General features: G+C 65.2%; 222 protein-coding genes and 2 tRNA genes (1 of these 224 running past the window's edge). 113 read left to right on the forward strand and 111 right to left on the reverse strand.

Features of this window, described 5'->3' with window-relative positions:
* Positions 1–258 precede the first annotated feature (258 nt).
* Positions 259–855 (forward strand): SOS response-associated peptidase, encoded by a 597-nt coding sequence (locus ASD76_RS14075; RefSeq protein WP_055925857.1) that lies wholly within the window; start codon positions 259–261, stop codon positions 853–855.
* Between the two features lie 17 nt (positions 856–872).
* On the opposite strand, the gene ASD76_RS14080 is transcribed toward ASD76_RS14075, so the two are convergent.
* On the reverse strand, positions 873–1601 hold the full coding sequence (locus ASD76_RS14080; protein ID WP_055924365.1) for a hypothetical protein: 729 nt from the start codon (positions 1599–1601) through the stop codon (positions 873–875).
* 83 nt (positions 1602–1684) lie between these two features.
* Here ASD76_RS14080 and ASD76_RS14085 point away from each other — a divergent pair, with 83 nt between their 5' ends.
* Entirely contained in the window at positions 1685–1957 is a 273-nt protein-coding gene (locus tag ASD76_RS14085) for a hypothetical protein (RefSeq protein ID WP_055924368.1), read from the forward strand.
* A gap of 255 nt (positions 1958–2212) precedes the next feature.
* Here ASD76_RS14085 and ASD76_RS14090 read toward each other — a convergent pair whose 3' ends face one another.
* Entirely contained in the window at positions 2213–2410 is a 198-nt protein-coding gene (locus ASD76_RS14090) for a helix-turn-helix domain-containing protein (RefSeq protein ID WP_055924371.1), read from the reverse strand.
* A gap of 172 nt (positions 2411–2582) precedes the next feature.
* Here ASD76_RS14090 and ASD76_RS14095 point away from each other — a divergent pair, with 172 nt between their 5' ends.
* The 4 genes from ASD76_RS14095 to ASD76_RS14110 all read left to right on the forward strand — a co-directional run bounded on the left by ASD76_RS14095 (position 2583) and on the right by ASD76_RS14110 (position 5478).
* Positions 2583–3065, forward strand: a complete 483-nt coding sequence (locus tag ASD76_RS14095; RefSeq protein ID WP_055924374.1) for a hypothetical protein — start codon at positions 2583–2585, stop codon at positions 3063–3065.
* A 1-nt stretch (position 3066) separates the two neighbouring features.
* On the forward strand, positions 3067–3468 hold the full coding sequence (locus tag ASD76_RS14100) for a hypothetical protein (protein ID WP_055924377.1): 402 nt from the start codon (positions 3067–3069) through the stop codon (positions 3466–3468).
* A 165-nt stretch (positions 3469–3633) separates the two neighbouring features.
* Positions 3634–4098, forward strand: coding sequence for a hypothetical protein (locus ASD76_RS14105; protein ID WP_156457744.1), 465 nt, complete (start codon positions 3634–3636; stop codon positions 4096–4098).
* Positions 4099–4182: 84 nt separating this feature from the next.
* The gene (locus ASD76_RS14110) at positions 4183–5478 is read left to right on the forward strand and encodes a hypothetical protein (RefSeq protein WP_156457745.1); all 1296 of its coding nucleotides are present in this window, start codon (positions 4183–4185) and stop codon (positions 5476–5478) included.
* Between the two features lie 90 nt (positions 5479–5568).
* Here the strand turns inward: ASD76_RS14110 and ASD76_RS14115 are convergent.
* Positions 5569–5645: transfer RNA gene (locus tag ASD76_RS14115), tRNA-Arg, on the reverse strand.
* A gap of 82 nt (positions 5646–5727) precedes the next feature.
* On the reverse strand, positions 5728–6933 hold the full coding sequence (locus ASD76_RS14120) for a M20 metallopeptidase family protein (RefSeq protein WP_055924386.1): 1206 nt from the start codon (positions 6931–6933) through the stop codon (positions 5728–5730).
* A 340-nt stretch (positions 6934–7273) separates the two neighbouring features.
* Between ASD76_RS14120 and ASD76_RS14125 the strand changes: the two genes are divergently transcribed.
* Together ASD76_RS14125 and ASD76_RS14130 are read left to right on the forward strand one after the other, a co-directional pair.
* Positions 7274–8164 carry a diacylglycerol/lipid kinase family protein gene (locus ASD76_RS14125; protein ID WP_055924389.1) on the forward strand — a complete coding sequence of 297 codons (891 nt, stop codon included), beginning with the start codon at positions 7274–7276 and terminating at the stop codon, positions 8162–8164.
* Positions 8161–9069 (forward strand): hypothetical protein, encoded by a 909-nt coding sequence (locus ASD76_RS14130; RefSeq protein WP_055924392.1) that lies wholly within the window; start codon positions 8161–8163, stop codon positions 9067–9069. The genes ASD76_RS14125 and ASD76_RS14130 overlap by 4 nt, the downstream gene beginning before the upstream one ends.
* 9 nt (positions 9070–9078) lie before the next feature.
* On the opposite strand, the gene ASD76_RS14135 is transcribed toward ASD76_RS14130, so the two are convergent.
* The gene (locus ASD76_RS14135; RefSeq protein ID WP_055924395.1) at positions 9079–9591 is read right to left on the reverse strand and encodes a DUF2141 domain-containing protein; all 513 of its coding nucleotides are present in this window, start codon (positions 9589–9591) and stop codon (positions 9079–9081) included.
* Positions 9592–9940: 349 nt separating this feature from the next.
* Between ASD76_RS14135 and rpe the strand changes: the two genes are divergently transcribed.
* The 6 genes from rpe to dxs all read left to right on the forward strand — a co-directional run bounded on the left by rpe (position 9941) and on the right by dxs (position 17606).
* Positions 9941–10603, forward strand: coding sequence for a ribulose-phosphate 3-epimerase (rpe, locus tag ASD76_RS14140; protein WP_055924398.1), 663 nt, complete (start codon positions 9941–9943; stop codon positions 10601–10603).
* On the forward strand, positions 10600–12513 hold the full coding sequence (locus tag ASD76_RS14145) for a heparinase II/III domain-containing protein (protein ID WP_055924401.1): 1914 nt from the start codon (positions 10600–10602) through the stop codon (positions 12511–12513). The genes rpe and ASD76_RS14145 overlap by 4 nt, the downstream gene beginning before the upstream one ends.
* Before the next feature lie 60 nt (positions 12514–12573).
* Complete coding sequence (gene purH, locus ASD76_RS14150; protein WP_055924405.1) at positions 12574–14163, forward strand: bifunctional phosphoribosylaminoimidazolecarboxamide formyltransferase/IMP cyclohydrolase; 1590 nt, start codon at positions 12574–12576, stop codon at positions 14161–14163.
* 237 nt (positions 14164–14400) lie between these two features.
* A complete protein-coding gene (msrA, locus tag ASD76_RS14155) occupies positions 14401–15063 on the forward strand; it encodes a peptide-methionine (S)-S-oxide reductase MsrA (protein ID WP_055924407.1) in 663 nt (220 codons plus the stop codon).
* A gap of 35 nt (positions 15064–15098) precedes the next feature.
* Positions 15099–15560, forward strand: coding sequence for a Fur family transcriptional regulator (locus tag ASD76_RS14160; protein ID WP_055924410.1), 462 nt, complete (start codon positions 15099–15101; stop codon positions 15558–15560).
* 123 nt (positions 15561–15683) lie between these two features.
* The gene (gene dxs, locus ASD76_RS14165) at positions 15684–17606 is read left to right on the forward strand and encodes a 1-deoxy-D-xylulose-5-phosphate synthase (RefSeq protein WP_055924413.1); all 1923 of its coding nucleotides are present in this window, start codon (positions 15684–15686) and stop codon (positions 17604–17606) included.
* A gap of 49 nt (positions 17607–17655) precedes the next feature.
* Here the strand turns inward: dxs and ASD76_RS14170 are convergent, their stop codons facing one another.
* Positions 17656–19434 carry a peptide MFS transporter gene (locus ASD76_RS14170; RefSeq protein ID WP_055924416.1) on the reverse strand — a complete coding sequence of 593 codons (1779 nt, stop codon included), beginning with the start codon at positions 19432–19434 and terminating at the stop codon, positions 17656–17658.
* 137 nt (positions 19435–19571) lie between these two features.
* Between ASD76_RS14170 and ASD76_RS14175 the strand changes: the two genes are divergently transcribed.
* Both ASD76_RS14175 and ASD76_RS14180 read left to right on the forward strand, forming a co-directional pair.
* Complete coding sequence (locus ASD76_RS14175; protein ID WP_055924418.1) at positions 19572–19910, forward strand: GntR family transcriptional regulator; 339 nt, start codon at positions 19572–19574, stop codon at positions 19908–19910.
* 177 nt (positions 19911–20087) lie between these two features.
* Positions 20088–20369, forward strand: coding sequence for an integration host factor subunit beta (locus ASD76_RS14180; protein WP_055924420.1), 282 nt, complete (start codon positions 20088–20090; stop codon positions 20367–20369).
* A gap of 136 nt (positions 20370–20505) precedes the next feature.
* On the opposite strand, the gene ASD76_RS14185 is transcribed toward ASD76_RS14180, so the two are convergent.
* Positions 20506–23100 carry a TonB-dependent receptor gene (locus ASD76_RS14185; RefSeq protein ID WP_055924423.1) on the reverse strand — a complete coding sequence of 865 codons (2595 nt, stop codon included), beginning with the start codon at positions 23098–23100 and terminating at the stop codon, positions 20506–20508.
* Positions 23101–23479: 379 nt separating this feature from the next.
* Here ASD76_RS14185 and ASD76_RS14190 point away from each other — a divergent pair, with 379 nt between their 5' ends.
* From ASD76_RS14190 to ASD76_RS14205, 4 genes are all read left to right on the forward strand, one after another.
* Positions 23480–24730 (forward strand): MFS transporter, encoded by a 1251-nt coding sequence (locus ASD76_RS14190; protein ID WP_055924426.1) that lies wholly within the window; start codon positions 23480–23482, stop codon positions 24728–24730.
* Entirely contained in the window at positions 24727–25935 is a 1209-nt protein-coding gene (locus tag ASD76_RS14195) for an FAD-dependent oxidoreductase (protein ID WP_055924429.1), read from the forward strand. Before ASD76_RS14190 ends, ASD76_RS14195 begins: the two co-directional genes overlap by 4 nt.
* A gap of 64 nt (positions 25936–25999) precedes the next feature.
* Entirely contained in the window at positions 26000–26788 is a 789-nt protein-coding gene (locus ASD76_RS14200) for an alpha/beta fold hydrolase (RefSeq protein WP_055924432.1), read from the forward strand.
* A 60-nt stretch (positions 26789–26848) separates the two neighbouring features.
* Positions 26849–27286: a DUF6636 domain-containing protein gene (locus ASD76_RS14205; RefSeq protein ID WP_200943117.1), complete on the forward strand. Its 438-nt coding sequence runs from the start codon at positions 26849–26851 to the stop codon at positions 27284–27286.
* On the opposite strand, the gene ASD76_RS14210 is transcribed toward ASD76_RS14205, so the two are convergent.
* On the reverse strand, positions 27252–28562 hold the full coding sequence (locus ASD76_RS14210; RefSeq protein ID WP_055924437.1) for an MFS transporter: 1311 nt from the start codon (positions 28560–28562) through the stop codon (positions 27252–27254). The genes ASD76_RS14205 and ASD76_RS14210 overlap by 35 nt on opposite strands.
* A gap of 93 nt (positions 28563–28655) precedes the next feature.
* Here ASD76_RS14210 and ASD76_RS14215 point away from each other — a divergent pair, with 93 nt between their 5' ends.
* Positions 28656–29465 (forward strand): CmcJ/NvfI family oxidoreductase, encoded by an 810-nt coding sequence (locus ASD76_RS14215; RefSeq protein WP_055924441.1) that lies wholly within the window; start codon positions 28656–28658, stop codon positions 29463–29465.
* 14 nt (positions 29466–29479) lie between these two features.
* Here ASD76_RS14215 and ASD76_RS14220 read toward each other — a convergent pair whose 3' ends face one another.
* A complete protein-coding gene (locus tag ASD76_RS14220; RefSeq protein WP_055924444.1) occupies positions 29480–30664 on the reverse strand; it encodes an FAD-dependent oxidoreductase in 1185 nt (394 codons plus the stop codon).
* Positions 30665–30775: 111 nt separating this feature from the next.
* Between ASD76_RS14220 and ASD76_RS14225 the strand changes: the two genes are divergently transcribed.
* The 10 genes from ASD76_RS14225 to ASD76_RS14270 all read left to right on the forward strand — a co-directional run bounded on the left by ASD76_RS14225 (position 30776) and on the right by ASD76_RS14270 (position 39752).
* Entirely contained in the window at positions 30776–32008 is a 1233-nt protein-coding gene (locus ASD76_RS14225) for a serine hydrolase domain-containing protein (protein WP_055924445.1), read from the forward strand.
* 170 nt (positions 32009–32178) lie between these two features.
* Entirely contained in the window at positions 32179–32577 is a 399-nt protein-coding gene (locus ASD76_RS14230) for a carboxymuconolactone decarboxylase family protein (protein ID WP_055924448.1), read from the forward strand.
* Complete coding sequence (locus ASD76_RS14235) at positions 32577–33053, forward strand: nuclear transport factor 2 family protein (protein ID WP_055924451.1); 477 nt, start codon at positions 32577–32579, stop codon at positions 33051–33053. Before ASD76_RS14230 ends, ASD76_RS14235 begins: the two co-directional genes overlap by 1 nt.
* Positions 33050–33463, forward strand: a complete 414-nt coding sequence (locus tag ASD76_RS14240; protein ID WP_055924454.1) for a nuclear transport factor 2 family protein — start codon at positions 33050–33052, stop codon at positions 33461–33463. Before ASD76_RS14235 ends, ASD76_RS14240 begins: the two co-directional genes overlap by 4 nt.
* 3 nt (positions 33464–33466) lie before the next feature.
* Positions 33467–34222 (forward strand): SDR family NAD(P)-dependent oxidoreductase, encoded by a 756-nt coding sequence (locus ASD76_RS14245; RefSeq protein WP_055924456.1) that lies wholly within the window; start codon positions 33467–33469, stop codon positions 34220–34222.
* 4 nt (positions 34223–34226) lie between these two features.
* Positions 34227–35372 (forward strand): serine hydrolase domain-containing protein, encoded by a 1146-nt coding sequence (locus tag ASD76_RS14250; protein ID WP_055924459.1) that lies wholly within the window; start codon positions 34227–34229, stop codon positions 35370–35372.
* A 125-nt stretch (positions 35373–35497) separates the two neighbouring features.
* Entirely contained in the window at positions 35498–37060 is a 1563-nt protein-coding gene (locus ASD76_RS14255; RefSeq protein WP_055924462.1) for a phytoene desaturase family protein, read from the forward strand.
* Positions 37057–37272, forward strand: a complete 216-nt coding sequence (locus ASD76_RS14260) for a hypothetical protein (protein WP_055924465.1) — start codon at positions 37057–37059, stop codon at positions 37270–37272. Before ASD76_RS14255 ends, ASD76_RS14260 begins: the two co-directional genes overlap by 4 nt.
* Positions 37269–38057, forward strand: coding sequence for an SDR family NAD(P)-dependent oxidoreductase (locus tag ASD76_RS14265; RefSeq protein WP_055924468.1), 789 nt, complete (start codon positions 37269–37271; stop codon positions 38055–38057). Before ASD76_RS14260 ends, ASD76_RS14265 begins: the two co-directional genes overlap by 4 nt.
* A 141-nt stretch (positions 38058–38198) precedes the next feature.
* A complete protein-coding gene (locus ASD76_RS14270; protein ID WP_055924471.1) occupies positions 38199–39752 on the forward strand; it encodes a PAS domain-containing protein in 1554 nt (517 codons plus the stop codon).
* Positions 39753–39761: 9 nt separating this feature from the next.
* On the opposite strand, the gene ASD76_RS14275 is transcribed toward ASD76_RS14270, so the two are convergent.
* The 9 genes from ASD76_RS14275 to ASD76_RS14315 form a co-directional block, all read right to left on the reverse strand.
* Positions 39762–39995 carry a hypothetical protein gene (locus ASD76_RS14275; RefSeq protein ID WP_055924474.1) on the reverse strand — a complete coding sequence of 78 codons (234 nt, stop codon included), beginning with the start codon at positions 39993–39995 and terminating at the stop codon, positions 39762–39764.
* 76 nt (positions 39996–40071) lie between these two features.
* A complete protein-coding gene (locus tag ASD76_RS14280; RefSeq protein WP_055924477.1) occupies positions 40072–40437 on the reverse strand; it encodes a VOC family protein in 366 nt (121 codons plus the stop codon).
* The gene (locus ASD76_RS14285; protein WP_055924480.1) at positions 40437–41321 is read right to left on the reverse strand and encodes an NAD(P)-dependent oxidoreductase; all 885 of its coding nucleotides are present in this window, start codon (positions 41319–41321) and stop codon (positions 40437–40439) included. The genes ASD76_RS14280 and ASD76_RS14285 overlap by 1 nt, the downstream gene beginning before the upstream one ends.
* Complete coding sequence (locus ASD76_RS14290; RefSeq protein WP_055924483.1) at positions 41318–42127, reverse strand: N-acyl homoserine lactonase family protein; 810 nt, start codon at positions 42125–42127, stop codon at positions 41318–41320. The genes ASD76_RS14285 and ASD76_RS14290 overlap by 4 nt, the downstream gene beginning before the upstream one ends.
* Positions 42128–42134: 7 nt before the next feature.
* Complete coding sequence (locus ASD76_RS14295; protein ID WP_055924486.1) at positions 42135–43316, reverse strand: cytochrome P450; 1182 nt, start codon at positions 43314–43316, stop codon at positions 42135–42137.
* Positions 43313–44206: an MBL fold metallo-hydrolase gene (locus ASD76_RS14300; protein ID WP_082553869.1), complete on the reverse strand. Its 894-nt coding sequence runs from the start codon at positions 44204–44206 to the stop codon at positions 43313–43315. Before ASD76_RS14300 ends, ASD76_RS14295 begins: the two co-directional genes overlap by 4 nt.
* A 9-nt stretch (positions 44207–44215) precedes the next feature.
* Entirely contained in the window at positions 44216–45889 is a 1674-nt protein-coding gene (locus ASD76_RS14305) for a GMC family oxidoreductase (RefSeq protein WP_055924492.1), read from the reverse strand.
* A gap of 809 nt (positions 45890–46698) precedes the next feature.
* A complete protein-coding gene (locus ASD76_RS14310; protein WP_082553916.1) occupies positions 46699–46866 on the reverse strand; it encodes a TraY domain-containing protein in 168 nt (55 codons plus the stop codon).
* Positions 46867–46916: 50 nt separating this feature from the next.
* A complete protein-coding gene (locus ASD76_RS14315) occupies positions 46917–47699 on the reverse strand; it encodes a citryl-CoA lyase (protein WP_055924495.1) in 783 nt (260 codons plus the stop codon).
* 67 nt (positions 47700–47766) lie between these two features.
* Between ASD76_RS14315 and ASD76_RS14320 the strand changes: the two genes are divergently transcribed.
* The 9 genes from ASD76_RS14320 (at position 47767) to ASD76_RS14360 (ending at position 56598) form a co-directional block, all read left to right on the forward strand.
* On the forward strand, positions 47767–48891 hold the full coding sequence (locus ASD76_RS14320; RefSeq protein WP_055924498.1) for a CaiB/BaiF CoA transferase family protein: 1125 nt from the start codon (positions 47767–47769) through the stop codon (positions 48889–48891).
* 74 nt (positions 48892–48965) lie between these two features.
* Positions 48966–49508: a VOC family protein gene (locus ASD76_RS14325; protein WP_055924501.1), complete on the forward strand. Its 543-nt coding sequence runs from the start codon at positions 48966–48968 to the stop codon at positions 49506–49508.
* A 134-nt stretch (positions 49509–49642) separates the two neighbouring features.
* The gene (locus ASD76_RS14330) at positions 49643–50680 is read left to right on the forward strand and encodes a 5-methyltetrahydropteroyltriglutamate--homocysteine methyltransferase (protein ID WP_055924504.1); all 1038 of its coding nucleotides are present in this window, start codon (positions 49643–49645) and stop codon (positions 50678–50680) included.
* On the forward strand, positions 50677–51798 hold the full coding sequence (locus ASD76_RS14335) for a cobalamin-independent methionine synthase II family protein (protein ID WP_055924507.1): 1122 nt from the start codon (positions 50677–50679) through the stop codon (positions 51796–51798). Before ASD76_RS14330 ends, ASD76_RS14335 begins: the two co-directional genes overlap by 4 nt.
* 34 nt (positions 51799–51832) lie before the next feature.
* A tRNA-Leu gene (locus ASD76_RS14340) sits at positions 51833–51917 on the forward strand.
* 194 nt (positions 51918–52111) lie between these two features.
* Positions 52112–52744 (forward strand): PilZ domain-containing protein, encoded by a 633-nt coding sequence (locus tag ASD76_RS14345; RefSeq protein WP_055924511.1) that lies wholly within the window; start codon positions 52112–52114, stop codon positions 52742–52744.
* An 81-nt stretch (positions 52745–52825) separates the two neighbouring features.
* Positions 52826–54418 (forward strand): NAD(P)/FAD-dependent oxidoreductase, encoded by a 1593-nt coding sequence (locus ASD76_RS14350; RefSeq protein ID WP_055925860.1) that lies wholly within the window; start codon positions 52826–52828, stop codon positions 54416–54418.
* Positions 54419–54426: 8 nt separating this feature from the next.
* Positions 54427–54843, forward strand: a complete 417-nt coding sequence (locus tag ASD76_RS14355) for a GtrA family protein (RefSeq protein WP_055924513.1) — start codon at positions 54427–54429, stop codon at positions 54841–54843.
* Between the two features lie 24 nt (positions 54844–54867).
* On the forward strand, positions 54868–56598 hold the full coding sequence (locus ASD76_RS14360) for a hypothetical protein (RefSeq protein ID WP_055924516.1): 1731 nt from the start codon (positions 54868–54870) through the stop codon (positions 56596–56598).
* A gap of 30 nt (positions 56599–56628) precedes the next feature.
* Here ASD76_RS14360 and msrB read toward each other — a convergent pair whose 3' ends face one another.
* The 3 genes from msrB to ASD76_RS14375 are packed head-to-tail and all read right to left on the reverse strand — an operon-like array spanning position 56629 to position 59393.
* A complete protein-coding gene (gene msrB, locus ASD76_RS14365; RefSeq protein ID WP_055924518.1) occupies positions 56629–57117 on the reverse strand; it encodes a peptide-methionine (R)-S-oxide reductase MsrB in 489 nt (162 codons plus the stop codon).
* A gap of 24 nt (positions 57118–57141) precedes the next feature.
* Entirely contained in the window at positions 57142–58434 is a 1293-nt protein-coding gene (locus ASD76_RS14370) for an ABC transporter permease (RefSeq protein WP_055924521.1), read from the reverse strand.
* The gene (locus tag ASD76_RS14375; protein WP_055924524.1) at positions 58431–59393 is read right to left on the reverse strand and encodes an ABC transporter ATP-binding protein; all 963 of its coding nucleotides are present in this window, start codon (positions 59391–59393) and stop codon (positions 58431–58433) included. Before ASD76_RS14375 ends, ASD76_RS14370 begins: the two co-directional genes overlap by 4 nt.
* Positions 59394–59446: 53 nt before the next feature.
* Between ASD76_RS14375 and queG the strand changes: the two genes are divergently transcribed.
* Positions 59447–60520 carry a tRNA epoxyqueuosine(34) reductase QueG gene (gene queG / locus ASD76_RS14380; RefSeq protein ID WP_055924527.1) on the forward strand — a complete coding sequence of 358 codons (1074 nt, stop codon included), beginning with the start codon at positions 59447–59449 and terminating at the stop codon, positions 60518–60520.
* Here the strand turns inward: queG and ASD76_RS14385 are convergent.
* The 9 genes from ASD76_RS14385 to ASD76_RS14425 all read right to left on the reverse strand — a co-directional run bounded on the left by ASD76_RS14385 (position 60504) and on the right by ASD76_RS14425 (position 73738).
* Positions 60504–61727 carry an NAD(P)/FAD-dependent oxidoreductase gene (locus ASD76_RS14385; protein ID WP_055924530.1) on the reverse strand — a complete coding sequence of 408 codons (1224 nt, stop codon included), beginning with the start codon at positions 61725–61727 and terminating at the stop codon, positions 60504–60506. The genes queG and ASD76_RS14385 overlap by 17 nt on opposite strands.
* Positions 61728–61730: 3 nt before the next feature.
* Positions 61731–66443, reverse strand: a complete 4713-nt coding sequence (locus ASD76_RS14390; RefSeq protein ID WP_055924532.1) for an NAD-glutamate dehydrogenase — start codon at positions 66441–66443, stop codon at positions 61731–61733.
* A 90-nt stretch (positions 66444–66533) separates the two neighbouring features.
* Entirely contained in the window at positions 66534–67517 is a 984-nt protein-coding gene (locus ASD76_RS14395; RefSeq protein ID WP_055924536.1) for an LLM class flavin-dependent oxidoreductase, read from the reverse strand.
* Positions 67514–68347 (reverse strand): tetratricopeptide repeat protein, encoded by an 834-nt coding sequence (locus ASD76_RS14400; RefSeq protein ID WP_055924539.1) that lies wholly within the window; start codon positions 68345–68347, stop codon positions 67514–67516. The genes ASD76_RS14395 and ASD76_RS14400 overlap by 4 nt, the downstream gene beginning before the upstream one ends.
* Positions 68348–68357: 10 nt before the next feature.
* On the reverse strand, positions 68358–69101 hold the full coding sequence (locus ASD76_RS14405; RefSeq protein ID WP_055924542.1) for an alpha/beta fold hydrolase: 744 nt from the start codon (positions 69099–69101) through the stop codon (positions 68358–68360).
* A gap of 53 nt (positions 69102–69154) precedes the next feature.
* A complete protein-coding gene (holA, locus tag ASD76_RS14410) occupies positions 69155–70201 on the reverse strand; it encodes a DNA polymerase III subunit delta (protein WP_055924545.1) in 1047 nt (348 codons plus the stop codon).
* Complete coding sequence (gene lptE, locus ASD76_RS14415) at positions 70198–70701, reverse strand: LPS assembly lipoprotein LptE (RefSeq protein ID WP_055924548.1); 504 nt, start codon at positions 70699–70701, stop codon at positions 70198–70200. The genes holA and lptE overlap by 4 nt, the downstream gene beginning before the upstream one ends.
* Positions 70698–73223 (reverse strand): leucine--tRNA ligase, encoded by a 2526-nt coding sequence (leuS, locus tag ASD76_RS14420; protein ID WP_055924551.1) that lies wholly within the window; start codon positions 73221–73223, stop codon positions 70698–70700. Before leuS ends, lptE begins: the two co-directional genes overlap by 4 nt.
* 35 nt (positions 73224–73258) lie before the next feature.
* Positions 73259–73738, reverse strand: coding sequence for a DUF3576 domain-containing protein (locus ASD76_RS14425; RefSeq protein ID WP_055924554.1), 480 nt, complete (start codon positions 73736–73738; stop codon positions 73259–73261).
* 346 nt (positions 73739–74084) lie between these two features.
* Here ASD76_RS14425 and ASD76_RS14430 point away from each other — a divergent pair, with 346 nt between their 5' ends.
* The 3 genes from ASD76_RS14430 to ASD76_RS14440 all read left to right on the forward strand — a co-directional run bounded on the left by ASD76_RS14430 (position 74085) and on the right by ASD76_RS14440 (position 75924).
* Positions 74085–74852 (forward strand): hypothetical protein, encoded by a 768-nt coding sequence (locus tag ASD76_RS14430; RefSeq protein WP_162249676.1) that lies wholly within the window; start codon positions 74085–74087, stop codon positions 74850–74852.
* A 108-nt stretch (positions 74853–74960) separates the two neighbouring features.
* Positions 74961–75683, forward strand: coding sequence for an acetoacetyl-CoA reductase (gene phbB, locus ASD76_RS14435; protein WP_055924560.1), 723 nt, complete (start codon positions 74961–74963; stop codon positions 75681–75683).
* A gap of 4 nt (positions 75684–75687) precedes the next feature.
* Positions 75688–75924: a ribbon-helix-helix domain-containing protein gene (locus ASD76_RS14440; RefSeq protein ID WP_055924563.1), complete on the forward strand. Its 237-nt coding sequence runs from the start codon at positions 75688–75690 to the stop codon at positions 75922–75924.
* On the opposite strand, the gene ASD76_RS14445 is transcribed toward ASD76_RS14440, so the two are convergent.
* Positions 75918–76160 (reverse strand): hypothetical protein, encoded by a 243-nt coding sequence (locus tag ASD76_RS14445; RefSeq protein ID WP_055924566.1) that lies wholly within the window; start codon positions 76158–76160, stop codon positions 75918–75920. The genes ASD76_RS14440 and ASD76_RS14445 overlap by 7 nt on opposite strands.
* A 139-nt stretch (positions 76161–76299) precedes the next feature.
* Between ASD76_RS14445 and galU the strand changes: the two genes are divergently transcribed.
* Positions 76300–77175 carry a UTP--glucose-1-phosphate uridylyltransferase GalU gene (gene galU / locus ASD76_RS14450; RefSeq protein ID WP_156457747.1) on the forward strand — a complete coding sequence of 292 codons (876 nt, stop codon included), beginning with the start codon at positions 76300–76302 and terminating at the stop codon, positions 77173–77175.
* Positions 77176–77234: 59 nt separating this feature from the next.
* Here the strand turns inward: galU and ASD76_RS14455 are convergent, their stop codons facing one another.
* The 4 genes from ASD76_RS14455 to glnE form a co-directional block, all read right to left on the reverse strand.
* Complete coding sequence (locus tag ASD76_RS14455; RefSeq protein ID WP_235506771.1) at positions 77235–77879, reverse strand: M23 family metallopeptidase; 645 nt, start codon at positions 77877–77879, stop codon at positions 77235–77237.
* Between the two features lie 181 nt (positions 77880–78060).
* Positions 78061–78849, reverse strand: a complete 789-nt coding sequence (locus ASD76_RS14460; RefSeq protein ID WP_055924576.1) for a ferritin-like domain-containing protein — start codon at positions 78847–78849, stop codon at positions 78061–78063.
* Positions 78846–79319 carry a peroxiredoxin gene (locus ASD76_RS14465; protein WP_055924579.1) on the reverse strand — a complete coding sequence of 158 codons (474 nt, stop codon included), beginning with the start codon at positions 79317–79319 and terminating at the stop codon, positions 78846–78848. Before ASD76_RS14465 ends, ASD76_RS14460 begins: the two co-directional genes overlap by 4 nt.
* On the reverse strand, positions 79316–81985 hold the full coding sequence (glnE, locus tag ASD76_RS14470) for a bifunctional [glutamate--ammonia ligase]-adenylyl-L-tyrosine phosphorylase/[glutamate--ammonia-ligase] adenylyltransferase (protein WP_055924581.1): 2670 nt from the start codon (positions 81983–81985) through the stop codon (positions 79316–79318). The genes ASD76_RS14465 and glnE overlap by 4 nt, the downstream gene beginning before the upstream one ends.
* Before the next feature lie 113 nt (positions 81986–82098).
* Between glnE and ASD76_RS14475 the strand changes: the two genes are divergently transcribed.
* Genes ASD76_RS14475 through ASD76_RS18770 form a run of 3 tightly spaced genes read left to right on the forward strand, consistent with a single transcriptional unit; the run spans position 82099 to position 84912 of the window.
* Positions 82099–83766 carry a M28 family peptidase gene (locus ASD76_RS14475; protein ID WP_055925863.1) on the forward strand — a complete coding sequence of 556 codons (1668 nt, stop codon included), beginning with the start codon at positions 82099–82101 and terminating at the stop codon, positions 83764–83766.
* A 4-nt stretch (positions 83767–83770) separates the two neighbouring features.
* Positions 83771–84754 carry an agmatine deiminase family protein gene (locus ASD76_RS14480; RefSeq protein ID WP_055925866.1) on the forward strand — a complete coding sequence of 328 codons (984 nt, stop codon included), beginning with the start codon at positions 83771–83773 and terminating at the stop codon, positions 84752–84754.
* Between the two features lie 35 nt (positions 84755–84789).
* Positions 84790–84912 (forward strand): hypothetical protein, encoded by a 123-nt coding sequence (locus tag ASD76_RS18770; RefSeq protein ID WP_268760339.1) that lies wholly within the window; start codon positions 84790–84792, stop codon positions 84910–84912.
* 13 nt (positions 84913–84925) lie between these two features.
* On the opposite strand, the gene ASD76_RS14485 is transcribed toward ASD76_RS18770, so the two are convergent.
* Both ASD76_RS14485 and thrS read right to left on the reverse strand, forming a co-directional pair.
* Positions 84926–85366 (reverse strand): acetyltransferase, encoded by a 441-nt coding sequence (locus ASD76_RS14485; protein ID WP_055924584.1) that lies wholly within the window; start codon positions 85364–85366, stop codon positions 84926–84928.
* Entirely contained in the window at positions 85363–87348 is a 1986-nt protein-coding gene (gene thrS, locus ASD76_RS14490) for a threonine--tRNA ligase (protein WP_414826694.1), read from the reverse strand. Before thrS ends, ASD76_RS14485 begins: the two co-directional genes overlap by 4 nt.
* A 220-nt stretch (positions 87349–87568) precedes the next feature.
* Between thrS and ASD76_RS14495 the strand changes: the two genes are divergently transcribed.
* Positions 87569–87799 (forward strand): hypothetical protein, encoded by a 231-nt coding sequence (locus ASD76_RS14495; RefSeq protein ID WP_055924589.1) that lies wholly within the window; start codon positions 87569–87571, stop codon positions 87797–87799.
* Positions 87800–88558: 759 nt separating this feature from the next.
* Here ASD76_RS14495 and ASD76_RS14500 read toward each other — a convergent pair.
* The 3 genes from ASD76_RS14500 to ASD76_RS14510 are packed head-to-tail and all read right to left on the reverse strand — an operon-like array spanning position 88559 to position 90455.
* Entirely contained in the window at positions 88559–89107 is a 549-nt protein-coding gene (locus tag ASD76_RS14500; protein ID WP_082553871.1) for an LptA/OstA family protein, read from the reverse strand.
* Between the two features lie 43 nt (positions 89108–89150).
* Positions 89151–89795, reverse strand: a complete 645-nt coding sequence (locus ASD76_RS14505; protein ID WP_055924593.1) for a hypothetical protein — start codon at positions 89793–89795, stop codon at positions 89151–89153.
* Between the two features lie 42 nt (positions 89796–89837).
* A complete protein-coding gene (locus ASD76_RS14510; RefSeq protein WP_055924596.1) occupies positions 89838–90455 on the reverse strand; it encodes a ribonuclease D in 618 nt (205 codons plus the stop codon).
* Between the two features lie 80 nt (positions 90456–90535).
* Between ASD76_RS14510 and ung the strand changes: the two genes are divergently transcribed.
* Positions 90536–91213, forward strand: coding sequence for a uracil-DNA glycosylase (gene ung, locus ASD76_RS14515; RefSeq protein ID WP_055924599.1), 678 nt, complete (start codon positions 90536–90538; stop codon positions 91211–91213).
* A 134-nt stretch (positions 91214–91347) separates the two neighbouring features.
* Here ung and ASD76_RS14520 read toward each other — a convergent pair whose 3' ends face one another.
* Positions 91348–92265, reverse strand: a complete 918-nt coding sequence (locus ASD76_RS14520; protein ID WP_055924602.1) for a TauD/TfdA dioxygenase family protein — start codon at positions 92263–92265, stop codon at positions 91348–91350.
* Between the two features lie 65 nt (positions 92266–92330).
* On the opposite strand from ASD76_RS14520, the gene ASD76_RS14525 reads away from it, so the two are divergent.
* Positions 92331–92774: a MarR family winged helix-turn-helix transcriptional regulator gene (locus tag ASD76_RS14525; RefSeq protein ID WP_055924605.1), complete on the forward strand. Its 444-nt coding sequence runs from the start codon at positions 92331–92333 to the stop codon at positions 92772–92774.
* Between the two features lie 10 nt (positions 92775–92784).
* On the opposite strand, the gene ASD76_RS14530 is transcribed toward ASD76_RS14525, so the two are convergent.
* From ASD76_RS14530 to ASD76_RS14550, 5 genes are all read right to left on the reverse strand, one after another.
* Positions 92785–93096, reverse strand: a complete 312-nt coding sequence (locus tag ASD76_RS14530) for a GFA family protein (protein WP_235506774.1) — start codon at positions 93094–93096, stop codon at positions 92785–92787.
* Positions 93097–93169: 73 nt separating this feature from the next.
* Complete coding sequence (locus ASD76_RS14535) at positions 93170–94606, reverse strand: glutamate synthase subunit beta (RefSeq protein WP_055924613.1); 1437 nt, start codon at positions 94604–94606, stop codon at positions 93170–93172.
* Positions 94607–94618: 12 nt separating this feature from the next.
* A complete protein-coding gene (gene gltB, locus ASD76_RS14540) occupies positions 94619–99262 on the reverse strand; it encodes a glutamate synthase large subunit (RefSeq protein WP_082553873.1) in 4644 nt (1547 codons plus the stop codon).
* Between the two features lie 200 nt (positions 99263–99462).
* Positions 99463–100845 (reverse strand): hypothetical protein, encoded by a 1383-nt coding sequence (locus tag ASD76_RS14545; protein WP_055924619.1) that lies wholly within the window; start codon positions 100843–100845, stop codon positions 99463–99465.
* A 35-nt stretch (positions 100846–100880) separates the two neighbouring features.
* Entirely contained in the window at positions 100881–102110 is a 1230-nt protein-coding gene (locus ASD76_RS14550) for a TIGR04063 family PEP-CTERM/XrtA system glycosyltransferase (protein ID WP_055924622.1), read from the reverse strand.
* Positions 102111–102205: 95 nt separating this feature from the next.
* Here ASD76_RS14550 and ASD76_RS18550 point away from each other — a divergent pair, with 95 nt between their 5' ends.
* From ASD76_RS18550 to ASD76_RS14560, 3 genes are all read left to right on the forward strand, one after another.
* The gene (locus ASD76_RS18550; RefSeq protein ID WP_200943119.1) at positions 102206–102373 is read left to right on the forward strand and encodes a hypothetical protein; all 168 of its coding nucleotides are present in this window, start codon (positions 102206–102208) and stop codon (positions 102371–102373) included.
* On the forward strand, positions 102366–103745 hold the full coding sequence (locus tag ASD76_RS14555; RefSeq protein WP_055924625.1) for a putative O-glycosylation ligase, exosortase A system-associated: 1380 nt from the start codon (positions 102366–102368) through the stop codon (positions 103743–103745). Before ASD76_RS18550 ends, ASD76_RS14555 begins: the two co-directional genes overlap by 8 nt.
* Positions 103746–103903: 158 nt before the next feature.
* Positions 103904–104509, forward strand: a complete 606-nt coding sequence (locus ASD76_RS14560) for a DUF4126 domain-containing protein (RefSeq protein ID WP_055925873.1) — start codon at positions 103904–103906, stop codon at positions 104507–104509.
* Here ASD76_RS14560 and ASD76_RS14565 read toward each other — a convergent pair whose 3' ends face one another.
* A complete protein-coding gene (locus ASD76_RS14565) occupies positions 104510–105736 on the reverse strand; it encodes a polyhydroxyalkanoate depolymerase (RefSeq protein WP_055924627.1) in 1227 nt (408 codons plus the stop codon).
* Positions 105737–105898: 162 nt separating this feature from the next.
* On the opposite strand from ASD76_RS14565, the gene ASD76_RS14570 reads away from it, so the two are divergent.
* The 5 genes from ASD76_RS14570 (at position 105899) to ASD76_RS14590 (ending at position 111507) form a co-directional block, all read left to right on the forward strand.
* The gene (locus ASD76_RS14570; RefSeq protein ID WP_055924630.1) at positions 105899–107689 is read left to right on the forward strand and encodes an ABC transporter transmembrane domain-containing protein; all 1791 of its coding nucleotides are present in this window, start codon (positions 105899–105901) and stop codon (positions 107687–107689) included.
* 131 nt (positions 107690–107820) lie between these two features.
* Positions 107821–109935 carry a M13 family metallopeptidase gene (locus ASD76_RS14575; RefSeq protein ID WP_055924633.1) on the forward strand — a complete coding sequence of 705 codons (2115 nt, stop codon included), beginning with the start codon at positions 107821–107823 and terminating at the stop codon, positions 109933–109935.
* 65 nt (positions 109936–110000) lie between these two features.
* Positions 110001–110804, forward strand: a complete 804-nt coding sequence (locus tag ASD76_RS14580) for an undecaprenyl-diphosphate phosphatase (protein ID WP_055924635.1) — start codon at positions 110001–110003, stop codon at positions 110802–110804.
* An 80-nt stretch (positions 110805–110884) separates the two neighbouring features.
* Positions 110885–111154 carry a GlsB/YeaQ/YmgE family stress response membrane protein gene (locus tag ASD76_RS14585; RefSeq protein WP_055924638.1) on the forward strand — a complete coding sequence of 90 codons (270 nt, stop codon included), beginning with the start codon at positions 110885–110887 and terminating at the stop codon, positions 111152–111154.
* Positions 111155–111237: 83 nt separating this feature from the next.
* Positions 111238–111507 carry a hypothetical protein gene (locus tag ASD76_RS14590; protein ID WP_082553874.1) on the forward strand — a complete coding sequence of 90 codons (270 nt, stop codon included), beginning with the start codon at positions 111238–111240 and terminating at the stop codon, positions 111505–111507.
* Between the two features lie 62 nt (positions 111508–111569).
* Here ASD76_RS14590 and phhA read toward each other — a convergent pair whose 3' ends face one another.
* The 3 genes from phhA to ASD76_RS14600 form a co-directional block, all read right to left on the reverse strand.
* Positions 111570–112508: a phenylalanine 4-monooxygenase gene (gene phhA / locus ASD76_RS14595; RefSeq protein WP_055924644.1), complete on the reverse strand. Its 939-nt coding sequence runs from the start codon at positions 112506–112508 to the stop codon at positions 111570–111572.
* A gap of 75 nt (positions 112509–112583) precedes the next feature.
* Entirely contained in the window at positions 112584–112715 is a 132-nt protein-coding gene (locus tag ASD76_RS18775; RefSeq protein WP_268760340.1) for a hypothetical protein, read from the reverse strand.
* A gap of 127 nt (positions 112716–112842) precedes the next feature.
* Positions 112843–113151 carry a hypothetical protein gene (locus ASD76_RS14600; protein WP_055924646.1) on the reverse strand — a complete coding sequence of 103 codons (309 nt, stop codon included), beginning with the start codon at positions 113149–113151 and terminating at the stop codon, positions 112843–112845.
* Between the two features lie 149 nt (positions 113152–113300).
* On the opposite strand from ASD76_RS14600, the gene recQ reads away from it, so the two are divergent.
* From recQ to ASD76_RS14630, 6 genes are all read left to right on the forward strand, one after another.
* Positions 113301–115085: a DNA helicase RecQ gene (gene recQ, locus ASD76_RS14605; protein WP_055924649.1), complete on the forward strand. Its 1785-nt coding sequence runs from the start codon at positions 113301–113303 to the stop codon at positions 115083–115085.
* A gap of 214 nt (positions 115086–115299) precedes the next feature.
* On the forward strand, positions 115300–116199 hold the full coding sequence (locus tag ASD76_RS14610; RefSeq protein ID WP_055924652.1) for an SPFH domain-containing protein: 900 nt from the start codon (positions 115300–115302) through the stop codon (positions 116197–116199).
* Positions 116200–116209: 10 nt separating this feature from the next.
* Complete coding sequence (locus ASD76_RS14615; protein ID WP_055924655.1) at positions 116210–116413, forward strand: hypothetical protein; 204 nt, start codon at positions 116210–116212, stop codon at positions 116411–116413.
* 2 nt (positions 116414–116415) lie between these two features.
* Positions 116416–116676, forward strand: a complete 261-nt coding sequence (locus tag ASD76_RS14620; protein ID WP_055924658.1) for a hypothetical protein — start codon at positions 116416–116418, stop codon at positions 116674–116676.
* A 79-nt stretch (positions 116677–116755) separates the two neighbouring features.
* Positions 116756–117766 (forward strand): LLM class flavin-dependent oxidoreductase, encoded by a 1011-nt coding sequence (locus ASD76_RS14625; protein WP_055924665.1) that lies wholly within the window; start codon positions 116756–116758, stop codon positions 117764–117766.
* 36 nt (positions 117767–117802) lie between these two features.
* A complete protein-coding gene (locus ASD76_RS14630; RefSeq protein ID WP_055924667.1) occupies positions 117803–118786 on the forward strand; it encodes a hypothetical protein in 984 nt (327 codons plus the stop codon).
* Here the strand turns inward: ASD76_RS14630 and ASD76_RS14635 are convergent.
* The 9 genes from ASD76_RS14635 to pabB all read right to left on the reverse strand — a co-directional run bounded on the left by ASD76_RS14635 (position 118783) and on the right by pabB (position 126490).
* Positions 118783–119304, reverse strand: coding sequence for a GNAT family N-acetyltransferase (locus tag ASD76_RS14635; RefSeq protein WP_055924669.1), 522 nt, complete (start codon positions 119302–119304; stop codon positions 118783–118785). The two genes, ASD76_RS14630 and ASD76_RS14635, sit on opposite strands and share 4 nt — an antisense overlap.
* Positions 119301–120362, reverse strand: coding sequence for a GTP cyclohydrolase II (gene ribA, locus ASD76_RS14640; protein WP_055925876.1), 1062 nt, complete (start codon positions 120360–120362; stop codon positions 119301–119303). Before ribA ends, ASD76_RS14635 begins: the two co-directional genes overlap by 4 nt.
* Positions 120359–121150: an exodeoxyribonuclease III gene (gene xth, locus ASD76_RS14645; RefSeq protein WP_055925879.1), complete on the reverse strand. Its 792-nt coding sequence runs from the start codon at positions 121148–121150 to the stop codon at positions 120359–120361. Before xth ends, ribA begins: the two co-directional genes overlap by 4 nt.
* Positions 121151–121424: 274 nt before the next feature.
* On the reverse strand, positions 121425–122087 hold the full coding sequence (locus ASD76_RS14650) for a LolA family protein (RefSeq protein ID WP_055924671.1): 663 nt from the start codon (positions 122085–122087) through the stop codon (positions 121425–121427).
* A 75-nt stretch (positions 122088–122162) separates the two neighbouring features.
* Positions 122163–122330 carry a 50S ribosomal protein L33 gene (gene rpmG, locus ASD76_RS14655; RefSeq protein WP_055924674.1) on the reverse strand — a complete coding sequence of 56 codons (168 nt, stop codon included), beginning with the start codon at positions 122328–122330 and terminating at the stop codon, positions 122163–122165.
* A 126-nt stretch (positions 122331–122456) separates the two neighbouring features.
* Positions 122457–122873 (reverse strand): alternative ribosome rescue aminoacyl-tRNA hydrolase ArfB, encoded by a 417-nt coding sequence (arfB, locus tag ASD76_RS14660; RefSeq protein ID WP_055924677.1) that lies wholly within the window; start codon positions 122871–122873, stop codon positions 122457–122459.
* Positions 122863–123522, reverse strand: coding sequence for an RluA family pseudouridine synthase (locus tag ASD76_RS14665; protein ID WP_055924680.1), 660 nt, complete (start codon positions 123520–123522; stop codon positions 122863–122865). Before ASD76_RS14665 ends, arfB begins: the two co-directional genes overlap by 11 nt.
* Positions 123519–124697, reverse strand: a complete 1179-nt coding sequence (locus ASD76_RS14670) for a pyridoxal phosphate-dependent aminotransferase (protein WP_055924683.1) — start codon at positions 124695–124697, stop codon at positions 123519–123521. The genes ASD76_RS14665 and ASD76_RS14670 overlap by 4 nt, the downstream gene beginning before the upstream one ends.
* On the reverse strand, positions 124694–126490 hold the full coding sequence (gene pabB, locus ASD76_RS14675) for an aminodeoxychorismate synthase component I (RefSeq protein WP_055924686.1): 1797 nt from the start codon (positions 126488–126490) through the stop codon (positions 124694–124696). Before pabB ends, ASD76_RS14670 begins: the two co-directional genes overlap by 4 nt.
* 93 nt (positions 126491–126583) lie before the next feature.
* Between pabB and ASD76_RS14680 the strand changes: the two genes are divergently transcribed.
* On the forward strand, positions 126584–128158 hold the full coding sequence (locus ASD76_RS14680; RefSeq protein ID WP_055924689.1) for a helicase HerA-like domain-containing protein: 1575 nt from the start codon (positions 126584–126586) through the stop codon (positions 128156–128158).
* A 134-nt stretch (positions 128159–128292) separates the two neighbouring features.
* Here ASD76_RS14680 and ASD76_RS14685 read toward each other — a convergent pair whose 3' ends face one another.
* From ASD76_RS14685 to ASD76_RS14725, 9 genes are all read right to left on the reverse strand, one after another.
* Entirely contained in the window at positions 128293–130974 is a 2682-nt protein-coding gene (locus tag ASD76_RS14685) for a M1 family metallopeptidase (RefSeq protein WP_235506776.1), read from the reverse strand.
* A gap of 66 nt (positions 130975–131040) precedes the next feature.
* The gene (locus ASD76_RS14690) at positions 131041–132408 is read right to left on the reverse strand and encodes an ATP-binding protein (protein ID WP_055924692.1); all 1368 of its coding nucleotides are present in this window, start codon (positions 132406–132408) and stop codon (positions 131041–131043) included.
* Positions 132409–132455: 47 nt separating this feature from the next.
* Positions 132456–133220: a response regulator gene (locus tag ASD76_RS14695; RefSeq protein ID WP_055924695.1), complete on the reverse strand. Its 765-nt coding sequence runs from the start codon at positions 133218–133220 to the stop codon at positions 132456–132458.
* Positions 133217–133798 carry an EF-hand domain-containing protein gene (locus tag ASD76_RS14700; RefSeq protein WP_055924698.1) on the reverse strand — a complete coding sequence of 194 codons (582 nt, stop codon included), beginning with the start codon at positions 133796–133798 and terminating at the stop codon, positions 133217–133219. The genes ASD76_RS14695 and ASD76_RS14700 overlap by 4 nt, the downstream gene beginning before the upstream one ends.
* A gap of 199 nt (positions 133799–133997) precedes the next feature.
* Positions 133998–134402: a cupin domain-containing protein gene (locus ASD76_RS14705; protein WP_055924701.1), complete on the reverse strand. Its 405-nt coding sequence runs from the start codon at positions 134400–134402 to the stop codon at positions 133998–134000.
* Positions 134403–134415: 13 nt separating this feature from the next.
* On the reverse strand, positions 134416–134787 hold the full coding sequence (locus ASD76_RS14710) for a VOC family protein (RefSeq protein ID WP_055924704.1): 372 nt from the start codon (positions 134785–134787) through the stop codon (positions 134416–134418).
* A gap of 88 nt (positions 134788–134875) precedes the next feature.
* Positions 134876–135160 carry a type II toxin-antitoxin system RelE family toxin gene (locus ASD76_RS14715; protein WP_055924707.1) on the reverse strand — a complete coding sequence of 95 codons (285 nt, stop codon included), beginning with the start codon at positions 135158–135160 and terminating at the stop codon, positions 134876–134878.
* On the reverse strand, positions 135150–135398 hold the full coding sequence (locus tag ASD76_RS14720; RefSeq protein WP_055924709.1) for a type II toxin-antitoxin system Phd/YefM family antitoxin: 249 nt from the start codon (positions 135396–135398) through the stop codon (positions 135150–135152). The genes ASD76_RS14715 and ASD76_RS14720 overlap by 11 nt, the downstream gene beginning before the upstream one ends.
* Positions 135399–135472: 74 nt before the next feature.
* Positions 135473–137278, reverse strand: coding sequence for an aminopeptidase P family protein (locus ASD76_RS14725; protein WP_055924712.1), 1806 nt, complete (start codon positions 137276–137278; stop codon positions 135473–135475).
* 28 nt (positions 137279–137306) lie between these two features.
* On the opposite strand from ASD76_RS14725, the gene ASD76_RS14730 reads away from it, so the two are divergent.
* Both ASD76_RS14730 and ASD76_RS14735 read left to right on the forward strand, forming a co-directional pair.
* Positions 137307–139391: a S9 family peptidase gene (locus ASD76_RS14730; RefSeq protein ID WP_055924715.1), complete on the forward strand. Its 2085-nt coding sequence runs from the start codon at positions 137307–137309 to the stop codon at positions 139389–139391.
* Positions 139388–139792 (forward strand): acyl-CoA thioesterase, encoded by a 405-nt coding sequence (locus ASD76_RS14735; protein WP_055924718.1) that lies wholly within the window; start codon positions 139388–139390, stop codon positions 139790–139792. The genes ASD76_RS14730 and ASD76_RS14735 overlap by 4 nt, the downstream gene beginning before the upstream one ends.
* A gap of 538 nt (positions 139793–140330) precedes the next feature.
* Here ASD76_RS14735 and ASD76_RS14740 read toward each other — a convergent pair.
* Together ASD76_RS14740 and ald are read right to left on the reverse strand one after the other, a co-directional pair.
* Complete coding sequence (locus ASD76_RS14740) at positions 140331–141275, reverse strand: hypothetical protein (protein WP_055924721.1); 945 nt, start codon at positions 141273–141275, stop codon at positions 140331–140333.
* Between the two features lie 73 nt (positions 141276–141348).
* On the reverse strand, positions 141349–142464 hold the full coding sequence (gene ald, locus ASD76_RS14745) for an alanine dehydrogenase (protein WP_055924724.1): 1116 nt from the start codon (positions 142462–142464) through the stop codon (positions 141349–141351).
* Between the two features lie 119 nt (positions 142465–142583).
* On the opposite strand from ald, the gene ASD76_RS18370 reads away from it, so the two are divergent.
* The 3 genes from ASD76_RS18370 (at position 142584) to ASD76_RS14755 (ending at position 145283) form a co-directional block, all read left to right on the forward strand.
* A complete protein-coding gene (locus tag ASD76_RS18370) occupies positions 142584–142838 on the forward strand; it encodes a hypothetical protein (RefSeq protein ID WP_156457750.1) in 255 nt (84 codons plus the stop codon).
* 78 nt (positions 142839–142916) lie between these two features.
* Complete coding sequence (locus ASD76_RS14750; RefSeq protein ID WP_055924727.1) at positions 142917–144263, forward strand: L,D-transpeptidase family protein; 1347 nt, start codon at positions 142917–142919, stop codon at positions 144261–144263.
* Positions 144264–144434: 171 nt separating this feature from the next.
* The gene (locus tag ASD76_RS14755) at positions 144435–145283 is read left to right on the forward strand and encodes an outer membrane protein (protein ID WP_055924730.1); all 849 of its coding nucleotides are present in this window, start codon (positions 144435–144437) and stop codon (positions 145281–145283) included.
* A 256-nt stretch (positions 145284–145539) separates the two neighbouring features.
* On the opposite strand, the gene ASD76_RS14760 is transcribed toward ASD76_RS14755, so the two are convergent.
* The 6 genes from ASD76_RS14760 to ASD76_RS14785 form a co-directional block, all read right to left on the reverse strand.
* A complete protein-coding gene (locus tag ASD76_RS14760; RefSeq protein WP_055924732.1) occupies positions 145540–146766 on the reverse strand; it encodes an SGNH/GDSL hydrolase family protein in 1227 nt (408 codons plus the stop codon).
* Between the two features lie 37 nt (positions 146767–146803).
* Positions 146804–147418, reverse strand: coding sequence for a hypothetical protein (locus ASD76_RS14765; protein WP_055924735.1), 615 nt, complete (start codon positions 147416–147418; stop codon positions 146804–146806).
* A 62-nt stretch (positions 147419–147480) separates the two neighbouring features.
* Complete coding sequence (locus ASD76_RS14770; protein WP_055924738.1) at positions 147481–147660, reverse strand: hypothetical protein; 180 nt, start codon at positions 147658–147660, stop codon at positions 147481–147483.
* A 60-nt stretch (positions 147661–147720) separates the two neighbouring features.
* On the reverse strand, positions 147721–148161 hold the full coding sequence (locus ASD76_RS14775; protein WP_055924741.1) for a hypothetical protein: 441 nt from the start codon (positions 148159–148161) through the stop codon (positions 147721–147723).
* 85 nt (positions 148162–148246) lie between these two features.
* A complete protein-coding gene (locus ASD76_RS14780; protein WP_055924744.1) occupies positions 148247–150592 on the reverse strand; it encodes a DNA translocase FtsK in 2346 nt (781 codons plus the stop codon).
* Positions 150593–150655: 63 nt separating this feature from the next.
* A complete protein-coding gene (locus ASD76_RS14785; RefSeq protein ID WP_055924747.1) occupies positions 150656–151195 on the reverse strand; it encodes a thiamine phosphate synthase in 540 nt (179 codons plus the stop codon).
* Between the two features lie 21 nt (positions 151196–151216).
* Between ASD76_RS14785 and ASD76_RS14790 the strand changes: the two genes are divergently transcribed.
* Complete coding sequence (locus ASD76_RS14790) at positions 151217–151879, forward strand: YggS family pyridoxal phosphate-dependent enzyme (RefSeq protein ID WP_055924750.1); 663 nt, start codon at positions 151217–151219, stop codon at positions 151877–151879.
* 153 nt (positions 151880–152032) lie between these two features.
* Here ASD76_RS14790 and ASD76_RS14795 read toward each other — a convergent pair whose 3' ends face one another.
* Positions 152033–154789, reverse strand: a complete 2757-nt coding sequence (locus tag ASD76_RS14795; protein WP_055924753.1) for a [protein-PII] uridylyltransferase — start codon at positions 154787–154789, stop codon at positions 152033–152035.
* A gap of 110 nt (positions 154790–154899) precedes the next feature.
* Here ASD76_RS14795 and lgt point away from each other — a divergent pair, with 110 nt between their 5' ends.
* From lgt to ASD76_RS14810, 3 genes are read left to right on the forward strand one after another with little or no spacing between them, the layout of a single operon-like run.
* The gene (gene lgt / locus ASD76_RS14800; RefSeq protein ID WP_055924756.1) at positions 154900–155781 is read left to right on the forward strand and encodes a prolipoprotein diacylglyceryl transferase; all 882 of its coding nucleotides are present in this window, start codon (positions 154900–154902) and stop codon (positions 155779–155781) included.
* Entirely contained in the window at positions 155778–156830 is a 1053-nt protein-coding gene (locus ASD76_RS14805) for a class I SAM-dependent methyltransferase (protein ID WP_055925885.1), read from the forward strand. The genes lgt and ASD76_RS14805 overlap by 4 nt, the downstream gene beginning before the upstream one ends.
* A gap of 4 nt (positions 156831–156834) precedes the next feature.
* Complete coding sequence (locus ASD76_RS14810) at positions 156835–158103, forward strand: MFS transporter (RefSeq protein ID WP_055924759.1); 1269 nt, start codon at positions 156835–156837, stop codon at positions 158101–158103.
* On the opposite strand, the gene ASD76_RS14815 is transcribed toward ASD76_RS14810, so the two are convergent.
* Positions 158100–159602 carry a sensor histidine kinase gene (locus tag ASD76_RS14815; RefSeq protein ID WP_235506777.1) on the reverse strand — a complete coding sequence of 501 codons (1503 nt, stop codon included), beginning with the start codon at positions 159600–159602 and terminating at the stop codon, positions 158100–158102. The genes ASD76_RS14810 and ASD76_RS14815 overlap by 4 nt on opposite strands.
* A gap of 144 nt (positions 159603–159746) precedes the next feature.
* On the opposite strand from ASD76_RS14815, the gene ASD76_RS14820 reads away from it, so the two are divergent.
* From ASD76_RS14820 to ASD76_RS14840, 5 genes are all read left to right on the forward strand, one after another.
* On the forward strand, positions 159747–160907 hold the full coding sequence (locus ASD76_RS14820) for an isovaleryl-CoA dehydrogenase (protein ID WP_055924762.1): 1161 nt from the start codon (positions 159747–159749) through the stop codon (positions 160905–160907).
* A gap of 219 nt (positions 160908–161126) precedes the next feature.
* Positions 161127–162119, forward strand: a complete 993-nt coding sequence (locus ASD76_RS14825; RefSeq protein ID WP_055924765.1) for an alpha/beta hydrolase — start codon at positions 161127–161129, stop codon at positions 162117–162119.
* Between the two features lie 15 nt (positions 162120–162134).
* A complete protein-coding gene (locus ASD76_RS14830; protein WP_055925891.1) occupies positions 162135–163172 on the forward strand; it encodes an alpha/beta hydrolase in 1038 nt (345 codons plus the stop codon).
* Positions 163172–164773 (forward strand): carboxyl transferase domain-containing protein, encoded by a 1602-nt coding sequence (locus tag ASD76_RS14835; RefSeq protein WP_055924768.1) that lies wholly within the window; start codon positions 163172–163174, stop codon positions 164771–164773. Before ASD76_RS14830 ends, ASD76_RS14835 begins: the two co-directional genes overlap by 1 nt.
* Before the next feature lie 14 nt (positions 164774–164787).
* Positions 164788–165087, forward strand: a complete 300-nt coding sequence (locus ASD76_RS14840; protein WP_055924771.1) for a hypothetical protein — start codon at positions 164788–164790, stop codon at positions 165085–165087.
* A gap of 31 nt (positions 165088–165118) precedes the next feature.
* Here ASD76_RS14840 and gyrB read toward each other — a convergent pair whose 3' ends face one another.
* The gene (gene gyrB / locus ASD76_RS14845; RefSeq protein WP_055925893.1) at positions 165119–167620 is read right to left on the reverse strand and encodes a DNA topoisomerase (ATP-hydrolyzing) subunit B; all 2502 of its coding nucleotides are present in this window, start codon (positions 167618–167620) and stop codon (positions 165119–165121) included.
* A 105-nt stretch (positions 167621–167725) separates the two neighbouring features.
* Between gyrB and ASD76_RS14850 the strand changes: the two genes are divergently transcribed.
* Entirely contained in the window at positions 167726–169147 is a 1422-nt protein-coding gene (locus ASD76_RS14850; protein ID WP_055924774.1) for a M20/M25/M40 family metallo-hydrolase, read from the forward strand.
* Positions 169148–169349: 202 nt separating this feature from the next.
* On the opposite strand, the gene ASD76_RS18485 is transcribed toward ASD76_RS14850, so the two are convergent.
* Positions 169350–169661 (reverse strand): UrcA family protein, encoded by a 312-nt coding sequence (locus ASD76_RS18485; RefSeq protein ID WP_055924777.1) that lies wholly within the window; start codon positions 169659–169661, stop codon positions 169350–169352.
* 229 nt (positions 169662–169890) lie between these two features.
* On the opposite strand from ASD76_RS18485, the gene guaA reads away from it, so the two are divergent.
* From guaA to ASD76_RS14870, 3 genes are all read left to right on the forward strand, one after another.
* Entirely contained in the window at positions 169891–171465 is a 1575-nt protein-coding gene (gene guaA, locus ASD76_RS14860; protein WP_055924780.1) for a glutamine-hydrolyzing GMP synthase, read from the forward strand.
* 54 nt (positions 171466–171519) lie between these two features.
* Complete coding sequence (locus ASD76_RS14865; RefSeq protein WP_055924783.1) at positions 171520–173049, forward strand: thioredoxin family protein; 1530 nt, start codon at positions 171520–171522, stop codon at positions 173047–173049.
* Between the two features lie 109 nt (positions 173050–173158).
* Entirely contained in the window at positions 173159–173470 is a 312-nt protein-coding gene (locus tag ASD76_RS14870; RefSeq protein ID WP_055924785.1) for a GNAT family N-acetyltransferase, read from the forward strand.
* 7 nt (positions 173471–173477) lie between these two features.
* Here the strand turns inward: ASD76_RS14870 and ASD76_RS14875 are convergent, their stop codons facing one another.
* From ASD76_RS14875 to ASD76_RS14895, 5 genes are read right to left on the reverse strand one after another with little or no spacing between them, the layout of a single operon-like run.
* Positions 173478–174032, reverse strand: coding sequence for a DUF924 family protein (locus tag ASD76_RS14875; RefSeq protein ID WP_055924788.1), 555 nt, complete (start codon positions 174030–174032; stop codon positions 173478–173480).
* 4 nt (positions 174033–174036) lie between these two features.
* A complete protein-coding gene (locus ASD76_RS14880) occupies positions 174037–174459 on the reverse strand; it encodes a hypothetical protein (RefSeq protein WP_235506778.1) in 423 nt (140 codons plus the stop codon).
* Between the two features lie 47 nt (positions 174460–174506).
* The gene (locus tag ASD76_RS14885) at positions 174507–174779 is read right to left on the reverse strand and encodes a zinc-finger domain-containing protein (RefSeq protein ID WP_055924795.1); all 273 of its coding nucleotides are present in this window, start codon (positions 174777–174779) and stop codon (positions 174507–174509) included.
* A 58-nt stretch (positions 174780–174837) separates the two neighbouring features.
* Positions 174838–175368 carry a DUF4402 domain-containing protein gene (locus tag ASD76_RS14890; RefSeq protein ID WP_162249678.1) on the reverse strand — a complete coding sequence of 177 codons (531 nt, stop codon included), beginning with the start codon at positions 175366–175368 and terminating at the stop codon, positions 174838–174840.
* A gap of 55 nt (positions 175369–175423) precedes the next feature.
* On the reverse strand, positions 175424–175981 hold the full coding sequence (locus tag ASD76_RS14895) for a DUF4402 domain-containing protein (protein WP_055924802.1): 558 nt from the start codon (positions 175979–175981) through the stop codon (positions 175424–175426).
* Positions 175982–176168: 187 nt separating this feature from the next.
* Between ASD76_RS14895 and ASD76_RS14900 the strand changes: the two genes are divergently transcribed.
* The 3 genes from ASD76_RS14900 (at position 176169) to nadB (ending at position 179870) form a co-directional block, all read left to right on the forward strand.
* Positions 176169–177110 (forward strand): ABC transporter ATP-binding protein, encoded by a 942-nt coding sequence (locus ASD76_RS14900; protein WP_055924805.1) that lies wholly within the window; start codon positions 176169–176171, stop codon positions 177108–177110.
* A 63-nt stretch (positions 177111–177173) separates the two neighbouring features.
* On the forward strand, positions 177174–178199 hold the full coding sequence (locus ASD76_RS14905; protein ID WP_055924807.1) for a methyltransferase: 1026 nt from the start codon (positions 177174–177176) through the stop codon (positions 178197–178199).
* Positions 178200–178295: 96 nt separating this feature from the next.
* Positions 178296–179870, forward strand: coding sequence for an L-aspartate oxidase (gene nadB / locus ASD76_RS14910; protein ID WP_055924810.1), 1575 nt, complete (start codon positions 178296–178298; stop codon positions 179868–179870).
* Between the two features lie 17 nt (positions 179871–179887).
* Here the strand turns inward: nadB and ASD76_RS14915 are convergent, their stop codons facing one another.
* The 3 genes from ASD76_RS14915 to ASD76_RS14925 all read right to left on the reverse strand — a co-directional run bounded on the left by ASD76_RS14915 (position 179888) and on the right by ASD76_RS14925 (position 182210).
* Positions 179888–181063, reverse strand: a complete 1176-nt coding sequence (locus ASD76_RS14915; RefSeq protein ID WP_156457751.1) for a peptidase S41 — start codon at positions 181061–181063, stop codon at positions 179888–179890.
* A 90-nt stretch (positions 181064–181153) separates the two neighbouring features.
* Positions 181154–181846, reverse strand: coding sequence for a protein-L-isoaspartate(D-aspartate) O-methyltransferase (locus ASD76_RS14920; protein ID WP_235506780.1), 693 nt, complete (start codon positions 181844–181846; stop codon positions 181154–181156).
* 19 nt (positions 181847–181865) lie between these two features.
* Positions 181866–182210 carry an iron chaperone gene (locus ASD76_RS14925; protein WP_055924819.1) on the reverse strand — a complete coding sequence of 115 codons (345 nt, stop codon included), beginning with the start codon at positions 182208–182210 and terminating at the stop codon, positions 181866–181868.
* 630 nt (positions 182211–182840) lie between these two features.
* Here ASD76_RS14925 and ASD76_RS14930 point away from each other — a divergent pair.
* On the forward strand, positions 182841–184769 hold the full coding sequence (locus tag ASD76_RS14930; RefSeq protein ID WP_414826696.1) for a ribonucleoside-diphosphate reductase subunit alpha: 1929 nt from the start codon (positions 182841–182843) through the stop codon (positions 184767–184769).
* Complete coding sequence (locus tag ASD76_RS14935; protein ID WP_055924824.1) at positions 184766–185065, forward strand: hypothetical protein; 300 nt, start codon at positions 184766–184768, stop codon at positions 185063–185065. Before ASD76_RS14930 ends, ASD76_RS14935 begins: the two co-directional genes overlap by 4 nt.
* A 19-nt stretch (positions 185066–185084) precedes the next feature.
* Here ASD76_RS14935 and ASD76_RS14940 read toward each other — a convergent pair whose 3' ends face one another.
* Entirely contained in the window at positions 185085–185342 is a 258-nt protein-coding gene (locus ASD76_RS14940) for a DUF2171 domain-containing protein (RefSeq protein ID WP_055924829.1), read from the reverse strand.
* Positions 185343–185434: 92 nt separating this feature from the next.
* On the opposite strand from ASD76_RS14940, the gene ASD76_RS14945 reads away from it, so the two are divergent.
* Complete coding sequence (locus tag ASD76_RS14945) at positions 185435–185731, forward strand: hypothetical protein (RefSeq protein WP_055924831.1); 297 nt, start codon at positions 185435–185437, stop codon at positions 185729–185731.
* Between the two features lie 51 nt (positions 185732–185782).
* The gene (locus ASD76_RS14950; protein ID WP_055924834.1) at positions 185783–186085 is read left to right on the forward strand and encodes a hypothetical protein; all 303 of its coding nucleotides are present in this window, start codon (positions 185783–185785) and stop codon (positions 186083–186085) included.
* Here the strand turns inward: ASD76_RS14950 and ASD76_RS14955 are convergent, their stop codons facing one another.
* Both ASD76_RS14955 and ASD76_RS14960 read right to left on the reverse strand, forming a co-directional pair.
* Positions 186086–186352, reverse strand: coding sequence for a hypothetical protein (locus ASD76_RS14955; protein ID WP_055924836.1), 267 nt, complete (start codon positions 186350–186352; stop codon positions 186086–186088). It lies immediately after the preceding gene.
* 3 nt (positions 186353–186355) lie between these two features.
* Positions 186356–186643, reverse strand: a complete 288-nt coding sequence (locus tag ASD76_RS14960) for a hypothetical protein (protein WP_055924839.1) — start codon at positions 186641–186643, stop codon at positions 186356–186358.
* A gap of 256 nt (positions 186644–186899) precedes the next feature.
* Here ASD76_RS14960 and ASD76_RS14965 point away from each other — a divergent pair, with 256 nt between their 5' ends.
* The 3 genes from ASD76_RS14965 (at position 186900) to ASD76_RS14975 (ending at position 189382) form a co-directional block, all read left to right on the forward strand.
* The gene (locus ASD76_RS14965) at positions 186900–187961 is read left to right on the forward strand and encodes a ribonucleotide-diphosphate reductase subunit beta (RefSeq protein WP_055924841.1); all 1062 of its coding nucleotides are present in this window, start codon (positions 186900–186902) and stop codon (positions 187959–187961) included.
* A gap of 411 nt (positions 187962–188372) precedes the next feature.
* On the forward strand, positions 188373–188870 hold the full coding sequence (locus ASD76_RS14970) for a helix-turn-helix domain-containing protein (protein WP_156457752.1): 498 nt from the start codon (positions 188373–188375) through the stop codon (positions 188868–188870).
* Positions 188867–189382 (forward strand): hypothetical protein, encoded by a 516-nt coding sequence (locus ASD76_RS14975; RefSeq protein WP_055924847.1) that lies wholly within the window; start codon positions 188867–188869, stop codon positions 189380–189382. Before ASD76_RS14970 ends, ASD76_RS14975 begins: the two co-directional genes overlap by 4 nt.
* 679 nt (positions 189383–190061) lie before the next feature.
* Here ASD76_RS14975 and ASD76_RS18870 read toward each other — a convergent pair.
* A complete protein-coding gene (locus tag ASD76_RS18870; RefSeq protein WP_082553878.1) occupies positions 190062–190391 on the reverse strand; it encodes an SEC-C metal-binding domain-containing protein in 330 nt (109 codons plus the stop codon).
* Positions 190392–190524: 133 nt separating this feature from the next.
* Positions 190525–190914 (reverse strand): hypothetical protein, encoded by a 390-nt coding sequence (locus ASD76_RS14980; RefSeq protein WP_055924850.1) that lies wholly within the window; start codon positions 190912–190914, stop codon positions 190525–190527.
* 434 nt (positions 190915–191348) lie between these two features.
* Here ASD76_RS14980 and ASD76_RS14985 point away from each other — a divergent pair, with 434 nt between their 5' ends.
* The 3 genes from ASD76_RS14985 to ASD76_RS14990 all read left to right on the forward strand — a co-directional run bounded on the left by ASD76_RS14985 (position 191349) and on the right by ASD76_RS14990 (position 192955).
* The gene (locus tag ASD76_RS14985) at positions 191349–191846 is read left to right on the forward strand and encodes a DUF1097 domain-containing protein (protein ID WP_162249679.1); all 498 of its coding nucleotides are present in this window, start codon (positions 191349–191351) and stop codon (positions 191844–191846) included.
* A gap of 258 nt (positions 191847–192104) precedes the next feature.
* Positions 192105–192257, forward strand: coding sequence for a hypothetical protein (locus tag ASD76_RS18375; protein WP_156457753.1), 153 nt, complete (start codon positions 192105–192107; stop codon positions 192255–192257).
* Between the two features lie 32 nt (positions 192258–192289).
* On the forward strand, positions 192290–192955 hold the full coding sequence (locus ASD76_RS14990) for an RBBP9/YdeN family alpha/beta hydrolase (protein ID WP_055924857.1): 666 nt from the start codon (positions 192290–192292) through the stop codon (positions 192953–192955).
* A 24-nt stretch (positions 192956–192979) separates the two neighbouring features.
* Here the strand turns inward: ASD76_RS14990 and ASD76_RS14995 are convergent, their stop codons facing one another.
* From ASD76_RS14995 to ASD76_RS15005, 3 genes are all read right to left on the reverse strand, one after another.
* A complete protein-coding gene (locus tag ASD76_RS14995; RefSeq protein ID WP_200943121.1) occupies positions 192980–193429 on the reverse strand; it encodes a hypothetical protein in 450 nt (149 codons plus the stop codon).
* Positions 193430–193445: 16 nt separating this feature from the next.
* Positions 193446–194489, reverse strand: a complete 1044-nt coding sequence (locus ASD76_RS15000) for a hypothetical protein (protein WP_156457754.1) — start codon at positions 194487–194489, stop codon at positions 193446–193448.
* A 301-nt stretch (positions 194490–194790) separates the two neighbouring features.
* Positions 194791–196278, reverse strand: coding sequence for a carotenoid oxygenase family protein (locus ASD76_RS15005; protein WP_055924863.1), 1488 nt, complete (start codon positions 196276–196278; stop codon positions 194791–194793).
* Between the two features lie 115 nt (positions 196279–196393).
* On the opposite strand from ASD76_RS15005, the gene ASD76_RS15010 reads away from it, so the two are divergent.
* Genes ASD76_RS15010 through ASD76_RS15030 form a run of 5 tightly spaced genes read left to right on the forward strand, consistent with a single transcriptional unit; the run spans position 196394 to position 198567 of the window.
* Positions 196394–196906 carry a MarR family winged helix-turn-helix transcriptional regulator gene (locus ASD76_RS15010; protein WP_235506781.1) on the forward strand — a complete coding sequence of 171 codons (513 nt, stop codon included), beginning with the start codon at positions 196394–196396 and terminating at the stop codon, positions 196904–196906.
* Positions 196903–197334, forward strand: coding sequence for a nuclear transport factor 2 family protein (locus ASD76_RS15015; RefSeq protein WP_055924866.1), 432 nt, complete (start codon positions 196903–196905; stop codon positions 197332–197334). The genes ASD76_RS15010 and ASD76_RS15015 overlap by 4 nt, the downstream gene beginning before the upstream one ends.
* Positions 197331–197738, forward strand: a complete 408-nt coding sequence (locus tag ASD76_RS15020) for a DUF1801 domain-containing protein (protein WP_235506783.1) — start codon at positions 197331–197333, stop codon at positions 197736–197738. The genes ASD76_RS15015 and ASD76_RS15020 overlap by 4 nt, the downstream gene beginning before the upstream one ends.
* Positions 197739–197752: 14 nt before the next feature.
* On the forward strand, positions 197753–198145 hold the full coding sequence (locus ASD76_RS15025) for a VOC family protein (protein ID WP_055924870.1): 393 nt from the start codon (positions 197753–197755) through the stop codon (positions 198143–198145).
* Positions 198142–198567 (forward strand): DUF1801 domain-containing protein, encoded by a 426-nt coding sequence (locus ASD76_RS15030; RefSeq protein ID WP_055924873.1) that lies wholly within the window; start codon positions 198142–198144, stop codon positions 198565–198567. Before ASD76_RS15025 ends, ASD76_RS15030 begins: the two co-directional genes overlap by 4 nt.
* Here ASD76_RS15030 and ASD76_RS15035 read toward each other — a convergent pair.
* Together ASD76_RS15035 and ASD76_RS15040 are read right to left on the reverse strand one after the other, a co-directional pair.
* Complete coding sequence (locus tag ASD76_RS15035) at positions 198564–199784, reverse strand: MFS transporter (protein WP_055924876.1); 1221 nt, start codon at positions 199782–199784, stop codon at positions 198564–198566. The two genes, ASD76_RS15030 and ASD76_RS15035, sit on opposite strands and share 4 nt — an antisense overlap.
* A 60-nt stretch (positions 199785–199844) precedes the next feature.
* On the reverse strand, positions 199845–200705 hold the full coding sequence (locus ASD76_RS15040) for a hypothetical protein (protein WP_055924879.1): 861 nt from the start codon (positions 200703–200705) through the stop codon (positions 199845–199847).
* Positions 200706–200789: 84 nt separating this feature from the next.
* Here ASD76_RS15040 and ASD76_RS15045 point away from each other — a divergent pair, with 84 nt between their 5' ends.
* The 5 genes from ASD76_RS15045 to ASD76_RS15065 are packed head-to-tail and all read left to right on the forward strand — an operon-like array spanning position 200790 to position 204314.
* Positions 200790–201554, forward strand: coding sequence for an SDR family NAD(P)-dependent oxidoreductase (locus ASD76_RS15045; RefSeq protein ID WP_055924882.1), 765 nt, complete (start codon positions 200790–200792; stop codon positions 201552–201554).
* A gap of 11 nt (positions 201555–201565) precedes the next feature.
* The gene (locus tag ASD76_RS15050) at positions 201566–203116 is read left to right on the forward strand and encodes an FAD-binding oxidoreductase (protein ID WP_055924885.1); all 1551 of its coding nucleotides are present in this window, start codon (positions 201566–201568) and stop codon (positions 203114–203116) included.
* Positions 203113–203484 carry a c-type cytochrome gene (locus tag ASD76_RS15055; protein ID WP_055924888.1) on the forward strand — a complete coding sequence of 124 codons (372 nt, stop codon included), beginning with the start codon at positions 203113–203115 and terminating at the stop codon, positions 203482–203484. Before ASD76_RS15050 ends, ASD76_RS15055 begins: the two co-directional genes overlap by 4 nt.
* Positions 203481–204014 (forward strand): hypothetical protein, encoded by a 534-nt coding sequence (locus ASD76_RS15060; protein WP_055924891.1) that lies wholly within the window; start codon positions 203481–203483, stop codon positions 204012–204014. Before ASD76_RS15055 ends, ASD76_RS15060 begins: the two co-directional genes overlap by 4 nt.
* 51 nt (positions 204015–204065) lie before the next feature.
* Entirely contained in the window at positions 204066–204314 is a 249-nt protein-coding gene (locus ASD76_RS15065; RefSeq protein ID WP_055924897.1) for a hypothetical protein, read from the forward strand.
* Between the two features lie 126 nt (positions 204315–204440).
* On the opposite strand, the gene ASD76_RS15070 is transcribed toward ASD76_RS15065, so the two are convergent.
* The 3 genes from ASD76_RS15070 to ASD76_RS15080 all read right to left on the reverse strand — a co-directional run bounded on the left by ASD76_RS15070 (position 204441) and on the right by ASD76_RS15080 (position 206075).
* Complete coding sequence (locus ASD76_RS15070) at positions 204441–204938, reverse strand: hypothetical protein (protein ID WP_055924900.1); 498 nt, start codon at positions 204936–204938, stop codon at positions 204441–204443.
* A 181-nt stretch (positions 204939–205119) separates the two neighbouring features.
* Positions 205120–205581 carry a YdeI/OmpD-associated family protein gene (locus ASD76_RS15075; protein ID WP_055924903.1) on the reverse strand — a complete coding sequence of 154 codons (462 nt, stop codon included), beginning with the start codon at positions 205579–205581 and terminating at the stop codon, positions 205120–205122.
* A complete protein-coding gene (locus tag ASD76_RS15080; protein ID WP_055924905.1) occupies positions 205578–206075 on the reverse strand; it encodes a nuclear transport factor 2 family protein in 498 nt (165 codons plus the stop codon). Before ASD76_RS15080 ends, ASD76_RS15075 begins: the two co-directional genes overlap by 4 nt.
* 68 nt (positions 206076–206143) lie before the next feature.
* Between ASD76_RS15080 and ASD76_RS15085 the strand changes: the two genes are divergently transcribed.
* The 4 genes from ASD76_RS15085 to ASD76_RS15100 all read left to right on the forward strand — a co-directional run bounded on the left by ASD76_RS15085 (position 206144) and on the right by ASD76_RS15100 (position 211276).
* Positions 206144–207058, forward strand: coding sequence for an SDR family oxidoreductase (locus ASD76_RS15085; RefSeq protein WP_055925903.1), 915 nt, complete (start codon positions 206144–206146; stop codon positions 207056–207058).
* 11 nt (positions 207059–207069) lie between these two features.
* Positions 207070–209268 (forward strand): PQQ-dependent dehydrogenase, methanol/ethanol family, encoded by a 2199-nt coding sequence (locus ASD76_RS15090; protein WP_055924909.1) that lies wholly within the window; start codon positions 207070–207072, stop codon positions 209266–209268.
* Between the two features lie 35 nt (positions 209269–209303).
* Positions 209304–210776 (forward strand): aldehyde dehydrogenase, encoded by a 1473-nt coding sequence (locus tag ASD76_RS15095; protein ID WP_055924912.1) that lies wholly within the window; start codon positions 209304–209306, stop codon positions 210774–210776.
* Between the two features lie 116 nt (positions 210777–210892).
* Positions 210893–211276 (forward strand): hypothetical protein, encoded by a 384-nt coding sequence (locus tag ASD76_RS15100; protein WP_162249680.1) that lies wholly within the window; start codon positions 210893–210895, stop codon positions 211274–211276.
* 21 nt (positions 211277–211297) lie between these two features.
* Here the strand turns inward: ASD76_RS15100 and mutS are convergent, their stop codons facing one another.
* The 5 genes from mutS to dksA form a co-directional block, all read right to left on the reverse strand.
* Entirely contained in the window at positions 211298–213904 is a 2607-nt protein-coding gene (mutS, locus tag ASD76_RS15105; RefSeq protein ID WP_055924923.1) for a DNA mismatch repair protein MutS, read from the reverse strand.
* Positions 213905–213999: 95 nt separating this feature from the next.
* The gene (locus tag ASD76_RS15110; protein ID WP_321164433.1) at positions 214000–214401 is read right to left on the reverse strand and encodes a DUF4112 domain-containing protein; all 402 of its coding nucleotides are present in this window, start codon (positions 214399–214401) and stop codon (positions 214000–214002) included.
* Between the two features lie 20 nt (positions 214402–214421).
* Positions 214422–215855 carry an ABC transporter substrate-binding protein gene (locus ASD76_RS15115; protein WP_235506786.1) on the reverse strand — a complete coding sequence of 478 codons (1434 nt, stop codon included), beginning with the start codon at positions 215853–215855 and terminating at the stop codon, positions 214422–214424.
* Between the two features lie 84 nt (positions 215856–215939).
* Positions 215940–216323: a PilZ domain-containing protein gene (locus tag ASD76_RS15120; RefSeq protein WP_055924931.1), complete on the reverse strand. Its 384-nt coding sequence runs from the start codon at positions 216321–216323 to the stop codon at positions 215940–215942.
* Between the two features lie 162 nt (positions 216324–216485).
* Entirely contained in the window at positions 216486–216944 is a 459-nt protein-coding gene (gene dksA / locus ASD76_RS15125) for an RNA polymerase-binding protein DksA (protein ID WP_055924934.1), read from the reverse strand.
* A 297-nt stretch (positions 216945–217241) separates the two neighbouring features.
* Between dksA and ASD76_RS15130 the strand changes: the two genes are divergently transcribed.
* Complete coding sequence (locus ASD76_RS15130; protein ID WP_055924937.1) at positions 217242–217574, forward strand: sel1 repeat family protein; 333 nt, start codon at positions 217242–217244, stop codon at positions 217572–217574.
* 50 nt (positions 217575–217624) lie between these two features.
* On the opposite strand, the gene ASD76_RS15135 is transcribed toward ASD76_RS15130, so the two are convergent.
* Positions 217625–218179 (reverse strand): nuclear transport factor 2 family protein, encoded by a 555-nt coding sequence (locus ASD76_RS15135; RefSeq protein ID WP_156457756.1) that lies wholly within the window; start codon positions 218177–218179, stop codon positions 217625–217627.
* 77 nt (positions 218180–218256) lie between these two features.
* On the opposite strand from ASD76_RS15135, the gene ASD76_RS15140 reads away from it, so the two are divergent.
* Positions 218257–219660: a carotenoid oxygenase family protein gene (locus tag ASD76_RS15140; RefSeq protein WP_055924943.1), complete on the forward strand. Its 1404-nt coding sequence runs from the start codon at positions 218257–218259 to the stop codon at positions 219658–219660.
* A gap of 158 nt (positions 219661–219818) precedes the next feature.
* Here ASD76_RS15140 and ASD76_RS15145 read toward each other — a convergent pair whose 3' ends face one another.
* The 4 genes from ASD76_RS15145 to ASD76_RS15160 all read right to left on the reverse strand — a co-directional run.
* Positions 219819–220691: an alpha/beta hydrolase gene (locus ASD76_RS15145; RefSeq protein WP_055924946.1), complete on the reverse strand. Its 873-nt coding sequence runs from the start codon at positions 220689–220691 to the stop codon at positions 219819–219821.
* Positions 220688–221791, reverse strand: a complete 1104-nt coding sequence (locus ASD76_RS15150; protein WP_055924949.1) for an NAD(P)-dependent alcohol dehydrogenase — start codon at positions 221789–221791, stop codon at positions 220688–220690. The genes ASD76_RS15145 and ASD76_RS15150 overlap by 4 nt, the downstream gene beginning before the upstream one ends.
* Positions 221788–223254, reverse strand: coding sequence for an aldehyde dehydrogenase family protein (locus tag ASD76_RS15155; RefSeq protein ID WP_055924952.1), 1467 nt, complete (start codon positions 223252–223254; stop codon positions 221788–221790). The genes ASD76_RS15150 and ASD76_RS15155 overlap by 4 nt, the downstream gene beginning before the upstream one ends.
* A 90-nt stretch (positions 223255–223344) precedes the next feature.
* Positions 223345–223361 carry the 3' end of a TonB-dependent receptor plug domain-containing protein gene (locus ASD76_RS15160; protein WP_055924955.1) on the reverse strand. It continues 2020 nt past the right edge of the window, so the window shows 17 of its 2037 coding nt (coding positions 2021–2037); its start codon lies beyond the right edge, outside the window; the stop codon is at positions 223345–223347.

The raw sequence follows: 223361 nt of genomic DNA on the forward strand, positions 1-223361 counted from the left end.
GAATTGAAAAGGCCAATCGACGCAGCATCCCGTCAACTTACCTGCCGTCCGCTTCTCGGCAAGCCTGAGACAGCCGTAAACGTCCGTAATGGGTCGCTAGCGGACCGTCCGCATTCGGGTCGGTTGACACAACGGCTCGCAACTACGAGCCTCGCAGTCATGTGCAACCTCTACCGCATGACCAAGACGACGGCCGAGGTGGCGAACCTCTTCAACGCCGTCGAGTTGGGCGCGAGCAATGCGCCAGCCGAGATNGTCATGTGCAACCTCTACCGCATGACCAAGACGACGGCCGAGGTGGCGAACCTCTTCAACGCCGTCGAGTTGGGCGCGAGCAATGCGCCAGCCGAGATTTACCCGGGCTATCCTGGCCTGGTCGTCGCGAACGGCGAACTACGATCGATGGTCTGGGGCTTTCCGCTCAGGCTAAAGGGAATGAAACCCGACGCCAAGCCGAAGCCAGTCAACAATGCCCGCGCCGATAAGCTCGACAGCTTCAAGTGGCGGTTCAGCTTTGCCGAGCGCCGCTGCCTGATCCCGGTGACAGAGTTTGCCGAGGCCGAAGGCGAGAAGGGAAGCAAAACACGTACCTGGTTCTCCCTGCCCGGTCAGGACATGTTCGCGGTCGCCGGCATCTGGCGGGATACGGACGAATGGGGACCGGCTTACAGCATGGTCATGACAGAAGCCTGCATCCACGTCGCTGACGTGCATGACCGAATGCCTGTCATCCTGCGGCGGGAGGACTGGACAGACTGGTTGGACGGACCGCCGGATGCGGCTGAGCTTCTGTGTCGGCCCTACCCTGCGATGATGACAGTCAATCGAACTGCCGACCCCTGGGTTCGTAGGTAGACGCTTGCCAGACCGAGTCAGACCAAGAGAACGTCGATAGCTTCGAGGATCTTTGGCGCAATTTCGGATAGCACTGAAACTCGAAAAGTGCCGTGCTGGCCCTCGATCGCAAAGCAAAGCATGAACCCGAAATTCGGCGTGAACCGCTCGTCGTGGCCCAACGCTAGAATGTCGCCATCGTCCAACGGCTTATAAAGCTTCCAAGAGTCTAGGGCCGGCCCGGTAATGGTCCCGGTGGCCCCGGCCAGGTCGACCGTGAACCCTGCCTGGTCTGTCTGAAAGAAATGAGCCACCAGCAGTCGGTGCTTGTCTTGATTGTTGATGTCGCGGAGCAAATCTAGGGCAGCACCCCCGGCGGTGCGAGCCGCCTCTATGCGCTCAATGGATGCGCTCGATAAGCCACGTACATGCTTTCGATCGTGCGAGGTTAACGGATGCCCCGCCTTTCCGAACGGAAATTGCAATCGAGTGAGGTCTGCCTCCGCGCCCCCTCTTCGCGCCAGTCGGCACACTGCGTAGTCGAGTGCGCATCGAAGACTGTGGGCAACGTCACCGACGATAACGCCCAGCTGAATTTCTGGGACCCTCTCAGCTCTGAAGGCATAACACGGACCATCGGTGGTGACTTGTAACTCGACGCGGGGATTTGCCCGCAGAAGCAAGTCTTGCTCGGCGTCGAACAGTGACTTCAGATGGAAGGAGGCACGATCAAGTTTCGCTTGGATATCCTGGGGGCGTGAAGTCATCGCCCTCCTCGTACGACAGCTCTCGCCCGCTTTACAGCGCTTCGAAGCACTTGCTCATTGTTCACCATTCGTTCCAACGGCGAATGGTCCGGCACCGCCTCGATTCGCTAAGCGCCTTCGCCCGCAAAGGCTATCACCTGAGGGTCGAGTGCCAAGCGTGCAAGCACGTGGTCATTGCCGATCCTGCAGTGCTCTCGACCGTGATCCGGGGGAAGAAGGACATCAATGCGATCGAGCGTCGCATGCGCTGCGGGGAGTGCGGAGAGCGGAGGGCGCACATCACTGCCGAGCCACTGGAGAAGCCTCAGAAGCCAAAGTGGATTGTGGCCTGGGGGAAGCCCGAACAAAGTGGTTAGGCCGCCGCGTTCCGGCCCCAACAGACGCGACGCGCCCGCCCCACCCTAAGCGCGTCGCGAGCCGAAAGCCTTAACCTGCATCGGAAAAGAGCTGATTGGGTGGACGCGCCGAACTTTGGGGGCCACGACGCGTCCAGACGAGCAATCCCCTGGTCGCGCGGCCGTTCCGCGTTTCACCTGTGATAGCCCGCCGTCTATTTGCCTCTACTTTAGAACGGCTGCCTTACCCGCGCGCGCGTACTGCTCCGCAAACTGTCACTTGGGCACTGACACCGCGACACGGTTCGCGCGGTGGGTGAACTGGGCGCCCGCGTGGGTAAGCGCGTTGGCAAGCTTCTCGCGCGTTTCTTCCGCGATATTCGCGCCGGACTCGAAGCGTGCGAGGGTCGCGTAACCGACGCCCGCGAGCTTAGCGAGGTCACGTCCCGAAATATTGAGGCCACTACGGGCCATCCGGCATTGTGTCGCATCCATGTGATAGCAAATACCTCACAAGCCGGGTTGACGCAACAACACAAGCAATGATAGCAATGCTATCACCTCGGGAGCATCCTGAGGCGACCGGGCGGGAGGATTAGGCCTCTCCCGCCCAGCCTGATCGAAACCCTCTACGGAAGGGACGACTATGGAAAACAATACCACCCGCCGCGCGCTACTCAAAGCCGCGCCTATTGCTGCAGCAGCCGTTGCCATTCCCGGCGCCGCATTTGCGGCGTCAACGCCCGCCATCGAAGAGGATCGCTATTCCCTCGAAGAATATGCAGCGGGTCGCCAGAGCGCTGAGGAAATCGCTTACCTCCACATGGCACGAGCTTGGATGGATCGATGGAAGGCGCTTGGGGGAGATGTAAGTCTGACCTTCGGTTCGGACACCCACGCGCCAAGGGTTGGGCGTTCGATGCTTGTGGCCCTCGACTATTGGCAACCCACCGACACCGGCCGGGAAGACATTCCCCCTCACACATGGCTGACCGAGGAGCGGCAGCACGAAGGCGCGGTGAAGGCTTTGGAAGGTCTTCTGGAACTCGTACCGGGACTACGTGAGGCCGTGCGCGATCTCGCGCGCCAGGAAGCCTACGGTCGCTGGTTGAGCGAGCGGGAGGCCTGACATGGGAGCCGCTACCAACGTCGTTCGCCTGCCCACGGCAGCCCGTCGCAAAGTCCAGCAGCGCTACAACAAGCATTTCCGGGCAATCGTGCCCGAGATGCGCGCACAATGGCCGGGCGAGTACATTGACCCCGGTGTGCGGGCGAAGATGCCCGACGCCGCCGCACTGCTCCTAGTGGAGCGCAGCCCGGAGCTGCTGTTAGCGATTGCCATGTTCGAGACGCTTACAGAGGAGCAACGAACCAGCGTCCGCAACAGGTGCGAGATGCTGAAATATACCGGCGCTTCCGCACGCGGCGCCGCAGCACTCATCCAGATCCGCACAATCGGGGACTCCGTGAATCTGGACGCCGCAATGAAGCTGCTAAAGGAGAATGTGGTCGCGCCCTATGATTTTGATTGATTGAGTTTCAAAGACAAGCGCACCTTATCTCGGCAGCGCAAAGCACGGGGCTCCGTTTCGGCGGGGCCCTTTTTTGTCGGCGGGCGCGCCCACATGCACCGTTGACCGCTGGCAGAACGTGAGCCCATGTTGCCCCTGGTTGCGACGGCTTGGAGGGGCGGTGTTATGCGGCTGGTTTCGGATAATCCCAATCTCGAACGGGACAAGGAAGTCGAGTGGGTGAAAGACGGATTGCGCTGGCATCTGCGCGAGTTGGCGGCAAATTTGATGCGGATCACACGCGGGGCGGGAAAACCTCATGAGGTGGGCAGCCAGGTAGTCGAAGTCCTGCAAGTCCTTAATGACTATCGAGAGGTGGTCGGCGCGTACCCAACCGCTTGGGAAATTCAGAACGCCTTGGCCCTTGATGACTCGACCTTGCGTTGGGGGAGATGGGATTACGCCATGCACGGCATGGTGAAAGGCGGCCTCCAAATGGCTGCTTCTGAACTGCTCGGACAACGGACGCAGATTTCCCGAGGGGAGCGTGAGCTGTTGGATGGGCTGGACGTCATCGAGCGGATACGAGACGAAAACCGCAGGGGGATCCGCCGGCCGCCAAAGTTCACCGAACGCAACCAGGACGACTAGACGCTTACGTCTCTATTGTCCCTTTTGTCCTCTTCGCTGCGTTAAGATAGGAAGGTGCCGATTAGTACGGGGGCGGGCGGCGCGATGCAAAGGACACCGAAGGCCGAAGAGGCTATTCTCTTGGCTAGATCGGCCGAAGAGGTTCGGGACTATCTGAGGCAGCGCGCGGCAGGCGCCAGCCTCTTTGACCCAATCGGCCAAGACGCAGAGGCCGCTCTGCTGGCGCGGAGGGAACGGCTTATAGATCTCTCGCTCGCCGAATACTGCCTACATCGCGAGACCGCACGGGAACTCTTCGAGCGTGGTTCCGACGATTGGCCACTACGCGCGCTCGTCCTCTCCAACCAGGCGCTCGCCAAGTCCCAGATCCTCGGTCGTTTTCCTCTGTGCCTGTTCGAGGATGAGGACGCCCTACTTTCCTACTTGGAAACGATATCCCCAGACGACCAGTGGGTATTGTTCAGCAACCCTGCGCTCGACGAGAGCTTCCTTGAAGGGTTCCTATCGATGGACCAAACTTGGGAGGCAATAGACTCGGAGCAGCGCCTCTGGGTGCTCGACGCCCTTGCTGGGAATGCGAAGCTCCAGAAAATAAGATCGACGCAGGACCATGAAGACGGATGGGGCTGGTACATGGCCGGGAAGCCGTTTGAGGCTGCCTGGTTGCTCATAGAGAAGCTCGAACCGGGGACTGAGACAGCCAGGCATCTGGCGAAGCTCCTCAGAGATCTTCCTGCAGACAGCTACAAGACCGACGGAATCGCGGAGGCACTCGTTCGCTGGCGAGCCATCGGGGAGGACGCCCTTGCCGATGAAACCAACAGGAATGCGGAGGGCCGACTTTCCGACTTCCAAGAAGTGCGCCAGGCTGCGGCACGGCTTCTCGCGGGCAGGCACGACGCGAAGCCGCGCCTCTTCATCGACAGTGACGATGTGGCACTTCGCTGTGGCGCATACGAAGCAGCGAGCAAACTGGATGAGGAGACACTTGAGGCCGCAGTGAAGCTCGATGGAGACCTGGCCCGATTGCACCTCATCCGTAACGAAGGGCTCTGGCGATCAGAAAAGTCCCGCGACTTGCTCCTGGATGTGGTGCTGCGCGGGTCCGAGGGAGACGAGCCCAGGTGGGAGTACAGGCGGCGGGAGAGGCACTATCGCAAGGAGTATCCCACTTGGTTCGAGGGGGAAGAGTACTTGGAGCCAGACGAGCGTCCAATCAGCGAGAGCTCAATTGCGGACGTTGTCGCGAGTGTCACCGGCGACCCAGCTATCAAGGGCATCCAGCGAAGACTGGATGCGGTCGAGGACCGTCAGCGGTCAGTAGTGTGGTTGGCTGCGCTCTGCTTGATCATGCTCGCAGTGCTCGTCTGGCGGACCTAAGCGAACTCGTTTTGTGGGAACGTGTGTGGGAACGATCAGCTGACCGCAACAACAAAATCACGTTAAAACAATGCAATAGCGAAAGATGAGTGGTGCACCCGACAGGATTCGAACCTGTGACCTCTGCCTTCGGAGGGCAGCGCTCTATCCAGCTGAGCTACGGGTGCGTGGGGGTGCGGTTAGCAACGGGTTTGGGTTGCGCCAAGCGATATTCGGTCGCCGGCTTGCCCTAGCCGCGCTTTCCGTCGCTTATTCCCACCCGCGTTCGAGGAAGCGCAGCGCGCAGCCGGCCAGAATCGCCGAGCCGCGCGGGAGGACGGCTTCGTCCACCACCATGCGCGTCGAATGGATGCCGCAGCAGCCCGCCCAGTCGGAGCTTTCGGCGGCCACGCCCAGGAAGGCCATGGCGCCGGGGACCTTCTCGAGGACGTACGAGAAGTCTTCGGCGCCCATGATCGGATTGGCGAGCCGCTCGAAGGCTCCGCCGGGCAGGTCGCTGGCGACTGCATCGAACAGCGTCACGGCACGCGCGTCGTTGATCGTCGGCGGGAAGCCTTCGGTCACCGTGACCTCTGCAGTGCACTCGTGCGCCAGGGCGATATGCTCAGCGAGGTGGCTAAGAGCTTCGCGCACTTCCTGTCGTCGCTCTGGAGAAAGCGTGCGGATCGTGCCCTTGAGCAAGGCCTGGTCCGGAATGACGTTGTGCGCGCTGCCTGCGCTTAGTTGTGAGACGGTAACGACTACCGCTTCGGTCGCATTGAAGCGCCGGGTCACGAGCGCCTGGATCGCGGTGACGATCTCACACGCGACCGGCACCGGGTCGCGAGTCTGATGCGGCATCGAAGCATGGCCGCCTCGGCCGGTGACGGTAATCTCAAGCATGTCGGCGGCAGCGAGCAGGGCGCCGGAGCGGCTCGCGAGGACACCGTGGCGGTAGTTCGGCATGATGTGGAGCGCGAAGGCTGCGTCGGGCAGCGGCGTATCTCCGCCGCCGAGGAGTCCGTCGGCGAGCATGAAGCGGGCGCCGTGGTAGCCCTCCTCTCCCGGCTGGAACATGAAACGCACTTCGCCCGCGAACTCCCCGCGCCGCTCGGCGAGCATGCGGGCGGCGCCGGCGAGCATCGCGGTATGCGTGTCGTGTCCGCAGGCGTGCATCCGTCCGGGTATAGTCGAGGCGAACTCGAGCCCGGTCTCCTCCGGCATGGGCAAGGCATCCATGTCGCCGCGCAGGAGCACAGCGGGCCCAGGCCCCGTGCCCTGGAGGACGGCGACAGCGCCGGTGCAGGACGGGCCTTCGCGCCAGGTCAGCGGCAGATCAGACAACTCGGCCTTGACCTTGGCCAGTGTCAGCGGCGTTTCCAGGCCCAGTTCGGGTTCGGCATGGATGGCGCGGCGGAGGGCGACGATGCGCGGTGCAAGCGACTGCGCCTGTTCGAGGAGGTGTTCGGCGAGCATGGCCTTGTCTAACCCGCCCTTCGCAACGGGGCCAGCATTGGTTACATGAATTACCGGTTCACCCCTCGTCCACGCGCATAACAATAGAGGGTGCGCATTGCGGACTGCCCGGAAGTACCCATCTTGTGTGGGGTCCGGGCCGAGTCAGATTGGATTTGACGAAAAACCGTAGTATTTTAACGGAGCAAAGGTTTAAGGCGGCACCATGCACGGGTCAGTCCATCTTTTCGACAGACTGCCGGAAGTCGTGAAGCCCACGGCTCCGGTCGTGCACGTCGCTGCCCCAGTCCGGCAGGTCCCCCTCGTGGGTGTGATCCGCAATGCGCGGAGTCATCGCGAGATGGCTCCTGTCGAAAACAGCGCAAGAGCGACTCTGCTGATGGAGTCGCCGGGCGACCGGGCGGATCTGCCGGCCATCCTCAGCAAGTTTGCCGAACGCCGGGTCGACTACATCGTGCTGGCCGGTGGCGACGGCACGGTGCGCGACGTGCTCACATGTGGCGCAGGGATTTTCGGAGAGAGCTGGCCTCCGCTGATCGTACTCCCCAATGGCAAGACCAACGCGCTGGCGGTCGATCTCGGCCTGCCGCTCAACTGGTCGCTGACCGAAGCGCTGGACGCGATCCATTCGGGCCAGATCGAGCAGCGCCGCCCGTTGGCCGTTTCCCTGAGGGATAACGCAAACGCCCGGGTGCAGGGCTTCGTGCTTGGCGCAGGCGCCTACACTGCGGCGATCCAGCTCGGCCAGAAGGCGCACAAGAAGGGCGCGTTCAACAGCCTCGGCGTCGGCATCACCGTGGCCGGGAGCTTGCTGCAGGCCCTGTTTGGTAGCGGCGGCAATGTCTGGCGTCGCGGCACGCCCATGCGTTTGTTCGATGGCGATGGCCGTGAGGTCGAGCACAGCGGAATCGGCCGTCTGGACGAGCGATTCTTGCTGTTCACCTCCACTCTCCGTCGATTCCCCGCCGGCTTGAGGCCGTTTCTGAACGGCAACGCGTCGACCATGCGTACCGCGATGCTCGATAGTTCGAGCCGCAGCCTGCTTCTTCGCCTGCCAATGATGATCCGCGGCAAGATCTCCGAAGGGATGCGTCGGGCGGGATATCAGGTGGTCGAATCGGATTCGATCCAACTGGATATCTCGGACCGCTTCATCCTCGACGGGGAAGCCTTCCCAGGAGGCCGGTACCAGCTTTCGCTTGGGCCCAAGCTGCGCTTCGTCGTCCCGTGAGCGGGGCTCTTGCCGCGCGTCTCAGCGCGGCGCTGGAACGGCCTCTCGCCCCTGCAGTCGCTGAGTTTGCGCGCCAGATTGGCGAAGAGGCCGGCTCGCGCGCGGTGCTGTTCTACGGCTCCAACTTGCGGACCGGCTCGCTCGAAGGCGTGCTCGACTTCTACGTCCTGCTCCCCGGCGAGGTCGAAGGCGGCATCTGGCCGCGGGTCTCCTACCGCGAAAAGCTCCACGAAGGCATCACCCTCCGCGCCAAGATCGCGACCATGAACTTGGCTACCTTCGCCGCGGCTGCGGGCGGAGAGAAGCTCGACACCACGATCTGGGCGCGCTTCGTGCAGCCGGCCGGGCTGGCGTGGTCGAGCGGTCCCGAGGTGGCGAGCGAAGTGACTGTCGCCCTCGCCGCTGCCGCGCAAACCGCCGCACGTCTCGCCGTAGTCCTTGGGCCGGCCAAGGGCGTGGAGGAGGATTACTGGCGAGCCCTGTTCCGGGCGACCTACCGCGCGGAATTGCGGGTGGAAGCGGCGGGGCGCGAAGAATCGATCATCGCCGCCAACCGTTCACACTTCGAGGGGCTGTTGCCGTTGGCACTGGCTGCCCAAGGCGTTCCCTTAATTCAGGTGGGACAGGCCATTGAGCCCAAGCTCGACGCGGAGTGGCGTCGGGAGGTCCAGCAATGGTGGGTGAAGCGGCGTCGGTTCGGCAAACTGCTCAACCTCGCCCGCCTGGCAAAGGCCTCGACCACGTTCGAAGGCGGCATGCGCTATATTGCGTGGAAAGTGGAACGGCACACCGGCGAGAAGGTCGAGGTGACGCCGCTGCGCGAGAAGTACCCGGTCCTCGCCGGTCCAGCGATCCTGCGGCGATTGCTTAGATTTCGGCGCCGCGAGAAGAACTCCGAGCTCTAAAGCCAGCCCTTACATGTAGTGCAGGTTGATGGTGATCGACTTGACCTCTTTGCCGACCGGAAAGCTGGTCTTGGTGTAGCTCGGCTTGCCGAGATTGAAGAGGGTGTAGGCCGGATTGTTCGAAGCGCCGCCGCCGTCCTGAGTCAGATCTGTCTTGTCGTTGCCGTTGACGTCGTGGCGTATGGCGACCGCATAATTGCCCGGCCCCGGAACAGGGAGACAGAAGGTCATGGTGCCGGCTTTCGCCGGTTGCTCAATGCGGTACAGCCAACGGCCGGATTCCAGCCAATCCTGCTTGGTCGCGCGGTAGATCTGCGCCCGGACTATCCCCGTGCCTGACTTGATGCCAGTGACGCGGACGCTAACCGCTGGGCCATCACCGCGGCAGCGGGACATGTCGTTGGTGATCTTCTGTTTATATTGCGCCTGCAGCGGCGCCGCCATGAGCAGCCCCGCCAGCGCCAGGCCGTTGAGAGCCCAGCCTATCGCTTTCGCGCAATTAGTATTGCCTGGTTTCACCATGCCCAGTCCGTCGGCTCCATCCGTTTCGTGCTAATAATGGCGGCCGACATCGCGGCGTGCCCATAGTGATGCGTGCATGTCCGTCGAGTAGGCCCCTATAGATTTGCGGTGAATTTGCGCTGAATTTCCAGTTTCACATTCCGTCAGGCGGCGCAGGACGCAGGAGTTAGAACAAGGAGTGGCGTGGAATGCCGCCATTTCAAGAGTTGTCAACTCGCGCACGTCGCTGGAACCCTAAGCTTCACGGGGTCGAAACGTCCCATTTCCTGCCAGGGGTGATCTACCGTGTGGAAATCCCCTTTGCGCGGGTTGTTGGCCCCAGCCCCGCTGTTAAGGCGTTAAGGGCGTCATGGTTCAACCGCTTATCTCGCCTTCGATCCTTTCCGCCGACTTCGCCCGGCTTGGCGAAGAGGTGCGCGCGATCGACGAAGCGGGGGCCGACTGGATCCATGTCGACGTCATGGACGGCCACTTCGTTCCCAATCTGACGATCGGCCCGGGCGTGGTGAAGGCCCTGCGTCCGCACAGCGCCAAGACTTTCGACGTCCACCTGATGGTCTCGCCAGTGGACCTGTGGATCGAGCCGTTCGCGGCGGCGGGCGCCGATATTATCACCATCCACCCGGAAGCCGGACCGCACGTCCATCGCTCGGTCCAGGCGATCAAGGCGCTCGGCAAGAAGGCGGGCATCTCGCTCAATCCGGGCACGCCGGCCAAGATGCTCGATTACCTGATCGACGAGATCGACCTGGTGTTGATCATGAGCGTCAATCCCGGCTTCGGCGGGCAGAGCTTCATCTCGAGCCAGCTGCGCAAGATCGAAGCGGTGCGCAAGATGATCGACAAGTCCGGCCGCGACATCCGGTTGGAGGTCGACGGCGGGGTCACCCGCGAAACCGCGCCGTTGTGCGTGGCGGCGGGGGCCGATGTGCTGGTGGCGGGTTCGGCCACCTTTACCGGCGGGCCTGATCGATACGCCGCCAATATCGCCGCTTTGAGGGGGCAGGCATGACGGAAATCGCGTCCCGCAATCGTTTTGTGACCGGGGCGCGCGCGGCGGATGACGAAACTCCGCCCGCCATGGCGATCCCGCTCAAGCGGCGCGAGGAAGCGACGGCTGTGACTGCGCCGGCTCCGATTCCGGCCCCTGCTCCGGTTGCTCTGCAGCCGGTTGAGACGCCGCCCGCCGATGCCGAGGTGCTGGAGACGGGCCGGGCCCTTGCGCTGACCGATTTCACGCCACCGGATACCACGATCGGCGAGCGGCTCGTGCGGTTCGCCTATCGCCTGGGCATCTCTGGCCCGACCCTGGCCGCCCCGTTCCGCAAGCCGGCCAAACCCCGCCTGCTGGCGACGGTCCAGAGCCCGCTCAAGGGCAACGCCGTGGCCGGCACGGCGCTGCGTGCGGGCCATTTCCTCGTTTACGGGGTAAAGTCGCCGATCACGCAGGTCGATTTCTCCCCGGCCGCCCCGCATGTGCCGCCGCTCGAGCGCACGATCCACGCCTTCACCTGGCTGCGCGACCTCGAGGCTTGCGCCCCGCGTCAGCAATGCACTGCGACTGCGGAGCGCGTGCTCGGCGCCTGGCTCGACGCCAACGGCAAGCCGGGCAAGGGCGCTGCGTGGCGCGTCGGCCATGCCGGATCGCGCCTGCTCGCCTGGTTCGCCCACGCACCGCTGATCCTGGGCGGTAACGACAAGACCCTGCGTTCGCGGGTGCTCGCCTCGATGGAGGAGACCGCCCGCTGGCTCGACCGCAATGCGTCCAAGGCTGACGACAAGGCAGACGAACTGGCGGCCTGGTGCGCCATCGTCGCGGCGGGCCTGCTGCTGCCCGACGGCAAACCGCGCCGCCTGTTCGGCGAAGCCGGCCTCGCCCGCGCCATGGGGGAGATGGTGGGGGCCGATGGCGGTGTCCTGTCGCGTAGCCCACTGGCGCAGATGGAGGCTATCGCCCGTTTGACCGAGCTCGCCGCCTGCTATCGTGCGACGCGCTGCGACCCCCCGCAGGCAGTCGAAACGATGCTGCAGATGCTGGTCCCGCCGCTGCTGTCGCTGACGCATGGCGACGGCAGCCTCGGCTGCTGGCAGGGTTCCGGAGCGGTGAGCGCCGAAACAGTCGCCGCGTTGGTTGCTGCCAGCGGGGTTCGCACCCGTCCGCTGCGCGATTCACGCCAGTGGGGCTATCAGCGCGTGGTGGCGGGCAAGTCGGTCCTGCAGTTCGACGCCGCCCCGCCGCCACTGCCGCGCCATGCCCAGCACGGCTGCGCCTCGACGCTGGCATTCGAGCTTTCGCACGGCGCGCACCGGCTGGTCGTCAACTGCGGCGGATCGGCCTTTGCCGGTGGCCAGGTACCGGTGCGGATCGAGCAGGGCCTGCGCGGCACCGCGGCGCATTCGACGCTCGTGCTGAACGACACCAACTCCACGGCCGTGGTCGTGGCCGGGAAGCTCGGTTCCGGGGTGGCGGAAGTCGAGGTCGACCGCCGCACGATGACGGCCGAGAAGGGCGCTTCGGCAACACGGATCGAGGCTAGCCATGACGGCTATGTCGCGCGCGTGGGCCTGGTGCACCGGCGTATCCTGATCCTGCGCGACGACGGTACCGAGCTGCGCGGTGAGGACTTGCTCGTTCCCGCCGGGCGCAAGGGCAAGCGGGGCAAGGTTCCCTATGCCCTCCGCTTCCACCTTGGCCCGATGGTCGAAGTGACCGCTGGCGAGAACGGACGCGGCGCCACGCTGGCCCTGCCCGACGGCAGCTATTGGCAGTTCGTGACCAGCGAAGGATCGCTGGAAGTCGACGAAAGCCTGTGGGTTGACGGTGACGGCCGGCCGCATCCGGTGCAGCAGCTGGTGATGCAAGGCATGGTCTCGCGCGGGGGCGGCAACTTCTCCTGGCTTCTCAAGAAGATCAGGGCCTAGCTGCCGCCGGGGTCATCACGACCCTTCCAAGCCGGCGACCTAAGCCCTAGGTAGCCCTCCATGACTCAGGTAGCGATCAAGCGGGCCCTCCTTTCGGTGTCCGACAAGAGCGGTGTGGTCGAGCTTGCCTCGCGCCTCGCCAAGGGCGGTGTCGAGCTGGTCTCGACCGGGGGTACGGCGCGGGCTCTGCGCGACGCGGGGCTGCAGGTGCGCGACGTGTCCGACGTGACCGGCTTTCCCGAGATGATGGATGGTCGCGTGAAGACGCTGCATCCGCTGATCCACGGCGGGTTGCTCGCCGTCCGCGACGATCCGGAACATGCCGCGGCGATGGACGCGCACGAGATCGGAGCGATCGACCTGCTCGTGTCCAATCTCTACCCCTTCGAAGAGACCGTGATGCGCGGCGCTGGGCGGGACGAGATCATCGAGAACATCGACATCGGCGGCCCGGCGATGATCCGCTCGGCTTCGAAGAACCATGCCTTCGTGACCATCGTCACCGATCCGGAAGACTATTCGGTCCTGCTCGAAGAACTGGCCGAGAATGATGGCGCGACCACGCTCGCATTCCGCAAGCGCATGGCCGCCAAGGCCTTTTCCGCCACGGCGGCTTACGATTCGATGATCAGCCAGTGGTTCGCCTTTGCCGACCAGCAGCGGCTGTTCCCGGAAATGCTGGCGGTAAACGGCCGCTTGGTGGGCGAGCTGCGCTATGGCGAGAACCCGCACCAGAAGGCCGCGCTCTACACCCCGCTCGGGCCGCACATTAAGGGCCTCGCCCAGGCGGAACAGGTCCAGGGCAAGGAGCTCAGCTACAACAACTACAACGACGCTGATGCGGCGCTCGAGCTGGTGGCCGAGTTCAAGGACCAGGGTCCAGCCGTGGTCATCGTCAAGCACGCCAACCCTTGCGGCGTGGCGCAGGCGGAGACCTTGGTAGAGGCCTACCGCACGGCGCTGGCTTGCGATGCCGTTTCGGCTTTCGGTGGAATTGTCGCGGTCAACCGCCCGCTCGACGGCCCGACGGCTGAGGCGATCACCGAAATCTTCACCGAGGTCGTCGTAGCACCCGGCGCGGATGACGCGGCGCGGGCAGCCTTCGCAGCAAAGCCGAACTTGCGCCTGCTGCTGCTCGAAGATCTGCCGAACGCCCGCCGTGGTGGCCTGCAGGTCAAGCCGATCGCCGGAGCGTTGCTCGTGCAATCGCGCGATAACGGGGCGGTTGACCTGCCTGACCTCAAGGTCGTGACCAAGCGTGCCCCGACCGAGCAGGAGCTGGCCGACTGCCTGTTCGCCTGGACCATCGCCCGCCACGTGAAGTCGAACGCGATCGTCTTTGCCAAGGACAACGCCACTGTTGGCATCGGCGCCGGACAGATGAACCGCCGCGATTCTGCCCGTATCGCCGCGATCCGCGCACGCGAGGCGGCCGAGGCGGCCGGATGGCCCGCGCCGCGGACGGTCGGCAGCGCGATGGCGTCAGAGGCATTCCTACCGTTCGCCGACGGGCTCGAAGCCGCGATCGAGGCGGGCGCCACCGCGGTTATCCAACCTGGTGGCGCGATGCGCGACGATGAAGTCATCGCCGCAGCCGACGCGGCCGGTCTCGCGATGGTCTTCACGGGAATGCGCCACTTTCGACACTGAGGCCCAAGCGAGCCGATTGCGAGTGCCGCAACCGTTCCTATATGAACGGCCGACAACAACCATGTTCAGAGTCTCTCAAGCACTTGCGAGGTAGAGCCGATGAAATCCTTCGAAAGCAATTCGAGTAACGACAATGGGTCTCTTCACCCCGGACGTGTTCCGCTCTTTCTTCGCCGGCTTCGGCATCGCCGCGATCGCGCTGGCGGTGTACATGCTGCCGCAACTGGTTTGACCGGCATGCGCGCCTTGCTCGCAGCAGGCGCGCTCGCCTTGGCAGGTTGCGGTTCAGCCGTGGCCGCCGAAAGCACATTTAACGCTCCCTCAGCCAAGCGCGAGGCGAACGAGACCGGTCTCAAGACCGCGATCTTCGCTGGCGGTTGCTTCTGGGGTGTCGAAGCGGTCTTCAGCCATACCAAGGGCGTGACCAGCGCGGTTTCGGGCTATCACGGCGGTAGTGCGGCCACCGCGCATTACGAAATGGTTTCCGCCGGCGGCACCGGACACGCGGAATCGGTCAAGGTGACGTACGACCCCAAGGTCATACGTTACGACCAGCTTCTCCAGATCCTGTTCTCGGTAGTGGCCGATCCCACGCTCAAGAATCGCCAGGGCCCCGACAGCGGTACGCAATATCGCGCCGCGATCGTTCCGCTTTCGGCAGAGCAACGCCAAGTCGCCACCGCCTATCTCGCACAGATGCGTTCGAGCGGGGTGTGGGACAAGCCGATCGTGGTCCAGGTCGAGAGCGCAAAGACGTTCTACCCGGCTGAGGACTATCATCAGGACTTCGCCAAGCGGAACCCGAACCAGGGCTACATCCTGCGCTATGACGCGCCCAAGGTGGCGGCGTTCAAGGCGATGTATCCGTCGCTCTATCGCGCGGTGTATCAGACAGGCTGATTGCCGCCCGGCAACACCAGCCCTATATTCCAGTCATGGGCCTACATAAGCACCACGAACATTCGGGCGAGCGCCTGGTCGTAGAGGCCGAGAGCGTGCTCACGAACGCCGGCGAACAATGGACCGCGATGCGCTCCGACGTCTTCGAAGCGCTGGCGGCGCAGGACCGCCCTGCTTCGGCCTACGACATCGCCGAAGCAGTCGGAAAGATTCGCGGCAAGCGCGTCGCCGCCAACAGCGTCTATCGCATCCTCGACCTGTTCGTGCGCACCAACCTCGCCAACCGCGTCGAAAGCGCCAACGCCTATCTCGCCAACAGCCACCCCGGTTGCCGGCACGACTGCATCTTCCTCATTTGCGACGATTGCGGACAGGCGACCCATCTCGACGACGACCGCCTGACGGGCGCGTTGCGCGAAGCTGGGCGTGAGGCGGGCTTCGCCGACGTACGCCCCGTGGTCGAGTTGCGCGGGATCTGCGAAGAATGCGCGGGATAGCCGTGAGCTACTGAATCTGGCGCGATTTGCGGGGAACCGAGCGATTTTCACGAAATCCTCATAACAACCTCACCCGCCTTTCATCGACACGCGAAGGTCACAGGTGTAAGTGCCCCCCGAACGATGACTTCATTACTTCAAACCCCCCTGCTCGACAGCGTCGCTACGCCCGAAGACCTGCGTCAGCTGGATCGCAAGAACTTGCGCCAGTTGGCCGACGAATTGCGCTCGGAAATGATCGACGCCGTGGGCAGCACCGGCGGCCACCTGGGCTCGGGCTTGGGCGTGGTCGAGCTGACGGTTGCCGTCCATTACGTCTTCAACACGCCGACCGACCGGCTGATCTGGGACGTTGGCCACCAGGCCTATCCGCACAAGATCCTGACCGGCCGGCGCGATCGCATTCGCACCTTGCGCCAGGCTGGCGGTCTCAGCGGCTTCACCAGGCGTAGCGAGAGCGAATACGATCCGTTCGGCGCGGCGCACTCTTCGACTTCGATATCCGCGGGCCTCGGCTTTGCCATTGCGAACAAGCTGGCCGGCGAACCGGGCAAGGCGATCGCCGTGATCGGCGACGGCGCGATGAGCGCCGGCATGGCCTACGAGGCGATGAACAACGCCGAAGCGGCGGGCAATCGCCTGGTCGTCATCCTCAACGACAACGACATGTCGATCGCCCCACCGGTGGGCGGCCTGTCGGGCTACCTCGCGCGGCTGGTGTCCTCGGCCGAGTTCCTCGGCCTGCGCGAACTGGCGCGGCGTTTCGCCCGCAAGCTGCCCGAACCGTTGCACCGCGCGGCCAAGAAAACCGACGAATATGCCCGCGGCATGGCCATGGGCGGCACTTTGTTTGAAGAGCTGGGCTTCTACTACGTCGGCCCAATCGACGGGCATGACCTCGACCAGCTCGTCCCAGTGCTCGAAAACGTGCGCGATGCGGCCGAAGGGCCGTGCCTGATCCACGTCGTGACCCAGAAGGGCAAGGGCTATGCCCCGGCGGAAAACAGCGCCGACAAGTACCACGGTGTGCAGAAGTTCGACGTCGTCACCGGCGAACAGACCAAGAGTGCGGGCGGCCCGCCCAGCTACACTTCGGTTTTCGCCAAGGCCCTGATCGAAGAAGCGGCGCGCGACAGTCGCGTCTGCGCAATCACCGCGGCGATGCCGAGCGGTACCGGGCTCGACAAGTTCGAGAGCCTCTATCCCGAACGCAGCTTCGATGTGGGCATCGCCGAACAGCACGCGGTCACTTTCGCGGCCGGATTGGCGGCGCAAGGCATGCGCCCGTTCTGCGCGATCTATTCGACATTCCTGCAGCGCGCTTACGATCAGGTCGTACACGACGTGGCGATTCAGAATCTGCCGGTCCGTTTTGCCATCGACCGCGCCGGCCTCGTCGGCGCCGATGGCGCTACGCACGCTGGCAGCTTCGATGTGACTTACCTCGCGACCCTGCCCAACTTCGTGGTCATGGCCGCGGCGGACGAGGCTGAACTGGTCCACATGGTCCATACCGCCGCGCTCTACGACAAGGGGCCGATCGCCTTCCGTTATCCGCGCGGAAACGGCGTCGGCGTGCCGCTGCCCGAAATTCCAGAGGCGCTGCCGATCGGCAAGGGCCGTGTGGTCCGTCACGGCAGCAAGGTTGCGCTGCTATCGCTCGGTACACGCCTGGCAGAGGCCTTGAAGGCTGCGGATCAGCTCGACGCCAAGGGGCTTTCGACGACCGTGGCCGACTTGCGCTTCGCCAAGCCGCTCGACAGCGAGCTGATCCGCAAGTTGATGGCAACTCACGAAGTGGTCGTGACGATCGAGGAAGGCGCCATTGGCGGGCTCGGGGCGCACGTGCTGACGCTGGCCAGCGACGAAGGGCTGACCGATGCAGGCCTCAAGATCCGCACCATGCGTCTGCCTGACGTGTTCCAAGAGCACGAGGCGCCCGACAAGCAGTACGACGAGGCGCGGCTCAACGCCCCGCATATCGTCGAGACGGTGCTTTCGGCCCTGCGCCACAACAGCAGCGGCGTCGAAGAAGCCCGGGCCTAGAGGGCCTGCCCGCCGGGCAGCCCCTCCAAGGCCTTTTCAATCCGTCAGGTTATTGGCCGGTGGCCGGGTGCACGCCGGCCTCTTGCGCCTCGATCCCCGCCTGCTGCTCGCCGGACAGGGCGCCATCGTCGCTCAGGGTGCCAAGGTGCATCAGCTTGCGGATAAACGGCGCGATAACGAGGATCGCCACACCGACGCCGACCGCGATCCAGCCGATCGTGCTGTAGACGTCGAGCACGGTCTGCTTGCCAGCAGCTTCGCCGCTCGCGCTTTCCGATCCGGTGGCAGCGGCAATCAGGCCGGCGGTGAAGTTGCCCGTCGCCGAGGCGAAGAACCAGGTGCCCATGATCAGCGAGGCCATGTGCGCCGGGGCGAGTCTGTTCATGGCGCTGAGTCCGACCGGGCTCAGGCACAGCTCACCCGTCGTGTGAAGGAAGTAGATCAGGAAGATGAAGATCAGCGGGATCAGCGCTTCGTTGCCACTGGCGGCTCCGGCGACGAGCACCAGGAAACCGGCGCCGAGCTGGATCACCGCGAGACCGAACTTCGCCGGTGTCGACGGTTCGAGGCCGCGCCGGCCAAGTGCGACCCACAGCCACGCGAACAGCGGCGCCAGCAGCACGATGTAGATGGCGTTGAGCGACTGGAACATCGAGGCCGGGATGTTCCATCCCAGCACCTCGCGATTGACGTGGCGGTCGGTCAGCAGGTTCAACGATGAGCCGGCCTGTTCGAACAGCGCCCAGAACAGGATCGACCCGACGATAAGGAACATCGCAGCGAAGATCCGATCGCGGTCATGGTTGGTTCGGCCGATCGACTGCCACACGACAACGACCAGCGCCAAAGCGAAGCCGGCGAGCGCCAGGTTCTGTGCGGCCGATGCGCTTATGACTTCGAGGAACATCGCGATGAACGCGACCACCGAAAGCGCTCCACCCAACGTGAAGAGCGACACGGGTACGCGCGGAGCCGCAGCGTAGGAGCCGTAGACGAAGCCGAACGTGGCTACGCCCAGCACGTAGAGGATGAGGATAGTGCCGCCGATGCCAAGCAGGGTGCCGACCACCGCCTGGTTCTGCACCAGCCACCAGCACACGACCACGGCGATCAGCCCAGTCAGATAGAGCAGCCATTCGAGCTTGATGCCGCCTACGGTGCTGGCGAGTCGCGCCGGATCGGGCGCCTCGCCGCGGCCCAGCAGCAGCGGCTTGCCCCAGACGAACACGACCAGGCCCAGCAGCATGCCCACGCCCGCAGCCCCGAAGCCGTAGCTCCAGCCGAAAGTCTCGCCGAGATAGCCGCACATGAGCGAACCGAGCGCGGCACCCAGATTGATGCCCATGTAGAAGATCGTATAGGCGCCATCGCGCCGCACGTCGGTTCGCGGATAGAGCTGCCCCACGATCACCGAGATATTGGCTTTCAGGAAGCCCGAGCCGACGATGATGAAGGCCAAGGCCAACCAGAAGATATTAAGCGAGGCGGCATCCTGCCCGCCAGTGCCTTCGAAGCCCATCATGAAGTGCCCGAAAGTCAGCAGGACGGCGCCGTAAAGCACGGCTTTTCGCTGCCCGAGGTAGCGATCGGCCAGGTAGCCGCCGATGACCGGCGTAATATAGACCAGCGCGGTGTAGGCGCCGTAGACGACGCTCGATCTCTCGTCGGAAAACAGCCAGTGCTTCGTCAGGTAGAACACCAGCAAGGCACGCATGCCGTAGTAGGAGAAGCGTTCCCACATTTCGGCGAAGAACAGGACAAAGAGACCCTTGGGGTGTCCAAGGAAGGTGCCACGCGCGTCGCCGCTTTCGGCATATTGGCTGGCCATGTGTTACTGCGTCCCCTCGCCCATCAAAAAAGAGCCGGCAACCTAGCGCATGTTTCAGGCATGTGAAGGCGTTTTTGTTACAGTCGAAACCGGGGCCGCCCTTGCGCGACCCGCTGTATTATGGCACTGCATCACTGATGGCTGACAGTCGACCCGTTTATCTCCGCCTCCGCGACCAGATCGCCGCGGCGATCATCGACGGGCGCTACGCCGAAGGGGACATGCTGCCGTCGGTCCGCGCACTTGCTGCAGAGCAGGGCGCCAATCCGCTGACCGTGGCCAAGGCCTACCAACAATTCCAGACCGACGGCCTCGTCCGCGTCCAACGCGGCGTCGGCATGTTCGTGCGCGAGGGGGCGGCAGAACACCTTCGCGCGGCGGAACGCGCCCTGTTCCTCGACGAGGAGTGGCCGCAGATTCGCGAACGCATGGCGCGGCTGGGTATCGAGCCGGCAGACGTGCTGGACGAAGCCTGAAAAATCGGCTTTCGGCGACAAATCGTTGATGTCGTGATTTTTTGATGCCCCCGGATTGCTTCCGGGCGGGCGTTCTGTCAAATTATTGGCACGGGTCGCATAGGCCGTACACCATGATCAAGGGTACGGACGTGGAACCGGTACGCCGTAAAGGCGGCCGGGTGAAAGGGGTAGTCCATGATTAGATCGGAGCTTTTGGAAGCGCTGACGGCCGATAACCCCGACTTGCGACCCGACGAGGTCGAGCAAGTGGCGGACATTTTCTTCGAAGAGATCGGTGCCCGATTGGCCGAAGGAGGCCGTGTCGAGCTGCGTGGATTCGGAACTTTCTCCACCAGGCTGCGCAACGCCCGCACCGGGCGTAACCCGCGCACCGGGGATCCGGTCGACGTACCTTCGAAGCGCGTGCCCTACTTCAAGCCTGGCAAGGAGATGCGCGAGCGGCTCAATACCGATTGAGCCTATTCGCTGATCGACCAACAGAACGGCCCGCATTTGCGGGCCGTTTTTGTTTGTGCGTCATCGTGGGCCAAAGAGAAAGGGCGCGGATCCGAAGATCCGCGCCCCTCTCCCCTTCCCGCCGAAGCGGATCCGGTCAGAAGTTGCGTTTTACCGACACAGCCCAAGTGCGCGGCAGTCCGGGGACGCCGGTCACCGAACCAAGTGACTTGGTGATGTCGCTTACGCTGAGGAAGTAGTACTTGTTGAACAGGTTCTGCACTTCGAGGCCGACTTCCCAGTCATCATCCTCGGTCGTGTACCAGATTCGCGCATTGCCCAGGAACCGGCCCGGCATGCGGCTCCACGAAGTGTTCGTGGTCTCGGTGAATACCTCCGAGCGATACGCTCCATCGAACCGGAAGTGAGTCGTGCCCGGCCCTACGTCCGCGTCGTATTGGATGCCGAAGCTATAAGTCCAGTCGGGCGTGTACGGGAACGTCTCGTCGCCGGTCAGGCCTGCTGCAGCAACGGAAGCTTCGTCATAATTGACGTTGATATAGCTCACCGATCCATCGATCGAGAGGTTGTCGATCGGATAGATCGTCGTCTCCAGTTCGAACCCCTTCACAGTGGCCTCGCCGACGTTGGTCGGGCGAAGGCACGGCGACGACGGACAGGCCGAGAGGATGAGAATGATGTCCTGGTAGTCGTTGTAGAACACCGCACCATTCAGCCGAACGCGCCGGTCGAAGAAGTCGCTCTTGAAGCCCAACTCGTAAGTGATGAGGGTTTCCGGGTTGAACGGCTTGATCTGGTTGCATGGATTCGGAGCTACGTAGCCCGGGGCGTCGCATTCGCCCGAGGACGGGCCGAAGAACGGACGCGGGTTTACGCCGCCGCCCTTGTAGCCGGTGGCGATGGAGGCATAGGCCAGGAACTCATCCGAGAAGCGGTAGTCGGTGGCAATGCGCCAGTCCCACCGCGAGCCCTTAAATTCTCCCGCCAGGTCGAAAATGCCGGTGAGCAGGCAGTTCGGGCTATTGCCAATCCCAGTCGGACCGGCGGTGCCGGGAGGCGCGGCGCCGGTGAAGAACTCGCACGGCCCCGGAACGGTGCCGTCCGGATTGCGCCGGAAGTAGGTGTAGGTCTTCTCGTCCCACGAACGGCGCACGCCGCCTGTGATCGACCAGTTCTCGAGCGGATGCACGATGGCGTTGGCAAACAGCGCCTTCGAGGTCGAAGGCGTGGTGTCGGGGCCATGCAGGAAGTCGATGCCGGCATAGTTCAGATCGACGCGGGCGGTATAGCTGCCTTCCTGATCCATGTAGAACCCGCCGACGGTGTATTCGACCAGCCCGTCGCCGAATTCGCCGTTGAGACGAAGCTCCTGGCTCCACGCGCGGTGGTCCAGGCGGTTGTCGAGCTGCGCAATCGGCACCGGCGACGCGTCCTGGTCCTGGCCGAACTTGGTGGTGTATTCGCGCCACGAGCCGACCCAGTAGAGCTCGAGTTCGTCGGTGATATCCCACGAAAGGTTGCCCATGAGGCCCCAGCCGTTGAAGTCCTGGTTCTGGAGGGCGGCGTAGGGTTTGAAGGGCGCCTGCGAGGTAGGCGCCGTTCCATCGAGGAAGTTGGCGTACGAAATGTAACGCCGGTTACCGCTGTAAACGCTCGAGCTGAGGTTATCGCAGCTGTACTGTCCTGCTGGCACGAAGCGGCAATCATATGGGATCGCAGTCCCATCCTTGCCGGGCAACCAGGCTGGCTGGCCCGGGCCGACACCTTGCGCGAGACCGGCGTTGGCATCGCCGGGTGCAAGTGACGGGTGGAACACCGGATTGCTCGCGTTCTGCGGTTTGCCAGCCGCTATCAGTACGGTTGGCTGCGGTTCCGACCGCTCACGGGTATAATCGGCCGACAGGTTGACTTCGACGGTGCTGCTGGGCTCCCAACGAAGCATGATGCGTCCGGCGCCAATTGCCTGGCCACCTTGCGTGCCGACCACGGGGTAGGCACCGCGGGCGTTGTTTGCCGGCACGTTCTCGTTGGGATGAGCCACGCCATAGTCGAGCAGGTCGACATACCCGTCACGGCCCTTGAAGATGCCCGAAGCGCGAACGGCGACCTGATCGTTGACCTTGAAATCCGCCATGCCGCGAACGTCGATACGGTTGAACGAGCCGTAGGTGACCTGAAGTGAACCGGAGCCATCACCGCTCGGCTTTTCGCTGAACAGCTTGATCGCGCCGCCGATGGAGTTCTTGCCGGCCAGCGTGCCCTGCGGACCGCGCAAGATTTCGATACGCTCGACGTCCATGAGTTCGAGCAGCGAGCTCGACAGGGTCGGGATGTAGACGTCATCGACATAGAGGCCGACGCCCGGATCGAGTGCGTAGTTGAAGTCGGTCTGGCCGACGCCACGGATAAACGCGATCAGACCGGTGCCGCCGTTTTGGGGCTGCGGTGTGAGGGAGACGTTCGGGGCCTGCGCCGCAACTTGGGCGATGTTCGTCTGCCCACGCGCGTCTAGCATCTCGGAGTTGACCGCGGTGATCGCGATCGGCGTGTCCTGCAGGTTCTGCTCACGGAACTGCGCAGTCACGGTGATGACGTTGGTGCGCCCGTCTTCGCTCTCTGGAGCAGCAGGTTGAGCAGCAGGCTGAGCCGCATTGTCTTGGGCGAAAACGGGCGTGGCCAAGCCGGCAACAATTGCCAGCGACGACACGACGCCAAGCGTTTTGAATCTCATCAGGCATCCTCCCTTAGCGGGAACGTTCGTGCGTTCCTCGCTTTATCCCGAATCCCGCAATCGCCCCTTTGGGGAGCGCCGCGAAAACGAAGTGGTCAGGAAGTGACCGCGTGCCTTTTTTTGAAGGACCGGTGCGACCCACTCCCTCTCCCGCGTCGAGTAATAGCTGAACTGATTCCCGCAAAATAGTGCGCTATGCACAATGGTTGTTCCGAATGCTGGCCGGTGTCGCAATCAAGCAACACAGTTCGACTGCTAAGTAGTCTGAATCTTGCTCAATCGCGGCGAGCAAAGCTTCTTGCACGGGACAGGCTCTAGACGGGCCTCGATCCCCAACTTACGCTGCCAGCAATAAAGAAAACCGGTTTGGGGGAATGAGATGGCAACGGTCGCGGCGCCGCAATCAGGGCTTCGAGGATACGAGCTGCGCGTGCTGCTGCTGCTCGGGCTGGCCTACGGGTTTGCCTATTTCGATAGAATGGCGCTGACTTTCCTCGGGCCGGAAGTGAAGGCGGAACTCGGGCTCAGCAACGAACAAGTGGGCTGGCTAGGCTCGGGATTATCGGCGACCTGGGCACTTGGGGCCTATTTCGTCGGCCGCTGGTCGGACTCGATCGGGCGCCGCAAGCCGTTCCTCATTGGCGCGCTGGTGCTGTTCTCCTTCTGCTCGGTTCTCTCGGGCCTGGCGTGGAGCTTCGGAACTTTGCTCGCGACGCGGATCGTCATGGGATTGGCCGAAGGACCGTTCCTGCCGATCTGCCTGGCGATCATGGTCGCCGCTTCGGCCGAGAGCCGGCGCGGGCTCAATGCGGGTATCGTGCAGAACGTCTTCGGCTCGATCATCGGCACGGCGCTCGCGCCCTTCATACTCATCCGCATCGCCGAGGCGAGCGACTGGCGCATGGCCTTCTTCATCTCCGGAATTCCGGGCCTGATCCTCGCGCTGTTGATCTGGCGCTTCATCCAGGAGCCAGAACAACCGCCGGCCGATGCTTCCGCGCCCAAACTCTCACTCGCACCCTGGGCGATGCTGGCGGAGCGGAACATGTGGCTGTGCGGGCTGATCAGCTGCTTTGCGGTGGGTTCGGTGGTGATCGGTTCGATCTTCATGCCGCTCTATCTCGATGGCCCGCGCGGCTACGATCCGCTCACCCGCGCGAATATCATGACCATGGTCGGCTTCTGCCCGGCCATCGGCGGGGTGCTGGTGACCGCGCTGTCCGACCGCATCGGGCGCAAGCTGCCGCTCATCGTGTTTGCCTTCCTGATGGCCCTCGCGCCAGCGGCACTCCTGTGGTTCCAGGGGCCGGTGCCGGCTCTCACGGCGTTGATCTTCGTCAGCTGGATGGGCCTCGGCACCTTCCCGCTGTTCATGGGCGTGATCCCGGCCGAAACACTCGGGCGCGCGCGAGCGGCCACGGCCATGGGCCTGGTGGTGATGATCGGAGAGCTGACGGGCGGCGTCTTCGGTCCGCCGATCGCCGGGCGTCTGGCCGACAGCTTCGGGCTCGACGTGGCGCTATACATTCAGGGCGGGCTCGCCCTGGCCGCGGGCGTGGCTGCGCTCTTTGTGGTGGAGACCAATCCCCGCGTCCTTGCCCGGCGCGCGCAGGCAGGAGCCCCCGCATGAGTGTCGTGAGCCGTCAGGTTGTCATCGTCGGCGCAGGGCCAGTCGGATTGCTGACCGCGCTCGGCCTGGCCCGGCAGGGCGTCGAAGTCACGGTGCTCGACAGCGAGCCCGAGGTGGTTCGCTCCCCGCGTGCGGCCGTCTACTTTCACACGACGATTTCGATCCTCAAGAAGCTCGGCCTGTCGGAGGAGGCCCACCAGATCGGGCTCTCTTCGACCGAGTTCAAAATGCACTGGCTGGAGACCGGCGAAGTCATGTCCTCCGACATGCGCGACGCGCTCGAGCCGGGGCAGGAGTTCGACCATAACCTGCACTTCGGCCAGCACATCCTGGCTGAGCTAGTCATGCAACACCTCGCCCGCCTGCCGAATACCGAGGTGCTGTGGAACCACACGGTCAAGGCGCTTGGCCAAGATGGCCGCAAGGCTCGCGTCCTCGTAGATACAGAGGAGGGCGAGGTTACCTTCGAGGCCGATTGGATCATCGGCACCGACGGCGCGCGATCGACTTTGCGAAAGCTGGCTGGCCTGCCGTTCGAAGGCTTCACCTGGCCCGACCGGTTCGTGGCGACCAACATCGAATACCCGTTCCTCGACTTCGGATTCTGCAACGCCAACATGGTGGTCGATCCGGTCAACTGGGCGGTGATCGGCCGGCTCGGACGCGAGAACCTGTGGCGGCTGACTTATGGCGAGGATGCGGAGCTGAGCGAGGCTTCGATCCTAGAGCGGTTGCCCGAACGGTTCGCGGCGATCTTGCCCGACCCTTCGGTGCCCTATCGGATCGACAACTTCTCGCCTTACCGCGTGCACCAGCGCTGTGCCCCGAGTTTCCGGGTCGACCGGGTCCTGCTGGCGGGGGACGCTGCGCATGCGTGCAATCCCTGCGGTGGGCTTGGCCTGACTGGCGGCGTGATCGACGCAGACGCTTTGTCGGACACGCTCGGCGCGGTGATCGCCGGGCGGGCGAGTGAGAGCGTGCTCGATTTCTACTCGCAGGAACGGCGGCGGGTGTTCATCGAGGTGACTTCGCCGATGTCGACCAACTTCAAGCGGCTGTTGTCGGAGGGTGATCCGGCGCGACGGGCGCAGGATAAGGCGGACATGTTTGCCCAGGCCGACAAGGGCGGGGCAGAAGTGCGCGCCTCTTCGCTGGCTGAACTGATCAAGGGCGCGGCGATGCCGATCGGGCCGCTATTGGCTTGAGCGGGCCCTTGCGCATTGTCTCGCGCATGGTAGCGCCGCGGCACAATCGAGTACCGGAGATCGCATGAGCAAGTGGGCCTACAGCACCGAAGGGTTCGACCGCATCGTCCACCGCATCGACGGGGTCGAGACGGTCACTTACGCAATCGGTGAGGGCGAACCGCTGGTCTACTTCCACGGCGGCGGCACCTTCCACGGCTTCGAATGGGTCCGCCCGCTGGCGAGCGAGTTCCGCGTGTTCTGCCCCTATCACCCCAACTTCGGTGAGAGCGGCGATGCCGAACTCAGCGGGATGGGCGACTATGTCTCGCACTACGAGATGCTGTTTGCCGCGCTCGGGCTCGAGACCTTCCACCTGTGCGGCGCGTCGATGGGCGGGCATATGGCGGCGCGTTACGCTGCGGCCAATCCGCTCGATGTCGACAAGCTGGCATTGGTCTCGCCGGCCGGGCTCAAGTCCGACCGCGCCTCGATCCCCGATTTCTCCAAAGTCGCGCCGCAGGATATCTCGGCGATGTTCGTGGCCGATCCGGCGTGGGTTGCGCCATTCTGGCCGGCTGACCCTTCGCCGGAATGGGCTGTACTACGCGCCCGTGAGTCCGCCGCCGCTTTCGCTTCGCGCGAGGATCTTTCGGTGACCGACCGGGCCTTGCGCGACGGTCTCAAGAGCTTCGATCGTCCGAGCCTGCTGCTGTGGGGCGAGAACGACCAGATCGTCCCGCTCGGCTACGTGCCGGAATGGCAGGCTGTCCTGCCGCATGCCGAGCTGGAGATCATCCCCGGCGGCTCGCACTTGCTGCTCGACGAGTTCCCCGCGGCGGTCGAGGCGCTGCGCAGCTTTCTGAAGGGTTAGGCAACGGCTCGTTCCCCAGAGCTGGGGCCGGGACGGCGCAAGGCTGGCGTTGCCCTGGCCGTGCTGCTGATCGCGCCGGCTGCCCCCGCCCAGGCTCAGGCGATCGAGGAAAGCTTCGGCACGCCTTCGGGGAATATCCAGTGCCTCTACTACCAGGCCGAAGGCGAGAGTCCGTCGCTTCGCTGCGAGATCGGGGAAGTGAGCAACGCGCTCCCGCCACGACCGGACGATTGCGAACTCGATTGGGGCAATGCGTTTGAGATCTCGGTGCAGTCCAGCCGGGGCGAGCGGATTTGCCACGGCGATACTATCGCCACGCCAACCCCGCGCGTGATCGCCTATGGCGAGACATGGGCGCGAGGCGGCTTCACCTGCCGCTCCACCCGTCAGGGCCTGCGGTGCCAGAACGCACGGGGTGCCGGCTTCGCCTTGTCACGCGCGCGGCAGGAGCTGTTCTTGGGCGTCAGCGCCCCGGCTCTATCCGCCGCGCCTGGCTGAAGGTGATCGCCGAGAGGATCGCCGGTACCGCCATCACCGCGCAGACCGCCGCCACTGCCATTCCGTTGTTGAGCAGCGCCCCGCCAACGATCGGGCCGAAGACCGAGCCAATCCGGCCCGCTGTCGTGCCGAGGCCGAGCCCGGTCGCCCTAAGCTGGGGCGGGAAGGCATAGGCGATGGTCAGCCAGTTTGCGGTGGCCGAACCGAACAGCGCCGCGCCCATCAGCGGGGCCAGGATCATCAGCGCGGTCGGATTGCCGACGAACTGTCCGAATAGCGCGATCAACACGGCGAGGCTCACCATGGTGAACCACATCATCCGCTTCACCCCGATCGTGCCGCACAGGTAACCGGCGGTCAGCCCGCCGACGATCCCGCCGTAGCTGACCCACGAGGAATAGAATGCCCCGAGCTGGTCCGACGCGCCCGCATCCGCCACTAGCGGCGGCCCCCAGTTGATGATGAAGTACCAGGAGAACATGTTGAGCGCGTGGGCGAGGAATAGCTTGAGCAGCTCGCGCACATGGAATGGCTGGCGGATCTCGCTCACCACCGAGGGCCCGGTACCCTCGGGCTTGGGCGGCAGTTCGGAAATCTCGGGCACCGAGACGCGCCGCAGGATGCGGTTGGTGATTTCGAGCGCGCGCTTGGGCTGGCGGATCAGCAGGAAGTCGAGCGATTCCGGCAACCACAGGAAGGCGATCGGCAGCAATGTCGCTGACAAGCCCGCGCCGACCCAAAAGATCCCGCGCCAGCCATAGGAATCGAGCACCGCGACCGCGACATAGGCGCCGATGATCGTCCCGACCGGATAGGCCGCGGCGACGGCGCTGGCGGCGAACTCGCGCCGCTTCTGGCTAGCGTATTCGAGGGCGAGCATGCCGGCCGTGGCGGTCATGCCGCCGATGCCGATCCCGGTGACGATCCGCGCCGCCACCATGCCGTAAAAGTCGTTCGATACCGCGGCGAGCGCCATGCCGACGCTCATGAATACCAGGCAGGTGAGGATCGCCGGCCGCCGCCCGAACTGGTCCGCCACCGGCGACACGCCGAGTGCGCCGATGGCCATGCCGACGAGGTTCATCGACAGCAGCGTGCCCAGCTGCGCGTCGTTGAGGCCCCATTCGCGCTTCAATGCCGAGCCGGCCTGCGCCAGGGCCAGGATGTCGTAGCCGTCGATCATGTTGATCAGGACGCACAGCCCGATGACGCCGTACTGCTGCAGGTTCATCGCACGCTCGCGCATAACCGTGCGCGGATCGGTCGCTGCGACCATTCGATAATCCTCCCATGCCGCTCGACGGCGGCTTGGGAGGCAGGCTATGTCGGCCAGCAAGCCCCGTCAAAGGGTAAGCGAGGAGAGCACCGCGTGAACGAGGCAGAAGAGATCGTCTGCGACGTCCGCACGTCCATGAAATACGTCGTGCGCGGCGAGAAGGCGACGTTCCACGCCGGCGACCGCTCGAAGAGCTACTGGCCGGTGGACGAGCACGATGTGACAATTCACGACGTCCGCCCGATCCGCGACCGGCTCTCGTTCGACCGCAACGGCTTCGTGCTGGCGGATGAGCCGACCGACGTGACCGACTTCACCGACCAGGACGAACTCGCGCGCTACTGCCGCCAGACCGAGGCGCTGGTCCAGCGGCTGACCGGCGCGGACAAGGTCGTCAGCTTCGGCCCGATGATCCGTACCAATGCCGGCGGCGCGCATGGCCATAACCAGCCTGCACATGGCGCTCATGTGGACTACGGCGCGCGCACCGTTGCCGACTTCACACGTGACCTGCTTCCGGCCGACGAAGCCGATCTGCGGCTCGAACGACGCCACATGTTGATCAACATCTGGCGTCCGATCGTGATGGTCGAAAGCGCCCCGCTGGCGGTGTGCGACGCGAGCACGGTCAGCCGCGAGGACTTGTTCGATAGCGAGGTCGTCGGCGGCCTAGGCGACTTCGGGCGGCGTTCGCTGTGGGGCTTCAACCTCGCGTTCAATCCCGCGCACCGCTGGTACTGGGTGCCGCACATGCAGCCGTGGGAAGCGCTGGTGTTCAAGCTGTTCGACAGCGATCCGGACGCGACCCAGTTCACCGCCCACAGCGCTTTCGAGGACCCTAACACCCCGCCCGACGCCGCGCCGAGGCAAAGCGTCGAGCTGCGGACGATTGCCTACCTTTAGGCCAACCTGCTGAGTTAGCTCGTTTCCAACTCCACCGGGCTCGCCGTCTCCAGCCCCTTGGTGAACATCAGCCGCTGCAGCCGCACATCGGGATCGCGCGCCATCGCCCGCATCCCCTCGAGCGCCGCCTCCAGTTCGGCCCCGCCACCGTTCGCATGGAACACGAAGCGCTTGTAGGCCGTCGCCTGGGGCGAGGTGCGTTCGAGATAGATCCGCCGCCGGTCCTCCGCCCAGCGGTCGAGCAGCGCCGGATCCGCGGCCTCCAGCACCACAGCCGCCAGCGTCGGCCACAGCGAGAAGGCATCGAACAGCCCGGTCGTGAGCCCGAACCCGCCGGTCGGATTGGTCACATGCGCGGCATCGCCCGCCAGCACCACGCGGCCCCTACGGAAGGTCTCCGCGCAGCGCTGGTGCATCTTGTACGGCGCGGCGCGGTCAAGCCGGTAGCCCCCTTTGCCGACCAGCAAGTGCTCGTAGGCGGCGGGTACGCGGTCGAGGAAGCTGTCCTCGGGCAGCGACGCGTCTTCCATGTAAGTGCAGCGCCACAGGCCGTCCCTGGCGATCTTGACGATAACCGCGCCCCATTTGTCGTCGATCACCATAGTCGAGAGGCCGTAATCGGCGCTCTCGAAGTCGTGATAGACGTTGGTGGCCACGAAGCGTTCGGGCCAGGTGAAGCCTTCGAAGGCGAGTCCGAGTTCGTGCCTCACCGTGCTGCCCGCGCCGTCTGCGCCGACGATCCAGCGGGCGCGCAGCTCCTCGCCCGCGTCGGTCGTGAGGGTCACCCCGTCAGCGTCCTGCACCAGCCGCTCAAGCCGCGTGCCGAAGCGCACTTCGGCGTTGGGCAGCGTCTCCAGTCTGTCGCGCGCGATCTTGGCCAACCGGTCCTGGCCGAGGTGAATGTTGTAAGGAAACCGCGTCGTGCCCTGGAGCACCGAAAGATCGTAGCCGATCCGCTCGCCGGTCTTCCTGACCAGCCACAAGTAGTCCTGCTTGGGAAAGCCGATCCGTTCGGCTTCCTCGCGGATGCCGAGCCGTTCCAGCCCGTCGAGCGTCGACCAGTGATAGACTGCTGCGCGCGGGCTATCGATCACCGCGTCGCCGGCCTCGATCAGCAGCACGTCCGCCCCGGCCTGCGCCAGGCCGAGCGCGGTGATGAAGCCGGTCGGTCCACCGCCGACGACGATCACGTCCTTCATCGGTTTCTCTCCACTTCCGGCACGATGCGCGTTGCAATCGGTGCTGCCAAGCCCCTTCCGCAACCGCGCAAGCTGGCTTAGGACTAAGTCAATAAGAACGCCGGAGAGGACATGGCGCTGTCAGACCTGAACGAAGTTGTCGAAGCGCGCGGCGCGGAATTCCGGCTGCGTGGCCGCTATGACGAACGCTTTCGCCCGGTGGTCGATGCCTTCATCGAGAACTTCGAGGTCGAGGAAGAACTCGGCGCCGGCACCTCGGTGGTGCTCGATGGCGAGACGGTGGTCGACCTGTGGGGCGGCTGGGCCCGCGCCGACCAGTCGGAGGAATGGGACGAGCATTCCACCGTCTGCATGATGAGCGTCGCCAAGGGCGTGACCGGCGTATGCTTCAACATGTTGATCGACCGCGGGTTGGTCGATCCGGATCAGCCGATCGCGCATTACTGGCCGGAGTTCGGCCAGGCCGGGAAAGAGCACATCACCGTGCGCATGGTGCTCGATCACACCGCGGCGATCCCGGTGCTGACCAACGACACGATGTATCCGGGCGGGTTCTTCGACTACCCGGCCTACATCCGCGCGCTCGAGGTGCAGGAGCCGCTGTGGCAGCCGGGCACTCGCGCAGCATACCACGTGCACAACCAGGGCTTCCTGCTGGGCGAGATCATGCGCCGGGTTACGGGCACGACGGTCGGGCCGTTCCTGCGGGAGAATGTCACCCGGCCGCTCCATGCCGAATACTACATCGGCGGGATGGATGAGCAGCAGCAGGCGCACGTTGCTGAAGTGCTGCCCAACACCGGCGCTCGGCTATTCGCGGCCAAGGACCAGAGCGTTCCGGCCAAGCCCTCTACGCCGGAAGGCTGGCAGGATGGCGTCGTGCTGCGCAGCTTCGCCTTCCTGCAGAACCCGCATGAGCCGTGGCACACGACGATGAACTCGCCGATCTGGCGCACCTGCGAGATCGCCAGCGGATCGGGCCACGGCAACGCCCGCGGTGTGGCGCGCATCTACGGCGCGGTCGTGGGCGAAGTGAACGGCGTCTCGCTGCTCTCCAGGGAGCAGCTCGAACGCATGATCACCGAGCAGCACAACCAGATCGAACTGCTGCAGGAACGGCCCTACCACCAGGCGATGGGCGTTCTGCTGAACACCCCGGAAGCGGTCTACATGGGCCCGAACCCGCGCAACTTCGGCCACCACGGCCTCGGCGGTTCAATCGGGTTCGGTGATCCGGATGCGAAGCTCGGCTTCTCCTACTGCTGCAACCAGATGCATGCAGTCGGCACCAACGGCCCGCGCGCGCGTCGACTGATCGATGCTGTTTACGGGGTGGTGGGGTGACCATCCGCTACGCCCCCTTATTCGTCATCCCGGACTTGATCCGGGACCCATTTCTCGTCCCGGCGATGTCCGTGCGATCCGAGGGATGGGCCCTGAAACAAGTTCAGGGTGACGGTTGAGGTTAAGCGCGGCGATAAGATCGGCCCCGACCCTTTTGGAGAAGATGTGAAATGGACAAGGAACTCTACGACAAGGGCATGAAGATCCGCCGCGAGGTGCTCGGCGATGCCTATGTCGATCGCGCGCTGGCGAAGTCGGGGCCGTTCAACGATCCGCTGCAGGAACTGGTCACGACTTACTGCTGGGGCTGGTGCTGGGGCCGCGAGGGGCTGGAGAAGCGCGACCGCAGCCTGATCAATCTCGCCATGATCGCGGTGCTCAACCGGCATAACGAATTGAAGGCGCATATCCGCGGGGCGCTCAACAATGGGCTCAGTCGCGAGGAGATCCGCGAAGTGCTGCTGCAAGTCGGCATCTACGGCGGCATCCCGGCGACGGTCGACAGCTTCCGCCTCGCCAACGAGGCCTTCGCCGAGATCGACAACGAAGCCCAAGAAAAGCTCGACTGATGGACGAGATCGCCCAGCTCCTGATCGAGCGCGAATGCGGTCGCTTGCCGCTGCTGTTCGCCAAGTATGCCGATAACGGCGACCATGCGGCGCTGGCGGCGCTGTTCACGCAGGACTGCGAGTTCGCCCGGCCGTTTCAGCCCGACCATCCGTTCTTCGGCCGTGACCGCGTCCAGGCGATCTTCCGCGACCGGCCGCCGATCCTGGTGCGGCATATCGTCACCAACGTGCTGGTCGAAGTGGTGAGCGAGACCGAAGCGCGCGGGACCAACTACCTCGCGATGCTCTCGAGCCACGCCTCGACCGTGCCGCCGCAGCCCTCTGGCGCGCTCTATGTCGGCGGGTTCGAGGATCATTACGTCAAGACCAGCGATGGCTGGCAGTTCAAGAGCCGGTACGGGCGGGTGGTGCTGCACCAGGGCGGTCCCATGCCCAACATCCCGGCCCCGACCGACGAAGCGAGAGGAGTGATATGAGCGTCCAAGCCAGCAACGCCAACGAGCAGCTCGTGCTCGATTTCTTCGAGGTGCTGTCCTCGGGCGATCTCGAGGAACTGCGCAAGTTCTATCACGAGCACTCGGTGTGGGAGCCCAAGGTCAAGGACATCGCCGGGGCCGGCAAGCACATCGGCATGGACATCATCGACAAGTTCCTCGCCCCGGTGCGCGGGATGTTCGAGCCGGGCGATCCCAAGGTCCACGTGCAGAACATGTTCTCGGCCGGGCCGTGGGTCTGCGTGGAGAGCTTTTCGACCGGCAAGACGCTCGACGGGCTGATCTACGAGAACGACTATTGCTGGGTGTTCGAGGTCTCGAACGGCAAGATCGACGCCATGCGCGAGTACATGGATAGCCACTACACGGCCAAACTGTTCGGAATGAGCTGAGCCGTGGCGCGGTTCGATGGCCAACCCATCCTGATCTCCGGCGCCGGGCGCGGGCTGGGTGAGGGGATTGCGAGGCATCTCGCGGCCGAAGGGGCGATCGTCGGCGTGGCCGACATCAACCAGGACAGCGCGCATCAGGTGGTCGAGGCCATTCGCGCGGCGGGCGGCAAGGCGCATGCCTATGGCGGGGACCTTGGCGATCGGAGCCAGTTCTTCAGTGTCGCCGAGGCCTTCCGGTACGATGCGGCTGCGCCACTGAGGGCAGTGGTGAACAATGCCAGCGTGCTGGTCTACGAACCGATCGAGCAAGTGACCGAGGAAACGCTCGACCGGATGCTTGCTGCGGGGCTCAAGAGCGTGTTCTGGGGGGTGCAGGCATTCCTTGCCTATCGGGACGAGGACCAGCCGGGGAACATCCTCAACTACTCCTCCCCGGTCGCCTATCGCGGACGGCCGAATACTGGGGCCTATACCACGATCAAGGCGGGCATCGCCGGGCTGACCAAGGTGCTGGCTGGGGAGCTTGGCCCGCGCGGTATTCGCGTGAACGCCATCGCGCCGGGCAGCGTGCCGACGCCGGCGACCGAGGGCTTCGTGACGGCCGAGCAATACGAACAGCGGGCCAAGAACATTCCACTGCGTCGCAACGGCACGCCTGAAGACGTGGCCAAGGCCGCGGCGTTCCTGCTCAGTGACGAGGCGGCGTTCATCAATGGGGCCATGCTCGCCATCGACGGCGGCATCATCGCGGCGGGATAGGGCAATGGCGGAGATCTGGAAGAACCGGCTCGACAAGCTGCGCGAGGTCGTTCTCGCCGACATCGCGCGCGGAGATTACTTTGGTGCGGTGCTCACCGTCGGGCGCGGGGGTGAGGTGGTGTTTGCCGAGGCGATCGGCGCGGAGGATGGCGCGGGCGAAAAACCGCTGCACTACGACAACGTGTTCTCGATCTTCTCGGTCACCAAGGCCTTCACCAATGTCCTGATCCTCAAGGCGATCGAGGAAGGTCGATTTGCCCTCACCACCAAGGTGAAGGACGTGCTGCCCGAGTTTACCGGCGCCCCGCGCGAGGATGCGACGTTCTACCACCTGCTGACCCACACTGCCGGCATGCCCGGCGTATGGTCGCCCAAGCCGGGCATGTACCTCGACCGGCTGCAGGAGCTGTTCGAGGCCTCGATCGCGCACGTCGCGGGAGAAGTCCCGCCGGGCTCGCGCTGCGATTACTCGCCGCTGGTGAACCACGTGCTGATGGGCACCGCCTTGGTCCGCACCGATCCCAAGGGGCGGAACTACCAGACCCTGCTGCATGAGGATCTGTTCGCCCCGATGCGGATGGACAGCACCTCGATGGGTCTGCGTCCCGACCTCAAGGACCGCCACGTCCGCCCGGATATGCGCGGGACGGTGCCGATCCAGCACCTCAGCCGCAACCTGCCCGGCGATCACGCGCTGTTCGAGGATCCCGAAGTCGAGGCCCCGCACGTCGGCTGCGCCTCGACCTCATACGATCTCTACCGCTTCGCCGAGATGCTCCGCCGCAAGGGTGAGCTCGATGGAGTGCGCCTCCTCTCGCCCGCCACGCTCCAACTGGCGCGGCAGGTCCACACCGGCACCATGCCCAATGAGCTTTACAAGCGGGTGGCCGAAAACGCCGGATGGGAGGTCCCTCCTGCCAACCAGGGCATCGGCTTCCAGGTGCGCGGTACCGGCGTGTTCCACCACCTGTTCGGCACGCTCGCGAGCCCGGAGACCCACGGCAACTATGGCGCCGGCAGCACCATGTTCTGGGTCGACCCGGCGCGCGATGTCTCCTTCGCGCTATGCAGTGCCGGGGTGATGACCCAGGCCGCCAATATCGAACGCTGCCAGAAACTGTCCGACCTGGCCTTGAGCGCGATGATCTAATGACCAATCCAACCCCTTTCCCGTTCGTCCTGAGCCTGTCGAAGGACGCTAGCGCGGCGCTGGCATGGTTCGACAAGCTCACCACCAACGGGGTTGGGTTTAGTAGATAAGAACTGGGAGTTTGAATGGCTGACGCGGACATCATTGCCATCGGTTCGGGCCACAACGGCCTAGTCGCCGCGGCCTATCTCGCGGTGGCGGGCAAGAAAGTGCTCGTGCTCGAACGCAATGAATGGTTCGGCGGCGGGGTCGTCACCCGCGAGCTGACCCAGCCGGGCTTCCGGCATGACCAGCATTCGATGAGCCACATCTTCATCCAGGGCAATCCGCTGCTGCTGAACGACGAGCTCGGCCTCAAGCGCAAGTACGGGCTCCAGTACGTGTTCCCCGAAGTGCCGATGATGAGCGTATGGGAAGACGGCTCGACCCTGCCGCTCTACCGCGACCCGGCCAAGTCAGCCGAGGCGATCCGCAAGTTCAGCGCCAAGGACGCCGAGACATTCCTCGCCATGAGCCGCCAGGCGGCCGAGTGGCTGCCGATGATCCAGGCCGGGCTCTATTCCCCGCCGATGCCGGTCGGCGCCCAGACCGCGATGATGGACCAGAGCGCCGAAGGGCGTGAGATCATGCGCACCATGGGCATGAGCACGTTCGACCTCATGGGTGAACTGTTCGAACACGACAAGGTTAAGGCCCACTTCGGCCGCGTTGCGGGTGAGAACCTGGTCAGCCCGGACGAGAAGGCCACCGGGATCGGCGCTTACGTGTTCCTCGGTTTCCTCGAGAAGTTCGGTTTCGGCGTGCCGGTCGGCGGCTCGGGCAGCCTGACCAATGCGCTGATCCGCTGCATCGAGGACCACGGCGGCGCGGTGCGCAATAACGCCCAGGTGCGCGAAGTCGTGACCGACGGTACCCGCGCCACCGGCGTGGTGCTCGACAACGGGGAACGGCTCGCGGCGAGCGAGGGCATCATCGGCGCGATCCACCCACATCACTTGCCGGACATGGTCCCGGCGCTGCCCACAACGGTCGCCAAGAACGCCCTGCGCACGCACATTACCGAGGCCGCCTGCTTCACCGTCCACGCCGCGCTCGATGGGCCGCTCAAGTTCAAGGCCGGCGATCTCTCGGCGGTCATGTACGAACTGATGCCGGCCAATTACGAGGACATGCGCCGCGCTTTCGACGAGCTGCGCTACGGCAACTTCTCGCCCACCCCGTTGGTCGGCGTCGGGCAGCTGACCCAGCACGACCCGAGCCGCGCGCCCGAGGGCAAGGCGATCTTCCACGCCTGGGACTACGTGCCCTACCACCGCAAGGACGGCCGCAGCTGGGACGAGTCCAAGCGCGAGTTCGCCGACAAGGTCATCGCGCGCATGGGCGACTTTATCGAGAACGTGCCCGATGTCGTGCTCGACTATCACTGCGACAGCCCGGTCGACATGGAGCGCACCAGCCCAAGCTTCTTCCGCGGCGACCTCCACGGCATCGCCACCACCACTTACCAGTCTGGGAGCCACCGCCCAACGCCCGAACTCGGTCAGTACCGCGTGCCGGGGGTTGAGCGGCTCTACCTCGTCGGCCCGTTCCAGCATCCCGGCGGCGGCGTGTTCGGTGCCGGGCGCGCCACGGCGATGGTCATGGCCGAGGATATCGGCGTCGAGTTCGACAGGATCGCCGTCGCATGAAGATCTACTCCGCCGATAAGAGCGAGCTAATGCAGGTCTCCGTGATCGAGCGGAAGGGCGATGACCTGGTGCTAAAGGGCAAGGTCTTCGGCACGATGCCGATGAGCGCGACGCTCACGCCAGAACAAGCGCGCGCAGCGCTTAAGCTGCTTACGCCCAAGCTGATGCTGTTCATCCTCACGCTACCGTTTCGCAAGGGAGCCGACAAATGAAGCGCCACGAAGGTAAGACCATGGTCGTGACCGGCGCCGCCGGGTCGATCGGCTTCGCCACCAGCGAGATCCTAGCCCGCGAAGGCGCGCGGGTCATGCTAGTCGACATTGCCGCCGACCGGCTCGAGCTGTGCACCGACAAGCTCCGCACCGCGGGCTACGATGCCATCGGCTACGTTGCCGACTGCGCCGATGAGAAAGCGGTCGAAGGCTATGCCAAGGCCGCCATGGAGGCGTTCGGCCGGATCGATGGCTTCTTCAACAACGCTGGCATCGAAGGCGATCTCGCCCCGACGCACGAATACGACATCGCGATGTTCGACAAGATCATCCGGGTGAACTTGCGCTCGATGTTCCTGGGCCTGCGGTTCGTGATCCCGCACATGGTTGCCGCTGGGAAGGGCGCAGTGGTCAACACGGCCTCGATAGGCTCAGAACGTGGCCTGGCGGGGGCCTGCGCCTACAACGCCGCCAAGCACGGGGCGGTCGGTCTGACACGCACGGCGGCGAGCGAAGTCGCGCAAAAGGGCGTGCGGGTGAACTGCGTCATGCCCGGCGTGATCGAAACTCCGCTGCTCGTCGGCATGCTCGAACAGATGTTCGACGGCGACGTCCAGGCGGGGATGGACAAGCTTGGCCAGGTGGCCACGCTCAACCGTGTCGGCCAGCCGCGCGAAGTGGGCGATGTGGTGAGTTTCCTGCTCTCGGACGAGGCCAGTTACGTCAACGGAGCCAAGTGGGAAATCGATGGCGGAGCGCTGGCGACAATCCGTAATGACATCTGAGTCAATGGCGCCTGAGAAATGAGTCGAACCATCGCGCGTGACTCTCGCTCCTCGTAATAATACATAGTCGGTATGCCCGTTGGCGCAGATTGTGCTAAGTCTGCTCTTGCTGGCCAGTCCAAATGGGGATCGAAAACGCACATGTCGGGTAAGGCAGTCGCGACTGAAGAGGCGCCGCTCACGTTCGGCGAGTTCTACGAGGTCGTCACCGGCAGCCCCGACATGGCAGCTTACGTCATCCGCGTTGGAGAGGACGGCACCTTCCGGTTCGAGGATGCCAACGACTTTCTGGAGAAGATCGCGGGCAAGCCACTGTCGGAGATTCGAGGGGCGGAGGTGCAGGATTGCCTGCCTCCGGATATTGCCGAATGCCTGGCCAACAACCTGCGCCGCTGCGTAGAGACGGGTCTGCCGGTCAACTATCACCGTACGGTCGACGCGCCCGACGGAAGTCGGCTGTCGTTCAAGACCAGCCTTTCACCTGTGGTCCGCCATTCCGGGCCGGCGAAATTCGTCATCGGTTTCACGCGCGACGTAACGCACGAAACGCTCCTGATCGAGAACGCGCAGCACAATGCGGCGATGTTGCGTACGCTCGGCATGGCGCTCCCCTCGTCGATCTACCTGCTCGACCTCGAAACCAATTCGATCAGCTTCATTGGCGGCAGCGTCGATGAGCTGCGGCATAATTGGCGCAAGAAGGCCGAAGAGGCCGGCGGCGATGCGGTGGAACGCTACTTCCATCCCGACGATCAAATGCGCGCGAAGAAGCATTGGTCCGAGCTTGCCCAGCTCGATGACGGTGAAGTGTCGATGATTAGCTACCGCATCTTGGCCTCGGAAGGGGAATATCGGCGGTTTGAAAATCGAGAGACCGTGTTCAGCCGCAACCTGGATGGCAAAGTGAAACTCGTGCTCGGCATTTCCGAGGACGTGACCGAGCATGACCGGATCGAACAGGAAGTCCGCGACCTCTCTACGCGGATGCTGACGCTGCAGATCGAAGAGCGGCGGCGCATTGCCGAAGAACTGCACGATTCGACGGGGCAGCACCTGACTGCCGCGGTGCTGGCGCTACACAACGCCAAGTGCTTGCCCGCCACGGCGATCCAATGCTCGAAGACTTATACGGGCCTGATGGCGATCATCGAGGACGCCTCGCACTCGCTGGGCGAGGCGCAGCGCGAGATCCGCGTGCTGTCATACCTGCTCCACCCGCCGTTGCTGCGTAGCCATGGTCTGGCCGAGGCGCTGGAGAACTTCGCCAACGGCTTCGGCAAACGCGCCGGCCTCAAGGTCGACGTATCGATCTCGCCCGACGCCAGCATGATCGATGACGATACCGCGGTGCACTTGTTCCGCGTGTGCCAGGAAGCGCTGACCAACGTCTATCGCCACGCCCAGGCGCGCAAGGTCCGCGTGGCGCTGGAAGTGCGCGATGGGACGATCCTTTTGACGGTGAAGGACGACGGGATCGGCTTTGACGATTCCGCTTCCGACCGAATCCTCGGCGTGGGACTGCCGGGCATGCGCGAGCGAATGGCCAGGCTCGGGGGCAGCGTGGTGATCAATGGCGACCCGGGCGGCACGACGCTGGTGGCACGCATTCCTACGGGCCGGCCGGAGGTGCATATCCACGAGACGCTGCCTGTAGGGCGCACTTCCGCAATGTTGCGGGCAACGTCCACGCACTAGGTTTGCGGGCTAGGCCAGAGGCACTCCTCCGGCCGCATCCTCTTCAACATCGCCAATCTCGCGGCGCGTCTGGATCACCTCGAGGGCTTCGGCCATCTTCGGGTCATAGACGGTCATGAAAGCCATCCCGACCATCAGGCTCACGCCGGCCGCGTTGCCCTTGCGCACCGACTGGCGCGAGAAAGCGATCGAGAGCGGGAAGCTGGCCAACACCAGAACCACGCACAACGGTATCCCCACCACTTCATGTCCGCTCTCCCCCGAGCCTGTTGAGGGCAATTGGGTGTCGAAGATCAGGATAACAGGAGGATCCAGCAAATCAGGCGCCGGGGTGTGTTTTCCCGGTTACGCCGACGACATTGCCCTCCGGGTCGGCGAAGTCCCACCCGCCCCACGGCCGGTCGAGGATCGTTGCACCCGCCGAGGACAGTCGTTCGCGAGCGGCGGCGAGATCGTCGACGGCGAGGATAAGCTTGCAGCCGCCTGTCTCGCGCGGTGTGGGAGAGGGCTTCACGCCGACCTCCCTGGGGATCGCGTGCAGCGCGAAATGGGTCTCGCCGGTGTCGAACTCGACCCAGTTATCAAGACGGGTCTCCTCGATCGGCGCGAAGCCTACCACGTCGCGGTAAAAGGCCGTCATCGCCGGCAGGTCCACCACGAACAGCATGGCACCGGCGAGTTGCATCAGGCGGGCCGTTCCGGATCGAGGCCGGCGTCGGCCTCGACCACTTTCGCCATGGCGGTGAAGTCGGCATCGTCGCCATAAGTGGCGAGCACCCGGTCTAGCAGGGTAGCAAGCCGCTCGCCCGTCGGCAGCGGCACGCCCATGGCCTCGGCTTCCTCAAGCGCCAGACGGGTATCCTTGAGGCTGAGTTGGGCTGAGAATCCGAAATCGAAGGTCCGCGGCAGTACGGCGCGCGGCCACTTGTCGCGGGTCGCCGAATTGGCGCCGGTGCCGGCGTTGAGAACCTCGATCATCCGCGACGGATCAAGTCCCGCCTTGATCGCCAGCGTCATCGCCTCGGCCGTGGTGGCGATAGCGGCGAGGCTGAGCAGGTTGTTGGCGAGCTTGGCCACCTGCCCTGCGCCGGGAGTCTCGCCCATGAAGAACGGACGCCCGATGCGCTGGAGCAGCGGCTCGACCTGTGGCCACAGCGCCTCGGGGCCGCCGACCATGATCGCCAGCGTGGCTTGCTCAGCGCCCCGGATGCCGCCGGATACGGGCGCATCGAAACTGGCGATGCCGCGCGCGGCCAGGGTGTCGTGCAGGTCCTGAGCCAGCATGGGGCCGGAGGTCGAAAGGTCGCAGACGATGCGCGGCGATCCGCCGGAGATCACCTGCGCCACCGCCTCGCGCACGATGCTGGGCGTGGGCAAGCTGGTGAACACGATCTCGCAACGCTCCCCCAGCGCTGCAGCTGAACCCGCCGCTTCGGCGCCTTTGGCCACTAGCGCCTCGACAGCAGTGGGCGAGAGGTCGTGCACCAGCACGGTCTCGCCCTGCCCGAGAAGGTTTGCCGCCATCGGCGCACCCATGCGCCCAAGCCCGAGGAATCCGATCGTCGTCATAGCACCTCCGCTATCGGCACGATCGGGGCGAGGTCAACGCGGGCGATGTCGTTTTCGGTCGGGAAGCACTTGAGCACCAGCGGATCGTGGCCAGGGATCAAGTGGTCGAGCGACCCGCCCGCCAGCTCCAACACCCGGTGCTGCGATTGCAGGTAGGCGGCCTCGTCGACGAAGATCGGGAAGGGATTGTGGCGAGTGATGTTGGAATAGAGATGGGCGGCATCGCTGGCCAGAATGACCGTGCCGCGTTCAGTCTCGCACCCGACCAATTGCAGCCCGGCCGTATGCCCGCTGCAGAGGTGGAGCGTGATGCCCGGCGCGAACACTTCATCGCCATCATGAAACACCACGTGGTCGTTGTAGAGCTTGCGGACCAACTGAGCGACCGGCTCGCCATCGAACGGTGCTCGCACCTCGCGGTCGCAGACGTGGCGGCTGGTGGCAAAGGCCAGCTCCGCATCCTGCACATGGAACCGGGCATTGGGAAAGGTGCCGAGCGAGCCGGCGTGGTCGTAGTGCAAGTGGGTCAGGATCACGTCCTCGACCGAGAGGTGGTCGATCCCCGCGTCGCGCAGGCCCTCGATCACGGGCCGGGTGATGATACGCCCCCGCGCGACGGCCGCGGACTCGCCGAAGCCGGTATCGACGATCACTGGTGGATGCCCGTCACGGTGGATCGCCCACACGAAATAGTCGAGCGGCATCGGTACGTCGTGATCGTCCACGGGCCGAACAAAATTGTTAACGGCCGTCCGCTCGTGCCTGGCGTAGCGGATCGCATCGATACGGATGACGGGGGCTACCATAGTTAACTCAAGTGAACTTGAGTTTCACCAGTTGGCGGATCGGTCCGTGGCCGACGGTGGTCATCCATGGTTCGTAGTCCCCGGCGATCTCGATGCTCTCCACTTGCGCGACGATTTCGCCGAGCAGCGCGGTAGCCTCCATCTGCGCCAACGTCCGCCCGACGCAGCCATGGACGCCATAGCCCCAGCCGAGCGAGTGCTTGTTGTCGCGATCGAAGCGATAAGCGTGCGGATTGTCCCAGAAGCGCGGGTCGCGATTGGCCGCGGCGAACATCAGGCCGCAGCGGGTGCCGGCGGGGATGACGTAGTCGTCGATCTCGACATCGCGCATGGTGATGCGCCCGGCCATGCGGCTCGGGCTGTCCCAGCGGAGGGACTCATCGAAGGCGGAGCGGACCTTCTTGGGGTCACTACGTAGTTTTACGTATTCTTCCGGGAAAAGCGCCCAAGCGCGGAGGGCGTTGGCCATGGTGATAAAGGTCGTGTCGGCCCCGGCGCTTAGCACGGTCTGGAGTAGCAGTTTGGCTTCGGTCTGCGTGACCTGTCCAGAATCGGCGGCAGCGTAGATCGTCTCGCCAATGCCCTCAGGATCGAGCGCCGAGCGTTCGCATTGCGTCTCGAGCCATTGGATCACGGCCGAATAGTCGTGCTGCATCGCCTGATCGAACAGCGCGCCGGGCGGGCCCATCGTCGCCCAGACCATTTCGGAGAAACCGTGCATGTGCTCGCGGCCTTCCTCGGGCAGGCCGAGGATATCGGGCAGGACTTGGAACACGTAGGCCTGGGTCACTTCGCCCACCGCATCGACCGGCTCGCCTTCGCGGTCGCGCAGGCGGCTGAGCAGTTCCTTGGCGCGGGCTTCGAAGATGCCCTTCACGCGCTCCAGAGCTCGTGGGCTCAGGGCGTCGGCGATGACCTTGCGCACTTGCGTATGACGCGGCGGATCGTCGGTCAGGAGGATTTCAGGGCGCGGACTCGTCGGGTCATGCCACGGGCGACTGGCGCTGGAGAACGCCTTCCAGTCGAGCAGCCCGGCGGCGACATGTTCGTGCCGGCCGAGCATATGCGTGCCGTCGGCCAACCGCACGACAGGCGCGAACTCGCGCAGCGCATCGTCCACCGTGCGCGCATCGATCACCGCCTCGGGGGTGAAGATGTCGAGCTCGTATTCGGGGATTGGCTTGCTCACAGGCCAAGCCCGTCGAAGCGCACGTCACCTTCGCCGTGCGTGTTGATGTGCCCAGCAGTCGGTCCGGCGAAGTGGGCGCCGATCACCAACACGCCGCTGTCGGCGTACTTCTGGACGAAGCCGGTCCGCGTTGCGCGGCCTGCATCCTTGTCCATGTCGAAGGTCGCCGTCCGGTGCGGCATCGCGCATTGCATCGGATGGTGCATCAAGTCGCCGGTAATTACCGCGTCCTCTCCGTTGGAGCTGATGCGCACGTGGACGTGGCCGGGCGTGTGGCCGTGGCTCGGTTCGCAGCGAATACCCGGAGCAATCTCGTGGTCGGCCTCGATGAAGTCCGCCAGGCCCAGCTCCACGATCGGGTCGACGCATTCGACGAGGTGGGTGTCGGTGTGGTGGCCGTCGTTGCGGATGGTGGTCTGCCACGCCTCGTACTCGGTCTTGCCGAACAGGTAGCGAGCGTTGGGGAAGGTCGGCTTGAACTCGCCGGTCTCAGGATCCTTGTAGGTGTTCCAGCCGACGTGATCGAAGTGCAGGTGGGTACACATAACGGTATCGACATCGTGGCGGCTCAGCCCCAGGCTCTCGATGTCCTCCAGGAAACCCTCGGGCAGATCGCAAAACACGTCGAAGTCGCGTTGCCGCCCAGCGCCGATGCAGGAATCGACCACGATCACCCGCCCCGGTGCCTGAACCACGAACCCCTGGAAGTTCATCCGCTGGCGTCCGTCCGGCGTCGCGTAATGCGGGTGCAGCCATTCCATCGCGATGACTTCCTCTGCCGTGGCGTCCGGCATCGTCATGTTGATGTTGTCCTGGAAGTCCCACAGCTCGACGATGCGCGTCACGGTGACGTCGCCGACGCGCCAGGACTTCATGTGCTCCTTGGCCATTCTCTCTCCTCAGGCCGCCTTCTGGCGGCTCTTCCTTGCAGGCTTATAGCGCGCCACGCTCTCGGGTGGCAGTTCGGCGGCGGGCAGCGGCTTTTTGCCGAGCACGAAGTCCGCCGCGCGTTCGCCGATCATCACGCAGGGCGCGTTCGTATTGCCACCGATCACGCTCGGCATGACCGAGGCGTCGGCTACGCGCAGGCCCTTGATGCCGTTGAGCCGAAGCTGCGGGTCGACCACCGCGCCGGCGTCGCTGCCCATGCGGCAAGTGCCGACCGGGTGGTGGACGGTGTAGCCGGTTTCGCGGATGTACTTGTCGAATTGCTCGTCGGTCGTGACTCCGGGACCGGGTGCGAACTCGGTGCCTTCGTATTCGGCGAAGGGCTCGCTGGCGAAGGCGGCGCGGGCGATCTTGAGCGCGCGGATCAGCGGCTTGATGTCATCCGGGTGCTCGAGCAAGTGCGGGTCGATCACCGGCGCGGCGCCCGGATCGGCGCTGGCGAGGCGCACCGTGCCGCGGCTCTTGGGGTAGAGCGCCACCGGGCTGATCGCGTAGCCGTGGCCGAGCGGGAACGGGATCTTCGGATTGGTCAGCCGTTTGGCCGGCTGGAACACGAACTGTACGTCGGGCCTGTCGAGGGTCGGGTCGGTACGCAGGAAGGCAACGCTCTCGAACACATTGCCCGCGAGCGGCCCGGTGCGGGTCAGCAGGTACTGGGCCAGGTGCCAGGCGTCCCGCGGCAGGACCCGCCATGACAGGCCGTAGCTGGTGGTGTCGGCGGTCTCCATGTGCATCGGACTCGCCGGATGGTCATGGTAGTTTTCGCCCACGCCCGGCAGGTCGAGCACCACCTCGATGCCCATGTCCTTGAGATGCGCCGCCGGACCGATGCCGCTGAGCATCAGGATCTGCGGCGTCTGCACCGTGCCGGCGGAGAGGATCACCTCATGCCGCGCTTTGATCACCCGCCCGTCGGTCAGCTCGACGCCGACAGCGCGCTTGTTCTCGACCAACACCCGCCTGACCTGCGCATCGGTCTGCACGTGGATATTGCCGCGAGCCAGCGCCGGGCGGAGCATGTTCTTGGCGGTGCTCTCCCGCTGCCCGTTGCGCAGTAGGCCCTGGCGGCGGCCGTAGCCTTCGGGGTTCGGCCCGTTGAAGTCCGGGCAGGCCGGGAATTGCAGCGAGGCGAGCGCGTCCATGAACGCGAAGTTGAGCGCGTTGGGCCCATCGACATGCTTGACGTTGATCGGCCCGCCATGGCCGTGGAACACGCTCTCGGGGTAGTTCTCGTTGTTCTCGGTGCGGGTGAAGTAGGGCAGCACTTCGGCGTAGGACCAGCCGGTCGCCCCGGCATCGGACCAGTCGTCGTAGTCGGTCGGATGGCCGCGGAAATAGACCATTCCGTTGATCGAGCCCGACCCGCCCAGAACCTTGCCCCGAGGCACCGGAATCTCACGCCCGGCCATGCCCGGCTGCGGTACGGTCTTGAACCGCCAGTTGGTCGCCTCGCGACCGATCGCGGCGGCGACGAAGCTCGGGATGTGGATGAAGGGGTGCGTGTCCTGCCCACCGGCCTCGATCACGCAAGTGGTGCGGTCAGCGGCTTCGCCCAGCCGTGCCGCCAACGCCGCGCCGGACGACCCCGCGCCGACGACGATGTAATCGAATTCCGCTGCAGCCATTCGTCTCTCCCTTCGGCAGTGTGCGAGGGGAGGAAGTGATTGGCAAGCTATGGGTTGCCGAGTTTAGCCCCCGAATGGTTTTCTGCGGGGACGATAGCCCCCTCTCGTTCGCGCCGCAGGCCCTAGGTTTCTACTAAAGCCAGACCGCTTGCCAATGACCAAACCTTGAGGAACTGCATTCACCGCGAGATGCGCGGCCCAGACGGGATCGATACCCTTGAGTACATACCTCTTTGCACCGACTAAGTTGTCGACGTTCTGGATGTGTAGGACGGACGCATCGAGATGAACTTTTCCGAGTAGCCCCGAGAGCCATTCGAGGAGATGCTTCCGAAACTCCTGCATCATCGGCGTTGGCATGTGGAGCAGCACGTGAGCTGCGATTTGTCCGCCAGCTGCCTCCATGCACCAGACATATGTTGGTGGGATGTCGATCTTGGCGCGTGCGGTTCGTCGCAACCATGGTGCGAATCGTTGGGCGATTAATTTCTGCAACAGTTTGGTGGCTTGCTCTGGCGCACACCCTGCGAGGGTAAAGTTGATTGTAATGAGGCGGTTTAGAGGAAGCCCGATTTTCTCAGAGTAACGTGCAGCGTGATGAAGGTTGACCGCCGGCCTGCGATTGATGAAGTGGCTCTTCCGCCGCTCCCCCGTGTTTTGTAGATTTGCCCGCTGCATGCGGACTGTTCTTATCTCGGCCATATATACTTAAGTAGTACCCCGTATGGGTTATGCCCGGGTACGCGATAGTCGCCAAGCGTCGGCGCCAGTCGAAGTTGCGGAGTTGTTTGCGAGTTACCGGCTCGTACTTAGAGGTCCGGATAGCGCAACGCTTCCTCTAGCAATGCGATTTCTTCGAACTCCTCGATTTTTTCGCGCAGCGCTTCGCGCGCGTAGAAGCTCTTCGAACGACCGGTGCGGCGCACTACGGCATCGAGGCGGGCCTTGAGATCAGGATCGAGACGGAAGACAAGCACTGGATAGCTCCATTTTGCCATATATAACAAATGGAAACGGCGATCGCTATCTATTCGCCATCATACTGGATCGCCGCTGCCGCTGCCCCCGACATGATGAACCCAATCGACCGCTCGGCCTCCTCGGTCAGGTGCCCGATCAAGCTCGCCGTGCGGCACAGCAAGCCAATCCCCTTGAGGGCCGTCACCGGCCAGCCGAGGTCGAGCAGGATCGCCGGAATCGGTCCATTGACGTTGATCGGCAGGCTCCGCCCAATCGCGCCCGGCAGCGCGTCGCGGATGGCGTAGAGCATTGCCACGTGCGGCCCGCCGATGCCGCGCTCGCGGGCGAGCTTGAGTAGCAGGTTGGCGCGCGGGTCGCCGTTGGCGTGCTGGGGGTGGCCGAAGCCGGGGATCGGCTTCTTGTCGGCGCGCAGGCGGGCGATGCCGCGCTTGGCGGCGTCCTCGGCGGTGCCGCCGTTCTCGCGCATGTCAGCGACGCATTCGTCGTAGAATTGGCCGGCGACTTCAGCGCTGCCCAGGACCACGCTCCCGCAGCCCAGCAGCCCGGCGGCGACCGCGCCTTGCAGCGCCTCGGGAGCGGCGGCGTAAGTCATGCGGGCGGCAACCACACTCGGCACCAGGCCGTGTTCTGCCAGCGCGCAGAGGATGGCGTTGGCGAAGAACACCTGGTCCTCGTTCGGCTCCTGCCCGGTGACCAGCAGCCAGAAGTAGCTGGTGAAATCCATCTTGCCGATGATCTGCGTCGTAAGATCGCGGCCACGCACGGTGATGCTGTCCTCGTCAGAGGTGCAGATGGCGGTGTAGGGCGCGTCCTGCTTGCCGATGCGCATGGCTCTCTCCTTGCCGATAGCGTTCGCGCCGACCTATAGCCTTGGCGCGGCTTAAAGGGAGAGAGGAATGGCGAGACCGCTCGCAGGCGTCAGGGTGCTCGATATGGGCACGTTCATCACCGGCCCCGCGGCAGGCATGCTGCTGGCGGACCTTGGCGCGGAGGTGATCAAGGTCGAGATGCCGGGCACCGGCGATCCGTTTCGCGCCTTCAAGGGCGATCTGTATTCGCCGCACTACCAGACCTACAATCGCAACAAGAAGTCGATCGAGCTCAACACCAAGGACGCGGCCGACCTCGCCGCGCTCGACGAGCTGGTGAAGACGGCAGACGTGTTCATCCAGAACTTTCGCCCCGGCGTGGCCGAGCGGCTGGGCGTCGGGCCTGAGCGGCTGCAGGGCATCAACCCGCGGCTGATCTACTGCGGCATCTCCGGCTTCGGCAACGACGGCCCGTGGAAGGACCGTCCGGCGTTCGACACGGTATCCCAAGCCAGCACCGGCTTTCTGCGGCTGCTGGTCAATCCGGCCAATCCGCGCGTGGTAGGGCCGGCGATCGGCGATGCGGTGACGGGGTTCTACGCAGCCTACGGCGTTCTGGCGGCGCTTTACGAGCGGGAGAAGACGGGCAAAGGACGGCTGGTCGAAACCTCGATGTTCGAGGCGATGAGCCACTTCAACCTCGACGACTTCACGCATTACCTCTCGGTCGACGAGGTCATGGGCCCGTGGTCGCGCCCGCACGTTTCGCAAAGCTACGTGTTCCAGTGCGCGGATGGCGGCTGGATCGCGCTGCACATGTCGAGCCCTCCCAAGTTCTGGGAGAACCTCGCCGAAGCAGTCGGCCAGCCCGACATGCTCCAGCGGCCCGAGTTCGAGAGCCGCCCGGCACGGATCGCCAACTACGAGAACGTCGTCGCCTTCCTTGCCCCGATTTTCGCGCAGCAGCCGCGGGCTTGGTGGGAGGAGCGGCTGGTGGCGCTCGAGGTGCCGCATTCGGCGGTCTATTCCTCGAAGGAAGTGGTCGAAGGCGAGCTGGCGCAGCACCACAAGCTGGTGGTCGAAGGCGAAGGCGCGCGCGGCAAGTTTCGCACCATCCGCTTCCCGATCCGTTTCGACGGCGAGATCGAGGACAGCGTCACGGCCCCGCCAGAGCTCGGCGCGGACAATGATGACATCCTCAAACGCAAATAATTGCGCCAGCGCGCGGGTTTGTTAGATTGCGAACAAAGCAGGCGGGAAAAGACTCGCCGCAGGGGAGAACAGCGATGACCAAGTTGCCGAGCCGGCTGCATCACACGGCCTATGTGACCAAGGACCTCGAAGCGACGCGCGCCTTTTATGAGGACGTGATCGGCCTGCCGCTCACCGCGACCTGGTGCGAGAAGGACTTCCTGTTCGGCAAGGACCGCACCTATTGCCACTGCTTCTTCGGCATCGGCGATGGCGGGGCGCTGGCATTCTTCCAGTTCGCCGACCCCGAAGACCAGGCGCTGTTCGGGCCGGACATTCCCGAGACGCCGTTCATCCACCTCGCGCTCAACGTCGACAAGGAAACCCAGCAAGAGCTTGAGGCGCGGATCGTGAAGGCCGGAATCCAGCCGCCAAACACCTATATCCTCGAACATGGCTATTGCCGCTCGGTCTATGTGGTCGATCCCAACGGCATGACGGTGGAGTTCACTTGCGATGATGCCCGAGCCGAGGGTGGCGACGAATACCGCCGCTCAATCGCACACGCGGAATTGAAGCGCTGGCTGGCGGGCGACCACACCACCAACAACGATTTCCGCCACGAAGAAGCGGCCTGATCGCCGACGCCGCCGCATAACAATTAACTTCGTCATTCCCGCGAACGCGGGAACCCAGGGCGACACACGCCAAGAGCTGACTGGGTCCCCGCTTTCGCGGGGATGACGAAGGTAGGTTCGACAACGGAGCCCGCATGACTCTTCCCCTGTTCCCGACCTCGCTGGTTGGTTCCTACGCCCAACCCGAGTGGCTGATCGACCGTGAAAAGCTGGCGGGCCGATTCCCGCCGCGTACCCGCCAGAAGGAGCTGTGGCGGATACCCGAGCAATGGCTCGACCAGGCGTGGGACGACGCCACGATCATGGCCATTGCCGAGCAGGAGCGCGCCGGGCTCGATATCATCACCGATGGTGAGATGCGGCGCGAGAGTTACTCAAACCGCTTCGCCACGGCGCTCGACGGGGTCGACATGGACAATCACGGCACCGCGCTCGACCGCAGTGGTGAGCCCGTGCCCGTGCCGCGCGTAATCGGCGACATCAAGCGCCGCCACGCGGTGCAGGTGCGCGACGTGCAGTTCCTGCGCGAGCACGCCAGCCCGGACAAGAAAATCAAGATCACCGTGCCCGGCCCCTTCACGATGAGCCAGCAGGCGCAGGACGATTACTACGGCGATCCCGAAGCTCTGGCTGTGGCCTATGCCGGCGCGGTCAACGAAGAGATCAAGGACCTGTTCGCCGCCGGCGCCGACGTGGTCCAGCTCGACGAACCATACATGCAGGCTCGGCCGGAGAAGGCTCGCCAATTCGGCCTCAAGGCCTTGGCGCGAGCGCTTGAGGGTGTCGAAGGCACCACGGCGCTGCATATCTGCTTTGGCTATGCGCACCTGATCCACGAACGTCCGGAAGGGTACAGCTTCCTGCCCGAGCTCGGCGCGAGCGGGGTGAAGCAGATCTCGATCGAGACCGCGCAGTCGAACCTCGACACCGCCGTGCTCGAGACCCTGCCCGGCAAGACGATCATCCTTGGCGTGCTCGACCTCTCGTCGCACGAAGTCGAAACGCCGGAAACGGTCGCTGCGCGTATCCGCCGGGCTCTGCCGCATGTGCCGACGGAGAAGATCATCATCGCCCCCGACTGCGGGCTCAAGTACCTCCCGCGCGAAGTTGCGTTCGGCAAGATGAAGGCCATGGCTGACGGCGCTCGCATCGTGAGCGCAGAGCTGGCGTGAGCGGTTTCAAGACCACTCACACCGGCAGCCTGCCGCGGCCGGAGTACCTGCTCGACCTGATGTTCGCCCGCGAAGGCGGCGAGGCGGTGGACCACGCCACGCTCGACGAAGCGGTCGATCGGGCGACGGCCTATGTCCTCGACCGGCAGAGGCAGGCCGGCATTAGCGTGATCGGCGACGGCGAGATGTCGAAGCCGAGCTACGCTACTTACATCAAGCACCGCCTGTCGGGCTTCGGCGGCGAGGCGGGCAGTTACGAGTTCGAAGACCTGGAGCAATTTCCTGGGGCCAAGGCCAAGGTGTTCGGCGACACCGGCCGCGCCCGCCGGAGTGCCCCGGCCTGTACCTCTGCCATCGAAGTCATCGATATGGACGCCCCTCGAGAGGATGCCGAGCGACTCACTCGGCTAGCCGGCGGGCACGAGACCTTCATGTCGGCCGCGTCCCCGGGCGTGACGGCATTGTTCTTTCCGAATCAGTACTATGCCAGCGACGAGGAGTACGTCTTCGCCCTCGCCGAGGGGTTGCGTCACGAATACGAAACGATCGCCGCGGCGGGAATCACGCTGCAGGTCGATTGCCCCGACCTTGCCATGGGCCGCCACGTGCAGTTCACCCACCTCTCGACCGAGGATTTCCGCAAACGCATCGGCATGAACGTCGCCGCGCTCAACCATGCGCTGCGCAATATCCCTGCCGAGCAGCTTCGCATGCATTTGTGCTGGGGCAACTATCCCGGCCCGCATACTTGCGACGTCGACCTCGCCGATATCGCTGACATCGTGTGGAGCGCGAAGCCGCAGGCGGTGCTGCTCGAAGGCGCCAACCCGCGCCACGCGCATGAGTTCGCCTATTTCGAGGCGCACAAGTTGCCCGAAGGCAAAGTGCTGTGCCCAGGCATGATCGAGCCGCAGTCTCCCTATGTCGAACACCCCGAACTGATCGCCCAGCGCATCGGCCGTTACGCCGACGTCCTTGGCCGCGAGCGGGTCATGGCCGGGGTCGATTGCGGCTTTTCGGTCCATGCCGGCAGCGGCAATCTCGACCCCGAAGTCGTGTGGGCCAAGCTGGCAGCGCTGGCAGAAGGCGCGGCGATAGCGAGCAAGCGCTACTGGTAAGAACCGCCCGCGCCCGCTAGTCGGGCAATTGGTTGCGGGTGTGGCGGAATGGTAGACGCCGGGGACTTAAAATCCCCTGAGCTTTGCTCGTGCCGGTTCGAGTCCGGCCACCCGCACCACCGTCTTCGTTTCCAGCCCCCTCCGCACTTGTCCGTAGTGGCGGCCCAACAAAGGCTTTGCTTCCAGTAGGGTATGGTCAAACCAGACCCCAGAACGCGTTAGCCATTCGGAAACATCCATGCCGTTAAAGTCCGCCAAATCAGAGTCATGGATCGAGGCAGAGGCGTCTGATCCAGGTGTCGTGGGGGCGCACATGCACGAGGCCGTTCGAAAGGAAGCGATCGCTTCCGTTACCGAAGATGGGGATGCCGAATATTCCGAGCAACGCGGCGCTCCTCGCTTGCGGCTGCTCATTCGCGCAGCGAAGCTCGTCAGCTCCCAAGGCGAATATCTGTGCGTCGTGCGCGACGCGTCCGAGGGCGGCGTCAGCGTCCGCCTGTTCCATCCGCTCCCGGCTGACGACGCACTGACACTCGAGCTGCAGAACGGAGATCGCTATCCGCTCGTGCGAGTGTGGGAGGAGGACGGCAAGGCCGGCTTCCAGTTCGAAAACCCAGCCGATCTCGAACGGATCGTCGAATCGCCAAGCCGCTTCGCCAAGCGGGCGGTGCGCGTGAATGTCAGCCTGCCCTGCGTGGTCAGGTTCGGCGATCGGGAAGTATACGCGATGTTGTGCAACCTGTCCCAGCAAGGCGGCCGGATCACCACTTCGGAGCGACTCTCGCTCGTCCAACGTATCCGCATCGAGGCGGACGGCTTTCCGGAAGTGGCCGCCAAGGTCCGTTGGCGCCGCGGCGAGACTTACGGTCTCAGCTTTGAGAACAACCTGCAGTTCGAGGAACTGGCGCGCATCGCGTTCGATTTGCAGCAGAACCAGAAGTCCTGACTCAACGCTGCCGGGGCATCCGTTAACCGTCTCATAACCAATTTCCTTCACTCCCGGTGAGACGAAAGACCGGGGGAATTGATGAGCGATTCAGGCGTACCCGCGGGTAGTGAAATTGGGGTCGATGTGGTTATCGTGGGGGCCGGTCCAGCTGGCCTCACCGCGGGCTATCTGCTGTCGAAAGCGGGCAAGTCGGTCGCGATCATCGAAAAGGATGCGACTTACGTCGGCGGCATCAGCCGCACCGTCGAGCACGAAGGATACCGCTTCGATATCGGCGGCCACCGCTTCTTCTCGAAGAGCCAGGCCGTAGTCGACCTGTGGAACGAGATCCTGCCGGACGATTTCATCCAGCGCCCGCGGATGAGCCGCATCTACTACGAGGGTAAATTCTACTCCTACCCGCTGCGCGCGTTCGAAGCGTTGCGCAACCTCGGCATCCTGCGCTCTACCGCGTGCATGCTCAGCTATGGCTGGGCCAAGCTGTTTCCGATCAAGGACGTCAGGAGCTTCGAGGACTGGACCAGCAACCAGTTCGGCAAGAAGCTCTATTCGATCTTCTTCAAGACCTACACCGAGAAGGTGTGGGGCATGCCGTGCGACCAGATGAGCGCCGACTGGGCCGCCCAGCGCATCAAGGGCCTGAGCTTGTGGGGCGCCGTGATCGACGGGCTCAAGCGCTCGCTCGGCCTCAACAAGCGCCCGAACGACGGCCAGTCGGTCAAGACCCTGCTGGAGACCTTCCGCTATCCCCGCCTTGGCCCGGGCATGATGTGGGACGCCGCCCGCGATCGTATCGTCGAGCGCGGCGGACGCGTCTTCATGGCCCATTCGCTCAAGCAGCTTCACAGCGATGGCCAGGGCGGCTGGCGCCTGACCGCAAGCGGGCCTGACGGTGAACTCGTGATCCGTGCCGCGCATGCCATCAGCTCCGCGCCGATGCGCGAACTGGCCGCGCGCCTCCATCCGCTTCCGGAAAGCACGATCAAGGCGAGCAATCTCAAGTACCGCGATTTCCTCACCGTGGCCCTGATGATCCGCTCGGACGACTTGTTCCCCGACAACTGGATCTACATCCACGACAGCAAAGTGCAGGTCGGGCGGGTACAGAATTTCCGCTCCTGGTCGCCCGAAATGGTGCCCGATGAGAGCGTGGCTTGCGTGGGGCTCGAATACTTCTGTTTCGAAGGCGACGGCCTGTGGTCGATGAGCGATGCCAAGCTGATCGAGCTGGCCAAGCGCGAGATGGCGATACTTGGCCTGGTCGCGCCTGAAAAGGTGATTGGCGGAGCGGTCGTGCGCCAGGAAAAGGCTTATCCAGTCTACGACGAGACTTACGCCGCAAATGTCGAGGCGATGCGGACGGAGCTTGAGGAAAAGCACCCGACCCTGCACCTGGTCGGTCGCAACGGCATGCATCGGTACAACAACCAGGACCACGCGATGATGACCGCCATGCTCACGGTCGAGAACATTCTCGCCGGGCAGCGGATCTACGATACCTGGTGCGTCAACGAAGACGCCGAGTACCACGAGGCCGGAGACGAAGGCGCGGAAAAGGTTCTGCCGGAAACCGCCTCGCGCAGGCCCGCCAGTGAAGACCAGGCTGCTGCCCTCGGATCCGTCCGTGACGTGCCGCAGCGTCTGGCCGACAAGAGCCGCAGGGCGGCTTGAGCCGAAGCATGGCCGCAATCCTCTCCCGCGTCGCCGATGTCAGGCTGATCCGCTACCTGCTCGCCAGTGTCGGCGCGCTGGCTGTCGACATGGGCGCGTTCCTGGCGTTGCTGGCGCTGGGCACGTGGCCGGCCGCCGCTTCGGCCGCAAGCTATTGCGCCGGCATCGCCGCGCACTGGCTGATGTCGAGCCGGGCGGTCTTTGCCGATAGCGTAGCCGAATCCGGTGGCGCGCGGACTCGGCAAAAGGTCCTGTTCGTCGGTTCGGCGCTACTCGGGCTGGGTATCACGACGGGGATCGTCTTCGCCGGGCACAACGCGGGCATGGATCCGCGCCTGGCCAAAGTTGGAGCGATCGTCATCAGCTTCGTGGCAACCTGGCTGTTGCGCAGCAAAGTGGTCTTCCGCAGCGAGCTGACGGAGTAGCCGATGCCATGGTTGCGTGCTCCGATGACCCGGGTCTTCCTGGTCTGGCTAGCCGTAGCCGCGATCCTGGTCGCGCGGAGATGGAGCGGCATTGCCGAACGGCATTTCCCCGACCCTGACGACGTTTTGCGACTGGTCCAGGTCCGCGACTTGTTGGCAGGGCAGGGCTGGTTCGACCTTCACCAGTATCGGATCAATCCCCCAGCCGGCACGCTGATGCACTGGTCGCGGCTCGTCGACTTGCCGCTGGTGCTGATCATCGGCGGCCTCACCCCCGTGATCGGAAGCGCTCTTGCCGAACAGGTCGCGTTGGTCGCCGTGCCCTTGTTCACGCTGGGCGCGATATTGCTCGCCATAGCCAAGACCGCCTCGCGCTTCCTCGATACGCGGGACGTCACTCTCGCTTGCCTTTGCGCCGGGACCTCGATGTTCCTGCTGACGCAGATTCAACCGATGCGGATCGACCACCACGGGTGGCAGATCTTCACCGTCATGCTCGCGCTTACCGGGCTTGTGCCCGGTCGAAGCTTGCGCGGCCCGGCGCTTGCGGGCGTCGCTCTTGCCGCTGGGCTGTCGATCTCGCTGGAGGTCTTGCCGGTCACTGTCGCCTTCGGTGCGGTGTTCGGGCTGCGCTGGCTGAGCGACCCGCGTGAGCGCGGGGCGCTGACCGTTTTCCTCGGCGTCCTCGCCAGCGCGAATGCGATCCTGTTCGTGGCCACTCGCGGGCTTGGCGACCTTGCTCTGCATTGCGACGCCGTCACGCCGCCGCTTCTCGGTTTGTTTGCGCTCGCGGCAGTGGGCGCGGGCTTCGCGGTCCGGCTCAATCCGCAGTCGCGGCCGTTGCTGGTCGTCATGCTTGGGATACCGGTGCTGGCAGGCGCGGGCCTTTATCTCGGGACCGCGCCCCAATGCCTCGCGGGCCCGTTCGCCAATCTCGATCCGTTGGTGCGCGAATACTGGTACGTCTACGTTCGCGAAGGCCAGCCCGCTTGGCAGACCGAGGCGATCGTCTGGATTCCGCCCGTGGCCCAAGGCCTGATCGCGCTCGCGACACTCGCCTGGCTCGGCCTCAATCGCCGAGGAATGGAGCGGCGGTGGTGCTTCGAATATCTGCTTATCGCCAGCGTCGGCCTCCTCTCCGGGTTGCTGGTACTGCGTTCGCTGGCCTTCGTCGGCGCCTTGTCGGCAGTACCGCTCGGCTGGCTGACCGGGCGCCTGCTCGACACGTTGGGCAAGATCGAAGGTCCGCTGCGTAAGGGCGGCGTGGCTGTGGCGATCACCTGCCTGCTGGTTCCGGTCGTGCCCTTCGCGGCGGCGCAGACATGGATGCCAAAGGCAGCCGGGACACCGGGTGACGAGCCGGAAAATGGCGTGTGCGACCTGAACGAGCCGCTTCCGTCGCTGGGCAACCTGCCTCCGGCCACCGTGCTCGCACCGTTAGACCTCGGTCCGGCCTTGCTCGAACAGACTCACCACAGCGTCGTCGCCACCTCGCATCACCGGGCGGCCGAGGCGATGCACGATGTGATCGCGGCCTTCATGGCCGAGCCGGCGGAAGCGCGCGAAATCGTTCGGGCGCATGACGTGAAGTACGTGCTCTTGTGCACCGACATGAAGGAGATTGATCTCCGCGTCAGGACCGCGCCTAACGGCCTGGCGGCCAGGCTCGTCAAGGGACAGGCGCCCGACTGGCTCGAGCGTGTACCGCTAGAGAAATCGCCTGAATGGCAACTCTGGAAAGTCAGGGGGCGCTAAGCCCCCTAAACGTCACGCTTCCGGCAGGTCTCAGGCCGGGCGGAACTTCATCGCCAGCCCGTTCATGCAATAGCGCAGGCCGGTCGGCGGCGGGCCGTCCTTGAACACGTGGCCCAGATGGCCGCCGCAATCGGCGCAATGCACCTCGGTGCGCGGATAACCGAGCTTGTAGTCGGTCGAGGTGCCGACGGCACCGGCGAGTGGCTGGTAGAAGCTCGGCCAGCCGGTGCCGCTGTTGAACTTGGTGCTGCTCGAATAGAGCTCGTTGGCGCAACCCGCGCAGAGGAAGGTGCCCTTGCGCTTTTCGTGGTCTAGCGGAGAGCTGCCCGCGCGTTCGGTGTCCTCGTGCCGCAGCACTTGGTAGCTGGCCGGGCTGAGACGGCGTTTCCATTCGGCGTCGGTCAGGTTGACCTTGAAGGTCTTGGCCTCGGCGGCGCTGCCGCAGGACGCCAGGACCGGCAGGGCAATACCGGCAGCCAGCCAGGCAATGGCGCTGCGGCGGCTGGTCGGATGTGTCATGCGTCGCTCCTGTGCGGTCTTGGTCTACTGGGCATTCTTCGAACCCTTGCTGAACGCCGAAGCAACGAGCGCGCGAAGGTTGCGGTTCCGTTTAGTCGCCTGGCCGCCCGATTTCATCACGCGTTTGCGGAACAGGGTCGCGCCGAGCCGGATGGTGATCGCCACCCAGGCCATCTGCCAGCCCAGGGCCAGGATATGCGGCCACAGCGCTTCGTACTGGGCTGCGCGGGCGAACATCGCGAAGGGTGAACTGAACGGGAAGGCAATGGCGGCCCATTCGATCGGCTCTCCGGAAGACCCCACCGACAGGCTGGCAAACAGGAACAGCAGGACCTGCAGCATGGTGACCGGCATCGATAGGGTCTGCACCTCGCGCACGGTGTTCGCGAGCGAACCGATGGCGAGGAACACCGAGCCGAGCAGCAGGTAACCCATGGCGAAGTAAGCGATGCCGAGCACGAAGAACAACGGCCAGCCGACTCCCGGTTCAGGCAGGCTGCTAAGGTCGATCGCGTTGCCCATCAGGCCCTCGAAGCCTGATAGTCCCACTACAGCGCCAATGACCGTCGCCCACACGGCAATGCCGACCAGCGAGACGGCCAGCATCGCGAACAGCTTGCCCAGGAACACGGCATCCATCGGGATCGCGGCGGCAAGGATTTCGATCACCTTGTTCGCCTTCTCCTCGACCAGGTTGGAGAGGACCATGCCGGCCAGCAGGATGATCAGCAGGAACAGCACCAGCTGCCCTGCCTGGGCGGTTCGCAGGCGGCCGCGTTGTTCGCTGGCTCCGGTGACCGCGACAATCTGGGTGCGGACTTCGGGAAAGACGGTGGGCGTGTCCTGCACCGCGGCCGCGGCGATCAGCGCCACCGGGCCAGTCCACCATTGCAGGCGTTCGGGCGTGGCGGTGAGCTGCGGATCGGCCGGAGTGCCGGACAAGACGGCGGCGAGATTGCCCTCGCGCCGGGCGAGCAGGGCCTGGGCGTCGAAAGTCTCGCCTTGTTGCAGCTGCTTGGAGACCACGATGTCGGGCAGCGTTGGGCCCAGTTCCTCGGCCAGCGACTGGCGCGCGGCGAGGATGGCCTCGGTGTCGCCCGCGGTCATGGCCAGGCCGATGACCGGGCGCTGGGCCTCGCTCTCGACTCTTTGGCCGATACCGCCCGCCAGGCTGCCGACGACCAGCGGGAACAGCGGGCCGAGCAGGAAGAAAATGAAGCTCCGGCTGAACAGGATGGTCATGAAGTCCCGCCGCGCCACGACCCACGCCGCTTGAAGGCGCGAAAGCCGGCCAGCCGTGTTCGAATCCGCGATCATTGGACGGCCTCCGGTTCGGCATCGAGGGCCCTGGCGGCGGCCTCGCCCGCGATGGCGACGAAAGCGTCGTGCAAGCCGGCCCGCTCGATCGACAGCGAGAGGATCCCCGCGTCGCCCTCGATCAGCGCGCGAAGCAGCGGTTCCACGCCGCTATCGGGGAGCGGGAAGTACCAGAAGGTGCCCTCGCGCCGCGCTTCCGCTGGGAGCGCCGAACGCCATGGGCCGTCGGAATTGCGAGTTTCCAGCCGCACTTGCGCGCGGATGCGGTCGCGCGCGTGGTCGACCGAGCCAGCGTAAGGCACTTTGCCGCCGGCGATGATGGCGACCCCTTCGCACAGGCGCTCGGCATGGGCGATGACATGGGTCGAGAAGATCACGGTGGCGCCGTTGGCGGCGAGGTCACGGATCAGCAGTTCAAGCTTGCCCTGGTTGATCGCGTCGAGGCCGGAGAACGGTTCGTCGAGCACCACCAGCCGCGGCGAGTGGACCAGGGTGCCGAGTAGCTGGACCTGCTGGGCCATGCCCTTCGAAAGCTGGCGGATCTGCCGTTCGACCGCGTGGCCGAGACCGTTCTGCTCCATCAGCTCACGCCCGCGTCTGCGTCCTTCGGCCAGGGGCAGCCCGCGCAGCGCGCCCATGAAGGCGATCGCTTCGTAGGCCTTCATCGTCGGGTAGAGGCCGCGTTCTTCGGGCAGGTAACCAATCTGGCGGGCGACGTCTTGCGGGTTGGCGTGGCCGAGGACACGCCGCTCTCCCGCGTCGGGGTCGATGATCCCTAGCAGCATGCGCAAGGTCGTGGTCTTGCCCGCGCCGTTAGGGCCCAGGATGCCGTAGATCGCGCCTTCGGGCACGGCGAGGTCGACACCGTCGACCGCCAGCGTCCCGTCGAACCGCTTCACCAAGCCGCGCGCCTCGATGGCTAGTCCGCGCCCGGGTCCGGTACCAGTGTTCACTTGCATCCCCCTCCTGCGCTGGAGATAGGCGGGTCAGGTTAACAGGAGCAACCGGAATCGTGGTTGAGACGAGTGCCCTCGACGATCTGAAAACGCGGCTGGTCGAACAGGCGCGATCGCTCGGCTTTGCGAGCGTCGGCTTCGCGCCGGCTGCCGACGATCCGGTGCGCAGCGATCGGCTGCGCGAATGGCTCGACGCGGGCATGCATGGCGAGATGGAGTGGATGGAAGCGCGGGCCGACGTGCGCCGTGGCCCTCAGGCGATGTGGCCCGAGGCGCGTAGCGTGATCGCGCTCGGCATGAGCTATGCCCCGGCGCACGATCCCCTGGCGCTGGAGGGCGATCCGGAGCGGGCGCGGATCTCGGTCTATGCTCAGGGGCGTGACTACCATGACGTCATGAAGAGCGCGCTTAAGGCGCTCGCACGGTGGATGTCGGCGGAGACCGAGAAGCTCGGGATCGAGGCTGCGCTCAAGGTGTTCGTCGATACGGCGCCGGTGATGGAGAAGCCGCTGGGCGAGGCGGCGGGGATCGGCTGGCAGGGCAAACACACCAATCTCGTCAGCCGCGAGCATGGCAGCTGGCTGTTCCTCGGCGCGATCTACTCGACCCTGCCGTTTGCGCCCGACACCCCGCATGACGGGAACTGCGGCTCGTGCCGCGCCTGCCTCGACACTTGCCCGACTGACGCTTTCCCTGCGCCCCATCGCCTCGATGCGCGGCGGTGCATTTCGTACCTGACGATCGAACACCGCGGGCCGATCCCGGAGGAATTCCGGGCCGCGATGGGCAACCGCATCTACGGCTGCGACGATTGCCTGGCGGTGTGCCCGTGGAACAAGTTTGCCGCCACCGCGGCCCGGCACCAGGCTTTCCTGCCGCGCGCCGAACTGGTGGCGCCGCGCCTCGACGAGTTGCTGACGCTCGACGATGCGGGGTTCCGCAAGTTGTTCTCAGGCTCCCCGATCAAGCGCATCGGGCGCGACCGGTTCGTGCGCAATTGCCTGATCGCAGCGGGCAACAGCGGCAATCGCGAGTTGCTGGATCCGATCTATCCGCTGCTGGGCGACCCGGACCCGGTGGTCGCCGAAGCAGCGGCCTGGGCCCTGGAGCAGCTTACAGAAGCTCCTTGAGCTGGACCTCCGTATTGAGGAGCACCTCAGGCGCGATCACTGCGCGCGCTTCCACCAGCTTGCGGCCCTGGGCGTAGTCCTTGGTACGGTTGATGCAGTCGAGCGCGACCACTCGCCCGCCCTTGAGATAGACCACCGAGAAGCTGCGTTCAGCCGGATCGCCGCGCAGCACGGTGGCGTCATGGCCGATGTTGACGCCAATCGTCTGCAGTCTGAGATCGTACTGGTTCGACCAGAACCAAGGCACCGCCTCGTAAGGCTGTTTGTCGCCGCAGATCGCGCGGGCTGCGGTGTTGGCCATGTCGTTGGCGTTCTGCACGCTTTCGAGCCGGATGATCGCGCCGTCGGCATAGCCGTTCACATGCGCGGCGCAGTCGCCGATGGCGTAGATGTCCGGCAGGCTCGTGCGGCAATAGGGATCGACGTCGACCCCGTTGGCGCCCGCGGCCCCGGCGGCAATCAGCGGCCCGACCGAGGGGACGATGCCGATGCCGACGATGACCAAATCGCACGGCAGGGTCTCTCCATCGGCCAGGCGGACGCCGGTGACTTTCTCCTCACCCTCGATCGCCTCCACATCGGCGCCGATGCGGAAGTCGACGCCCTGCGCCCGGTGCTCGGCTTCGTAGAAACGCGAGAGATCTTCCCCCGCGACGCGCGCGAGCAGGCGGTTTTCCTTCTCGACCACGGTGACCGAGCAGCCGAGCTTGGTCAGCGCCGCTGCAGCCTCGAGCCCGATGTACCCGCCGCCGATTACCACCGCGCGCTTGGCCCCGGCCGAAAGTTCGGCGCGGATGCGGTCGGTGTCGAGCTTGTCGCGGATCACGTGCACGCCGGGAAGCTGCGCGCCGGGGCACGACAGCCGCCGCGGATCGCCGCCGCCGGCCCAGATCAGCGTGCCATACCTGATCGTCCCGCCGCCCGTGATCGTGAGCGTCTTTGCCACTGGATCGATCCGCGACACGCTGGTCTCCATCAGCAGGCCGACCTGCCGTTCATCCCAGAATTGCGGAGGACGGATCATGATCCGCTCGAACGGTTTCTCTCCGTAGAGATAGTCCTTCGACAGCGGCGGGCGCTCATAAGGCGGTTCGCTGTCGCGCCCGACCATCAGGATGGAGCCGGCAAAGCCATGCTGGCGCAAGGCAAGGGCCACCTGGGCGCCGCCGTGGCCGGTGCCGACGATTACAATGTCTGATTCGCTCATAGACTAGCGGTTCAACAGGTTTCTCGCCTGGCTGGCAATCTGCGCCAGCATCGCCGGCGCTAAAGGGGTCGCACTGCGGGCCCGCGCGATCATCGAGCGGAACTGCTTGATCGCCGGCTCGCGTTCGGCGGCCCACGCGGCAATCTGCCCCTTGGGATCGGTTTTACCGCGCTTGGTCGTGGCTAGCTGCCGGAGGAACTCGAAGCGCATCTGCTGGAAGTCGCGCGCTAGGCCCGCGACCAGCAGCCGCTCCCACGGATCGGAGGGATTCATCACCGAGGCTTTCGACTGCGCCCAGTCGAGACCGAGCGTTTCGCCCAGCGCAATGAAGGCCTGGGTCAGTGGGACCGGCGGAATGCGCGTGTCGCGCGAGAGTTGCGCGAGGCCGATCGTGCCGTCGACCGCGAACAAGTTGGCGACCTTGAGCGCGAGTGCAGGGGGCGCCCCTGCATCCTCCAGCTCGGTCGCGATGGCTTCGGCATGCTCGCGCGCTTCGCGGGCGAGGAGATCGTCCACGTGATCGACCAGCACTCCCACTTCGCCGGAGACCGCGTCGATCAAGTCCGACGGCGCGCGCATGGCTCCGCCAGCGCGCAGCAAGTCTGCCATATGTCCGCGCAAGGCCGAAGCGGCCCGTTCGAACAGCAGCAGCCGGGCGCCTTCGGGCATCTTGCCCTCGTCGGTCGCCGCCCAGATCGCGTCCATGCCCAGCAGCTCGCAAGCCGAAACGAACGCAGCGGCAATCTGGTCGAGCCCGGCGCCTTCTTCCTCGGCCAGCTCGAACGGATGGATCAAGCCCATGCGGTTGACGACGGCGTTGGCGATGACCGTAGCCACGATCTCGTTCCGCAGCCGGTGAGCCAGGATGAACTTGCGGAACGGCGCGCGCATCGTTTCCGGGAAATCGTCGAACAGCAGCGGCTCGGCGGCCCTGTCGGCGGCGATGTCGCTCGCTTCGATGGCGGACTGCAGCAGCAGCTTGGCGTTGGACAGCAGAATCGCCAGTTCGGGCCGGGTCAGGCCCTGACCGTCCACCGCCCGCCGGACCAGCGCCTGGCTGTCGGCCAGGCCTTCGGTTTTGCGGTCGAGTTCGCCCGCGTCTTCCAGGAACTCGACCAGCCGGGTCTGCGAAGCGACGGCCTTGGCGCCGCCGGCCTGGGCAATCGACAGGGCGAGCGCCTGCATCCGGTTGTCTTCGAGCACCAGCGCGGCGACTTCGTCGGTCATGGCTTCGAGCACTTCGACGCGTCGCGTCTCCGACAGTTTCCCGCCGCGCTTGGCCGCTTCGAGGGCGATCTTGATGTTGACCTCATTGTCCGAGCAATCGACCCCGGCGGAGTTATCGATGAAGTCGGTGTTGATGCGGCCGCCGTGAAGCGCGAACTCGATCCGCCCGGCTTGCGTGACGCCGAGGTTGGCGCCTTCGCCGACGACTTTGGCGCGCACCTCGTCGCCATTCACCCGCAGGCCGTCGTTGGCCGGATCGCCGACTTGCGCGTGGCTCTCCTGACTGGCCTTGAGATAAGTCCCGATTCCGCCGAACCACAGTAGGTCGACCGGAGCCTTGAGGATCGCGCTGATCAGGCTTTCGGGGTCGAGCTCTTCCGCCTCTACCCCGAGCACCGCGCGTGCCTCTGGAGAAAGCGGAATGCGTTTGAGCGTGCGCGGGAACACCCCGCCGCCCTTGCTGATGAGCTTTTCGGAATAATCCGCCCAGCTTGAGCGCGGCAGTTCGAACATCCGTTTGCGCTCGGCCCAGCTGGCTGCCGGATCGGGGTTGGGGTCGATTAACACGTGGCGGTGGTCGAACGCGGCGACGAGCTTGATCGCCTTGGACAGCAGCATGCCGTTGCCGAACACGTCGCCCGACATGTCGCCGCAACCGACCACGCGGACCGGCTCGCTCTGCACGTCGACGCCCATTTCGAGGAAGTGCCGCTGGACCGAGATCCACGCGCCGCGGGCGGTGATGCCCATGGCTTTGTGATCGTAGCCCTTCGATCCGCCGCTAGCGAAAGCGTCGCCGAGCCAGAAGTCGAACTCGGCGGCGATAGCGTTGGCGGTGTCGGAGAAAGTCGCGGTGCCCTTGTCGGCGGCGACCACGAAATAGGGGTCCTCGCCGTCGTGGATCACCACGTGCGGCGGGTGCACGACCTTGGTGCCGGCGATGTTGTCGGTGATCGACAACAGCGTGCGGATGAACAGCTTGTAGCTTTCGCGCCCTTCAGTGGCCCAGGCGTCGCGGTCGACCGCGGGATCGGGCAAGCGCTTGGGATAGAAGCCGCCCTTGGCTCCGGTCGGGACGATCACCGCGTTCTTGACCCGCTGGGCCTTCATCAGCCCAAGCACTTCGGTGCGGAAGTCGTCGCGCCGGTCGGACCAGCGCAGGCCTCCGCGCGCGACAGGGCCGGCGCGCAAGTGAATGCCTTCGACGCGGCGCGAATAGACGAAGATCTCGCGCCACGGCACCGGCTTGGGCAGGTTGGGCACGAGCGAGGAATCGAGCTTGAACGCCAACGCGTCGGTGCCGGCTGGGGCAAAGGCATTGGTCCGCAGGATCGCCCCGACCAGGGCCCAGTAGAGCCTCAACAAGCGGTCGTCGTTGATCGCGGCGACGCTGGCGAGGCCGGTGCGGATTTGCTCTTCGGCGTGGTGTGAAGCGGCTTCGCGGTCTGCCTTGAAACCCGGATCGTGGCGGACCCGGAACAGTTCCACCAGCGCGCGAGTGACGGTAGGCGCGCGGCGCAGCGCGTCGACCACGGTGTAGATGGTGAAGGCGACGTTGACCTGCCGCAGATAGCGATAGAAGGCGCGCAGCCAGTCGGCCTCCTGCGCCTCCAGACCGGGGCTCACGACCAGGCGGTTGAACACGTCGTCTTCCGCCCGTGCGTTGAGCACGGCGCAGATCGCGGCCTCGATCTGCGGTGCGCGATCGAGCAGCGGCGCGGCCTCGTCTCCGTGTGACAGGCCGAGCAGGAAGTCGTGGATCGAGCCGGGTTCGGCGCCGGCAATCATGGTCGGGCGTTCGGCGAGCACCCGGAAGCCGAAGTTCTCGAGCGCCGGAACAGCGTCCGACAGCGCGACCGAACCGCCGAGCTGATAGAGCTTCATCCGTAATTGATCGGCGGGGTCGTTTTCCAGCCGGTAGAGCCGGGCATCGCGGTGGAGTGGGCGCTCCGCCTCCGCGCCCGCGAGCGCCCGCATCCGCGTGATATCCCGCGCGGCTTCGGCCGGTCCGTAATCGGTGCGGTAGGCGAGCGGGAAGGCTTCGGCATAGCGCGAGGCGAGCGCCGCGGCGCGGGATGGCTCTTCGTCGACGGCAAGCGCAGCTTCGACCGCTTCGCCCCAGCCGCGCAGCAGTTCCTGCAGCCGGCGGTCGACCAGGTCCATGTCGGGCTCGCGCCCGCGTCCGCGGAAGTCGAGGACATAGCGCAACATGGCTAGGTTGCCGCCTTCGACCAGCAAGCTCCAGTCGAGCGTATCGGCGCCGGTCGAGTCCTCGATCATGGTCTGAATCTTGAGGCGCGTCGAAGTCGACAGCAGGTCGCGCGGGAGCCAGACGAAGCCGAACAAGTGCCGGTGAAGCGGGGCCATGACCATCGCCGCGCGGGCCCGTGGCCGGTCGGCGAGCGCCATCATCGTGGTCGCCACACGCGCGAGATCTTCGTCTTCGAAACCGATCGCGAGATCGTGCGGCAGCACGGTCAGCGCATGGACGAGCGCCTTGGCATCGTGGCTTCCTTCCTGGAAACCGAACTTGTCCATCAGGTTGGCCAGCTGGCGGCGCAGTTCGGGCACTTGGGCCGGAGGTGTTCCGAGCGCGGCGCTGGTCCAGATGCCGGCGTAGACCGAAAGCGAGGTGGCCTTGCCGCCCTCGATCACCGGCACGATGAACACATCGAGCGGCACCCGGCGATGGACGTGCGAGTAAGTGTTCGCCTTGATGATCAGTGGCGCATGTTCGCGGTTGGCGGGCTTTTCGAACCAGGCGAAGGCGAGCTTGTAAGCGTCCTCGCTGAGCAGGTCCTTTGCGCTCTTCCGGCAGATCCCGAGCGCCTGCGATTTGGAGCCGTCGGGCTTGATCGTCATGTGGCCGAGCAGGGTCAGCATGCCGTCGCAGAACCAGCGTAGCAGGTCCTGCCGTTCGGGATCGGGCACCTTGCCGGCGTCCTGGCCCAGCCGCTCGCGCATCTCGGGCCAGTCGGACACCGCCACGCGGACATCGGCCAGCGTTGCGGAGAGTTCCTGCTCGAGTGTGCGGCGCTGGATGGCGTCGATCCGCTCGGTCTCGAGATAGATCATCGATTCCAGTTTCTCGCCGCTCGCTTCTCCTTCGGGCAGGGCCACGAGCTTGCCTGCTTCATCGCGGCGGGCGGGCAGAACGGGGTGAGCAAGGACGTCGATCGGCAATCCGAGCGCGGCGATGGTCGCGGCGATCGAATCGACCAGGAACGGCATGTCCTTGTTGACGATGGCGATGCGGGTGGCTCTCCGGTCACCGACGCCCGAGCGGACCGCGATGGCGGCCTCTCCGCGCTTACGCTGGTGGGCGGTTTCGAGCAGGAAAGCGGCCGCTTCGTCGAGATGGGCGGCGCCGAGTTCGGTTTCTCCAGGGAGTCGGGACACCGCTATGCGTTCGCGCAGGACCTTTGCCAGCTTTGCGTCTTCGGCCGACAATTTCTTGAACCCTTCGGCATCGCGCCGCGCGGTGGCCATATTCACTCTCTCCCGCCTCCACAAACAAGACAAACGAGGCGGCCGTGCGGTCGTTCCGACTTCTTGCGCCGATTGGCGCCACGGCCATCCCTACGAAGTAACGGCCTCCATCGTAAGCGCTAGCGAACGACGCCGCGCCTCGGGATCATACGTAGCGCCGGAGACTATCAACTCGTCGGCGTTGGTGCGTTCGATGAAGCGGCCGATCCTCTCGCGGACGGTCGCAACTGATCCCACCGCGCGGGCCTGGCCGAGATGTTCGAGCATGGCCCTGGCGGTGTCCGGCAGGGTCTCGCGATAGCCGGGGATCGGCGGCGGCAGCTTGCCCGGATCGCCAGAGCGGAGCCGGACAAATGACTGGTCCTGCGAGGAGGACAGCAACTCTGCCTCCTCGTCGGTGTCCGCGGCGATCACCGTCATCGCCGCCATGGCGTGGGGCTTGTCGAGGTAGGCCGAGGGACGGAACTGGTTGCGATAGGCGATCAGCGCGGCGTCGAGATGGTCGGGCGCGAAGTGGCTGGCGAAGGCGTAGGGCATGCCAAGCCTTGCTGCGAGCTGGGCGCCGAACAGGCTCGACCCCAACATCCACAACTCGACCTTGGCGCCAAGTCCGGGGGTGGCGACGATCGGCAGGTCGAGATCGCCGGTCAGCATGGCCCGGAGTTCGACCACGTCCTGCGGGAAGTACTCGGCCGCCTGGTGCAGGTTCTTGCGCAAGGCCTGCGCCACGATCCCCGCCGCGCCCGGCGCGCGGCCGAGCCCAAGGTCGACCCGCCCAGGGAACAGGCCGTCTAGCGTGCCGAATTGCTCGGCGATCACGAACGGGTTGTGGTTGGGCAGCATGATCCCGCCCGATCCGATCCGGATGGTCGAGGTCGAATGGCCGATGTGGGCGAGCACGACTGAGGCGGCTCCACCGGCGACTCCGGGAGTGGCGTGGTGCTCGGCTACCCAGAACCGCTTGTACCCGGCTTGCTCGGCGGTCGCTGCGAGCTTGCCGGCGTCGTCCAGGGCCTCGTGCAGAGTGCCGCCTTCGCGGATCGGGAGGAGGTCGAGGACTGACAGGGGGATCATTCGGACGGGGTCTCCGCACTTGGCTCAGCGGTCGGCTGAGCCTCGGTGGGTTCACTGAGCTGGGCCAGATAGCCGCGGGCAGTAATCGCTTCCTCGCTGTTTGGGGCGAGATCGACAACCGACTGCCAGCTTGCCCGCGCGGCGTCCTCGCGTCCACCGAGTATGGCGATCACACCGGCTTCGAGGCCGATCTCCGGGTAGCCGGGGGACAGCCTGGCGGCGGTTTCGATATAGGACTGTGCGTCGGCCAGCTTGTTCTGACGACGCGCCAAGGTCGCCGAGAGCAGCCAGGCATAAGGGCTCTGCGGGTCGAAGGTCCGCGCGCTGGTGAGTGTGGCTTCAGCTTCTGCCATTTGGCCAAGCAGGACTTGGGCCCGTGCCCTGTCGATCTCGACCACTGCACGCAACCCCGCATCGCCCGAGGCTTCGGCATCGCTCGCGGCGAGGTTGAGGTGGGTAAGGGCGGCGGCGGCACGTTCCTGGGCCAAGGCGGAATTGCCGGCCATCGCGGCGAGTTGGGCCCGGCGGTAGGGATCGCCCTCACCAAGCACCTCCCGCGCGGCAACGAACGCCTGCTCGGCCGCTTCCCAGCGTAGTAGCGAGGTATAGGCCATGCCAAGGCAATGTTGCGGATAGGTGCGGTCCGGTCCGCTGGTTTGCTCGGACCACTGGCCGGCTTCGACGATCGCGGTGGTCGGATCCTTACGGGCCTTTTCCAGACAGGCGATGAGCCGATCTTCCGCCACGGTGCGCGGTACCGGCGGGCCCGGCGCCTCGACGGCAGCCTGAGCCAGGGTGAGCAGCGATGCGGAGATGAGTGCGGTGATCATCGGAACGGTCTCAAGCTAGCGCGGCGACGGTGCGCAGGAGCAGGGCGATGTCGCTGTCGCGCGAAAGGCGATGGTCGCCACCCTTGATCAGGGTCACCTGCACGTCCTGTGAACGCAAGGCCTCTGCAAGGCGCAGTGAGATTTTCGGGGGGACGTCGGTGTCCTCCTGTCCGTGGAGCAGCCGCACCGGACAATCGATGGCGATCTCGCTCTCAAGCTGGCGCCGGTCCTGCCCGTCGGACCAGAAGCCTGGATGCGTGGGCGTGGGGTCGTAGCCATAGGCGTTTTCGGTGAAGAGTGTCTCGCCGTTCGAGAGCTGCGCCTTCTGGGCGTCGTCATAGCCCCAGTCGGTGAAGTCAGGGGCGGCGGCGATGCCCACCAGGCCAACGAGCTTTGATCCAAGCTGCTGCGCCGCAAGCAGCATCAACCAACCGCCCATAGACGATCCGACCAGCACGACTTCGCCCCGCACCTCGGCTTCGATCAGCGCGAGCACCTCTTCGGCCCAGCGCGCCAGCGTACCGTCCGCGAAATCGCCCCCGCTTTCGCCGCAGCCCGAGTAATCGAGCAGCAGACATTCTCGCCGTTCCGCTTCGGCCCAGGCCAAGAGCGCGGTGGCCTTGCTGCCGGCCATGTCGGACATGTAGCCGGGCAGGAACACGATCGCCGGGCCGGAGCCAGGGCCAGAGGCAGGGCTGTGGCGGAAAGCGATCCGCCTGCCATCGGGCATCGCGTGGAAACGGGTCTCAGGCATCGCCGCTCAGATGGAGTCGAAGCAGGCAATCGGCAAGGCGTGACGTTTGGGGGTTACCGCCGCGGCGCCGCATAACGGGCGATGTCGGTCAGTTCCTGCGCCAGCAGCAGTTCGGCCGCCTGGCTGTTCGACAGCAGCGAACGATGGAGCGCAGCGAGCCGCTGCACCAGGCGGTTGAGGCGCTTGGCGTTCCAGCGCTGCATTTGCGTCCCAAGATCGCGCGCGTCGCGCCAGAACACGCGGCGGGCCTTTTGCTCAGTCTCAAGCAAGTCCTTGATCTTGCCGTTCGGTCCGAGGCGGGCGGTGAGCTGCGCCAGTTGCGCGGCGCGGCGCTCAAGCGCGAGCAATACGGCCACTGGATTGAGCGACAGCTCGTGCATCCGCCGCAACTCGCCTGGCAGCCGATTGACCTCTCCGGACAGCACTGCGTTGACCAGCGGCATGAAGCCGTCTTCCTCGGTCTTGGCGCCAATCGCGTCGAGCGCTTCCTCGCTGGCCTGGCGCGGCGCCTGGGCCGAAGCGTCGACATAGAGCGCGAGCTTGGTGACTTCGGACTGGGCGAGCCTCACATCGAGCCCGGCCGCTCGCGCGATGCGCTCAGCAAGATCGCCGCCGAGCCTGAGGCCGGCCGCATCGGCCATGCGCCGCACTTCCTCGGTCACCGACTTGAGGTCCGGCGGATGGAACATAGCTACCAGCCCATCGCCGCGACCTTCGAGGAGTTTGGCAGTGCGCGACTTGTCGGTGGCGCTGGTCGCCACGATCAGGATCGGGCAGGCCCCCTCGCCTTCCCCGGCGTCGATAACGTCGAGCAGGGTCTTTACCGCATCGTGCGCCTCGTCGCCGTTGGCGCTGACCAGGATGTGGCGGGTTCCGGCAAAGAGCGAGTTCGAGCGCGCCTCGTCGCCTAGACGCACGGGATCGGATTTCAGGTCACCGCCCGAAAAATCTACCCGCTCACCCGGGTCGGGCAGCATGGCGATGAGCCGGGCCGCGGCGGCGGCTGCGCCTGCCTCGTCCGGGCCGCAGAAGAACATGATCTTCGCCTGCTGCGCAGCGCGCGGCGCGACGGCGTTGAAGTCGCGCTGAGTGGCTTTCACGATTGCGAGCGGAGCGCGAGCATCACCCGGACCATGATCCGGTCGGAGACCTCGACGGCCAAGTTCTCGAGCGCGGTCTGTTCCGCGGCAATCGTCGCAAATTCCGACGAAACCACGTCGATGCCGGCATCCGAGCCCGCCGTCGCATCGAGCAGGATCGTGCCGTTCGACAGATCGACCAACTGGTAGCGGGCGCGCAGCGTCCGGCGCTCGCGCGACACGGTCTCGTCGGTCAGCAGGCCGAGGCTTTCGAGCTGGTCGTCGAGCAGCACGTCGAGCCGATAACGCGGCGTCGCGGTACTGCCGCCCTGCGCCAGCCTGTCCTTCAGCGCATTGCGCACGAGCCAGCCTGCGCGTCCTTCGATCGGAGCGACTTCCACCGCCGCGATCCCCTGCGCAACGGCCCCGTCACCACCGCCAGCGTACATCGGCTGCAGGCCGCAGCCACCCAGCGCTCCCAGCAGCGCGAGAGGCGCCAGCAGGGACGCGGCCCGCCTCATGCGACGATGTTAACCAGCCTGTCGGGCACCACGATCACCTTGCGGACCTGAGCTCCATCAAGGGCACGCTGGACTTTCTCGCTCGCGAGCGCAAGCGCCTCAAGCTCGGGATTGGGCAAGCCCTTGGCCACGGTCAGGGTGTCGCGCAGCTTGCCCTTCACCTGCACGGCCACGGTGACCTCGTCCTCGACCAGCAGCGCTTCGTCGACCGGCGGCCAGCTCGCTTCGGACACCAGGCCGTCGAACCCGGCGTTGTGCCAGGCTTCTTCGGTCAGGTGCGGCATCATCGGCGAGGCGAGCAGCATCAAGGTCGCGATGCCTTCGCTGCGCGTGGCCGAAGCCGGGGCCTTTTCGACCGCCGAGGTGAACTCGTAGATCCGTGCCACTGCCTTGTTGAAGGCAAGCGATTCGATGTCCTCACCGGCGGCGGCGATCGTTTGGTGCTGCTTGCGCTGCAACGCCTTGTCCTCGCCGGTCGCGGCGGCGTCGTACTGGCCGAACAGGCGCCACAGGCGCTGGACGAAGCGGCCGCAGCCTTCGATGCCGCTTTCCGACCACGGCAAGTCGCGCTCGGGCGGGCTATCGGAGAGCATGAACCAGCGGACCGCGTCGGCTCCGTAGCGTTCGACCATGTCGTCCGGGTCGACCACGTTCTTCTTCGACTTGGACATCTTGATGACGCGGCCAACGGTGACCGGGGCGCCATCGGCCTTGAGTACGGCGCCCTCGGTGCCGCGCTCGATCTCGGCCGGGCCGAAGTAGATCGGCTGGCCGTTTTCGGGGTTCTTCCGCTCGTAAGTCTCGTGCGTCACCATGCCCTGGGTGAACAGGCTGGCGAACGGTTCGGCCACGTCGATCTTGCCGATGTGCTTGAGCGCGCGCGTCCAGAAGCGGGCGTAGAGCAGATGCAGGATCGCGTGCTCGATGCCGCCGATGTACTGGTCGACCGGCAGCCACTTGGCGACCTCGTCACGGTTGAACGGCTGGTCGGCTGGTTGGCTGGCGAAGCGCAGGAAATACCAGGAACTGTTGACGAAAGTGTCGAGCGTATCGGTTTCGCGCTCGGCCGCGCCGCCGCACTTGGGGCAGCTGACATGCTTCCAGGTCGGATGCCGCACCAGCGGGTTGCCGGGAATCGAGAAATCGACGTCTTCGGGCAAAGTAACCGGAAGCTGGTCCTTCGGCACCGGCACCACGCCGCAGTCAGCGCAATGGATGAACGGGATCGGTGTGCCCCAATAGCGTTGGCGCGAAACGCCCCAGTCGCGCAGGCGCCACACGGTCTTGCCCTGGCCCCAGCCGCCACTTTCGGCGCGCTCGATGACGGCGCGCTTGGCGTCGGGGACGGTCATGCCGTCGATGAAGCCCGAATGGACCAGCACGCCCTCGCCGGCTTCTGCCTCGGTCAGCGGCGCATCGGCTTCGGCCGCCGAAGCGGCGACCACGCGAATGATCGGCAGCTCGTATTTGGTGGCGAACTCGAAGTCGCGCTGGTCGTGGCCCGGCACGGCCATGATCGCGCCGGTGCCGTAGTCCATCAGCACGAAGTTGGCGATGTAGACCGGCAGCCGCTTGTTCGGATCGAACGGATGGACCGCCCCGATGCCGGTGTCGAAGCCGAGCTTCTCGGCGGTTTCGAGCTCGGCCGCTGTAGTCCCGCCAGCGCGGCACTTCTCGATGAACTTGGCCGCATCGCAGTTGGTCTGCGCGACAGCCTCGGCCAGCGGATGATCGGGCGCGACCGCAACGAAGCTGGCGCCGAAGATCGTGTCCGGGCGCGTCGTGTAGACGTCGAGCGTATCGCCGTTGGTCAGGTCGAAGCGGAACTGCAGGCCCTGGCTCTTGCCGATCCAGTTCTCCTGCATCAGCCGGACTTTCTCCGGCCAATGTTCGAGCGTGCCGAGGCCGTCGAGCAAGTCCTGCGCGAAGTCGGTGATCTTGAGGAACCACTGGTTGAGCTGGCGCTTCTCGACCACCGCGCCCGAACGCCAGCCGCGCCCGTCGACGACTTGTTCGTTGGCCAGCACGGTCTGGTCGACCGGATCCCAGTTCACCGCGCTCTGGCGGCGATAGACCAGGCCGCCTTCGTACATGTCGATGAACAGCGCTTGCTCGTGCCCGTAGTACTCGGGATCGCAAGTGGCGATCTCGCGGCTCCAGTCGAGCGCGAAGCCGAGGCGTCGGAGCTGGGCCTTCATCGTGGCGATGTTCTGGTAGGTCCACCCGGCCGGGTGCACGCCTTGTTCCATGGCGGCGTTTTCGGCCGGCATGCCGAACGCGTCCCAGCCCATCGGGTGCAGCACTTCATGCCCGGTCATGCGCTTGTAGCGGGCGAGCACGTCACCCATCGTGTAGTTGCGCACGTGGCCGATGTGGATGCGCCCCGAAGGATAGGGGAACATCTCGAGCACGTAGCTCTTGGGCCGATTGCTGTCGCTGTCGGCCTCGAAGCAGCGCGCTTCGTCCCAGGCACGCTGCCAGCGTCCGTCGGCGTGCGACGGATCGAAGCGCTGCTCGGTCATGGTGTGGTTCCTAAATTAGTCCGGAAATCAGGCGGTCATCCAGCCGACGCGGCGCGGCGCAAATCGCGTGCCTTGGTCAGGATGATGTCCTCGAGCTTCTGCACGGTCGCCGCCTGCACAGGCGCTTCGACCCAGGTTCCGCCCTGCTGAACCTGGCGGCTCGCCGCGATGCGCAGCGCGTCGGCGCGCAGATCCTGGTCGAGGATCGAGACCGAAACCTTGACCCGCTCATTCGGGTTCTGCGGATTGGAATACCAGTCCGTCACAATCACTCCGCCCGAGCTGTCGGCCTGCGTCAGCGGCATGAACGACAGCGTCTCGAGGCTGGCGCGCCAGAGGTAGGAATTCACCCCGATATAAGTGACTTGCGAAGCCGCGAGGTCAGCCTTGGGCTTCTCTTGGGTCATGCCGCAGGCCGCTAGGCCGAGCGCCAGTGCGCCGAGCGTCAGGCCGCGAGCGCAAGCCTGGACAGAATCCCGGCGAAGATACGTGACGGTGGTGGTCTGCAATGCCATTCTCGGTCCTAAATCCAGCTACGGGCCCGCGTGATCCGAGTGCGCTCTATAGCCCGTGATGGGCAAGCGGCAAGGTGCCACGCGTGTCTCCTGAACAAGGACATCGGCCCGTGAACGCGAGCTTAATCCTTCGCGTCTGCGTTAAGCTATTGTTGAGCCTCTGCAACACTCTGCGAAAAGCGGCGCCAAGGGGTTGCTCTTGCTGGCAAACCAACTGCGGGTAGCATACCTTCACAGATGTGAGGCGAGTCGCAGCCGATTCATCAGGCTGCTGGTTCGCGGGCGTCAGGCACCATTCAGGTGGTCTGGCGTTATAGAGTTAACAGGGAAAACGGGGCTGGAATCCGTGTCGAAGAAGATGGCCACTCGCAAACGGAGCCGCTGGGCAGCGATAGCTGCTGCTGGCGTGCTCGTGTGCGCCGGGTTGCCGACTGCCGGGCTTGCGCTCGGCGCGCTCGACAACGATGCCCGTCTCGTCACGGGTGGCAGCTTCGTCACCCTTACCCCCGCTTCGGTCGATCCTCAGCTCGCCGCCTTCGTGGCCAAGCACACCGATGGCGGGGCCCGCCTGATGCGCTTCACGCCTGCTGGCGTGGCCGAACGTAGCAGCCGCTCTGTGACGGTTGCGGTACGCGTGAACGCGGACGAAGCCCGCGCGATTTCGGTGCGCGGTGCCATCGCCGCGGCGCTGGACCAGGTTGCCAGCGACGCCGGTGCCCGCATCGCGCCGACACGCTACAATCTCGGCATTTCGCGCGGATATCAGAACTTCGCCAAGCCGGAGCCGTCGCCGGCGCGTATTTCGAACACGCTCTCGGACGCCAGCATTCCTGACCTGGTCGAGATTAAGCCCGCGACCGAGAAGGTTGAGCAGAGCCGCTTTGCACCGCGCGTCGAGATGGAACAGCAGGCCAAGACCGGCTCTACCCCGCGGACCATCGATTCGCGGGCAGACCAGATGGTGGACATCGGCGCCGGTTATCGCGTGACGCGGAACCTCGATGTTACCGCCGGTGTGCGGTATTCGCAGGAACGTGACCGTCTCGCTCCGGTGGCTGCCGCCCCGGCGAAGGACAACCAAGCAGTCTACGTCGGAACCCAGTTCCGCTTCTAAGCCATTCAAGAAGTAGCGCGCGGCAAAACCCCGCTTCGGCGGGGTTTTCCTTGCGTGCCGCCGGACCCGGCTTAAGGTCTGGGGAATCCAGTAGGCAAGGGAGCGGACATGGCACGCGTTGCAATCGTTACCGGTGGAACTCGCGGAATTGGCAGAGCGATCAGCGAAGCGTTGAAGGCCGATGGCCTGACTGTCGTCGCCAACTATGCGGGCAATGAAGAAAAGGCCCGCGCTTTTACCGATGAAACCGGCATACCCGCTTACCGCTGGGACGTGGGCGAGCACGAAGAAGTGCTCGAAGGCTGCAAACGTGTGGAGCAGGAGGTCGGCCCGATCGATGTCCTGGTCAACAATGCCGGCATCACCCGCGACGGGACCCTCCTGAGAATGAGCTTCCAGGATTGGCACGACGTCATGCGGATCAATCTTGGCGGATGCTTCAACATGGCCAAGGCCTGCTTCCCGGGCATGAAGGACCGTAGCTGGGGCCGGATCGTCAACATCGGCTCGATCAACGGCCAGGCCGGGCAATATGGCCAGGTCAACTACGCCGCGGCGAAGAGCGGCATCCATGGCTTCACCAAGGCCCTGGCGCAGGAAGGGGCGCGGTTCGGCGTTACCGTGAATGCCATCGCCCCGGGCTATATCGACACAGAGATGGTCGCCGCCGTGCCGGAAGCGGTGCTCGAAAAGATCGTCGCTCGCATTCCTGTCGGGCGCCTTGGCCACGCGGAAGAGATCGCTCGCGCGGTTGCGTTCCTGTCGTCGGAAGACGCCGGATTCATCACCGGGTCGACCATGTCGGTCAACGGCGGCCAGCACATGTATTGAACGGGTGGCTACGCCGTACCACCCCCCGGTCAAGCGCTCGGTAGAGATCGCCGGTCACAAGACCTCGATCAGTCTCGAGCCCTATTTCTGGTCCTTGCTGAAAGCCGCGGCCGAGCGCGAGGGCGTTCCTATCAACGCCCTCGTCGCCCGGATCGACGTGGAGCGGATCGCAGTCGATGATCCGCCGGGCTTGGCCGGGGCTATCCGGATCTGGTTAGCCGTAGAGCTCGCCCGTCAATAAGTGGACGGCGGATCGCTGGCCGGAAAGCTCTCGTCGCTTGCTTGGTCAGCCGCGGTCCATTCGCGCCGGGGCTTGTCGCCCATGGCCTCGGGGCCGGCATCGCGCACTTGGGCGAAGTTATCGTCAACCGGGTGGTCATTCGCGAAGGCAGCGCGACCGTTATTCTTCGATTTTTCCATATACTTGTAACCGACGAAGCCCAGAACTCCGAGTGCGGCCAACCTGATAAGTCCCATGATGCAACCATCCTTTCTGCCCACGCCAAACGCGCAAAAGAGGCGAAGGTTCACCGAATCTTATGCCAGTCTCGTCTAGTCTCACGGCACGCCCAATTAGGTTGACCGCGATGTTCAACGCTTCATAGTGAGACGCACAGTGAGCAACCGCAAACCCATCCGCAAGGCGGTGTTCCCCGTCGCAGGCCTCGGAACCCGGTTCCTGCCCGCGACCAAAGCCATTCCCAAAGAGCTGCTGCCGATCGTCGACAGACCGCTGATCCAGTACGCGGTGGACGAGGCGCGCGAGGCGGGGATCGAACAGATGATCTTCGTCACCGGCCGCGGCAAGACGGCGTTGGTCGAACATTTCGACATTGCCTATGAACTAGAGACCACCATGGGCGAACGGGGTAAGGACCTCTCGGCGCTCGATTCCACGCGCTTCACGCCCGGCAACCTGGTGACAGTGCGCCAGCAGGTCCCGCTCGGCCTCGGCCATGCGATCTGGTGCGCGCGATCGATCGTCGGAGACGAGCCGTTCGCGATCTTGCTGCCCGATGAACTGATGGTCGGGAAACCGGGCTGCATGGCCCAGATGGTCGAGGCTTATAACGAGGTCGGCGGGAACCTGATCTCGGTACTCGAAGTGCCGCGGGAAGAGGTGTCGAGCTACGGCGTCATCGATCCCGGTGCGAGCCAGGGCGCGCTGACCGAAGTGCTCGGCCTGGTGGAGAAACCGCCGGTCGACCAGGCGCCTTCGAACAAGATCATCTCCGGGCGCTATATCCTGCAGCCCGAAGTCATGCGCACGCTCGAAAACCAGGAAAAGGGTGCCGGTGGCGAAATTCAGCTGACCGACGCCATGTCCCGCATGATCGGTGAGCAGCCGTTCCACGCGGTGACCTTTGCCGGGGACCGCTACGACTGCGGCAGCAAGATCGGGTTCGTCGAAGCCACTCTGGCGCTGTCGCTGGGCCGTGAGGACATCGGTGCCGAAGTGCGGCAGATGGCGGAGCGCCTGCTCGCGCGGTAGCCGCCATCAAAAAAGGCGCCGGTTGGCGCCTTCTTCAATCTTCGTTCGAAGCTGAGATCTTATTCGCCGCCCTGGCCGCCCTGGCCGACCGCAACCTGCGCCAGCATGTAGGGGCGCGGATCGACCGCTTCACCCGAGACGCGGACTTCGTAGTGCAGGTGCGGGCCAGTCGAACGGCCGGTGGTGCCGATGTAGCCGATGAGCTGACCCTTGGTCACTTGCTCGCCAGCGGCAACTGCGTAGCCCGAAAGGTGCGCGTAGCGGGTCTGAAGTTCGCCGCCATGTTCGATCTGGATGTAGTTGCCGTAGCTGCTGAAGCGCTCGGCGCGGGAAACGACGCCATCGGCGGTCGCGTAGACCGGAGTGCCCATCGGGCCGGCGAGATCGATACCCTTGTGATTGCGGCGGCCGCCCAGGACCGGGTGGACGCGCATGCCATAGTCGCTGGTCATGGTGACGCCGTTCACCGGCATCATCGAGGGGATCGACACCTTGGTGCGCGGGGCGGTGGCGATGCCGGTGGTGTCCATCGAACGCCAGCTGGCGAAGAGTTCGGCAAATTCGCGGTCGCCGGTGCCGGTGGCCGCGTTCTGGGCGTCAACCGCGCCTGTAATCTGCGTCGCGGCAGCCGTTTCGTTGGCCTGAGCCGGATTCGCCACGAGGGCGAGGGCAAGGCCAAGGAATGATCCGAGCTTGAAAAACATGCGACCGTTTTTCCCCATCCAAACCGGCCATGCTTTCCGCAAGACCGGCGACTTTCGTTTCGGACCAATCGGCTGGCGCACTGTTTTAATTGCGCTCATGTCCGGTCCGGACTGAATTATTTTGAGATGGTCGGAACCCCCCGCCGTCTCGATGAGTAGGGTCTACGGGCGAGAAAGTTAACTAGGCAACACCGGCGTAGAAATCGCGCGGTAGACCGGCTGCGAGACGCGCTGAGTCGTTGAATGGAGGCTTCAGGGACCCCCTGAAGTAATGATTCACTAACCATTTCCAGTGCGATTCCGGCGCATTGCCGCGCGTTTGGCAGTGCGTTTTGAAGTGCCTTGCCCCGGCCGCGACGTGCCGGATTTCGTCGTCAAGGATTCGCTGGAGGATTCGCGCGCCGCCGTTATCGCCTTGTTCCAGAAGGCGTTCCCGCATAGGCGGCGTGACGTCGAGACCGCGCGCTTCGAGCACCATCGGCACTACGGCGAGTCGCGCGGCGACGTCATGCCTCGTTTCATGGGCCGCCTGCCACAGTCCGTCGTGCACCGGCAGCGCGCCGTAGTGCGAACCTAGGGTCCGCAGCTTCCGTTCGATGAGCGTGAAGTGCATCGCTTCGTCGGCCGCGACCGCGATGAAGTCGCCGACGAACTCCTGGTCCATCTCACCGCCGAAGCGTCCGGCCATGTCGAGCGCAAGGTCGATGGCGACGAACTCGATGTGCGCCAGCGAATGCCACAGGGCGATGGCCGCCCGTTGCGAGCCGCCCTTCTTTCGCTTGGCCATGTGCCTTGGCGCCAACAGCTCAAGCCCCGGAACAGCAGCGGGCCGCTCCGGCATCGGTGCGGCGAAATCCCACGCCAGATCGCCGCGTCGCCAGGCACGGGCGAGGGCGCGGGTCGCCTTGACCTTTTCCCGGGGCTCGCCGGTCGAGAGCGCGCTGGCAATCGCTTCGGCGACGGAAGTCACAGCGCCTTGGCCGCCTCCAGCACTTCGGCGGCGTGACCCTTGACCTTCACCTTCTCCCACACGCGGGCAATCCGCCCCTCGGCGTCGATCAGGTAGGTGGTTCGCTTCATGCCCATGAACAGACGGCCGTAGAGGCTCTTCTGGTCCCACACGCCCAGGACATCCGACAGGCCACCGGTTTCCGCGTCGGTCGCGAGCGGCGCGGTCAGGCCGTACTTTTGGGTGAACTTCACGTGCTTCGCCGGCGGATCCTTGCTCACCCCCAGCAAGGCCGTGCCGGCCGCCTCGAACTGCGGTTGCAGGTCGGAAAAGTCCTTGTTCTCGACCGTGCAGCCGGGGGTGTTGTCCTTGGGATAGAAGAACACCACCAGCTTTTGGCCGCGATAGTCCGAAGCACGGACCGGGCTGCCGTCGGGCCGTTCGAGGGCGATGTCGGGGAAAGGGTCGCCTACGCCAGCTACGTTGCTCATGGTTCGATCTCCAATTCTTCGCCGAACAGATCGGCCCAGGTTGCGGCAATCCCATGGCGCGAGGCGGACAGCGCTTGCAAGAGGTGGGCGTAATCCGGCTGCTCGCAAGCCGCCGCCAGGGCCGCCTGGGCTTGCGCAGGTGGCTCGATGCAGTCGGGTGCCAGCAAGCGCGCCGCGACCAGCAGGCGGGCCTGCAGGGCGAAATAGGCGGCAAACTCGGGCGGCAGGAAGCCCGCGTCGATGAGCTCGCCTATGGCCTCCACGAGCCTGGGGTTGAAGGCGCGGCGTTCACGCAGCTGGAGGAAATGGACGATGAACTCGCAATCGACCAACCCGCCACGATGGAGTTTGGCGTCGAGTGGGCCAGCGGGCGGTTTGTGCGAGGCCATGTCGGCGCGCATCGCCAGTACGTCGGTGTGCAGCTTTGCCGGATCGCGCGGGGTTTCGAGAACGTCGCGCACGATACCGGCGAGGCGCTCGCGAGCCGTGGCCGGACCGTAAACCGGCCGGGCGCGGCATAGCGCCATGTGCTCCCAGGTCCAGGCGTCCTCGCGCTGGTAGCGCTCGAAGCTATCTAGGCTGACCGCGATCGGCCCCTGATTGCCCTGGGGCCGTAGTCGGGTGTCGACCTCGTAAAGCGCCCCTTCGGCGGTGGCGACACTCAAGGCTCCCGTGACGCGCTGCGCCAGCCGGTTGAAGTAGAGCGAAGCGGTGAGTGGGCGCTTGCCATCCGACTCCAGGCCGATCTCGCCGGTGAACAGGTAGACGATGTCGAGATCTGAGGCGTGGGTCAGCGCCCCGCCCCCTAGGCGGCCGAGGCCCAGCACCAGGATGTCGTCGCCCGGCACCCGGCCGTGCACTCGCTCGAATTCCGCCTTCGCTGCATCGGCCGCGGTCGCCAGCGCCGCTTCGGCGACACGCGACAGGCCGGCGGCGATGGCCATCGGATCGTGCTGGGCCTCGATCAGCTGGACGCCGAGGGCGAAACGCTCCTCGCCGACGATCTGGCGAATTCGGTCGAGCTGGCGCTCGTAGTCGTCGCCTACGTCGGTTGCGCGCATGCGGTCCGCGAGGTCCTCGACCGAGCCGGGCAGATCGAACGCGCTGCTGTCGATCAGTCGGTCGAGCAGTTCCGGGCGGCGCGCCAGTTCGTCGGCCATCGGGCGGGCGAGAGTGAGGATGCGCAGGACGAGCGCGAGTAGGCCTGGCCGTTGCTCGAACAGACGGAACAAATTCACAGCGCTCGGCAGGCGGCCGATCAGGCTCTCCCAGCGGGTCAGGGCATGGTCGGGGTCCGGCGCCTGGGCCAGTGCGTCGATCAGGTCGGGCAGGATGACATCGAAGGCCGCGCGCGATTCGGCGCCGCGGAGGCTGCGGATGGTCTCGCGCCAGTGCGCGGCGCGTTCCTGGAGCTGTTGCCGCACTTCCGGATCGATCGCGGCGCGCGATGGGCTCGTCGGCTGCTCGCCTTCACCCAGCAGCTGGTCGTAACGCTCGGCGACCTGGGCGCAGATCCCGCGCAGCTCCTCGATCAGCTCCGCCCCGTTCGCCAGTCCATCGAGCCGGGCGACATTGTCGAGCGCGGCCTCGTCGGTCGGCAGGGAGTGGGTCTGACGGTCATCGACCATCTGCAGCCGGTGTTCGATCATCCGCATGCGATCGTAGGACTCGCCGAGGATGCGGGCGTCGCTCTCGTCGATGATGCCCTCTTTCGCCAAGGCGTCGAGCGCAGCCCGTGTGCCGCGCAGCCGCAGCGCCGGGGTGCGGCCGCCGTAGATCAGCTGGTGCGTCTGGGCGAAGAACTCGACCTCGCGAATCCCGCCGCGGCCGCGCTTGATATCGAAGCCCGGCGCCGGCTCGCGCGGGCCGCCGAAGGCCTGGCGGATGCGCGCGGTCAGGCGGCGGATCTCCTCGATCGCCATGAAGTCGAGGCTGCGGCGCCAGATGAACGGGCGCAGCGCGGCGAGGAACTCTTCGCCTGCGGCAATGTCTCCACTGGACGCGCGCGCGCGGATGAACGCCGCGCGCTCCCAGGCCAGGGCCGAGCTTTCGTAGTGGCTGAGCGCGCCGTTGAAGGGGATCGCCAGCGGGCTGACCTCGGACGCGGGGCGCAGGCGCAAGTCGACGCGCATGACGTAGCCGTCGCCGGTCTGCTGGCTGAGCATTTCGACGATGGTCCGGGCATAGCGCTGCGCCGCTTCGCCGGGCTCGTCGCGGTCGAGGCGCGGCAGCGTCTGCGGGTCGTAGAGCAGGATCGGATCGATGTCGGAGCTGTAGTTGAGTTCACCTGCGCCCTGCTTGCCAAGGGCGATGGCGCTGAAACCCCGTGGCTCGGCGTCGGGCACCCGGCGCGCGATCGACGCAGTGATCGCCCGGTCGAGCGCATAGTCGGCGAACCCGCTGAGTTCGGTCATCACGCGCGTCAGCGAGAAGTCACCGGCGAGATCGCCGATTGCGACCGTAGTCGCGAGCGCAAGTCTCTCCCGGCGCAACGCGACGCCCACATCCGGCGCGCCTTCGCCCGCTCGCCGTGCCGCAACTATCGCCGCTTCGCCGTCACCCTGCGCGAGCAGCTCGGTCAGGTCGGGCTGGCGCGACAGGGCCAGATTGAGGAAGGGGGAGTGCGCTTGCGCCCGTTCGATCGCTTTCTGCCATGCGGTACTCATCGGGCCTGACTGCATGGGCCAGGCAACAAGGGCAAGATTAATGGTTGGGACATTGGTTGCGGCGGAGCGGCGGCTTTGCCAAAGGCATGGGTCTAGCCAGCGAGGTCGTACTCATGCTCAAGATTGTTAGTGCGGGTGTTCTTTCTCTCGCCGCTGCCGCCAGCGCGATGGCTGCAGGGGGTAGCGTTCCCCAGGTCGCCGCTGGGCAGATCTCCGAAGCCACGGTGAAGGAGGGTACTCGCGTCCTCTCCCTCGATGAGTTCGAAGGCCGCGCACCGGGTACTCCTGGCGAGGAAAAGACGGTCGCTTACCTGGTAGAGCAGTTCACCAAGGCGGGTCTCAAGCCGGGCAACAACGGCAGCTGGGTGCAGGACGTGCCGCTGGTCGAGATCACCGCCAGCAACTTCAAGCCGCTGACGATTGCCGGCAATGGCACCAGCAAGGGCTATACCATCGCCAAGGACTGGGTCGGCGTTACTTATCGTGAACAGCCGCGGGCTGACCTGGCGCCGAGCGAGATCGTGTTCGTCGGCTACGGCATCAACGCGCCGGAGAAGGGCTGGAACGACTATGCCGGGGTCGACATGCGCGGGAAGACCGCGCTGATCCTGATTAACGATCCGGACTACATGTCCGAAACGCTTGAAGGTCAATTCAACGGTAGGGCGATGACCTATTATGGCCGCTGGACCTACAAGTTCGAAGAAGCCGCGCGCCAAGGTGCGGCAGCGGCGATCATCGTGCATGACACGTTCCCCGCTGCCTATGGTTGGGGCACAGTCGAAAGCTCGTGGACCGGCCCGCAGCCGCACTCGGTGCGCAAGGACGGCGGGGCCGACCAGACGCAGGTCAACGGCTGGGTGCAGCTGCCGGTGGCGCGCGAGATCGCCCAGGCGGCGGGCAAGAACCTCGACGACCTGATCGCCGCTGCCGGCAAGCCCGGCTTCAAGGCGATGCCGCTGGGGATCACCGCCTCTACCGGGTTCGACAACGCGATCCGCCGGTTCGATTCGAAGAACGTCGTCGCCGTGCTGCCGGGCAAGACCCGTCCCGACGAATACGTGCTGCACACCGCGCACTGGGATCATCTGGGCCGCTGCACGCCGAACGCCGCGGGTGACGACATCTGCAACGGCGCGATCGACAACGCCACCGGCACCGCGGCGCTCGTCGCGCTCGGTGAAGCGCATGCCAAGGCTGGTCCTGCCGACAGGTCGCTGCTGTTCGTCGCGGTGACGGCCGAGGAATCGGGCCTGCTCGGCTCCGAGTATTTCGCCGACAACCCGACGGTTCCGCTCAATCACATCGTCGGCGGTCTCAACATGGACGCCCTGTCGCTCGCCGGACCGGCGCGCGATGTCAGCGTGATCGGCGGCGGGAAGAGTGAGCTCGACGACTACCTCAAGGCGGCGCTGGCGGATCTCGGCCGCGTGGCTACGCCCGATGCCTCGCCGCAGGCCGGGTATTACTATCGCTCCGACCACTTCAGCTTGGCCAAGCGCGGGGTGCCGATGTTCTACGTCAAGAGCGGGCAGGACCTGGTCGACGGTGGTCGCGAGGCGGGGAGGGCGTTCGAGGCTGCCTATCGCGAGCGGGCCTATCACATGCCCGACGACGAGTACGATCCCAACTGGAACTGGGGCGGGGTGGTGCAGGACTTGCAGCTGTTCTACCGCCTCGGCCGCACGCTGGCCGAAGACGACAAGTGGCCCAACTGGCTGCCCGGCGACGAGTTCCGCCGCATTCGCGATGACAGCTGCAAAGGTGAAGGAGGCTGTTGAAGCCATGACCGTGTACATGCCCGCCGAGTGGGCCCAGCAGGACTGGATCTGGATCGGCTTCCCCGCCGACGGGTCGCTGTGGGAACAGGACCTGATCCCCGCGCAAGAGCAGATGGCGGCCTTCGCCAACGCCGTGGCGGAGACCGGCCAGGAAGTGCGCCTCGTCGTGCGGGATGCCGCCAACGAGGCACGGGCGCGCGAACTGGTGAGCGCGAGCGTGGTGTGCGAGCGGCACCCCTTCGGCGACATCTGGATTCGCGACTCCGGGCCGTTGGTGCTTTTCGACGGCGAAGGGCACCGCTTCGCGCAGCGCTTCGGTTTCAACGGTTGGGGCGGCAAGTTCATCCTCGATGGCGACCAAGATGTCGGCGCATCCATGGCAAAGGCCGGGCAGTTGCCGGCGACAATGGCCGACTGGATCCTCGAGGGCGGGGCAATCGACACCGATGGCACGGGCCTGGTGGTCACCACGGAGCAGTGCCTGCTTCACCCGAACCGCAATCCGCAGCTGACCAAGGCCGACATCGAGCTGCGCCTGCAGCGCGACCTCGGGTTCGACCGCATCCTGTGGCTCGGAGACGGACTGCTTGGCGACCATACCGACGGACACGTCGACAACCTCGCGCGCTTCATCGCGCCGGGTGTCGTCGCGATCCCGGTGCCGAGCGGGACCGACGATCCCAACGTCTCGGTCTACGCCGATGCGCGGGCGCGGGCGCTCGATTTCGGGCTCCAGGTGCGCGACGTGCCTTCGCCGGGACGGATGGACGAGGCCGGCATCGTCGAACCGGCGAGCTACATGAACTTCGCGATCTGCAACCAGGTCGTGGTGGTGCCGACCTACGGTTCCTATCACGATGACGAGGCCGTCGAGGTTATCGCCGACCTGTTTCCGGGCCGTGCCGTCGTGGGTCTGCCAGCCGAAGCCGTGCTCACCGGCGGGGGCAGCTTCCACTGCGCCAGCCAGCACGCACCGACGGTGGTTTAGGACTTTCTTAAGTTCCGGGGGGGACACTGCCTGACATGAGCAAAGCTATTGCCCTTACGCGTACCGCCGCCCGTCATGGCGAAGAGATTGCGCGGCTGGTGATCGTCCTCGCCAGCGCCGCGGCGCTGATCCTCGCCGGGCCGGCACTACCCTTCTAAGAGCTGGACGGCCTCAGGGCTTGCCCGCGTAAGCCAGGTAGACCAGCGGATAGGGGCGTCCTTGCGAATCCGTCGCCGAGCCGCCCGTGCGCACGAAGCCTAGCGATTCATAAAACGGCAAGGCGTTCGAGGCCTGCTCGCTCGCATCGACCGTGGCGTTTGGGGCCATGGTCAGCGCGTGATTGACCAGCTTGGTGCCATAGCCCTGCCCATGAACCGCCGGATCGACGAACAGCGCGTCGATCATGTCGCCGTCCATGGCGAGGAACCCGACCGTCTGCTCGCGTTCGTCGAGCGCCAGCCAAAGCTCGGCTTCCGGAAGCCAACCGGCGAACATCGCATCGATCTCGACACGATGTTCCGGTGTCAGGAATTCATGCGTGGCATCGGTCGCATCGCGCCAGATTTCCAACGCGCGCGATACATCTGCAGGAACTCCGAAGCGAATGCTCACCGCAAGTCGGGCGGCGTCGCCTCGGCCTTCAACAGGGTGATCGCTTCGTCCAGGGTAAGGATACGCTGCTCCTGTTCGCCCAGGGTGCGCAGGGCGACAGTGCCTTCTTCGGCCTCGCGCTTGCCGACGACCAGCAGGTGCGGGACTTTATGCACCGAATGCTCGCGCACCTTGTAGTTGATCTTCTCGTTGCGCAGGTCGGTTTCGACGCGGATGCCCGCCGCACGCAGCTTGTCCGCGGCTTCGGTTGCATAGCCGTCGGCGTCGGAGACGATCGTTGCCACCACCGCCTGGACCGGAGCGAGCCAGACCGGCAGCTTGCCGGCGAAATGCTCGATCAGGATGCCGATGAACCGCTCGTAGGAGCCGAAGATCGCGCGGTGGAGCATGATCGGGCGGTGCCGCTCGCCATCCTCGGCGATATAGCTCGCGTCGAGACGGTCGGGCAGCACGCGGTCGGACTGGATCGTGCCGACCTGCCAGGTGCGGCCGATCGCGTCGGTCAGGTGCCATTCGAGCTTGGGCGCATAGAACGCGCCTTCGCCGGGTAGCTCTCCCCAACCGTACTCTTCGGTGTTGAGCCCGGCGGCAACAACCGCAGCGCGCAACTCAGCTTCGGCCAGGTCCCACATCTCCTCGGTGCCGAAGCGCTTGTCGGGCCGCAGGGCGAGCTTGATGTGATAGGTGAACCCGAAGTCCTTGTAGATCCGGTCGGCGAGCGCGCAGAACTTGCGCACTTCGTCGACGATCTGGTCCTCGCGGCAGAAGATGTGCGCGTCGTCCTGCGTGAACTGGCGCACGCGCATCAGGCCATGCAGCGCGCCGTGCGGCTCGTTGCGGTGGCAGCAGCCGTTCTCGTAGAAACGCAGCGGCAGGTCGCGGTAGGACTTGATGCCCTGGCGGAAGATCAGGATGTGCGCCGGGCAGTTCATCGGCTTGAGCGCCATCCAGTCGGCGGCGTCGGATACCAGCGGCCCCTCGTCCTCGACGTTGGGGACTTCGTCGGGGATGACGAACATGTTCTCGCGATATTTGCCCCAGTGGCCGGACTGTTCCCACTGGCGGGCGTCCATCACTTGCGGGGTCTTGACCTCGCGATAGCCGGCTTCGTCGATCGCGCGGCGCATGTAGGCCTCGAGCTCGCGCCAGATCAGGTAGCCCTTGGGGTGCCAGAAGACCGAGCCGTGCGCCTCTTGCTGCAGATGGAACAGGTCCATCTCCTGCCCCAGCTTGCGGTGATCGCGCTTGGCCGCCTCTTCCAGGCGAACGAGGTGCTCATTGAGCTGCTTCTTGTTGAGCCAGCCCGTGCCGTAGATCCGGCTGAGCATCGCGTTCTTCTGGTCGCCGCGCCAATAGGCGCCCGACACGCGCGTCAGCTTGAAGGCCTGCGGATCGAGCTTGCCCGTGCTGGGCAAGTGCGGCCCGCGGCACATGTCGAGCCAGTCGCTGCCCGAGCGGTAGATCGTCAGCTCTTCGTCAGCCGGCAGTTCGGCCGCCCATTCGGCCTTGAAGCTTTCGCCATGATCCTTGAACCAGGCGATCAGCTGGTCGCGCGTCCAGGCCTCGCGCGTCAGCGGTTTGTCTGCCGCGATGATCTCGCGCATTTTGGCTTCGATCGTGGGCAGGTCTTCGTCGGTGAACGGCCCGCGCGCACCGGGTGCGAAGTCGTAGTAGAACCCATCCTCGGTCGCGGGACCAAAGGTGATCTGCGTGTCAGGCCACAGCGCCTGCACCGCTTCGGCAAGAACGTGGGCATAGTCGTGCCGCGCCAGTTCGAGCGCATCCGCCTCATCCCTCGAGGTGACCAGAGCGAGCTGCGCATCGCCTTCGAACGGTCGCGCAAGGTCGCGCAGCTCGCCGTTGACGCGGGCGGCCAGGGCCGCTTTCGCGAGGCCCGGCCCGATCGCCGCGGCGATATCCGCAGGCGTCGAACCCGGTGCTACTTCACGCACGGAACCATCGGGCAAACTAATCTGGAGCATCTCGTTCAATCTGAATCCGTAAGGTTTTGCGCGACGCGCCATGACACAAGCGAGAGCGCTTCGGAAGATCGCGCGGACCTAATGATGCTTCGCGTGGGGAATGCCAGTTTGCAACACCAACGCAAAAACTTAGAACCTGGACGTTATTTAAGAACAAGACGGTTGAATTTCGACCCTTTTCCGTTAAATCCCTGCCCGCCAAGTAGGGGAGTCTCGAAAGATGAAGTTTAAGAACGCACTGGCGGCCATTGCCCTGTCCAGTTTCGCTATTGCCCAGCCGCTCGCCGCCAGCGCAGCTCCGGTCAGCATCGAGCGCACCAGCTCGGTCAGCTCGGAAGAAGAAGCCATCGGTGGCGCCAGCACGCTGTGGATCGTGTTCGCCGCTCTCGGCCTGACCGCGCTGATGATCGTGCTCCTGACCGACGGCAGCAAGGATCCGGTCAGCCCGTAACGCTGACTTGGCAGACTTGAATTTGGAGAGGCCCGCTGAAAAGTGGGCCTTTTCTTTTGTCCGGCGCTTGACATTTATAACCATATAGGTTATATGCCCCGCCGTCAGTTGACACCTGACAAGCGACGGGGGCGGGAGCGGTAGCGCTTCGTTCTCACTCCCGCAGCTAAGGCCGGCGCCCTCTCGTGACATCGTCAGAGGGTGTCCAGCGTAGGATACGGGGATGACAACCGTTGGCGGGACCTGCGAGCCCTAACCGCCAGTGCCTCCTATCCGACAGGGCCGAGCAGCGAGTTTTGGTCGCAGCCCTCGCCGCCGTTCGCATTCCATGCTCGCGCAAGGCAATCCTGTGACGCCCAGGCCGCGCCGGCCTTTGCCCGTCCGCGATTTCACTTGGCGTTAGGCCCGCGTTCGCCAGCGGGCGTTCCCGCTTGCCCTCAATCTCCGCCGTCCGGTTCGTGGTGAGCTTGTCGAACCACGCTGGCGCTGCGCTCGCGTCCTTCGACAGGCTCAGGACGAACGGAAAAAGGGAAGGAATATGTCACGCAAAGGCGCAAAGGCGCGAAGAGGTAGCTCGACACCTCTCCCCCTTTTCGTCATTCCCGCGAACGCGGAAACCTAGGGCGGAACAGCGCACGAGAGCTGACTGGGTCCCCGCGTTCGCGGGGATGACGAAGGGTGGAGTTTGATCTTCGCGCCTTTGCGCCTTTGCGTGACCCAAAATCCTCCCTGTCGCGCAGCGACGGAGAGGATCGGGATCTAGCTAGTCGGAACCGAAAACGTCCCCGAAACCCGGCCGCTCTGCGAACCGCGCGGACCGGCGCCGCCGTCTACGGTCGACAACCCGCTGTTGAGGTCGATCACCAGGCGCCCGCCGTTGAGCGTATCGCCTCCGCGCCGGAGCGAAACTCCGCCCGACAGGATGATCACGCGCCGGTTGAAGTCATAGACGCCGGCCGCGCCCTTGGCGGTCTCGTCACCGCGTTGCACGGTCACGCCGCCCGTCGCGTCGATGCGCTGGATCTGCAGCGATTCCTCGTTGGTATAGGCAACCGTGGTGCGCGCTGCGGTCAGCTTGAGGTCGCCCTGCGTGATCACGACATTGCCCGACAGGATCACGCGGCTTTGCCGGCCCTGCAGTTCGATCCTGTCCGCCGCATAGTTAACCGGCTGGTTCGAATTGAACCCGGCGATCCCCTGCGCCCCAGCGAGCGAGGAGAAACACAGCGCCACGAGACCCGCGGCAGCAAAGGCCCCCGCAAACGAGCGCGCGGCAAGACTTGAAAGCGAGCGAGTGCGGGCAGTCATGCAGCAGTCCTTACGCGGGCGACGAGTTCATGCAAGGCCATGGTCAGGGCATCCTCATCTGGCCGGGCACCATCCGTAGCCGCGCGTTCCCGTCAAGCGCGACCACGCGCTCTTCGAGGTTGGCGTCGAGCCGGTCGGCGGAGAAGGTCCCCGCCGGAACAGCGCCCTGGACCCCGCCGGCGCCCTGGACGGTGCGGTTCGGCAAGTCGATCGAGACGTTGCGCATGACCATGTTGTAGCCATCCGCGGCGTTGAAGCGAACCACGCCGTCGATCGCCACCCTCTGGTCCTCGATGTAATAGCGGCCCGCCGGAGCCACGAGCAGCGCCGGGCCGCCGGTGAGCTGAATTTTCGCGGTAAGGTTCGAAAGCTGGACCACAGGGTCGGTGGCGCTGTGCTGGACAGCTTCCCCGGCCTGGAGCGTGTAGGGGCGATCCTTGCTGTCCCGTCCACGATACATCGCATGGTCGACGCGCAGGCGATCGTCCGCGATGGCGGCCTTGTTGCGGTCGAGCATGAAGCTGACCTCGCCGCGCGGGCCCAGCGGAGTGATCAGCATCAACGCCGCAACTGCGCCGACCAGCGCGGGCAGGCCGATCGCGAGCACCCGCACAGTGCGGTCGAACGAACCGCCCGGTGCTGCAAATGCCCGGCGCCGGTCGCGGATATTGTCGGCTTGCTGGCTCATCGCTCCTTACCGGTTAACCTGGGGGCCGGTTAGGCCGGAAACTCAGTCGTGAGTGAAAATGTCCTTGTCGGCCCAGCCGGAGAGATCCAGCCTGGCACGTGTCGGGAGGAAATCGAAACAGGCCTGGGCCACTTCGGTGCGCCCTTCGCGGGCCAATCGCTGCTCGAAGATCTCAACCATGCGATGCAGATAGCGCACGTCCGATGCCGCGTATTCGCGCTGCGCATCGTTGAGGACCGGGGCGCCCCAATCGCTCGACTGCTGCTGCTTGGAGATTTCTTCGCCGAGCAGTTCGCGGACGAGATCCTTGAGCCCGTGGCGGTCGGTGTAAGTCCGCGTCATCTTGCTGGCGATCTTGGTGCAGAACACCGGCGCGGCCATGACGCCGAGGTAATGTTCGATCGCGGCAAGGTCGAAGCGGGCGAAGTGATAGAGCTTCACCCGCGCCGGATCGGCCAGCACGGCCTTGAGGTTCGGCGCGTCGTAAGCGCTGCCCACGGCGAAGCGGACCAGGTGTTCGTCACCCTGCCCGTCGCTGATCTGCACCAGGCACAACCGGTCGCGCGGGGTGATGAGACCCATCGTTTCGGTGTCGACGGCGACCGGGCCCGGCGCGAGCACGCCTTCGGGGAGGTCTTCTTCGTGAAAATAGACTGCCATTCCGGGCAGCCTTAGGCGGATTGGGGATAGAGGGAAAGAGGCGCTGGCCGCCCGTGTTCGCGGCACCTAGTTTCGCGGCGATGAGCGAGACTGTTCCCGATAGCTGGCGCCCGGCGCTCGAAGCCGTGCTGCAGACCCCCGAGGCGCGGCGCCTGGGCGGCTGGCTCAAGCAGGAAGAAGCGAGCGGCAAGGCGATTTTCCCGCCACGCGGCCAGCGGTTGCGGGCGCTCGAACTGACGCCGCTCGATGAGGTGCGGGTCGTGATCCTGGGGCAGGATCCTTATCATGGGCCGGGGCAGGCGCATGGGCTGTCGTTCTCGGTGCCGGAGGGCGTGCAGGTGCCTCCCTCACTGGTGAACATCTACAAGGAGCTGGAGAGCGACCTCGGCATTGCCCGGCGTTCGAGCGGTAACCTTGAGCATTGGGCGAAACAGGGCGTGCTCCTGCTCAACAATTCGCTGACCGTCGAGGCGGCCAAGGCTGGGAGCCACGCCGGCAAGGGCTGGGAGGAGATCACCGATGCGGCGGTGGCCGCCGTGGCGCAGCGTGAGGCGCCGAGCGTGTTCATCCTGTGGGGCAATCACGCGCGCAAGAAGGCGGCGCGAGTGGCCGAGCTGGGGCCCGGGACGCGGCATCTGGTGTTGACCTCGCCGCATCCGAGCCCGCTTTCGGCCTATGCGGGGTTCTTCGGATCGAAGCCGTTCAGCAAGGCCAATGCCTTTCTGGAGGCACAGGGGCGCGGCACGATCGAGTGGTAAATCCTCCCCGAGCTCGTCTCGGGGAGGTGGCGGACGCCGCAGGCGGCTGACGGAGGGGTCGGCGGAAGAACGCAACACCCCTCCACCATTCGCTTCGCGAACGGTCCCCCTCCCCGAGCAAGCTCGGGGAGGATCTAAGCCTCGGCCAATCCCATCCACTCGTAGGCCGACGTCTCCGGCCCGCTCTCGTTGACCGTGGTCCGCCGCATGTCGCGGCGGTATTCGTTCGACAGTAGCGGCGTCGCGGCGTGCATGGTGCAGCGATTGTCCCAAATCACCAGGTCATGCTGCCGCCAGTGGTGGCGGAAGACGAACTTGTCCTGCGTCGCGTGGGCGTAGAGTTGTTCGACCAGCGTCTCGCCCAAGGTCTCGTCCAGGCCGATCACGCCGATGCAGTGGCCGCCGACGTAGAGCGCCTTGCGGCCATAGGGCATCTTGCGAACGAGCGGATGATCGACCGGCGGGAAGGGGATGATCTTGCGCATCTCGGGCGTGATCTCGCCCTTCAGCCCGGCGCGGCGGCGGCCTTCCCAGAAGTCGTGGACGCCGATGAGATCTTCGATCTGGATTTTCGTGCTGCCCGGCAGGTCGTCATACGCGGCGCGCGCGTCGGCGAACAACGTATCGCCCCCGGCCTCGGCAGGCGGCGTCTCGTGGCCGAGAAGCAGCGACCACTTGGTCGGCATGGCGTGGAATGAACTGTCGGTGTGAAACCGCTCGGCGCCCTGGGCGAGCTTATAGCCCTCCGCGCCATAGGCGATGATCTCGCCGTCCTTGTCGATATTGCCGGCGTAGAACAGGTCGAGGTCGATCACTCGCTTGCCCTGCGGCCGCGCTGCACCGGGGATGCGGCTGGGAATCTCGAGTGGGCCGAAAGAGCGGCTGAAGCGCTTGTGCTGTTCGTCGGTGATCTGCGCGTCGCGAACAACCAGCACCCCGTATTGCGCCATCGCCGCTTCGACGGTTTCGATCAGTTCGGCATCGGGTTCGCAGGTGAGGTCGGCGCCGGTCAGTTCGGCGGCGAAGAGGGGGTGTAGCGGTGTCACTTCCATCCGCGGCAAATAGTTGATTGGAACAACTGTTGCAAAAGGAACCGCCTCGGACGACACGGTCAGGTGTGGGAAAGACACTCGATTGGGGGATCCTCGAAGGATCGGTCGGGCCGCGCGTGCGGCTGTTGCGCAATGCCTTGTCGGCACGTTCGATAGCGGTTTCAGCGCCGTACGGTTTGCCGACCGGGTCGCTCACGGTGCTGGCCCTGATCGCGGCCAATCCGGGAAGCTCGCAGAGCGCGCTGGCTCAGCGTTCGGGTCTCAACAAGTCGGCGCTGGTCGGGATCGTCGATCAGCTCGAGACTCGCGGGCTGGTCGAGCGCGGACGGGTGGCGAACGACCGGCGGCGTTACGAGGTCTCGGTCACAGTCGAGGGTGAGCGGACGATGCAGGCGCTATTCGCGGCGGTGGATGCTGAGGAGAGGGCGATCCGTGAAGCGCTGGGCCCGAATGAGCTGGCGACGCTGCTGGGGTTGCTCGACCGGACGATCGGGGCATTGGAAGACTGACGCTACCGCGTCAGGGCAACCGTGTGCCGTGCGTTTCGCGAACCGGGATGCCTGTCGGATCGAAGCCCTCGAGGCAGAACACGTTGATCCCGTAGTGGTCGGGCAACATGCGCTTCCGATGGAAGGGATAGATGCCGCAAGTCCCGCAAAAGAAGTGTCGCGCAACTTCGGTGTGGAAGCGGTATTCACGCAGCGCGTCTTCGCCAGCGAGTAGCTCGAAGCGGTCCTCGTGGACGGCCACCATCAGCGCGTTCTTGCGGCTGCAGATCGAGCAGTCGCACGTGGTCAGCTCGGGAAAGTCCGTGGTCACGGCAAAGCGCACCGCGCCGCAGTGGCAACTTCCTTCGTAGCGGGCTGGAAGGCGGGAGCTAATCTTCTGATCCCCCGCCCTATCCTTAGCGCGGCAGTTCGCTCACGCCCATCAGCGCCTCGTCCACCGCGCGGGCGCACTGGCGGCCTTCGCGGATGGCCCAGACGATCAGCGACTGGCCCCGGCGCATGTCGCCGCAAGCGAAGACGTTCTCTTCCGAAGTGGCATAGTCGACCACGTTGGCGTCGACGTTGCCGCGGTCGGTCAGCTTGACGCCCGACTGGGCGATCATGCCCGGCTTCTTCGGACCGAGGAAACCCATCGCCAGGAAGATCAGGTCCGCCTTGATCACGAACTCGCTGCCCGGAACTTCCTTCATCTGGCCGTCGACCCACTCGATGCGGGCGCACTTGAGGCCGGTGACCTGGCCGTTTTCGCCGACCACTTCCTTGGTCAGCACCGACCAATCGCGGTCGACGCCTTCTTCGTGGCTGGAGGAAGTGCGCAGCTTCATGGGCCAGTCGGGCCAGGTCAGGTGCTTGTTTTCCTTCTCGGGCGGCTTGGGCATGACCTCGATCTGGGTCACGCTCTTGGCGCCCTGGCGGTTCGAGGTGCCGACGCAGTCGGAGCCGGTGTCACCGCCGCCGATCACGATCACGTCCTTGCCGGTGGCGACGAGCGTGCCGCGCGGGGCGGCGCGCTCTTCGGCGTCGCCGGCGTTGCGCTTGTTCTGCTGGGTCAGGAATTCCATTGCCAGGCGCACGCCCGGCAGTTCCGAACCCGGAATGGTCAGCGGACGCGCATCCTCGGCGCCGCCGGCCAGGACCACGGCGTCGAAGTTCTCGCGCAGCGACTTCATCGACACGTCGACACCCACTTCGGTGCTGGTCTTGAAGGTCACACCCTCGGCTTCCATCTGCACGGCGCGCCGGTTGATGAGGTGCTTTTCCATCTTGAAGTCGGGGATGCCGTAGCGGAGCAGGCCGCCCACGCGGTCGGCCTTCTCGAACACCGTCACCGAATGGCCGGCACGGGCGAGCTGCTGGGCCGCTGCAAGGCCTGCCGGGCCGGAGCCGATCACCGCCACGCTCTTGCCGGTCTTGTGCGCGGGCACTTGCGGCTCGATCCAGCCTTCCTTCCACCCGCGATCGACGATGGCGCATTCGATCGACTTGATGGTGACCGGCTGGTCGATGATGTTGAGCGTGCAACTCGCCTCGCACGGGGCGGGGCAGACGCGACCGGTGAATTCCGGGAAGTTGTTGGTCGAATGGAGATTGTCCAGCGCCTCGCGCCAGTCGCTCTCGTAGACGAGATGGTTCCAGTCCGGGATCATGTTGTTCACCGGACAGCCGTTGTGACAGTAGGGAATCCCGCAATCCATGCAGCGCGCTGCCTGGTTCTTGATGCCCTCTTCGCTGTGGGGAACCACGAATTCGCGATAGTGGCCGATCCGCTCCTGCGGATCCGCATAGCCACGATCCTGCCGCTCGACTTCGAGGAAGCCTGTTACCTTACCCATTTCGTGTGACCCTTACTCAGCCGCAACCGTGGCGGCTTCTTCGCGCTCGGCTTCGAGCTGCTTCAAGGCGAGCGAGTAATCGCGCGGCATGACCTTGATGAACTTCGAAAGCGCGTTGTTCCAATCATCGAGCAGCGCAGCAGCCCGCTTCGAACCGGTGTGGAGCTTGTGCCGCTCCACCAGGATCCGCAGCCGCTCCGCATCGTGGCGCAGCATGTCGCCCATGCCCGCGTCGTCGACATGGCTTGCGCGCTGTTGCGGCAGGCCGGTGCCTTCGTCTTCGCTGGCGGAAGCGTCGATCGCGACCAGGTCGACCATGGCGAGGTTGCAGCGGTCCTTGAAGGAGCCGTCCTCGTCATAGACGTAGGCGATGCCGCCTGACATGCCCGCGGCGAAGTTGCGCCCGGTGCGTCCGAGCACCGCGACCACGCCGCCGGTCATGTATTCGCAGCCGTGATCCCCGGTGCCCTCGACCACCGCGACGGCGCCCGAGTTACGCACCGCGAAGCGTTCGCCCGCGACACCGTTGAAGTAGGCCTCGCCCGCGATCGCGCCGTAAAGGACGGTGTTGCCGACGATGATGTTGTCCTTCGGATCGCGGTCGACGTGGGCCGGTTGGCGCACGATCACGCGGCCGCCCGACAGTCCCTTGCCGACATAGTCGTTGGCATCGCCGACCAGGTCGAGCGTGACGCCGTGGACCAGCCAGGCGGCGAAGCTCTGCCCCGCGACGCCGGTGAAGGCGATGCGCAGCTGGTCGGGCTTGAGGCCGGGGTGGCCATGCTTGCGGGCAATCTCGCCCGACAGCATCGTGCCGACCGTGCGGTTGACGTTGCGGACCTGGCGTTCGAGCACCACGGTCTCACCGCTGTCGATCGCCGAACGCGAGGCCGCGATCAGCTCGTTGTCGAGCGCGGCGTCGAGGCCGTGGTCCTGCGTGCCGGTCTGATAGAGCGAGTGACCTTCGGCCGGCGGCACCTGGTGCAGCAGGCGCGAAAGATCGACCCCGTCGGCCTTCCAGTGGCTGATCGCCTTGTTCATGTTGATCCGGTCGACCCGGCCGATCATCTCCTGAACGGTGCGGAAGCCCATCTCGGCCATGATCTTGCGCAGCTCTTCGGCGACGAAGAAGAAGTAGTTGATCACGTGCTCGGGCTGGCCGGTGAAGCGCGCGCGCAGAACCGGGTTCTGGGTGGCGACGCCGACCGGGCAAGTGTTGAGGTGGCACTTGCGCATCATGATGCAGCCGGCCGCGATCAGCGGCGCGGTGGCAAAGCCGAACTCGTCCGCGCCGAGCAGCGCGCCGATGGCGACGTCACGACCGGTGCGAAGGCCGCCGTCGACCTGCACCGCGATGCGGCTGCGCAGATCGTTGAGCAGCAGGGTCTGCTGGGTTTCGGCGAGGCCGATCTCCCACGGGCTGCCCGCGTGCGTCAGGCTGGTCAGCGGCGACGCGCCGGTGCCGCCTTCGTAGCCGGAGATCGTCACGTGGTCGGCACGCGCCTTGGAGACGCCCGCGGCAACCGTGCCGACGCCGACTTCGGACACCAGCTTGACCGACACGCGCGAGGCCGGGTTCACGTTCTTGAGATCGTGAATCAGCTGGGCGAGGTCTTCGATCGAATAGATGTCGTGGTGCGGCGGCGGGCTGATGAGGCCGACGCCCGGCGTCGAGTGGCGGGTCTTGCCGATGATCTTGTCGACCTTGTGGCCGGGCAGCTGACCGCCCTCGCCGGGCTTGGCGCCCTGGGCCATCTTGATCTGGATGTCGTCGGCATTGACGAGATACTCGGTGGTGACGCCAAAGCGGCCCGAAGCGACCTGCTTGATCGCCGAACGCATGGTGTCGCCATTGCCGAGCGGCTTGAAGCGCTTGGGATCCTCGCCGCCTTCGCCGGTGTTCGACTTGCCGCCGATGCGGTTCATGGCGATCGCCAGCGTGGTGTGCGCTTCCCAGCTGATCGAGCCGTAGCTCATCGCGCCGGTAGCGAAGCGCTTGACGATGTCCTCGGCGGATTCGACCTCGGAGATATCGAGCGGCTTGTCGGCCTTCTTCAGCTCCATCAGCCCGCGGATCGTCAGCAGGCGTTCGGACTGCTCGTTGATCGACTTGGCGAACTCTTCGTAGTTCTTGAAGTCGTTGCCGCGGACCGCGTGCTGCAGGTTGGCGACCGAGCTCGCCGTCCAGGCGTGGTCTTCGCCGCGCAGGCGCTGCTGATAGATGCCGCCGACGTCGAGCATCTTTTCGTAGATCGGGTTGTCGCCATAGGCAGCCTGGTGGCGGCGCACCGCTTCCTCGGCGGCCTGCTTGAGGCCGATGCCTTCGATCGTGGTGGCGGTACCGGTGAAGTACTTGTCGATGAACGCGGTCGACAGGCCGACCGCGTCGAAGATCTGCGCGCCGCAATAGGACTGGTAGGTCGAGATGCCCATCTTGGACATGACCTTGAAGATGCCCTTGCCGATCGCCTTGACGTAGTTCTTGCGGACCTGCTGCGGTTCGAGATCGGGCAGCTTTTCCTGGCGGATCTGCTCGAGCGTTTCGAACGCGAGGTACGGGTTCACCGCCTCGGCGCCGTAGCCAGCGAGGACGCAGAAGTGATGCACTTCGCGCGCTTCACCGGTCTCGACCACCAGGCCGGTCTGCATACGCAGGCCCTGGCGGACGAGGTGATGGTGGACGGCGGCGGTGGCGAGCAGCGCCGGGATCGGGATGCGATCCGGGCCTTGCGCGCGGTCGGACAGGATCAGGATGGTCCGGTCCTGCAGCACGGCTTCGGTCGCGGCCCAGCACATTTCCTTGAGCGCCATTTCGAGGCCATCGGCCCCGGAAGCGGCGTCCCAGGTGATGTCGATCGTCTCGGTGCGGAACGCGCCGTCGAGCACCTTCTCGACAGAGCGGATCTTCTCCAGGTCGCGGTTGGTCAGGATCGGCTGGTCGACTTCGAGCCGCTTGTGCGTGCCGGCGTCCTGACCCAGCAGGTTCGGACGCGGGCCGATCATCGAGGTCAGGCTCATCACCAGTTCTTCGCGGATCGGGTCGATCGGCGGGTTGGTGACCTGGGCGAAGTTCTGCTTGAAGTAATCGTAGAGCAGGCGCGGACGGCGGCTCAGCACCGCGATCGGCGTATCGGTGCCCATCGAGCCGAGCGGATCGTCGGCCTGCGAGGCCATCGGCTCGAGGAACTTGGTGATGTCCTCTTGCGTGTAGCCGAACGCCTGCTGGCGATCGAGGAGGCTGGTGGCTTCTTCGCGCACCGCTTCCTGGTCGCTCTCGATCGCTTCGAGATCCTTGAGCTTGTACTGCGCCTGGTCGAGCCACTGCTGATAGGGCTTGGCCTTGGCCAGGTCCGCCTTGAGCTCTTCGTCCTCGACGATGCGGCCCTGTTCGAAATCGATCAGCAGCATCTTGCCCGGCTGCAGGCGCCACTTGCGGACGATGTCCTCCTCGCGGAACGGCAGCACGCCGCTTTCCGACGCGAGGCAGACGATGTCGTCGCGGGTGATCGAGAAGCGCGCGGGGCGCAGGCCGTTGCGGTCGAGCGTGGCGCCGATCTGGCGCCCGTCGGTGAAGGCGACGGCAGCGGGGCCGTCCCACGGCTCCATCAGCGCGGCGTGATATTCGTAGAACGCGCGGCGCGCCGGATCCATCTGCGGATTGCCGGCCCAGGCTTCGGGCACCAGCATCATCATCGCATGGCTGAGGCTGTAGCCACCGAGCAGCAGCAGTTCGAGCGCGTTGTCGAGGCAGGCGGTATCCGACTGGCCGTGTGGGATGATGGGCCACAGCTTGTCGAGGTCGGCGCCTAGCAGCGGCGATTCCATCGTGCGGCGGCGGGCGTTCATCCAGTTCACGTTGCCGCGAACCGTGTTGATTTCCCCGTTGTGCGCCATGAAGCGGTACGGGTGCGCCAGCTTCCAGCTCGGGAAGGTGTTGGTCGAGAAGCGCTGGTGGACCAGGCCGAGGGCGCTGGTGCACAGCGGATCGCGCAAGTCGTTGTAGAAGCTGCCCACCTGGTTCGCCAGCAGCAGGCCCTTGTAGACCACGGTGCGGCTGGAGAAGCTCGGCAGGTAGAGCTGGGTGATCTCCGGCAGGTTGTGCTTCTCGGCCAGCTCGGTCAGCGGGTTCTGCGTCTGCTTGCGGATCACGATCAGCTTGCGCTCGAAAGCGTCCTGGTCGGCGCAGTTGTCACCGCGGCCGACGAAGCACTGGCGGATCACCGGCATCGAGGCGAGCACGGCCTTGCCCAGGCCATCCTCGGTCGTCGGCACGTCGCGCCAGCCGATCAGGGTCTGGCCTTCCTTGGCGATGAACTTTTCGAACTGGCTGGTGATGAATTCACGCGCTTCGTCGTGCTGCGGCAGGAAGCACATCGCCACGGCGTAATCGCCCAGCGGCGGCAGGGTCAGGCCTTCGCCTTCGGCCCAGCGACGATAGAGAGCATCGGGGATCTGCACGAGGATACCGGCGCCGTCGCCCAGCAACGGGTCACTGCCCACCGCGCCGCGGTGGTCCAAGTTGGCCAGAATCTCGAGCGCCTGGCTTACGATCGTGTGCGATTTCTCGCCCTTGATATGGGCGACGAAGCCCACTCCGCATGAGTCGTGCTCGTTACGGGGATCGTAAAGGCCCTGAGGCGCGGGGTACTCGGTCAAACTCGTCTTCCTGTCTCGATCCGGGCGACCACAGTCTCGCTTCGACACCGGACCAGCGCGGCAACGAAGCGCGACTCACCCGGCACTGGGTGCCTTCAAAAATGTCGCGAGGGACCCCCATGACGACAGGAAGGTGTTTTTGCAAGTTTCCGGTCGCGCCAAAAATGGCGCTCGTCACCCGTAAGCGGGTGAGAATCGTCTTATGGATTACCGCTCAACTGTTGCAGTTTGGCCAAAGCGGCGCGCAACGACACCTCGGCGTCGGTGGTATCTAGCCGTTCTTGCGCCTCTTCCGGCTCATCTGCGGGTTCGATTTCGTCCTCGGCTTCCGCTTCGCTGGCTTCGATTCGGATGAAGTCGGACCTTGGCAACGCAAAGGGATTCTTCATCTCGATCAGCGAGCCAAAGGCGTCATCGGATTCGATTTCGGCTTCGACTTCCTCATCGACTTCCGCTTCGGCTTCGTCGGTTCCCGGCTGGAGCGACGGATTGACGAAGGCTGCCGTGTGCATCGGGATGGAGAACCCCGGCATCGGAGCGTCATCGAGCGCGTCGACGTTCAAGTGATGCAACCAGTCGAAGAACGGCGGGCGCTTAGCAGCGGGCTCCTCCTCGGCCGGAAGCGGCGCGATCGGAGCTTGAGCCGGAGCGGCAGGCTCGACCTCGACGGCATAGGGTTGAAGCGGCGGAGGCGCCGGCTGCTGCGTGGAAGCCAGCCATTCGCGACGCCGCTTCACCGTATCGGCAAAGCGCGCGACAAGCTGCGTGATGTCGAGATCGTCCAAGGGCGTGCTTGGCGACGCAGGCGGGGCAGGTTCGGGAGCGGAGGCGGCTTCGATCGCGGGTTCGGCCTCGGGCCATTCCGGCGCGTCGGAAGACTCTACCGCCTCGAACTCTTCGACGGTTTCGACTGCCGGCACCGCCTCAATCGCCTCGTGCGCATCCTCGACGAAGGGGATTTCAGCCGCGACCGGGGATTCGAAGTCGTCTTCGGCTCTCCGCCATTCGTGGAAACCAGGTTCGGGCTCGACCTCCGTGACGGGCGGCTCGGCATCGTATTCGGCCGCTTCGCCATAGGCCGGGGCATGGGCGTATTGCGGTTCGGCGTCCGGGGGGATTCTTTCGACGGCCGGCCCGAGATCGGCAATCGTCAGGGCACGGCGGCGGCGGAGTGGGTGATTCGTCGGCTCGCTCTCGCCGCTGGTCTCTTCGGCGCCGCTATCAGCCGCGACATTGAACGGCCTGCGCGGCGCGTCAGGCGCGCGGAGCGCTGTCTCATCGCGGGAGCCGGCGCCGGTCACCCTGCGGGCAATCTTGAAACCCAGCACAGCGCCAATCGCGCCGAGCCCGACTGCAACGATCAGCCTGGCGCTGACACCGAGCGGCGGCGCGGCGGCGGTGACCAGCGAACCGATGCGAGACATTTCGACCACGCGTTCGAGCAGCGCCACCGGGAGCAGCAGGCCACCCAGCCCAAGCAGGGCCGTAAACCAAAGGGCTACGATTGCCGGAAACGCCGGATGCCTGGTGATGGAACCCGAACCGACTCGCGCCGCAGAATTATCGAGACTTTTCTTAGTCATGCTGTCCTTGACTGTGCCATTGCTGGCTTGCCCTGTCACGCAGCAGCTGGGACGGGGAGGGTTTGTCCGAGACCTAGAAGTCCCTGGTAAATGACCTGATAACGGCGCGCATTGAGAACCCAATCATGGCGCTCGGCGACATGCCTGCGCGCGGCCTCCCGCAGGGCTGGCCACGCCTCCCGCCGTGCCAGAAGCGCCGCCAGTGCGCCCGCGCAGTCGGCAGGATCGTCAGGAGCGAACAGAGTGCCGGTGACCCCGTCGGTGATCAGTTCGCGATGTCCGCCGACAGAGGATGCGGCAACGAGCTTGCCTTGCGCCATCGCCTCGAGCGGCTTGAGCGGGGTGACGAGGTCGGTCAGGCGGCTTGCCTTGCGCGGATAGGTCATGATGTCGCACAGCGAATAGTATCGCTCGACCTCGCCGTGGGGCACGCGGCCGACGAAGCGGATCGCCGAGGCAGCGGGGGAGGCTTCGGCAAGCCTGCGCAAGTCTTCCGCCATCGGCCCACCACCGACCATCAGCAGCCGCGCCTGGGGCTGCTTCTCCAGCAGCGCCGGCATCGCCTCGATCAGGTCGTCGAGCCCTTCGTAATCGTAGAAGCTGCCGATGAAGCCGATCACCGGCCCATCGCCAAGGTCGAGATCGCGCGCCAACGGTTCGTCGCGCGCGATGGGCGAGCCGAACAGCTCCAGATCGACGCCGTTGGGCATGATCCCGATCTTGCCCGCCGGAACCCCGCGAGCGATCAGGTCGTCGCGCAGGCCGTGGCAGATCGTCACCACGGCATCGGCGCCGGCAATGACCCGGTTTTCGAGCGCGCGTGTCAGGCGATACTTGAGCGAGCCCTCGCGCCCCATGCCGTTGCCGACCGCGGCGTCTTCCCAGAAAGCGCGGATCTCGTAGACCAGCGGCAGCCCCAGGCGGCGCGCGACGCGCAAGGCCGCCGTGCCGCAAAGCGCTGGCGAGTGGGCGTGCAGCACGTCGGGCCGCCATTCCTCCGCCAGGTCGCCGACCGACTTGGCCAGGGCATCGATCTCGCGCCATTCGCGCAAGCCCGCGGGTCCAGAGCTGACGCCGGAAGTGCGGTGGAAGGTCAGGCCGTCGGCCAGCTCGATATCGGGCCCCCCGGCTTCATGTCGCAGGCCGGTGATCCCCCGCACCTCGAGGCCGTTGGCGATCTGGGCCTTCATCAGCGCACGCGTGCGGAAGGTGTAGCCGCTGTGCATCGGCAGCGAGTGATCGAGGACGTGGAGAACCCGCATGATGCATCTGCATCTGCCACGGCAAACTTAACGGCGCGTCAACCGAACAAGGTTACTTCCTGCCAACTTGAGCTCCCAGGAAAGACCGGGGTCCGGGATTGGTTGATATCTTCACCCTAGCGCTGACGCACGGCCTGTTGGCCGTTGCGATCTGGCGCCTGCTGTTCAGGCCCGACCTCGACAGCGAAGAAGGACCTGACGGCCGCGATCGCCCCTGGCTGCGCAAGCGCGGCGACACCGCTGGAACGAGCGCGGCCGATGATTGACATCGCCCTGCTCGGGTTCATCGCGCTGGTGCTCACGCTCGGGCTGAAGCGGCCGTTCGTGTGGGTCCTCGCCTATATCTACATCGACGTGGTCGCGCCGCAGAAGATCGGCTGGGGGATCATCCAGTCGGTCCCGGTCTCGATGATCGCTTTTGCGGCGGCCTTCGGCGGTTGGCTGCTGCTCGACAACAAGCAGGGTAGCCGGTTCACTTTGCGCCAGGCGCTGGTGGGGCTGCTGCTCGGCTGGTGCTTCTTTACGACGCAAACCGCCGACTTCCCGGTAGAGGCCGCGACCAAGTGGGCCTGGGTGTGGAAGGCGATGGTGTTCGCGCTGTTCCTGCCGCTGACCCTGCGCACGCGGCTGAGGATCGAAGCGGCGGTGCTGGTGATGGTGCTGTCCATCGGCACGATCATCATCAACGGCGGTATCAAGACGGCGCTCGGCAGTGGCGGCTATGGCGCCTTGTCGTTGCTGGTGAACGACAACACCGGGCTCTACGAAGGCTCGATCCTCTCGACCGCGGCGATTGCCGTGATCCCGCTGGCGCTGTGGCTGGCGCGGCACGGGACGGTGTTCCCGCCTGATCGTTGGGTCAAACTGTTCACTGCGGCGCTGATCCTTGCCTGTGTGCTGATCCCGATCGGCACCGCTGCGCGCACCGGGCTCGTGTGCCTAGGCGTGCTCGGCGTGCTCATGCTGCGGTCGGCCAAGCGGCGTTTTCTCTACGCCTCGCTTGCTGGGGTGGCGCTGTTGGTTGCGGTGCCCTTCCTGCCGCAAAGCTACCTCGCCCGGATGAACACGATCGCCGACCATGAGGGCGACGAGTCCGCCTCGACCCGGGTGCAGGTGTGGGCCTGGACGCTCGATTACGTCGCCGAGAACCCGCTCGGCGGCGGGTTCGACGCCTATCGCAGCAACAAGTTCACTTACGAGACCCGCACGGTCGTTGGCGAAGGCAATAGCCGCACGGTCAAGTCGCAGGTCGTGACCGACCACGGCCGCGCTTATCACTCCTCGTACTTCGAGATGTTGGGCGAGCAGGGCTGGCCGGGGCTGTTCCTGTGGCTCCTGCTCCACGGCCTTGGCCTGTGGCAGATGGAGCGCATCCGCTGGCTGTTCGGTCGCCGCAAGGGCGAAGGCGAGGATGGTGCCGCCACCTGGCAATGGGGCCTCGCCACGGCCTTGCAGCAAGCGCAAGTCATCTACCTCGTCGGGGCGCTGTTTGTTGGCATAGCCTATCAGCCGTTCATCCTCATGCTGATCGGCCTGCAATGCGCGCTGTGGGCCTATGTCCGGCGCACCGAACACCGGCCTGCCAAGGCGCAGTTCCGCCGTGCAGCGGCCGAGAAGCCAATCCCCGTTTCGGGATAGGTCGGAAAGCCCTCTCCCCTTGGGAGAGGGTTGGGTGAGGGTGATCGAGCGAGGCGCCAGAGACCCTCACCCCGACCCTCTCCCAAGGGGAGAGGGAGAAGGCTTGCCCCAAGCCCCTCGCTCGCGCGATAAGGCGCCCGATGGATGCGCAGCCCGCCTTGGGGATTGCCGAGATCCTCGGCATTGCCGCCAGCATGAGCCTGCTCGCCGGGTGGAGGCTCTACGTGGTGGTGCTCGCCACCGGGATCGCCATGCGCAGCGGAGTCATTCCGCTTCCCGAGCACCTCATGGGGCTGCAGATTCTCGCCAGTCCCTGGGTCATGGCCGTGGCCGCGATCGGTGCGCTGTGCGAATTCTTCGCCGACAAGGTCGCCTGGCTCGACAGTATCTGGGACGCGGTGCACACGCTCGTGCGGCCGCTGGGTGGAGCGCTGCTTGCGCTTGCGATCGTCGATCCGGGCGATCCGGCGACGCAGGCGATAGCGTTCCTGCTTGGCGGGGGCGGTGCGCTACTGGCTCATGGCGGCAAGGCCGGAGTGCGGGCAGTGGTCAACACCAGTCCCGAACCGGTCAGCAATGTGGCCGTCTCGACCGTTGAGGATGTGACCACGGTCGGCCTGCTGTGGCTGATCTACCAGCACCCCTATATCGCCGCGGCGGTCGCCGTCGCGCTGCTGGCGCTCACGATCTGGCTTTTGCTGCTGGCGAGAAGGGTGATCCGTAGCTTGTTCCGCCCGCGCCCACCGGCCGACCCGCCGGCTTGATCAGCCGCGCGCGTTGGCGCGGAACCAGTCTTCCACCACCGGGGCGATGCGGGTCCGCCACTTGCTGCCGTTGAAGATGCCGTAGTGGCCGACTTCTTCGGCCAGGTAGTACTTCTTCTTGGCGTCAGGCAGGTGTTCGGCGAGGTCGAGCGCGGCGCGGGTCTGGCCGATACCGGAAATGTCGTCCCGCTCGCCCTCGATAGCGAGCAGCGCGGTGTCGCGGATCGCATCGGGATCGATTGGCTTGCCGCGGTGGACGAACTCGCCCTTGGGCAAGCTGTGCTTCTGGAACACGTGCTCGATCGTCTGGAGGTAGAACTCGGCGGTCATGTCGCACACCGAGAGATACTCGTCGTAGAACCGCTTGGTCGAGGCAGCGCCTTCCTGGTCGCCCAGGGTGAGGTGTTTGAACATCTCGTAGTGGCTCATCATGTGGCTCTCGATGTTCATCGAGAGGAACCCGGCGAGCTGCAGGAAGCCCGGATAGACCTCGCGCCCGCCGCCCGGATAGTTGAGCGGCACGGTGGCGATCACATTGCTGGCGAACCAGCTGAGCGGCCGGGCCATGGCGACGTCGTTGACAGAGGTCGGGCTGGCGCGGGTGTCGATCGGTCCACCCATCATCGTCAGCGAGGACGGACGGCAGGGGTCCTTGTCCGCCGACATCACAGCAGTGGCGGCGAACGCGGGAACCGAAGGCTGGCACACCGCGAGAACGTGGGTGTCTTCGCCGATGAAACGCAGGAATTCGATCAGGTAGTCGATGTAATCGTCGAGGTCGAAGTGACCGGCGTCGACCGGGACCATCTTCGCGTCGGCCCAGTCGGTGATCCAGATCTCCTGGTTCTCGAGCAAGCGGGCGACGGTGCCGCGCAGCAAGGTGGCGTAGTGCCCGCTCATCGGTGCAACCACGAGGACCTTGGGCGATCCCTGGGGAAGCCCTTCCCGCTTGAAGTGGCGCAGGCCGCCGAAGGGTTTTTCAAACACGACGGTTTCTTCGACCGCACGCTTCTTGCCATCGATCTCGACGGTCTCGATGTTGAAGACCGGCTTGCCGCGTTCCTCGTAGAGGTGGGCGAAGACCTGCAGCGCGCTGGCGATGATCGGCCCGGTGCCGAAATAGCCCATCGGCAGGGCCGGATTGTTCAGCAGTTGCGCCCCTATCGCCGCCCAGTTGCCCGCGCTGTTGAACAGCGACTTCTGCATTTCATAGGCGTGGTAGAGCAATAGAGGTCCCCTGTCGGAGTCGGCGCTGAGAGTGGCGCGATTAGACGCTCTTAGGCGTTAAGTTGCAACGCACCATTCGAGACCGACATTTCTCCAACCCTGCCAAATCGAATGCCGCCGGGCCATTGCCGCGCGGGTCCGCAGGCACTAGATGCCCGCGGCATGGCCCGCCGCCCCACCAAGCCCGACGTCGAACCGGCAACGTCCCTCGGGCCGTTGCGCATGATCTTTGCCGCTGCATCGCAGTACCCCAGCAAGGTCGTCCTGGCGCTTATCGCGCTGGCGATCACCGCTGCGGCTACGCTGGCGATCCCCTCCGGCTTTCGCCTGATTATTGACCGCGGCTTTGCTGCGGGCTCCGATCCGGCAGAGATCGCGCGCTGGTTCCGCTATCTGGCGATGATCGTGATCGTCCTGGCGCTCGGCACCGCTTGCCGGTTCTATTTCGTGAGCTGGCTGGGTGAACGGGTCGTCGCCGACATCCGCCTGGCGGTTCACAACAACCTGCTGCGCCTCTCCCCCGGCTTCTTCGAAGAGAACGCGCCGAGCGAGATTTCCTCGCGCATGACGGCCGACACAGCGCAGATCGAACAAGTCGTGGGGACCACGATCTCGGTTGCCCTGCGCAATGCGCTGACCGCGATCGGCGGGGTTGGCTACTTGCTCTATCTCGCGCCGGACCTGGCCGGCATGCTGCTGATCGGCGTGCCGGTGGTGCTGCTGCCGATCGTCTGGTTTGGGCGGCGGTTGCGCAGCGTCTCGCGCGAAAGCCAGGACCGGGTGGCCGACGTTGGTTCGCGGGTTTCGGAAGTGCTCGGGGCGATGAAGATCGTCCAGGGCTTCAACCAGGAATCGCGCGAACAGCAGCGCTTCAGCAGTACCGTCGAGGCGACGTTCGACACGGCCCGCCGGCGCATCATGCTGCGCGCGGTGATGACCGGTGTCGTGATCGCGCTGATCTTCGGCGCGATCACCCTGCTGCTGTGGCGCGGGGCGATCCAGGTCGCCGAAGGCACGCTTTCGGGCGGTACCATCGCCGCTTTCGTGCTCACCGGGATGCTGGTGGCCGGGGCCTTCGGTTCCTTGACCGAAGTCTATGGCGACCTCCTGCGTGGAGCCGGTGCCGCAAGCCGCCTCAACGAGTTGCTCAACCAGAAGCCGGAAATCGCCCCGCCTGCCCGTCCGCTGGACCTGCCCGTGCCGCCGCGCGGGGGCCTGTCGTTCCAGAACGTCACCTTCCGCTACCCGACGCGGCCTGACGCCCCGGCGATCCACGAGTTCAGCCTGACCATCGAGCCCGGCGAGACCGTGGCCATCGTCGGCCCTTCTGGCGCGGGCAAGTCGACGATCTTCCAGCTGGCGGAGCGGTTCTACGATCCCCAGGCCGGCACCATCCGGCTCGACGGCGTGCCGCTGGTCCAGGCCGATCCGGCCGAGATCCGCCGCCGCATGGCGTTGGTGCCGCAGGAAGGCACGCTGTTCGCCGCCAGCGCTCGCGACAACTTGCGCTACGGCGCCTGGGACGCGAGCGAGGATGCGATCTGGGACGCGGCCAAGGCGGCCAATGCCGAGACTTTCCTGCGCGAATTGCCGCAAGGCCTCGACACGTACCTTGGCGAAGGCGGAGCGCGCCTTTCGGGCGGACAGCGCCAGCGCATCGCCATCGCTCGCGCACTGCTGCGTGACGCACCGATCCTGCTGCTCGACGAGGCGACAAGCGCGCTCGATGCCGAGAGCGAGCGGCTGGTGCAGCAGGCGCTCGAACGGCTGATGGAAGGGCGCACCACGCTGGTCATCGCCCACCGCCTTGCGACTGTGCGCGCCGCGGACCGCATCGTGGTCATGGACCACGGCCGCATCGTGGAGGAAGGGACCCACGCCCGGCTGAGCACCGCGGGGGGGCTCTACGCCAGGCTTGCAGCGCTTCAATTTGATGACACCGCCGCCGCATAAGGCTCGGTTAATCGACAAAGTATCAATTGCAACCGACGAGCGACCCCTGCATTTGCGTGCGGGGCGCTAGACGATAGCACCAGTTTTATGGGCCGCCGACTCGCGGACCCCTGCCCATTGAAAGGCCACGCATGTTCCGCAGCATTCTCGCCGTTGGAGTTTCCGCCGCCGCTCTTGCCTTGTCGCTGCCCGCCGCCGCGGAGGAAGAGCGTACCCCCACCCCGACGATGGAGTTCGGTTCCTGGGGCTTCGACCCTGCCGCGCTCGACCAGTCGGTGAAGCCGGGTGACGATTTCTTCGAATTCGCCAACGGCAAGTGGGTCAAGGCCAACCCGATCCCGTCGGAATACACCCGCTTCGGCGCGTTCAACATCCTGCGCGAGAAGTCGACCGCTGACGTCGAGACGCTGGTCGCCACCCTCGTCGCCTCGAACCCCGCTGCTGGCACGCCCGAGCGCCGCATCGTCGATGCCTACAACACCTTCCTCGACACCGCCGCGATCGACGCGGCCGGCCTCGACCCGGCGCAGCCTTACCTCAATGAGATCAAGCAGGCGCCCGATCTCGCCTCGCTGGTCGCGCTGTTCCCCAAGGCGGGCATTCCCGCGATGATCGGGGCCTCCGTCGATGTCGATGAGATGGACCCGAACAGCTACCTCGTCATCGTCGGCTTCGACGGGATGGGCCTGCCCGACCGCGACTATTACTTGGTCGACAACGAGCGGAACACCGAGATCCGCGCCAAGTACAAGGAATACCTGACCTACGTGCTCGGCAAGGCGGGTTACGCCGATGCCGCCGCCACGGCCGAGGCGGTCTACAACTTCGAGCACAAGGTTGCCGAGCTCGAGTGGGACCGCACGGCGCTGCGCAACAGCGACCTGACCTACAACAACCTTTCGCGCGACGAGTTGCTGGCGCTCTATCCGGGCTTCCCGATGGCCAAGCTGCTGGACGCCGCACAGTTCAGCAGCGTGCAGACGTTCAACGTGCCGCAGCTGCCGCCTGCGGCTGACGAAATCGCCGAGCTCGAGCTTACCCCCGAGATGGTCGCCAAGATCGGCGGCGGTACTCCGGCGATGATGAAGCTCCTGACCGAAACCCCGCTGCCGACGCTCAAGGCCTACATGTCCGCGCGCTTCATCAGCGATAACGCATCGGTGCTGCCGAGCGACATCGATGCGGCCAACTTCGCCTTCTACGGCAAGTTCCTCCAGGGCCAGGAAGAGCAGCGGCCGCGCTGGAAGCGCGCCATCGCCTCGACCGAAGGTCAGCTTGGGGAGCAGCTCGGCGCGCTCTACGTGCAGAAGTACTTCCCGCCCGCGAGCAAGGCGGCGATGGACGATCTGGTGGTGAACCTGCGCAAGGCGCTCGGCGTCAGCCTGGCCGAAAACGACTGGATGTCGGAAGAGACCAAGAAGCAGGCCGTCGCCAAGCTGGATTCGTTCAACCCGAAGATCGGCTACCCGAACGAGTTCGAGCAGTACGCCGGTCTCACGATCACGCCGGGCGATGCCCTGGGCAACCGCGTCCGCTCGATCGACTGGGAGATCAACGACAACCGCGCCAAGCTCGGCAAGCCGGTCGACCGGGCCGAGTGGGGCATGCTGCCGCAGACGGTGAACGCCTATTACAACCCGGTGTTCAACGAGATCGTGTTCCCGGCCGGCATCCTGCAGCAGCCGTTCTTCGGCCCCAGCGCCGATCCGGCGGTCAACTATGGCGGCATCGGCGCGGTGATCGGCCACGAGATGGGCCACGGGTTCGACGACCAGGGGTCGAAGTACGATTTCAGCGGCGCGCTCAAGAACTGGTGGGCCGATGCCGACCGCGCGCAGTTCGAAAAGCTCGCCGACATGCTGGCCGCGCAGTATGACACCTACTGTCCCTACGACGACGGCAAGACCTGCGTGAACGGCCGCTTCACCCTGGGCGAGAACATCGGCGACGTCGGTGGGCTCAGCTTGGCCTATCGCGCTTACCGCATGTCGCTGAACGGCAACGAAGCCCCGGTGATCGACGGCCTGACCGGCGACCAGCGCTTCTTCCTCGCCTGGGCGCAAGTGTGGCGCTCAGCACAGCGCGAGGCGGCGGGCCGTCAGCGGCTGCTGACCGATCCGCACAGCCCCGAAGACTTCCGCACCAACGGCGCGGTGCGCAACCAGGATGCCTGGTACAAGGCGTTCAACGTGAAGCCGGGCGACGCGCTGTACCTGCCGCCGGAAGAACGCGTTCACATCTGGTGAGAATGCGGCGAGGCGTGGGCGGCGTTGCTTGACTTCGCCGCCCTCGCCCTCGACACGCAGGCCCAATGGGACTGACTCTCACCGCCATCCTGCTCGGCATCGTCGAAGGCCTGACCGAATTCATTCCGGTCTCCTCCACTGGCCACCTGATCCTCGCATCGGAGCTGCTCGGCTACGACGCAGCGGAGTGGGCGCAGTTCAATGTGATAATCCAGCTCGGCGCGATCCTGGCGGTCGTGGTGCAGTACTGGCGGACCTTCTGGGACGCCGGGATCGGGGTCCTGAAGCTTGAGGCCCACGGCCTGCGCTTCGCCCGCAATATCCTGGTGGCGTTCCTGCCTTCCGCGCTGCTCGGGCTGGCGCTCAAGGACTACATCGACATCCTGCTCGGCAGCCCATCGGTGGTCGGTTGGGCCCTGATCCTGGGCGGCCTCGCCATCCTCGGGATCGAACGGGTGGCCAAGCCGGGTCCCGACACCAGCGTGGCGGACCTACCGCTCAAGCAAGTGTTCGGCGTCGGCCTCGCTCAGTGCGTTTCAATGATCCCCGGCGTCAGCCGGTCGGGCGCGACGATCATGGGCGCGCTGGCCATGGGCATCAACCGCAAGACCGCTGCCGAATTCTCCTTCTTCCTCGCCGTGCCGACGATGATCGGCGCTTCGACATTGGAACTGCTCGACAGCGGATTGGCCGTACACGGCAACGTCGGCTGGGACGAAATCGCAATCGGTTTCGTGGTTTCGTTCGTGGTCGCGCTGGCGGTGATCAAGGCTTTCGTCGCCTATGTCAGCCGCTATGGTTTCGCGCCCTTTGCATGGTATCGGATCGTCGCCGGCGTTGTGGCGATTGTGTGGCTTTGGAGCCGCTAGTTGCCACTTTTCCACCACATCTTCGGAACCAAGCCCGCCTAAGGGGATTCTAGACCTCATCGAGGTTTTGAGTGCCGCATATGGGTTTGATTTTCCTGCTTCTCGTCGGCGCAATACTCGGGTGGGTTGCTGCGATCATGATGCGCGCGGAAGACAGCCGCGGCATACAGCTCAATATCGCGGTGGGTATCGCTGGAGCGATGTTTGCCGGGATTGTGCTGAATCCGCTGCTTAACGGCGGCAGCATCGTTGAAGGCAGCTACAGTGTCGACAGCCTCCTGACGGCTTCGTTGGGGACGGTCGCCATGCTTTGCCTGCTCAATGTCTTACGTAGCCGGGAAACCCGCTGAACTGCCCGCTTTTGGGCTTCTACCGAGACTGCAAGCGCGGTTGGGTCGCGTAGGTTGTCTCCTACACTGTGAAGGGGTGTAACATGAAGAAACTGCTCACCATTGCATCGGTCGCTGCCCTCGGGCTCGGACTGGCGGCTTGCGACAGCGCTCAGGAGAACGCTGTCGAAAATCAGGCCGACGCGGTCGAAGAAACGGCAGACGCCCAGGCAGATGCGGTTCGCGAAGCCGCTGAAGGTACCGCTACGGAAGCGGCCGCCGAAGCCACGGCTGATGCCATCGAAGCGACGGGCGAAGCCAAGGCTGACGCCTTGGAAGACAAGGCCGACAAGATGGACGCCGCGCCGAACTAAGCCATTCACGGTAGCATGCCGGAAGCCGGTCTCGGGCATTCCCCGGGGCCGGCTTTTTCTTGTCAGGTCGGTATAGCGCCGGATCCGCGGCCACCCCGCAGGTGGTATTCCTGGGTGCCGAGATGGAGCACGTCATCGACGTCGATCACTGCCGAATTGGCGTACGTGAATCCGGGGTCGAGGCTGCGATAGAGCCGGTCGAAATCTCGGTCGACCGTCTGGTGGTAAAGGTCGGCGAAGCTCTCGATAATGAAGTAGGTCGGCTGCAAGTCGTCGATCACGTAGTCGGTGCGCATGACCCGATCGACGTTGAGCATGATCCGGTTGGGCGACTGGCCTTCGAGCGCGAACACCGCCTCGCGCGGGCCGGACAGGATGCCGGCGCCGAAGATGCGTAACCCGTCGGATTCCTGGATCAGCCCGAACTCCACCGTGTACCAGTAGAGTGCGCCCAGCGCCTTGAGCCGGTTGTAGCGCATCGCCTTCCAGCCGGCCTTGCCGTATTCCTGCATGTACTCGGCGAACACCGGATCGGTCAGGAGCGGGACGTGGCCGAACACGTCATGGAACACGTCGGGCTCCTGGATGTAGTCGAACGTCGCCCGGCTGCGGATGAAGTTGCCGGCCGGGAAACGCCGATTGGCCAGATGCCAGAAGAACACGTGATCCGGGATCAGCATCGGAACCGGCACCACACTCCAGCCGGTCATCGCGCCAAGTTCGGCTGACAGGCGGTCGAACTCAGGCACGCCGCCGCGCCCCAGGTCGAGCTTGTCGAGGCCGGCGAGAAAGGCGCTGCATGCGCGGCCGGGAAGGATATCCAGCTGCCGGGCGAAGAGGTCGTCCCAGATGGTGTCGTCGTCGGTCGAGTAATCGCGCTGCGCCGGTTCGAGCCAATCCTCCCCGACATGGGCAGGACGCTTGAGCGGCGCGGTGAAGACATCCCGCGAGATGTCAGGAAGCGCCGTAAAGTCCGGTTCGAGTTGACTTATCGTGGCCATGGGAACTCCGGGCGCAAGGTAGCATGCGCTACCTCAACGGCCAAACCGGAAGCTGGGGTCCCCAGGATTCCGACCCTAGCGTTCGTCCGCCGCAGTTTCGCTCGCGGTCGGCTCAGGCGCTGGTGTCGTGACCGATTCCTGCGGCAGACGCTGGGCGTCGAGCATTTCGGCCGCTTCGTCGAGCGTGCGCGCTTCGCCGGCGGTCACCCCACCGGGCCCGGAATCGTCGTCCCCAGAACCGCACGCCGACAGCAGAGCCGCGGCTAGAGCGCAAACAAGCAGGGCGGGCGGGAATCGTCTCCCGCCCGCCCCGCCAAAACCTGCAAGCGGCAACTCAGTTCGCGCCGGTTGTCGCAGGAGCAGCAGCAGCGTCAGCGGCGGCAGCAGCATCGGCGGCCGCAGCAGCAGCCGCGTCACCGGCGGCTTCGGCCGTATCGACAGCTTCCTCGGCGGTCTTGGTCGCGTCCTCGGCAGCGTCGGCAACGGCGGCTGCGCTCGGATCGGGCACGTCGCTCATCGCTTCGTCGGCGGGAAGCTCGACGCTGTCGGCCATCGCGTCTTCGGACGCATCGCCGGAACCGCCGCAGGCGGCGAGGGCCAGCGAAAACGCGGAAGCTGTTGCAATCAGGGCGATTTTCTTCATTCTTTGGGGCCTTCCTTGGCAATCGGGCAGCAGTAAAGTGCCTCTTCCTCCTGGTCCTGACCACGCTACCGCAGCGCGCGAACCAAGAAAATGGCTAAACTTGGGCAAGCGCGGATTGCCTTGCGGCGGCGTTCTGCCAGAGCATCCTGATGGCTGAGGCGTTGGCGGTAATTGATGGGGCGGAGCAGGCGCTGCGCCGGGTGTTCGGTTTCGAGCATTTCCGCGGCGTGCAGCAGCAAGTGGTGGAGCGTGTCCTCGCTGGCCAGTCGACGCTCGCGGTTATGCCGACGGGGGCCGGCAAGTCGCTGACCTACCAGCTTCCGGCGACCATGCTGCCGGGCTGTTGCGTGGTGATCTCGCCGTTGATCGCCCTGATGCATGACCAACTGCGTTCTGCCCGGGCAAACGGCATTCGCGCCGCTTCCCTGACCAGCGTCGATGGCGACCGCGAGGCGACGATCGACGCTTACCGCGCTGGGGAGCTGGACTTGCTCTACGTCGCCCCGGAGCGCGCCAGCCAGTCGCATTTCCGTTCCCTGCTTTCGGTTGCCCCGCCCGCGCTGTTCGCTGTCGACGAGGCGCATTGCGTGTCGGAATGGGGGCACGATTTCCGGCCCGACTATCGCCAGTTGCGGCCGTTGATGGATGCGTTCCCCGGCGTGCCGCGGCTCGCCCTGACGGCCACGGCGGACGCGCATACCCGTGCGGATATTCTGGCGCAGCTCGGTATTCCCGACGACGGCCTGGTCGTCGCAGGCTTCGACCGGCCGAACATCCGTTACGCCATCCGTCACCGCGAAAACGGGGCGCGCCAGCTTGTACAGCTGATGAAGGATCAGCCCGGCCCGGGGATCGTCTACGCCCCCACGCGCAAGAAGGTGGAACAGCTGGCCGAGGCTCTCGGTGCTGCAAGCGGTCGGCCGGTCCTGCCCTATCATGCCGGCCTTCCGCCCGAACAACGCGCCGCGAACCAGGCCGCCTTCGTCGCCAGCGAGGACATGGTCATGGTGGCGACGATCGCGTTCGGCATGGGGATCGACAAGCCGGACGTGCGCTTCGTCGCCCATGCCGGGATCCCGAAGTCGATCGAGGCCTATTACCAGGAGACGGGCCGTGCGGGCCGCGACGGGGACCCCGCCGTGGCGGTGATGCTGTGGGCGGCGGCGGACTTTGCGCAGGCCCGCCAACGGCTCGAGGAAGTGGAGCAGGCTCGGCGCGGCGGTGAGCGGGCGCGGCTCGATGCACTCGCGACCCTGATCGAAACGCCGACTTGTCGCCGCGCCATACTGCTGCGTCACTTCGGCGAGGATCCGCCCGAACGTTGCGGCAACTGCGACAACTGCCTGGAAGCGCCTGGCGTGCTCGATGCGACCGAGCTGGCGCGCAAGCTGCTCTCCGCGGTCTACCGCACCGGCCAGAGCTTCGGATTCGGGTACCTGCAGAAAGTGCTGACCGGCAACGCCGATGAGCGGGTGACGCAACGCGGGCACGACCGCCTGAGCGTGTTCGGCATCGTCGACGGCGATGAGGCGAGGTTGCTCCAGCCGCTCAGCCGCGCGCTGCAGGCTCGCGGCACGCTTGTCGCCACCGAACATGGTGGGCTGAAGCTGGGGGGTGACGCGCGGACCATCCTCAAGGGCGAGGCGACAGTCGAGATCGTCCAGCCCCCGCCCGCCGGTCGCAAGGGACGGCAGCGGCGTGACACCGCCAATCCCGTGGACGATCCGCTGTTCGATGCGCTGCGTGCGTTGCGCCGTGAACTGGCGAGCGAAGCGCAAGTGCCGCCTTACGTCATCTTCCACGACGCGGTGCTGCGCGAAATGGCGCTGATGAAGCCTGCGACGTTGTCGGCGATGGGAGAAATCTCCGGCGTCGGCGCGCGCAAGCTCGAGGCTTATGGCGATGCCTTCCTGGCGGTGATCAAGCGGCATTGAGCGTTTCAATCCTCCCCGAGCTTGTCTCGGGGAGGTGGCGCGCGCCGCTAGGCGCGTGACGGAGGGGTAGGCGGCTAAACGCAACACCCCTCCAACATCCGCTTCGCGGACGGTCCCCCTCCCCGAGACAAGCTCGGGGAGGATTTGATCCTCCTTGACCGGCATAATCTATGATATAAATATGATATCATAATTACGTCGAAGGAGATTCGTCATGTCTGAGGGGAAGGGCGCCATGCAACGGAGCCAGGAGCGGCCGGCAAGCACGTTCAACGGCTATGCGTTCCTGTTTCTGTGGCTCGGCGCGATTGGGGTCGGCATCTGGCGCATCATCATGTTCAACACGCATGGGCCGACCGCGCTTGGCGGCTGGCTGCTGCTCGGGTCCATCCTGTCGTTCGTATTGATCCTGACAGGGTTCTTCATGATCCAGCCCAACACCTCGGCGGTGATCACGCTGTTCGGCGAGTACCGGGGCACCGAGCGGACGCAGGGCTTGCGGTGGATCTGGCCGTGGATGGGGCGCAAGAAGATCTCGGTCCGGCAGAACAACATCCATTCGGAGCGGATCAAGATCAACGACCTGCGCGGCAATCCGATCGAGATCGCCTGCAACGTCGTGTGGCGGGTGTTCGATACGGCGCAGGCCGCGTTCGACGTCGACGACTACCGGGCGTTCGTGAACATCCAGATCGACGCCGGGCTGCGTACCGTGGCTTCGCGCCATCCGTATGACGACTACGAGGAGCACGAAACGACGCTGCGTTCGCATGGCGACATCGTGAACGGCGAACTGCGCGCCGAGCTCAATGAACGCCTGTCGCACGCCGGCATCCTGGTCGACGAGGCAGGGCTGACCCACCTTGCCTACGCGCCCGAAATCGCCGGGGCGATGCTGCGCCGCCAGCAGGCCGAAGCGGTGATTGCCGCGCGGGCCAAGCTCGTGCTCGGCGCAGTCAGCATGGTCCAGATGGCGCTGGAGAAGCTGAGCGAGGAAGAGATCGTCCAGCTCGACGACGAGCGCCGGGCGACGATGGTCTCCAACCTGATGGTCGTGCTCTGCGGCGAGCGGGAAGTGAGCCCGGTGTTGAACGCAGGAACGCTCTACCAGTAGGGCCAGACTCGTGCCGCAATCACCCAAGAAAGCCTTCCCCCTCCGGCTCGACCCGGCGCTCTACGAGACGGTCGAGCGTTTGGCGGCAAGCGAGTTCCGTTCGGTCAACGCCGAACTGGAGGTCCTGCTGCGCGAGGCGCTCGGGCGGAGGGGGATCAAGGTTCCAGCGGCAGAGCGCCCGCGCCGAGGGCGACCGCCCAAGCAAGGGGACTGACGATGCTGAACGATGACAAGCCTTGGTTTCGCCGCAGGCGCTACGGCTATGGCGCTGGGGCGCCGATTGCCTGGCAGGGATGGGCGCTTCTGGCGTACTACATAATCGCGCTCACCGGGCTCAGTCTCTTTGCGCCCCAGGCGCGTGGGATTGAATTGTCGCTCGTGGTTATCGCCATGCTGGTCCTCACCGGAATTCTCATCGTGGTGGCGAAGAACCGCACCGAAGGGGAGTGGCGCTGGCGCTGGGGAGAAGACGACTGAGCCGGACCCGAACGCTTCCGGCTGGCGTGGCGCTGGCAAGGCGCTAGGCTAGCGCAAAAGGACCAGGGAGAGGCCAGCCATGAAATTCGGGGTGTTCGACCATGTCGACGACAGCGGCCTGCCGCTCGCCGAGCATCTCGAAGCACGTCTGCGGTTCGCCGAGACTTACGATCGGTGCGGCTTCCACTGCTATCACATCGCCGAACACCACGGCACGCCGCTGGGCCTGGCGCCCTCGCCCGGCGTACTGTTCGCGGCGCTGAGCCAGCGGACGAAGCAGCTGCGGTTCGGTCCGCTGGTCTACCTGCTGCCGCTCTATCATCCGCTGCGGCTGGTCGAGGAAGTGGCGATGCTCGACGGTCTTTCGAACGGCCGCTTCCAGCTTGGTGTGGGGCGTGGCGTTTCTCCGATCGAGCTTGGGTTCTACGGGCTCGACATGGCCGAGCAGCGGGGACGGTACGACGAGACGCTGGAGGTCCTGCTCAAGGGGCTGTCTTCCGACCGGCTCGACTACCAGGGAGAGTTCTACCGCTTCGAGGACGTGCCGATGGCGCTGCGCCCGGTCCAGCGCCCACATCCGCCGCTGTGGTATGGCGCGGGGAGTCCGGACTCGATCCGTTGGTGCGCGCAGAATGGGGTGAACATGGTCACGCTCGCTCTGGGTGAGCGCGTGCGGCAGGGCACCGAACTCTACCGCTCTGAATGGCAGGGGGCGGCGGACGCGATTCCGCTGATGGGCGTCAGCCGCCACATCCTCGTAGCCCCGACCGACGAGGAGGCGAAGGCGCTGGTCCGGCCCGCCTATGCGCGCTGGCGCCAGAGCATGGCCAAGCTGTGGGAGGAGCGCGGCAACGGCTTCCCCCTGGCCGCTCACCTACCGCTCGAATGGGATGCGGCCGAGGCGATGGGTCACGGCTGTGCCGGCTCGCCCGCGACGGTCCGTGGCTTCGTGGAACGCGAAGCGGAGGCGGGCGGGATCAACTATTTCGTCTCGGCCCTGGCGTTCGGCGATCTGCCCGCCGAGGCGGTGATCCGCTCCGCCGGGCTGTTTGCCGAGCATGTCATGCCGGCCTTCGCCGGAAAGTCTTAGCGGGCCGTTTACCTTTATCGTTTAGCTCGCAGGCCGATGGAATCGGTCGATCAACTCACGCTTCGCCGGCCCTCGCTCGGATGGCTGGGGCTGTTTGCAGCGCTGGCCGTCGCCGCGATTCCCGCCGCAGCGCTGTTCGCCCAGGAACGGGTGCGGCCCTTCATCGTAACCGAGACCGGGCGCGGATTTGAGAGCCTCCAGCTGGCGGTAAACACGATCGGCGAAGGGCGCGGCACGATTGCCATCGCGCCGGGCACTTATGCCCAATGCGCGGTACAGACCGCGGGCGTTGTCAGTTACGTCGCCACCGAACCCGGTACCGCGATCTTCGACGGCAAGACTTGCGAGGGCAAAGCCGCGCTCGTCCTGCGTGGGCGCGGGGCGGAAGTGTCCGGTCTCGTGTTCCAGGACATGCGCGTTCCCGATTTCAACGGCGCCGGCATCCGGCTCGAAAGCGGCAACCTGACGGTGGCGCAGAGCTGGTTCCGCGACAGCCAGCAAGGCATCCTCACCGCGACCAATCCCGGCGGCGTGATCGTGATCGACCGCTCGACTTTCTCCCGCCTCGGCACTTGCGAGGGATCGGGCGGTTGCGCCCATTCGATCTACATCGGCGACTACGGGCAATTGCGCGTGACGCGCAGCCGTTTCGAGGAAGGGCGTGGCGGCCACTACGTGAAGAGCCGCGCCGCGAAAGTCGAAATCGCCAGCTCCAGCTTCGACGATTCGCGCGGCCAGGCGACCAACTACATGATCGACTTGCCCGATGGTGCGGTGGGCCAGATCAGCAACAACCGGTTCGTCCAAGGCCGCGACAAGGAGAACTACTCCGCCTTTATCGCGGTCGGAGCGGAGAACCACGCCCACTCAAGCGTCGGCTTGTCGATCCTCGGCAACGACGCCCGGCTTGCTCCCGGCGTCGAGCGCAGCACCGCGTTCGTGGCGGACTGGACAGGCGATGAACTGGCGCTCGGCCAGAACAAGCTCGGTGTCGGCCTCAAGCCGTTCGAGAAGCGCTAGCGATTGGTCGGCCGCGCTAGTCGGAAGGCCGGCGCGAAGGTTACCGACGACGCCGGAATCTCATCCGTAAACGGAAGCGTCTGGAAGTACTCGGCCAGCGGACCCGTGATGTGCAGCGGGGTGTCGCGCACGAAGCCGAACCGGCTGTAGAGCGCGGGATCGCCGAGAAGTAGCACGCCTTGCGCGCCAGCCTCTCGCCAGTGCTTGGTGCCGGCTTCTACAAGTGCACGGCCAATCCCCTGCCCCTGCAAGTCGGGGCGTACTGAGATCGGGCCGAGGGCCAGCCAACCCTCCTCGCCACCCGAGAGTATCGCCGGCGAATAGGCGACGTGCCCGACGATCTCTCCATCCTGCTCCGCGACGAGCGACAGCGACAGTTGGCCATCGGCGCGCAGGGCATCGACGATCGCGGGCTCGGTCCCTTCGCTGTGCGGATGACCGGTGAAGGCGGCCTCTGTCACTTCGAAAATCGCGGCCTCGTCATCCGGGCGTTCGGGTCGGATCGTCAAGTTGCTCATCGAAGAAGATGTCCTGCGGCATCACGCTTGGTGGCGAGGTAGCGTTCGTTGTGCGGGTTGGCCGGCAGCTGATGCGGCACGCGTTCGCCGATGATCACTCCGGCCTGTTCGAGCGCGGTGACCTTGGCCGGATTGTTGGTCATCAAGCGCACCTCGCCGACCCCCAACAGCGCCAGCATTCGTGCAGCAACCGGGAAGTCGCGCGCTTCGGCGGGAAGGCCGAGGCGACGGTTGGCCTCGAGCGTGTCGAATCCCTGGTCCTGCAGCTCATAGGCCCGGAGCTTGTTGACGAGGCCAATGCCGCGGCCCTCCTGCCGCAGGTAGAGCAGCACGCCCCATCCGCCGGCAGCGGCCTCGGCCGCCATCGCCGCCAGCGCAGCGTCGAGTTGCGGACCGCAGTCGCAGCGGAGCGAGCCGAGGATGTCCCCGGTCAGGCATTCCGAGTGCAGGCGAACCAGCGGCACTCGCTCGGAGGTCTGCCGGCCGATCACCAGTGCGACATGCTCGCGCGTGTCGTCGGGACTGCGGAAGACGACGACTTCTGCCTCTTCGACTGCGGCCACCGGGAGACGGGCGCGCGTCGCGATCGTCAGGTTGGCCGGATCGAGGAACGCGGCGACATCGGCGACTTCCAGTGCAACAGGCTCACCAGCTTGCTCGGGCGCCACGAGGAACGCGGGCAGGATCCCGGCGATCCGTGCCAGCTCCATCGCCGCGGCGGCCTCCTCTGGCCAGTCGAGGTGTTCGGCCAGGAAAGGACCTTTGAGCGGCGCGGCCAGGTCGAGCGAGGGATCGGCGATTGGACGGGCGGCAATCAGGTCGATCGGCTCGCCCGAGCGCAACAGTACCGGCGAATGCGGATCGGCGGCCTCGCGCTGGTTGGCGAGCTTGAGCGTGACCGCGCGGGCGGCCGAGACCAGCGCGAGTTGCGAACTGGCCTGCCCCGGAGCGGTCTCGACCGGCAGCAACACGGGTGCCTGGCCGATCTTCAGCGGCCATCCGTGGCGCAGCGCATCAACGGCCTGCGCCGCCCGCCTAGAAGGCGAGCTGGAGCTCAGAGATCGAACTCCGTGATCAGCGGCACGTGGTCGGAGGGCTGCTCCCACCGGCGGGTTTCCTCGACGATGCTGTGCGCCGTCGCCTGCCGCGAAAGATCGGGGGAGGCCCACATGTGATCGAGCCGGCGGCCCTGATCCTTCTGCCGCCAGTAAGAGCGATAGCTCCACCAGGAGTAATTGCGCTCAGGCGCCGGAATGAACTGCCGGCCAAGATCGGCCCAGCCATGCGCGTCGCGGAAGCGGTCGAGCGCTTCGCATTCGATCGGGGTATGGCTGACGACCTTGAGCAGGGCCTTGTGGTCGTAGACGTCGCAGTCGAGCGGGGCGACATTGAAGTCGCCCACGATCAGTGTCGGCCGGTCGAGCGCTTCGGCCCAGCGCGTCATCCGTTCGAGGAAGTCGAGCTTCTGGCCGAACTTGAGGTTCTGCTCGCGATCGGGAATGTCGCCACCCGCGGGGATGTAGACGTTCTCCAGGATCATGCCCTGGCCCGGGCCGAGCAATTCGACGCCGACGTGGCGCGCCTCGCCGTTATCCTGCCAGTCGTGCCGCCCGACTTCGCGCAGCGGAATGCGACTGACCGTGGCGACGCCGTGGTAGCCTTTCTGCCCGTGGACCACGCGATGGGTGTAGCCGAGCGCTTCGAACGCGGCGTGCGGGAACTGTTCTTCCCGGCACTTGATCTCCTGCAGGCACAGCACATCGGGTGCCTGTTCGGTGAGCACGCGTTCGACCTGTTCGATCCGCAGGCGGACCGAGTTTATGTTCCATGTAGCAATCTTGACCATCGGGGTCGGGATAGGGACGGCCTTGCCGCGCTGCAAGGCCAACGCGCGATGATCCCGGGCAATGAAAAACCCCCGTCCCGGGGGCATTGGGACGGGGGTTCATCTTGAGCGTTCGTCACGCTTGCAAGCCGGCATCTCTCGTGAGGACAGGGCAACAGGGGGGAAACCCGCCTCCATCCGGCTTACTTTTGCACTCTATGGAACGCGGGCTTTCTCGTAAATGAATGACGGTTAGCGACTGGTCGCAAGGCACGGGCGCCCTGCCGACAATCGTTCAGCGCGGGCGACCGACTGCGGGGCGCGGATCGCGGTAGGTGAAGGCGCTGTCAGCGACGGGGACGCCAAAACGCTGGTTCGAAAGGCGTACCGTGGTCCGCTTGTTCTGCGCGTCGAGCGCAACCCAGCTGCTCAGCTTGAGCCCGCCTGGAGCGTCGGCGGAGCGGGTGAAGATTAGCGTGATGGTCCCGTACTCGGGCTTCTTCGTATCCTTGACCTCGATGCTGAGCACATCGGGATTACCGGTCGGAAGCAGCTTGCCGTAGCGCTTAACGTCGCGGCTGGGGTCGAGCAGCGCTCCGAGAGGAGAGTTGCTGATCGGCCAGCGCGACAGCTGCGCCACATCGTAGTCGATCAGGGTCAGCGAGCGGCCGTTCGAAACGATGAGCATATTGACGCTCTTCTCGTACTCGAAACGGATGCGGCCCGGCGCCTTCATCGTCAGCACGCCGCGCAGGGTCTGTCCGCCACGGTCGGTCTGGGCGAAGTCGGCCTTCATGGTCGTGATGCCGCGCAACGCGGCCACGACCTGGTCCAGTTGATCGCCTTGAGCGGCAGCAGGCGCCAGCGGAATCGCCAGCGCGGCAGGCACGGCAAGAGCCAGCGCACCCGCGAGGGCGGTGCGCAGCGGCATGGCGGTGAGTTTGGTCAAGATATCCATGGTCCCCGAGGTAGATACGGGGCATTGAACCTGTTGTGAACCCGGGCGTTCCCAGGGTTCACCGCAGCGGCTGGATTACTTGATCTTGCCTTCCTTGAACTCGACGTGCTTTTTCGCCACCGGGTCGTACTTACGGAAGGACATCTTCTCGGTCGTGTTGCGCGGATTCTTCTTCGTCACGTAGAAGAAGCCGGTATCCGCGGTCGAGTTGAGCCGGATCTTGATCGTTGCGGGCTTCGCCATCGTCTGATTCCCAAAATCGGTGAGGGCACTTAAGGCCCGAAACAATAGGGGCGACGCGCAAGGCGCCGCCCATCCGGGCGCGCCTTTGCTTCGAGACGGGCGAAAAGTCAAGCTGCGAGGCAGCCGCTACCAGTCAACCTTGCCGCGATTGGACTTCACCGTGCCGCGCGCCTTCTTGGACTTGAGGCGTTGTTCCTTGCCCACGCGGTTGACGCGGGTCTTGGCCCGCTTCTTGGGCTCGACCTGGGCCTGCTCGATGAGCTCCAACAGGCGCGCGCGGCCGTCCTCGCGGTTGGCCTCCTGTGTGCGGAAACTGCGCGCCGTGAGGACGATCTCGCCACGGGCGGTCATCCGCGTTCCGGCGAGCGCCTTGAGGCGGTGGAACACGGCTGGCTCGAGCCGCAACGCGAAGACGTCGAGCCGCAATTGCACCGCGGTCGCGACTTTGTTGACGTTCTGCCCGCCCGGCCCCGAGGAAGCGATGAAGCTCTCCTCGACCAGTTCCAGCACGCGCGCGGCGAGCGATTCGTCGTTACTCGGCATCACCGAAGCCAAGCGCCACGAAGTCGGCGGGAAGCGGCGCTACGGCCAGGATCGGCGGCTTACCCTCGCGCGGGATTTCCAGACCGGCCGCGTGCAGCATCGTGCGCGGGGCGCCGCGACCGTTGCCGTAGACGGGATCGCCGAGCAACGGCAGGCCAATGCCGCTCGCCGCATGGACGCGAATCTGGTGGGTGCGCCCGGTCTCGGGCAGGAACTCGACCAGCGTGTGCCCACCGCTTTCCGCCAGCACGCGCCACCGGGTCAGCGCCGGCTTGCCCTTGCGCGCCGGGATCATCCGCCAACCCTCGGCCTCGGAGCTGATCTTACTTAGCGCCAGCTCGACTGTCCCCTCGCTCATCGCAGGAACACCCGCGAGCACGCCGAGGTAACGCTTTATCGGCAGGCGCGCCTCGAACGCGGCTGAGAATCGCTTCAGGGCTTTCGGATTGCGGGCCAGCAGCAAGCAGCCCGAGGTGTCGGTGTCGAGCCGGTGGACCGGCACCGGCGGGCGCTGGAAGCCCAGCCTGAGGTCGTCGAGATGGTCGCCCAGCGAAGGGCCGCCCTTGCGCGGCGTCTCGATTGGCAGTCTCGCCGGCTTGTCGATCACCAGTGCCTCGCCGTCTTCGAACAGGATGGGGATGGCGTTCATGCGAGGGCTCCAGCGATCCGCCGCATGGCTTCATCGAGTACCGCATCATCGGCGGCGAAGCTGATGCGGAAGCCGTCGCGCCCGCCAAATGCGCTCGCCGCGACGACGGCTACGCCATGTTCGAGCAAGTGCAGCGCCAGCTTGTTATCGTCGTGGTCGAAACGGTCCATCAGCGGCTTGGCATCGATGAAGCAGTAGAAGGCGCCATCGGGGACCGGGGTTGAAAGCCCGCGAATCTCGCGGACCGCGCGCACCACCTTGTCGCGCCGCTTGCGGAATCGTTCGCGCCAGTCGTTCAGGAAATCCTGCGGTCCTTCGAAGGCCTCGGTCGCCCCGGCCTGGCTGATGGACGAAGGGTTGCCGCTGCTGTTGGACTGCAGCCGCCCCATCGCCTCGATCAACCATTCGGGCCCGGTGGCGACGCCAATGCGGAAGCCGGTCATCGCGTGGCTCTTGGACACGCCGGAGACGGTGCAGATGCGATCCGCCAGGTCAGGGCATAGCGCGGCGAGCGTGGCGTGCGGTTCGTCGGTGTAGTTGAGCGGGGCGTAGATATCGTCCGACATCACCAGCACTTGCGGGTGGCGGCGCAGGACATTGGCGATACCGAGCAGCATCTCGCGCGGATAGACCGCGCCGGTCGGATTGCCGGGGCTGTTGAGCAGCAGCCAGGTGGTGCGCGGGGTGATCAGCGCTTCGAGGTCGCTCGGCTCGAAGCGGAACCCGTGCTGCGGGTGAGTGATCAGCGGAATGACCTTACCGCCGGCAAAGCGCACGATCTGCGGATAGCTGACCCACCAGGGGCTTGGCACGATCACCTCGTCCCCTTCGCCCACGGTCACCGCGAGCGCTTCGAAGATCGCCTGCTTGCCGCCGGCGGTGACGATGACCTGCTCCGGTCGGCAGGCGATGCCAAGGTCGCGGCGGAAGTGCAGCGCGGCCGCTTGCTTGAGCGCCATGGTGCCGGTGACCGGGGTGTACTTGGTCTTGCCCCCGTCGAGCGCGGCCTTCGCGGCCAGGATCACGTTGTCGGGCGTGCGGAAGTCGGGCTCTCCGACCGACAGCGAGATGATGTCGCGCCCGGCCTCGCGCAGCGCGGTCGCGCGGTCGGTCATGGCGGTGGTGCCGGAAGGCGCGATCCGGCGCAGGGCGGGGCTCAGGTGTTCGTGGCTCATGTTTTCATCCGGGCAGGCATCAGGCCGCGCAGGGCATTGCCGATGAGGAAACCGCCAGCGAGATCTTCGAGCGTCAGCCTGGCCTCTATGGCGCGGCCTTCCTCGATCAGCGCGCGGCGCAGGATTCCGGGGAGCAGGCCTGCGGAAAGCGGCGGGGTCAGCAGCTTGCCGTTGCGTTCGACGAACAGGTTGGTGAAGCTGCCTTCGGTGACTTCCCCATCGTCGCAGACGAATATGACTTCGTAAGCGCCGTTGTCCTTGGCGATCGCGAGCGCGGCATCGTGGAAGCCCCGGTCGGTCGTCTTGTGGCGCAACCGCCAGTCGCCGGGCACGACCGGAACGGGCAGGGCAACGCATTCGACGGTGCCCTCGGGCGCAGGCGGCAATGGCGCGGTTTCCAGCGAGGCTTCACCGCGGCGCGAGACCACCAGTCGTACTTTGGCGGGAGCCTCAAGCTCGAAGCACAGCGCGTGGATGCGATTGCGTACCTCGTGGCGGTCGAAGGCGAAGCCGAGCTCGGCCGCGCTAGCCTTCATCCGTTCGAGGTGCAGCTCGAGCAGCGGCATCCCTTCCTGCGGATCGAAGCGCATGGTCTCGATCAGGTCATGGCCGCCAGCGGCCTCGCGGGCGAAGCCGCCCTTGATAAGGCACTCGCGCCATTCGGCCATGCCATCGCTGTCCGCCACGATCGCGCCGCCAACCCCGAGCACCGCGTGGTGCCGGTCGTTCTCTCCGGGCGTGAGACGGATCGTACGGATGGCGACGTTGAAGGCGGCTTCGTCGGTGCCGATACGCCCCATCGAGCCGCAATAGGGGCCCCGGGCGTCGCGCTCGACCGCGTCGATCAGTTCCATGGCGCGGACCTTGGGGGCGCCCGTGATCGATCCGCACGGAAAAAGCGCGCGCACCATGTCCATCGCGTCCTGGCCCGGCCGCAACTGGGCTCGCACGGTCGAAACCATCGTATGCAAAGTGGGGTAAGTCTCGATGGTGAAGAGGTCTTCGACCTTGACCGTGCCGGCAACCGCCACTCGCGAAAGGTCGTTGCGCAGCAGGTCGACGATCATCAGATTTTCGGCCTTGTCCTTGGCCGAGCCTGCCAACTCGTCAGCCAGCGCCTTGTCCTCGTCGGGAGTCTGCCCGCGTGGGCGGGTGCCCTTCATCGGCTTGGCCTTGGCGGCGTCACCCTTGAGCGAGAAGAACAGTTCAGGGCTGAAGCTGAGCAGCCAGTGCGATCCGTCGAAGATCACGCCGCCATAGCCGGCATTGGCGGCGGGCCTGATCGCGGCATAGAGCGCCAGCGGATCGCCGCGCGCAGCCCCTGCCAGCGGCATGGTCAGATTGGCCTGGTAGATATCGCCGGCGCGGATCGCCTCCTGCAAGGTGGCGAAGGCATCGAGGTAGGCGCCGGTCGAGATTTGCGGCTGGAGCGGGCCAATAGAAGCAGGGCCCGAGCCGGCGCGTTCGGCCAGCCAGTCGGCAACCTGATCCGTGGGAATCAATTTCGGGGCGTCGAACAGGCCGAACCAAACGAGCGGGCCATCGGCCCCGGTCCGCGCGGCGGCGAGCGGCGCCAGCTTGGGTTCGAGCGCCAGCCCGGCCTCATAAGCGAGATAGCCCGCGAGTGTTCCGCCCGACGCCTTGCGGGCAGCCTCCGCGGCTTCGAGCACGGGGAGGACTTCCTCAGGCCGCCGGGCAACGAAAATTTCGCTCGGGTCTTCGAACAGCTGTGCATCGCTCGCGCCTTCCGCGCGTGCGTCGTCCAGCAAAACGAAGGGTTTGTACTCTGCCATTTCTGCGCTCTAACCGTAAATCAGCCCATGTCTATCGCTTGACCACGCGAAGAGCGCTACGCCACACTTCCAGGGCGACTGAAGGAGCGGATTATGGCGGCAATCTTCCTCGGACTCGGCGCCAATGGCGAGCGGCAAGTGCTCGAACTTTCGCGCGCCAACCGCCATGGCTTGATCGCCGGCGCGACGGGTACCGGGAAGACGGTGACGCTCCAGGGCCTGGCAGAAAGCTTCTCGAAAGATGGCGTGCCGGTGTTTCTGGCCGACGTGAAAGGCGACCTCGCCGGCCTCGCCATGCCGGGCTCGCCGACCTTTAAGAACGCGGCCAAGCTGGAAGAGCGGGCGGTCGAACTGGGCATGACCGACTATGCCTATGCCGATAACCCGGTGGTGTTCTGGGACCTGTTCGGCGAACAGGGCCACCCGATCCGCACCACGGTTTCCGAAATGGGGCCGCTGCTGCTCTCTCGCTTGCTGGGGCTGAACGAGACGCAGGAAGGGGTGCTCAACATCGCCTTCCGCTACGCTGACGACGAGGGGTTGCTGCTGCTCGACCTCGACGACCTCCAGTCGATGCTGCTCTACACCGCCGAGAACGCCGCGGCGCTGACGACCAAGTACGGCAATGTTTCGAAGGCGACTGTCGGTACCATTCAGCGCCAGTTGCTCGCACTCGACAGCCAGGGTGGCGGGATGTTCTTCGGCGAGCCGGCGCTGGAGATCGAGGACTTCATTCGCACTGACGAGCAGGGCCGCGGGCTGGTCAATATCCTGGCCGCCGACCGGCTGATGCGCAGCCCCAAGCTCTACGCCACCTTCCTGCTCTGGCTGCTCGCCGAACTGTTCGAGGTGCTGCCCGAGGTCGGTGACCCGGAGAAGCCCAAGCTGGTGTTCTTCTTCGACGAGGCTCACCTGCTGTTCGAGGACGCACCCGACGCCTTGCAGGACACGATTGAGACGGTGGTGCGCCTGATCCGCTCGAAGGGCGTGGGCGTCTACTTCGTGACCCAGAACCCGATCGACATTCCGGAAAAGGTCGCGGGCCAGCTCGGCAACCGGGTGCAGCACGCCCTGCGCGCCTTCACCCCGCGCGACCAGAAAGCGATCCGCGCCGCGGCCGAGACGTTCCGCATCAACCCTGATTTGGACGTCGCCGTCGCGATTACCGAGCTCAAGACCGGCGAAGCGCTTGTTTCGACGCTTCTGGAGGATGGCGCTCCTTCGGTGGTCCAGCGCACGCTCATCAAGCCGCCTTGTTCGCGCCTCGGTCCGCTGGAGGCAAACGAGCGTGCGGTGATCCAGTCGGTCAGTCCGTTTACCGGCAAGTACGACACGCTGATCGACCGGGAGAGCGCCGAAGAAGTGATCGCCCAGAAAGCCACCGATGCTGCGGCCACGGCGGCGGAAGTGGCGGACAAGGGGCGCGAGGAAGTCGCCAAGCGCGAGCGTCTGAGCCCGAGCATTTGGGAGAAGGCGGGCAAGCGCGCGGCGGGGGCCGTGGCCGGCTCGGCCGCAACGATTGCCGCGGCGGCGGTGACGGGGCGCAAGTCGAGTTCAAATCCGATGCGAACGGCCGCGACTTCGGCTGCCGGCTCGATTGCGACGGATCTCGGCGGGCAGTTCTTTGGGCGGTTCGTCCGCAACCTTGTCGGCGGGCTGATGCGCTAGATCCTCCCCGAGCTTGTCTCGGGGAGGTGGCGCGCGCTGTAAGCGCGTGACGGAGGGGTAAGCGGAACAACACAACGCCCCTCCACCATCCGCTACGCGGACGGTCCCCCTCCCCGAGCAAGCTCGGAGAGGATTTAGCCGGGATTAGCGGCCAGCCATTCCCCGACCTGGGTGCGCATCTTCGGCTCGCTTTTGAGGCGCTGCTTGAGCGAGGCGATCACGGTCTGCACCGGACGCCGCTCGTCCGCCGGGACGGACTCGCTGAAACGCTCCAGCTTGCCGACCATCGCCGGGTCGCGAGAGGTATTGGCGAGGCCGGCGATGTAAGTGGGGCGTCCGCCTGAATCGAGAATCGCGTCCACGCCCGCGCGGTTGGCGAGGGCGAAGTCGAACGCGAGGTCGGGGTGCTGTTCGGAGACTGCGGCGATGATGGTTGCGCTCGAGGTGCCGGCCTTGCCGGTTAGAGCGAAGTCGAGCGCGCGCTGGGCCAGAGCCTTGTCGCTGACCGCGCCGAGCAGGCGATAGTAAGCCTGGCGCTCGACCGCTGACGGGGCATTGGCGGCGAGCTTCGATAGCTCGTCCCATTCCTCCGCGGTCGCGTTGCGGGCGGCGATTGCCAGCCATGTGGTCTTGAGCGGCCCATCGAGTGCGCGGGGATTGTCTGCCAGCAGGGCGAGCCTGCGGCGGCCTTCCGCGACCACCGTCGGATCGTTCATGTTGCCGAGCGTGTTCAGCAGTTGGACGCGCAGTTGCGTATCCGCCAGTGACTCTTGGGGCATCGCGTCAAAGCCGAGCTGCTCAAGCCGCGGAAGCCAGATGTCGCGTGCGGCCTTGGCGACGGCGGGCTGGTCCGCTTCGGAGGCCACGCGATGGATTGCGCCCCAGCGAGCGACGACGCCCTCGGCCACCACCGGATTGGCATCGCCCGGCACCGCCGCGAGCATGTCGAGCCCGAGCGAAAGCGGCTGGTAGCCTGCTTCCGCCAGCGCGATGCTGTCGCGTACCAAGCCGAGCTGATCGATCGGATCGAGCGTCGGCATCGCCTTGACTAGCTGGGCGGACATTGCAGGCGAATAGAGCGTGCGGAAGTAGCCGAGTTGGCCGCCGTTCACGACCACGGCCCCGCAACCGGGCAATTCGAGGGCCGCGCTGCCTTCGAGCAGCACCCGCTTCGGATCGGCGCCTTGGGCCTGGATCAGCAGGGGCACGCGCCAGTGCTGAGGCTTGGCGGCGACCTCGTCCTTGCGGTCGCGGCTGAATTCGCTCTGGGTCAGGGTCAGATGCGTCACGCCTTCGCGGCATTCGGCTTCGGCCTTGACCAGCGGAATGCCCGGCTGGAGCGTGAAGTCGCGAGCAACCGCGACGAGGTTTGCCGCGCCCGCTTCCTCGACCGCGCGCCACAAGTCCTCGCTGGTGGTGTTCCCGTAGCGGTGGCGCTGGATGTAGGTGCGGATGCCTTCGCGCCAGACGTCTTCGCCGGCGTAAGCTTCCAGCATCGAAATGACCGCTTCGCCCTTCGAATAGGAGATCGCGTCGAACGCCTGGTTGGTTTCGGAGACGGTGCGGATCGGCTGGATCACCGGGTGGGTGGTGGCGAAGCCGTCATAGCCCATGGCTGTCTCGCGGCCGGTGACGCGAGTGATCAGCGGGTACCAGTCGGGGTTGAACTTGGCCGCCGCCTTGGTCTCCATCCAGCTGGCGAAACCTTCGTTGAGCCAGAGGTCGTCCCACCAGGCCATGGTCACGATGTCGCCAAACCATTGGTGGGCGATCTCGTGCGCGCCGGCGGTGTAGATGTAGTTGCGGGTAGCCGGGCTGGTGATGGTCGGATCGTCGAGCAGGTACTTCTCGAACGTGAGGATCGCGCCCCAGTTCTCCATCGCGCCGAAGAACTGCGATTCACCCGGGGCGGCGATGTTGTCGAGCTTGGGCAGCGGATAGGGCACGCCAAAGTAGTCGGTATAATACTCGATCAGCGGCGCCATCAGGTCGAGCGAATAGCGCGCCTGCTCGCCGCTGCCGGTGGGGCTGACGATGCCGAGATCCACGCCGCCCGGGCCCTTGGTGGACAGCCGCTCGAAGTCGCCGAGCGCGAAGAACAGCAGGTAGGACGACATCTTCGGGCTGGTAGCGAAGGTCACCAGCTTGCGCCCGTCGGGCAGCTTCTTTTCGCTGGCGATCGGCATGTTGCCGATGGCCATCTGGCCGGCGGGGACCGTGGCCGAGAGGTTGAAGGTGGCCTTGTAGCTGGGCTCGTCGAACATCGGCGCGAACCGGCGGGCGTCGGGGGCTTCGAACTGGGTGAACAGGCCGCGCACCGTCTCTCCGGTGCGCTTGTCGGGGTAGTCGAGCGCGAACAGGCCCATTGCCTGGGTGTTGATCTTGCCGGTGTATTCGATGTGCACGCGGTAGGTGCCGGGTGCGATCGGCGTGGGCGCGGCGAGCTTTACGGTCTGGGCTTCGGTATCGGTCGTGGGCGTCAGAGTGACGCGGCCGGTGCCGTCGGCGCGGGTGAGTTCGGCGCGGCCGATCTCCAGTTCGAGCGCGTGCAGCGTCAGGGCGTCGACCTGGGTGAAAACCTCGAGCTCGATCTCCTGGGTGCCGGTGAAGGTGAGCTTCTGCGCGTCCGGTTCGATATGGATCGAGTAGTGGATCGGTCGGGCCGAGCGCGGCAGATCGCTCGGCACTGAATCCGGCAGCGGGGCGAGCGTGACCGGTTGGGCGAGCGCAACCGGCGCGGAGGCTAGGGTGCTACCGGCAAGAAAAAATGCGGCCAGGGCTTTGACAGCAGAGGCACTAGCGGTGGTGCGCTTCAAGGAAGGGGCTCCGAAAATCTCCGAAGTAAGCGGCCCTAGCAGCGGGCGCCGGCCAGCGCCACGCCGCTAGTCGAGCGGTAGGCGTAATTCGGCGATCAGGCCGGCGGGCTTGCCGACTGCGGCGTTGCGGTTGCGCAGTGAAATCGTGCCGCCGTGCTGCTCGGCGATCGCGCGGGCCAGCGTCAGGCCAAGGCCAGCACCGCCGGTTTCGCGATTGCGCGAGGATTCTCCGCGGGCGAAGGGTTCCATCAGGCGGGCGATGTCGCCTTCGGGGATGCCGGGACCGTCATCCTCGATGGTGATCACCGCCTCGTTGCCTTGGCGGACGAGCGAGACGCGGGCGCGTTCGCCGTAACGGAGCGCATTGCCGATGAGGTTGCGCATGGCGCGGCGCAGCCAGGTGGCACGCAAGGCCATGGCTACGCGTTGGGTGGCGCCCAGCTCGACCGGCTCGCCCATGTCCTCGTATTCTTCGACCACTGAAGCGAGCAGCGCCGAAAGGTCTGTCCGTTCCAGCGGGTCGCTCGGCCGTCCGACGCGGGCCAACGAGAGAATGTCGTCGAGCGAGCGGGACAGATCCTCGATGCTGGCGGCCATCTTGGCCCGTTCGGTATCGTCCTCGACTGACTCGATGCGGACCCGTAGCGCCGCCAGCGGCGTCTTCAGGTCGTGCCCGATGGCGCCGAGCATCACGTCCTTTTCGTTGAGCAGCGCGGCGATGCGCGATTCCATCAGGTTGAGCGCCATGATCAGGCGACGCGTGTCGTCCGGACCGGTGGGTTCGATCTGCCCGTCGATCTCGCGCGTGGCGGCGAAGTGTTCGACACGGCGGGTCAGCGCGGCGAGCGGGCGGGTGATCCGCCGCAGCAGCAGCGCCAGGCCGCCGACCAGCACGACGTAGAGCAGCAGCGTCTGCCCGATCAGCGCGCCCAACTGGTCGGGCTCACGCTCGGAAATCGCCCAGCGCGCCACGGTCCATTCGGTCTCTCCCTGGCGCTGCAGGCCGGCGACGAGCATTCGGCCATTGGCCCAGTCGGATCGTTCGGACCGTTCGGTCCGTTCGCGGCCCCGCGATTGGGCCATGACGTAATCATCGTTGGCCACTCGGCGAGTAACGACCATCAGCTTTGCCGGGTCGATGCCCTGGTCGACCAGGATCGTGCGGAGCAGCGCCTCCCTTTCGGAATCGCGCACTTCGCCCGCTTTCAACGGATCTTGAGACGTTCTCTCGACACGCAACCGTTGCCAGCGCCCTCGCTTGGCCTTGTCAGGCCCATGCGAGTTCGGGCGGAAATCGAAGCGCGGTTCGGTGACGAGCTGGAAGGCGAGGCCGTTCGCTGCGATCATCTCGCGGCGCTGTTCGGCGGCGCGGTATTGCAGCACGGCGGAGATCGCCTGCGCCACCAGCAGCGCGAGGGCCACGGACAGCAACATCTGCCCCAGCAGGCTTTTCGGCAGGAATTTTCGCAAGTTCTTAATCTCTAATCACGTTCTGGGGCGAGGCGGCGCACGTCGGCGGCGAGGCGGTAGCCGCCGCCCCACACGGTCTGGATCAGCTTGGGATCGCGGCTGTCTTCCTCGATCTTGCGGCGCAGGCGGCTGACCTGGTTATCGACGGCGCGGTCGAACAGATGCGCCTCGCGGCCCTGCACCATGTCGAGCAGCCGGTCGCGGTCGAGCACCTGGCGCGGGTGGTTGAGGAAGGCGACGAGCAGGCGGAACTCGGCCGATGACAGGGGCACGACGATGCCCTGCGGATCGGACAGCCGGCGCTTGAGCGGGTCGAGCTTCCAGTTCTCGAACTCGTACGGCGCGTCTTCTTCGGGCGTGAGTGTGGGGCGCGTCGCGCGCCGCAGGACCGAGCGGATGCGGGCTACGAGTTCGCGCGGTTCGAACGGCTTTACGACGTAGTCGTCGGCGCCGATCTCCAGCCCGACGATGCGATCGGTTGCCTCGCTCCTGGCGGTGAGCATGATGACCGGCAGGTTCTTGGTCTCGGTAAGGTGCCGGCACAGAGACAGGCCGTCTTCGCCCGGCATCATGATGTCGAGCAGGACCAGGTCCGGAGTGTCCGAAAGCAGGGCCGAGCGCGCGCGGGCAGCGTCTTCGGCCTGTGACACGACAAACCCCTGGCGAGTCAGGTACTCGGCCAGGGGCTCACGTAGGGTCGGCTCGTCATCGACCAGCAACAGCCGCACGGGGGTGGCGGTCGCTTGGGCCGCGGAAGTAGCGCTATTGCTGTTCATCCGGCCTCGGGCGGGCGGCGGTGGTCACGGTGATTGCCACGATTGCCGCGCTGGGCACGGCGTTCTTCGCGGCTGAGGGTGCCGTCCTTGTTGGCATCGGCGCTGTCGAAGCGAGTCAGCGCGGCCGAGGCGAACTCAGCCTGGGTCACTGCGCCGTCGCCGTTGGTGTCGGCGTTACGAGCGAGGCCAAAGCCCATCGGTCCAGGGCCACCAGGTCCGCGGCGGCCCATACGGGGTCCGGGGCGCTGGTCAGGCTCGGCCTTGGCTTGGCGTGCTTCGCGACGCTCACCGCCCCGCGCGGCAAATTCCTCAGGGCTGATGGCGCCGTCTTGATTGGTGTCGATGCGGTCGAACGCGGACTTCTCGCGTGCTTCACGATCGGCCTGGTTGAGGACGCCGTCCTTGTTCGCGTCCATGCGGGCGAAGGCTTCGTTGGTCCGCTGTTCGACATCGGTGCGGGTCATCGGCGGGCGCGGCTCGCGACCGGAGCGTTCCTGGGGCGCTTCCTGCGCGAATGCGGCGCTGCCGGCAGCCAGGGCTGCGATCGCGGCAAGCGATAGGGTGAGCGTCTTGCGCATCAAGCATACTCCCATTTTGGTCTGATTGAGCAACGGGGCGCCGACCTGAAGGGAAGCAGAGGACTCGGCGCCCCGCTGCCCATGAAACCTCTTGTACGCACGCTATGTCGCATGGATTTGCCGGGAGAGGCAAAAATTGTCGCAATTTGTCGCGCGAGAGGGGTGGCGTTCACTTGCCGGCAAGCCCCTGCCGCGGGTTTCAGCGTGGACGCCCCTGGGTGCCGACACCGGGCGTTACGAACAACCCGGTCGCTTCGCCTTGAACGTCGGCGGTGTGCCATACGCCTGGCGGATTGATCGCGTATTCGCCCGGAGAGAGCGTGGTTCGTACATGCTCGCCGTCGATTTCCTGGATCAGGGTGATGCGGCCTTCGGTGCAGATCACCACTTCGGCGCCCGCCGGGTGCATTTCCCATCCGGCCCAGTCCTCGGTGAAGCGGAAGCACGAAACGAGCCGCCCATCGGTACCGTCGTCGGCATGGCGCGCGCCGTAGTCCATGTACCATTGCATCGCCCGCTCATCGCGGGGAAACTCCGGCTGCGGCACTGCGGAGCCGCCGTTGCCGAGGTGGATCGGGTAGGATTGAATGTTCGCTCCAGCCATCGCCAGGACCTCCTCAGCCGCTGAAGACGTAGGCGACCAGCTTGTTGCCCTCCGGATCGCGGAAATAGGCGCCGTAGAACTGCTCCCCACGCGGTCCGGGAGGACCTTCGTCCTTGCCGCCGTTGGCGAGGGCGAAGTCGTAGATCTGGTGGACCTGCTCCTCTCGCTCCGCCGGGAAGCCGAACATCGAACCATTGCCGACCGTCGCGGGCTCACCGTCGTAGGGCGTGATGACGCTCATCATCGCGCCTTTTTCCGGAGTGCCCCAGGCGACAGTCCGCTCCGTCGAGAATAATTGCCCATGACCGAGAATCTTCGCGATCTCGCCATAGAAGGCGGCCGAACGCGCCAGATCGTTGGTGCCCACAGTTACATAACCGATCATGACCGCACTCTCCCCTTTGCGACTCGACTCGATGAGAACATTAGTAGAACAAATCCAACATTACAAGCAGGTGCGCGCTTTTCGGATGCTACTGCCTCCGCGCGGCATCGTGATAAACTGAGTTCCGGTCGCGCCTGCCGACTGCGATCACGCTAACGACGAGTTCGGTGTCTCTCACCTCGTAGACCAGACGATAACCGACCGATCGCAGCTTGATCTTGTATCTGTTGGCGGATCCCCGCAGCTTGGCCGACGGCACGTGGGGGTTTTCCAGCCTCTCCGCCAATTTCTTCTTGAATTGGCTACGTACGGTGGCGCCGAGCCCGTCCCATTCCTTCTTGGCCTCCACCCGAAAGCGGAGGCTATAGGTCATCCAGCGACACCACGATCTCAGGACTCCCCGCCCGCGCGTTGGCGATAGCGTTGAGTTCGGCGTCCTCGATCAGGTTCAGCATCGCCTCGAACTCTTCCGCCGGCACACAATAGAACGCGGGCTCATTGCGATTGAGGATCGCAACGGCGCCGCCATTTCCAGCCGCCATGGTGCCCATAGGGTTGCGTTTGAGTTCGGTGACACTCGCTGTCACGCCGGCGAAGATGGAATGAGGCATTTCGCCCTCCGAAGGATGCTTTAGAGGGCTTTAAATAGCACTACTAAAGGCACCCTTCAAGGTGCCGCCCCACCTTACAAGGGGCTGCACGCCTCCTCCAGCCAGGCCAAGGCGTCGCCTTCAAGCTGCGGCGCGAGGACTTCACGCACTCGCGCATGGTACGTGTTCCACCACGCCAGCTCGGCCGGCGACAGCAGCGAACGGTCGACCAGCGCCTTGTCGATCGGCGCCAGCGTTAGCGTTTCGAACCCGAGCCAATCGCCTTCGCTCCCGGCGATCTTGCGCGGTTCGACAAGCACGAGGTTCTCGATGCGGATGCCGTACTCGCCGGTCTTGTAGTAGCCGGGCTCGTTCGAGAGGATCATGCCCGCGAGCAGTTCCTGGTCGGTCCCGGCCTGCCCTCCGCGGGCCTTGGCGATGCGCTGCGGGCCTTCGTGAACCGCGAGGAAGCTGCCCACGCCGTGGCCGGTGCCGTGGGCGTAATCGAGCCCGGCGTCCCACAGGAACTGGCGAGCGAGGGTGTCGAGCTGCGAACCGGCGGTCCCAACCGGGAAGGTCTGCGTGGCGAGGCGGATGTGGCCCTTGAGCACGCGGGTGTTGCGGTCGCGGACTTCCGCCGGAGCCTCGCCCGGGCCGATCCATACGGTGCGGGTGATGTCGGTCGTGCCGTCGGGGTACTGTCCGCCGGAATCGACCAGGTAGACGCTGCCGGGCTCGAGCTTGCGGTTCGTTTCCTCGCTTACGCGATAGTGCACCACCGCACCGTTGGGGCCGGCGCCGGAGATGGTGTCGAACGACAGGTCGCGCAGGTCGCCGGTGTCCTTGCGGAACGCCTGCAGGCGATCGGCGGCGGAAAGTTCGTCGACCGTACCCTTGGGCCCTTCGACCGAGAGCCAGTGAAGGAACCGTGCGACCGCTGCACCGTCGCGCGCCTGGGCCGCGCGGTGTCCCGATTGCTCGGCCTGGTTCTTGATCGCTTTGGGCAGGACTACGGGATCGGTCAGCGGAACGGCCATCGCCCCGGCGCTGTCGAGCGCGGCGAAGATCGCCGCCACCGCGCGGTCAGGATCGGCCGCGACACGCTTGCCAGAGAGTTCGCCGAGCGCCGCGGTGAAATCGCCGCGCGGCCTTACCCTCACCGCGTTCCCGAGCTTGGCGGAGACTTCCGCGGGGACCTTGCCCGGCTCGATGAACCAGTCCGCCGTGCCATCGGCATGAGCAATGACGTAGGATAACGCGACGGGGGTGCGCTCAACGTCGGCGCCGCGGATGTTCAGCAGCCAGGCGACCGAATCGAGCGACGAGATCACCGCCGCGTCGAGCTTCTTGGCCTTGAGCCATTCGGCCACTTCGGAGCGCTTGTCCGCGCTCGAACGTCCCGCCAGCGCTTCGTCCTGGATGAAGGCCTCAGCGGCGGAGGGCGTGGGCTGGTCCTGCCATACGGCGTCGATCGGATTGGCCTCGACAGCGACCAACTCCGCTCCAACATTCTCCAGCGCCGCCGCTGCCGCCTTCGCCCAGCCGCGCGTGTGCAGCCACGGGTCGAAGCCGATCTTTGCACCCTTGCCGGCGTTGGCCGCGAGCCACTCCGCAAGGCTGTCCTGAGGGACCGACTTGTATTCGTAGAGCCGCCCATCGACCTGGTCGCGCACCTGCAGGGTGTAGCGCCCATCGACGAACATCGCCGCCTTGTTCTTGAGCACCGCCGCAGTGCCCGCAGAGCCGCCGAATCCGGTCAGCCACGCGAGCCGCTGGGCGTAGGAACCGACATATTCGCTGAGGTGCTCGTCCGAGATCGGAATCACGAACCCGTCGATTCCCTGCTTTTCGAGTTGCTTCCTCAGCGCGTCGAGACGGGCTTCGTGGGTTTGCATCAGCATTGTTGCGGTCCTTTCGAGTCCTACATAGATGCACGCCATGAATGATGCCACTCCGGCGCGGCCTCCTGTCGCGGTTCGCAAGCCTTCCAGCGTGACTCACCACGGGATCACGGTTTCCGACGATTACGCCTGGCTGCGCGATCCCGGCTATCCCGAAGTGAACGACAAGGAAGTGCTCGAACACCTCGCGGCGGAGAACGCCTGGTTCGAAGCGCGCATGGCCTCGCACCAGGGCACGATCGACGCGTTGTTCAAGGAAATGCGCGGGCGGATCAAGGAAGCCGACAAGTCGGTGCCGCAGAAGGACGGCGATTTCCTCTACTGGATCGAGTTCGAAGAAGGCGCCGAGTACAAGAAGTGGTGGCGCCGCCCGGTGGGCGCTGCAGATGACGGCAGCGCCGACGAGCTGATCCTCGACGAAACGGCGCTGGCGGAGGGCAAGGAGTACTTCCGCCTCGGTGCGATCTCGACCACCAAGGACGGGCGCCTGCTGGCTTATTCGGTGGACGACAACGGCTCGGAGCGCTTCACCGCGCGGATCAAGGATATCGCCAGCGGAGTGCATCTGCCCGACGAGATCCCCGGCACGCTGTCCGCGCTGATCTGGGTCGCGAACGACAAGGGGCTGATCTACTCGCTCGCCAACGAGCAGTGGCGGACCGACAACGCCCGGCTGCACTGGCTGGGCCAACCGGTTGCCGAGGACATCGAGCTTTACCACGAGGACGACGAGGGCTTCCGCGTCTCGGCCTCGCTTTCGGCCAACGAGCAGTGGATCATCATCTCTGCCGGCGATCACGAGACGAGCGAGGTCCGACTGGTCCCCGCGGCCGATCCCCTGGCCGAACAGATCCTGGTGCGTCCGCGCGAGAAGGGCCTCGAATACGACGTCGACGAGCGCGAAGGCACGTTGTTCATCCACGCCAACGACACGCACGAGAACTTCCGCATTGCCACTGCCGCGATCGAGCGGCCGGGCGAGTGGACGACACTGATCGAGGGGTCGGACGAATTCTACCTGACCGGGTTCGAGCTGTTCCGCGATTTCTACATCGTCGAAGGTCGGCTGGGCGGTCTCGATCGGCTGGAGATCCGTTACTACGACGACCTGGCCCGCATCGAACCGATCGAGTTTCCCGAGGCGAGCTACACTGCTGGGACCGGCAACAATCCCGAGTACGAACAGACGGTGATCCGGGTCTCCTACGAGAGCATGATCAGCCCCTCGAGCACGTACGATTTCCACGTCGCCGAGCGGCGGCTGGAACTGCTCAAGGTGCAGGAAATCCCCTCGGGCTACGACCGCTCGCTCTACACCACCGCGCGGCTCGAGATCGCCGCGCGCGACGGGACGGCGATCCCGGTCAGCGTGATGTACCGCAAAGACCGCGTCGGGGCAGGGCCGCTGCATCTCTACGGCTACGGTGCCTATGGCATCGCCATCCCGCCAGGCTTCTCGACCACTCGGCTGAGCCTGGTCGACCGCGGCTTTGCCTATGCCATCGCCCACATCCGCGGCGGGGACGACCTCGGCCGGCGCTGGTACAAGGCGGGCAAGCTCGAAAGCCGGGTCAACACCTTCACTGACTTCGTCGACGTGGCGAAAGGCTTGGTCGAGCTTGGCCTGACTAAGGTTGGAAAGATCAGCATCTCGGGTGGATCGGCCGGCGGCGAGCTCATGGGCGCGGTGATCAATTCAGACCCCGCGTTGTGGGGCGCCGTCGTCGCGCATGTGCCGTTCGTCGACGTCCTCGCGACCATGCTCGACGCCTCGCTGCCGCTGACCCCTGGCGAATGGCCGGAATGGGGGAACCCGATCGAGGACCGCGCGGCGTTCGAGCTGATCCAGTCCTACTCGCCCTACGACAACGTGAAGGCGCAGGCCTATCCGCCGCTGCTGGTCACGGCCGGGCTCAACGATCCGCGCGTGACTTACTGGGAACCCGCCAAGTGGGTCGCCCGCCTGCGCGAGTTGAAGACCGACGGAAACGAGCTGCTGCTCAAGACCAACATGGGCGCCGGCCACGGCGGCAAGTCCGGGCGGTTCGAGAGCCTGAAGGAAACCGCCGAGGAGTTCGCCTTCATCCTGTGGCAGATGGGGATCAAGGCTTGAGCAATCGCTTCGCCATGACCTTCACCGCGCTCGCCGAACACATCGACGAGAACGGGCACGTCAACAACACCGTCTGGGTGCGTTGGATGGAGGACTTGGCGACGGCCCACTGGATGCGCGACGCCGATCCTGCGCATGCCGCTGCCTATGCCTGGGTCGTGACGCGGCATGAGATCGACTACCGCGGCAACATCGAACTTGGCGAGAGCGTCGAGGGTGTGACGGAGATCCTCGATCAACCGACCGGTGCGCGGTTCGACCGCCACTTCACTTTCACCGACGCGAAGGGCAAGGCGCTGGTCCGGGCCAAGACCACTTGGGCCATGATCGACCGAGAGACCGGGCGGTTGCAGCGGGTCCCGACTGAAGTTTCGGCGCCGTTCCTCGGGCCCGAGCCTTAGTCGGCATCATCGGCTCGCTACAACGTCAGACCCCAACCTACGAAAGCAAGCTCAACCTGTTCAGGGGCTGGTAGGCGAATCGTCACCATCGTCGAGGATGAGAATAAGCAAGATGACGGCAACGACGGCGCCGCCGACGATCCAGATTGTGGAATCTCCCCCAACTGCTTCGCTATCAGCGCTAACTGGCGAGGCTAAGCGAGCCGGCGCAGCTTGGGCTGTTGTGCCAACCAGCAGCGACAGAGCCAGGGTGGAGGTAATGAGAGCTCGACGGATCATGGCCACGTTCCTAACTAAAAAAGTTGGGCATTTGGCAGGCCGCTGTCCCAGTGGAGCAAGACGGCGACAGGCTTGCTGCCCGTGATTCGTCTGCAGGTTAGCTAGTTCGTTGACAATTAGGGCAAACCCGAAATCGGCCGGAGAGATTCCCCATTCGCTCTAGTTTGCCATCCTGCCCACGATCGTTGGCAGCGACGGTGGCGAAGGCAAAGTAGAAGGTCAGGAAACCCAGGATCGCTCGCCCAAAGGCCCCAGCGGACTAGGGCTCCGACAACTCCTCGCGCGCGCGGCGCTCTCGCCCGCGCACGCCTTGAAGCCGGCCGACCCCAGGCACCGGCATATCGGGTCGCCAGAAGTAGACGCTGCGCAAGTAGCCTATGTCGAACGGCGTCAGTTCGGCCGGCCCATCGCCCACATCTTCCTCGAACAATGCCAGGATCGTCGCCATCGGCTGGTCACCGTTTGTCGGGCGGGTATGGCTGAGCCCGCGCATGGTCGCATAGTCGGCCAGCTGGGTTGCGGTCATTCCCACCACCGCCTCCCGGTCGAACACAACCAGGGCGAAGTTGATGTCGTTGCGCGTGGGCAGGAGCAGGTCGGTGCTCCCTCGTACGCTCGGTCGTTGCGGCTTGCCGCGCCAGTAGGACAGCGGCGCGCCATTGCGCCATTTGGTCTCGACCACGTTCCATACCCGCACCGGCGCTTCTGCGGCGAGCAGCTCGGTCTGTTCGGATTTCTCGACCAGATTGAACATCCGCGGGTGATTTTCGGCGAGATCGCTGAGGAGCTCCTGTCCGTTGTCGACGAAGGTGACGAGAATGTTGGTCGAGCACCGTGCCCGGCCCAGCCGCAAGTTCAGCCGGGCCGCGTTGGCGCGGATGCGTTCGATGATCTCGTCGGCCAACTCGGGCTTGAGGCCCTGCACGGCTGGGCAGATCGGTGTGGTGATCCGCGCCAGGGCTTCCTCGTAGAGACGGCCGGTGTCGACGCGGCTCACGTCGAGCGCCTGTTGGTACACCTCGTCGCGTGTCGGAGGGGCCACCTTGCCGGTAACGATGATGCTGTTCTCGCTCTCGGCAGGATCGGGGGCCGGTTCGCTCGACGGAGCGGCCGGCGTGTCTTCCGGGGCGGGCTCGGTGGCGTGCGCGGATGTCGCGATCAGGATCGCGAGTGTTAGCGTGGCAGCGCGCCAGACAGAGAGCATTCCTGGCCCCTCTCAGGTGGGGCCGGCAGGCTGACCTAGATTTCCCGTGCGATCAACCAGGAATGATGAAGGCCTAGGCCAGCGCCTGCTCTACCGGGAGCAATTCATAACCCAGCTCTTCCGCCACCGCCGGATAGGTCACTCGTCCGGCATGGACGTTGAGCCCCTCCGCGAGATGGGGGTCGCGGCGCATCGCTTCTTTCCAACCGAGGTCGGCGATCTTCAGCGCCCGCGGCAGAGTGACGTTGTTCAGCGCATAAGTGCTGGTGCGGGCAACCGCGCCGGGCATGTTGGCGACGCAATAATGGACGATGCCGTCGACCACGAAAGTCGGATTGTCGTGCGTCGTAGGATGGCTGGTCTCGAAACAGCCGCCTTGGTCGATCGCCACGTCGACCAGCACCGCGCCGACCTTCATGCACTGGAGCATGTCGCGGGTGACCAGCTTCGGGGCGGCAGCTCCCGGCACCAGCACCGCGCCGATGACCAGGTCTGCGCTGCAGATGGCGTCGGCGATGTTGGCCTGGTTGGAAAAGCGCGTCTTGGCGCGGCTTTCGAAGTGGATACCGAGCTTTTCCAAGGTGTCGGGATTGTTGTCGAGCACCGTGACATCTGCCCCGAGGCCGACGGCCATTTGCGCGGCATTGAAGCCGACCACGCCGCCGCCAATCACGATCACCACGCCAGGCATGACGCCGGGGACCCCGCCCAGCAGTACGCCCCGGCCGCCGTTTTCCTTCTCGAGCGCAGTGGCGCCGGCCTGAATGCTCATGCGCCCTGCGACCTGGCTCATCGGCTTGAGCAGCGGCAGGGTGCCGCCGGGGCCGGTCACGGTCTCGTAGGCAATCGCCGTCACCCCGGACTTGACGAGATCGGCGGTCTGCTCGGGATCGGGCGCAAGGTGGAGGTAGGTGTAGAGGATCTGGCCTTCGCGCAATTGGGTGCGCTCTTCGGGTTGGGGTTCCTTGACCTTCACGACCATTTCGCAATCGGCGAAGATCGGCGCGGGCCTCTCGAGTACTTTGGCGCCGGCATCACGATACTGGCCATCGTCGGCCCCGATGCCGAGCCCCGCCCCGCTCTCGACCCAGACCTCATGCCCGTGGCGGACAAGCTCCTTGGCGCTTTCCGGCGTGAGGCCCACGCGGTACTCGCGGTTCTTGATCTCTCGCGGGCAGCCGATCAGCATGAGCATTCTCCTTGAGGGCTTTCGTAAGTGAGCCGCTGTCGGGGCGCAATCAAGGGCTTGGAGATGAACGGGTGAACGGGAAGGGACTTGCACGGACGGGATGCGCCTTGCTCATTGGCGTGGCCATCGCCTTTCCGCTGGGCTTCATGCTCGGCGGACGGAACACTTCCTCCGAAGTATTGCCCCGCCAATCGTCGCAAACGGCGACGAGGCGCGAGATCTTTTCGCCCAAAATTCTCAGCGATCCGTATTTTCTCGAACAACAACGCCGGAACGTAGAGGCACTGGAAGACGTTTGCAGGCGGACGGGACAGTCCTGTCGCGAAGCGAGGGAAGCGCGGCATTGGCTTGAGAAATTACCCATTAAGGAATAGCCTGCGACATGCCTGGCTCGCGCGTCGCATGACGCAGTCACTTGATTTTTGGCTTTGCGAGTGCTTTGTGGGTGCAATATGGTGAAAATAAATCAGTACTTTAGCACGGTTCGCACCGGGATCTGGCGGGCCGTGCTGCCGATGGCATTGGCGGCGTCATTCTCGCTGCCGGCACACGCGGAGGGGGCTGGTTCACTCCAGCTGCACTCGCTGATCGTCGAACAGGCCAAGGGCGACATGCTCGCCTTCTATACTCACCGCGATGGGCAGGTGTGGATAAAGAACGGTCAGCTTGACCCGGCGGCGCATGCGTTGCTGAAACTCGTCCAGACAGCTGAATTCGACGGGCTCGACCCGGCGACGCTGGGGGCGACAGAGCTGGCAAATGCCATTGCCCTGGCAGAGCAGAACGCGTCGCCAACGAACCTCGCAGCGGCCGAGCTGTTGCTCTCGCGCACGCTGGCTACTTACGCGGCTGCGATCAGTAACACTGGAAACAATTCCATGTTTTACGAGCACGACGTGCTGAAGCCGGTCGAACCGGCCGCGCACACGGTGCTCGACGCGGCCGCGGCCGCGCCGTCGCTCACGGACTACGTGTCGCATATTCAGTGGATGCACCCGCTTTACGGCGAACTGCGCCAGAAGCTGATGGTCCAACCCGATGCGGCGTCGATGATGCTGCCGGCGACGGCCAGCCTCAACCGAGTGCGTGCCCTCCCGGCTCCGCCCTGGTCGCGCCACGTCGTGATCGACATCGCTAGCGCCAGGCTGTTCATGTACGAAGGCGGCCAGGTGGTTGATTCCATGAAGGTCGTGGTCGGCAAGGTCGATACCCAGACGCCGATCATGGCGGGCTATATCCGTTACGCCACGCTCAATCCGTACTGGAACGTGCCCGGCAACCTGGTGCAGAAGACGATTTCGAAGAACGTACTCGCCCAGGGTATCACCTATCTGCGGACACGGGGTTACGAGGTCATTTCGGAGTATGGCCCAAATGCCCAGGTGCTCGATCCCAACTCCGTCAACTGGCAGGCGATCCGCGACGGATCTGTCGAACAACCTGTTCGCCAGAAGCCCAGCGCCGCCAACGCGATGGGCAAGGTGAAGTACGAGTTCCCCAACCCGATGGGTATCTATCTGCATGATACGCCCGACAAGAAGTTGATGCTTGAGAGCGCACGCCAGTTCAGCAATGGCTGCGTCCGACTGGAAGACGCGGCAAGGTTCGGCCGCTGGTTGTTCCAGGGCTCAATGCCGACCGTCGGGGCGTCTCCCGAGCAGCGGGTCGACCTGGCCGAGCCGGTACCGATCTACATCACTTACCTGACTGTACAGCCGAGTGGCGGTGGACTGGCCGTCGGTCCCGATCCTTATGCGCGCGACCGGACTGATCTGCCCGCGCTCGCTCGCCTGCCCTAATGACCTCCGTCCGCAAGTTGTTGCAGCAATGCAACAGCAACCTACGTATGATGTAAAACTAATCTTCCTCAGGAACACAGCGCGGGCCTGTGAGTCGTGAGGAAGACTGTCGCCGACGCGTGGACGGGTGTGGGATCCGTCGGGGCGACAGATGATTTGAAGGGGAATCCAATGCGAAAGATTGCATTAGGCCTCGCAACTGCCGCGGTCGCTCTGTCGACTCCGGCGTTAGCGCGCGAAAATGCGGTTTACGCCGGTGTTGAATTCGGTGGCATGATTACGAACGACCTCAAGATCGACGTAGACGGTCTAGACGACGCAATCATCCTCGACACTGACTTCGGCTATGACGGCGATGTCATCATCGGCTACGACTTCGGCGGGTTCAGGCTCGAAGGCGAAGCGGCTTACAAAAAGGCCCGGATTGATGAACTGAGCTCCCAGGTGCTGCTGCCTGGTAACGGTGCCATTGTTACCACCACGGTCCCGGCCGGCGGTGGCAGCGCCAGCGCTCTCAGCTTCATGGTCAACGGCATGCTCGACTTCGGCGACGATGATGGCCTTTCGGGCTTCGTCGGCGGCGGTGTGGGCTGGGCCGAAGTCGGTCTGAACAATGCTCGACTCTATGACAACGTGCCGCCGTTCCTTGACGACAAGGATTCCGGCTTCGCGTGGCAGGTCATCGCGGGTGTACGTCAGGCGATCAGCGACAGTGTCGATGTGACCCTGAAGTATCGTTACTTCAACGCCGGTGGTGTTGATCTCGACGATGGCACCCGTCTGGGTGAGACTTCGTTCAGCTCGCACAGCTTGCTTGGTGGCGTGGTGTTCAACTTCGGTGGTGCGGCTCCGCCGCCGCCGCCTCCCCCGCCGCCTCCGCCGCCTCCGCCTCCGCCGCCTCCTCCGCCGCCTCCGCCGCCGCAGACCAAGACCTGCCCGAACGGTCAGGTGGTCCCGGTTACGGCAGCGTGCCCGGCTCCGCCGCCTCCGCCGGTGGCTCCGGTGGGCGAACGCGGCTAACGCCAGGTTCGGACCTGAAAGAAGGGTGGCACGCAACAGCGTGCCACCCTTTTTTTTTGTGCGCTTGAGCCGTCTGTCGGTGGTTCTTGAGATCCTCCCCGAGCTTGCTCGGGGAGGGGGACCATCCGCGCAGCGGATGGTGGAGGGGCTCTCGCGCTCTTCCGCTTGCGCCTCCGTCACGCGCTTTCAGCGCGCGCCACCTCCCCGAGACAAGCTCGGGGAGGATCTAACTTGCCGGGGCTGCTGCCGTCCCGGCTCAGCTTCGCTTGAACAACCCCAGGTCGATCGAATCCCCGACCGCCTTCAGCCCAGCGTCGCTGCCGTGCAGGTGGTCGCCCATGTGATAGCCGTCGCGCATCTGCCGCGGATCGGCAGGGTCGGCAAAGGCGGTATCAAGGCGCACAGTGCCGTCGAAGGTACCGCTGTTGAGGATCCAGTCGTTGATCTTCTGGCGCGCCGCCTCGCCTTCCTCCGACCAGTAGCTGGCCCCCTTGTACGGGCCGATCGGCGAACCGATCACCTTGATCCCCTTGGCATGGGCACGAGCGACGATCTGCTTGTAGCCGGCGATCATTTCCTCGACATTGAACTGCGGCTGGTCGAGGCCCGGCAGCTGCGGACCACCGGCGCGAACGCCGAAGCGGTTGCCGATGTCGTTCACCCCTTCGAACACGATGATGTATTTCACGTTCGGCAGGCTCAACACGTCCTCATCGAAGCGCGACAGGGCGCTTTCGCCCATGCCAGGGCTTAGGATCCGGTTGCCGCTGATCGCCTGGTTGGCGACGGCCCATTCCTTGCCCGCGTCCTGCAGGCGGTTGGCGAGGATGTCGGGCCAGCGGCGATTGGCACCTGGGGTCGAGCCGACGCCGTCGGTGATCGAATCCCCATAGGCCACGATCGTGCCCAGGGCGTCGGGCGAGTCCACTTCGATGCCTGACAGGAACGCGCGGAACTGCTTGCGGTCGACCGGTTCAAACGGTTTGCCAACGAAGTTGCCCGGCGGCGACACCGCCAGCTCGTCCGTACCGGTGAGGTGGCAAGTGCAAGGCCCGGTAGCCTTGGGCAGGTAGATCTCCACCTTCATCCGAGCGAGGTCGGGCACGTTGACCTCGACCGCATCGCTCACGAACGGCGCACCGCGCGGGATCACCGCCGATGCGTCGCCGCCAAAGGTCAGAGTGCGCGCCGTGCCGGGCACTTCCTTGCCCGCATCGTCGATCTGCACGATGCGCGCCGCGCCGATCTCCAGCGGGACCGTGCCGTAGCGGTTGGAAAACCTCACCCGCAGCTTCTTGCCGCCTTCGCTGAGCCGCAGGATCTGAGTCAGCGTGGCATTCTCGTAGGAAGCGGCCGCGAACGGCCCTTCGGTGCCCAGCGGCGCGTGCGGGGCGGCAGTCCAGCTCGCCACCCACTCGGCCTGAGCCGGCGTAGCGAGCAGCACCGCAGCGGCGCCAGCGAGCCAGTATGTTGCAGACTTCATTCTTGTCCCTCCCAAGACTTCTGTTGGAGCCTTCGCGTCAGCGGCGATAGACCCAGTAGTTCGGACCCATCCTGGCTTCCATTTCCGCCAGGCACTCCTTGTGAATCTCGCGCACCCTGGCCGGAGTCATGGCCTCGGCCGGATCGATCTCCTCGATCGTCAGCGTCGACTTGTCCTCGTAGAGGTGCTCGCCGGTCAAGAGCGCTTGGTCGTTGTAAGGCCAGATGAACGCCTGACGGCTGGAGACGAGGTAGAGCCCGTCATCCTTTTCGACCTTGTGGCCGATCTTCTTGAGCTCGGTGCCGGTCGACATCTGATGGAACCACATCTCGTCGGCGATGCCCCAGTCGGCGACCGCAATCTTGTCGCCCGAATTCCACAGCACGATGTCGCCAATGCTCGAATAGAAGTCGAACACGCCCTTGCGCCCTTCGACCTGGAACGGGCTGTCACCCCAGGTGATGTGGTACTTGGGATCGTCGGCCATCATGTCGGGCGCGGTGATCTCTTCGAACATCGCTGCGCCTTCGAGATGCACGTGGCGCCAGTAGTTGAGCAGGATCGCGCGGTGCAGCGGGCTTTCGGTCCGCTCGTAGAGTTCAAACGTCGAGTCCATGCAGTGATAGACTTCGGCTTCGTACTTGCTGGTCATGGCCTCTCCGCCGGTTATGTTTGGCGCGACTATAGTGCGCGTTTGCGGGAGAGCGAGAGCGATCAGTCGCGACCACGCAAACGGGCGGCGCGGCGCCGGCGCCAGCCGAGAATGCTCCAGCAACTGCCGAAGGCCACACAGCCGACGGCAACCGCGACGATGACGACAGTCAACGACCCGAAGAAGACCGCGCCGGCTATGCCGAGCACGATCTCGATCAGGATTTGCAGGACATCCCTCATCGGGCAGCGCTTCCGCCGCCGGCCTGTTCCAAGTTCTCTCCTCTGGGCAGTGTGGAACGCTTAGGGGGTAGCGGTAGATGTAGGCGTTGGTGTGGCCGTGGGAAGCGTTGCGGCCGGCATGGCGTCGAAATCGGCCGCGCTCCGCGTCGTCACCAGGTCGGTGCTGTCGCCGCGGGTCAGCACCACCAGGCCCTGGACGGGAATCTCCACGTAACGATCGGGATCGCTGTTCTCGACTTCGACCAGCAGCCGGTCGACCCGGCCATCGGGAGCGCGCAGGACGGTCACGATGTCGCCTCGTGCGGTCCCATCGGTGCCGAGCAGGTCGGCGTCGAGTATCTGCAACTCAGTCAGTCCCAACGCCGCCGTTTCGGGCCCTGCAGCGGTTGCCGCAGCTTCGGCGGCATCCTCGACCTTGTCTTCGGCGCGATCGGTGCTGGAATTGTTGCACGCCGCCAGGAGAGCGGTCGCGCCTGCAAGCAGGACAAGGGTTGATTTCATGACAAAGGCCTCCGCGGCGCGCGGCGAGTGGTACCGCGCCCAAGTGCAACTGATTGGCGAGTGAAGGGGTTCCCCTGGTGCAAGGTCAGAGCGCGTTGCCATCCCTATCGCGGTAGATCTCGCGCCGTCCGACGTGGTTCGCCGGTCCGACCAACCCGTCCTCCTCCATCCGCTCGATCCACTTGGCCGCGGTGTTGTAGCCCACGCCCATCTGCCGCTGGAGCCACGATCCGCTGGCCTTCTGCGCCTCGAACACGATCTGGCATGCCTGGCGGTACTTGCGCTCTTCCGGGTTGTCGGAGGCGGTGAAGTCGTCCTCGAAGCTCATGAAGCTGTCTTCGGGCTCTTCGGTGACGGAATCGACGTATTCGGGCTCGCCCTGGGCGCGCCAGTGGTTGGCAACGTCCTCGACTTCCTCGTCGCTGACGAACGGGCCGTGGACGCGCCGCAGGGCGCCGCTCGACGGCTTGTAGAGCATGTCGCCCTTGCCCAGCAGCTGCTCGGCGCCTTGCTCGCCCAGGATCGTGCGGCTGTCGATGCGGCTGGTGACGTGGAAGCTGACGCGCGTCGGCAGGTTGGCCTTGATCACGCCGGTGATGACGTCGACCGAGGGGCGCTGCGTCGCCATGATCAGGTGGATGCCCGCGGCGCGGCTCTTCTGGCTGAGACGCTGGATCAGCACCTCGATCTCCTTGCCGACCGTGACCATGAGGTCGGCCAGTTCGTCGACGATCAGCACGATCTGCGGCAGGACCGCGTAGTCGAGCTGTTCTTCCTCGACCAGTTCCTCGCCGGTGTCGGGATCGAACCCGGTCTGGATCCGGCGGCCGAGCGGCTTGCCCTTGGCGATGGCCGCCTTCACCTTGTCGTTGAAGCCGTTGATGTTGCGCACGCTGATGTCGCTCATCATGCGATAGCGGCGCTCCATTTCCTCGACCGCCCACTTGAGCGCGCGAACCGACTTCGCCGGCTCGGTCACCACCGGCGAGAGCAGGTGCGGGATGTCGTCGTAAGTCTTGAGCTCGAGCACCTTGGGATCGATCAGGATCAGGCGGCATTCGGCCGGGGTAAAGCGGTAGAGCAGCGACAGCAGGATCGTGTTGAGGCCGACCGACTTGCCCGAGCCGGTGGTGCCCGCGACCAGCAAGTGCGGCATGGCCGCGAGGTCCGCTACCACGGGCTCCCCGGCGATATCCTTGCCGAGGATGATCGGCAGGTTGCCCTTGCTGTCGGCGAAAGCCTCGCACGCCGCGAGTTCCTTGAAGCTGACCATCTGCCGCACGGCGTTCGGCAGCTCGATGCCCATCACGGTCTTGCCCGGGATCGGACTGACGCGTGCGCTGATCGCGCTCATGTTGCGGGCGATGTCTTCGGCAAGGCCAATCACGCGGCTGGCCTTGATGCCGGGGGCCGGTTCGAGCTCGTACATGGTCACGACCGGGCCGGTGCGGACTGCGGTGATCTCGCCCTTCACGTTGAAGTCGTCGAGCACGTTTTCGAGCAGGCGCGCGTTGCGTTCGAGCGCAAGCTTGTCGAGCTTGGGCGCAGTGTCCTTGGGCGGATCGGCGAGCAGGTCGAGGCTCGGCAGCTGGTAGCTGTCGAACAGATCCTTCTGCGCCTTGCCCATGGTCTTTGCGGGACGCGGTGGCTGGCGGGAGTCGGCGATTTCGGGCGGCTTGCGCGTGGGGGCGGTCTCGTCGATCTCGCCAAGCGGTTCGGCGCGCGCGGCCCGGCGATCTTGCCGTGTCTTCGCGAGTTCGGGATCACGACCCTGGCGCGACGGCGAGCGGCGCATGATGCCGGGCAGGGACATGAGCCGAGCCCAGTCGAATGCGAAGACCCGCGCCGCCAGAACCGTACCGCTAACCAGGCAGACGAGGCCCAGGCCAAGACTGGCCCAGAACTGCCCCGCCTCGGGTACGCGCCCGGCAATGGCCCTGATCCCGTCGGAGCCGAGCAGACCGAAGATCCCGCCGAGCGAGGCCGGCATGTCGAACCAGGCCTCGACCGCGCTGCCTCTGCTGGCGAGTGCGACAGCCGTGCTGATCAACGCCATGGCCAGCAGCAACAGCGCCAGGGTGCGCCACCAGCGGCCGCCATGCGGGGTCTGTTCGTCCCCGGCATCGCGCCACAGCTTGCTGGCAAAAGCGTAGAGCATCGGCAGGAACAGCACGGCGACGAGGCCGAACAGGAACAGCGCCCGCTCGGCAGCCCAGGCGCCGGGGCGGCCCATCCAATTGGCGACTTCGCCGCCGGCGGCAGTCGAGGCCGAGGGGTCGGTCTGGGTATAGGAAGCGAGGGCCAGTGCGAGGAACACCGTCGCCAGGCCCAGCACAGCGGCGCCGGTGAGCTGGGTGGCGCGCGCGAGCGAGCGCCGGAACGCGGCGCGCCAATCCGCCCGTTGCGCCCCCGTCATTGCGCGGCTGGCCATGTGGTGTTCCCTCTACGTCCTTGTGGCCCCCATAATCCTCCTCGGCAGACTCGCCGTCAAGAATCAGGGGAAAGATAGCCCGTCTATCGCCGCCCAGCGGGGCCAGCGGAGCCGGTGGGCGCTGTGAGGGTTCATCCCGCCGAGCGCAATCACCGGCATGCGGGCATGCGCCGCCATGAGGCGAAAGCGCGCGGGGCCGAGGGTTTCGGCCTGCGGATGCGAGCGGGTCGGGAACACCGGCGAGAGCAGCACGCCGTCGGCGCGCTTGAGGTTGGCGAGCGCGATGTCGGCGAGGTCATGCGCCGTTGCGAGCGTGATTAACCGGCGTGTCGGCCAGAGGGCTCTGGGTGCGCCGTAGGCCCCGTCGGCGCCCCATTCGAGCGCGGTAAGCGCGCTGTCGGCGAGGATCAGGAGGTGCCCTCGGGCGCGAGCGATACGCCGCAGCTCGAACCAGCGAGCGACGCGCTTCTCCGGTTCGAGGTGATAATGGCGGTAGATGAAGCCCGATCCGCGCGGCAGGCATTGCAGGGCGCGCTCCAGATCGGCGTCGTTGCGCTCGTCGGAAATCAGCCACAGGTCCGGCAAGGTCTGGCATCCACGCATTGCGCCGCTATAGCGCGCCCGATGGAAAGCGCAGCCACCCTGCTTGCCGAGGTCGAAGACCGTATCGCCCACGCCTGCCGCGTCTCCGAGCGCGAGCGCAGCGAGGTCACGCTGATCGCCGTCAGCAAGACCCATCCGCCCGAAGCGGTCGAGAGCCTGATCGAGGCCGGGTGCCGGGTGTTCGGTGAAAACCGCGTGCAAGAGGCGCAGGCCAAGTGGCCGGAACTGCGCGAGCGCTATCCGGGCGTGCAATTGCATCTCGTCGGCCAGTTGCAGTCGAACAAAGCGGACGAAGCGGTGGCGCTGTTCGATGCGATCCATTCGCTGGATCGCCCGAGCCTTGCCCAGGCCCTTGCGCGCGCGATGCAGAAGGCCGGCAAGGCCATTCCGTGCTTCGTGCAGGTCAACGTCGGCAACGAGGAGCAGAAGGGCGGTTGTGCGATCGCCGAGCTACCTGGCCTGCTGGCCGAAGCCCGCACTCTGGAGATTCCCCTCGCCGGGCTGATGTGCGTGCCGCCGCTCGGGATCGAGCCGACGCCGTTCTTCGCCTTCCTCGACAAGCTTGCCCGCGACAACGGCCTGGAGGGGCGCTCGATGGGCATGAGCGGTGACTTTGAAACGGCGATCGTGCTCGGAGCGACGCATGTGCGCGTGGGCACGGCGCTGTTTGGGGGACGGGGCTAGTCGACTACCCGATCCTCCCTGTCGGCGAAGCCGATGGGGAGGGGGACCGCGCGAAGCGTGGTGGAGGGGCGGGCGCAGTGCCACTAGCCCCTCCGTCAGCCGCCTGCGGCGTCTGCCACCTCCCCATGACTGCTTTGCAGCCACAGGGAGGATTTAGGCCATCTCGGCGTCTGCTGGCTCTCCCGCGGCCTTAAGCAAGGCCCGTTCGACCTCCTTCAGCCTGTCTTGCGCGGTCACCTTCCCGCCCAGCAGGTCTGTGACATAGAAGTTGTCGACCGCGCGCTCGCCGTAGTGGGTGATGTGTGCCGAGTTCACCATCAACCGGCATTCGAACAGTGTCCGCGCCAGCTTGTTGAGCAGCGCGGGACGATCCCGCGCAGTAACCTCGATCACCGTGAAGCGGCCCGAGGCCTTGTTGTCGAACAGCACCGTTGGCCGCACCTCGAAGCTTTCGGCACGCGGGCGGGCAAGCGGGCGCTTGGCCAGTTGCGGGACCAGTTCGATCTTGCCGGCGAGCGCGTCCTCGATGGTGGTCTGCAGGCGGATTAGCTGGCCCTGTTCCTGGAACGGCTTGCCGAGCGGGTCCTGCACCAGGAAGTTGTCGACCGCCTTGCCCACCCGCGTCGTATGGATGCGCGCGTCGATGATGTTGGCGCCGGCCAAGCTGATCGCCCCGGCGATGCGGTAGAACAGGCCGGGGTGGTCGTCGCCGATCACCGTCACCAGAGTCGCGCCGCGCGCCGGGTAGTACTGGGCGAAGATCGTGAGCTTTTCCTCGGCCTGCTTGGCCGCGGAGTAGATCGGCACGTTGAGCGCGATGATGTCTTCGGGCTCGGCGATCCAATAGGCGTCGTCGAAACGGTCTTCGAGCTCGTCGATCAGGTTGGCGTCGTTGCCCAGCAGTTCGGCCACGCGGGCCTTCTTGGCGTCGATCCGCTCCTTGCGGCCGTGGCGCTTGTGGCCGAGCCGCATGCGCTCTTCGGACAGTTCGTAGAGCTCGCCGAGCAACTGGCGCTTCCAGCTGTTCCAGATTCCCGGCCCGACCGCGCGAATATCGACGATCGTCAGCATGACCAGCTGACGCAGCCGCTCCAGCGTCTGCACTTGCGAAACGAAGTCAGTGATCGTCTTGGGATCCGACAAGTCGCGCTTGAAGGCGGTCGCGCTCATCAGCAAGTGCCAGCGGACCAGCCAGGCGACCAGTTCGGTTTCGTCCTCGCTCATCCCGAGCCGCGGGCACAGCTTCATCGCCACTTCGGCGCCGAGGATCGAGTGATCGCCGCCGCGGCCCTTGGCAATGTCGTGCAGCAGCGTCGCGACATAGAGCGCCGTGCGGCTGCCGAGCTGGGGCAGGAGCTCGGTCGCCAGGGGGTGGTCTTCCTTGAGTTCGCCGCGCTCGATCTGCGCCAGCAGGCCGATCGCCCGGATCGTGTGCTCGTCGACCGTGTAGTGGTGGTACATGTCGAACTGCATCTGCGCGGTGACTTTGCCGAAGTCCGGCACGAAGCGGCCGAACACGCCTGCCTCATTCATCCAGCGCAACACGGATTCCGGATCGCGCCGTCCGGTCAGCAGCTTGAGGAACATCGTGTTTGCGCGAGGGTCGCGGCGGGTGTCGTCGCGGATCAGTTCGGCATCGCGGCGCGCCATGCGCATGGTTTCGGGGTGGATTTCCAGGCCTTCTTCCTCGGCGATCTGGAATATCTCGATCAGCCGCACCGGGTCCTGCTTGAACCATTCGTCACCCGGGGCGCAGATGCGTCCACCGACGATCCGATAGCCCTTGAACATGCGCGGGCGGCTGCGGAAGCTCGCGAGCAGGCCCTTCGGCCGTTTCCGTTGCCCCATCTGCTCGTCGATATGGGCGAGGAACACGCCGGTCACATTGCCGACGTGCTGCGCCTGCAGGAAATAGTACTGCATGAACCGCTCGACCGCGCTTTTGCCGGTCCGGTCGGCGAACTGCATCCGCCTGGCGACTTCGCGCTGTAGGTCGAAGGTCAGCCGGTCCTCTGCCCGCCGGGTGATCGTGTGCAAGTGGCTGCGCACCGCCAGCAGGAACTGCTCGGCCCGGCGGAAGCTGCGGTATTCGCGTTGGGTCAGCAGGCCGACATCGACCAGCTCGGCGGAATCGCGCACGCGGTGGATGTACTTGCCGATCCAGTAGAGCGTCTGCAGGTCGCGCAGCCCGCCCTTGCCGTCCTTGACGTTGGGTTCGACGACGTAGCGGCTGTCGCCCATGCGCTTGTGGCGCGCATTTCGTTCGGCCAGCTTCTCGGAGACGAACTGCGCTTCGGAGCCGGGCACCACGTCTTCCCAGAAGCGGCGGCTGGCGTCGTCGTAGAGCTTCTGGTCGCCCCACAGGTAACGGCCTTCGAGGATCGCGGTGCGGATCGTCAGGTCGGCTTTCGCCATGCGCACCATCTCGTCGAGCGAGCGGCTGGAGTGGCCGACCTTCAGGCCGAGGTCCCACAGGTAATAGAGCAGCGCCTCGATCACCTGCTCGCACCACGGCGTGGTCTTGCCGGGGGTGATGAAGGCGATGTCGATGTCCGAATAGGGTGCCATCTCGCCCCGGCCGTAGCCGCCGACCGCGATCAGGGTCAGGCGTTCGCCTTTCGAGCGGTTCGGCGCGGGGTAGAGATCGGCGATGACGTGGTCGTGCAGGACGCGGATCAGCTGGTCGATCAGGAACGCGTGGCCGTGCACCACCTCGTAACCCTTGGTCGGCCGTTCGGCGAAGCGCCGCGAGAGTTCGGTCCGTCCGTCCTCCAGCGCGGCGCGCAAAAGCTCGACGATCCGCGGCCGCGCGGCTTGGGCGCCCGCCTCCGCCACGGCATCGGCGATCGAGGCGGCAAGGACGCGGCGGTCGATAACCGCGCGCTGGTTGGGGATGGTGGGCGTGCTCACTCCGCTAGCACATATAGGCAAAGCCTTGCGTTGCAATGTCTCAGCAGAGCCTTTGCTTGGCGGCGCGTTCCGTGCCAAAGCCCCGAATTCGAGAGGGAGCCCAACGCACGATGTTCGATTTGCTGGCCGTCGCCACTCAGAATGCGATCCACTTCGAAGACCTTGGCCTGACGCGAGGGATCGACCTCGGCTTCTTCACGCTGCGGTTCTATTCGCTGGCCTACCTCGCGGGGATCATGGCCGCGTGGTGGCACTTGTCCAAGATGGTCAAGGCGCCCGGCAGCCCCATGGCGCAGCGTCATGTCGACGATCTGTTCTTCTACTGCACGCTCGGTGTCATCATCGGCGGCCGCCTGGGCTACGCGCTGTTCTACAAGCCGGAACTGTTCACCACTTTCACGCCGTCGGAGACGGTTAGCTGGGACCTGCTGCGGCTGTGGGACGGGGGCATGAGCTTCCACGGCGGGGTCATCGGCACCACGCTGGCGATCGCCTGGGTCTCGTGGCGCGGGAAGCTCAGCTTCCTTCGCGCCTGCGACTACATCTCGGTCAACGTCGGCTTCGGCATGTTCTTCGGGCGCATTGCCAACTTCATCAACGGCGAGCTGTGGGGCCGCCAGACCGACGTGTCCTGGGCGATGATCTTCCCGAGCGACCCGTACGGCCTGCCGCGCCACCCGAGCCAGCTTTACGAAGCGGTGCTCGAAGGCCTGCTGGTCATCGCCATCATGCTCCCGCTGTTCTGGCGGACGCGCGCCCGTTATCGCCCCGGCCTGCTGGTCGGCACGTTCACAGTACTCATCGCCAGCGCGCGGTTCGTGGTCGAATTCTTCCGCGAGCCCGATGCGGAGCTGGCGTGGATGGTGGTCGATACCGGCCTTAGCCGTGGGCAGTGGCTCAGCATTCCGCTGATTCTGGCCGGCCTCGCCCTCATCGCATGGTCGCTCAAGCGGCCTGCGCTCGGCAGCGGAATCAAGCCGGCAGCGGCATGACGGAACCGGCCTCGCTGGCCGAGAGTTTCCGGCGGCTGATCGCGGCCACCGGACCGATCAGCGTGGCGCAGTTCATGGGTGAATCGAACGCCCGCTACTACGCCAGCCGCGACCCCTTGGGCACCGAGGGCGACTTCATCACCGCGCCCGAAATCAGCCAGATGTTTGGCGAGATGGCCGGGCTGTGGCTTGCCGACGTCTGGGACCGCGGGGGACGCCCGGCAAAGGTCTGCTACGTCGAACTCGGGCCGGGTCGCGGAACCCTGGCGGCAGACGCGCTGCGAACGATGATGCGCTTCGGTCTCGAGCCCGAAGTGCACCTCGTCGAAGGCTCGCCCGAGTTGAGACGCCAGCAACAGAAGGCGGTGCCGCAGGCGCAGTTTCATCAGGATCTCTCGACCGTCCCGACCGATCGCCCGCTCTTGCTGGTGGCGAACGAGTTCCTCGATGCGCTGACCGTGCGGCAGCTCGTCCGCACGGCCGAGGGCTGGCGCGAGATCATGGTCGCGGTCGATGACGAGGGTCGTTTCGTGCCGATCGCCGGGCCCAAGCCGATGGATGCCGCCGTGCCTGAGGCGCGAAGGGAGGCCGAGGAAGGGACGGTGATCGAGACCAGTCCCGGCGCGGCCTCGATCATGTCCGAAACCGCCGGAAGGCTCGCTGAACAAGGCGGGGCGGCGCTGTTCATCGACTACGGCCATGCCCAACCGCGCACGGGTTCGACCCTGCAGGCGCTGGCGAAGCACCGGAAGGTCGATCCGTTCGCGCTGCCCGGCGAAGCGGACCTGACCGCCCATGTCGATTTCGCGATCCTGGTCGAGATCGCCCTGTCCCGAGGTGCCCGATGGCTTGGGACCGTGGAGCAGGGCGCCTGGCTAAGAGCCATGGGGATCGACCATCGCGCCGATACGCTCGCCGGCGCCTCACCCCAGCATCACGAAACGGTGATGCGGGCGAAAGAGCGGCTGACCGGCGACGAGCAGATGGGCAAGCTGTTCAAGGTCATGGGCCTGGCCGGACCAGCATGGCCCGACGGGGCGGGGTTCTAGGAAGATGCCGGGCGGCCATCGCGTTTCGAACCGTTCGATCCTGGTGGCGGCACTTTCGACCGTGGTCGAATGGTACGACTTCACGCTCTACCTCTACTTCGCGACCGTCCTTTCGCGGGTGTTCTTCGGCGGCGGAGAAGCGTCGCTGCTGGCGACGCTCGGAGGGTCTGCCGTCGCCTATGTCATGCGCCCGGTCGGCGCGGTCGTGTTCGGGCACATCGGCGACAGCCGAGGCCGCCGGCCCATGCTGCTGCTGTCGATGGCGATCATGTCGCTGGCGATGTTCGCCACGGCGTTGCTGCCGACGCATGCGCAAGTCGGTTCGGCCGCGGCGGTGCTGATGCTGGCGATGCGCTGCGTGATGGGGTTCTCGGTCGGCGGGGAATATACCGGCGTCATCGCTTACCTGCTCGAAGGTTCGCGCCCCGAGCGGCGGGGGCTGATTGCCTCGCTCGCCGCTGCGGCCAGTGAGGTCGGAGCCTTGCTGGCGGTGGCGGTCGCGGCCCTGACCGTCAGCTTGCTGTCCGAAGCCCAGTTACAAGCCTGGGGCTGGCGGATCCCGTTCCTGGTCGGCGCGGTCCTGGCCGGTGCGGTTTGGTTCGCCCGTTCGATGATGGAGGAATCGCCCGATTTCGTCCGTCTACAGGCTGCGAACGAACTAGCCGCTAACCCGTTGGGCCATGCCGTTTCGCACCAGTGGCGCGGGTTGCTGCGGGCTTTCGCGATCTCGGCCTTTGGCTCGATCACTTACTATGTCGGCATCACTTACGTCCCGGCGTTCCTCACTTCGGTGGGCTCGGCGAGTGAGGCGGACTCGTTGTGGCTGTCGACCATCGCAGCGGTAGCGGTCATCGCGATCACGCCCTTTGTCGGGTTGCTGGCGGACAGGGTGGGCCGCAAACCCGTATTGATCGGCCTGGCGATCCTTGGTGCCGCCCTGCCGATCACGATGTTCACGCTCATGGCTGGGGCGTCGACCGGGCATGCCTTGCTGGCAGCCGTCGTCCTCGCCTTCGTGGCCGGGGGCGCGAGCGCCGTTGGCGCCATCGCGACCGGCGAGCAGTTCAGCGAGACGAGCCGCGCTAGCGGCCTCGGGCTTGGCTACACCACCGCGACGGTGATTTTCGGGGGCCTGACGCCGTTCGTGGCGCAGCACCTGGTGGAAAGCACCGGCTCGCCCGCAGTGCCGGGGATCATGATCGCCGCGGTGGCGATCGCCGTGCTGCCGGTGTTCGTGCTGATGCGCGAGACGGCGCCTTCGCGCAGGCCCTAGCGCGCGATAGCGGCCCGCGAGACGGTAAGCTCGCAGACCAGCCCGGCCGGTTCGAAGCGGCGTTCCCACCAGCCGTCCAGTTGGCCTGTCACGCTCATCTCCACCAAGCGCGAGCCGAACCCTTCCTTGACCTTCGTCTTGGGCGGCGGGCCGCCGCGTTCTACCCAGCGCAGCAGCATGGTCTCGCCTTGGTCGGTCACGGTCAGCTGGACCGTGCCTTCGTCGGACGAGAGCGCCCCGTACTTGGCGGAGTTGGTCGCCAGTTCATGGAACACCAGTGCCAGCGGCGTGGCGCTGCGCGGGGCGATCGCCAGGTCGTCGCCGAGGATGGTGATCCTGGCGCAGGACTCCCTGCGATAGGGTCCGAACAGGTCCTTGAGCATGCCGTTCAGCGTGCCGCTGCGCTTGCCCTGCGCAGGCCGAACGTAGTCGTGGGCCCGGCCGAGCGCGCGGATCGTGCCGATCAGTTCGTCTCCGAAGCCCTTCACGTCGGGACGGTTGCGCACCGAGAGCGAGATCAGGCCCGAAACAACCGCGAAGATGTTCTTGATCCGGTGCGACAGCTCCTTGGCCAGCAAGTCACGGGATTCCGAAGCGGCATAAAGGTCGTGGATGTCGACCGCCGTGCCGAACCAACGGACGATGCTGCCCTCGGCATCGCGCACCGGCACCGCGCGCGATATCATCCAGCGGTATTCGCCATCATGCCGGCGCAGGCGATGCTCGATCTCGTAAGTCTCGCCGGTCGCGAGCGAGTGCTTCCAGGCGGCGCTGGCCTTTTTCCAATCCTCGGGATGGAACGAACCGCCGTCGGTGTCCTCCGGCTCTCCGGTGAACTCTACCATCCGCTGGTTGAAGTAATCGAAGTTGCCCGCTGGGTCGGCTGACCAGGCGATCGCGGGGATCGAGTCCGCCAGCGTGCGCAGATAAGTCTCGCGCTCGGCGTGCTCGCGCCGCGCGGCGATGCTGTGCCGGCGCGAACGCAACCGCCGCATGACGGCCTGGGCCAGGATCGACAACCCGTCGCGCTGCATCTCGGTCAGCCCATTGGGGCGCTCGTGCGTGTCGATGATGCACAGGGCTCCGAGCGAGATGCCTTCTTCGGACAGCAACGGCTGCCCGGCGTAGAAGCGGACGAAAGGCTCGCCGATCACATAAGGGTTCTGGGCGAAGCGCGGGTCGGACTTGGGGTCGCGAACTTCCATCAATCCGCCATGCATCATCGCATGGGTGCAGAAAGAGACGTCGCGCGGAGTGTCGCGCTGGTCGAGCCCTTCGCGAGCCAGGAAACGCTGCCGCTCCTCTTCCACCAGGCTGACGAGCGCAACCGGCGCTTCGCACAGCTTCGCGGCAAAGGTCGCTATGGCTGAAAGTTCCGGATCGTCCTGAAGCGAATCCAGCCCGTATGCCCGGAGTATGCGGAGACGCTCTTCCTCATCGGGGTCAATTGGGGCGGGCTGCTTTTCGGCAACCCGCAGCTGGGTGGACGTCGCGTTCACTAAACCCTCCGAGGAGCGAGGTTAAACGAATACCCAACCCTTAGAAAGGTCAGGACACCTCGGGAAAAACCCTTGCTCGGTGCGGTTTGAACCCGTTTTCGGGGCCCTTCCGGCTTGCTATGGCGGGTTCGAAAGGGGTTCTCGATGCAAGCGACTCCCAAATTCGATTTCGGCCTGGGCGAAGATGCGGAGATGATTCGCGATTCGGTGGCCCGCTTCGCCGACGAGCAAATTGCGCCAATTGCGGAAAAGGTGGATCGCGAGGACATGTTCCCTCGGGAGCTGTGGCCAGCGATGGGTGAACTGGGCCTGCATGGAATCACCGTTCCGGAGGCAGACGGTGGGCTGGGCCTGGGCTATCTCGAGCACGTCATCGCGATCGAGGAAGTCAGCCGGGCGAGCGCTTCGGTCGGCCTCAGCTACGGGGCGCACTCGAACCTCTGCATCAACCAGATCGCCCGCTGGGGCACGGCGGAGCAGAAGGGCAAGCACCTTCCCGGCCTGATCAGCGGCGAGCATGTCGGGGCCTTGGCGATGAGCGAGCCGGCCGCTGGTTCGGACGTCGTTTCGATGAAGCTCAAGGCCGACGCGGTGCAGGGCGGTTTCGTCCTCAACGGCACGAAGTTCTGGATCACCAACGGGCACGAAGCCGAAGTCGTGGTGGTCTATGCCAAGACCGATGCCGCCGCGGGCTCGAAGGGCATCACCGCGTTCCTGGTCGAGAAGGACATGCCGGGGTTCAAGCCGGCCCAGAAGATCGGCAAGATGGGCATGCGCGGCTCGCCCACCTCGGAGCTGGTATTCGAGAATTGCGAGGTGCCCGAAGCCAACATTCTTGGTGAAGTCGGGCAGGGCGTGAAAGTCCTGATGAGCGGGCTCGACTACGAGCGGACCGTGCTCGCCGGGGTGCAGCTTGGGATCATGCAGGCGTGCCTCGACACGGTGATCCCCTACGTTCGCGAGCGCCAGCAGTTCGGCAAGCCGATTGGGGCGTTCCAGCTGATTCAGGCCAAAGTCGCCGACATGTATGTCGCGCTGCAATCGGCGCGGGCCTACACTTACGCGGTGGCCAAGGCCTGTGATCGTGGGGAGACCACTCGCCACGATGCGGCCGGGGCGATCCTGCTGGCGAGCGAGAATGCCTTCCGCGTGGCGGGCGAAGCGGTCCAGGCGCTTGGCGGTGCGGGGTACACGACTGACTGGCCTGTCGAGCGCTATCTGCGCGATGCCAAGCTGCTCGACATCGGCGCGGGCACCAATGAGATCAGGCGGATGCTGATTGGCAGGGAGCTGATCGGGGTCTGAAGTTTGAGCCAACCACCCCTTCTCCGTTCGTGGTGAGCCTGTCGAACCACGCCTGGCGCAAGGCTCGCGTCCTTCGACAGGCTCAGGACGAACGGAGGTGGTGTGGCACCGCAGGTTGCGTCTGACGCCTGCGAACAATTGCGACGTTATTCCGCTCGACATCGGTTCGCTAACGAACGAGACCGAGGGTCCGAAAAAACGGAAGACTTGGGAGGGTCGATGTTCAAGACGATACTGGCAAGCGCGGCTGCGCTCGCAACGCTGGCTGCCGTCCCGGCCGAGGCACGGACCGACAAGATCAAGGTCCACGGTGCCGCGCTGGAGGGCAACCTCGAAGGCAATTCGCCCGACCGCGATGTCTACGTGTTCCTGCCGCCGAGCTACGACAGCAACGCGGGCAAGCGCTATCCGGTGGTCTACTTCCTGCACGGCTACTCGGTCGGGGCGGATGCTTACGACGGGCTGGCCAAGTTCCAGGAAGCGGTCGATGCCGCGGCTGCGGCGGGCAACGAGATGATCGTGGTGATGCCCGACGTTTACACCAAGTTCAAAGGCGCGATGTTCGGCGCTTCGGTCACAACGGGCGATTTCGAACGCTATGTCGCGCACGACCTCGTCAGCTATGTCGACGGACACTATCGCACAATCGCCGACGCCGACAGCCGCGGGCTCTCGGGCCATTCGATGGGCGGCTACGGCACGCTCAAGATCGCGATGAAGTATCCGGGCGTGTTCTCGAGCATCTACGCGATGGCGCCATGCTGCCTCTCGCCTTCGAACATGAGCGCCGAGCAAGTCCAGGCGGTCGCGGCGTTGACTCCTGAGCAGCTGGCGACGGCGCAGGGCTTCGCGCTGGCCACTCCGGCCACTCTGTCGGCCTGGGCGCCGGATCCCAAGAACCCGCCGTTCTACGTCTCGACCGGGGTCAAGGATGGCGTGGTCGATCCGCTGCTGCTCGCGCGACTCCACGCCAACTCGCCGCTGGTGCTGCTTCCGCAGTACCTGCCGGCGATGAACGCGCTCGAAGCGATCCGGCTCGAGGTCGGCGACAAGGACTTCCTCCTGCGCGACGACACCTGGATGCACGAGGAATTCGACCGCTTCGGTGTGAAGCACGAATGGCAAGTTTTCGAAGGCGACCACGGCAACCGCGTGAACGCCCGGATCAGGACTGACTTGCTGCCGTTCTTCGGCCAGCACCTGGACAAGTAATTGAGGGATATGGGGATGTTGAAGTCACTTACCGCCACTGCCGCCGCGTTGCTCGCGCTGGCCGTCACGCCCGCCGTCGCGCAGAACATCAAGGCGCCGGCGCCGGCCGTCGTTCCGGCCGGGATCACGGTTGAGAACCCGAAGGTCCACGGCGCCTCGCTCGAGGGCAACCTCGAAGGCAATGCCGTCGATCGCGAGGTCATGGTCGTGCTGCCGCCGAGCTACAAGACCAACCCGAACAAGCGCTATCCGGTGGTCTATTACCTCCACGGTTTCGCCATCGACGGGCGCAACTTCTACGACTTCATGAAAGTGCCCGAAGCCGTCGCCCAGTCGGCCGCCGCTGGCACCGAGTTTATCGTGGTCGTGCCCGACACGCTGACCAAGATGGGCGGCAGCATGTATTCGAACTCGGTCACCACCGGGAACTTCCGCGAATTCATCGCCAAGGATCTCGTCCAGTACATCGACAGCCACTACCGCACGATCGCCACGCGTGGCGGCCGCGGGCTTGCGGGTCACTCGATGGGCGGATACGGCACCTGGGTCGTGGGCATGACCTATCCCGAAGTGTTCGACAGCATCTGGGCGCAGAGCGCCTGCTGCGTCTCGCCGCGCACTGAGACGGTGGAGTCCGCGACGGCGATGGCCGGCGTGCCCCATGACAAAGTCGACGGTTCGGGCTTCGGCATGCGCGCGGGCCTCGCTTCGGCGGTTGCCTGGGCTCCTAACCCGCAGAACCCGCCCTACTTCGTCGACTTCCCGATCAAGGATGGTGCGGTCGATCCGCTGGTGATCGCCAAGTGGGCCAACAATTCGCCACTGGCGATGGTCGCTTCGCACGTCGATGCGCTCAAGAGCTTCGACGCCATCGGCGCCGACGTGGGCGACAAGGACGGCCTGATCCGCGACGACACGATGATCCATGAAGAACTCGCCCGCTTTGGCATCGAGCACGACTGGGCGGTCTACGAAGGCGACCACGTCAGCAAGATCGGCCAGCGTTTCGCCGACGTCGTGCTGCCGTTCTTCGCCAAGCACCTCGACAAGTAATGAGTGCACCGGTCCTCTCCAGCTCGATCGATCTGGAGGGGACCGACGCTCGCGCGCGGGCCGCGCATAACCGGGCCTTGGCCGAGGCGCTGCGCGCTCGTGTGGCGCAAGCGGCGCTCGGTGGGCCAGAGGCCAGCCGTGAACGCCACACCGCCCGCGGCAAGTTGCTTCCGAGAGAGCGGGTCGAACGGTTACTCGATCCGGGTTCGCCGTTCCTTGAGATCGGCCAGCTCGTCGCGAACGGGCTCTACGGCGACGAGGTACCCGGTGCCGGGATGATCGCCGGTATCGGGCGCGTGTCGGGCCGCCAGTGCATGATCGTCGCCAACGATGCGACGGTGAAGGGCGGCACCTACTACCCGCTGACGGTCAAGAAGCACCTGCGCGCGCAGGAGATCGCGCAAGCGAACCGGCTGCCGTGCCTCTATCTGGTCGACAGCGGCGGGGCCAACCTGCCGCACCAGGCCGAGGTGTTCCCCGACCGCGATCACTTCGGGCGGATCTTCTACAATCAGGCGCAGATGTCCTCGCTCGGCATTCCGCAGGTCGCTTGTGTCATGGGCAGCTGCACCGCCGGCGGGGCCTATGTCCCGGCGATGAGCGACGAGAGCGTGATCGTGCGCAACCAGGGCACGATCTTCCTCGCCGGCCCGCCGCTGGTGAAGGCCGCGACGGGAGAGGAGATCAGCGCCGAGGACCTCGGCGGCGGGGAGTTGCACGCGAAGAAGTCGGGCGTGGCAGATCATCTCGCCGAGAACGACGAGCACGCGCTGACCATCCTGCGCGATATCGTCTCGCATCTCGGGCACAATGAAGGCGCCAAGTTCGATTTGCGCGAGCCTCGTGCGCCGAAGTTCGATGCCGAAGACCTCTATTCGATCGTCCCCGATGACGTCCGCGCCCCTTACGATGTGCACGAAGTCATCGCCCGCATCGTCGACGGCAGCGAGTTCCACGAGTTCAAGGCGCTCTACGGCTCAACCCTTGTGTGCGGCTTTGCGCATGTCTGGGGCATGCCGGTGGCGATCCTCGCCAACAACGGCGTGCTGTTCTCCGAAAGCGCGCTCAAGGGCGCACATTTCATCGAACTTGCCTGCCAGCGCGGCATTCCGTTGCTGTTCCTGCAGAACATCTCCGGCTTCATGGTCGGTGGCCGCTACGAGGCAGAAGGCATCGCCAAGCACGGGGCCAAGCTGGTGACGGCGGTCGCCACGGCGCAGGTGCCCAAGATCACCGTCGTCATCGGCGGCAGCTTCGGCGCCGGCAACTACGGCATGTGCGGCCGCGCCTATTCGCCGCGCTTCCTGTTCACCTGGCCCAACGCGCGCATCTCGGTGATGGGCGGAGAGCAGGCGGCGAGCGTGCTGGCGACCGTGCACCGCGACGCCGAGACCTGGACGCCCGAACAGGCCGAGGCGTTCAAGGCTCCGATCCGCGAGAAGTACGAAACCGAGGGCAATCCCTACTACGCCACGGCTCGACTGTGGGACGACGGGGTGATCGACCCGGTGCAGACGCGCGACGTGCTCGGGCTGGCGCTGAGCGCGTGCCTGGAAGCGCCGATCCCCGAGGTGCCGCGGTTCGGCGTGTTCAGGATGTAATCGCGGAGGCCCGCATGATCGCTCGCCGCTGGCACGGACGCGTGCCTAATTCGCTAGCCGATGAATACCTGCGGTTGATGCAGGAGGTCGCCTTGCCGGACTACCGCTCGACGCAAGGCAACCGCGGCGCCTGGTGCCTGAGCCGCGTCGAGGGCGACGTGACCCATGTGGAAATGCTCACGTTCTGGGACGACTTCGCTGCGATCAGGCGCTTTGCCGGCGAGGATGTGAGTGTCGCCAAGTACTACGACTTCGATGACGAGTTCCTGCTGGAGAAGGAACCGGGCGTGCAGCACTTCGAGGTGCGGGATTGAGCTTCAATCCTCCCCGCCCGGGGAGGAGGTATCAAACGTCCAGGTTCGCCACGTTCAGCGCGTTCTGTTGGATGAACTCGCGCCTCGGTTCGACCACGTCGCCCATCAGGCGGGTGAAGATCTCGTCGGTCACGTCGGCGTCCTCGACCTTCACCTGCAGCAGGATACGGTTGTCGGGGTCGAGCGTGGTCTCCCACAACTGCTCGGCGTTCATTTCGCCGAGACCCTTGTAGCGTGAGATCGACAGGCCCTTGCGTCCGGTGACCAGCACGGCTTCGAGCAACTGGCTCGGCCGCGTGATCGTGCCGTCCATGGCGATGGGAGCAGTGGCCGTCTCTTCGCCCTCGTCCGCCATGACCTCAACTTCGGGCTCGGGCTCTGCGCCGGCCTTCGAGAGACGGCCGGGAGCGGTGTAGGCGTCGGCCATTTCCTGGGTCAGCTTGTGCAGCTTGCGTGCCTCGGCGCTGCCGACGAAACCGTGTTCGATCAGGTGCGCGTCGGTCACGCCGCGCCACACGCGGTCGAAGCGGATCGTGCCGTCGGCGAGCAATTCGGCCGACCAAGTGGCCTCCGGATCGCCCATCTTCAGTTGCCTGGCCGCGAGAGCGAGCGCTTCGCTGCGTTGAGCCGGTGACGATTCCGGATCGAGCGCGCCGGCCAGCCCCATCGCCTCGACCACTGTCGGATCGTACTTGCGCGGGACGAAGGCCATCAGGCTCTTCATCCGCAAGGCATGCTCGACCATCGCGGCAAGGTCGGCCCCGCCGCGGGCGCCGCCCGAGGTTTCTAGCACCCGGCCCTGCAATCCGGCTTCGACCAGATAGCGGTCGAGCGCGGCCTGGTCCTTCAAGTAGACCTCGCTGCGGTTCTTGCTGACCTTGAACAGCGGCGGCTGGGCGATGAACAGGTGCCCGGCCTTGATGATCTCCGGCATCTGGCGATGGAAGAACGTCAGCAACAGGGTGCGGATATGCGCGCCGTCGACGTCGGCGTCGGTCATGATGACGATCTTGTGGTAGCGCAGCTTTTCGAGGTTGAACTCGTCGCGGATGCCGGTGCCCATCGCCTGGATCAGCGTGCCGACTTCCTTCGAGCTGATGATGCGGTCGAACCGCGCACGCTCGACGTTGAGGATCTTGCCGCGCAGAGGCAGGATCGCCTGGTACTGGCTGTCGCGGCCGCTCTTGGCCGAGCCGCCGGCGCTGTCACCTTCGACCAGGAACAGTTCGCACAGCGAGGGATCGCGTTCACGGCAGTCGGACAGCTTGCCGGGCAGGCTGGCGATGTCGAGCGCGCCCTTGCGCCGGGTCAGCTCGCGCGCCTTGCGCGCAGCTTCGCGAGCTGCGGCGGCGTCGACGATCTTCTGGACGATCGAGCGTGCGTCGCCGGGGTTTTCTTCCAGCCATTCGCTCATCTTTTCGCCCATCAGGCTTTCGAGCGGCTGGCGGACTTCGCTCGAAACCAGCTTGTCCTTGGTCTGGCTGGAGAACTTGGGATCGGGCAGCTTGACCGAAACGATCGCGGTCAGCCCTTCACGCATGTCCTCTCCGGTCAGCGCCACCTTCTCTTTCTTGAGCAAGCCGGTGCGTTCGGAATAATTGTTGAGCGTACGAGTCAGCGCGGCGCGGAACGCGGCAAGGTGGGTGCCGCCGTCGCGCTGCGGGATGTTATTGGTGAAGCACAGGACGTTTTCGTAGTACGAGTCGTTCCATTCGAGCGCGACGTCGATGCCGATACCGTCCTTCTCCGCCGAAACGGATATCGGCTCGGGGATCAGCGGCTGTTTGTTGCGGTCGAGGAACTTCACGAACGCGGCAATTCCGCCTTCGTAGTAGAGATCGTGCTCAACCATCTCGTCATGCCGCTTGTCGCGGAGCAGGATGTGGACGCCCGAGTTGAGAAAGGCGAGCTCACGGTAGCGGTGCTCTAGCTTTTCGAAATCGAACTCGGTCACGTTCTTGAACGTGTCGGTCGAAGCCATGAAGGTCACGCGCGTGCCCTTCTTGCCCGCCGGTGCCGGGCCGACCACTTTCAACGGAGCTTCCGCATCGCCGCTGAGGAAGCGCATCCAGTGCTCTTCGCCATCGCGCCAGATGGTCAGTTCGAGCCATTCGCTGAGCGCGTTGACCACCGAGACACCCACGCCGTGGAGGCCGCCCGAGACCTTGTAGGCGTTGTCTTCGCTGGTGTTCTCGAACTTACCGCCGGCGTGGAGCTGGGTCATGATGACCTCGGCCGCCGAGACGCCTTCTTCAGCGTGGATCCCGGTCGGGATGCCACGGCCATTGTCCTCGACCGAGACCGAGCCATCGGGGTTGAGTTCGATCAGCACCAGGTCGCAATGCCCGGCCAGTGCCTCGTCGATGGCGTTGTCGCTGACTTCGAACACCATGTGGTGCAGGCCCGAACCGTCGTCGGTATCGCCGATGTACATGCCGGGGCGCTTGCGCACCGCATCGAGGCCTTTCAGGACCTTGATCGAATCGGCACCATAGGCGTTGGCGTTGGGGATGTTCTCGGCTGGTTCTGTCATGCCCATCATATAGGCATCGAAGTACGATTACGGAACCCGCTGGCGGCCCTTCCATCCACAATCGAAACGTGGTCCATTCGGCTCTCAATTTCGAGGGCATGGACTATGAGAAAACGGGTTGCTGCGGTTGTCCTGGGCGCGATGCTGGCTTCGTCGGCTATGGCGCAGGTACCTACCGGGACAATGGGGCCCTTGCGGCCTGACCAGCAGCGCTTCCGCGATCTCTACAAAGAGCTGATCGAGACCAATACGACGCTCTCGGCCGGGGATTGCACGCTAGCCGGTCAGCGGTTGGCAGCGCGGTTGAAAGCAGCTGGCCTGCCCGACGGGAACGTGACCGTGTTCAGCGCTCCCGATCATCCCAAGGAAGGCGGGCTGGTAGCTGTTTTCCCTGGCACATCGTCCAGCGCCAAGCCGATCCTGCTGCTCGGCCATATCGACGTGGTCGAGGCCAATCGCGCCGACTGGGAGCGCGATCCGTTCACCCTCATCGAGGAGAACGGTTATTTCTACGCACGCGGCGCCGTGGATGACAAAGCGATGTCGGCGATCTGGGCGGACCTGCTGATCCGCTTCGCTGAGGAAGGCTACAAGCCCAAGCGCACGGTCAAGATCGCGCTCACCTGCGGCGAGGAGACCGATACCGCCTTCAATGGGGCCGACTGGCTGGCGAAGAACCGGCGGGAGCTGATCGACGCCCAATTCGCGCTCAACGAAGGCGGGGGCGGCAAGACCGATGGGCAGGGCAAGATCGCGATCCAGGGCATCCAGGTCGGCGAGAAGATCTACCAGGACTTCATCCTCAGCGTGACCAATCCCGGCGGGCATAGCTCGATGCCGGTGCCGGACAACGCCATCTACCGGATGTCGGCGGCGCTGGAGAAGATTGGCGCCCACGAATTCCCAATGCAGTTCAACGACACCACCCGCGCGATGTTTGCCAAGGGTCGCTACTTGCGGCCCGGCGCGATCGGCGAGGCGGCGGAACGGCTCGCGGCCAATCCCGGTGACCGCGAGGCCGAGGCGATCGTCAATCAGGACAAGCAGTTGCACTCGCTGCTACGGACCACATGCGTTGCCACGATGGTGGATGGCGGCCATGCACGCAATGCCTTGCCGCAGCGGGTCGAGGCCAACGTCAACTGCCGCATCTTCCCCGGCAATACGCCGGCGCAGACCCAGCAGGTCCTGGCGCAAGTGATTGGCGACGAGACGATCTCGATCCGCCCCGCGCGGACCGACAAGCCGCTGGCGGCGTCACCTGCGCTCGATCCGGCGATCATCGGCCCGATGGAGCGGCTGGCGCAGCGTTATTGGCCCGGGGTGCCGGTCATCCCGTCGATGTCCACCGGGGCGACAGACGGCCTCTATCTCGCCGCGGTGGGTATCCCGGTCTACGGTGTGGCCGGAATGTGGGGCGATCCGGACGGCAATGGCGCGCACGGCCTAAACGAGCGGATCGAGGTGAAGTCGCTCTTCACGGGTCGCGACTACCTCTACGATCTGGTCAAGGCCTACGCGGGCTGACCCCCAAACGAAAACGGCCGCCCGAAGGCGGCCGTTCCACACGCGTCCAAGCCTGAGGTCAGAAGGTCCAGACCATCGGGAGAGGATAAGTGCCAGCGCCGGAGACGTAGGCATTGAACACGCGCTTGAAGAAAGTGATCATCGGTAACTCCGTTGGATGAGCCGCGGATTACGGGTCCGCGGCCCACCCGTTCAGTTAAGTTCAAAAGACGCTGGCGAGAGCCATGCTCTGGTAGGGCTCAAGCACCGAGACTTGTTCCAGCGCGCTGGACTTGGCGTCGGTCTTGCACGTTTCAAAGGCAACCATGCCCTTGATGTCGCGAATGTCCGGCTTGCCGCAGACCTGCTCCGCGGCGGAGTCGATGCGCTGTTCCAGCTTGGCGGCGCCAGCGGCGTCGGTGAGATCGAGGTCGGAATAAGTCACCACAACCTCGGTTTCCGCGGCCAGGGCCGGGGTGGCGAGGGCGGCGGAGGTCGCCAGGGCGGCGAGTACGGTAACGATCGACTTACGCATGGCTGTTTCCTTCGAATTGGGGTGCTGCCTCCTCGGCTTGCCCCCACGTCTTGACTTGCAAGCTCTTTGTGCGCCGCAGCATGAAAATGTGCAAATGCGAAGAAGGCAAGGGGTGTTGCGCAATTTGCAACACGGTTTTTCATAATAGCGTAACGGGGGGTGGGCGAAGTGTGGCCCGGCTGGACAGGCCCAACTAGACATCGCGGGCGCAGGAACCTAACTGCCCGCCATGGACGCCCAGCACCTTCCCGATTCCATCCTGATCGTCGATTTCGGCAGCCAGGTGACCCAATTGATCGCCCGCCGCGTACGCGAAGCGGGGGTTTATTCGGAAATCGCACCCTTCACGATGGCCGAAGAGGCCTTCGCGCGGCTCAAGCCGAAAGGGATCATCCTGTCGGGTTCGCCTGCGGGCGTGCCGGAGGAAGGGAGCCCAAGGGCTCCGATGTCGCTGTTCGAAAGCGGCTTGCCGATCCTGGGCATCTGCTACGGCCAGCAAGTCATGACGCATCAGCTCGGCGGCGAAGTCCGTCCGGGGCACGAGACGGGCGAAGGCGGCGAGTTTGGGCGCGCGTTCCTGACGGTCACCGAAGATTGCGCCCTGTTCGACGGGCTGTGGAAGGTCGGCGAACGCCACCAGGTGTGGATGAGCCATGGCGACAAGGTCACACGCTTCGCCGAAGGTTTCCGCATCGTCGCCACCAGCGACGGCGCGCCGTTCGCGGTGATCGCGGACGAAGCCCGCAACTATTACGGCACTCAGTTCCACCCCGAAGTCGTGCACACGCCCGACGGGGGCAAGCTCATCGCCAATTTCGTGCGCCACGTCTGCGGCTGCGCGGGCGACTGGACGATGGCCGAATTCCGTAAGACCAAGATCGAGGAAATCCGCGCCCAGGTCGGTGACGGCAAGGTCATCTGCGGCCTGTCTGGCGGCGTCGACAGTGCCGTGGCTGCGGTGCTGATCCACGAGGCGATCGGCGACCAGCTGACTTGCGTGTTCGTCGACCACGGCCTGATGCGCATGGGCGAGGCCGAGCAGGTCGTCAGCCTGTTCCGCAACACTTACAACATTCCGCTCGTCCACCGCGACGTCGAGGAGATGTTCCTGAGCGGCCTGGCGGGTGTCACCGACCCCGAAGCCAAGCGCAAGTTCATCGGCAAGACCTTCATCGACGTGTTCGATGAAGAGGCGGGCAAGATCGGCGGGGCGGACTTCCTCGCCCAGGGCACGCTCTATCCCGACGTGATCGAGAGCGTCAGCTTCACCGGCGGCCCCTCGGTCACGATCAAGAGCCACCACAACGTCGGTGGCCTGCCCGAGCGGATGAACATGAAGCTGGTCGAGCCGCTGCGCGAACTGTTCAAGGACGAAGTCCGCGCGCTCGGCCGTGAGCTCGGCCTGCCCGAGGCTTTCGTCGGCCGTCATCCGTTCCCCGGCCCCGGCCTGGCGATCCGCATCCCCGGCGAAGTGACCAAGGATCGCTGCGACATCCTGCGCAAGGCCGACGCGATCTACCTCGAAGAAATCCGCGCCGCCGGGCTCTATGACGCGATCTGGCAGGCCTTCGCGGTATTGCTCCCGGTCAAGACCGTCGGCGTGATGGGCGACTATCGCACTTACGACAGCGTCTGCGCCCTGCGCGCAGTGACCAGCACCGACGGCATGACCGCCGATGTCTATCCCTACGACGGCCAGTTCCTGAGCCGCGTGGCGACGCGCATCGTCAACGAGGTCAAGGGCATCAACCGGGTGGTTTACGACTATACGAGCAAGCCGCCAGGCACGATCGAGTGGGAGTAAGGGGCTTGCGCCGGCCGCTAGGCCACCCCAGAATCGGGCTCTGAAAGGAACTCTATGCGGATCGCAGCCACTGCCCTGGCGCTCGCGCTCGTCCCTGTGCTGGCGAGCTGCAGCCAAACCGACACCCCCGTTGCCTCCGCCTCGGCGCACGAGATCGCCTGGCGCGAAGGCGACGTGGACGACGCGCTGGCCGAGGCCAAGGAGAGCGGCAAGCCTGTCATCCTCTATTGGGGTGCGGTCTGGTGCCCGCCGTGCAACCAGATGAAGGCGACCCTGTTCAAGGATCCGGACTTCATTGCCGAGACCCAGAACTTCGTGCCCGTCTACCTCGACGGCGACACCAAAGACGCCCAGCGCTGGGGCGAGAGGTTTGGCATCAGCGGTTATCCCACGGTGATCGTGCTGCGCCCGGACGGGACCGAGATCACCCGTATCTCCAGCGCTACGATGGCCAACGAGCTGCCTGAATTGCTTCAAGTCGCGGCTGGGCGGACCACCTCGATCGAAGACCTGCTCGCGAAGGCGCAAACCGACACGGCCAGTCTCGGTGCCGACGACTGGCGCATCCTCGCCGGGTTCGACTGGCGCAACGATCCGCGGCATTTTGCCGACGACGCCAAGACGGGGCAGTTGCTCGGGCAGTTGGCAGCCGCCGCGCCCGAACCGGCGCTCCAGCGCCGCTTTGGGCTGCTGGCGCTGGCGGTCGGGGCAGAGGAGGGCGATGACGGAAAGGTCGCGCTCACGGCCGCGCAGCAGGCCCGCGTTGGCGAGATCCTGACGCCGATCCTCGCGAGCCAGAGCGAGATCATGGCCAACCGCCAGGAACTGACCCACGACGCACCAGCGCTGGTGTCCGCGCTGCCGAAATCGCCCAAGCGCGACGAACTCTCCGGCAAGCTGATTGCCGCCGGTGATGCGATCTTTGCCAACGAAAAGTTGTCGCTGACCGAACGGGTCGAAGCGCTGAACATCGATGTCGACCTGGCCTCCGCGAACGGTCCCATCCCGGCCGACCTCCTCGCCAAGGTGCGCGAACGCGCGGCCTGGGCCGACAAGACCGCGACCGACAAGATCAGCCGCCAATCGGTGATCGATTCCACCGCCTACCTGCTGTTCGATGCCGGCGACCGGGCCGGGGCCAAGAAGTTGCTGACTGCCGAACTCGAACGGTCGAGCCAGCCCTACTACTACATGAGCAGCCTGTCCGACTTCGCGGAGAAGGAGGGCAACAAGGCCGCCGCGGTAGAGTGGGCGCGCAAGGCTTACGAAGCCGCGCAAGGCCCGGCCACGCGGGTCCAGTGGGCGATCCTCTATTCCAACGCCGTCCTGCGCCTGACGCCCGAAGACGAGGCGGCGGTCGTGAAAAGCGGCGAGGCGGTGATCGCCGAGCTGAGCAAGAGCCCCGACAGCTATTACCAGCGCACTCGCGTCAAGCTTGCCGCCTGGGGCGACAAGTTGCGCGAATGGAGCGAGGCGCACGACGGCGCGGACGTCCTGACGCAGCTGCGGACGAAAATGGCCACCGCCTGCGCCGGGCAGGGCGCTCAAGCCGCCGCGTGCAACTCCTGGTCGAAAGCTGCCTGATCCGGTCGTCCGGGTCGCCGAGGCGAGGGACGCGGTCGACCTTGCGCGGCTGATCGGCCAGCTAGGCTTCGATGCTTCGGCGGACGAGGTCGCGGATCGTCTCGGCCTCATGGAGGCCGAGGGGCGCGTTGTGCTGGTCGCCGAGCTTGGCGGCGCGGTGGTTGGTTGTCTCACCACCTCAGTCATGCGGGTGCTTCACCGCCCGGCGCCGGTGGGCCGTATCTCGATGATGGTTGTCGATGAGACCGTGCGCAGCCGTGGCATCGGCGCGGCGCTGGTGCGGGCTGCGGAGGAAGCGCTCGCGCAGCAGGGCTGCTACATGGTCGAGGTTACCAGCAACGTCCGGCGTGCCGACGCGCACCGCTTCTACGAACGGCTGGGATACCAGCGGACGAGCGTGCGGCTGGCGCGCGAGCTTTAGGCCCGTCTCACCAGGCAAACCCGGACTTCACCGCCCTTGTTTCGGCAGGTGTCGACCGACGCCCGAGCACCTTGTTGCGGTGAGGGAAGCGACCGAAGCGCGCGATCATGCGGTAGTGGCTGCGCGCGTGCGGCATCCCATAACGGCGGCCGAGTGCGGCGAACACCTCAAGGCATTCGAGCTGATCGGCAATCTGCTCGCTATGCATCAAGGGCATCGACAGGAACTGGCGCTCCACACGGGAGAGGGCCTTGTCCCACCCACGGGCGCGGGCGCCTTCGGAAATGGCTCGCGCGAGCCCATCGTAGGCAAAGGCCTGGGACGTGCCCCGATAGAGATTGCGCGGTAGCTGGTCGAACAGCAGGACGGCGGCCAGCGCACTGTACGGATCGGTGAGGAATTCGCCCGCAGGCCGACTGCCGAGCGACTGGAGATCACGTTCGAATCGATTGCGGAGTTCGTGATCCACCCGCGAATCCGGCCTGAACCAGTCTCGTGGACTTAGCTTGTGAAACCAGAAGTGGAGCAGTTCGGCCGCCCAGCGCGTACGCCCGGCGGCCAAGCGTTCAGCCCTTCCGGTAGGGAACGAAGTCGCCCATGAACACGACGCCGGTGAAGCGGCCGTTCTGGTCGATCGTCCGGGTAATATCCTGCTTGCACAGCTGGCTGCCGAAGCGGTCGAATATCGGAATGTCGGTCCAGGTCAGCGACCGGGGATTGTTGGGCCGCGAGACCCAGATCGTGTCGCCCGCGTCGTAGACGATGCCGACATAGTCGATCACCTTCAGGTCGGTGCTGCTGCGCAGGGTCGTGATGCACGATGTCGGCTCGCCAGCGACCCGGCCCTCGAGCATCTTCGCCAGCCTGGCTTCGTTCTTTTCCTGACGCGTCTGGGCTGAGACAGCCGACGCGCCTGTCAGTGCCAGCGCGGTGCCGGCAAGGATCATGGCAAAGGTCTTCATCTGCAATCTCCCTATTGGTGAGATCATGCGACCGATGTGGTGAACCGCGCCTGACCGGTCAAGCGCTGCGACGATTAGGGATTGACCGAGCCGCCTGGCACTTCGTCGGATTCAGGCAGGTCGCCCGCGGCGATCTCGTGAATGCCGCGTTCCGCCGGGCCGCCCCGCAGCACGAAGCGGCGGTCGCAATAACCGCAATCGGCATAACCGTGCTCGTCGATCTGCAGGTAGACGCGCGGGTGGCCAAGGGCGGCCGCGCGATAGTTGGCACCGCCGCGAATGTCGCCGGCGCCGTCGCACCATACTCGCGGAGCATCGACCAGAGTCGTTTCGGGGACGTTTTCCATCGCCGCCGCGCTTAGCTGTGTCCCGCAATCCCGGCAAGACACGGCGTCGCGCGGAAGGTCAGTTGAAGTTGACCTCGAGCTGCAAGGTGCCGTTGTAGGCGCCGCCCTGCTGGTTGGCGTTGACGTGTAGCGTTCCGCCGATCCGGAACCTGGCCGTCCCGTTGTTCGAGGTGATCTCGTGCCGACCGAGATTCCATCCGCCGGCGCCGTTGATCGGGGTCAGGTCGGTGGTGCTCAGGGTGATGTTCGTCACTTGCATCGTCGCCCCGCTCGGCCCCAGCAGGGTGATGACCCCGCCGTTCTGCTCGCGCATGCGGATGCGGCCCTGCTTCTGGCCCATCACCGCGAACTCGGCGGGCTGGCAGGTGCCGGTCCGAACCAAGCCTCCGGTGACGTTGCAAACGGGGGAGGCGGTCGGCACGAGCACGACCGTGCCCGCGCTCGCTGGCTTGGCGATTTGGCCGAAGTTCATGTCGGCGGTTTTGACCACCGTTCCGGGGTCGAGGATCGCGGCTTCGGCCGTCGCAGTCGCACTTCCGCTCGCCTGAGCGAGTGCCGGAAGAGGGACCGCCAAGGCTAGCGCGGTCAAGCCAACTCTGTAGGAGATCCCCTTCACCATCGCGGAAGCGTCAGGTCCGAAGCATCTAGTTGTAGTTGATGTCGATCGCGTAGGTGCCCTGGTAGGCGCCCCCCCGCTGATTGGCCGCCACGTTCAGGGTTCCGCCCATGCGGAACGTGAAGATGCCGCTGAAGTCGACCACGAGATAGCGTTGCTGCGTGGAAGTGGAGCTCGTGAGCCACATTCCGGTCTCGCTTCCGAACGTGAAGTTGTTGACCCGCATGGTCGCGCCGCTCGGTCCCGCCAGGAAAATCTGGCCGCCCACGGGCCTGGTGACGATCACCGTATTGAGGAAGCCCAGGTCGCCGCGGAAGTAGGCTGACTCGCACGCCCCGCTGTGAACGATCCCGCCCGTGGTCGTGCAGTTGCCTGAACTGGTGGCGGGGATCACGACGGTTCCGGGCGCGACGGGCTTGGCGATATCGCCGAAGTCCATGTCTGCCAGCTTGATGACCGTGCCTGGGCGGAACAGAGTGGCCTGGGCGTCAGCAGTCGTCCTGGCGCTCTGCGCGAGAGCCGGCAGCGGCAGGGCGAACGCCAGCCCGGCCAACAGCCCGCAGGCCGCTCGCCGTAGCGTTGCCACTCGCCTTTCGTGGCGTCCCCTAGTGAGTTTCCCCAACCCCATCGGTAACGGCCTAGTCACCAAGCCATGAAGGCTGTCGCTCGAAACATGGTTAGCGCCGCGTTAACGATCGCCGGCAACCATCGTCTCTGCCGCCAGTTCTGTCGCCGCTCTTCCATCGCAACGGGACAGGCTCTAAGGGCCGCAAATGCCCGATGCAGCGATCGAAATCCGCGATCTCGTCAAGGAATATGCCGCGCAAGGCGAAGCGCCGCCCAAGCTGGCGTTGAAGGGCGTCAGCTTCGACGTGCCCGAAGGCGGGATATTCGGCCTGCTCGGCCCGAACGGCGCGGGTAAGTCCACCCTGATCAACATCATGGCCGGCCTGGTGATGAAGACCAGCGGCTCGATCCGCATCTGGGGCCACGACATCGATCGCGATCACCGCAACGCGAAGATGTGCATCGGCATCGTGCCGCAGGAGATCGTGTTCGATCCGTTCTTCACCCCGTTCGAGGTGCTGGAGAACCAGTCGGGCATGTACGGCGTCGCCAAGCACTTGCGCCGCTCGGAAGAACTGCTGCGCGCCGTGCACCTTGCCGACAAGCGCAACGCCTATTCGCGCTCGCTTTCAGGCGGGATGAAGCGCCGGCTGCTGATCGCCAAGGCGATGGTCCATTCGCCGCCGATCCTCGTCCTCGACGAGCCGACCGCGGGCGTCGACGTCGAACTGCGGCGCCAGTTGTGGGAGCTGGTCAGCGAGCTCAACTCCGAAGGCGTGACCGTGGTGCTCACCACTCACTACCTCGAGGAAGCCGAACAGCTGTGCGACCGCATTGCCATCATCGGCAACGGCGAACTGATCGCCAACAAACCCACGCGCGAGCTGGTCAACATGGCCCGCGAAAAGATCGTCCGCATCACGGTCGACAAGGATCTCGCCGGGCCGCCGATGGAGCAGGTCTTCCTCAAGGCGGAAGTGGTCGATCCGCGGACGATCGAAATCACTTACAATCGCGACAAGAGCAGTGCCGGCCAGGTCCTCGCGCTGCTCCAGCAGCACGGCTACGCGATCGAAGACGTAACCACGCGCGAGGCCGACCTCGAGGACGTATTCGTCCAGCTGACGAGCAACGCAGCCGCCCTCTAGGCTTTCGCATTTGCCCGGTGCTCGCTAGTCCAGTCGCAGGTCGCGCTGCGGAGGGGATTCGCAATGGCAAGCCGTGACCTCGAAACGCCACCCGAAGTCGTCAAGCTGCTGGAGATCGCCTGGGGCTACTGGGCCAGCCAGGTGCTCAGGCAGACGGCGGAAATGGGCCTGGCGGACCAATTCGCGGCAGGGCCGCGCGATGCCGACGAACTGGCCGGCGAGCTTGGCCTGCATGGGCCCACCTTTCGCCGCTTCCTGCGCACGCTCACCGGTATGGGCATTCTCACCGAAGTGGCACCGCGCCGGTATGCCCTCACTCCCATGGGCGAAGCGCTCAAGACCGGGGCGCCCGGCTTTGCCCGCTCGACCATCATCGGCTTGATCGGCAAGCTGGTCAGCCCTGCCTGGGAGAACCTCGACTATTCGCTCAAGACCGGCGAGCCGGGCTTCGAGAAGCACTACGGCAAGGGTTTGTTCGAGCACATCATGGAAACGCCCGGCCTCCCGAGCCTGTTCAGCGAGATCATGGTCGGCATCCACGGCACCGAACCTCCCGCCGTCGCCCAGGCCTATGACTTCTCCGGCATTGGCTCGCTGGTCGATGTCGGCGGCGCTTCGGGCAACATGCTGGGCCATATCCTCTCCCGCCATGAGGGCGTGAGGGGCGTGCTTTACGATCTGCCCCACGTGGTGGCCGATGCGCCCGCGCTGCTCGGCAAGTTCGGCGTAGCGGACCGGGTCGCGGTCCAGGGCGGCAGCTTCTTCGAAGGGGTGCCCGAAGGCCACGACGCCTACCTGATGTCGCATATCATCCATGACTGGGACGAGCAGGAATGCGCCACCATCCTTGGTCATTGCCATCGGGCGATGAAGCCGGGTGGCAAAGTGCTGATCGTGGAGATGGTCCTGCCCGAAGGCGATGAACCGCACCCGGGCAAGCTGCTCGACATGATGATGCTCTGCGCCCCCGGCGGGCGGGAGCGGACGCCGAGCGAGTACGAGGCGCTGCTCGCCGCCAGCGGTTTTCGCATGACACGGGTGGTGCCCACTCCGTCTTCCGTGAGCGTGGTCGAAGCGGTCCGGGCGTGAAACCGGCGGCCTGAGCGGCGCTGCTGCGGTGTGAGATAGCGCCTTCCCAAACGCGCCAATTGCGATCACAGAACCCCGCCTTATCAACGAGCGGCCATGACCCACGACGTTCTCATCATCGGCTCCGGCGCGGCCGGCCTGACCGCGGCGCTGACGCTGGCCACACGGCACAAGGTGCTGGTGCTCGCCAAGGGACCGCTGACCAGCGGCTCGACGGCCTGGGCGCAGGGCGGGATCGCCGCTGTGCTCGACGCCGGGGATACTTTCGAGGAGCACATCCGCGACACGATGGTCGCCGGGGCCGGGCTCAATCGGCGCGAGACGGTGGAATTCGTGATCGAGCACGCGCCCGAGGCGATCGAGCGCCTGGTGGAGCTGGGCGTGCCGTTCAACTCCGACGGCGCAGGCCTGCACCTCACGCGCGAGGGCGGCCACTCGCATCGGCGCATCGTCCATGTGAACGACGCGACTGGGTGGGCGGTTCAGGCGGCCCTGCTCAAGGCGGCCGAGGAAAATCCGAACATCACCCTGCTGCCCGACAGGAGCTGCATCGACCTCATCACCGGACGGCATGAGGAGCGCTATTCAGGATCGGGCCGCGTGTGGGGCGCCTATGCGCTCGACCCCGTGACGGGGAAAGTCGAGGCCTACACCGCTCGGGCGACGATCCTGGCGTCGGGCGGCGCGGGCCGGGTCTACCAGTTCTCCACCGCCCCCAGGGGCGCGACAGGCGACGGGATCGCCATGGCCTGGCGCGCGGGCTGCCGAGTCTCCAACATGGAGATGATGCAGTTCCACCCGACCTGCCTCTACAACCTCGACGTCAAGAATTTCCTCATCACCGAGGCGGTGCGGGGCGAAGGCGGCCAGCTCAAGCACCCGCTCACCGGGCATCGCTTCATGCCCGACTACGACGAGCGGGCCGAGCTGGCCCCGCGCGATATCGTGGCGCGGGCGATCGACGAACAGATCAAGCGCTTCGGCCTCGACTACGTGCATCTCGACATCAGCCACATGCCGGCCGAGTTCGTCATCGAGCACTTCCCCACGATCTACGAGAAGCTGCTCGCGCTCGGAATCGACATGACCAAGCAGCCGATCCCGGTCGTCCCGGCGCAGCATTACACTTGCGGCGGCGTGCTGATCGACCTCGCCGCGCGGACCGATCTGCCCGGCCTGTGGGCGGCGGGCGAATGCACCGAGAGCGGCCTGCACGGCGCCAACCGCCTCGCGTCCAACAGCCTGCTCGAATGCTTCGTGTTCGGCGAGGCGGCGGCGCAGGACATCCTCAAGTGCTGGGACGATCTCGACGCTCCGCCGCCGATCCGCGAGTGGGACGAAAGCCGCGTGACCGATTCCGATGAGGAAGTGGTCATCAAGCAGAACTGGACCGAGATCCGCCGCTTCATGTGGAACTACGTTGGCATCGTCCGCACCACCAAGCGGCTGGAACGCGCCGCGCACCGGATCAAGCTGCTCAACGATGAGGTCGGCGACTACTACGGCCACTTCCGCGTCACGACCGACCTGATCGAGCTGCGCAACCTGCTCCAGTGCACCGACCTGATCGTCCAGAGCGCGCTCAAGCGGCACGAGAGCCGGGGGCTGCACTACACGCTCGACTATCCGCAGACCGATCCTGTGGCAAAAGACACGGTGCTGGTGCCCTGATTTCGGTTCGAGGCGGTCTAGCGCCTCGGCGAAGCCGGCACGTACTTCTCCCGCGGCGTGCCGTTCACATGGTATAGCCGCTCACTAGGCAACTTGAACGTAAGTCCGGACTGTTCGAGCGTGTAATCGTAGACTGCGCCCAGTAGCCCGGCCATCGGTCCACCCTCGACCCGCGCGCCGATTGTGTCGAAGCCGACCGCCAGACCTTCTCCCATGCTTCCGGTCCAACGGCCGACGCGAACCACCACTGGACCGCGATGGTACTTACCGGCCCGGGGCAGGACCTGCTCCAGCCATTGGCGGGCTAAGCCGGTTTCGCGTTCCTCGCTCGGCAGGGTGTGCAGCTGGTAACTGGTCGGCTTTGTCACGAACCAACCCATGATCCCGCGCGCGACGCTGGTATTGCCTCCGCTCGGCGTGTCGGTCAGGTCGAGCACGACCGGCTGTCCCGGCCCCGCCTTGGCCATCGCCGCATCGAACGCTTCAACGGTCGCACTATCACCGAGCGAATTGTTGAACCGGATGACGAGACTGCGGCCCTCGGCAGAGGTGGTCAGCGGCGACCGCTCCGCAGGTGGTGTCGTGTAGAGGTTAGGCAGGACCAGTTGGCGCGGGGCAGAGTTGCCGCGCGCCAGGGTCAAGTCTCGCGGCGCATTGCGTCGGCCGGCGGCCAGGACCCGCGCGGCGTAATCGGCCCGCTCGGCCGTTACCGGAAGGCCGAGATCGGTCCAAAACTGCTCGACAGCCAGCGCGGTCGGTACCGCCTCGACCGCGATCAGCCGATCGCCGACCGCCACGTTCGCTTGCTGTGCCAGGGAGCCTTCGCGCACCGCGGTGATGACGTAGTCAGCTCCGCGCCGCTCAACCCACAGATCGGAGTAGCTGGGTACCAGGCCCCAACTATCCGCAAGCGAGCTTCCAGTAGTGGCATGATGATCGGCGAGCGCGCTTAGAACGCGCTCGGTGTAGCGAAGCAGGGTGGCGCGATCGTGGACGGTCTCGGCCTCGGCCCGCAAGCGCTCGCTGATCGGCGCCCGCAGGTCGTCGAAACGATCGAGATAGGCGTAGTTCCGGTCGATCAGGCTTTCGAGCGACCGGGCATCAGCCAGGTAGTCGGAAGGCGCGGGTGGATCGTTTGCGCCGAGCAGCAGCGGAGCGATGAAGGCCAAGGCGAACAGCCGGAAGGAGATCATGCCCGCTGGTAGCATAAAGCTATCCCTTCAATTGATAGGGAAAAGCGCCCGGCGAGTTGGGAGGTATCCTTTGGCCTGTTGACCTGGCAGCTACCCGGCCAGTTCCAGTTGGGTGAAGCGTACGGCCATCCCGGGATAGACCTCGGTCGTGCCGTCGGCCGCCTTCTCGATTACCGTCAGTTGCTGCACGTCTTCTCCGCCCAGCGGCAGGACCATGGTGCCTCCGGGCTGCAACTGGTCGACCAGGTCCTGCGGCGGTTTCGCCGCCGCGGCGGTGACTAGGATGGCGTCGAACGGCGCATGTTCGGCCCAACCGCGCGAACCGTCGCCCACGCGGACTTTCACGTCGTAGCCGAGCGCGTTGAACCGGGCCTCGGCCAGTTCGGCGAATTCCTCGACCACCTCCACGCTGAACACCGTGGCGCCGATCTCGGCCATGACCGCGGCCTGGTAGCCAAGGCCGGTCCCGACCTCGAGCACCCGCATCCCGCGCCTCACTTCCAGCAGGTCGAGCATCAGGGTGCCGATGAAGGGTTGCGACAGCGTCTTGGCGAAGCCGATCGGCACCGGACTGTCCTGGTAGCAGGCGAGGATCATCGCAGTTGGGACGAACAAGTGGCGCGGCACCGCCATCAGCGCGCACCGGAGCTCGGGATTGAGCATGCGGCCATCGGTCTCGTCGCTCGCCAGGTCGAAATGCATCTCGACGATTTCGACCATGTGCCGGCGCAGGATGGCCAGGTGCTCTTCGGTCAGAGGCTTCATAGGGAAGGAACGCGTCACGCCGGACTCGTTCCTGTCGTTACGCCGGTTTTGCGTATTGCTCTGCCAGCGCTTCGGCTACGCGGCCGATCAGGTCGAGCGGCAAGGGCTCGGAGAGCGGGAAGGCGAGGTTGCCCTTGGGCCCGCGCCAGGGCGCCAGTTCCTCGACCAGCTCTGCGGGGGCCTTCACCGGCGGGTAGATGCCGAGGTGTTTCTTGAACGCGGCGACGTAGAAGAACACCTTCCCCCGGCGCAGCGCGGGCATCTTGTAGGCGATGCATCGCTCGGTCCCCGGCACGCGCCGTTCGGCCTCGGCGCGAACTGCTTCGATGCGGGCTCGCGAGTCGGGCGGGCAAGTCGCCAGGTAATCCTCGTGCGTTTTCATATGCCGTTCTGCTACAAAGATGCGCTGGCGGATTCTAATGATTCAATCCCGCGCAACGCACAGTTTTTTTTCGACAGAGTCATTTTGCATCTTGCGCCACGCACCAGTGCCGCTTTGACCGCGCGTCGCGCTGTATTGCACAGCTAACACGGCGGCGTTTTTGGCCATGCCACTGGCTTCATTCGGATTTAACCCTCTTGCGTGGGAATCCGGTTCGATTCACTATGGATTGTGGTTGGGTTGTGTAGGGTACCCACAATACCTAGATATCCGAAACGCGCTGCAAAGCGTCGGCGAGTTTCGGATTCGGAGTGTTCCGGGACCCTTTCGCAACCCCAACCGGGGACAGGTCGGGGGATAAGTTTTTCCCTGCCGCCGCATGCGAATTGATAGGTTGGGGGCTAACCACCGATTCGAACACATGCGGAACATCGGTAGGGCTTCGAGCGTTCGCGGAACGCTTGGGGCCGGGATTGTCGGACATTTGCCAGGGGGCTGCAGAGCATGGAATTTCGGAACGGGGACGACGCGGCGATGGGTCTTGGCGACAACGGCAATTCGGCCACGCTGGAATTGGACGGCCCGGTCGATGGCGACAAGGCCAGCAAGGCTCAGGCCAAGGCGGTACACATGGATCGCAAGGACGCAGGAACTGACGAACTGGTAGCCGACGCAGCCGCGGCGGCGATGGCCGGTGCCGTGGCCGAAGCGGCCAAGGTGCTTGGAAACAACTCGGAAGGCGATTCCAAGTCGGTCAACCCGCGCCGGTTCAACGTCGTCACCGACACGTCGCGCGATGCCCTGTTGACCGAGTTCGGCAAGGACACCCTGACCGACCGTTACCTGCTGCCCGGCGAAAACTACCAGGACCTCTTCGCTCGCGTGGCCGATTGCTACGCAGATGACGAGGCGCACGCCCAGCGGCTTTACGACTACATCTCGCGGCTGTGGTTCATGCCCGCCACTCCGGTGCTGTCGAACGGCGGCACGGGGCGCGGCTTGCCGATCAGCTGCTACCTCAACTCGGTCGACGATAGCCTCGAAGGCATCGTCAACACCTGGAACGAGAACGTCTGGCTTGCCAGCCGCGGCGGCGGCATCGGCACTTACTGGGGCAACGTCCGCGGGATCGGCGAGCCGGTCGGCCTCAACGGCAAGACCAGCGGCATCATTCCGTTCGTGCGCGTGATGGACAGCCTCACGCTGGCGATCTCGCAGGGTTCGCTGCGCCGCGGTTCGGCCGCCTGCTACCTCGACGTCAGCCATCCGGAGATCGAGGAGTTCCTCGAGATCCGCAAACCTTCGGGCGACTTCAACCGCAAGGCGCTCAACCTGCACCACGGCGTGCTGATTTCCGACGCTTTCATGGAAGCGGTGCGTTCGGGTTCCGAATGGCAGCTGACCAGCCCGAAGGACGGCTCGGTCCGCGCCACGGTCGATGCGCGCAGCCTGTTCCAGAAGCTGGTCGAAACCCGCCTGGCTACCGGCGAGCCCTACATCGTCTTCTCCGACACCGTGAACCGGATGATGCCCAAGCATCACCGCGAACTCGGCCTCAAGGTCTCGACTTCGAACCTGTGTTCGGAAATCACCCTGCCGACGGGCCGTGACCATCTCGGCAACGATCGCACCGCGGTTTGCTGCCTGAGCTCGCTCAACCTCGAAACCTGGGATGAGTGGAAGGACGACAAGACTTTCGTCGAGGACGTCATGCGCTTCCTCGACAACGTGCTGCAGGACTATATCGACCGCGCCCCGCCGGCGATGGCGCGGGCCAAGTATTCGGCCATGCGCGAACGCAGCGTCGGCATGGGCGTGATGGGCTTCCACTCGTTCCTGCAGTCCAAGGGCATCGGCTTCGAAAGCCCGATGGCCAAGGTGTGGAACTTGAAGATGTTCAAGCACATCTCGGCCAAGGCCAACGAGGCCTCGATGGTCCTCGCCGAAGAGCGCGGCGCTTGCCCCGACGCGGCCGAGCAGGGCGTGATGGAGCGCTTCAGCTGCAAGATGGCAATCGCGCCGACCGCGTCGATCAGCATCATCTGCGGCGGCACCAGCGCCTGCATCGAGCCGATCCCGGCCAACATCTACACCCACAAGACGCTCTCGGGCAGCTTCGTGGTCAAGAACCCGTACCTCGAAAAGCTGCTGCAGGCGAAGAGCAAGGATTCCACCAACGTGTGGAACTCGATCCTCGAGAAGGGCGGATCGGTCCAGCACCTCGACTTCCTGTCGGTGGAGGAAAAGGCCGCCTACAAGACCAGCTTCGAGATCGACCAGCGCTGGCTGCTCGAATTCGCGGCCGACCGCTCGCCGTTCATCGACCAGGCGCAGAGTCTCAACCTGTTCATCCCGGCCGACGTCGACAAGTGGGACCTGATGATGCTGCACTTCCAGGCGTGGGAGAAGGGCATCAAGTCGCTCTACTACCTCCGCAGCAAGAGCGTGCAGCGCGCGGGCTTCGCCGGCGGGGTGGAGGCGGACAACACCGCCGATGCGCCCAAGTACGAACTGACCGCGGCGCAGACCGACTATGAGGAATGCCTGGCCTGTCAGTGAAGTCCATTGTGGGGATATTCGTCAAATCGAGTGCAGCTGAACAGCTGGGGCTGGGATTGTGGCTTCTGGTCTTTGGATTGGTATTCGGTCCGTTTATCGCTGCAAAGCTGGTTCAGACTGTTGATTGGATGAATACGGCCACGGGCCTAAAAGGCCCGTGGCACGATTCAGCGATGGCCGTGGCACGCCGTTTCTTTGCGGTCACGCTGGCGTTCTTTGCCGCTAATGGAGCGGTGCTGGTCGCCGTATTCGCGGCCGTTAAGAGTGGACTGATCAGCGATCCCTGGGTCGGCTAGCTGGCTTCATCCAGGGGACTCAGTCCCCCTCTTCCTCGAACGTCACCGCATTCGCGCCGGTCGCACTCAGCCGCACCTGGTCGCCCTCGACATCCGCCACCAGGCCAATCGACACATAATGGTGATGCCCATCATGCGGCCCATCGTGGCCTTCGACAGCGCCTTGCTGGCGAGTCAGCTTGATGCGGTCGCCGTCGACCTTGTCGACCGTGCCGACATGCGCTCCGTCGGCGCCGATAACCTCCATGTGTTCCCTGATTGCACTTGCGTCGGCCATGGGTACTCTCCTGCTGGATAGATCGAGGAAACGTTCGAGTTCGCGAAAGGGTTCAGGCCCGCTACGAATCCACGGAAACGAGAGGAAAGACAATGGCCAGTACTATCCGCGTCGTTGCCATAACCAGCCTTCTCCTCCTGCTCGCGGCCTGCGCGCGGCAGGTTCCGGAAACGGTCCAGCACACCGCGGAAACGCCCGGTTTCCTATGGGGTCTGTGGCACGGGTTCGTCTTCCCGTTCGCGTGGATCGGCTCGCTGTTCGATCCGAAGATCGCGGTCTACTCGGTGCCCAACAACGGCGGGTGGTATGACTTCGGCTTCTTCCTCGGCATCACCGTGCTCGGCGGGGGAACGCACTTCAGCTCGAAAGCCCGCAGAGGCGGCTCCTGAGGCCGAGGTCTTTTAGCGAATTTTCAACCATTCCGGGGCCATGCTGTGGGCATGACCGCGAAGAAGATCAGGAAGCTCCCGCATCATCACGGTTATGCCGAACTCGGCATGAGTCGTTATTTTGCGCTCTATCTGGCCCAGGCAGGCTGGTTCGCACTCGGCTTCCTGCTGTTCTCGCGGGCCTATTGGCCCTCGGCTTGCCAGCCGAAGGACTTCCTCGACGTCTACCAATGTTCGATCCGCCTCCCCGAAGGGCGCGGCTGGGTCGAATCGTCGTTGATGACCTGGCTGTGGTCGACGCCGCTGCTGATCATTCTCGAGGTCCAGCGCCGCTTCAAGAACTTCGCCCGCTAGTCAGTCGTTGCGGTCGTAGCGCCCCGGATCGTTGGGCGCAGAGGGCATGTCGTCGTCCTGCGCCGCGGCCTGTCGACGTTGCGTAGCGGAGCTTTGTTGCTGCTGCTGTTCGACCGCCACGGTCGCCTCGATCTCCCCGCCGCGTTCGTCCTGGTAGAGCTCGGCCTCGCCGGCCTGCTGTTGCTGCGGAGCAAGGGGCACTTCGCCGGGCGCGCGATGCCGATCTTGAGGCACCTTACGGGACTCGCGCCGCCTGTCCTGGCTCATCGCTCACTTTCCTTCGGGAAGCGGCAGAGCGTCGAACTCCGCCCTGTCTTCCTTCGTGCGCCCGGAGAGCGTGGCCTTGGCGTCCCGGTCGGACGGTCCCGGCGCGGTCGGGACATTGTCGCCGCCGCGCTCGATCGGGCTCGCCGGATAGGTCGCGCCCGGTGCGCCCACACCGGCCTGCTCGTGATCCTGCGCCTCACGATCCTTGACCGCTATGGCCGGAGCCTCTCCGGATTTGCGCGCGCGGAGCTGCACGCCACGTTGCTGTTGTTGCTTGTGTAAGGTCCACATCGCCCGCTTGCCTCCTTGCAAGCGCTACCGCCCGAATAGATCGGCTGGCAAAGGACCAATGCGGTGGAGAGGTGGTGGGTTCCAAACTTGCTGTTGGGCAAGCTCGACCGGGCAAGTGCCGGGGATGGATTGGGATTGCCGGCGGCGCACCGAAATCAACCGGTTATCCCCGGCTCTAATTTTGTCCCTTGCTATCGAATCGGTGCCATGATTCCCTATGTAGGAGGTTCGCCGATCGGCCAACGGAGACCACAAGATGTCGCTGCTCGAAGCACGCAAGACCTACAAGCCCTTTGAATACCCCTGGGCTTACGAGTTCTGGAAGCGCCAGCAGCAGATCCACTGGATGCCGGAGGAAGTGCCGCTGGGCGAAGACTGCCGCGACTGGGCGCAAAAGCTCTCGGATCACGAGCGTAACCTGCTGACGCAGATCTTCCGCTTCTTCACCCAGGCCGACGTCGAGGTGCAGGACTGCTACCACGAGAAATACGGCCGCGTGTTCAAGCCGACCGAGGTCAAGATGATGCTGGCCGCCTTCTCCAACATGGAGACGGTGCACATCGCGGCCTACAGCCACCTGCTCGACACGATCGGCATGCCGGAAAGCGAATACGGCATGTTCCTCGAATACGAGGAGATGAAGGCCAAGCACGATTACCTGCAGGAATTCGGCGTCGACAACGACCAGGACATTGCCCGCACCCTGGCCATGTTCGGCGGCTTCACCGAAGGGCTGCAGCTGTTCGCCAGCTTCGCCATGCTGATGAACTTCCCGCGCTTCAACAAGATGAAGGGCATGGGCCAGATCGTCAGCTGGTCGGTGCGTGACGAGAGCCTGCACTGCGAAGGCATCACCCGCCTGTTCCACGCCTTCTGCGCCGAACGCGGCTGCCTGACAAAGGCGGTCAAGGAAGACATCATCGACGCCTGCCAGAAGACCGTGCGGCTGGAAGATGCCTTCATCGACCTCGCGTTCGAGCAGGGCCCGGTGCCCGGCATGACGGCGAAAGAGATCAAGAAGTACATCCGCTACATCGCCGACTGGCGCCTCGGCCAGCTGGGCCTGCCGTCGATCTACATGGTCGACGACCACCCGCTCCCCTGGCTCGCCCCGCTGCTCAACGGCGTGGAGCACGCCAACTTCTTCGAAACCCGCGCGACCGAGTATTCGAAGGCCGCGACCCGCGGGAACTGGAACGACGTGTGGTCGAGCTTCGACAACCGCCACAAGGCGAAGAATGTCGCCGCGAACGAGGTGGGCGAGGTTAGCGAGCCGGGGTTGTTTGGCGAGACGCCGGGGGTGCAGGCGGCGGAGTAAGAATCTGCTAACGGTTGACATGTATGTCACCGCGACTATCTAATCTCGTCCTAGGGGGGCTGGTTGGACATGTTGCGGTGCGCCTAGGCCCCCGTGATACTCGCGCCAGGAGACTCTTTTGGACGTCTGAGTTCGAGCTATGGAGTCGGAACGCATGTCAATCGCATCAAGGCAATTCGGTTGCCACCATAGCCGAACAGCTAAACACGGCGTTCGCCGATTTTGTAAGCGGTCGGCCGCTTTCAAGCGGTCTCGCGCGATGTGATCCGCCTCGAGGTGGAGGCATATGGCGACTCAAAACACCAAGCCTTCGTCTCTACGGTTGGGCGGATGACGCCCAGTGCATGGTGCTGGCTTTAGGCGAGTTGGTGAGCGTGATAAAAGCTCCTGGCCCACCGAAGGACCGCGACCTTGGTCGCGCTGCAGTCGCTGAGCGAAGGCGGCTCAAGTTGGATTTTAGACATGGTGAACGATTTGATCTCTTCCCAACCGCTCGTTGACGAACGCGGGGCCGCCTTCGGTCGCTTGGTTAGTCGGGTCTTGGAGGCGCTAAACGATGCGGTTGACTACCGCAGATCCGAAGGCGTGACCGCCTCAAGCATAGCTGAAAAGCTTGGATGCCATAAGAGCGTGATTTCCAGGGTCTTGAGCGGGGCAACTCGCAATCTGACACTTCGTACAATTTCGGATATTCTGTGGGCTGTCGAATTTGATCCGAAGGACTTTCAGGCAGAACCAATAGAGAGTCTTGCTTCGATTTGTACGATTGAATCCGAACTTTCTATAGAAACGGTATATTGGGCATCTTTTTCGTATCCCACTCAGACAATGAGTTTTGATCGCGTACTTGAGATTCAACAGTTTGGATCTGCAGTGCGCAAACCCGAGATCGCGATGGCCTTTCAATGAAAGAGCCCTACGGAATGACGGTCTTTTGCGACGACATTCGAGATGAGGTCTCAAATAAGAAGACGTATGTCGGTGTTTACGCCGGAGAAATGATCGTTGGCGACGGCTTGCCGGCAATGGTTCCATCACTCGGATTGGCGATAAAATATCTTGAGCCATTCGATATGCCCGTTCAACCGGTGAGTATTAGAGTTTTTGCTCCGGGAGAGGGAGGGGATAGCGAAGTCCTCGTTGACGTTGAATTGCCCGCAGACAGACCTCAGCGTCCTCTTGGAAATCAGACCGATCCATTGGCTGAGTTTCGTGCTCACATGCTCGATTTCAGGTTCTCCCCGTTACTGATCAAGGCCGAAGGCCACATTAAAGTCCGAGCCTATGTCGGCGACGAGGAGAAAGAAATTAGGCTAGGTTCATTGCGCATTCGGAAACTGACATCCGAAGACGGGGCTCATTCTGATCAGGTGCAGGTCTTGGAAAGTCGAGCGAAAGCTGGAAAGCGCGCTACTTTTTAGGAATCTGACGAGGCCAAGAGGCCGCGCCTTCCAATGAGAATCTCCCTCTGCACTCTTTGAATTCTGCTTCCCGAACTGCACGGGCAGGAGCCTTGCGTCCAAGCTCTTGAGGCAGATCTAATATCTTCCGGAGAGGCTAGCACTCGCTCATATGACCTATACCGGGGCGCTGCATCTTGACAAAACAAACCAAATAGGTTACACCCCCGCCGTCAGAATGCCACTGACAAGCGACGGGTGCGGGGGCTGGAAGCTTCGCTCTCACTCCCGCGTTAGGCCGGCGCTCTCTCGCGACATCCGCAAGAGGGTGTCACGCCAGGATACGAGGATCAGGGCCTGGGATAGCAACCAGTCGCCCGGTGACAACGGCAGGCGGGACTTGCGAGCCCTAACCGCTAGCCTCCTCGTCGCCTCAGGGCCGAGTAGCGAGTTCAGACGCAGCCCTCGCCGCCGTTCGCATCATGCTCGCGCAAGGCAGACCTGTGATGCCCAGGCAGCGCCGGCCTTACCCGTCCGCGTTTTACTCTTCCCGGCGTTAGGCCCGCATTCGCCAGCGGGTGGTTGGGTGTGTCTGGAGCCCAAGATCCTCCTCGAGCTTGCTCGGGGAGGGGGACCGTTCCGCAAAGCGGAATGGTGGAGGGGCGTTGTGTTGTTCCGCTTGCCCCTCCGTCACGCGCTTTCAGCGCGCGCCACCTCCCCGAGACGAGCTCGGGGAGGATCGGCGAGGTACCTCACCGCCAATAGTCTCGCCGCTCCGCGCCGTCGAAACCGGCCGGAGGTCAGGCAGCAGCGTTTGAAAGCTCTTTCCTGAGCCGCACGGGCAAGGGTCGTTGCGGCCGAGCTTTTCGAGCAGCTCTATTTCACCGCCCTTGATCGTCCGCTGACCGCGCTTGACGCGGGTCTCGCTCGGGTAGCCCTTACGCCGCTTGCTGGTCCGCTCGAAAGCAGGGGAGCGTGTCGGGGTCTTGGTACTTTGGCATGAAAGCCTCCCATCTTTTTTTGGCCTCAAGCGCCGGCGGGGCCATCCGGCCCCTTGGCTTTCCTCGCATAAGCTCGGGCGGCCGGTCGGCCTTGCGGTCCGCTGGTCGCGGACCGGACTCGCGCTCCCACTAAGGGGTGCGCGGGTCCGGTCCCTTTCTCACTCAATGGAGCATCGCTCGCTCCGGTTTGGCGACCACTTGCCAGCGGTCGCGGTAGAGGACCTGGCCCGGGTCGCGGGTCCAAATCCGTTCGATCGGTACGCCGCATTCCTCGAGCAAGGCGGCGAGAACGTAGGCGTGGCCCACCATCTCGCGCGCGTCGTCGCGGAACCAGCACACGCCGTCCGACCACTTGCGGCCCTTTGCCACCACGCCGAAACGGCTGGGGATCGGGAGCCAATGGTTGAACCAGTCGACCTCGTCGCGGAGCGCGAGGAGAACCGGATCGGGGTGTTCTTCGTGGCGCCACAGCACGTCGCCGGCCACGCCGAACAAGCCCGGAGCCACGCGCGCCCGCGTGACCGTGCCGGGCACGGTGAAACGCAAATACATGGGGATGCCCCTCGGATGCCCGGCCACGCCGCGCACCCCTATCGGGGCGGGTCAGCTGCGGTGGGCGTTCGACTTACAGGTGACGCGCAGGACCAAGGGCCTGCATGCGGAAGCGTCGGGGGGCAGCTTGACTGCAAACATCGTACGGCCTCCTTCGGCGCGTCACCCACGGCCTATCCGCGAGCGGGACGGCGCCTCTAGGGGCGCTTGCAGGAAAGGGCAAGTCCGTCATGCCGGGAGAGGCGGTGTGCTTCGCCCCTTTGCGTGAAGCGGACAGACCGCGTCGCCCCGCCCCAGTAGTGAACACTCACCCACACCCGCTGGACTTTGACGTCAACACGGCTAGCTTCCCTGCGGTGCGGACGGCCCTTCTCATGGTCGCGGGGCCCGGCTGCCACGAAAAAACAAAACTCGTTCTGGGGGAGTTTCATCACATGCCTGCATTATTCGCACTCGCCACGTCGGTGGGCTTGCTCGCCGTCCTCGATACCTGGCTGTTCGTCGTGCCGCTGGCCACGTTCCTGCCGGGCCTGGTCTGGATCTCGTTCATCGCCTGGGGCTGCCACTTCCATTCGGGCGGCGGCGTCAAGGGTAGCACCACCGCGGTCGTCGGCATGAGCTTCGGCGCTCTCGTCGGCATGGTCGCCGTGATGCTCGCGAGCGGCCCGCTGGCCGGCGCCGGCGATTTCGCCGCTCCGATCGCGGTTGGCCTTGGCGCGGCGGTCATCTGCCTTGCCAGCGCCGTGTCGCTGCTCTCGACGATCCCGGCCAGCGTCTATGGCTTTGCCGCCATCGCCGGCCCGATCCTGCTGGCGGGTCTCGCTCCTGAAAAGGCGATCATCCCGACCATCGTGTCGGTGATCATCGGCGCCCTGTTCGGCTTCGTCTCCGAACTGCTGGCGAACGCGCTGACCAAGAAACCAGCCGCCTAAATCCGAGCGCGGCAATCCGCCGCGTTCCCGGTGAAATCGATAAGCCGCCCGGCCTCCAAGCCGGGCGGCTTAACTTTTCTTCGCCACGCTTAAGCGACTCTCTATTGCCTATTCTCAAGCAAAATGGTTGAGAAGGCATTGTCTGCACCATGCAGGCCGCGGCTTTTGATCGATGTCAGCTTGCTCCGCGTCACCAACGGCTAAAGCGCACGGACCGACGCGACCACGCGGGCTCGTGCTCCCCACAGGAGAAAACGAATGCCCAACACCTATCGAATTCCCGCCCAGCAGTGGAGTTCCTACGCTGCGCTGACGCCGCTGCCGCACCCCTCATGGGGCCGCCTCACCGACTCGGTCGAGCGCGTGGCGTCGATCACAGCGCCCGAGTTCTGGTCGCGTCTCGGCCTTTAGGCATGCACCCCGGCAAGCGAGGAGCATCTGACATGCTGTGGAATTATCCCGAGGCGGAAGAACCGTTGTTCCTGATCGTACCTGGGCTGTTCAATAGCGGGCCCGATCACTGGCAGACCCAGTGGGAAAGCCAGCTGCCCCACAGCGCCCGTGTCGAACTCGGCCTGTGGGATGATCCGCAACGCAATGCCTGGGTCAACCAGCTCAACCTGGCGATCCATAGCGCCGGACGGCCCGTCATCCTGGTCGCGCACAGCCTCGGCTGCCACGCGGTCTCCTGGTGGGCCGAATATGAGCGGCCGGACCCGAGCGGACCGGTGAAGGGCGCCCTGCTGGTCGCCCCGCCGGAGGTCGAGAACCCCGGCCTCGACGAGCGGCTCGCGCGGTTCTCGCCGGTGGTGAAGCAGTCGTTGCCGTTCCCCTCGATCGTGGTCGCCAGTCGGGACGATCCCTACATCGCCTTCGGCCGCGCCCGAAGGCTGGCGCGGATCTGGAAGAGCCGGTTCGTCGATGCGGGCTGGCTCGGCCACATCAATAGCGAGTCCAACTTGCGGGAGTGGCCCTTCGGCCTGTTCCTGCTGCGCCAGCTGCGCGACAGCGTCGCTCCGGCGCTGCAGCCGCTGGTGGCGGGCGGGAACTACGAGGCGCTGCTGCGCTCAAGGAATGGCACCGGGGCGCGCTCCCTCGCGTTCCGGTGAATGGGGGCGGCGGGCCCCCGTTGGTCAAGTCCGGGGCCCGCCGGCAGCCTCCGCGAAACCCGGCTCAAGCGTGTAGTCGGGCACACCGCGCCACACGAATAGCGGCCAGAAATAGCGTCTCCACGGCCAGACCAGGATGGCGTTGAACACGATGCTCAGGGCGCCGAAGGTCCATTCGACCGCGCCGGTATCGAGCACGAAGTTCCAGTAGATGATGACGATGTTGAGCGGGACCAGCGCCAGGATGGTCAGCGGGATCGCGCGGTTCAGCAGCATGGTCACGCCGAGCACGACCTCGATCACCTTGATCCAGTCGAACAGCCCGCTCGCCATCAGCGCCTTGGTGAAGGCGATCGCGGCGGGCTCGTCACCCAGCGGCTGGATGTCCGGCCACAGGAAATGCATCAGCCCGGAGAACAGCCACCAGCTGCCGAACACCACGCGGCTGGCGTGGTAGGTCCATTTGAATACCATTGTAGCCTTTCAGGAATTAGCCGGGCGGGACAGCGATCTCAGGAGGCCCCGGAGCCTCTTCTCCCTGGGCGCTCCACTTCGCCTGCCGCTGCGCTTCGAAGCGCGGGCTGGTCGAGGTGATGTAGCCGCGGATCTGTACGTTGCCTTCGTGGCAGGCGTATTCGTAGAACTCGTAAGCCGGATTGCGGCGCCAGGGGATGTCGATCTTGTAGGCCGAGGTCAGCATGACCGGGTCCTCGATCCAGGCCTCATAGCGGATCTGGTCGGGCCCGACGGGCGTGAGCCGCTCGATGACCTTCATCTTGTCGCTGTTCGGGGCCGGGCCGTTGGAGATGCCGGGGGTGAAGTTGGTGGTCTCGATGACCAGCGTGTCACCGTCCCAGTGCCCACGCGAATAGCCGAGATAGTCGGTGACTTCGGGCGGCGGGGCGGCGCGGCCGTCGAGGTAGACCTTGCGGGTCTCGTGGATCATCTCGAGCCCGATCACCACCAGGCCGGGGCTCTGCATCACGCGGATGCCCATGTTGTAGGCGCCGGTGAGCATTGAGGAGGGCATGCCGCGCGTCAGGCAGCGGTCGAACACGCCGAAGTCGCTGATCTTGTCGAACACCACGGTGTTCCACGAGGTCTTCACCCCCGCGGCGGCGCGCTTGCCTTCCTCGGTCAGCGGCGGATAGCGGCCGTTGGCAGGTTCGACGATCATCGAGGTCTGCCACAATGGGCGGCCGTCCTCGCGCCAGTGGCCCATGCCGAGGATGCCGACGCGATCCTGCGCTGCTTCCAGGCCGATACGCTGCTCTGCGGCGCCGAGGCGTTCCTGGTACTCTTCCTCGGTCCATTCGGTGCGGCTGCCGAGGTCGGCGGGCCGCTCGCGCGGGGTCGCCGCCATGTAGTCGACCGGCCACTGGCCGCGCAGGTCCGGATCGCCCCACGCGGTGCGCGCGACCTTCCAGCCCGCGGGCGGAGCCGGATAGTCCTTGGCCGACGGGACCGGGTCCTCGGCGAAAGCAGGCACAGCGAATAACAAGGGCAATGCGGCGGCTAACAGGCGCAGCTTCATCGTCTCTCTCCCCTATTTTTAAGGAGAGTATGACGCAGAAACCGGCGCATGCAACAGCGATGCACGCCGTTGCCGCAAGTCACCGGTGGCTAAATACTTGGCGCTACCGGTCAGCCATCCGTATCGCACCCAAGCTAGACCACCCGTTCAAAATACGGGGGAGTTATGGTCTATAAAGGTACAGCCGCTCGGGCGGCGCAGACCCCTACGGTCTGCCGCTTCCGAGACCGCTTCAGGCGCGTGGCCATCGGCAGTCTCGGCATTGTTCTTGTCAGTACGCTGCTCAAGCTCTTGAGCTGATTCAGCCCTTCAGCTTGCTCTGGTCGAGCCGCTCGCGGCCGACCCACGAACCGTGGACCTGGCTGCGCAGGGCGAGGCCGGTCTTCACCTTGGCGATCGGGCCCTTCTCGATCTCATCGGCCAAGACCACCCACAGCTCCGACGAATAGTCCTGCGGTGGACCGGCGCCCGGCGGGCCGTTGGGCACGTCGACCACCGTCAGCAGCCAGCCACCGTGTCCGGCTTCGCTCGAAGGCACGTGCACCGGCTCGCTGATCGCGGCGCCCGGGGGCACGCCGAGAACGGTCAGGCGGCCATTGCCCGGCTCGATCCGCATCAGCGCGTTGAAGTTGATGCCCACGGGGCCACCCGGCATCGGCGGGCCGCCTTGCGGGTTCATGCTCAGGTACCAGGCGCGGTTGTAGGGACGGCCCTGGTCGACGTCGGCCAGGCGCGGCAAGTCACCCGGAGGGCCGAGCGGACGCTCCTCGATCTGCGGCTCGTCCTTCGACATGTCGACGGTCCAGCGCGTCAAGGCGCCTTGGATCTCGCGCTGGTCGCGGTGGATGCCACCGGCCTCGCGCATGAAGCTGAAGGCGTTGGTGTCGGTCAGGCACAAGTCGATGTGGACCAGGTCGCCATCGTCATAAGCGTTGACCTCGTGGAACACCGAGACGCCGACCGGGCCCTTGATCCACTTCATGTCTTCGACCTTGCCGTAGCGCGGCATGATCGCGAGCCAGGATTCCAGGTCCTGCTCGTGCGCCCAGTGCGCGCCGCCGGCCTTGAGGCGTTCGAGGTTGGCGGTGGTCGGGAAGATCGGCCAGATGGCGTACTTCTCGGTGATCACGAAGTCGTGGATCGTGGCGAGGTAGGGCTGCTTGAACCACTGCTCGCTGGTCAGGTTGCCGTCCTTGTCGGCGATGCCATAGGCGATGTCGTCGGTGCACAGGCCGCCGGCTTCGTAGCCGAAGAAGAACATCTCGCCGGTGGCCGCATCGATGCGCGGGTGGGCGGTGAAGGTCTCCGACTTCATCGCGCCGTAGTAGTCCCACTTGCCCGCGGTCTCGAGCGTGTGCGGATTGATCTCGTAGCCGCGCCCGTCTTCCTTGGTCATGAACAGGCGGCCGGCGTGCCACACCGGGGTGGTGTTCGACACGGTACGGTCGACGCCCGCGACGCTGGGATCGTCGGTGAACGGGTTGCGATAGCGCCCGAACAGCGCGCGGCGGGCGGTCTTCTCGGCCTGGTAGCGTTCGGTCTCGACCCACTTGATGTCGAAGTCGACCGCGCCGCCTTCGATGTTGAAGCGCGCGACCATGCCGTCGGCGTTGAGGGCGATGTCATCCTCGAACATCGGCGCATGGGCGTTGTCCGGCACGGCGCGGAAGAACGCACCGTCGATCTCGGCCGGGATTTCGCCTTCGACCTCAAGGTCGCGGACGGAAATTTCGGCCCGGCGCGGAAAATTGCTGCCGATGAAGTGAATTGTCTGCGGAAAGGCAGTCATGGCCTAGGTACTCTCCCGGTGATTCTGAGCCATAATGGCATGGTGAAATGCTAACGCCTGTTATAATCGATGGAAAGGGCGAGCGTCTTTGCGCGCGCTCAAAAGGGGACTGACGGTGCTGAAGCGCACGGAGGCGGATACGGAGCAGGCCATCAAGGTCGAGATGCTGCATCAGCTGCTCAAGCTGACCAATCGCCTGATGGCGCCGTTCTCGACGCATCTCGCGCATCGGTACAAGATCAGCCTCAACGAGTTCCGGATGCTGATGACGATCGGCGCGCTAGGTCAGACGGCGAGCCATGAGTTGGCCGAAATGACCGGCGTCAACGTGATGAGCGTCTCTCGTGCGGTGTCGACCTTGCAGCGCCATGGCCGGATCGAAGTGGTCCGCGACCCGAAGAACCGCCGCCGCAAGTGGCTCACGCTGACCGAAGAAGGCCGGCGACTCTACGAGATCATGCGTCCTCGCAGCGAGCAGGTGGCGAACTACTTGTTCTCCGATCTTTCCGCTGCGGAGGTCGGCCAGCTCGATACGATCCTGACCCGCCTGATAAACACTCTGGAAGCACAGGATGACGGGGGCCGCTCGCTGTTCCTCGAGAAGACCAAGCCCGAGGACGACGAATGACCGAAGACGAACGCCGCGCGATCGAGCAGGACTGCGAGCGGCTGATCAAGCACTACGTGAACTTGAACGACGCCCAGGACTGGCCCGCGGTTGCCGCGCTCTACGCCGAGGACGCGCGCTTCGCCCGGCCGAGCCAGCCGGGCGTGTTCATCGAGGGGCGCGAGGCGATCCTCGCCAGTTTCCTCGCTCGTCCGGGCCGGGCGCAGCGGCATGTGATCGCCAACACGGTGGTCGATGTCGAGGACGCCGACCACGCGCGGGCGTTCAGCGTGATCGTGCTCTACATGGGCGACGCGGCGGACGATGGCGGCTTGCCGATCCAGGACCCGAAGTCGCCGCTGATCGGCACCTTTACCGACAAGCTGGTGCGAACTCGCGACGGCTGGCGTTTCGCGGAAAGAGTGGGCGGGCTAGACTTCCGGCCGTGACCGAGCCGACGCTTCTCTCCGGTGGCAACCCTCAGATCCCCAAGGGCGAGGGCGATGCTCCGGTGAAGGCTTACATTGCCGCGATGCCCGGTTGGAAGAGTGCGGCCGGCAAGCGCCTGGATGAACTGGTGGTGCGGACGGTTCCCGGCGTGCAGAAGGCGGTGAAGTGGAACTCGCCGTTCTACGGTATCGAGGGGCAGGGTTGGTTCCTCAGCTTCCACTGTTTCAACAAGTACATCAAAGTGACCTTCTTCAAGGGCGGTGCACTCGATCCGCAGCCGCCTGTGGCCTCGAAGGATGCGGCTGTGCGCTATCTCCACATTTTCGAGGATGAGCCGGTCGATGAAGCACGCCTGGCCGACTGGATACGCCAGGCTGCAGCGCTGCCAGGCTGGTTGGCCTAGCAAGGCGCCTCGAAATGTCAGTCAACAACTGCATCCCGGTCGTGCCGAGCGTGGACCTCGAGAAAAGCTTGCGCCTCTGGCGAGATGGGCTGGGATTCACCGAAACCTGGTGGGAAGCCCACCGCGAGGGCGTGCTGGTCGGCGCCGGCATCAGCAAGGGCCGGATGATGTTCATGCTCAACATACGCGCGGGGACACCGGACAGGCCGGAGGACTACGAAGGCGTCCGGTTCTACTGGAACCCCGACGACTTATACGCCTTGCGCGAACACCTTCTCGGGCTCGGATATGCCGTGTCCGACGTCGAGGAACGGGACTATGGCCAAGCCGAGTTCTTCATGACCGATGACGACGGGTTCGAGCATTGCTTCGGCGTATCCACATCCCAGACAGGTCAAGACGCATGACGACGAGCGTACCGGAACAAGCTGAGGACTCCCCTTCCGCGCTGATCGACGCGAAGCTCGCGAGCCTTGGTGACTGGCGCGGCGAGACGCTCGGATACATGCGCAAGCTCATCCGCGAGGCCGATCCCGCGGTGGTCGAGCAGGTCAAATGGCGCAAGCCGTCGAATCCCTCGGGCGTGCCGGTGTGGGAGCATGCCGGGATCCTCTGCACCGGCGAGGTCTACAAAGGCTACGTCAAGCTGACCTTCGCCAAGGGCGCCGCCGTCGCCGACCCCACGGGCCAGTTTAACGCCAGCCTTGAAGGCAACACCCGCCGCGCGATCGACATCCGTGAGGGAGATCAGATCGACGCCGAGGCGTTCAAGGCGCTGGTCCGCGAGGCAGTGCTGCTCAACGTGCAGAAGAAGCCGAAGGGCGCCTAGGCCAGCGCGGGAGTCGCTTCTTCCCGCTTGCGCACGGCCAAGGCAGCAGGGACCGCAAGCGCCACCAACGCGCATAGCACGGCCGGCACAGCCGCCGCCGCGAGGAAGAACTGCGGCGAGACCTCATTGACCAGCATGACCTGGCCGAGTGGCGGGCCGGCAATCGCGCCGAGCCTTGCCACCAGCACGCCCACTCCGACTGCTGAAGACAGCAGTCGCGCCGGGAATAGGTAGGCGCACAGGGCGGGCAGGACCATGCCGCCTGCCGAGGCGCCGCCTACGCCGATCATCAGCAGCAGGGTCCAGCGCGAGGCATCGGGTGCCGTCGCTCCGATGGCGAGGAAGCTCAGGGCCATCAACGCGAACATCCCGATCAGCGTCGGCCCCGCCCGCCAGCGGTCGATCAGCAGGCTGGCGATGACGCCGATGGCGAGGCCGGCAAGTTGCACCACGCCCGCAACTCGCGCCGCGGAGTCGAGCGACAGGCCCGCTTGCGGCAGCACGGTCGGAAGCCAGGAATTGAGCAGGTAGAGGTTCATCGCGTTGAGCGAGAGCATCGCGGCGAACACCGCGAACGGCAGCAGCCAGGGCGATTGCAGCAGCGCCAGTTGCGGCAGCTTGCCCTTGGGCTCGGTGCCTTTGCCTTCGGTCTTCGGCGCTCCGCCGGGGAGCACGAAAGCGAGCGTGAAGGCCAGCAGCGCTGCGGCGATACCGGGCACGATGAACAGGCCCTCCCAGCCGCTGCCCGCAACGATCTGCGGCGCGAACAAGCCCGCCGCGGCCAGGCCGAGCGGGATGCCGGCGGAGACGACCGCCATCAGCGTCGCGCGGAGCTTCTCGGGCGCGAGCTCGGCGGAGAGCGCGCTCACGTTGGGCAGGCAGGCGCCCAGGGCGATGCCGGTGATCAAGCGCCAGACGAGGAACTCGGTGGTGGTGCTGGCCGTCGCCGTCGCCAAAGTGGAGGCCGAGACGGCTACGCACCCGAGCACGATAAGCGGCCGGCGTCCGAAGCGATCGCCCAGCGGCGCCAGCAACGCGCCACCGACGCCGAGGCCGATCAGTAGCGCCGAGAACACCCAGCCGAAGCTCGCCGGCGCCAGGCCCAGCGCGCCCTCTAGGCGGGGTACGGCCAGCGCCATCGCGTTGATGTCGAACCCCTCCATCACGAACACGCCGCCCAGCAGCACCAGCGACAGGACGCGGCGTACCGGCGTCATCGGACTTTCCCCACTCGCTATCGAGCGGGGGGCTGCCTCAGCGGACGACCCTTGCATGTTCTAGACTCTCCCCTCCCACGGGCTCGGCATCTTGTACGGCACCGAATGGAACACCGCCTCGACTTGCTCGATGGCACCGTCCCTGATCTTGAACGCTTCGGCAAGGTAGTAACTGTGTGGCCGACGGACCGGGCTTGAGACTTTGGTGCCGTCGGTCAGCTCGTAGTCGCCGACTTTCCCCGCATGATCGATGAACCCGTGGGCGAGGACGATGCCACGCTCGATGTCGACCAGCGGGAAGCGGCGGCCGCGCAATTCGTCGTCGTAGCGGTACCAGCCGAGCGCGAACTGCTCTTCGCAGCCGAGCCGCGCGATGGGCAGGGGGAAGTCAGCGTTGTTGGTCGTCTGCACGCCGTTCTCGACCCGATTGCAATGCGGGTGGAATTTCGTGCGGATGGTCCCGTCGTTGCGTTCGATGGTTTCGAAGTAGCCATTGGCGATGCGGACCAGTTCCTCGCGTGTCGAGCGCTCCCCTTGCGGCACTTCGGCGAGCATGATCGGCTTGTCCTCGAACGCCTGGCCGAGGAACGGGAAGCCTTCGTCCTTGTTGCGGGCGACGACGATCTCGACCCCGGCAATCCCCTCGCCCCGGACTTCGAGGCGGATGGCACAGGGGCTGGTGGCGTCGGTCTCGGTGACGGAGGTGAACAGCGCCACCTGGCCATGGCTCGCGTCGGCGAAGCGCAAGTCATAGGGGCCGAGCGCAGTCAGCGTGTTCCACAACCCGTCACCCGGTTCGAGCGCGACGTTGTTCTCGGTATAGTGCAGTCCGCCGACCCATTCGATCTGCCCCGGATCGCCCGCGACGAAGGCCGAAGTGAACCGGTCCAGGCTCTCGTAAAGTTCTTCGCGAGTGGTCAAGACCCTCTCCTTCGCTTGACTTGTGGGGGTGCTAGCTGAAAAGTAACGGTCGTTAAAGTCGCGCAGCAAGCGCGGGGAGAGGCAATGGATCCGGCTGGCAAGGTCGCCGTCATCACGGGCGGCAATTCGGGATTGGGCGAAGGCGCCGCCCTGCGGCTGGCGAAGGCCGGCGCGACGGTCGTCACGCTCGACCGTGACGGCACGGCGCCGGCGGGTGCGACCACGGTGGCCTGCGACGTCAGCGACCCGGCGAGCGTGGCGCGGGCCGTTGCTGAGGTGATCGACAAGTTCGGGCGCATCGACATCCTGCTCAACAACGCCGGAATCGGCGGCACGGGTCCTGTGGCCACCGCCGATGGGCCGGGCGACATGGCCGCGTTCCGCCAGGTGATCGAGGTCAACCTGCTCGGCGCCGCCAACGTAGTGGCCGAAGTGGGCCACCGAATGACCGCTAACGAGCCCAGCGGCCCCGATGGGGAGCGCGGCGTCATCATCAACACCTGTTCTATCGCAAGCTTCGGCGGGCAGGAAGGAATGGGTGCCTATACCGCCGCGAAATCGGCGCTCGCCGCGCTGACGCTGGTCTGGGCGCGCGACCTGTCGAAGTACAACATCCGCGTCATGGGCATTGCGCCCGGCCTGATGGCGACGCCGATGGTCAGCTTCCTGCCCGACAGCTTCCTGGCCGAACTGCTCAAGGACTCCGAGTTCCCCAAGCGCGCCGGCCGGGCCGACGAGTTTGGCGAAGTCGCCGAGTTCATCATCCGCACCCCCTTGCTCAACGGCGACGTGATCCGGCTCGACGCCGGCACTCGCCCGCCCGCGCGGACCCAGTGGTCTGCCGGCTGAAGGAATAGAGAATGGCCGATCCGCCCCTCCCGCCCGATTTCACCCTGCAGAAGCTGACCCAGGCCCAGCGCGCGTTCGAAAGCGCGCTCGGGGCGGGGAAGGTGTTCTTCGAGGACCTCGACCGCACGACCTATCGTGACAAGTTCGCGGTCAACGACGCTGTGCACCATCCGGCGGGCGCGATCGCCCCCACCACGGTGGAAGAGGTCCAGGTGGCGCTCAAGGTCGCCAACCAGTTCCGCTTGCCGATCTGGCCGATCAGCCGGGGCAAGAACCTCGGTTATGGAGGTTCGGCCCCGCTCGTCTCGGGCAGCGTGGTCATGGACCTGTCGGGGATGAAGAAGATCGAATTCAACGAGGAGTTCGGCACCGTGGTGCTCGAACCCGGCGTCGGATTCTACGATCTCTATGACTACATCCGCCAGCACCAGTTGCCGTTCTGGCTCTCGACGCCGGGCAACTCGTGGGGCTCGGTAGTCGGCAACGCGCTCGACCGCGGCGTCGGCTACACGCCCTATGGCGAGCACACCAAGAACATCTGCGGCATGGAAGTCGTGCTGCCGACAGGCGAGGTGGTGCGCACCGGCATGGGCGCGTTCTCCAACGCCCCGACGTGGCAGGCCTATCCGTTCGGGTTCGGCCCGGGGTGGGACCAGATGTTCGTGCAGTCGAACTTCGGCGTGGTCACCAAGATGGGCATGTGGCTGATGCCCGAGCCCGAGAGCCTGATGGGCATGGATGTCGAGTTCGACCGGCCCGAGGATCTGAAGGCCATGGTTGACACCATTGGGCCTTTGAGGCGCGAGCGCGTGCTGCAGCAGAGCCCGTCCATCGGCAACTGGCTGCGCGCCGCCGCCGTCGCCACCACGCGTGACGAGTGGACCGACCAGCCCGGCGCGCTGTCGGACAGCGTGATCGACGCCATCCGCAAGCGCTTCGGCCTCGGCTGGTGGGGCGTATCGCTGCGGCTCTATGGGCGCGAGGACGTCAACAAGGCTGCCTACAAGATCCTCGAGAAGGCGATGACCGACATCAAGCCGCTTGTGATCAAGCCGACCACCTGGGTCAAAGGCCAACCGCTCGAATACTCGGGTTGGACCGGCACGCCGATCACCTTCCCGATGCAGAACGTCAACTGGTACGGCGGGCGCGGCGGGCACATCGGCTTCTCGCCGATCATCCCGCAGAACGGCACCAAGGCACTCGAGCAGTTCCAGCGGACCTATGCCCGCTACAAGGAATACGGGATGGACTACCAGGGCAGCTTCGCCTTCGGGGAACGGCACCTGACCAACGTCAACGCCATGCTGTTCAACAAGGACGATCCGGCGATGATGAAGAAGGTCGATCCGTTCTTTCGCCAACTCGTCGCCGACGCCAAGGAGCAGGGGTACGGCGAATACCGCACGCACCTCGACTACATGGACGTGGTGGCCGCGAGCTATGACTGGAACGGCGGGGCGCTCGGCAAGCTCAACCAGAAGGTCAAGGACGCGCTCGATCCGAACGGCATCCTGGCGCCGGGCAAGAGCGGAATCTGGCCGAAAGGAGCACGGGCATGAAGCGGCGCATCCTCATAGCGGCCCTGGCCCTCGTCGCCGGAGCCGCCGCTATCGCGCAAGGCCCACCGCCCGCACCGCGGCCGATCACGCTGGCCGCGCGGCCTAACGCCACCGGCGGAGAGGCGCTCTATGTCGAGCACTGCATCTCGTGCCATGGACCCAACGGCATGGGCACCGGCCTGCTCGGGCGGCGCATCCAACCGGCGCTGCTGGAGCTGCGCGACAACCTCTCGCCGCAATACGTGATCGTGGCCGCGCGCCAGGGCATCGGCAACATGCCCTCGATCCCGCGCGGCGAGGTCAGCGACGAGGAATTGAAGGCCATCGCCGAATACCTCGCCGCCGGCCCGCACGAGGTCGCCAAGTGATCCGCGCCAGCCGTCGAGGCGTGCTGGCCGGGGCTCTGGCCGTGCCGACCGTGGCCGGGCTGGCGCATTGGCGCTGGCGGCATGGCGAGGCTTCGGTGCTGCTGCATGATCCGGCGCTGGAGGCTGGCCGTCGGTTTGCCGAGGCTGGAGCAACGCGTGGGGGTGAGGTGGTCGCCATCGAGGGCGACCGCATCCGGCTCGCCCGCAAGGTGCTGGAGCGAAAGCCAGCCTTGATCGCGGGTGTCAGCCGTCATGCCGATGCGCTGATGATCGAGGAAGTGGCGCGCGAGGCGGGCTACGTTCCGGTGGCTGCACTGCATGGCCGGGGGCGGGCTTGCACCGACGAGTGCCAACCCGGCTGGGCCGCGCTCGGACGATTGGCGCAGGCTGCGGAGGGCAACTGGATCGAGGCGCTGGCGGATTATGCGGTGAGGCCGGGAGAGCTTGCGGGCGCTTCCATCGCCAGCGCGCTTCCGGCGCGAGCTGATCCGGGGTTAGTGGTCGGCTGGCTCTTGGTCCAGCGGGGCTGAGTGTCGGCGCTTCGCTTTGCCCCCCACGCGTGTGCAGCTCTCATATTTGGGGTGGTGCAGTTCCGTGAGCACGTATCTCCGGCGCTCGGTGTGGCAGCTCTGGCTGCTGTCCTCGTCCTCTACTTCGCGAGCTTTGCCTATCGCTGCGTCAAGTGCGGCAGCCGGATGTATGGCGAGGCGCTAAGGAGTCTCTTCTTCTATCGCCCACACGATTACGCGTTGGCCAACCTGATCCTGCGTTGCCCGAAATGCGGCGCATCAAACCTTCGGGTTGGCGTCAAAGAGGAACCGAAGGTCTAGTCACTCATCCTCATTCCTCGTCGCCCTCGCGAACGCGGGGGCCTAGTCGGCTCTAACTGCGACTGGGTTCCCGCGTTCGCGGGAATGACGAAGTTAGGGGAAAGAGAGTTCAAGTGGAGCGCTCGACTAACCCCCAACCTCGCTCTGCACGTAAGTGTTGATGCACTGCGCCGCGAGGTTGCGGACCTTCTCGTTGATCTCCGCCTGCATCTCTCCGCGAACGGCGGTCAGGCTGAAGCCCTCGTTGCAGTAGGTCAGCGAAGTGCGGCGCTGCTTGCGCGAGACCGGATCGGCCATGACACGCGGCACGTAGAGTTGCAGCGCGATGTAGCCGGTGCAGGTGGTGGTGTTCTTGCCCTCGAACCGCAGCGGGGCGACGTTGGCGTTGACGTACATCACCAGCGCCTTGCCATCGATGCTCTGCTGGCGAGAGGCGGGTGGGACGGCGATCACTTTCATCTCCGCGGCGATGGCGTCGATGATCGGGGCGTAGGAGACCCGGCAGCTGGCGAGGTTGGGGTTGTCGCCTTCGCCCATGATATGCGTCGGCGGGATTTTTGCCGATTGGCCGCTCGCGGGAGCGGCCGCGACGGCGAGCATGAGACAGAGCGTGGCCTTCTTCATCTAGCTCCCCTTCCAGCTCCTCCCCGAGCTTGTCTCGGGGAGGTGGCGCGTGCCGTAGGCACGTGACGGAGGGGTGGGCGGCTATACGCTTCACCCCTCCACCATCCGCCTTGCGGACGGTCCCCCTCCCCGAGCAAGCTCGGGGAGGTTTTGAGCAAGGCTCTGCGAGGGCGAATGGCTCTCACAACCGGGCCTTGATCGACCTCGAAATCTTCTCCAGCCGCGCGGTGCGCCCCGCCGGCGTCTTCGCCTCAAGGTAATGCTCGATAGCCGCGCGCTTGTGGTTCGGTTTGAGCGCTTCCCACGCACGGGCATAGGCCGCGTCGCTCTTGATCCGAGCGGCCAACTCCTCCGGCATGGTCATGTCCGAAAGCCGCAGTTCGATCTCAACCTCGTCACCCTCCTGGGCGCCGATGGCGTCGGTGATCGGCTTGGTCAGGCCCATGTACCAATCGTCGGTCTTGGGCCCACTGTCCTTGATCGCGCGGCGGCCGAGGGGGTGGCCCTTGATGGTCCCCTCGACCGTCGTGGTCATGGTCAGGCCCCAGTCGCGGACGAACTGCGCGGGGATCTGAAACCAGAGGCCGAGCCGCGGATCGTTGCACAGCAGTTTGGTGCGGAAGCGGATCGGGCCGTGGCTCACTTGCGGATAATTAGCGAATCCGGCCGTTTCCTTGCAACCCATTGTCCGCGACCGGGGAAATTCTTGAGCACCTCGCCATCCCACAGCCGCACCGTGCGGCGGCGGAAGCGCCATTCGCCGTCGGCGCCCTTGGCCGCGTGATCGTCGTACCAGCCGGTGAAGCGGAGCACGTAAGGCGGCTCGCCCTCGCACTCGGTGACGAAGGCGAAGCTCTTCATCAGCACGGTGCAGTCGGGCTGGGGCTTGTACTGGGTCTGCGTCACGTGGTGCTGGCGGCCGGGGAAGCCGGGGGCGTTGGCGTAGTGCCGCATCAGCCCGCGGATGCCTTCATGGCCTTCCCAGATGTCGGGCTCGTCGAACACTTCCTCGCTCATCACGCAGTCTTCGGTGAAGCAATCGACCAGGCCTTCGGCATCGCCCGTATCGAGCGCCCAGGAGTAGTTGGCGATCAGGTCCTGCAGGCCCAGCCGGTCTTCAATCGTCAGTCTTGTCACGCAATGCCTCTCCTCATGTTGCCTCAACCGTAACACTCGTTATGATTGCGGGAAAGCGGGAGAGTACCTTGGGTAAGATCATCGTCACCGGCGCGTCCGGCCAGTTCGGTAATGCGGCTGCGAAGCTGCTTCTTGAGAAGGTCCCGGCGGAGGACCTGGTGTTCCTGTCACGCACCCCGGAAGGGCTGAGCGACCTCGCCGAGCGCGGCGCCTCGGTGCGACGCGCGGATTTCGACGATCCCGCCTCGCTGCTGGCGGCGATGGAAGGCGGGGAGCGGATGCTGCTGATCTCCACGGTGCGCGTTGGCTCTCGCGTCGAGCAGCACACCAACGCGGTCGAGGCGGCGGTGGCGCGGGGCGTGAAGCATGTCGTCTATACCTCGATCCTGGGCTGCGGGGCGCCGGACAATCCGTCGGTCGAACAGTTCGACCACCTCGCCACCGAACGGATGATCGAGAAGTCGGGCCTCGCCTGGACGCACTTGCGCGACAGCCTCTATTCCGAGGCCGTGGCCACCGCGATGGCCATCCCGGCGCTTGATGCGGGGAGCAAGCCCGAGAACTCCGGCGAAGGCCTAGTGCCTATCGTCAGCCGCGACGACTGTGTGGCGACCGCGGTCGGCGTGCTGACGCAGGACGGGCACGCCAACAAGGCCTACGACGTGACCGGGCCGGAGCTGTGGACCCTGCCCGACGCGATGGCGCTGGTTTCGCAGATGGCCGGCAAGCCGATCGTGATTGAGCCAGTCGATGACGAAGGCATGTACGCCTATTTCGATTCGCTCGGCGTGGCGCGCAAGGCGTCGGATATCGTGCCTGATGGCCCGATCCCCTGGGCGAGCGAGGGCATGGTCACCTTCGGCCAGTCGATCCGCGAAGGGTTCATGGCTGTCGAATCCAACGACGTCGAACGCATCACCGGCCGCCCGCCTCGGACGCTGCGCTCGGTGCTCGAGCAGTACCAGGGTGCGTGGCCAAAGTGACTAGGGCCGCAATGAAAAAACTGATCGTCGCGGCGCTGCTCGGACTCGCCGCCTGTTCGCAAAGCCGTGAGCCGCCCAAGGTCGACACGTCGGTCATTGGGGCCGGCGACAACTGGGACAACCCGGGCGGCGACTGGGCCGGCAGCCACTTCTCGCGCCTGACCGACATCACTCCGGCCAACGTCGATAAGCTCGGCCTCGCCTGGGAATACGACCTCGGCACCGCGCGAGTGCAGGAAGCGACCCCGGTGGTGATCGACGGGGTGATGTACACCTCCGGCAACCTCGGCCGGGTCTACGCGCTCAACGCCGCGACCGGCGAGCAGCTGTGGAAGTTCGAGCCCGAAGTCGACATGCAGGTCAACCGCTGGACCTGCTGCGACCAGGCCAACCGCGGCGTGCAGGTGCATGACGGGAAGGTCTTTGTCGGCTCACTGGACGGCTACCTCTACGCGCTCGACGCCAAGACCGGCGAAGTCGCGTGGAAGACCGACACCATCGCCGACCGCAAGCGCGGCTACACCGTTACCGGCGCTCCGGAGATCGCCGGCGACCTGGTAATCATCGGCAACGCCGGCGCGGAGAACGACACGCGCGGCTACGTCACCGCCTACAACGCCAAGGACGGCAGCGAGGCCTGGCGTTTCTGGACCATCCCGCGCGATCCCAAGGACGGCCCGCAGGAGAGCGAGGCGCTCGAAGCCGCGCTCAAGACCTGGGACCCGAAGAGCCGCTGGGACATCGGCGGCGGCGGCACCGTGTGGGACGCGATCCAGTACGATCCGCAGTTCGACCAGGTAATCATCGGCGTCGGCAACGGCGGACCCTATCCGCTGCACACCCGCTCTCCGAAGGGTGGCGACAACCTCTACCTGAACTCCCTCGTCGCGCTCGATCGCGAGACCGGCGAGATGAAGTGGCACTTCCAGGAAACCCCGACGGATTCGTGGGACCTCACGGCGACCCAGCCGATGGTGTTCAGCGAGATGGAAGTCGGCGGCAAGAAGCGCCCGGTCATCCTGCATACGCCCAAGAACGGCTTCTTCTTCGTAGTCGACCGCGAGAGCGGCAAGCCCCTGGCAGCGAACGCCCTGGTGCGGACGAGCTGGGCTTCAGGCTGGGACCTGAAGACCGGCAAGCCGAACCTGACGCCCCAATATTCGGACTATTCGACCGGCCCGAAGATCGTGTTCCCGGCCTCCTCCGGCGCGCGCAATTGGCACCCGGCGGCCTACGACCCCACGCGCAATCTCTACTTCGCGGCGGTGGTCGACATGGGCAACCTGATGTTCATTCCGCCGGGCCAGGAAAACCCCGCACGCCGCGAGCGCTTCCTCAATCCGTCGGCGGCGCTGATCTTCACTGCCGATCTTGAGGCTGCTGCCGCAACTCTGCCGCCGCCGATGCAGGCACAGATCAAGGCGCTGCCGCAGTGGAAGCAGGTGCTCGACCTGCCCTATTCCTCGCAGATCCGCGCGATCGATCCGCTCACTGGCAAGACCAAGTGGGCGGCCGATTTCGACGGCTGGCAGGACCGCGGCGGCGTGCTTGCGACCGAGAGCGGCCTCGTCATCCACGGCACGCTCGCCGGCAAGCTGATCGTGCGCGATGCGGAGACCGGCAAGGTGCTCAAGTCGATCGACACCGGCAGCTCGATGCTCGCCGCGCCGATGACTTATCGGGTCAACGGCGTGCAGTACGTCGCGGTGCAGGCCGGTTGGGGCGGGGGTGGCTGGGGCTTCGTCCCGCCGTACGCCGCGGCCTATGCCAAGGGTAACGCCAACCGCCTGCTGGTGTTCAAGATCGGTGGCGGGGAGACGCGCGTTCCGGCCGACCTCCCGCCGATCGAGCCTGCTCCCGCGGCACCGGCTCAGCTGCCCGGCGTGACGCCGGCGATGATCGCGATGGGTTCCGGCCTGTTCACCGAGAACTGCTCGATCTGCCACTCGAACCAGCCGCGCGCGCCGCTGCCGGACCTGCGGCGGCTCGACAAGGCCCGGCACGAGGCGTTCAACCAGATCGTCCTCGAAGGCCTGTTTACGCCGAACGGCATGCCGCACTTCGAGGATCTGCTGAAGCCCGATCAAGTGAAGGCGATCCACGCTTTCCTGATCGACGAGCAGACCAAGTTGCGCGCTCGCGAGTTGCAGTTGAAGTCGCAAGGCAAGCCGCTCGACAGCCGCAGCCTCACGATTTTGTCCAATTTCTAGCCGATAGTCCGGCCTCGATTTAGCGGAGAGACGCAATGACCCCCCAAGGCGTGAACATCAAATATCCCGAGAAGCTGTTCATCGGCGGCCAGTGGGTCGCCCCGATGAGCGGGTCGTCGATCGAGGTCGTCAATCCGAACACCGAAGAAGTGATCGCTCGCGTCGGCGAGGCCGGCCCTGACGACATGGACCGCGCCGTCGCCGCCGCGCGTGAGGCGTTCGACAACGGCCCCTGGCCGACCACGCCGCCCGCCGAACGCGGCGCAGCGCTGATGAAGATGATCGACCACCTCGAAGCCCGCGTGCCCGAGCTTAGCGCCGCCTGGACCGCCCAGGTCGGCGGCCTCGCCAGCTTCGCGCCCGTCATGCACGGCGGGGGCGTCGCCGGCCTGCGCGGGATCGCGGCGCTGGGGCAGAACTTCCAGTGGGTCGAGCAGAAGAAGGGCATGGTGGTCGACACCGCCATCCTCGCGCGCGAACCGGTTGGCGTGGTCGTCGGCATCGCGCCGTGGAACGCCCCGTTCGGGATCATGGCCAACAAGGTGTTCTACTCGCTGGTCGCCGGCTGCACGATCGTGATGAAGCCTTCGCCCGAAACCCCGCTCGAAGCCTACATCATCGCCGAGGCCGCCGAGGCTGCGGGCCTGCCGCCGGGCACGGTCAACCTCGTCACCGGCGAGCGTGAGGCTTCGGACTACCTCGTGCACAATGTCGGCGTCGACAAGGTCAGCTTCACCGGCTCGACCGGCGCGGGCAAGCGTATCGCCGAAGTCTGCGGCCGCCGCATCGCGCGCTGCTCGCTCGAACTTGGCGGCAAGTCGGCCGCCATCGTGCGCGACGACTTCCCGATCGAGGCAGCCGCTGGCATCCTGGGCAACACCATCACCGTGATGAGCGGCCAGGTCTGCGCCATGCTCAGCCGCGCCATCGTGTCCAAGCATCGGCATGACGAACTGGCCGAGGCCATCGCGGGCGTGATGAAGGGCATCAAGATCGGCAACAGCGACGATCCCTCCACCCAGCTCGGCCCGCTGGCGATGAAGCGCCAACTCGAACGCGTCGAGATGTACATCGAGGAAGGCAAGAAGAGCGGCGCCGACCTTGTCACCGGCGGCCAGCGTCCGGCGCACATGAACAAGGGCTACTTCATGGAGCCGACCCTGTTCGCCAACGTCGACAACAAGAGCCGCATTGCCCAGGAAGAGATCTTCGGCCCCGTGCTGTGCCTGATCCCGGCCGAGGACGAGGAAGACGCGATCCGCATCGCCAACGAGAGCAACTACGGCCTCAACGGCTCGGTCTTCACTACCGACGCCCAGGCGGCCTACGACGTGAGCCGCAAGATCCGCACCGGCGTGATGGGCCAGAACGGCATGCGCATGGAGTTCGGCATGCCTTTCGGCGGGTTCAAGCAGTCGGGCATCGGCCGTGAAGGTGGTGAGGAAGGCCTGTGGCCTTACGTCGAAACCAAGACCATCCTGCTCGATGGAGCACCGGCAAGGCTTTGACATTCTGAGCCAATTGTGAGCCATTGCGGGGTAGGTTTTGGAGAGACCCCCCGGCAATGACCGAAGCGCAACCCAGTTTTCCCTACCCAGAGCGGGCCCCGGTCCATCTCTGGGTAGTGGGACTCGTACTGGTGTTGTGGAACGGCTGGGGCGTGGCGATCGCGGTGGCGTCCCAGTCGGCCTGGGTGCCGGTGATCGACACGGTCACGTCCGCTTATTTCGATGCGCAGCCGCTGTGGTTCGTGTTGCTGGCGGACCTGGGGCCTTTCGCCGGCCTGGCCGGGGCGGTGGCGCTGCTGCTCCAATCGCGCTGGGCTTTGCCGCTATTCGTGGCGCAATTCGCGATCCTGACGCTTGCCAATCTCTATGAGCTGGCGATCGGGACGTCTCTGTTGCTCAGCGTGCCGGAGTCGCGCGGGATGACGGGGGTGCTGGCGATCCTGCTCCTAGCGCAGATCGCCTATGTCTATGGACTGAAGCAACGCGGCCGTCTCACCTGATCCTCGCATCAGGCGTTGCCGCTACTCCCCGGCCTCGCGCTTGAGATCGTAAAGCAAGTCCAGCGCCTCGCGCGGAGTCAGCGCGTCAATATCCAGCCCGTGCAGCCGATCGCGCAGCGTATCCCGGCTCTCTTCCTCCAGATGCGCCGCCGCCGCAAACAGCGGTAGCTCGCCCAGTCCCGCCGCAAGCCCGCCCGTCTCCGCGCGGCCCTTCTCCAGCTTGTCGAGCACCGCGCGAGCCCGTGCCACCACCGGCTTGGGCACACCCGCCAGCTTCGCCACCGCGAGGCCGTAGCTGCGATCCGCTGCCCCCTCGGCCACTTCGTGCAGCAGCACCAGGTCGCCCTTCCATTCCTTCGCCCGGACGTGGTGCAGCGAAAGGGCCGGGCAAGTCTCGGCCAGGCGGGCCAGCTCGTGATAGTGAGTGGCGAACAGGCAGCGGCAACGGTTGTTCTCGTGGATCGCCTCGGCGACAGCCCAGGCAAGCGCGAGGCCGTCGTAAGTCGACGTACCGCGCCCCACTTCGTCGAGGATCACGAAGCTGCGCTCGGTCGCCTGGGCGAGGATCGCGGCGGTCTCGACCATCTCGACCATGAAAGTAGAGCGCCCGCGTGCGAGGTTATCCGCGGCACCCACGCGGCTGAACAGGCGGTCGACCAGGCCAACCCTGGCGCGCGCTGCCGGGACGAAGCCGCCCGCCTGGGCGAGCAGCACCACGAGGGCGTTCTGGCGCAGGAAGGTCGACTTGCCGCCCATGTTCGGGCCGCCGACAAGCCACAGGCGATCGCTCGGCCCCAGGCGGCAGTCGTTGGCAACGAACCGCTCGCCCGCTTGGGCCAGCGCCGCTTCGACCACCGGATGACGCCCGCCTTCGATCTCAAGGCAGGCGTCCTCGACGATCTCGGGCCGTGACCAGCCCCCCTCGGCCGCACGCTCTGCCTGCCCGGCGGAGACATCGAGCCGGGCCAGCGCCGCGGCGGTGGCTGCAATCCGCTCGCGGTCGGCCACGACTTCGCTGACCAGCTCTTCGAAGTGCGCCTCTTCCGCCACCAGCGCGTGGCCGCCAGCTTCGGCGATGCGGCTCGCTTCCTCGTGCAGGTGCAGCGAGTTGAACCGTACCGCGCCCGCCATCGTCTGACGGTGAGTGAAGCCGCTGTCGGGCGCCATCAGCCGGTCGGCGTGCTTGGCCGGAACCTCGATGAAGTAGCCGAGCACGCCGTTGTGCCGGATCTTGAGCGCGGCGATCCCGGTCTCGTCGCGATATCGCGACTCCAGCGCCGCGATGGCCCGGCGGGCGTTTCCAGAGACCCGCCGCAACTCGTCGAGCGCGGCATCGTAACCCTCGGCAATGAACCCGCCAGACGATCGCTCGGTCGGCGGCGTTTGCACGAGCGCGCGCGACAAGTGATCGGTCAGCGCGCCATGCCCGCCGAGCCGCGGCACCAAGGCTTCGAGCAGCGCCGGCTTGTCGGGCTTGCCCTGCAGGTGATCGTGGACCCGGCGTGCCTCACTCAAGCCGTCGCGGATTTGTCCCAGATCGCGTGGCGAGCCACGCCCGGCCACGATGCGCCCGAGCGCGCGGCCGAGGTCGGGCAGGGCGCGCAGCACATCGCGCAAGTCGGCGCGCAGCAAGGGATCGGCATAGAGCCATTGGACAAGGTTGAGCCGCTCATCGATGGCCGCCTTCTGCGCGAGCGGCGCGGCGAGGTCTTCCGCCAGCTGTCGGGCTCCCGCGCCGGTGACGCAGCGATCGACCGCGGCCAGCAGGCTACCCGCTCTTCCGCCGCCTTGGGACTCGACGATCTCCAGGCTGCCGCGGGTGGCTTCGTCCATGGCCAGGACTTCGCCGGTGGAGCGGCCTTCGGGCGGCAAGAGCAGCGGCAGGTTGCCGCGTCCGACGTGGTCGAGATAGGCGATCAACCCGCATGCAGCCGCAAGCATCGGCCGGGTGAACATGCCGAAGCCGTCGAGCGTGGCGACGCCGTGGATGCCCTTGAGCCTGGCTTCGCCGCCATCGCTGGAGAATTCGTGGGCGGAGCGGGGAATCGCGCCTGCCGGTAACAGGCCCACCCCTGACCCCTCTCGCAAGCGGGAGGGCAGGTCCTCGGGGATCACTACTTCGCTCGCAGACAGGCGCGCCAGCGCGGCGCCCAGGTCAGCCAGCGCGCATTCTTCGAGTTCCATCCGCCCGGTGGAGATGTCGCACGCGGCGATGCCCGCCATGCCGCGCATCTCGCACACCGCCGCAAGCACGTTGGCCCTTCGCGGTTCGAGCAGCGCCTCTTCAGTCAGGGTCCCGGCTGTGACGAAGCGGACGATGTCGCGCGCGACCAGCGCCTTCGACCCGCCGCGCTTCTTGGCTTCCTCAGGCGATTCGATTTGCTCGGCGATCGCCACCCGGCAGCCGGCTTTGATCAAACGCGCGAGGTAACCTTCGGCCGCGTGCACCGGCACGCCGCACATCGGGATCGGCGCGCCGTCGTGCTCGCCCCGGCTGGTCAGCGCGATGTCGAGCACGGCGCTCGCCGTCTTCGCATCGTCGAAGAACAGTTCGAAGAAATCGCCCATGCGATAGAACAGCAGGCAGTCGCCAGCCTCGCGCTTGAGCGTGAGGTACTGGGCCATCATCGGGGTAGGTGCGGAAGCCTGGGACATGGAACTTCCGCCGATTAGCGGCTTGTGCCGGGAAGGTCATGACCCCGGCAGGATAAGCTGCGGAAAGCCTACTGATCGATCAGCAATCCCTGCTTTTCGAGGTGCTTCTTCACGATCTTGAGGTTGCGGGTGTTCGAACGGAAGAACACGTCGAATACGTCACCGGCGAAGGGAATCGCCCCGATCGCAGTGTCGACCGCGACGTTGCCGGCCATGCGCCACAGCTTCCACTTGGGCAGGCCGAGGTTGCGCGCCTCCCAGATGATATAGCTGCCGAGCGCGGCCCCCAAGAGGTCGCCGAATATCGGCACGAGCCCGGCCAGGGCATCGAGGCCGACGCGGAACTTGAGGCCGGGAATCACCAGGCTGCGTTCGAGCACGTGCTCGACCAGTTCGATCCGCCGGTAGATCGACGCGGTATCCATGCCGAGCGGCAGGTCCATCCGGCCTGGACGTTGAATTTGCTCCAAGGGGAAATCTCCTCCGAAGCTTATCTGGGTATCTGTGCCAGCGTCGGCAAGGGATGGAACGCCCATTGGTTCGCCACGAACCCTTCGACATTGCTGCGCACCAGTGAGAATCGGAGCGGCGAACCGAAGGGGATATAGATGTTGGCCTGCATCAGGCGGACTTCTGCCTCGGCCAGGAGCTTGTCGCGCTCGATCCGGTCGGGCTGCTTGACCGCATCACGCACCAGGGCGTCGGCTTCGGCTTCGCAGAGGCCGTGGCGCAAGGTGCAGTTGAACTGGTTGAGGAACCAGCGCTGCTCGGCATAGCGGGCAACGCGGTCGATCAGGTTGAGGTCGGCCTGGCGTCCCGGTGGCGCACGGTCGAGGATGATCCCGACCGAGCCGAGCTGTTGCGTCAGCTGGTAGAAAAGCGCGTCGAGGCCCGGATCCCGCGCCAGCGAGATCGTTAGCCGCGCTTCCTCGCCGCCGTTGGCCTTGCGCCACGCGGCGACGCGGGCTGCGGCGATCGCTCGATTTTCCTCGATCGTCCGCTCGCCCCATCGTTCCGCGACGAGCCCGGGATCGTTCGGCAGCCCCGGCGCCGAGATGCGCGTGGTCGGAACCCAGCCGCCGATATTGAACGGGGCGATCAGCGCCGGCCTGTCGATCGCCATCGCGAAGGCCTCGCGTCCCTGATCGGTCGCGAGCAGGCCACGTTCGCGCTGCACCAGCATGCCGAACAGGCCAATAGCCGGCTCCAGCCGAACGGTCCCGCGCGAGAGCGGGCCGGTGTCGACGAGCGGGAGGGCGCCTACCTGTCCGCCGAGCACGACATCGACGTCACCCCTGTCGAAGCGGTCGATCGCGGCTTTGGGATCTTCCGGCCGCAACTCGATCTGGCGGACGAAGGACTGCCACTCCCGCTCCTCGGGAATGCCCCGCTCGGCCGGCGGTTTCATCGTCAGGGTAGCCAGGTCCCCGTTGCGTACGAGGCGCATTTCCCCGGAGCCATCGCCGCTTTGCCCGTGGCTCAGCGCCAACTCGGGTTGGGCGAGGATCTGCAGCAGCGCTGGCACCGGGCTGGACAGGCGGATTTCGACTACGCGCCCGGCCATGGCTCTCACTTGCGAGACCGGCGCGAGGTCGAGGCCGAGAGACGTCCCGTCGAGTGCGTTGATTGACCGGCGCAGGGCTGCGCGGGCGCTTTCCGCGGTCAGCTCGGCGCCGTCGGGCCATTTGCCTTCCCGCAGGCGGAAAATGAAGCTGCGGCCATCGTCGGTGACGATCCAGCGGTCGGCCAGGGCCGGGACCACGTCCCCCTGCGCGTTGAAAGCGACAAGCCCGGCGTCTGTTGCGGCCCGCAAGTGCTGGGCACCGGGGGTTAGCCGGATGCCGTTGGCAAACAGGCCCTCCGGCGTATCGATGAAATCGACCTGCAGCGCGCCTTCGTTACTCCGCCCGCACCCCGTCAGCATCAGAACCGCGGGGAGTGCAAGGGAGAGCCAGCGCCAAGCCATGTGCCTGTACGCTAGAGCCTATCCCGCCGGGATGGAAGCCGATCAGATCTTGCGCAGGCGCGCCGGGTTCGGTTCGCTGAACGACGGTGCGGCATGGGTGCGCGTGAAGCGCGGCGCATCGTAGTCTGCCGCGTCGCTAGCCTGAGCCGGAGCGCGCACTACCAGGGGATCGACTTCGTCGACGAACGCGATGCCGAAGCGGTTGTCCTGCTTCCACGCGACCGAGCCTTCGACCCAGCCGACGTTGCGCAATTCGACCGAGACCAGCGACCCGCGCATCACCTTCACGTCGCCTTCGGCCATCATGCCGCCGGCTGAGAGGTTGCGGACCTTGACCCGATGCACGAGATCCTGCCCGTCGACCCTCAGTTGGGCGAGCAGGAACAGGCTGTCACGGTTGACCTGGCGAGTGTCGATGTTGCTCATCGTTTGAGGCGTTTCCGAAGTTCCGATTCGCGCAGGGCTGCCTCCAGAACGGCCGGCCTACCCGCGCTTCATAAGTCGGAGTTCTATCGCAATTCGTAGCTAATGAAGCGTAAATGCGAGACGACAATCACAGGCCTGTCCCAAACCGGGCCAGTCTTGCGATCAATCGTCGCGAGAGATTTTCTCGCGACGCTCATGAGCCTGCTGCGCTTCGACGGTCATGGTGGCGATCGGGCGGGCGATCAGGCGATTGATGCCGATCGGTTCCCCGGTGACTTCGCACCAGCCGTATTCGCCTTCATCGATGCGGCGCAGGGCCGAATCGATCTTGGCGATGAGCTTGCGCTGCCTGTCGCGTGTGCGCAGTTCGATGCCCCAGTCGGTTTCGCTGGAGGCGCGGTCGTTGAGGTCAGGCTCCCGAATCGGGCCGTCCTGAAGCAACTGCAGAGTCCCTTCTGCAGCGCTGAGAATCGACTTCTTCCATTCCAGCAACAGCACTCTGAAGTAATTCAGTTGCTGCCCCGACATGTATTCTTCGTCATCGGAGGGCGCGTAGTCCCTGTCCAGAGCACGCTTGGCCTTGGCGAGAATGTCGATGTCGTCATTCGGAATCGACCCCATTCACGAACTCCGCAAGCAAGCCGTCTGAAAATTCGGCCTGATCCATGTCCTTGCGGCCACCCACGGATGTGGGCTTAGCAGGACTGGCGCGGCCTATAGTGGCAGCAGGAATCCCACACAAGCCGCAATGCTGGGTCTAAACCCGGTCTAGTTAAGCGGGCGCTAAAAGCCGCGAATCCGGGTCCTGGGGGAGTACGTTAATAAACTTCCCGCCGCGTTAACCATTTCTTGACCACAAAGGCCCGAACATCCTGTGGCAGTCCGGGTAATCGCCCGGCACACAGGGGGGGTACGATCATGGAACTGACCAGGATCGAAGACTTCGCGAAGATACGGCCGGCCGACGAAACACGGGCCGACCTTCATATTGCCCGTTGCCTTGCTGCTGCTGCAGCGGGTGACACGGATGCCTGCTTCGACCTTGGGGTCGCATTCTCCACCGGAGCCGAAGGCGTCGCCTCCGACATGATCGAGGCGCACAAGTGGTTTAACCTCGCGGCAGTCGCCGGGCATGAAGAAGCTGCCTGGAGCCGGGCGGACATCTCCGACGAAATGACCGCGCGCGAAATCGCCGAAGCTCAACGTCGCGCTCGCGAATGGCTCTCCGCCGAGGAACGCCGCGCCGCCTGACGCCGGCCCTTCCCTGCCAGGTCGCGGCAGGGATTTAACAAAAGTTATAATTACCAGGCGTCGCCGGTCTGTTCGTCGAACGGCCGGTTATCGGCAGGCGGCGACTTGTAGGGCGGCCGCTGCGGCAAGGTCCGCTCTCCCTTCCAAGGAATCTGGTCGACCGCCGTCCACGCGTTGACGTGCAGGCGGTAGAACTTCCACCGCCCGTTGCGCTTCACCAGCCGGTCGTCCCGAGTGCCGATGCCGAACACGAAGTTGGTGTTGTAGTCGGCGTTCCACTGGATGATCTGGAAGAAGCAACGGACGCGCGCGCCTTCGGGCCTTGGGTCCATGATGAAGTGGTTCATCAGGTGTTGGCGCCCGTACCACCAGTGTTGCCGGTCGTACCAAAGCTTGCGTAAGTTCTCGCGGATTGCGGCATGGCCCTTCACCGTGCCTTGCCACAGGTGGTCGAACTCGGCGTCCTCGGCAAAGGTGTTGATCGCCTGCTCTTCGTCGGCGAGGTCGATGCCCCAGGCGTAGCGGGCGAACAGCTCCTCGATCTCCGCGCGGTCATCGGCGGGCATGATCTCGGGCACGCCATTGGGCCACGGATTCTCGGACATCTTGCTCTCCTTCAATGCGCTCTTGCCAAAGGTCGGTAGGCGCTGTTGTTATTGCTGAATAACAAAGGACGAGAGAGATGCCCGAGATTTTTCATCCCTATGCGAGCTTCGGTCACCAATCGAAGATGCCGATGCGCTTCGAGGCCGACGTCTACGAATGCGAAGTCGAGGGCGAGATCCCGCCGGAGCTCGAGGGCGCCTATTTCCGCACCGGGGGTGACCGACAGTACCCGAGCCTGGAGGACGACATCATCCTCAATGGCGATGGCATGGCCTCGATGTTCCGCTTCGAGAACGGCCACGTCTCCTTCCGCAGCCGCTACGTCCAGACCGAGCGGCTGAAGCGCGAGCGCGAGGCCCGGCGGCGGCTCTATGGGCACTACCGCAACAAGTTCACCGACGACGAAGCGGTCTCCAACCTCCCCGAGCGCGACAACACCGGCAATACCTACGCCTTCAACCACCATGGCGAGCTGTTCATGCTGCGCGAGGATTCGCGGCCCTATCGGCTCGATCCGGAGACGCTCGACACGATCGAGGTCGGCCGCTTCGGCAACCTCGGCAGCACGGCGCTGACCGCGCATCCTAAGATCGACCCCAAGACCGGCGAATGGTGGAGCTACGGCGTGTTTGCGCGCGGAGAGCCGACCACCGACGCCTCGCTCCACGTGTTCGACAAGAGCGGCGCGCTGATCCGCGAGGAATGGTTCCACACCCCCTATCCCGGCCTAAGCCACGACTGGGGCGTGACGCGCGAGCACCTGGTGTTCCCGATCATGCCGCTGACCGCCGACAACAAGCGGCTCCATGCGGGCGGGCAGTACTACCAGTACGATCCCGACCTGCCGTCAGCCTGGGGGATTATGCCGCGCAATGGCTCGGCTTCGGAGATGCGCTGGTTCCACATTCCCGGCATCGTCATGGGCCACGTGATGAACGCCTACACCGAGGGCTCGAAAGTCATCGTCGATACGCCGGTCAGCCCCGGCAACTGCTTCTGCTTCTTCAAGGACAAGCACGGCAACGTCCCGACGATGCCCGAGACGGTGACCCAGCTCACCCGCATCACCTTCGATCTCTCGAAGCCCGATGCCGAAGCGGTGACGCTTGAGCCGATCCAGGGCGCCTATGGCGACATGCCGCGGATCGACGACCGCTTCGCGATGGAGAAGTACCGTGTGGGCTACCTCGCCTTCCGCGACTTCCCGCGCATGGGCCTGGCGCAGATCGACTGGGAGACCGGCGAGCTCAAGTTCCACGACCTCGACAAGGCCGCCGCGCAGGAACCGCTGTTCGTGCCACGCAGCCCGGACTCGCCCGAAGGCGACGGCTTCGTCCTCGCCGCGGTCGACCGTTTTGTGGAGAAGCGCACCGACTTGCTGATCCTGGATGGCAACGACATCTCGCGCCCGCCGATCGCCACGATCAAGCTGCCGTTTGCCATGCCGATGGCGTTTCATGGGAGTTGGATGGCGGGGTAGGTGAGCGCCTCGATCAAATCCTCCCCGAGCTTGCTCGGGGAGGGGGACCGTTCGCGTAGCGAATGGTGGAGGGGCGTTGTGTTGTTCCGCCTACCCCTCCGTCAGCCCTGCGGGCTGCCACCTCCCCGAGACAAGCTCGGGGAGGATCTGGCGAAGAGCTACCGCGTAACCCGCTTCACAAACCCGGCCACCATTCGCCCGATCGACTTGAGCTCGGTGCCGATGCTTTGCGCCGGGCTCAGGTGGTTGTGGCCGGCGAGGTAGTGCATCTCCGGATAGGCCGCATGGGCGACGCCCCAGGCGCCGACGAACTGGGCGGCTTGGCGCTGGAAATCCTCGGGATCGAACTCCGACACCGTGACCATCAACGGGATCTCGGTGTTGATGAGGCCAGCCATGCATGACGCCGGGCCCCAGGCCTTGGGGTCGCCGCCATAGTAAGCCACATGGAACTGGTTGGGCGTGGCGCTGACGGTGTCGTAGATGCCCGACATCAGGATCGCCCCGGCGATGCCGCCGCCCGGCTCGGCATGGTGCGCCTTGTGCGCGACGTAGCTGGCGACGTGCGAGGCTCCGGCCGATTGGCCCGAGAGCACGATCTTGTTCGGATCGCCGCCGTATTTCGCGACATTGGCCTTGAGCCAGCTCACCACCGCACCGAGGTCTTCGGGACCGGAGGGGAACTTGCTGGCGGGAGCGAGGCGATAGTTGATCGTCACCCCGATCATGCCCTGCTGCGCGGCGAAAGTGCCGATGTTGTCGTAGAACGGCGTTTCGGTGGAGCGCTTGTCGCCCATCACGAACCCGCCGCCGTGGACATAGACCAGCACCGGGGCGCCGCTAACGCCTGGCTTGTGGAACAGGTCCAGCCGGTGGCGCTCGTGCTCGCCGTATTCGAGGTCGCGCTCCACCTGCACGTCGGGGTCCGTACCCGTCGCCATTGCGGCGAAGAGCTGCGTGGTGCCGCCGAGCATCTCGGGGGTCAGTTCCGCCCCAAGGCTCTGGAGACGTTCTCGCAAGTCGGGCGTCATGCCACTTCTCCTTCGATCAGCAAGACCGGCTTGATCACCCTGCCAGCATGCGCGTCTTCGAAAGCGCGGGCAATCTCGGTGAACGGGTAGAATGTCAGCAGCCGGTCGAATGGAAAGCGCCCCAGCTGCCAGAACTCGATCAGCATCGGGATGAAACTGCGCGGCTCGGCATCGCCGCCGAGCACGCCGCGCAGTGAGCGGCCGCCGCTCAGCATCGGGAACATCGCCGGGGCCCACTCGCCGCGCGGCGCAGTGACGAACGCGGCGGTGCCGCGCATCGCCAGACAGTCCATCGACGCATCGAAGACGTCCGGCGCGGTCGTGGTGTTGAGGCTGGCGTCGATCCCGCGGCCGGTGACGGCGCGGATCTTGGCGACCAGGTCCGGCTCGCCGCCGCGGAAGCAATCGGTGGCGCCGAGTTCGCGGGCCAGTTCCAGCCGCTCGTCCGAGAGGTCGACGGCGATGATCCGCGTCGCGCCAACCAGTCGCGCGGCCATGATCGCCGAGAGGCCGACACCGCCGGTGCCGAACACCGCGATCGACTGGCCGGGAATGACTTCCAGCGACTCAAGCACGGCCCCCGCGCCAGTGATGATCCCGCAGCCGAGCGGGCCGAGCTTTTCGAGCGGCAGTTCCTTCGGCACCTTCACCGCGGTGCCCTGCGGCACGATAGCGTGGCTGGCGAAGCTCGACTGGCCGAAGAAGTGCGAGTGGATCGGGCCGGAGCCGCACGAGAGCGAGGTCGAACGGTCCATCCGCCCCCCGCCGAAGATGCGCGGCATCGCCGTGTCGCAATAGCTCGGGTAGCCGGCGAGGCACGAGGGGCATTGGCCGCAGGAGCTGCCCGACAGCACGACATGATCGCCGACCGCAAAGCCGCTGACGCCCTCGCCCAGCGCCTCGACCACGCCCGCGCCCTCGTGGCCGAGCACGATCGGCAGCGGCGAGAGGCGGCCGGAATGGGCGTGGAGATCGGTGTGGCAGATGCCGGTGGCGACCAGCCGCACGCGCATCTCGCCTGCACGCGGCTCGCCAAGATCGAGGGCTTCGAGCGCCGGCGCCGCAGCGCCTTCGCGGCTGACCGCGGCGGTGATCTTCACGCGCCGGGTTTCCCTAGATGATGGTCATCCTGGATGTCGGCCACCGCGCCATGTTGCGTCATCAGCGCCTTGCGGCGGACGAAGCGCAGGATCGACTCCAAGCCGGTGCGCGAGCCGCCGAGCCCGGAGAAGCCGAAGCTGTGCGTGCCGATCGAGCGCATCTTGCCGAAGGTCAGGAAGGTATCCTGCAGGAACACCGCCCCGGCATTGATTCGGCGGCCGATGGCCAGCGCCTCGTCCTCGCTCCCCGCGAGCACCGAGGCGGTGAGGCCGAACTGGGTGTCGTTGGCGAGGCGCACCGCTTCGTCGATGTCGGAGTAGGCCATGACCGGGACGCAGGGGCCGAAAGTCTCGTCCTGCATGATCTTCATGTCGTGAGTCACGCCGGTCAGCACCGTCGGGCGCATGTAGAGACCGCCGTCGATAGCCTCGACTTCGCCGCCGGTCAGGACCTTGGCGCCCTTGGCCTTTGCGTCCTCGAGATGGCCCTTCACGATCTCCGCCTGGGGCGCGAAGGTGAACGGTCCGATGTGCCCGGCGCGGGGGTTGTCGGCGTTGAGGCGCACGGCCTGGGCCTTCTCCACCAGCTTCTCGACGAAGGCGTCATGCACGCTCTCGTGCACGTAGACCCGCTCGGTCGAATAGCAGACCTGGCCCGTGGCATAGACCGCGCCGCGCAGGACCGAGGTCGCCGCGCGTTCGAGGTCGGCGGTCTCGGTGACGATCGCGGGATCCTTGCCGCCGAGTTCGAGGAAGCACGGGATCAGCCGCTCGGCGCAAGCCATGGCGACCTTGCGGCCCGTCGGCACGCTGCCGGTGAAGCAGACGAGGTCCGCCTGGTTGATGACCGCCTGGCCGATCTCGCCGGGACCGGTGACGTAGTCGAATACTGCCGCAAGCTCCGGCACGGCACGGACCGTCTCGAAGATCGCCTCGATCACGCGCGGGGTGACTTCGCTCGGCTTGAGCAATACCGCCGAGCCGGCGAACAGCGCCGGGATCGCGTCGAGCAGGGCCAGCATCAGCGGGGCGTTCCACGGACTGATCACCCCGACCAGCGAATAGGGGACAAGCTGGCTGCGGATCTCCACGTCGGGCATCACCGCCGAGCGGGTGTGGACCTCGTAGTTGCCGAGCGCCTTGGGCGCGTCTTCGATCCAGCCACCGATATTGGCGAGGGTGATGAAGCCCTGGATGTAGGAGGTGTGGCAGCCGCCGGTATCGACCGCGTCCTGCTCTCCGATGTCGAGCGCGCGGGCCTTCACTTCGCCGAGCCAGCGGGCCATCACGCCGATGCGCGCCTGGAGTGGGAGCGCGGCCCAGGCCTGCTGGTTCGCGCGCAGGCGGGCGGCTTTCTCCGCCACTTGCGACGGACTCGACACCGCCAACTGGTAGTCCGCCTCGCCCGTGCGGGGATTGCGGACTGCAAGCATAGCTTCCTGCGCGGGAGCCGCTGACGCCATTACCTCTCCTTGTATTTTGTTATCGCTTTTCCACTGGGTAACGCCCCGCACCGGCCAGCGAAAGAGGCAATCCCCTTCCTGCCAGGTCCATCAGAAGCCGTAGCGGA

This window comes from Altererythrobacter sp. Root672 (genome assembly GCF_001427865.1).
Lineage (GTDB): Bacteria > Pseudomonadota > Alphaproteobacteria > Sphingomonadales > Sphingomonadaceae > Croceibacterium_A.

Excerpts from the sequence above, each read along its gene's own strand:
- ASD76_RS14570 (WP_055924630.1), top strand. The coding sequence starts at position 105,899 with ATGGCCCGCCGCCCCACCAAGCCCGACGTCGAACCGGCAACGTCCCTC.
- ASD76_RS14840 (WP_055924771.1), top strand. The coding sequence starts at position 164,788 with ATGATCGCTCGCCGCTGGCACGGACGCGTGCCTAATTCGCTAGCCGAT.
- ASD76_RS14085 (WP_055924368.1), top strand. The coding sequence starts at position 1,685 with ATGGTCCGGCACCGCCTCGATTCGCTAAGCGCCTTCGCCCGCAAAGGC.
- ASD76_RS14700 (WP_055924698.1), bottom strand. The coding sequence starts at position 133,798 with ATGCGCAAGACGCTCACCCTATCGCTTGCCGCGATCGCAGCCCTGGCT.
- ASD76_RS14545 (WP_055924619.1), bottom strand. The coding sequence starts at position 100,845 with ATGACTAAGAAAAGTCTCGATAATTCTGCGGCGCGAGTCGGTTCGGGT.
- ASD76_RS14345 (WP_055924511.1), top strand. The coding sequence starts at position 52,112 with ATGCACGAGGCCGTTCGAAAGGAAGCGATCGCTTCCGTTACCGAAGAT.
- ASD76_RS14590 (WP_082553874.1), top strand. The coding sequence starts at position 111,238 with ATGAAGAAACTGCTCACCATTGCATCGGTCGCTGCCCTCGGGCTCGGA.
- ASD76_RS14455 (WP_235506771.1), bottom strand. The coding sequence starts at position 77,879 with ATGTTTTTCAAGCTCGGATCATTCCTTGGCCTTGCCCTCGCCCTCGTG.
- ASD76_RS15090 (WP_055924909.1), top strand. The coding sequence starts at position 207,070 with ATGAAAAAACTGATCGTCGCGGCGCTGCTCGGACTCGCCGCCTGTTCG.
- gyrB (WP_055925893.1), bottom strand. The coding sequence starts at position 167,620 with ATGACAGAACCAGCCGAGAACATCCCCAACGCCAACGCCTATGGTGCC.
- dxs (WP_055924413.1), top strand. The coding sequence starts at position 15,684 with ATGACTTCATTACTTCAAACCCCCCTGCTCGACAGCGTCGCTACGCCC.
- ASD76_RS14075 (WP_055925857.1), top strand. The coding sequence starts at position 259 with ATGTGCAACCTCTACCGCATGACCAAGACGACGGCCGAGGTGGCGAAC.
- ASD76_RS14110 (WP_156457745.1), top strand. The coding sequence starts at position 4,183 with ATGCAAAGGACACCGAAGGCCGAAGAGGCTATTCTCTTGGCTAGATCG.
- ASD76_RS14145 (WP_055924401.1), top strand. The coding sequence starts at position 10,600 with ATGACGGAAATCGCGTCCCGCAATCGTTTTGTGACCGGGGCGCGCGCG.
- ASD76_RS18375 (WP_156457753.1), top strand. The coding sequence starts at position 192,105 with ATGCCCAACACCTATCGAATTCCCGCCCAGCAGTGGAGTTCCTACGCT.
- ASD76_RS14270 (WP_055924471.1), top strand. The coding sequence starts at position 38,199 with ATGTCGGGTAAGGCAGTCGCGACTGAAGAGGCGCCGCTCACGTTCGGC.
- ASD76_RS14160 (WP_055924410.1), top strand. The coding sequence starts at position 15,099 with ATGGGCCTACATAAGCACCACGAACATTCGGGCGAGCGCCTGGTCGTA.
- ASD76_RS14690 (WP_055924692.1), bottom strand. The coding sequence starts at position 132,408 with ATGTTGCTGTCCGTGGCCCTCGCGCTGCTGGTGGCGCAGGCGATCTCC.
- ASD76_RS14195 (WP_055924429.1), top strand. The coding sequence starts at position 24,727 with ATGAGTGTCGTGAGCCGTCAGGTTGTCATCGTCGGCGCAGGGCCAGTC.
- ASD76_RS14575 (WP_055924633.1), top strand. The coding sequence starts at position 107,821 with ATGTTCCGCAGCATTCTCGCCGTTGGAGTTTCCGCCGCCGCTCTTGCC.
- ASD76_RS15030 (WP_055924873.1), top strand. The coding sequence starts at position 198,142 with ATGACGACGAGCGTACCGGAACAAGCTGAGGACTCCCCTTCCGCGCTG.
- ASD76_RS14305 (WP_055924492.1), bottom strand. The coding sequence starts at position 45,889 with ATGGCTGCAGCGGAATTCGATTACATCGTCGTCGGCGCGGGGTCGTCC.
- ASD76_RS14665 (WP_055924680.1), bottom strand. The coding sequence starts at position 123,522 with ATGAACGCCATCCCCATCCTGTTCGAAGACGGCGAGGCACTGGTGATC.
- ASD76_RS14230 (WP_055924448.1), top strand. The coding sequence starts at position 32,179 with ATGGACAAGGAACTCTACGACAAGGGCATGAAGATCCGCCGCGAGGTG.
- ASD76_RS14120 (WP_055924386.1), bottom strand. The coding sequence starts at position 6,933 with ATGCTCGCCGAACACCTCCTCGAACAGGCGCAGTCGCTTGCACCGCGC.
- ASD76_RS14670 (WP_055924683.1), bottom strand. The coding sequence starts at position 124,697 with ATGAGCCACGAACACCTGAGCCCCGCCCTGCGCCGGATCGCGCCTTCC.
- ASD76_RS14805 (WP_055925885.1), top strand. The coding sequence starts at position 155,778 with ATGACGGAACCGGCCTCGCTGGCCGAGAGTTTCCGGCGGCTGATCGCG.
- ASD76_RS14995 (WP_200943121.1), bottom strand. The coding sequence starts at position 193,429 with ATGGTATTCAAATGGACCTACCACGCCAGCCGCGTGGTGTTCGGCAGC.
- ASD76_RS14985 (WP_162249679.1), top strand. The coding sequence starts at position 191,349 with ATGCCTGCATTATTCGCACTCGCCACGTCGGTGGGCTTGCTCGCCGTC.
- ASD76_RS14265 (WP_055924468.1), top strand. The coding sequence starts at position 37,269 with ATGAAGCGCCACGAAGGTAAGACCATGGTCGTGACCGGCGCCGCCGGG.
- ASD76_RS14770 (WP_055924738.1), bottom strand. The coding sequence starts at position 147,660 with ATGAGGGATGTCCTGCAAATCCTGATCGAGATCGTGCTCGGCATAGCC.
- ASD76_RS14950 (WP_055924834.1), top strand. The coding sequence starts at position 185,783 with ATGACCGCGAAGAAGATCAGGAAGCTCCCGCATCATCACGGTTATGCC.
- ASD76_RS14395 (WP_055924536.1), bottom strand. The coding sequence starts at position 67,517 with ATGATCCCCCTGTCAGTCCTCGACCTCCTCCCGATCCGCGAAGGCGGC.
- ASD76_RS14835 (WP_055924768.1), top strand. The coding sequence starts at position 163,172 with ATGAGTGCACCGGTCCTCTCCAGCTCGATCGATCTGGAGGGGACCGAC.
- ASD76_RS14190 (WP_055924426.1), top strand. The coding sequence starts at position 23,480 with ATGGCAACGGTCGCGGCGCCGCAATCAGGGCTTCGAGGATACGAGCTG.
- ASD76_RS14900 (WP_055924805.1), top strand. The coding sequence starts at position 176,169 with ATGCCCGATGCAGCGATCGAAATCCGCGATCTCGTCAAGGAATATGCC.
- ASD76_RS14465 (WP_055924579.1), bottom strand. The coding sequence starts at position 79,319 with ATGAGCAACGTAGCTGGCGTAGGCGACCCTTTCCCCGACATCGCCCTC.
- ASD76_RS14650 (WP_055924671.1), bottom strand. The coding sequence starts at position 122,087 with ATGGATATCTTGACCAAACTCACCGCCATGCCGCTGCGCACCGCCCTC.
- ASD76_RS14955 (WP_055924836.1), bottom strand. The coding sequence starts at position 186,352 with ATGAGCCAGGACAGGCGGCGCGAGTCCCGTAAGGTGCCTCAAGATCGG.
- ASD76_RS14290 (WP_055924483.1), bottom strand. The coding sequence starts at position 42,127 with ATGGTAGCCCCCGTCATCCGTATCGATGCGATCCGCTACGCCAGGCAC.
- ASD76_RS14370 (WP_055924521.1), bottom strand. The coding sequence starts at position 58,434 with ATGATCGCGGATTCGAACACGGCTGGCCGGCTTTCGCGCCTTCAAGCG.
- ASD76_RS14825 (WP_055924765.1), top strand. The coding sequence starts at position 161,127 with ATGTTCAAGACGATACTGGCAAGCGCGGCTGCGCTCGCAACGCTGGCT.
- ASD76_RS14850 (WP_055924774.1), top strand. The coding sequence starts at position 167,726 with ATGAGAAAACGGGTTGCTGCGGTTGTCCTGGGCGCGATGCTGGCTTCG.
- ASD76_RS14960 (WP_055924839.1), bottom strand. The coding sequence starts at position 186,643 with ATGTGGACCTTACACAAGCAACAACAGCAACGTGGCGTGCAGCTCCGC.
- dksA (WP_055924934.1), bottom strand. The coding sequence starts at position 216,944 with ATGGGGTCGATTCCGAATGACGACATCGACATTCTCGCCAAGGCCAAG.
- ASD76_RS14905 (WP_055924807.1), top strand. The coding sequence starts at position 177,174 with ATGGCAAGCCGTGACCTCGAAACGCCACCCGAAGTCGTCAAGCTGCTG.
- ASD76_RS14880 (WP_235506778.1), bottom strand. The coding sequence starts at position 174,459 with ATGATCTCACCAATAGGGAGATTGCAGATGAAGACCTTTGCCATGATC.
- ASD76_RS15000 (WP_156457754.1), bottom strand. The coding sequence starts at position 194,489 with ATGAAGCTGCGCCTGTTAGCCGCCGCATTGCCCTTGTTATTCGCTGTG.
- ASD76_RS14315 (WP_055924495.1), bottom strand. The coding sequence starts at position 47,699 with ATGCGCATCGGCAAGCAGGACGCGCCCTACACCGCCATCTGCACCTCT.
- ASD76_RS14755 (WP_055924730.1), top strand. The coding sequence starts at position 144,435 with ATGCGAAAGATTGCATTAGGCCTCGCAACTGCCGCGGTCGCTCTGTCG.
- ASD76_RS14200 (WP_055924432.1), top strand. The coding sequence starts at position 26,000 with ATGAGCAAGTGGGCCTACAGCACCGAAGGGTTCGACCGCATCGTCCAC.
- ASD76_RS14180 (WP_055924420.1), top strand. The coding sequence starts at position 20,088 with ATGATTAGATCGGAGCTTTTGGAAGCGCTGACGGCCGATAACCCCGAC.
- ASD76_RS14125 (WP_055924389.1), top strand. The coding sequence starts at position 7,274 with ATGGCTCCTGTCGAAAACAGCGCAAGAGCGACTCTGCTGATGGAGTCG.
- ASD76_RS15095 (WP_055924912.1), top strand. The coding sequence starts at position 209,304 with ATGACCCCCCAAGGCGTGAACATCAAATATCCCGAGAAGCTGTTCATC.
- ASD76_RS14080 (WP_055924365.1), bottom strand. The coding sequence starts at position 1,601 with ATGACTTCACGCCCCCAGGATATCCAAGCGAAACTTGATCGTGCCTCC.
- ASD76_RS14940 (WP_055924829.1), bottom strand. The coding sequence starts at position 185,342 with ATGGCCGACGCAAGTGCAATCAGGGAACACATGGAGGTTATCGGCGCC.
- ASD76_RS14505 (WP_055924593.1), bottom strand. The coding sequence starts at position 89,795 with ATGAGCCAGCAAGCCGACAATATCCGCGACCGGCGCCGGGCATTTGCA.
- ASD76_RS15155 (WP_055924952.1), bottom strand. The coding sequence starts at position 223,254 with ATGGCGTCAGCGGCTCCCGCGCAGGAAGCTATGCTTGCAGTCCGCAAT.
- ASD76_RS15015 (WP_055924866.1), top strand. The coding sequence starts at position 196,903 with ATGACCGAAGACGAACGCCGCGCGATCGAGCAGGACTGCGAGCGGCTG.
- ASD76_RS14750 (WP_055924727.1), top strand. The coding sequence starts at position 142,917 with ATGGTGAAAATAAATCAGTACTTTAGCACGGTTCGCACCGGGATCTGG.
- ASD76_RS14480 (WP_055925866.1), top strand. The coding sequence starts at position 83,771 with ATGACCGTGTACATGCCCGCCGAGTGGGCCCAGCAGGACTGGATCTGG.
- ASD76_RS14325 (WP_055924501.1), top strand. The coding sequence starts at position 48,966 with ATGACCAAGTTGCCGAGCCGGCTGCATCACACGGCCTATGTGACCAAG.
- nadB (WP_055924810.1), top strand. The coding sequence starts at position 178,296 with ATGACCCACGACGTTCTCATCATCGGCTCCGGCGCGGCCGGCCTGACC.
- ASD76_RS14965 (WP_055924841.1), top strand. The coding sequence starts at position 186,900 with ATGTCGCTGCTCGAAGCACGCAAGACCTACAAGCCCTTTGAATACCCC.
- ASD76_RS14790 (WP_055924750.1), top strand. The coding sequence starts at position 151,217 with ATGGAAAGCGCAGCCACCCTGCTTGCCGAGGTCGAAGACCGTATCGCC.
- ASD76_RS14105 (WP_156457744.1), top strand. The coding sequence starts at position 3,634 with ATGCGGCTGGTTTCGGATAATCCCAATCTCGAACGGGACAAGGAAGTC.
- ASD76_RS14945 (WP_055924831.1), top strand. The coding sequence starts at position 185,435 with ATGGCCAGTACTATCCGCGTCGTTGCCATAACCAGCCTTCTCCTCCTG.
- ASD76_RS14390 (WP_055924532.1), bottom strand. The coding sequence starts at position 66,443 with ATGGCCACCGCGCGGCGCGATGCCGAAGGGTTCAAGAAATTGTCGGCC.
- recQ (WP_055924649.1), top strand. The coding sequence starts at position 113,301 with ATGGCTGAGGCGTTGGCGGTAATTGATGGGGCGGAGCAGGCGCTGCGC.
- ASD76_RS18770 (WP_268760339.1), top strand. The coding sequence starts at position 84,790 with ATGAGCAAAGCTATTGCCCTTACGCGTACCGCCGCCCGTCATGGCGAA.
- ASD76_RS15055 (WP_055924888.1), top strand. The coding sequence starts at position 203,113 with ATGAAGCGGCGCATCCTCATAGCGGCCCTGGCCCTCGTCGCCGGAGCC.
- ASD76_RS14925 (WP_055924819.1), bottom strand. The coding sequence starts at position 182,210 with ATGAAAACGCACGAGGATTACCTGGCGACTTGCCCGCCCGACTCGCGA.
- ASD76_RS14635 (WP_055924669.1), bottom strand. The coding sequence starts at position 119,304 with ATGAGCAACTTGACGATCCGACCCGAACGCCCGGATGACGAGGCCGCG.
- ASD76_RS14495 (WP_055924589.1), top strand. The coding sequence starts at position 87,569 with ATGAAGTTTAAGAACGCACTGGCGGCCATTGCCCTGTCCAGTTTCGCT.
- ASD76_RS14220 (WP_055924444.1), bottom strand. The coding sequence starts at position 30,664 with ATGAAGGACGTGATCGTCGTCGGCGGTGGACCGACCGGCTTCATCACC.
- ASD76_RS14600 (WP_055924646.1), bottom strand. The coding sequence starts at position 113,151 with ATGAAGAAAATCGCCCTGATTGCAACAGCTTCCGCGTTTTCGCTGGCC.
- ASD76_RS14405 (WP_055924542.1), bottom strand. The coding sequence starts at position 69,101 with ATGCCTGAGACCCGTTTCCACGCGATGCCCGATGGCAGGCGGATCGCT.
- ASD76_RS14585 (WP_055924638.1), top strand. The coding sequence starts at position 110,885 with ATGGGTTTGATTTTCCTGCTTCTCGTCGGCGCAATACTCGGGTGGGTT.
- ASD76_RS14705 (WP_055924701.1), bottom strand. The coding sequence starts at position 134,402 with ATGGCTGGAGCGAACATTCAATCCTACCCGATCCACCTCGGCAACGGC.
- ASD76_RS14210 (WP_055924437.1), bottom strand. The coding sequence starts at position 28,562 with ATGGTCGCAGCGACCGATCCGCGCACGGTTATGCGCGAGCGTGCGATG.
- ASD76_RS14425 (WP_055924554.1), bottom strand. The coding sequence starts at position 73,738 with ATGGCATTGCAGACCACCACCGTCACGTATCTTCGCCGGGATTCTGTC.
- rpmG (WP_055924674.1), bottom strand. The coding sequence starts at position 122,330 with ATGGCGAAGCCCGCAACGATCAAGATCCGGCTCAACTCGACCGCGGAT.
- ASD76_RS14990 (WP_055924857.1), top strand. The coding sequence starts at position 192,290 with ATGCTGTGGAATTATCCCGAGGCGGAAGAACCGTTGTTCCTGATCGTA.
- ASD76_RS14100 (WP_055924377.1), top strand. The coding sequence starts at position 3,067 with ATGGGAGCCGCTACCAACGTCGTTCGCCTGCCCACGGCAGCCCGTCGC.
- ASD76_RS14170 (WP_055924416.1), bottom strand. The coding sequence starts at position 19,434 with ATGGCCAGCCAATATGCCGAAAGCGGCGACGCGCGTGGCACCTTCCTT.
- ASD76_RS14175 (WP_055924418.1), top strand. The coding sequence starts at position 19,572 with ATGGCTGACAGTCGACCCGTTTATCTCCGCCTCCGCGACCAGATCGCC.
- ASD76_RS14730 (WP_055924715.1), top strand. The coding sequence starts at position 137,307 with ATGCACGCCATGAATGATGCCACTCCGGCGCGGCCTCCTGTCGCGGTT.
- lgt (WP_055924756.1), top strand. The coding sequence starts at position 154,900 with ATGTTCGATTTGCTGGCCGTCGCCACTCAGAATGCGATCCACTTCGAA.
- ald (WP_055924724.1), bottom strand. The coding sequence starts at position 142,464 with ATGCTGATCGGCTGCCCGCGAGAGATCAAGAACCGCGAGTACCGCGTG.
- ASD76_RS15130 (WP_055924937.1), top strand. The coding sequence starts at position 217,242 with ATGGAACTGACCAGGATCGAAGACTTCGCGAAGATACGGCCGGCCGAC.
- ASD76_RS14320 (WP_055924498.1), top strand. The coding sequence starts at position 47,767 with ATGGCGAGACCGCTCGCAGGCGTCAGGGTGCTCGATATGGGCACGTTC.
- ASD76_RS14255 (WP_055924462.1), top strand. The coding sequence starts at position 35,498 with ATGGCTGACGCGGACATCATTGCCATCGGTTCGGGCCACAACGGCCTA.
- ASD76_RS15005 (WP_055924863.1), bottom strand. The coding sequence starts at position 196,278 with ATGACTGCCTTTCCGCAGACAATTCACTTCATCGGCAGCAATTTTCCG.
- ASD76_RS14975 (WP_055924847.1), top strand. The coding sequence starts at position 188,867 with ATGAAAGAGCCCTACGGAATGACGGTCTTTTGCGACGACATTCGAGAT.
- ASD76_RS15120 (WP_055924931.1), bottom strand. The coding sequence starts at position 216,323 with ATGAGCAACATCGACACTCGCCAGGTCAACCGTGACAGCCTGTTCCTG.
- ASD76_RS14535 (WP_055924613.1), bottom strand. The coding sequence starts at position 94,606 with ATGGGTAAGGTAACAGGCTTCCTCGAAGTCGAGCGGCAGGATCGTGGC.
- ASD76_RS14225 (WP_055924445.1), top strand. The coding sequence starts at position 30,776 with ATGGCGCTGTCAGACCTGAACGAAGTTGTCGAAGCGCGCGGCGCGGAA.
- ASD76_RS14870 (WP_055924785.1), top strand. The coding sequence starts at position 173,159 with ATGGAGGCCGAGGGGCGCGTTGTGCTGGTCGCCGAGCTTGGCGGCGCG.
- ASD76_RS14710 (WP_055924704.1), bottom strand. The coding sequence starts at position 134,787 with ATGATCGGTTATGTAACTGTGGGCACCAACGATCTGGCGCGTTCGGCC.
- phhA (WP_055924644.1), bottom strand. The coding sequence starts at position 112,508 with ATGGCCACGATAAGTCAACTCGAACCGGACTTTACGGCGCTTCCTGAC.
- phbB (WP_055924560.1), top strand. The coding sequence starts at position 74,961 with ATGGCACGCGTTGCAATCGTTACCGGTGGAACTCGCGGAATTGGCAGA.
- ASD76_RS14475 (WP_055925863.1), top strand. The coding sequence starts at position 82,099 with ATGCTCAAGATTGTTAGTGCGGGTGTTCTTTCTCTCGCCGCTGCCGCC.
- ASD76_RS15045 (WP_055924882.1), top strand. The coding sequence starts at position 200,790 with ATGGATCCGGCTGGCAAGGTCGCCGTCATCACGGGCGGCAATTCGGGA.
- ASD76_RS14375 (WP_055924524.1), bottom strand. The coding sequence starts at position 59,393 with ATGCAAGTGAACACTGGTACCGGACCCGGGCGCGGACTAGCCATCGAG.
- ASD76_RS14135 (WP_055924395.1), bottom strand. The coding sequence starts at position 9,591 with ATGGTGAAACCAGGCAATACTAATTGCGCGAAAGCGATAGGCTGGGCT.
- ASD76_RS14500 (WP_082553871.1), bottom strand. The coding sequence starts at position 89,107 with ATGACTGCCCGCACTCGCTCGCTTTCAAGTCTTGCCGCGCGCTCGTTT.
- ASD76_RS14930 (WP_414826696.1), top strand. The coding sequence starts at position 182,841 with ATGGATCGCAAGGACGCAGGAACTGACGAACTGGTAGCCGACGCAGCC.
- ASD76_RS14355 (WP_055924513.1), top strand. The coding sequence starts at position 54,427 with ATGGCCGCAATCCTCTCCCGCGTCGCCGATGTCAGGCTGATCCGCTAC.
- ASD76_RS14775 (WP_055924741.1), bottom strand. The coding sequence starts at position 148,161 with ATGAAATCAACCCTTGTCCTGCTTGCAGGCGCGACCGCTCTCCTGGCG.
- ASD76_RS14095 (WP_055924374.1), top strand. The coding sequence starts at position 2,583 with ATGGAAAACAATACCACCCGCCGCGCGCTACTCAAAGCCGCGCCTATT.
- ASD76_RS14520 (WP_055924602.1), bottom strand. The coding sequence starts at position 92,265 with ATGGAAGTGACACCGCTACACCCCCTCTTCGCCGCCGAACTGACCGGC.
- ASD76_RS14680 (WP_055924689.1), top strand. The coding sequence starts at position 126,584 with ATGGCGGCAATCTTCCTCGGACTCGGCGCCAATGGCGAGCGGCAAGTG.
- msrB (WP_055924518.1), bottom strand. The coding sequence starts at position 57,117 with ATGACACATCCGACCAGCCGCCGCAGCGCCATTGCCTGGCTGGCTGCC.
- xth (WP_055925879.1), bottom strand. The coding sequence starts at position 121,150 with ATGGTCAAGATTGCTACATGGAACATAAACTCGGTCCGCCTGCGGATC.
- ASD76_RS14915 (WP_156457751.1), bottom strand. The coding sequence starts at position 181,063 with ATGATCTCCTTCCGGCTGTTCGCCTTGGCCTTCATCGCTCCGCTGCTG.
- ASD76_RS14385 (WP_055924530.1), bottom strand. The coding sequence starts at position 61,727 with ATGAGCGAATCAGACATTGTAATCGTCGGCACCGGCCACGGCGGCGCC.
- ASD76_RS18485 (WP_055924777.1), bottom strand. The coding sequence starts at position 169,661 with ATGCGTAAGTCGATCGTTACCGTACTCGCCGCCCTGGCGACCTCCGCC.
- ASD76_RS14620 (WP_055924658.1), top strand. The coding sequence starts at position 116,416 with ATGCTGAACGATGACAAGCCTTGGTTTCGCCGCAGGCGCTACGGCTAT.
- ASD76_RS14360 (WP_055924516.1), top strand. The coding sequence starts at position 54,868 with ATGACCCGGGTCTTCCTGGTCTGGCTAGCCGTAGCCGCGATCCTGGTC.
- ASD76_RS14285 (WP_055924480.1), bottom strand. The coding sequence starts at position 41,321 with ATGACGACGATCGGATTCCTCGGGCTTGGGCGCATGGGTGCGCCGATG.
- ASD76_RS15070 (WP_055924900.1), bottom strand. The coding sequence starts at position 204,938 with ATGAAGAAGGCCACGCTCTGTCTCATGCTCGCCGTCGCGGCCGCTCCC.
- ASD76_RS15145 (WP_055924946.1), bottom strand. The coding sequence starts at position 220,691 with ATGACGCCCGACTTGCGAGAACGTCTCCAGAGCCTTGGGGCGGAACTG.
- rpe (WP_055924398.1), top strand. The coding sequence starts at position 9,941 with ATGGTTCAACCGCTTATCTCGCCTTCGATCCTTTCCGCCGACTTCGCC.
- ASD76_RS14280 (WP_055924477.1), bottom strand. The coding sequence starts at position 40,437 with ATGCAACTCGCCGGTGCCATGCTGTTCGTGGTGGACCTGCCGGCGATG.
- leuS (WP_055924551.1), bottom strand. The coding sequence starts at position 73,223 with ATGACCGAGCAGCGCTTCGATCCGTCGCACGCCGACGGACGCTGGCAG.
- ASD76_RS15025 (WP_055924870.1), top strand. The coding sequence starts at position 197,753 with ATGTCAGTCAACAACTGCATCCCGGTCGTGCCGAGCGTGGACCTCGAG.
- pabB (WP_055924686.1), bottom strand. The coding sequence starts at position 126,490 with ATGGCAGAGTACAAACCCTTCGTTTTGCTGGACGACGCACGCGCGGAA.
- ASD76_RS14695 (WP_055924695.1), bottom strand. The coding sequence starts at position 133,220 with ATGAACAGCAATAGCGCTACTTCCGCGGCCCAAGCGACCGCCACCCCC.
- guaA (WP_055924780.1), top strand. The coding sequence starts at position 169,891 with ATGGACGCCCAGCACCTTCCCGATTCCATCCTGATCGTCGATTTCGGC.
- ASD76_RS14625 (WP_055924665.1), top strand. The coding sequence starts at position 116,756 with ATGAAATTCGGGGTGTTCGACCATGTCGACGACAGCGGCCTGCCGCTC.
- ASD76_RS14555 (WP_055924625.1), top strand. The coding sequence starts at position 102,366 with ATGATTGACATCGCCCTGCTCGGGTTCATCGCGCTGGTGCTCACGCTC.
- ASD76_RS14720 (WP_055924709.1), bottom strand. The coding sequence starts at position 135,398 with ATGCCTCATTCCATCTTCGCCGGCGTGACAGCGAGTGTCACCGAACTC.
- ASD76_RS15135 (WP_156457756.1), bottom strand. The coding sequence starts at position 218,179 with ATGTCCGAGAATCCGTGGCCCAATGGCGTGCCCGAGATCATGCCCGCC.
- ASD76_RS14610 (WP_055924652.1), top strand. The coding sequence starts at position 115,300 with ATGTCTGAGGGGAAGGGCGCCATGCAACGGAGCCAGGAGCGGCCGGCA.
- ASD76_RS15050 (WP_055924885.1), top strand. The coding sequence starts at position 201,566 with ATGGCCGATCCGCCCCTCCCGCCCGATTTCACCCTGCAGAAGCTGACC.
- purH (WP_055924405.1), top strand. The coding sequence starts at position 12,574 with ATGACTCAGGTAGCGATCAAGCGGGCCCTCCTTTCGGTGTCCGACAAG.
- ASD76_RS14240 (WP_055924454.1), top strand. The coding sequence starts at position 33,050 with ATGAGCGTCCAAGCCAGCAACGCCAACGAGCAGCTCGTGCTCGATTTC.
- ASD76_RS14185 (WP_055924423.1), bottom strand. The coding sequence starts at position 23,100 with ATGAGATTCAAAACGCTTGGCGTCGTGTCGTCGCTGGCAATTGTTGCC.
- ASD76_RS14865 (WP_055924783.1), top strand. The coding sequence starts at position 171,520 with ATGCGGATCGCAGCCACTGCCCTGGCGCTCGCGCTCGTCCCTGTGCTG.
- ASD76_RS14810 (WP_055924759.1), top strand. The coding sequence starts at position 156,835 with ATGCCGGGCGGCCATCGCGTTTCGAACCGTTCGATCCTGGTGGCGGCA.
- ASD76_RS14740 (WP_055924721.1), bottom strand. The coding sequence starts at position 141,275 with ATGCTCTCTGTCTGGCGCGCTGCCACGCTAACACTCGCGATCCTGATC.
- arfB (WP_055924677.1), bottom strand. The coding sequence starts at position 122,873 with ATGCCGAGTAACGACGAATCGCTCGCCGCGCGCGTGCTGGAACTGGTC.
- ASD76_RS14445 (WP_055924566.1), bottom strand. The coding sequence starts at position 76,160 with ATGGGACTTATCAGGTTGGCCGCACTCGGAGTTCTGGGCTTCGTCGGT.
- ASD76_RS14510 (WP_055924596.1), bottom strand. The coding sequence starts at position 90,455 with ATGGCAGTCTATTTTCACGAAGAAGACCTCCCCGAAGGCGTGCTCGCG.
- ASD76_RS14250 (WP_055924459.1), top strand. The coding sequence starts at position 34,227 with ATGGCGGAGATCTGGAAGAACCGGCTCGACAAGCTGCGCGAGGTCGTT.
- glnE (WP_055924581.1), bottom strand. The coding sequence starts at position 81,985 with ATGAGTACCGCATGGCAGAAAGCGATCGAACGGGCGCAAGCGCACTCC.
- ASD76_RS14350 (WP_055925860.1), top strand. The coding sequence starts at position 52,826 with ATGAGCGATTCAGGCGTACCCGCGGGTAGTGAAATTGGGGTCGATGTG.
- ASD76_RS14780 (WP_055924744.1), bottom strand. The coding sequence starts at position 150,592 with ATGGCCAGCCGCGCAATGACGGGGGCGCAACGGGCGGATTGGCGCGCC.
- ASD76_RS14820 (WP_055924762.1), top strand. The coding sequence starts at position 159,747 with ATGCAAGCGACTCCCAAATTCGATTTCGGCCTGGGCGAAGATGCGGAG.
- ASD76_RS14980 (WP_055924850.1), bottom strand. The coding sequence starts at position 190,914 with ATGTATTTGCGTTTCACCGTGCCCGGCACGGTCACGCGGGCGCGCGTG.
- ASD76_RS15140 (WP_055924943.1), top strand. The coding sequence starts at position 218,257 with ATGCCCGAGATTTTTCATCCCTATGCGAGCTTCGGTCACCAATCGAAG.
- lptE (WP_055924548.1), bottom strand. The coding sequence starts at position 70,701 with ATGAGGCGGGCCGCGTCCCTGCTGGCGCCTCTCGCGCTGCTGGGAGCG.
- ASD76_RS14715 (WP_055924707.1), bottom strand. The coding sequence starts at position 135,160 with ATGACCTATAGCCTCCGCTTTCGGGTGGAGGCCAAGAAGGAATGGGAC.
- msrA (WP_055924407.1), top strand. The coding sequence starts at position 14,401 with ATGCGCGCCTTGCTCGCAGCAGGCGCGCTCGCCTTGGCAGGTTGCGGT.
- ASD76_RS14630 (WP_055924667.1), top strand. The coding sequence starts at position 117,803 with ATGGAATCGGTCGATCAACTCACGCTTCGCCGGCCCTCGCTCGGATGG.
- ASD76_RS14785 (WP_055924747.1), bottom strand. The coding sequence starts at position 151,195 with ATGCGTGGATGCCAGACCTTGCCGGACCTGTGGCTGATTTCCGACGAG.
- ASD76_RS14725 (WP_055924712.1), bottom strand. The coding sequence starts at position 137,278 with ATGCTGATGCAAACCCACGAAGCCCGTCTCGACGCGCTGAGGAAGCAA.
- thrS (WP_414826694.1), bottom strand. The coding sequence starts at position 87,348 with ATGCTCCAGATTAGTTTGCCCGATGGTTCCGTGCGTGAAGTAGCACCG.
- ASD76_RS14885 (WP_055924795.1), bottom strand. The coding sequence starts at position 174,779 with ATGGAAAACGTCCCCGAAACGACTCTGGTCGATGCTCCGCGAGTATGG.
- ASD76_RS15115 (WP_235506786.1), bottom strand. The coding sequence starts at position 215,855 with ATGCTGACGGGGTGCGGGCGGAGTAACGAAGGCGCGCTGCAGGTCGAT.
- ASD76_RS14765 (WP_055924735.1), bottom strand. The coding sequence starts at position 147,418 with ATGACCAGCAAGTACGAAGCCGAAGTCTATCACTGCATGGACTCGACG.
- mutS (WP_055924923.1), bottom strand. The coding sequence starts at position 213,904 with ATGATGGCCCAGTACCTCACGCTCAAGCGCGAGGCTGGCGACTGCCTG.
- ung (WP_055924599.1), top strand. The coding sequence starts at position 90,536 with ATGAGCGAGACTGTTCCCGATAGCTGGCGCCCGGCGCTCGAAGCCGTG.
- ASD76_RS14235 (WP_055924451.1), top strand. The coding sequence starts at position 32,577 with ATGGACGAGATCGCCCAGCTCCTGATCGAGCGCGAATGCGGTCGCTTG.
- ASD76_RS14760 (WP_055924732.1), bottom strand. The coding sequence starts at position 146,766 with ATGAAGTCTGCAACATACTGGCTCGCTGGCGCCGCTGCGGTGCTGCTC.
- ASD76_RS14300 (WP_082553869.1), bottom strand. The coding sequence starts at position 44,206 with ATGGCCAAGGAGCACATGAAGTCCTGGCGCGTCGGCGACGTCACCGTG.
- ASD76_RS14260 (WP_055924465.1), top strand. The coding sequence starts at position 37,057 with ATGAAGATCTACTCCGCCGATAAGAGCGAGCTAATGCAGGTCTCCGTG.
- ASD76_RS14090 (WP_055924371.1), bottom strand. The coding sequence starts at position 2,410 with ATGGCCCGTAGTGGCCTCAATATTTCGGGACGTGACCTCGCTAAGCTC.
- ASD76_RS14400 (WP_055924539.1), bottom strand. The coding sequence starts at position 68,347 with ATGATCACCGCACTCATCTCCGCATCGCTGCTCACCCTGGCTCAGGCT.
- ASD76_RS14830 (WP_055925891.1), top strand. The coding sequence starts at position 162,135 with ATGTTGAAGTCACTTACCGCCACTGCCGCCGCGTTGCTCGCGCTGGCC.
- ASD76_RS14330 (WP_055924504.1), top strand. The coding sequence starts at position 49,643 with ATGACTCTTCCCCTGTTCCCGACCTCGCTGGTTGGTTCCTACGCCCAA.
- ASD76_RS15035 (WP_055924876.1), bottom strand. The coding sequence starts at position 199,784 with ATGACGCCGGTACGCCGCGTCCTGTCGCTGGTGCTGCTGGGCGGCGTG.
- ASD76_RS14580 (WP_055924635.1), top strand. The coding sequence starts at position 110,001 with ATGGGACTGACTCTCACCGCCATCCTGCTCGGCATCGTCGAAGGCCTG.